188 protein-coding genes and 2 pseudogenes (2 of these 190 only partly in view) are annotated in these 230,686 nt (G+C 65.8%); 110 read left to right on the plus strand and 80 right to left on the minus strand.

Going from position 1 to position 230,686, the window contains the following annotated elements:
* A protein-coding gene (locus CFB39_RS36255; protein WP_089434103.1) for a hypothetical protein crosses the window boundary here: on the minus strand, positions 1-107 show its start. The gene continues 148 nt to the left of window position 1, outside the view; only the first 107 of its 255 coding nucleotides appear in the window; its start codon is at positions 105-107; the stop codon falls past the left edge of the window.
* Between the two features lie 186 nt (positions 108-293).
* Here CFB39_RS36255 and CFB39_RS36260 point away from each other — a divergent pair, with 186 nt between their 5' ends.
* The 13 genes from CFB39_RS36260 to CFB39_RS36320 all read left to right on the plus strand — a co-directional run bounded on the left by CFB39_RS36260 (position 294) and on the right by CFB39_RS36320 (position 10,702).
* Complete coding sequence (locus CFB39_RS36260) at positions 294-599, plus strand: hypothetical protein (RefSeq protein WP_089476632.1); 306 nt, start codon at positions 294-296, stop codon at positions 597-599.
* Between the two features lie 184 nt (positions 600-783).
* Positions 784-1,011 carry a hypothetical protein gene (locus tag CFB39_RS36265; protein ID WP_089476633.1) on the plus strand — a complete coding sequence of 76 codons (228 nt, stop codon included), beginning with the start codon at positions 784-786 and terminating at the stop codon, positions 1,009-1,011.
* Entirely contained in the window at positions 1,008-1,319 is a 312-nt protein-coding gene (locus CFB39_RS36270; protein WP_089476634.1) for a hypothetical protein, read from the plus strand. The genes CFB39_RS36265 and CFB39_RS36270 overlap by 4 nt, the downstream gene beginning before the upstream one ends.
* Positions 1,320-1,344: 25 nt before the next feature.
* Entirely contained in the window at positions 1,345-1,653 is a 309-nt protein-coding gene (locus CFB39_RS36275) for a hypothetical protein (protein ID WP_089476635.1), read from the plus strand.
* A gap of 112 nt (positions 1,654-1,765) precedes the next feature.
* Complete coding sequence (locus tag CFB39_RS36280) at positions 1,766-2,275, plus strand: DUF892 family protein (protein ID WP_089476636.1); 510 nt, start codon at positions 1,766-1,768, stop codon at positions 2,273-2,275.
* Positions 2,276-2,693: 418 nt separating this feature from the next.
* A complete protein-coding gene (locus CFB39_RS36285) occupies positions 2,694-2,882 on the plus strand; it encodes a DUF3008 family protein (protein WP_039371381.1) in 189 nt (62 codons plus the stop codon).
* Positions 2,883-2,928: 46 nt separating this feature from the next.
* Positions 2,929-3,090 (plus strand): DUF1328 family protein, encoded by a 162-nt coding sequence (locus tag CFB39_RS36290; protein ID WP_006767422.1) that lies wholly within the window; start codon positions 2,929-2,931, stop codon positions 3,088-3,090.
* On the plus strand, positions 3,087-3,473 hold the full coding sequence (locus tag CFB39_RS36295) for a DUF3022 domain-containing protein (RefSeq protein WP_089476637.1): 387 nt from the start codon (positions 3,087-3,089) through the stop codon (positions 3,471-3,473). Before CFB39_RS36290 ends, CFB39_RS36295 begins: the two co-directional genes overlap by 4 nt.
* A 127-nt stretch (positions 3,474-3,600) precedes the next feature.
* Positions 3,601-5,706 (plus strand): catalase HPII, encoded by a 2,106-nt coding sequence (katE, locus tag CFB39_RS36300; protein ID WP_089476638.1) that lies wholly within the window; start codon positions 3,601-3,603, stop codon positions 5,704-5,706.
* 12 nt (positions 5,707-5,718) lie between these two features.
* Complete coding sequence (locus CFB39_RS36305; RefSeq protein WP_089443856.1) at positions 5,719-6,222, plus strand: DUF421 domain-containing protein; 504 nt, start codon at positions 5,719-5,721, stop codon at positions 6,220-6,222.
* Between the two features lie 39 nt (positions 6,223-6,261).
* The gene (locus CFB39_RS36310) at positions 6,262-7,269 is read left to right on the plus strand and encodes a Ku protein (protein WP_089476639.1); all 1,008 of its coding nucleotides are present in this window, start codon (positions 6,262-6,264) and stop codon (positions 7,267-7,269) included.
* 24 nt (positions 7,270-7,293) lie between these two features.
* On the plus strand, positions 7,294-10,038 hold the full coding sequence (ligD, locus tag CFB39_RS36315; protein WP_089476640.1) for a DNA ligase D: 2,745 nt from the start codon (positions 7,294-7,296) through the stop codon (positions 10,036-10,038).
* A gap of 115 nt (positions 10,039-10,153) precedes the next feature.
* Entirely contained in the window at positions 10,154-10,702 is a 549-nt protein-coding gene (locus CFB39_RS36320; RefSeq protein ID WP_089476641.1) for a type 1 glutamine amidotransferase domain-containing protein, read from the plus strand.
* 135 nt (positions 10,703-10,837) lie between these two features.
* On the opposite strand, the gene CFB39_RS36325 is transcribed toward CFB39_RS36320, so the two are convergent.
* The gene (locus CFB39_RS36325) at positions 10,838-12,088 is read right to left on the minus strand and encodes a phosphatidylserine decarboxylase family protein (RefSeq protein WP_089476642.1); all 1,251 of its coding nucleotides are present in this window, start codon (positions 12,086-12,088) and stop codon (positions 10,838-10,840) included.
* 377 nt (positions 12,089-12,465) lie between these two features.
* On the opposite strand from CFB39_RS36325, the gene CFB39_RS36330 reads away from it, so the two are divergent.
* On the plus strand, positions 12,466-13,041 hold the full coding sequence (locus CFB39_RS36330) for a YbhB/YbcL family Raf kinase inhibitor-like protein (protein ID WP_089476643.1): 576 nt from the start codon (positions 12,466-12,468) through the stop codon (positions 13,039-13,041).
* A gap of 156 nt (positions 13,042-13,197) precedes the next feature.
* Here CFB39_RS36330 and CFB39_RS36335 read toward each other — a convergent pair whose 3' ends face one another.
* The 4 genes from CFB39_RS36335 to CFB39_RS36350 all read right to left on the minus strand — a co-directional run bounded on the left by CFB39_RS36335 (position 13,198) and on the right by CFB39_RS36350 (position 17,825).
* Positions 13,198-13,854 (minus strand): hypothetical protein, encoded by a 657-nt coding sequence (locus tag CFB39_RS36335; protein ID WP_089476644.1) that lies wholly within the window; start codon positions 13,852-13,854, stop codon positions 13,198-13,200.
* 178 nt (positions 13,855-14,032) lie between these two features.
* Complete coding sequence (locus tag CFB39_RS36340; protein WP_089476645.1) at positions 14,033-14,938, minus strand: lysozyme inhibitor LprI family protein; 906 nt, start codon at positions 14,936-14,938, stop codon at positions 14,033-14,035.
* Between the two features lie 21 nt (positions 14,939-14,959).
* Positions 14,960-16,879, minus strand: coding sequence for a hypothetical protein (locus CFB39_RS36345; RefSeq protein ID WP_179257791.1), 1,920 nt, complete (start codon positions 16,877-16,879; stop codon positions 14,960-14,962).
* A 124-nt stretch (positions 16,880-17,003) separates the two neighbouring features.
* Positions 17,004-17,825, minus strand: coding sequence for a hypothetical protein (locus tag CFB39_RS36350; protein ID WP_144030371.1), 822 nt, complete (start codon positions 17,823-17,825; stop codon positions 17,004-17,006).
* A gap of 214 nt (positions 17,826-18,039) precedes the next feature.
* Between CFB39_RS36350 and CFB39_RS39890 the strand changes: the two genes are divergently transcribed.
* The 3 genes from CFB39_RS39890 to CFB39_RS36360 all read left to right on the plus strand — a co-directional run bounded on the left by CFB39_RS39890 (position 18,040) and on the right by CFB39_RS36360 (position 20,185).
* Positions 18,040-18,303 carry a hypothetical protein gene (locus CFB39_RS39890; protein WP_144030372.1) on the plus strand — a complete coding sequence of 88 codons (264 nt, stop codon included), beginning with the start codon at positions 18,040-18,042 and terminating at the stop codon, positions 18,301-18,303.
* 194 nt (positions 18,304-18,497) lie between these two features.
* Positions 18,498-19,358: a hypothetical protein gene (locus CFB39_RS36355; protein WP_089476819.1), complete on the plus strand. Its 861-nt coding sequence runs from the start codon at positions 18,498-18,500 to the stop codon at positions 19,356-19,358.
* A 224-nt stretch (positions 19,359-19,582) separates the two neighbouring features.
* The gene (locus CFB39_RS36360; protein WP_089476648.1) at positions 19,583-20,185 is read left to right on the plus strand and encodes a TetR/AcrR family transcriptional regulator; all 603 of its coding nucleotides are present in this window, start codon (positions 19,583-19,585) and stop codon (positions 20,183-20,185) included.
* A gap of 140 nt (positions 20,186-20,325) precedes the next feature.
* On the opposite strand, the gene CFB39_RS36365 is transcribed toward CFB39_RS36360, so the two are convergent.
* From CFB39_RS36365 to CFB39_RS36430, 14 genes are all read right to left on the minus strand, one after another.
* Positions 20,326-22,341 (minus strand): glycoside hydrolase family 3 N-terminal domain-containing protein, encoded by a 2,016-nt coding sequence (locus tag CFB39_RS36365; RefSeq protein ID WP_089476649.1) that lies wholly within the window; start codon positions 22,339-22,341, stop codon positions 20,326-20,328.
* A 132-nt stretch (positions 22,342-22,473) separates the two neighbouring features.
* Complete coding sequence (locus CFB39_RS36370) at positions 22,474-23,400, minus strand: LysR substrate-binding domain-containing protein (RefSeq protein WP_089476650.1); 927 nt, start codon at positions 23,398-23,400, stop codon at positions 22,474-22,476.
* Positions 23,401-23,449: 49 nt separating this feature from the next.
* Complete coding sequence (locus tag CFB39_RS36375; RefSeq protein WP_089476651.1) at positions 23,450-24,175, minus strand: amino acid ABC transporter ATP-binding protein; 726 nt, start codon at positions 24,173-24,175, stop codon at positions 23,450-23,452.
* Between the two features lie 40 nt (positions 24,176-24,215).
* Entirely contained in the window at positions 24,216-24,872 is a 657-nt protein-coding gene (locus CFB39_RS36380) for an amino acid ABC transporter permease (RefSeq protein ID WP_089476652.1), read from the minus strand.
* Positions 24,869-25,633, minus strand: coding sequence for an amino acid ABC transporter permease (locus tag CFB39_RS36385; RefSeq protein ID WP_089476653.1), 765 nt, complete (start codon positions 25,631-25,633; stop codon positions 24,869-24,871). Before CFB39_RS36385 ends, CFB39_RS36380 begins: the two co-directional genes overlap by 4 nt.
* A 43-nt stretch (positions 25,634-25,676) precedes the next feature.
* Positions 25,677-26,501 (minus strand): transporter substrate-binding domain-containing protein, encoded by an 825-nt coding sequence (locus tag CFB39_RS36390; protein WP_089476654.1) that lies wholly within the window; start codon positions 26,499-26,501, stop codon positions 25,677-25,679.
* 49 nt (positions 26,502-26,550) lie between these two features.
* Positions 26,551-27,621: an ABC transporter ATP-binding protein gene (locus CFB39_RS36395; RefSeq protein ID WP_089476655.1), complete on the minus strand. Its 1,071-nt coding sequence runs from the start codon at positions 27,619-27,621 to the stop codon at positions 26,551-26,553.
* A gap of 40 nt (positions 27,622-27,661) precedes the next feature.
* Positions 27,662-28,504: an ABC transporter permease gene (locus CFB39_RS36400; RefSeq protein WP_089476656.1), complete on the minus strand. Its 843-nt coding sequence runs from the start codon at positions 28,502-28,504 to the stop codon at positions 27,662-27,664.
* Entirely contained in the window at positions 28,501-29,424 is a 924-nt protein-coding gene (locus tag CFB39_RS36405) for an ABC transporter permease (protein WP_089476657.1), read from the minus strand. The genes CFB39_RS36400 and CFB39_RS36405 overlap by 4 nt, the downstream gene beginning before the upstream one ends.
* A 4-nt stretch (positions 29,425-29,428) precedes the next feature.
* The gene (locus CFB39_RS36410; protein WP_089476658.1) at positions 29,429-30,526 is read right to left on the minus strand and encodes a PotD/PotF family extracellular solute-binding protein; all 1,098 of its coding nucleotides are present in this window, start codon (positions 30,524-30,526) and stop codon (positions 29,429-29,431) included.
* 148 nt (positions 30,527-30,674) lie between these two features.
* Positions 30,675-32,147 carry an aldehyde dehydrogenase family protein gene (locus CFB39_RS36415; protein ID WP_089476659.1) on the minus strand — a complete coding sequence of 491 codons (1,473 nt, stop codon included), beginning with the start codon at positions 32,145-32,147 and terminating at the stop codon, positions 30,675-30,677.
* Positions 32,144-33,838, minus strand: a complete 1,695-nt coding sequence (locus CFB39_RS36420; RefSeq protein WP_089476660.1) for a 5-guanidino-2-oxopentanoate decarboxylase — start codon at positions 33,836-33,838, stop codon at positions 32,144-32,146. Before CFB39_RS36420 ends, CFB39_RS36415 begins: the two co-directional genes overlap by 4 nt.
* A 612-nt stretch (positions 33,839-34,450) precedes the next feature.
* Positions 34,451-35,539 (minus strand): aldose epimerase family protein, encoded by a 1,089-nt coding sequence (locus tag CFB39_RS36425; protein WP_089476661.1) that lies wholly within the window; start codon positions 35,537-35,539, stop codon positions 34,451-34,453.
* Positions 35,540-35,566: 27 nt separating this feature from the next.
* Entirely contained in the window at positions 35,567-36,766 is a 1,200-nt protein-coding gene (locus CFB39_RS36430; RefSeq protein ID WP_089429335.1) for a DNA-binding transcriptional regulator, read from the minus strand.
* Positions 36,767-37,032: 266 nt separating this feature from the next.
* Here CFB39_RS36430 and xylA point away from each other — a divergent pair, with 266 nt between their 5' ends.
* The 12 genes from xylA to CFB39_RS36495 all read left to right on the plus strand — a co-directional run bounded on the left by xylA (position 37,033) and on the right by CFB39_RS36495 (position 51,721).
* On the plus strand, positions 37,033-38,355 hold the full coding sequence (gene xylA, locus CFB39_RS36440; protein WP_089476662.1) for a xylose isomerase: 1,323 nt from the start codon (positions 37,033-37,035) through the stop codon (positions 38,353-38,355).
* Positions 38,356-38,359: 4 nt separating this feature from the next.
* Positions 38,360-39,838, plus strand: a complete 1,479-nt coding sequence (xylB, locus tag CFB39_RS36445; RefSeq protein ID WP_089476663.1) for a xylulokinase — start codon at positions 38,360-38,362, stop codon at positions 39,836-39,838.
* Between the two features lie 123 nt (positions 39,839-39,961).
* Positions 39,962-40,990 (plus strand): D-xylose ABC transporter substrate-binding protein, encoded by a 1,029-nt coding sequence (gene xylF / locus CFB39_RS36450; RefSeq protein ID WP_089476664.1) that lies wholly within the window; start codon positions 39,962-39,964, stop codon positions 40,988-40,990.
* 65 nt (positions 40,991-41,055) lie between these two features.
* Positions 41,056-42,615, plus strand: a complete 1,560-nt coding sequence (gene xylG / locus CFB39_RS36455; RefSeq protein WP_089476665.1) for a D-xylose ABC transporter ATP-binding protein — start codon at positions 41,056-41,058, stop codon at positions 42,613-42,615.
* The gene (locus CFB39_RS36460) at positions 42,612-43,823 is read left to right on the plus strand and encodes a sugar ABC transporter permease (RefSeq protein WP_089476666.1); all 1,212 of its coding nucleotides are present in this window, start codon (positions 42,612-42,614) and stop codon (positions 43,821-43,823) included. The genes xylG and CFB39_RS36460 overlap by 4 nt, the downstream gene beginning before the upstream one ends.
* A 37-nt stretch (positions 43,824-43,860) precedes the next feature.
* Positions 43,861-44,178, plus strand: coding sequence for a hypothetical protein (locus tag CFB39_RS36465; protein WP_089476667.1), 318 nt, complete (start codon positions 43,861-43,863; stop codon positions 44,176-44,178).
* Positions 44,179-44,658: 480 nt separating this feature from the next.
* A complete protein-coding gene (locus tag CFB39_RS36470; protein WP_089476668.1) occupies positions 44,659-46,149 on the plus strand; it encodes a PAS domain-containing sensor histidine kinase in 1,491 nt (496 codons plus the stop codon).
* On the plus strand, positions 46,131-47,507 hold the full coding sequence (locus CFB39_RS36475) for a sigma-54 dependent transcriptional regulator (protein WP_089476669.1): 1,377 nt from the start codon (positions 46,131-46,133) through the stop codon (positions 47,505-47,507). Before CFB39_RS36470 ends, CFB39_RS36475 begins: the two co-directional genes overlap by 19 nt.
* A gap of 435 nt (positions 47,508-47,942) precedes the next feature.
* Positions 47,943-48,515 carry a hypothetical protein gene (locus tag CFB39_RS36480; RefSeq protein ID WP_256991541.1) on the plus strand — a complete coding sequence of 191 codons (573 nt, stop codon included), beginning with the start codon at positions 47,943-47,945 and terminating at the stop codon, positions 48,513-48,515.
* Positions 48,516-48,555: 40 nt separating this feature from the next.
* Positions 48,556-49,104 (plus strand): hypothetical protein, encoded by a 549-nt coding sequence (locus CFB39_RS36485; protein WP_089476671.1) that lies wholly within the window; start codon positions 48,556-48,558, stop codon positions 49,102-49,104.
* Between the two features lie 21 nt (positions 49,105-49,125).
* Positions 49,126-50,430, plus strand: a complete 1,305-nt coding sequence (locus CFB39_RS36490) for an MFS transporter (protein ID WP_089476672.1) — start codon at positions 49,126-49,128, stop codon at positions 50,428-50,430.
* Positions 50,431-50,467: 37 nt separating this feature from the next.
* A complete protein-coding gene (locus CFB39_RS36495) occupies positions 50,468-51,721 on the plus strand; it encodes an arsenic transporter (protein ID WP_089476673.1) in 1,254 nt (417 codons plus the stop codon).
* 35 nt (positions 51,722-51,756) lie between these two features.
* On the opposite strand, the gene CFB39_RS36500 is transcribed toward CFB39_RS36495, so the two are convergent.
* From CFB39_RS36500 to CFB39_RS36520, 5 genes are all read right to left on the minus strand, one after another.
* Positions 51,757-53,862 (minus strand): TonB-dependent siderophore receptor, encoded by a 2,106-nt coding sequence (locus CFB39_RS36500; RefSeq protein ID WP_089476674.1) that lies wholly within the window; start codon positions 53,860-53,862, stop codon positions 51,757-51,759.
* A 251-nt stretch (positions 53,863-54,113) separates the two neighbouring features.
* Positions 54,114-54,386, minus strand: coding sequence for a hypothetical protein (locus CFB39_RS40430; RefSeq protein ID WP_089476675.1), 273 nt, complete (start codon positions 54,384-54,386; stop codon positions 54,114-54,116).
* 25 nt (positions 54,387-54,411) lie between these two features.
* On the minus strand, positions 54,412-56,373 hold the full coding sequence (locus CFB39_RS36510; RefSeq protein ID WP_089476676.1) for a phosphatase PAP2 family protein: 1,962 nt from the start codon (positions 56,371-56,373) through the stop codon (positions 54,412-54,414).
* Positions 56,374-56,558: 185 nt separating this feature from the next.
* The gene (locus CFB39_RS36515; protein ID WP_089476677.1) at positions 56,559-58,145 is read right to left on the minus strand and encodes a methyl-accepting chemotaxis protein; all 1,587 of its coding nucleotides are present in this window, start codon (positions 58,143-58,145) and stop codon (positions 56,559-56,561) included.
* Between the two features lie 139 nt (positions 58,146-58,284).
* Positions 58,285-59,805, minus strand: coding sequence for a diguanylate cyclase (locus CFB39_RS36520; protein WP_089476678.1), 1,521 nt, complete (start codon positions 59,803-59,805; stop codon positions 58,285-58,287).
* A 359-nt stretch (positions 59,806-60,164) separates the two neighbouring features.
* Between CFB39_RS36520 and CFB39_RS36525 the strand changes: the two genes are divergently transcribed.
* On the plus strand, positions 60,165-61,460 hold the full coding sequence (locus CFB39_RS36525; RefSeq protein WP_089476679.1) for an MFS transporter: 1,296 nt from the start codon (positions 60,165-60,167) through the stop codon (positions 61,458-61,460).
* Between the two features lie 61 nt (positions 61,461-61,521).
* Positions 61,522-62,304: a substrate-binding domain-containing protein gene (locus CFB39_RS36530; RefSeq protein WP_089476680.1), complete on the plus strand. Its 783-nt coding sequence runs from the start codon at positions 61,522-61,524 to the stop codon at positions 62,302-62,304.
* 24 nt (positions 62,305-62,328) lie between these two features.
* On the opposite strand, the gene dctA is transcribed toward CFB39_RS36530, so the two are convergent.
* From dctA to CFB39_RS36555, 5 genes are all read right to left on the minus strand, one after another.
* Positions 62,329-63,669: a C4-dicarboxylate transporter DctA gene (dctA, locus tag CFB39_RS36535; protein WP_089476681.1), complete on the minus strand. Its 1,341-nt coding sequence runs from the start codon at positions 63,667-63,669 to the stop codon at positions 62,329-62,331.
* Between the two features lie 34 nt (positions 63,670-63,703).
* Positions 63,704-64,627 (minus strand): LysR family transcriptional regulator, encoded by a 924-nt coding sequence (locus CFB39_RS36540; protein WP_089430088.1) that lies wholly within the window; start codon positions 64,625-64,627, stop codon positions 63,704-63,706.
* A gap of 172 nt (positions 64,628-64,799) precedes the next feature.
* A complete protein-coding gene (locus CFB39_RS36545; RefSeq protein WP_089476682.1) occupies positions 64,800-65,981 on the minus strand; it encodes a fumarylacetoacetate hydrolase family protein in 1,182 nt (393 codons plus the stop codon).
* Between the two features lie 33 nt (positions 65,982-66,014).
* Complete coding sequence (locus tag CFB39_RS36550; RefSeq protein WP_089476683.1) at positions 66,015-67,796, minus strand: IlvD/Edd family dehydratase; 1,782 nt, start codon at positions 67,794-67,796, stop codon at positions 66,015-66,017.
* A gap of 334 nt (positions 67,797-68,130) precedes the next feature.
* Positions 68,131-69,168 (minus strand): LacI family DNA-binding transcriptional regulator, encoded by a 1,038-nt coding sequence (locus CFB39_RS36555; RefSeq protein WP_089476684.1) that lies wholly within the window; start codon positions 69,166-69,168, stop codon positions 68,131-68,133.
* A 296-nt stretch (positions 69,169-69,464) separates the two neighbouring features.
* Here CFB39_RS36555 and CFB39_RS36560 point away from each other — a divergent pair, with 296 nt between their 5' ends.
* Positions 69,465-70,811 carry an MFS transporter gene (locus tag CFB39_RS36560; RefSeq protein ID WP_089476685.1) on the plus strand — a complete coding sequence of 449 codons (1,347 nt, stop codon included), beginning with the start codon at positions 69,465-69,467 and terminating at the stop codon, positions 70,809-70,811.
* Between the two features lie 211 nt (positions 70,812-71,022).
* On the opposite strand, the gene CFB39_RS36565 is transcribed toward CFB39_RS36560, so the two are convergent.
* Positions 71,023-72,189 (minus strand): pyridoxal phosphate-dependent aminotransferase, encoded by a 1,167-nt coding sequence (locus tag CFB39_RS36565; protein ID WP_089476686.1) that lies wholly within the window; start codon positions 72,187-72,189, stop codon positions 71,023-71,025.
* Between the two features lie 53 nt (positions 72,190-72,242).
* On the opposite strand from CFB39_RS36565, the gene CFB39_RS36570 reads away from it, so the two are divergent.
* From CFB39_RS36570 to CFB39_RS36585, 4 genes are all read left to right on the plus strand, one after another.
* Positions 72,243-72,893 carry a GntR family transcriptional regulator gene (locus CFB39_RS36570; protein ID WP_256991542.1) on the plus strand — a complete coding sequence of 217 codons (651 nt, stop codon included), beginning with the start codon at positions 72,243-72,245 and terminating at the stop codon, positions 72,891-72,893.
* 191 nt (positions 72,894-73,084) lie between these two features.
* A complete protein-coding gene (locus CFB39_RS39900; protein ID WP_144030373.1) occupies positions 73,085-73,591 on the plus strand; it encodes a hypothetical protein in 507 nt (168 codons plus the stop codon).
* Between the two features lie 675 nt (positions 73,592-74,266).
* Positions 74,267-75,265, plus strand: a complete 999-nt coding sequence (locus CFB39_RS36580; RefSeq protein ID WP_089476689.1) for a LysR family transcriptional regulator — start codon at positions 74,267-74,269, stop codon at positions 75,263-75,265.
* A complete protein-coding gene (locus tag CFB39_RS36585; RefSeq protein ID WP_256991558.1) occupies positions 75,258-75,464 on the plus strand; it encodes a nucleotidyltransferase family protein in 207 nt (68 codons plus the stop codon). The genes CFB39_RS36580 and CFB39_RS36585 overlap by 8 nt, the downstream gene beginning before the upstream one ends.
* Before the next feature lie 105 nt (positions 75,465-75,569).
* Here CFB39_RS36585 and CFB39_RS36590 read toward each other — a convergent pair whose 3' ends face one another.
* Positions 75,570-76,145 (minus strand): DUF308 domain-containing protein, encoded by a 576-nt coding sequence (locus tag CFB39_RS36590; RefSeq protein ID WP_089476690.1) that lies wholly within the window; start codon positions 76,143-76,145, stop codon positions 75,570-75,572.
* 287 nt (positions 76,146-76,432) lie between these two features.
* Between CFB39_RS36590 and CFB39_RS36595 the strand changes: the two genes are divergently transcribed.
* Positions 76,433-77,908 carry an HD domain-containing phosphohydrolase gene (locus CFB39_RS36595; protein WP_089476820.1) on the plus strand — a complete coding sequence of 492 codons (1,476 nt, stop codon included), beginning with the start codon at positions 76,433-76,435 and terminating at the stop codon, positions 77,906-77,908.
* Between the two features lie 60 nt (positions 77,909-77,968).
* On the opposite strand, the gene CFB39_RS36600 is transcribed toward CFB39_RS36595, so the two are convergent.
* The 5 genes from CFB39_RS36600 to CFB39_RS36620 form a co-directional block, all read right to left on the minus strand.
* Positions 77,969-79,441, minus strand: a complete 1,473-nt coding sequence (locus CFB39_RS36600; protein WP_089476691.1) for an NAD-dependent succinate-semialdehyde dehydrogenase — start codon at positions 79,439-79,441, stop codon at positions 77,969-77,971.
* A 109-nt stretch (positions 79,442-79,550) separates the two neighbouring features.
* Entirely contained in the window at positions 79,551-80,042 is a 492-nt protein-coding gene (locus CFB39_RS36605) for an Lrp/AsnC family transcriptional regulator (protein WP_006749694.1), read from the minus strand.
* 91 nt (positions 80,043-80,133) lie between these two features.
* Positions 80,134-81,534 carry an aspartate aminotransferase family protein gene (locus CFB39_RS36610; RefSeq protein WP_089476692.1) on the minus strand — a complete coding sequence of 467 codons (1,401 nt, stop codon included), beginning with the start codon at positions 81,532-81,534 and terminating at the stop codon, positions 80,134-80,136.
* A 163-nt stretch (positions 81,535-81,697) separates the two neighbouring features.
* Complete coding sequence (locus CFB39_RS36615; RefSeq protein ID WP_089476693.1) at positions 81,698-82,624, minus strand: glyoxylate/hydroxypyruvate reductase A; 927 nt, start codon at positions 82,622-82,624, stop codon at positions 81,698-81,700.
* A gap of 12 nt (positions 82,625-82,636) precedes the next feature.
* A complete protein-coding gene (locus tag CFB39_RS36620) occupies positions 82,637-83,497 on the minus strand; it encodes a GNAT family N-acetyltransferase (RefSeq protein WP_089476694.1) in 861 nt (286 codons plus the stop codon).
* Positions 83,498-83,964: 467 nt separating this feature from the next.
* Here CFB39_RS36620 and CFB39_RS36625 point away from each other — a divergent pair, with 467 nt between their 5' ends.
* From CFB39_RS36625 to CFB39_RS36695, 14 genes are all read left to right on the plus strand, one after another.
* Entirely contained in the window at positions 83,965-84,633 is a 669-nt protein-coding gene (locus CFB39_RS36625; protein WP_089476695.1) for a haloacid dehalogenase type II, read from the plus strand.
* Between the two features lie 263 nt (positions 84,634-84,896).
* Complete coding sequence (locus CFB39_RS36630; protein ID WP_089476696.1) at positions 84,897-86,435, plus strand: methyl-accepting chemotaxis protein; 1,539 nt, start codon at positions 84,897-84,899, stop codon at positions 86,433-86,435.
* Positions 86,436-87,124: 689 nt separating this feature from the next.
* Positions 87,125-88,708, plus strand: coding sequence for an ABC transporter substrate-binding protein (locus tag CFB39_RS36640; protein ID WP_089476698.1), 1,584 nt, complete (start codon positions 87,125-87,127; stop codon positions 88,706-88,708).
* A 79-nt stretch (positions 88,709-88,787) separates the two neighbouring features.
* A complete protein-coding gene (locus tag CFB39_RS36645) occupies positions 88,788-89,741 on the plus strand; it encodes an ABC transporter permease (protein ID WP_069250081.1) in 954 nt (317 codons plus the stop codon).
* Positions 89,742-89,771: 30 nt separating this feature from the next.
* On the plus strand, positions 89,772-90,728 hold the full coding sequence (locus CFB39_RS36650; protein WP_089429374.1) for an ABC transporter permease: 957 nt from the start codon (positions 89,772-89,774) through the stop codon (positions 90,726-90,728).
* Positions 90,728-92,611: an ABC transporter ATP-binding protein gene (locus CFB39_RS36655; RefSeq protein ID WP_089476699.1), complete on the plus strand. Its 1,884-nt coding sequence runs from the start codon at positions 90,728-90,730 to the stop codon at positions 92,609-92,611. Before CFB39_RS36650 ends, CFB39_RS36655 begins: the two co-directional genes overlap by 1 nt.
* A 199-nt stretch (positions 92,612-92,810) precedes the next feature.
* Positions 92,811-94,088 carry an FAD-binding oxidoreductase gene (locus tag CFB39_RS36660; RefSeq protein ID WP_089476700.1) on the plus strand — a complete coding sequence of 426 codons (1,278 nt, stop codon included), beginning with the start codon at positions 92,811-92,813 and terminating at the stop codon, positions 94,086-94,088.
* Between the two features lie 23 nt (positions 94,089-94,111).
* Positions 94,112-94,552 (plus strand): helix-turn-helix domain-containing protein, encoded by a 441-nt coding sequence (locus CFB39_RS36665; RefSeq protein ID WP_089476701.1) that lies wholly within the window; start codon positions 94,112-94,114, stop codon positions 94,550-94,552.
* 120 nt (positions 94,553-94,672) lie between these two features.
* Positions 94,673-95,407: a cupin domain-containing protein gene (locus tag CFB39_RS36670; protein ID WP_089476702.1), complete on the plus strand. Its 735-nt coding sequence runs from the start codon at positions 94,673-94,675 to the stop codon at positions 95,405-95,407.
* Between the two features lie 2 nt (positions 95,408-95,409).
* Positions 95,410-96,735, plus strand: coding sequence for an FAD-binding oxidoreductase (locus tag CFB39_RS36675; RefSeq protein WP_089476703.1), 1,326 nt, complete (start codon positions 95,410-95,412; stop codon positions 96,733-96,735).
* Positions 96,736-96,868: 133 nt separating this feature from the next.
* A complete protein-coding gene (locus CFB39_RS36680) occupies positions 96,869-98,146 on the plus strand; it encodes an FAD-binding oxidoreductase (RefSeq protein ID WP_089476704.1) in 1,278 nt (425 codons plus the stop codon).
* The gene (locus CFB39_RS36685) at positions 98,143-99,600 is read left to right on the plus strand and encodes an aldehyde dehydrogenase family protein (RefSeq protein WP_089476705.1); all 1,458 of its coding nucleotides are present in this window, start codon (positions 98,143-98,145) and stop codon (positions 99,598-99,600) included. The genes CFB39_RS36680 and CFB39_RS36685 overlap by 4 nt, the downstream gene beginning before the upstream one ends.
* A 74-nt stretch (positions 99,601-99,674) precedes the next feature.
* Positions 99,675-100,862 carry a M20 aminoacylase family protein gene (locus CFB39_RS36690; protein WP_089476821.1) on the plus strand — a complete coding sequence of 396 codons (1,188 nt, stop codon included), beginning with the start codon at positions 99,675-99,677 and terminating at the stop codon, positions 100,860-100,862.
* A gap of 81 nt (positions 100,863-100,943) precedes the next feature.
* A complete protein-coding gene (locus tag CFB39_RS36695) occupies positions 100,944-101,828 on the plus strand; it encodes a GNAT family N-acetyltransferase (protein WP_256991543.1) in 885 nt (294 codons plus the stop codon).
* Positions 101,829-101,898: 70 nt separating this feature from the next.
* On the opposite strand, the gene CFB39_RS36700 is transcribed toward CFB39_RS36695, so the two are convergent.
* The 5 genes from CFB39_RS36700 to CFB39_RS36720 form a co-directional block, all read right to left on the minus strand.
* Positions 101,899-102,303, minus strand: a complete 405-nt coding sequence (locus CFB39_RS36700; RefSeq protein ID WP_089429382.1) for a cupin domain-containing protein — start codon at positions 102,301-102,303, stop codon at positions 101,899-101,901.
* Positions 102,304-102,307: 4 nt separating this feature from the next.
* Positions 102,308-102,787, minus strand: coding sequence for a carboxymuconolactone decarboxylase family protein (locus tag CFB39_RS36705; RefSeq protein WP_046546535.1), 480 nt, complete (start codon positions 102,785-102,787; stop codon positions 102,308-102,310).
* Positions 102,788-102,986: 199 nt separating this feature from the next.
* Complete coding sequence (locus CFB39_RS36710) at positions 102,987-103,988, minus strand: bestrophin family protein (protein ID WP_089476707.1); 1,002 nt, start codon at positions 103,986-103,988, stop codon at positions 102,987-102,989.
* A gap of 107 nt (positions 103,989-104,095) precedes the next feature.
* Positions 104,096-104,596, minus strand: a complete 501-nt coding sequence (locus tag CFB39_RS36715; RefSeq protein WP_089476708.1) for an Ohr family peroxiredoxin — start codon at positions 104,594-104,596, stop codon at positions 104,096-104,098.
* A gap of 301 nt (positions 104,597-104,897) precedes the next feature.
* A complete protein-coding gene (locus tag CFB39_RS36720; protein WP_089476709.1) occupies positions 104,898-106,463 on the minus strand; it encodes a PLP-dependent aminotransferase family protein in 1,566 nt (521 codons plus the stop codon).
* A 205-nt stretch (positions 106,464-106,668) separates the two neighbouring features.
* Here CFB39_RS36720 and CFB39_RS36725 point away from each other — a divergent pair, with 205 nt between their 5' ends.
* The 4 genes from CFB39_RS36725 to CFB39_RS36745 all read left to right on the plus strand — a co-directional run bounded on the left by CFB39_RS36725 (position 106,669) and on the right by CFB39_RS36745 (position 111,378).
* Positions 106,669-107,412 carry an SDR family oxidoreductase gene (locus CFB39_RS36725; RefSeq protein ID WP_089476710.1) on the plus strand — a complete coding sequence of 248 codons (744 nt, stop codon included), beginning with the start codon at positions 106,669-106,671 and terminating at the stop codon, positions 107,410-107,412.
* A gap of 80 nt (positions 107,413-107,492) precedes the next feature.
* Positions 107,493-108,530, plus strand: a complete 1,038-nt coding sequence (locus CFB39_RS36730; RefSeq protein WP_089476711.1) for a LysR family transcriptional regulator — start codon at positions 107,493-107,495, stop codon at positions 108,528-108,530.
* Positions 108,531-109,008: 478 nt separating this feature from the next.
* Entirely contained in the window at positions 109,009-109,719 is a 711-nt protein-coding gene (locus CFB39_RS36735) for a lytic polysaccharide monooxygenase (RefSeq protein ID WP_256991544.1), read from the plus strand.
* Between the two features lie 525 nt (positions 109,720-110,244).
* On the plus strand, positions 110,245-111,378 hold the full coding sequence (locus tag CFB39_RS36745) for a chitinase (RefSeq protein WP_256991545.1): 1,134 nt from the start codon (positions 110,245-110,247) through the stop codon (positions 111,376-111,378).
* Between the two features lie 156 nt (positions 111,379-111,534).
* On the opposite strand, the gene CFB39_RS36750 is transcribed toward CFB39_RS36745, so the two are convergent.
* Positions 111,535-112,536, minus strand: coding sequence for a fatty acid desaturase (locus CFB39_RS36750; RefSeq protein ID WP_089476713.1), 1,002 nt, complete (start codon positions 112,534-112,536; stop codon positions 111,535-111,537).
* 56 nt (positions 112,537-112,592) lie between these two features.
* A complete protein-coding gene (locus CFB39_RS36755) occupies positions 112,593-113,396 on the minus strand; it encodes a hypothetical protein (protein WP_256991546.1) in 804 nt (267 codons plus the stop codon).
* A 927-nt stretch (positions 113,397-114,323) separates the two neighbouring features.
* Between CFB39_RS36755 and CFB39_RS36760 the strand changes: the two genes are divergently transcribed.
* Positions 114,324-115,205, plus strand: a complete 882-nt coding sequence (locus tag CFB39_RS36760) for an endo alpha-1,4 polygalactosaminidase (RefSeq protein WP_089476715.1) — start codon at positions 114,324-114,326, stop codon at positions 115,203-115,205.
* Between the two features lie 51 nt (positions 115,206-115,256).
* Here the strand turns inward: CFB39_RS36760 and CFB39_RS39910 are convergent.
* Positions 115,257-115,424, minus strand: a pseudogene (locus CFB39_RS39910) (porin); the annotation flags it as partial.
* A gap of 383 nt (positions 115,425-115,807) precedes the next feature.
* On the opposite strand from CFB39_RS39910, the gene CFB39_RS36765 reads away from it, so the two are divergent.
* The 7 genes from CFB39_RS36765 to hutC all read left to right on the plus strand — a co-directional run bounded on the left by CFB39_RS36765 (position 115,808) and on the right by hutC (position 122,936).
* Positions 115,808-116,944 carry a TIGR03364 family FAD-dependent oxidoreductase gene (locus CFB39_RS36765; RefSeq protein WP_373452769.1) on the plus strand — a complete coding sequence of 379 codons (1,137 nt, stop codon included), beginning with the start codon at positions 115,808-115,810 and terminating at the stop codon, positions 116,942-116,944.
* A 427-nt stretch (positions 116,945-117,371) separates the two neighbouring features.
* Positions 117,372-118,232: a transporter substrate-binding domain-containing protein gene (locus CFB39_RS36770; RefSeq protein ID WP_039353370.1), complete on the plus strand. Its 861-nt coding sequence runs from the start codon at positions 117,372-117,374 to the stop codon at positions 118,230-118,232.
* Between the two features lie 92 nt (positions 118,233-118,324).
* Positions 118,325-119,047, plus strand: a complete 723-nt coding sequence (locus tag CFB39_RS36775; RefSeq protein ID WP_039353368.1) for an ABC transporter permease — start codon at positions 118,325-118,327, stop codon at positions 119,045-119,047.
* 10 nt (positions 119,048-119,057) lie between these two features.
* The gene (locus CFB39_RS36780) at positions 119,058-119,804 is read left to right on the plus strand and encodes an ABC transporter permease (protein ID WP_089476717.1); all 747 of its coding nucleotides are present in this window, start codon (positions 119,058-119,060) and stop codon (positions 119,802-119,804) included.
* 27 nt (positions 119,805-119,831) lie between these two features.
* Positions 119,832-120,623: an ABC transporter ATP-binding protein gene (locus CFB39_RS36785; RefSeq protein ID WP_039353363.1), complete on the plus strand. Its 792-nt coding sequence runs from the start codon at positions 119,832-119,834 to the stop codon at positions 120,621-120,623.
* A 7-nt stretch (positions 120,624-120,630) separates the two neighbouring features.
* Entirely contained in the window at positions 120,631-122,124 is a 1,494-nt protein-coding gene (hutH, locus tag CFB39_RS36790; protein WP_089476718.1) for a histidine ammonia-lyase, read from the plus strand.
* A 56-nt stretch (positions 122,125-122,180) separates the two neighbouring features.
* Positions 122,181-122,936: a histidine utilization repressor gene (gene hutC / locus CFB39_RS36795; protein ID WP_069250104.1), complete on the plus strand. Its 756-nt coding sequence runs from the start codon at positions 122,181-122,183 to the stop codon at positions 122,934-122,936.
* Between the two features lie 326 nt (positions 122,937-123,262).
* Here the strand turns inward: hutC and CFB39_RS36800 are convergent, their stop codons facing one another.
* From CFB39_RS36800 to CFB39_RS41070, 3 genes are read right to left on the minus strand one after another with little or no spacing between them, the layout of a single operon-like run.
* Positions 123,263-124,462: a zinc ribbon domain-containing protein gene (locus CFB39_RS36800; RefSeq protein ID WP_089476719.1), complete on the minus strand. Its 1,200-nt coding sequence runs from the start codon at positions 124,460-124,462 to the stop codon at positions 123,263-123,265.
* A 29-nt stretch (positions 124,463-124,491) separates the two neighbouring features.
* Positions 124,492-125,175 carry a hypothetical protein gene (locus CFB39_RS36805; RefSeq protein WP_256941389.1) on the minus strand — a complete coding sequence of 228 codons (684 nt, stop codon included), beginning with the start codon at positions 125,173-125,175 and terminating at the stop codon, positions 124,492-124,494.
* A 19-nt stretch (positions 125,176-125,194) separates the two neighbouring features.
* Positions 125,195-125,569, minus strand: coding sequence for a hypothetical protein (locus tag CFB39_RS41070; protein ID WP_256991547.1), 375 nt, complete (start codon positions 125,567-125,569; stop codon positions 125,195-125,197).
* A 10-nt stretch (positions 125,570-125,579) separates the two neighbouring features.
* Between CFB39_RS41070 and CFB39_RS41075 the strand changes: the two genes are divergently transcribed.
* On the plus strand, positions 125,580-125,990 hold the full coding sequence (locus CFB39_RS41075; RefSeq protein ID WP_256991548.1) for a hypothetical protein: 411 nt from the start codon (positions 125,580-125,582) through the stop codon (positions 125,988-125,990).
* A 437-nt stretch (positions 125,991-126,427) separates the two neighbouring features.
* On the opposite strand, the pseudogene CFB39_RS41300 reads toward CFB39_RS41075, so the two are convergent.
* A pseudogene (locus CFB39_RS41300) lies at positions 126,428-126,595 on the minus strand (zinc ribbon domain-containing protein); the annotation flags it as partial.
* Between the two features lie 1,124 nt (positions 126,596-127,719).
* Between CFB39_RS41300 and CFB39_RS36815 the strand changes: the two are divergent.
* The 8 genes from CFB39_RS36815 (at position 127,720) to CFB39_RS36850 (ending at position 138,838) form a co-directional block, all read left to right on the plus strand.
* Positions 127,720-129,213 carry an NAD-dependent succinate-semialdehyde dehydrogenase gene (locus CFB39_RS36815; RefSeq protein ID WP_089476824.1) on the plus strand — a complete coding sequence of 498 codons (1,494 nt, stop codon included), beginning with the start codon at positions 127,720-127,722 and terminating at the stop codon, positions 129,211-129,213.
* Positions 129,214-129,242: 29 nt separating this feature from the next.
* Positions 129,243-130,409 (plus strand): iron-containing alcohol dehydrogenase, encoded by a 1,167-nt coding sequence (locus tag CFB39_RS36820; RefSeq protein ID WP_089476721.1) that lies wholly within the window; start codon positions 129,243-129,245, stop codon positions 130,407-130,409.
* A gap of 52 nt (positions 130,410-130,461) precedes the next feature.
* The gene (locus CFB39_RS36825) at positions 130,462-131,925 is read left to right on the plus strand and encodes an NAD(P)/FAD-dependent oxidoreductase (protein ID WP_089476722.1); all 1,464 of its coding nucleotides are present in this window, start codon (positions 130,462-130,464) and stop codon (positions 131,923-131,925) included.
* Positions 131,926-131,937: 12 nt separating this feature from the next.
* Positions 131,938-132,921, plus strand: a complete 984-nt coding sequence (locus CFB39_RS36830; protein ID WP_089476723.1) for an alpha/beta hydrolase — start codon at positions 131,938-131,940, stop codon at positions 132,919-132,921.
* A 339-nt stretch (positions 132,922-133,260) separates the two neighbouring features.
* Positions 133,261-134,751 (plus strand): NAD(P)/FAD-dependent oxidoreductase, encoded by a 1,491-nt coding sequence (locus CFB39_RS36835; RefSeq protein ID WP_089429429.1) that lies wholly within the window; start codon positions 133,261-133,263, stop codon positions 134,749-134,751.
* A 32-nt stretch (positions 134,752-134,783) separates the two neighbouring features.
* Positions 134,784-135,734, plus strand: a complete 951-nt coding sequence (locus CFB39_RS36840) for an alpha/beta hydrolase (protein ID WP_089476724.1) — start codon at positions 134,784-134,786, stop codon at positions 135,732-135,734.
* Between the two features lie 222 nt (positions 135,735-135,956).
* Positions 135,957-137,585 (plus strand): GMC family oxidoreductase, encoded by a 1,629-nt coding sequence (locus CFB39_RS36845; RefSeq protein WP_089476725.1) that lies wholly within the window; start codon positions 135,957-135,959, stop codon positions 137,583-137,585.
* Positions 137,586-138,148: 563 nt separating this feature from the next.
* Positions 138,149-138,838 carry a response regulator transcription factor gene (locus CFB39_RS36850; RefSeq protein ID WP_089476726.1) on the plus strand — a complete coding sequence of 230 codons (690 nt, stop codon included), beginning with the start codon at positions 138,149-138,151 and terminating at the stop codon, positions 138,836-138,838.
* Between the two features lie 195 nt (positions 138,839-139,033).
* Here the strand turns inward: CFB39_RS36850 and CFB39_RS36855 are convergent, their stop codons facing one another.
* The 5 genes from CFB39_RS36855 to CFB39_RS36875 form a co-directional block, all read right to left on the minus strand.
* Positions 139,034-140,008, minus strand: coding sequence for a YCF48-related protein (locus CFB39_RS36855; RefSeq protein ID WP_089476727.1), 975 nt, complete (start codon positions 140,006-140,008; stop codon positions 139,034-139,036).
* 16 nt (positions 140,009-140,024) lie between these two features.
* Entirely contained in the window at positions 140,025-142,424 is a 2,400-nt protein-coding gene (locus tag CFB39_RS36860; RefSeq protein ID WP_373452764.1) for an RND family transporter, read from the minus strand.
* 7 nt (positions 142,425-142,431) lie between these two features.
* Positions 142,432-144,138 carry a DUF1302 domain-containing protein gene (locus CFB39_RS36865; RefSeq protein WP_089476729.1) on the minus strand — a complete coding sequence of 569 codons (1,707 nt, stop codon included), beginning with the start codon at positions 144,136-144,138 and terminating at the stop codon, positions 142,432-142,434.
* Positions 144,139-144,154: 16 nt separating this feature from the next.
* Positions 144,155-145,501: a DUF1329 domain-containing protein gene (locus CFB39_RS36870; RefSeq protein ID WP_256991549.1), complete on the minus strand. Its 1,347-nt coding sequence runs from the start codon at positions 145,499-145,501 to the stop codon at positions 144,155-144,157.
* A gap of 370 nt (positions 145,502-145,871) precedes the next feature.
* Positions 145,872-146,852 (minus strand): aminotransferase class IV, encoded by a 981-nt coding sequence (locus tag CFB39_RS36875; RefSeq protein WP_089429436.1) that lies wholly within the window; start codon positions 146,850-146,852, stop codon positions 145,872-145,874.
* A 567-nt stretch (positions 146,853-147,419) separates the two neighbouring features.
* Between CFB39_RS36875 and CFB39_RS36880 the strand changes: the two genes are divergently transcribed.
* Positions 147,420-148,880, plus strand: coding sequence for an aldehyde dehydrogenase family protein (locus CFB39_RS36880; protein WP_089476730.1), 1,461 nt, complete (start codon positions 147,420-147,422; stop codon positions 148,878-148,880).
* A 142-nt stretch (positions 148,881-149,022) separates the two neighbouring features.
* On the opposite strand, the gene CFB39_RS36885 is transcribed toward CFB39_RS36880, so the two are convergent.
* Together CFB39_RS36885 and CFB39_RS36890 are read right to left on the minus strand one after the other, a co-directional pair.
* The gene (locus tag CFB39_RS36885) at positions 149,023-149,622 is read right to left on the minus strand and encodes a TetR/AcrR family transcriptional regulator (protein WP_089476731.1); all 600 of its coding nucleotides are present in this window, start codon (positions 149,620-149,622) and stop codon (positions 149,023-149,025) included.
* Positions 149,623-150,202: 580 nt separating this feature from the next.
* On the minus strand, positions 150,203-150,832 hold the full coding sequence (locus tag CFB39_RS36890; protein WP_089476732.1) for a TetR/AcrR family transcriptional regulator: 630 nt from the start codon (positions 150,830-150,832) through the stop codon (positions 150,203-150,205).
* 778 nt (positions 150,833-151,610) lie between these two features.
* On the opposite strand from CFB39_RS36890, the gene CFB39_RS36895 reads away from it, so the two are divergent.
* The 5 genes from CFB39_RS36895 (at position 151,611) to CFB39_RS36915 (ending at position 156,003) form a co-directional block, all read left to right on the plus strand.
* Positions 151,611-152,468, plus strand: coding sequence for an NAD(P)-dependent oxidoreductase (locus tag CFB39_RS36895; RefSeq protein ID WP_256991550.1), 858 nt, complete (start codon positions 151,611-151,613; stop codon positions 152,466-152,468).
* Between the two features lie 21 nt (positions 152,469-152,489).
* Positions 152,490-153,368: a phytanoyl-CoA dioxygenase family protein gene (locus CFB39_RS36900; protein ID WP_089429440.1), complete on the plus strand. Its 879-nt coding sequence runs from the start codon at positions 152,490-152,492 to the stop codon at positions 153,366-153,368.
* Positions 153,369-153,612: 244 nt separating this feature from the next.
* Entirely contained in the window at positions 153,613-154,761 is a 1,149-nt protein-coding gene (locus CFB39_RS36905) for an MFS transporter (protein ID WP_256991551.1), read from the plus strand.
* 204 nt (positions 154,762-154,965) lie between these two features.
* The gene (locus tag CFB39_RS36910; protein ID WP_089476735.1) at positions 154,966-155,655 is read left to right on the plus strand and encodes a hypothetical protein; all 690 of its coding nucleotides are present in this window, start codon (positions 154,966-154,968) and stop codon (positions 155,653-155,655) included.
* Positions 155,656-155,706: 51 nt separating this feature from the next.
* The gene (locus tag CFB39_RS36915) at positions 155,707-156,003 is read left to right on the plus strand and encodes an EthD family reductase (protein ID WP_089476736.1); all 297 of its coding nucleotides are present in this window, start codon (positions 155,707-155,709) and stop codon (positions 156,001-156,003) included.
* Between the two features lie 305 nt (positions 156,004-156,308).
* Here CFB39_RS36915 and CFB39_RS36920 read toward each other — a convergent pair whose 3' ends face one another.
* Together CFB39_RS36920 and CFB39_RS36925 are read right to left on the minus strand one after the other, a co-directional pair.
* On the minus strand, positions 156,309-157,577 hold the full coding sequence (locus tag CFB39_RS36920) for an aminotransferase class III-fold pyridoxal phosphate-dependent enzyme (protein ID WP_089476737.1): 1,269 nt from the start codon (positions 157,575-157,577) through the stop codon (positions 156,309-156,311).
* Between the two features lie 899 nt (positions 157,578-158,476).
* Positions 158,477-159,352 (minus strand): phytanoyl-CoA dioxygenase family protein, encoded by an 876-nt coding sequence (locus CFB39_RS36925; RefSeq protein WP_089476738.1) that lies wholly within the window; start codon positions 159,350-159,352, stop codon positions 158,477-158,479.
* A 927-nt stretch (positions 159,353-160,279) separates the two neighbouring features.
* Between CFB39_RS36925 and CFB39_RS36930 the strand changes: the two genes are divergently transcribed.
* Positions 160,280-160,426, plus strand: a complete 147-nt coding sequence (locus tag CFB39_RS36930; protein WP_076841491.1) for a DUF3096 domain-containing protein — start codon at positions 160,280-160,282, stop codon at positions 160,424-160,426.
* Positions 160,427-160,442: 16 nt separating this feature from the next.
* Here CFB39_RS36930 and CFB39_RS36935 read toward each other — a convergent pair whose 3' ends face one another.
* Complete coding sequence (locus CFB39_RS36935) at positions 160,443-162,248, minus strand: alkaline phosphatase (protein ID WP_089476739.1); 1,806 nt, start codon at positions 162,246-162,248, stop codon at positions 160,443-160,445.
* A 255-nt stretch (positions 162,249-162,503) separates the two neighbouring features.
* Between CFB39_RS36935 and CFB39_RS36940 the strand changes: the two genes are divergently transcribed.
* A complete protein-coding gene (locus CFB39_RS36940; protein ID WP_089476740.1) occupies positions 162,504-164,942 on the plus strand; it encodes an AsmA family protein in 2,439 nt (812 codons plus the stop codon).
* 99 nt (positions 164,943-165,041) lie between these two features.
* Here CFB39_RS36940 and CFB39_RS36945 read toward each other — a convergent pair whose 3' ends face one another.
* On the minus strand, positions 165,042-166,442 hold the full coding sequence (locus CFB39_RS36945; protein WP_089476741.1) for a TolC family protein: 1,401 nt from the start codon (positions 166,440-166,442) through the stop codon (positions 165,042-165,044).
* Positions 166,443-166,523: 81 nt separating this feature from the next.
* On the opposite strand from CFB39_RS36945, the gene CFB39_RS36950 reads away from it, so the two are divergent.
* From CFB39_RS36950 to CFB39_RS36970, 5 genes are all read left to right on the plus strand, one after another.
* Positions 166,524-167,111 carry a TetR/AcrR family transcriptional regulator gene (locus CFB39_RS36950; protein ID WP_179257793.1) on the plus strand — a complete coding sequence of 196 codons (588 nt, stop codon included), beginning with the start codon at positions 166,524-166,526 and terminating at the stop codon, positions 167,109-167,111.
* A gap of 29 nt (positions 167,112-167,140) precedes the next feature.
* On the plus strand, positions 167,141-168,259 hold the full coding sequence (locus CFB39_RS36955; RefSeq protein ID WP_089476743.1) for an efflux RND transporter periplasmic adaptor subunit: 1,119 nt from the start codon (positions 167,141-167,143) through the stop codon (positions 168,257-168,259).
* Positions 168,256-171,396 (plus strand): efflux RND transporter permease subunit, encoded by a 3,141-nt coding sequence (locus CFB39_RS36960; RefSeq protein ID WP_089476744.1) that lies wholly within the window; start codon positions 168,256-168,258, stop codon positions 171,394-171,396. The genes CFB39_RS36955 and CFB39_RS36960 overlap by 4 nt, the downstream gene beginning before the upstream one ends.
* Before the next feature lie 240 nt (positions 171,397-171,636).
* On the plus strand, positions 171,637-171,870 hold the full coding sequence (locus CFB39_RS41305; protein WP_089476745.1) for a hypothetical protein: 234 nt from the start codon (positions 171,637-171,639) through the stop codon (positions 171,868-171,870).
* A 286-nt stretch (positions 171,871-172,156) separates the two neighbouring features.
* Positions 172,157-173,779, plus strand: a complete 1,623-nt coding sequence (locus CFB39_RS36970; protein WP_089476746.1) for an AMP-binding protein — start codon at positions 172,157-172,159, stop codon at positions 173,777-173,779.
* A 230-nt stretch (positions 173,780-174,009) separates the two neighbouring features.
* On the opposite strand, the gene CFB39_RS36975 is transcribed toward CFB39_RS36970, so the two are convergent.
* The 3 genes from CFB39_RS36975 to CFB39_RS36985 form a co-directional block, all read right to left on the minus strand.
* Entirely contained in the window at positions 174,010-175,194 is a 1,185-nt protein-coding gene (locus CFB39_RS36975; RefSeq protein ID WP_089476747.1) for an acetyl-CoA C-acyltransferase, read from the minus strand.
* A 54-nt stretch (positions 175,195-175,248) separates the two neighbouring features.
* Positions 175,249-177,072: an acyl-CoA dehydrogenase gene (locus CFB39_RS36980; RefSeq protein ID WP_089476748.1), complete on the minus strand. Its 1,824-nt coding sequence runs from the start codon at positions 177,070-177,072 to the stop codon at positions 175,249-175,251.
* Between the two features lie 542 nt (positions 177,073-177,614).
* A complete protein-coding gene (locus CFB39_RS36985; protein WP_089476749.1) occupies positions 177,615-180,806 on the minus strand; it encodes a cytochrome P450 in 3,192 nt (1,063 codons plus the stop codon).
* 163 nt (positions 180,807-180,969) lie between these two features.
* Here CFB39_RS36985 and CFB39_RS36990 point away from each other — a divergent pair, with 163 nt between their 5' ends.
* On the plus strand, positions 180,970-181,527 hold the full coding sequence (locus CFB39_RS36990) for a TetR/AcrR family transcriptional regulator (protein WP_256991552.1): 558 nt from the start codon (positions 180,970-180,972) through the stop codon (positions 181,525-181,527).
* 226 nt (positions 181,528-181,753) lie between these two features.
* On the opposite strand, the gene CFB39_RS36995 is transcribed toward CFB39_RS36990, so the two are convergent.
* The 7 genes from CFB39_RS36995 to CFB39_RS37025 form a co-directional block, all read right to left on the minus strand.
* A complete protein-coding gene (locus CFB39_RS36995) occupies positions 181,754-182,920 on the minus strand; it encodes a S9 family peptidase (protein ID WP_179257794.1) in 1,167 nt (388 codons plus the stop codon).
* Between the two features lie 323 nt (positions 182,921-183,243).
* On the minus strand, positions 183,244-184,425 hold the full coding sequence (locus tag CFB39_RS37000) for a porin (protein ID WP_089476752.1): 1,182 nt from the start codon (positions 184,423-184,425) through the stop codon (positions 183,244-183,246).
* A gap of 744 nt (positions 184,426-185,169) precedes the next feature.
* Positions 185,170-186,351: a CaiB/BaiF CoA-transferase family protein gene (locus CFB39_RS37005; protein ID WP_089476753.1), complete on the minus strand. Its 1,182-nt coding sequence runs from the start codon at positions 186,349-186,351 to the stop codon at positions 185,170-185,172.
* Between the two features lie 18 nt (positions 186,352-186,369).
* On the minus strand, positions 186,370-188,322 hold the full coding sequence (locus tag CFB39_RS37010) for an AMP-binding protein (RefSeq protein WP_373452765.1): 1,953 nt from the start codon (positions 188,320-188,322) through the stop codon (positions 186,370-186,372).
* Between the two features lie 15 nt (positions 188,323-188,337).
* The gene (locus CFB39_RS37015) at positions 188,338-189,543 is read right to left on the minus strand and encodes an acetyl-CoA C-acetyltransferase (protein ID WP_089476826.1); all 1,206 of its coding nucleotides are present in this window, start codon (positions 189,541-189,543) and stop codon (positions 188,338-188,340) included.
* Between the two features lie 92 nt (positions 189,544-189,635).
* Positions 189,636-190,385, minus strand: a complete 750-nt coding sequence (locus CFB39_RS37020) for an SDR family NAD(P)-dependent oxidoreductase (protein WP_089476755.1) — start codon at positions 190,383-190,385, stop codon at positions 189,636-189,638.
* 24 nt (positions 190,386-190,409) lie between these two features.
* Positions 190,410-191,285 carry a MaoC family dehydratase gene (locus CFB39_RS37025; protein WP_089476756.1) on the minus strand — a complete coding sequence of 292 codons (876 nt, stop codon included), beginning with the start codon at positions 191,283-191,285 and terminating at the stop codon, positions 190,410-190,412.
* Between the two features lie 242 nt (positions 191,286-191,527).
* Here CFB39_RS37025 and CFB39_RS37030 point away from each other — a divergent pair, with 242 nt between their 5' ends.
* The 7 genes from CFB39_RS37030 (at position 191,528) to CFB39_RS37060 (ending at position 200,952) form a co-directional block, all read left to right on the plus strand.
* Entirely contained in the window at positions 191,528-192,679 is a 1,152-nt protein-coding gene (locus CFB39_RS37030; protein ID WP_047853010.1) for an acyl-CoA dehydrogenase family protein, read from the plus strand.
* The gene (locus tag CFB39_RS37035; protein ID WP_089476757.1) at positions 192,676-192,879 is read left to right on the plus strand and encodes a hypothetical protein; all 204 of its coding nucleotides are present in this window, start codon (positions 192,676-192,678) and stop codon (positions 192,877-192,879) included. Before CFB39_RS37030 ends, CFB39_RS37035 begins: the two co-directional genes overlap by 4 nt.
* A 220-nt stretch (positions 192,880-193,099) precedes the next feature.
* Positions 193,100-196,618 carry a pyruvate carboxylase gene (locus CFB39_RS37040; RefSeq protein ID WP_089476758.1) on the plus strand — a complete coding sequence of 1,173 codons (3,519 nt, stop codon included), beginning with the start codon at positions 193,100-193,102 and terminating at the stop codon, positions 196,616-196,618.
* A gap of 91 nt (positions 196,619-196,709) precedes the next feature.
* Positions 196,710-197,642 carry a LysR family transcriptional regulator gene (locus CFB39_RS37045; protein ID WP_039343245.1) on the plus strand — a complete coding sequence of 311 codons (933 nt, stop codon included), beginning with the start codon at positions 196,710-196,712 and terminating at the stop codon, positions 197,640-197,642.
* Between the two features lie 193 nt (positions 197,643-197,835).
* Positions 197,836-198,987: an NADH-dependent flavin oxidoreductase gene (locus tag CFB39_RS37050; protein WP_089476759.1), complete on the plus strand. Its 1,152-nt coding sequence runs from the start codon at positions 197,836-197,838 to the stop codon at positions 198,985-198,987.
* 299 nt (positions 198,988-199,286) lie between these two features.
* On the plus strand, positions 199,287-200,156 hold the full coding sequence (locus CFB39_RS37055) for an IclR family transcriptional regulator (RefSeq protein ID WP_089434236.1): 870 nt from the start codon (positions 199,287-199,289) through the stop codon (positions 200,154-200,156).
* A gap of 7 nt (positions 200,157-200,163) precedes the next feature.
* Positions 200,164-200,952, plus strand: coding sequence for an IclR family transcriptional regulator (locus CFB39_RS37060; RefSeq protein ID WP_089476760.1), 789 nt, complete (start codon positions 200,164-200,166; stop codon positions 200,950-200,952).
* Positions 200,953-201,006: 54 nt separating this feature from the next.
* On the opposite strand, the gene CFB39_RS37065 is transcribed toward CFB39_RS37060, so the two are convergent.
* Together CFB39_RS37065 and CFB39_RS37070 are read right to left on the minus strand one after the other, a co-directional pair.
* Entirely contained in the window at positions 201,007-201,939 is a 933-nt protein-coding gene (locus CFB39_RS37065; protein ID WP_089476761.1) for an electron transfer flavoprotein subunit alpha/FixB family protein, read from the minus strand.
* Between the two features lie 16 nt (positions 201,940-201,955).
* A complete protein-coding gene (locus tag CFB39_RS37070) occupies positions 201,956-202,705 on the minus strand; it encodes an electron transfer flavoprotein subunit beta/FixA family protein (protein ID WP_089476762.1) in 750 nt (249 codons plus the stop codon).
* A 316-nt stretch (positions 202,706-203,021) separates the two neighbouring features.
* On the opposite strand from CFB39_RS37070, the gene CFB39_RS37075 reads away from it, so the two are divergent.
* The 5 genes from CFB39_RS37075 to CFB39_RS37095 all read left to right on the plus strand — a co-directional run bounded on the left by CFB39_RS37075 (position 203,022) and on the right by CFB39_RS37095 (position 208,171).
* Positions 203,022-203,162 (plus strand): SDR family oxidoreductase, encoded by a 141-nt coding sequence (locus CFB39_RS37075; protein ID WP_089476763.1) that lies wholly within the window; start codon positions 203,022-203,024, stop codon positions 203,160-203,162.
* A 12-nt stretch (positions 203,163-203,174) separates the two neighbouring features.
* On the plus strand, positions 203,175-204,020 hold the full coding sequence (locus tag CFB39_RS37080) for an enoyl-CoA hydratase/isomerase family protein (RefSeq protein WP_089476764.1): 846 nt from the start codon (positions 203,175-203,177) through the stop codon (positions 204,018-204,020).
* A 219-nt stretch (positions 204,021-204,239) separates the two neighbouring features.
* Positions 204,240-205,913, plus strand: a complete 1,674-nt coding sequence (locus CFB39_RS37085) for an electron transfer flavoprotein-ubiquinone oxidoreductase (RefSeq protein WP_046546402.1) — start codon at positions 204,240-204,242, stop codon at positions 205,911-205,913.
* Positions 205,914-206,085: 172 nt separating this feature from the next.
* On the plus strand, positions 206,086-207,378 hold the full coding sequence (locus CFB39_RS37090) for an acetyl-CoA hydrolase/transferase family protein (protein ID WP_373452766.1): 1,293 nt from the start codon (positions 206,086-206,088) through the stop codon (positions 207,376-207,378).
* A gap of 79 nt (positions 207,379-207,457) precedes the next feature.
* Entirely contained in the window at positions 207,458-208,171 is a 714-nt protein-coding gene (locus tag CFB39_RS37095; protein WP_256991553.1) for a nitroreductase, read from the plus strand.
* 83 nt (positions 208,172-208,254) lie between these two features.
* Here the strand turns inward: CFB39_RS37095 and CFB39_RS37100 are convergent, their stop codons facing one another.
* The 6 genes from CFB39_RS37100 to CFB39_RS37125 all read right to left on the minus strand — a co-directional run bounded on the left by CFB39_RS37100 (position 208,255) and on the right by CFB39_RS37125 (position 215,135).
* Positions 208,255-209,139 carry an alpha/beta fold hydrolase gene (locus CFB39_RS37100; RefSeq protein ID WP_089476766.1) on the minus strand — a complete coding sequence of 295 codons (885 nt, stop codon included), beginning with the start codon at positions 209,137-209,139 and terminating at the stop codon, positions 208,255-208,257.
* 185 nt (positions 209,140-209,324) lie between these two features.
* Positions 209,325-210,875 carry an MFS transporter gene (locus tag CFB39_RS37105; protein WP_089476767.1) on the minus strand — a complete coding sequence of 517 codons (1,551 nt, stop codon included), beginning with the start codon at positions 210,873-210,875 and terminating at the stop codon, positions 209,325-209,327.
* Positions 210,876-210,877: 2 nt separating this feature from the next.
* Complete coding sequence (locus tag CFB39_RS37110) at positions 210,878-211,387, minus strand: MerR family transcriptional regulator (protein WP_089476768.1); 510 nt, start codon at positions 211,385-211,387, stop codon at positions 210,878-210,880.
* 254 nt (positions 211,388-211,641) lie between these two features.
* Entirely contained in the window at positions 211,642-213,102 is a 1,461-nt protein-coding gene (locus tag CFB39_RS37115; protein WP_089476769.1) for an aldehyde dehydrogenase, read from the minus strand.
* Between the two features lie 65 nt (positions 213,103-213,167).
* Positions 213,168-214,223, minus strand: coding sequence for a zinc-binding dehydrogenase (locus tag CFB39_RS37120; RefSeq protein WP_089434246.1), 1,056 nt, complete (start codon positions 214,221-214,223; stop codon positions 213,168-213,170).
* 111 nt (positions 214,224-214,334) lie between these two features.
* A complete protein-coding gene (locus tag CFB39_RS37125; protein ID WP_179257795.1) occupies positions 214,335-215,135 on the minus strand; it encodes an SDR family NAD(P)-dependent oxidoreductase in 801 nt (266 codons plus the stop codon).
* 538 nt (positions 215,136-215,673) lie between these two features.
* Between CFB39_RS37125 and CFB39_RS37130 the strand changes: the two genes are divergently transcribed.
* The 11 genes from CFB39_RS37130 (at position 215,674) to CFB39_RS37180 (ending at position 228,171) form a co-directional block, all read left to right on the plus strand.
* Positions 215,674-216,834, plus strand: coding sequence for a CaiB/BaiF CoA-transferase family protein (locus tag CFB39_RS37130; protein WP_089476770.1), 1,161 nt, complete (start codon positions 215,674-215,676; stop codon positions 216,832-216,834).
* Positions 216,835-216,840: 6 nt separating this feature from the next.
* On the plus strand, positions 216,841-218,130 hold the full coding sequence (locus CFB39_RS37135) for a CaiB/BaiF CoA-transferase family protein (RefSeq protein ID WP_256991554.1): 1,290 nt from the start codon (positions 216,841-216,843) through the stop codon (positions 218,128-218,130).
* Between the two features lie 225 nt (positions 218,131-218,355).
* Complete coding sequence (locus CFB39_RS37140; RefSeq protein WP_089476772.1) at positions 218,356-219,270, plus strand: LysR family transcriptional regulator; 915 nt, start codon at positions 218,356-218,358, stop codon at positions 219,268-219,270.
* Positions 219,271-219,672: 402 nt separating this feature from the next.
* Positions 219,673-220,986, plus strand: coding sequence for an aromatic acid/H+ symport family MFS transporter (locus CFB39_RS37145; protein ID WP_039341342.1), 1,314 nt, complete (start codon positions 219,673-219,675; stop codon positions 220,984-220,986).
* Between the two features lie 370 nt (positions 220,987-221,356).
* The gene (locus CFB39_RS37150) at positions 221,357-222,499 is read left to right on the plus strand and encodes an acyl-CoA dehydrogenase family protein (protein ID WP_089476773.1); all 1,143 of its coding nucleotides are present in this window, start codon (positions 221,357-221,359) and stop codon (positions 222,497-222,499) included.
* A 78-nt stretch (positions 222,500-222,577) separates the two neighbouring features.
* The gene (locus tag CFB39_RS37155; RefSeq protein WP_039341337.1) at positions 222,578-223,075 is read left to right on the plus strand and encodes a MaoC/PaaZ C-terminal domain-containing protein; all 498 of its coding nucleotides are present in this window, start codon (positions 222,578-222,580) and stop codon (positions 223,073-223,075) included.
* Between the two features lie 11 nt (positions 223,076-223,086).
* Positions 223,087-224,298: a thiolase family protein gene (locus tag CFB39_RS37160; protein WP_039341334.1), complete on the plus strand. Its 1,212-nt coding sequence runs from the start codon at positions 223,087-223,089 to the stop codon at positions 224,296-224,298.
* A 20-nt stretch (positions 224,299-224,318) separates the two neighbouring features.
* On the plus strand, positions 224,319-224,738 hold the full coding sequence (locus tag CFB39_RS37165; RefSeq protein ID WP_089476775.1) for a Zn-ribbon domain-containing OB-fold protein: 420 nt from the start codon (positions 224,319-224,321) through the stop codon (positions 224,736-224,738).
* A gap of 111 nt (positions 224,739-224,849) precedes the next feature.
* Positions 224,850-225,998: a CaiB/BaiF CoA-transferase family protein gene (locus CFB39_RS37170; protein ID WP_039341329.1), complete on the plus strand. Its 1,149-nt coding sequence runs from the start codon at positions 224,850-224,852 to the stop codon at positions 225,996-225,998.
* Positions 225,999-226,289: 291 nt separating this feature from the next.
* A complete protein-coding gene (locus tag CFB39_RS37175; protein ID WP_039341326.1) occupies positions 226,290-227,207 on the plus strand; it encodes a LysR family transcriptional regulator in 918 nt (305 codons plus the stop codon).
* 79 nt (positions 227,208-227,286) lie between these two features.
* Positions 227,287-228,171, plus strand: a complete 885-nt coding sequence (locus tag CFB39_RS37180) for an MBL fold metallo-hydrolase (protein ID WP_089476776.1) — start codon at positions 227,287-227,289, stop codon at positions 228,169-228,171.
* Positions 228,172-228,240: 69 nt separating this feature from the next.
* Here the strand turns inward: CFB39_RS37180 and CFB39_RS37185 are convergent, their stop codons facing one another.
* Together CFB39_RS37185 and CFB39_RS37190 are read right to left on the minus strand one after the other, a co-directional pair.
* On the minus strand, positions 228,241-228,876 hold the full coding sequence (locus tag CFB39_RS37185; protein WP_089476777.1) for an SDR family oxidoreductase: 636 nt from the start codon (positions 228,874-228,876) through the stop codon (positions 228,241-228,243).
* A gap of 190 nt (positions 228,877-229,066) precedes the next feature.
* Positions 229,067-229,987: an alpha/beta hydrolase gene (locus CFB39_RS37190; protein ID WP_089476778.1), complete on the minus strand. Its 921-nt coding sequence runs from the start codon at positions 229,985-229,987 to the stop codon at positions 229,067-229,069.
* Positions 229,988-230,136: 149 nt separating this feature from the next.
* Here CFB39_RS37190 and CFB39_RS37195 point away from each other — a divergent pair, with 149 nt between their 5' ends.
* A protein-coding gene (locus tag CFB39_RS37195) for a LysR family transcriptional regulator (RefSeq protein WP_089434254.1) crosses the window boundary here: on the plus strand, positions 230,137-230,686 show its 5' portion. Its footprint extends 377 nt past the window's final position; the window shows 550 of its 927 coding nt (coding positions 1-550); its start codon is at positions 230,137-230,139; its stop codon lies off the right edge, out of view.

The following is a 230,686-nucleotide window of genomic DNA, read 5'->3' on the forward strand; positions in this document are numbered from 1 at the left end:
TCCGAATGGCGCGTGCGCGCGCGGTCGCGGTGCTTGAGCGGCGGCGACGGATCAGGTTGCCGTTCGTGTGCCGGCGCGTCGTGGCCGGTCCGGGTCGAATCCTTCATCGCAAGCCTCCATGTCGATGCCGATGGCATGTCCCATCCGCAACGGCCATGCCCGGTAGGCGCCGAGATGCGCCGAGATGCACCGGACGCGCGCGGCACGCGACTTGCCGCGATGGCGATGACGATGATGACGCGGGCGCGTGGCGCAACCGGTGCCGGCCGCGCGCATTTCGAGCGGGAGGCACGATGACGATTCCGAAACGACGACCGGGCGTGCGCTACGAGGTCAACGTCTGCGGCGGCGGATTCGATTCGTTGAAGAGCCATTTCAACGAATGGAAGCATGAACCGCTGATCTACCGGCCCGAGCGCCGGATGTTCGAAGGCAAGGCCGACGTGAGGCCGCTCGGCGGCGAGACGTTCGGCTCGACCGAGCCCGCGCGGTTCGCGCTGCAGCGCGCGTGCGAGCCGTCCGATGCGTATGCGCTCGCCGCACAGGTGCGCGATGAAGGCCGCGAGCTGTGGCTCGTGATGGCCGCTTTCGACGCGTAGCCGCGCCGTTGCAAGATTTGCAGCGGACGGTGTAGCGAAGGCACGGCAGGCCGTTCGCGGCACCCGCGTGCGCGTCGCGGCGGACACGCGGGTGACGGGAACGACGGCATGGGGCTTGCGCACCCTGGGCAGGCGAAGGTCGCGCCCGCTGCCGACCCGCCGACCCCGCAATGAAGGAGTGCCGATGACACCTGACCCAGCGCAGTGGTTGCAGCGGCCCGAACCGCCGCTGCCCGACATCGGGCCGGATCCGGAACCGCCCGATCCCGACGACGTGCCCCCCGACATGCCGGAGCCGTACCGGCAACCCGAGGGCGACCCACCGGGGCATGCCCCGCCCGAGCGCGAGCCGCCCATGCATACGCCGCCGATGGGCGCGGTATCGCGAACGCGCCACGAGGCATCGCCATGAGCATCCGCGTGAAACCCGGCGTGTTGCGCGACCTCGCCGAAACGCTCGGCCGCCATTTCGAGGCGCGCGCGATGCCGTTCCATATCGAGGAAAAGCCGCTCGGCGCGCTGCATATCGGCTTTCGCGTCGACGGTCATCCGGCGTCGCTGACCGTGGCGTTCGACGCCGACGCGTTCGCCGCGCTCGAGCAGGCCGGCATCGATTCGCAGCGTCGCGCGCTCACGCGCGTGGCGGTGGAATTCGACGCGATGATGGCGCGTCGCGCCCCGACCGCGTACGCCGGCGATTTCCATTTCAACCGGCTATGAGATGCCGGTCACAGGGAGGATTTCGATGAACCCGATCCAGAAGACGATACGCATGGGCATCCTTGCGTGCGCCGCCGCGTGCGCGCTGGGCGCATGCACGCAATCGGCGAACGGCCCCTACGGCGCCCGCGGGGCGCCACCCGACAGCCGTGGCGCACAGTCGACCACGACGATGCCCGACGCGAATACGCGTGGCGACACGCGCCCGGCGCCGGGCACCCTGATGCCGCAGGGCGCGGCCGGCGGCGAGGCGGCCGACGGGCCGTCGACCGGCGCGAACGGTGCGCAGGGCGACCGGCCGCTGCCGGGCACGCCGCCGCTGATGCAGTACTGACCCGGCGCCCGTATCTCGCCCACGGCATGCGCGCGGGATCGCGTGCGCCGTGCAGCGCGCCGTCCGATGCGGCGCACGGCATGCCGCCCCGCGATGCGGCCGGAGGAAACCGATGGCGAATCCGCGCGAACACCTGGAAGACTGGCTGCGCGATGCGTATGCGATGGAGCGGCAGGCGGAGATGCTGCTCGCCGCGCAACTGAAACGGCTCGATCACTATCCGCAACTGCAGGATCGCTTGCGCCAGCATCTCGACGACACGATCGGCCAGCAGGCGCTCGTCGAAGCGTGCCTGATGCGGCTCGGCACGACGCCATCCGCGATCAAGGACCTGGCCGCGCGCATTGCCGCGTACGGCCGGATCGCGACCGGCATGCTGGCCGTCGACGAAGTGGTGAAGGGAGCGCTGGCCGGGTACGCGTTCGCGCAGGTCGAGATCGCCGCGTATACGGCGCTCGCCGCGGCCGCGCAGGCAGCCGGCGAAGCGGAGATTCGCGCGTGCTGCGAACGGATCCTGCAACAGGAGCGCAGCCTGGCCGCGTGGCTGCTGCGCCACCTGCCGGCACTGACGACCGCCTTTCTCGATCGTTCGGCCGTCGATCGCATCGATGCGAAGCGATGACGGCCGACGATCCGGCAGGCTTCCCGGCATTACGGAATGCGTGTCCAAAACTTGCCGTCGGCTTGTAAATAATCCGCTGCCGCTCGCGGCGACACGCAGCGCGAACCCGCCACGGACGCGCTTCGACGAGCTGGCACGCTCAATGCATGACGCATGCAGACGGTCAGCCGTGAAGCGACTCGCCGGGCGGCTTTCGAGGCGGGCTTCGCCGAGGCCACGCGGCCGAGGCATCGTTCTTGCGCGTGGCACCGTGGCGAAGGATCGCCAGGCGATGACGCTCTTCGCGAGCCGGCCCGCGGTGCGGCGACGCGACGTGACGGCCGGGCGATTCGACCGCACTCGACCACGTTCAACCACGTTCAACCGCGTGCGCGCCACCGCTTGCCGCGATGCGCGCACCCACGAGAGGAGCACGACCATGCCAGCAAAATCGCAGGCCCAGCAACGCGCCGCCGGGGCCGCCCTGTCGGCCAAGCGCGGCGAGACGAAAATGAAGGACCTCAAACCGCCTTCGAAGTCGATGGCCAAATCGATGAGCGAAAAAGAGCTCGAGAAAATGGCTTCCACGCCGGCCCACGGCAAACCGAAACACAAGCACGACGCCTGATCGACGCCGATACGTACCGGTGACCGCTGTCATCCAGGAGGGTTCCATGCTTCGATACGCCATCATCTTCTTCATCATCGCGATCATCGCGGCCGTGTTCGGGTTCGGCGGCATCGCAGCCGGCGCGGCGGAGATCGCGAAGATCCTGTTCTATATCTTCGTGGTGATCTTCCTGGTCACGCTGCTGCTGGGCGTCGTCCGACGATGAGCGTCACGCCTGACCGGTCGCAGCGCATCGCGGAACTCGAGCATGCGCTCGCGAACGGTTTCCCGTCGGAATCGACCGTCGTCGTGCATGCGGACGACGCGTCCGGGCGGCTGACCGTCCAGGTGTCGTGGGTGCGCGTGCCGGCCGACGCAAGCGCGCGCGACTGGCGTTGCGCGGTCGACCTGCGGTTCGATCCGGACGTGATCACCCGCTATGCGTCGCTCGACGCGGCCGAACGGCTGCGCGTGCGCACCCGTCTGTGCGACCACGCGCGGCGCGCGGTGGACGAGCGCAAGCCACGCGTCGACGATGCGGCGATCGAGTGCAACGTGGCGCTCGACGTGACGCGTGCCGAACTCGACGCGGTGTTGCGCGCACCCTGAAACCCCCGCCGGCCGGCGGGGCGGTCGCGCCCGGCCGGCCGGTTTTCCTGCCGTCCGCCCGTGCGCGCCGCAGCCCTGCGGCGCGCGCGCGGCGGATACCCTTCCGAACGCCACGAGGACCCGATCGATGACCCATTCCCCCTCATCCGGCAAGACGCCGCCCGCCCAGCCGCAGGACAGCGCGAAATCGCGCCAGCTCGACGAGCACCGTTCGCGGCCCGACCACGAGGCGCTGCGCACCAACCAGGGCGTGCGGATCGCCGACAACCAGAACACGTTGCGCGGCGGCCCGCGCGGCCCGTCGCTGCTCGAAGACTTCATCATGCGCGAGAAGATCACGCATTTCGATCACGAGCGCATTCCGGAGCGTGTGGTGCATGCGCGCGGCTCGGCCGCGCACGGCGTGTTCCGCGTGTACGAGCCGATGGCCGACTACACGAAGGCCGCGTTCCTGCAGGACCCGGCCGCCGAAACGCCGGTGTACGTGCGTTTCTCGACGGTGCAGGGGCCGCGCGGCTCGGCCGATACCGTGCGCGACGTGCGGGGCTTCGCGGTGAAGTTCTATACCGAAGAGGGCAACTACGACCTCGTCGGCAACAACATGCCGGTGTTCTTCATCCAGGATGCGATCAAGTTTCCCGACTTCGTGCATGCGGTGAAGCCCGAGGCGCCGAACGAGATGCCGACCGGCGCGTCCGCGCACGACACGTTCTGGGATTTCGTGTCGCTGGTGCCGGAAACCACCCACATGGTGCTGTGGCTGATGTCCGACCGCGCGCTGCCCGCGAGCTTTCGCGCGATGGACGGTTTCGGCGTGCACACGTTCCGCTTCGTGAACGCGGCCGGCGCCGAGCGTTTCGTGAAGTTCCACTGGCGGCCCGTGAGCGGCGCGTATTCGCTGCTGTGGGACGAGGCGCAGCGCATTGCCGGCCATGACCCGGACTTCAACCGGCGCGACCTGTGGATGGCGATCGAGCGCGGCGACTATCCGGAATTCGAACTCGGCGTGCAGATGATCGATCCGGCCGATGCCGACAAGTTCGACTTCGACCTGCTCGACCCGACCAAGCTGGTGCCGGAAGAGCGGGTGCCGGTGCGGCCCATCGGCCGCATGACGCTGAACCGCAATCCCGACAACTTCTTCGCGGAGACCGAGCAGGTCGCGTTTCATCCGGGACACGTGGTGCCCGGCATCGACTTCACGAACGATCCGCTGCTGCAGGGGCGCCTGTTCTCGTACACCGATACGCAATTGAGCCGGCTCGGCGGCCCGAACTTTCACGAGATACCGATCAACCGGCCGGTGTGCCCGTTCGCGAACAACCAGCGCGATGCGATGCACCGGCAGACGATCAACGTCGGGCAGGCATCGTACGAACCGAATTCGACGAGCGGCGGCTGGCCGCGCGAGACGCCGCCCGCGCCGGCAGGCGGCGGCTTCGAGACCGTGCACGAGCCGCTCGAAGGCGACAAGGTGCGCGTGCGCAGCGAGACGTTCGCCGATCATTTCTCGCAGCCTGCGCTGTTCTACCAGAGCATGACCGAGATCGAGCAGCGGCATATCCGCGACGCCTATTGCTTCGAACTCGGCAAGGTGACGCAGCCGCACATTCGCGAGCGGGTGGTCAACGACATCATCGCCCGCTTCGACGCGGGGCTGGCCGCGCAGGTGGCCGAACGGCTCGGGCTGCCCGCGCCGCACGGGGGCGCGACGCCGACGGTCGCGCAGCGTTCGCCCGCGCTGAGCCTGATCGGCCGCGCGAAGCCCGGCATCCGGTCGCGCAAGATCGCGCTGATCGCGACCGCCGGCACGAGCGAGGCGCTCGTGCAGCAGGTGCGCGATGCGCTGCAGGCCGCGCATGCGGTGCCGACGATCGTCGCGCCGACGCTGGCGCCGATCGGCAGCATCGTGCCGCAGGCGACGCTGGCCGGCATGCCGTCGGTGATGTTCGACGCGGTGTTCGTGTGCGGCGGCGACGGCGACGGCCGCGACCTCGCGCACAGCGCCGACGCGCGGCATTTCGTGCGCGAAGCGTTCAAGCACCTGAAGCCGATCGCGGCCGTCGGGTCGGGGCGGCAATTGCTGAGCGCCGCCCACCTGCCGGACCCGGCCGAAGGCGTGTGCGTCGGGCAGGCCGTCGATCTCGACGCAGTCCTGAACGACCTGTCCGACCACCTCGGCCGCCATCGCGTGTGGGCACGCGAGCAGCAGGCCGCTGAGTTGCCGGCCTAGCGCCGCGCGATCATGGACGTCGTCGTCGCACTGTTCGGACAGGGCCGGATGCTCGGCCCCGGGCAGATGGTGCTGCGCTCGATCGTCGTGTTCGCGATCGCGCTGGTGCTGATCCGCATCGCCGGGCGGCGCGCGTTCGGCCAGCGTTCGCCGTTCGACTACGTGGTCGGCATCCTGCTCGGTGCGATCCTGAGCCGCGCGGTGGTCGGTGCGTCGCCGTTCGTCGCGACGGTGGCCGCGTCGCTCGCGATCGCGCTGCTGCATCGCGTGATCGGCCTGGCCTGCTTGCGCTCGCGCCGGCTCGAGCGGCTGCTGGTCGGCGCGGAGCGCGAGGTGTATCGCAATGGCCGCTTCGACGACGCGCAGATGCGCGCGGCGCTGATCACGCCGACGGACGTCCATGAGAGCGTGCGTCAGGCGCTCGGCGCGGACGACCTGTCGGACGTCGACGCGGCGATCCTGGAGCGCAACGGCCACGTCAGCATCGTGCGGCGCAGCCGTTCCCGAAAGCCCTGACGGTTGCGTGCGGCGACGGACGCCGCAAGGAGGACATCGATGACACGCATGATCTGGAAAGGCGCGATCAGCTTCGGGCTCGTTCACGTGCCCGTGCAGCTGTTCCCGGCCACGCGCACCGTGAAGCCGTCGTTCCGGCTGCTCGACAAGCGCTCGATGGACCCGGTCGGCTATCGGCAGGTCAACAAGCGCACCGGCAAGGAAGTCACGCGCGAGGACATCGTGCGCGGCTACGAGTACGAGAAGGAGCGCTATGTCGTGCTGACCGACGACGAGATCCGCGCGGCGAACCCCGAGTCGACGCAGACCGTCGACATCGTCACGTTCGTCGATGCGGGCGCCGTGTCGTTCCTGTATCTCGACACGCCGTACTACCTCGTGCCGGACCGCAAGGGCGAGAAGGTCTATGCGCTGCTGCGCGACGCGCTGAAGGACAGCGGCAAGATCGGCATCGCGCACGTCGTGATGCGCGACCGCCAGCATCTCGGCGCGCTGATTCCGGTCGGGCCGCTGCTTGCGCTCGATACGCTGCGCTGGCAGGAGGAACTGCGGCCGCTCGACGAACTGTCGGTGCCGGCCGACGACGCGAAGCGTGCGGGCGTCAGTGCGCGCGAACTCGCGATGGCGAAGAAGCTGATCGACGACATGTCGGGCTCCTGGACGCCCGACGAGTATCACGACACGTTCCGCGACGACATCCTCGAGCTGGTCGAGCGCAAGGTGCGCGCGGGCCGCATCGAGGAAATCGAGGATCGTCCCGCGCAGACGGCGCGCACGGCGAGCAACGTGGTCGATCTCACCGAGCTGCTCAAGCGCAGCCTGAAGGGCGGCGGCGGTGCGCGTGCCGCGCGCGCGGACGACGACGAGGAAGACCGTGCGCCTTCGCCATCGACGGGCGCGCGGCGCAAGCCGGCAGCGAAAACATCCGCGAAGGGCGCGGCGAAGAAGCCGGCGAATGCATCGGCGAAGCGCGCGGCCGCGAAGCACGGCGCGACCAGCACGCACGCGGCGAAGAAGACCGCCGTGCGCCGCAAGCACGCGGCGTGACGATGCGGGAAGGAGGGTGACGCGATGGCCGGCAAGCTCGAACCCTATCGCCGCAAGCGCCGCTTCGACGCGACGCCGGAACCCGAGGGGGCGCACGGGCGACGGCGCGCGGATGCGGATACGGATGCTGACGCGAGCGTGCAGAAGGCGCATAAAGCGCGACCATCGGCACGCATCGCCCGGCCGCTGCGCTTCGTGATCCAGGAGCATCACGCACGGCGGCTGCACTACGATTTCCGTCTCGAACTCGACGGCACGCTGAAGTCATGGGCGGTACCGAAAGGGCCGAGCGTCGACCCGTCGGTGAAACGGCTGGCCGTGCACGTCGAGGATCATCCGCTCGAATATGCGTCGTTCGAAGGCGAGATCCCGGCCGGCCATTACGGCGCGGGCTCGGTCACCGTGTGGGACGAGGGCACGTGGACGCCCGACGGCGGCATCGCCCGGGCACGCGACGGCTACCGCGCGGGCAAGCTGACGTTCCGGCTCGACGGCACGAAGCTGCACGGCGGCTGGGCGCTGGTGCGCAGCGGGCGGCAGCAGGGACGCCAGGAGCAATGGCTGCTGATCAAGGAGCGCGACGACGACGCGCGCGATGCGGCCAGCTTCGATGTCGTCGCGCAGCAGCCGGGCAGCGTGCATGACGGCCGGACACAGGCGGCGCGCAAGGCGCCTGCCGATCCGCCGCATGACGGCGGGGCGCGCGCGACGGCGATCGATCTGTCGCAGGTGGAAGGCGCGGTGCGCGCGGCATTGCCCGAGCGCGTGACGCCGCAACTCGCGACGCTCGTCGATGCCCCGCCCGCGCACGACGACTGGCGCTACGAAGTGAAATTCGACGGCTACCGGATCCTGGCCCGGATCGCGGGCCGCGGTGCGCGTCGGCACGTCACGCTGATGACGCGCGAAGGCCGCGACTGGACCGCGAAGCTGCGCATGCAGCGCGACGCGCTCGCGGCGCTCGAGGTCGACAACGCGTGGCTCGACGGCGAGGCCGTCGTCCTCGGCGAGCACGGACTGCCCGATTTCCAGGCGCTGCAGAACGCGCTCGGCGCGGGCCGTTCGGACGCGGTGACGCTGTTCGTGTTCGACCTGCCCTTCGTCGACGGATACGACCTGCGCGATGCGCCGCTCACCGCGCGGCGCGCGCTGCTCGAACCGTTGCTCGCCGGCAGCGATCCTGCGCGGCTGCGCTACTCGCCCGATCTCGGCGACGACGTCGCGTCGCTGATCGCGAGCGCGTGCGAAACGGGGCTCGAAGGGTTGATCGGCAAGCGCGCGGATTCACGCTATCGCGGCGGTCGCTCGTCCGCGTGGATCAAGCTGAAATGCCGGCGGCGGCAGGAGTTCGTGATCGGCGGCTATACCGAGCCGTCGGGCAGCCGGCATGGCTTCGGCGCGCTGCTGCTCGGCGTGTACGAACCGGCCGCGGGCGGCAAGCAACCACGCGGCAAACCGCCGTTGCGCTATGTCGGCCGGGTCGGCACCGGGTTCGACACACGTCTGCTCGACCGGCTCGCGGCGACGCTGCGCCGGCACGAACGCGGCACGACGCCGTTCGATCCGCCGCCGCGCGAACGGTCCCGCACGCGCGTCCACTGGGTCGAGCCGACGCTCGTCGCCGAATGCGAATTCGCGGAATGGACCAGCGACGGCATCGTGCGGCAGGCGGCGTTCATCGCGCTGCGCGAAGACAAGCCGGCGCGGCAGATCGTCCGCGAAGTGCCGCGGCCAACCGAAACGGAGGCGACGATGAACGAAACCCGCGCGGCGCACGACGCATCCTCGCATGCCCCGCAACCCGATACGGCGCACGGCCAAAAGCACGGCGCGCGCGCGTCCGCGTCTGCCGGCGACACGCAGCGCGCGGCCGCCGCCGATCGTGTCGGCCGCGTGCGCATCACGCATCCCGAGCGGGTGCTCGATCCGCAAAGCGGCACGCGCAAGATCGACCTCGCGCACTACTGGCAATGGGTCGCGCCGTGGCTGCTGCCGGACCTGAAGGGCCGGCCCGTGTCGCTCGTGCGCGCACCGGGTGACATCGCCGGCGAACTGTTCTTCCAGAAGCATGCCGAGCGCCGCGAGATCCCGTTCGTCACGCAGCACGAAGGGCTCGATCCCGGCCACGGGCCGCTGCTGTCGATCGACAGCGTCGATGCGCTGCTCGGCGCCGCGCAGATGGGCACGGTCGAGCTGCACACGTGGAACGCGCACGCGTCGAACATCGAGCGGCCGGACCGCATCGTGTTCGACCTCGATCCCGATCCGGCGCTGCCGTGGCGCGCGATGATCGACGCCGCGCAGCTCGTGCGCGGGCTGCTCGACGAGCTGGGCCTGGCGTCGTTCTGCAAGACGAGCGGCGGCAAGGGGCTGCACGTCGTCGTGCCGCTCACGCGGCATGCGGGCTTGGACGACGTGAAGGATTTCTCGCGCGCGGTGGCGCAGCACGTCGCGGGCGCGCTGCCCGACCGTTTCACCGCGACGATGGGGCCGCGCCACCGGCGCGGCAAGATCTTCGTCGACTACCTGCGCAACGGCCGCGGCGCGAGCACGATCGCCGCGTATTCGGTGCGCGCGCGGCCCGGCATGGGCGTATCGGTGCCGCTCGACTGGGACGAGGTGCCCGACACGACGGGCGGGGCGCAATGGACGATCGACACGTTGCGCGAACGCCTCGATGCGTTGAAACGCGATCCGTGGGAAGGCTATGCGCATGCGCGGCAGCGCATCACCGCGTCGATGCGCGCGCGGCTGGGCGCTGAAACGTGAATGCTTCAACGCCGACGCGGCAGACGGTGGGTGCGTCCCATGGGAGGAAACGGCACGCCGCTTGCTGCGACACTGGCGCGGCACGACGTGTGTCGCGTCACTGAAGGAGGGCTTCATGAGCGGAAGACTGGTTCATTGCAAGGTGGCGATTCTCGCGGTCGACGGCTTCGAGGAAGCCGAACTCGTCGAACCGCAGCGTGCGCTTGCGGCCGAAGGCGCACAGGTCGACGTGATTTCGCAGAAGCCGGGCGAAATCCAGGGCTTCAGTCACGTCGACAAGGGCGCGCGCGTGAAGGTCGACCGCACGTTCGACGACGCGCGCGAGGGCGATTACGACGCGGTCGTGCTCCCCGGCGGCGTGGTGAACGGCGACGCGATCCGGATGGTGCCGGCCGCGCGCGAGTTCGTGACGGCGGCCGTCGGCGCCGGCAAGCCGATCGCGGCGATCTGCCACGGCGGCTGGCTGCTCGTGTCCGCCGGCCTCGTGGAAGGCCGCACGATGACGAGCTGGCCGAGCCTGCAGGACGACATCCGTCATGCGGGCGGCAAGTGGGTCGACCAGGAGGTCGTACGCGACGGCCCGTTCATCACCAGCCGCAAGCCGGACGACCTGCCGGCCTTCAACGGCGCGCTGATTGATTCCCTGGCGCCTCGGGCGGCGTGAACCCGTGGCGGCCGCGCCATGCGTCGTGTCACGCTGACCGACGCACCGGCCACGTTCCGCGGCATTACAAACCGTTGAAAACATTGCACCGCCAGCCGGCGTGCGTCGAGCCTGCGAGCCCGACGCACGTGCGACTCACCGTGCGATCGCGACCGGCGAGTTGACGTTCACGACGGCGGCGCCGTGCTCGAACGGCGGCGCATGCAGGAACCGGTCGATCACACCGGCTTCGAACAGCAGGCAACAGGTCGAGCCGCCGAACTGGAAATAGCCGATCTCGTCGCCCTTGTCGACGCGCTGGCCCGGCACGACGTCGATCACGCAGGACGACACGTCGCCCATGCCGACGAACACGGCGGCCACGGTGCCGATGCCGGGATCGTCGCAGGCAATCGCGACCACGGCGCGCGTCGCGACCGCCGTGATGTACCCCTGGGAGTCGTTCAGCCCGGCCGGGTCGGCGCCTTCCGCCTCGACGATCGAGTAGTAGGTGCCATGGACGCGGTACGCATGCGTGACGACCCCGCGCACCGGCGCGTGCCAGCGATGGTAGTTGTACGCGCTGAGATACGCCTGGTACAGGTCGCCGCCGACGAAGCGCTCGGCGAGCGACAGCCGGGCCGGCGTGAAGATGTCGCGCAGCGAATACGGTTGCGCCTTGATCCAGAACCGGTCGCGCAGCTTCACGTTCGATTCGATGTGGTACGGCGCGGCCTCGCACGCGCTGATGATCACGTGCGGATCGTCGGGCGCCGCGACGGGGCGCGCGCCGTCACGAAAGCGCCGCGTGAAGAAGTCGTTCCACGAAGTGAAGCCGCCGTGCGGCTGGTCGTCGCGATACTGGAACTGCGACAGCCCGATGCGCTTGCTCGCCGCGTCGCAGAACCAGCCGTCGGGCGCCGACGTGTCGAGATGCGCGCGCGAATGCGGGCCGCCCAGGAAGCCGCACCATACGTTCAGCACGTTCTGCAGATGCGCGTTGACGGCGGCGTCGCGAAACAGCGCATGGCCCGACGGCATGCACATCGGCCAGTCGAGAAAGGCGTTGATCGGGCACACGATCAGGCTCGCGTCGCTGAACGGCGGCGTGTAGGTCATCAGGTGATCCAGGACGGTCATCAACCCGTCGATCGACGTATAGCCGAGCCGGCGGCCCGATTCGACCGCCTCCTCGATCGCGCGGACGAGGGTCATGCGTAGCACCGCGTGGTCGTCGAACAGCCGCGCGAGTTCCTGCACGGCCGGCGTGCGCAGCCGGTCGCCGGCATGCGCGCGGGCTTCCGCCGCGACTTTTTCGCGGAACGCGGCCATGTGCGCTTCCTCGCGGGCCATCCATTCGCCGAGACGATGGCGCTGGGGCGGCGGCGGGTTGAGGTCGTTCGGCATCGTTGTCTCCGGGGGGCGATGATCGGGAATCGATGCAAGGAGCAATCTGCCTGCCCGGTCGGGGGATCGATCTTGCGGATCGAGTGCGCGCCCATGGCATGCCGCAAGCGCGACGAGCCGCTCCGGCATACGGTCGCGGATTGTTCTGTTTCACGCAACATGCTGATGTTGTCCGCCGACCTTCTGCCGAATTCACGATGATCCTAGGATGTGTCGCGCAGGCTGTCGCACAAGCACCAGGGTGAGCACGTCATGGTTGCGACTCATGGTTGAAGCGCGAGCCTTGAATCCGCGTCGACGACCGGAGCATGCACGGCATATTGCGTGTCAATCCGGTTGGGCGAAACATCACACCGAACTTCTCTCAGGATCTCGCCATGAGATGGGGTATTTTTCTGCGATCGAGTCTTTTCTCCACGGTACTTTGCGCAGCCGTGCCCGCAGTTGCTTTGGCTGAACCGCTGACTGTCACGGTTGACGATCTCGATCATGACGGTCAGTTCACGAATACTCAGGTGTACAACGGATTTGGATGTCGTGGCGACAACGTCTCGCCTCGCATCTCGTGGGCACACGTTCCGGCTGGTACCAGAAGCATCGTCGTCACAATGTACGATCCCGATGCCCCGACCGGGGGGCTCGGCTGGACGCATTGGGTGGTCGTCGATATCCCGCCTTCGGAAACGTCGATTCGGAAAGGGGCATCAGGCGATGTGCGGCTCATGCCGGTGGGCGCGCTCGAAACGCTGACTGATTTTGGCGAATCCCGGTACGGTGGGCCATGCCCGCCGCAAGGCGAGTCTCATCGCTATATCGTGACGGTATCCGCGTTGTCCATTCCGCGTGTCGACGTGAAACCGACGTCGAGTCCGGCGGTCGTTGCCTATCAGATGCATGGAAACATCCTTGGACAGGCACGATATATCGCGACTTACCACCGAGCATCGAATTGATCGTGAGCGCCGGTTTGCTCGCGGAACGATGTTCCGTTTGAGGGGGCGCAGAGGAAAGCCTGACAGGCATTGGCCGACCGCACCGCCACGATTCCAGGATCAATGAACTGCGATGGTTTCCGGGTGATCCGGCAGGCGCACGGCATGCGGTTTGCCCTATCGCACCAGTACCGCCTTCACGCAGGCCGGGCCCAGCGGCTCGCCGTTGTCGGAGAACGCCCTGACTGGGTAGACCCTGATATCCATGCGTGGCCGCTCGAACGCATCGAAGCTCCGCCGGCCATGTTCGCCGTAATGGGTGCGGCGACTGAACCCCATCGACTCCAGTGCCGCCGTGAATTGAGCGAAGGTGGGTTCACACGTCGTCAGCGGAGAAGCCTGCGTCCCGGGAATCGGATCAAATATCAGATCCACGCGCGGACCGGTATCTCCGACCGTCACGCGCTGGATACTGAACGCCCAGTTGCCCGGCAAGCGTTGACCATAGCCGAACTGACCGTTGCCAATCGCGGTGGTCTGCACGCCGAAGATGCGGTGTACCGTGTCGGGCGTGATGTCGGTAACCTGGCCGCTTGCCTGAATCAGCGCCAGCATGCGTTGCAGCGCTTGCGTCGTGCTCAGGTTGGCTGGCGCCGGGGATTCGATAGGCGATTCGCCCGCGGGGTCCGGCGTGACCGCGTCCGCAGGCTGTCCGTACACGCTGCCAAACGGGAGGCAGACACTCAATGCCGCCACGACGATCCCCCGCGTGACGAACCTGCTGTCGGTGCGCCGGGCTGAACATTCGGGGATACTGCATCGGGTCGGCGTCATGCTGAATCCTTGTGGCGGGTGATGATGGTCGGTAAGGAAAGCGATTCGCACTCCCGATGGATAACGCGAGCGGACTGGTTCGGTTCATGTGCGAGGAGGCTTCGCACCGGCAGAATCGTGCATGTCTTCATGCCTGCGTGGGAATGAACATCGCTGGTGCGCTCGACGCACGCGGTTCTCAGCGTGCCGCGCGAGGGTAGCGGCTGTCGGTCAGGCAGGCGCGTAGCCAGCCGGTGTCTTCCGTGCCCAGTTCGGCTTCGGCATCCAGCTTGGGTAGGGCCGTTGGCGTCAAGGCCGGGCGGCCCGGATGGAGATTCCAGCCGGCGGCCGCCTTGCGCGTCTCATCCGCATCCGGATCCGGACACGGGCTGCCGCCTTCTGAGCCGTCGCCGCACGCCGCAACGGTTTCCAGCCTGCCCTGGACGACGTTGCCGACCAGGCGCGTCTCGTAGTAGCCGCCGCTCGCCCAATCGTCCTGCAGGGTGCAGATCCTGTCGTGGTTCTGATAGCGGCGTTCGCTGAAGCAGCCATAGCTCAGGTGACCGTCGTGAGGCAGGAAGTCGCACCGGGTCTCGAATCCGGCGAACGGGCCACCCGTGAATTGCGTCAGAAAGGTGCGCTGCGCAAGGGCCGTTTCAAGCAGGCGCGGCGCGGCCTTGCCGCGTTCACTCAAGGTCTCGGTGCGCTGGCGGATCGCCTGCAGCAGGCTCGCGCGCAAGGCCTTGGCATTCGGTGCGCCGGGAAAATCGACCGGGTCCGCGAAACGCTTGTCGCGCGCCGCGAGCCAGCGCTTCTGACTGCGGACCAGCATCGCGCGCAATTCGCTATCGTTGCCCGCTTGCTGCATGACGGCCGTATAGGCTTTGCCCATTTCCGCATCGGCGGCCTTGAGTTTTTCATCGGCACAGATCGTGTGCTCGACGCGGTTGCCGGCCTTCTGGCAGTCGATCGCATGTGCGGAAGCCGCGGTGAAGAGCAGGGCGACACAGGCGATGTGCTGGAGGGTGGGTTTCATGCTGTTTTCCGTGCCGATTCGGTTGTTCGAAGCCTGGGTGAGGCCGCGCTTCAGGTTTTTGGCGGACATGGCGATGGTCCGGGCGTGCGCTCACCGCACGCCGAGCGAATAGTCCTGACCGTACACCGAGCGAAGTTCGCCCGGCTTGCCCAGGAGCTTGAGCGGGCGATACCTGGCGTTGGACAGGATGCGCGTGGCGCGCGGGTAGAACCCCGGGTCGGATGCGAGCCCCTGTATGTGCGCCATGTCGGCCGGGATACGCGTGAGGGTATAGCGCGTCAGGTCGCACTGGATCTGGCCGCTGACGATCTCGCAGGCTTGCTTGTCGTAGTCCGCGTTGGGCGGCGTGGGGTACAGCCCGTCGATCACGATGGCTTCGCCCCCCGCGACGCTGAACGAAGCAAATTCGCGCTTGAGCCGGGTCGAGACCGCCAGCCCGTCGACGGACTTCTCCCGGGTGACGGTCTTCCATCCCGCGGGCTCGGTCATCTCCGATACCGTTCTCTTCTCAGTCGCCCAGAATGCGCAGCCGCCGCTCTGGACGAAGACCGACGAGCAGTACGTATCCGTGACCTCACGGTCACGAAACTGCGCGTTGAACCATTCCTGCGACTGGATGAAGTCGGTGTTCTTCTTGGGCAGCAAGGCGATCTGCCCCAGCGGCGAACGCCCCGGCTTCTGCTGGGTGCCGAGCTGCGACATTGCGTTGGCGGTCGTCTCGTAGGTGTTGCCGGCGACCGTGTAGGTACCCGGATTGACGATGTAGACGAAGTACTGCGCGTTGCCCGCCACGAAGGTCGAGACATAGCCGTGCAGCCCCACTTCGTTGAAGGGTTCGTCCGGCCCCACGCGTATCACGTCACGGGCGTTGGCCTTGTTTTGCCAGATGGTGGTGGCGGTCACGTCGGTACGGAACGCCCATTTCTTCTCGTTGACGGCTTCGTCGCCGGTGTATTTTCTGTCGAGATTGATGGCGGGCACGATCACGAGGGACTTGCCGGCCACCACGGCGCGGTTGATCAGCCAGTCGATGCCGGCGTGCCAGCGTTCCAGCTTCCGCTCGCGGGGCAGCGCCGGCGGCTCTTTCGATTCGCCCGGCGGCGCCGCGGTGGCGGCCGAGACGAGCGAGCAGATTTCCTTGCGCAGCGTGTCGTCGTCCATCTCCTGCTTCGGGTTGAGTCGCGCGACCACGGAGATCACGCCCAGCGACTCCTCCAGCATGAAGCGGATCGGGAACGCGCGCTTCTCGCCCTGGTCCGGAAGCGGCTGGACGATCGTGACTTCGGTCAGCGTGCCGTGCCGTTCGTTCGACGTCACGCTCAGGTTTGCCGCGGTGGCCGCTTGTGTCAGCCGGGCGGCCGCGTCCGCCGGGTTCAGCGCCTTGATCGGCAACCAGGTGGTGTAGTGGCGGCCGGTGACGCCATCCAGCGCGGGGCGGAAGTTGTACGTGCAGGTGGTAAAGGCGGGCGCGCCCGGAAAGGCGTCGCCGGACGAGGCGGGCGCCGTGGCGGCCACGCCGGTGCTCGCTGCGCCGCGGCTCATGTCGACGCGGCCGAGCATGCCGCACATGCCGCCCCGGATGGCTTCGGGTGCTGCCTGCATGCCTGGGGGCAATGTCGTCGCCACGGAAAGGGTTTTCGTGTCCTGATTGGCCGTCAGCGTAATGGCGAATCCGCGGGCGCGGTCACTTTGCTGTTGCTGGATCGTCAGCTGGCCGGCCGAACCGGTGTAGTGCTCGTCGCCGATCAGGAAGCCGTCGCCCGCGGCGATCTGCTTGAGTTGCGCGATGGCGTTGCGTGCGTCCAGGCCCGGCACCGTGGCGAACGTCGAGAAGCGTGTGCCGGCGCCGGTGTCGGCTTCACGCTTGAAATTGGCCTCGCAGCCGGCCGCAGTCGCGGCGTGGTGCCAGCCGAGACCCAGCATGAGCCCAAGGAAGGTCAGGCGCAGGCGTGCGGAATTCATGATGGTGCTTCCCCCGTGTGGTGATGGCGTCAAGCCGATGTCTTCCATTCGATCAGCAGTCCGGATGGGCGGCGATGCGCCCGAAACTCGCTGCTTCGGCCGCCTTTGCGGCGGCAAGCAGGCGCCGGCATGCACGGCTCGTGCGAGTGCCCTGACGCCCAAGCGCGCCTGCTCACGCGTCGGCGCCCCTGCACTTCATGCTCGCGATACGTTGGTCCGGCCGGGTGCGGTAGAACACGAAGCTCGTCGCCCCCGGGCCCTGATTGCCGCCCTCTTCATCGACGTAGGTTTCCGCAAACACCGGCACGGCGGCGTTGGCGATGGTGACCCGGAAGAACACGTTGTTTTGTGTGTTGGGCGCGGTGGTGCCGTAGTCGAGCGCGCACCGGCCGGCGATGCGCTTGACCGTGGCGCGGCGGCCGAGCTGGCGCAGCAGGATGTCCTGCGTGTCGTCGCTCGGGTAGAACTTGCGCAGCGCGATCGACAGGACGGTGGTCGCGTTGCCGTTGAGGACGACGCCGACGTGGCCTTCGTTGTCCGTTTTGATGCCGGCGTCCTCGCCGACCTTGCCGTCCGGCACATCCACGTCGCCGAAGCCGGTGAGCAGCGTGCTGCCGCTACGGGTGTGCGCGGCCTCGGGGGAATGGCCGTCCGGATTGCCGAGCGGCTTCGCGTCGCTCCAGTGCACGCCGGGCAGGTTGTCGAACGCCGGCCAGGTTGCCGGCTTCGCCGCGCCGAATACGCCCAGCAGCGTTTGCAGCGGCGATGCAGGGGTCGTTTCCGGCACATGGACGGCCGGCAACGACACCGCGGATGCGGGGTCCGCCGTCGGGTTGGCGGGCGGCATGGCGCGCTTGCACGCGCTCAGGCCGATCAGCAGGACGCCGGCGGATAGCGCACACCACTTCAAGGTACGGCGCACATGTATTTGCCTGTCGCCGGCATGACGGGCGTGTGTCAACCGCCGAATAGCACTTTTATGAAACGTGTTCATTTCCCAACTATTAGGATCGGAAAATATATCGAGAAGTAGAAACACGGCGATCGTTGTGCGTGCGCCGATTGCCTCGGCTTTACTGATCGCAATTCTAGTCAAAGTAGATCGACTAGTATACATTCATCATATCGTTCTTCTAGCGTCGTCGCGGTGTGAACCGGATGCCAAGCGATGCAGGGGCGCCGAGTGTGGCCTGGGCAGGAATTTCACGATGACACGGACAGCCAGTATCGATGAGATCGCCCGTAGCCTGAACGGGTTGGAGCCACCCTGGCTGCCCGCCTATGACATGCGGGCCTATGCAGCAAAGGTGGATTCGGAATGCGGATATAGCTCGGAAATGATGGTCGCCCTCGAGATCAATACGCGAATGTTCGAGGAAGTCGTTGCGTACGTGCATTTGTGCGGCGCGTTCGCACCGCTGCATCCATCCACGGCGCGGCAGTACGAATGCGTGCGCAACGACTCGGCCTAAATCGACGATGTGCTCGCACACCATGCGACCGGCGCATGTCCTACGTACACGGGGTTGCTGGCGTCGTTCGTCGATCGGGGCATCGTCGTGCGACGTGCGCCAGGTTGAGATTCCGCCCCAGTAACGGCTTCATGCCGCTTTCCTTTCGACTGCGACGCATCGCATTCGCAGTCGCGATCAGGACCCAGCTCAAGATGACCACGCCTTCCGGACGCCCTGCCATGCAGACAAGAACCCTCAAGAAAGCCACTGCTTTGTTCGCCCGGGTCAACCGGGCGACCGCCGACCGGTCGCGTCGATGCGCGTCGGCTGTTGGCGCGACGGCCGGGCTATTGCTCGCCGCCAGCATGTTTTCCGGGTGTGCGCCGCTGTCGGCGACCGCGCCGGCGGATCCTCAACAACAGGCTGTCGCAGAACAGCGGAATGCGAATGCGTTGTATAGCCAGAAGGTGTTGGCATACAAGCCGATGTTCGAGAATCCTGGCGGCTATGGTCGAGCGCAGATACTGGATGCGTACGAGGCGGTCCTCCAGCAGTACTCCGCCGCTGCGATCGTGTATGCCCGCATCATCTATCCGGACGCTCGACAGACGCTTCCACCGTCGCTGCAGCCATTGCCGGCGCCGTCGGGGCCGGTCACGCTGGCGGTCGTCAATCGCGACTACGAACATGTGCTCGGCATGAGCGCTGCGTTGTGGGAAATGGATATGGCGGCGAACTTTGGCCGGCCGTCGAAATTGCCGATACCGAAATACAACGGCCCGGTGCTGATCATGCCGCCTTTGCCGCCGTTTCCGCCGCTGCAGGATGTTCGCGATCCGAAGTTCGCGCGGCTCGTGACGATGACGAAGAAAGTGGACGACGCGCAGAAGGCGGATCTGGCACGAGAGCACGCCGCGATCGAGCAACAGTATGCGGAGCAGGCTGCGTGGCGGGCTCGACACCCCATGGGGCAGTATGACCACATCGATCCGAGGACCGGACTGCCGTATGCGCCTCCGCCACAGGAGACGCAGCGCTGGTGCATGATGGGCGGCGGCCGGGTGCCTTGCTGAAACCGCTGCGCGCAACGGTCATTGCGGCATCCGTTTCCGACGTGAGGCCGTCTGCTTCAAAACCCGTACTTGTGTCGGCCTGCGTGACGCTGTTCGCCGGCGGCGTACCGGTCGCGCATCCTGGTCAACCGGTATCCGGCAGCGGGCACACGTGCCCGACAGGCTGAACGGAGCGGTGCGGGCGGCGGTGCTAAGATGCCGCCCTGTAGTCAGGAGATGCATGAATGCGCGCGAGCAAACGCCAGCAGGTGGTCGACAAGGCAGGTGAGCTGTTTTCCCTGCATGGCTTTCATCCGGTCGGCATCGACCGGATCATCGCCGAAGCGGACGTTGCCCGCATGACGCTCTACCATCACTTCGCCGGCAAGGACGATCTGATCAAGGCCGTGCTGGAGCAGCGCTACACCTTCATCATGGAGAGCATCGCCGCGAAGCTCGACCCCATGCCGCACGCCGCTGCGCGCCTGAAGGGGATTTTCGACTGGTACGGCACCTGGTTCAGCAGCCCGGCGTTCGCGGGCTGCCTGTTCGAGCGTGCGCTGGCCGAGTTCGGCGCGACCTGCCCCAAGGTGACCGACGTGGCGGTGCGCTATCGGGACGACTTGCTGGCCCTCATGGAGCAACTGCTCGCGGAGATCGTTCCGCGTCGCCGGGCGCGTCAGCTGGCAGGCGTGTACGTGATGTTACTGAGCGGGGCGACCGCGGATGCGCGTGCGATCGGCGATGCGCAGGCTGCCGCAAGGGCCTGGCAGGCGGCGGAGATGTTGCTGAACGAGTCCAGGGTCGCAGCGGAAAGCACGCGTAAAGCCCGTAGCCGTCGTGCTTGATCGTTGCTGAACCCGGTCTTTCGCCTCGATGCAACGTCGGCCGCCGCGCACGCTCGCGTCGCCGCCAGCGAGCGGCCAAGCGCGAGTTGGCGTCCATAGTCGATGCCGGCCCCGATCAGCAAGCCGGCATCGACGACGCATCAATACGTGAGCCCGAATCCGAACGGATACAACGGATGCGCGGTGTCGTGCGGCACGTCTTCCCGCTGCGCCGCGACTTCCGCCATCGACGACGGCAGCTCGAACGGCAGCTTCCCTTGCGGTTGACCTTTGCCGGTCAGCACGTCGAACAGCGCGGCATCGGTCACGCCGAAATTGGCGAGGATCGCGGTGGCCTTGTCCTGCACGTTGGTCAGGATCGCGGGGCGATCCATGTACACCGAGACGATCGACTTCGGCGCAAGCGCGGCCTGCTTGATGGCTTCGTAGTCCGCACTGCCGTCGACGAACGCGAGGCTGCCTTCATGCTGCATCGAGCCGAACATGTAGTTCGGGTGCAGCGTCTGATAGGGCGTGCTCACGCGGAGAATCGCGACGTCGGCGGCTTGTGGCGTATCGACGACCTGATAACCATATTGCCGTGCGACGGCGGGATCGATGCCGTACAGCCAGACTTTCTTGCCCGACGCCGCCATCGGCAGCAGCTTGCCGTTGTTCTGCAGCAGCACCATCGAGCGGTGCTGCGCATCGAGTGCCTGGGCCTGGAAGTCGGCATTTCCGACGATCTTGCCGGCCGCGTCCGCATCGACATACGGATGGTCGAACAGGCCCTGCTGGAATTTCTGCAGCAGGACGCGATAGGCCGATTCCGACAAGCGTTCTTCCGACAACTGCCCGCGGTTGACGGCGTCGATGAGGTCGCTCGGATCGTCGTCGCCGCCGAACTGGTCGATGCCGGCGTTGACCGCGCGCGTGAAGCGCTGCACGCGGGTCGCGCCCTCCATTCCCCAGGGCATGCCCAGCCCGACGAACGACGGGGCCCCTGACGACACGCCGTTGATGCAGTTCGCGTCGCAGTCGTCGGCGATCAGCCAGTCGGACAGGATCACACCCTTGAAGCCGTATTTCCCGCGCAGCAGATCGGTCAGCAACGCCTTGTCATAAGCGCCGCCGACGGGCTCCAGCGTGATGCCGTCGACCGTCACCGTCATGTCCGGCTCGGAGTAGGTCGGCATGACCGAGCCGACGTTGGCGGCGAACGCGCCTTCGAACGGCTTCAGGTGATAGGCGAAATTGTTGCCCGGATAGGTCGCATAGCGGCCGTAGTAGTTGTGGCTGTCGAAGCCGAGTTTCTGCGCGCCGTATCCGGCCCAGTGCTTGACGACGGCGATGACGCTCTTCGCCTGGATGCCGTCGCTGCCGCCCTGGAAGCCTTCGATATAGGCCTGGACCTGCGCGCGGGCGAGATCGGCGTCCTCGCCGAACGTGCCGTTGATGCGGGCCCAGCGCGGCTCGGTCGCCAAGTCGGCCTGCGGCGAAAGCGCCTCGGTGATGCCGACGGCGCGATACTCCTGGCGCGCGATATCACCGAAGTTTCGCGTGAGTGCCGCGTCGCCGATCGCGGCGAAGCCGAGCGTTTCGGGCCACTGCGAGAAACCGCTGCTGCCTGCGCTTGCGCCGAGCGTGTACTGGAAATGATTGCGCGGGTCGGAGCTGATCGTCACCGGGATGCCGAGCCGGGACTGCTCGGCCAGCGTCTGGATCTGGTTGGCCTGGACGGCCATGGTGTGCGCATCGGCACTCATGCGCGTGATGTAGGTGTTGACGCCCCGCTGATTGATGAGCGTCTTGAGCGCGGCCAGGTCGTACGCGGAGCCGGTGCCCGCACCGGTCGTGTCGTTCAGCACCGGCGCGGTGCCATGCATCATCAGGCCGGCTTTCTCGGCCAGCGTGAGGCGGCCGACCAGGTCGCGTGCCCGCGCTTCTGCGCTCAGCCGCCAGTCTTCATAAGGTTCGAGCTGGCCGCTCTTGTCCATGTCCTTGAACTTGAGGCCGTCCTTGGTGATCAGGTTCAGCGTCGTGTAGCCGAAGTCCTGCTGCGTGACCGGCGGGGAAGAGGAGTCGACGCCGCCGCAGGCGAACAGCCCCAGGGTGAGCGCGGTGCCCGACGCGGCCCATGCCGATCGGTGAATGGCTGATCTCGTGATGCGTTGCATGCTTGTCTCCTGAATCGGATTTTTTTGGCGCGGCCGTGATGCATGACGCATGGCCGCCGGCCACTTTACCGAGCTGTTTCAGGGGACGTTTTGCCGCCGGGTGCAGTTTTTGCCCCGACGGGGCGCGATGTGTCAGGCGGCGGGGGGCATCGCGGTTTCAGGGCGGGCAGGCGCGCCGCCCGACGCGCCCTTGCGTTCGTCCGCGATCCAGCCGCCGAACAGCTGGATCTTCTGCTGCTGTTCGGCACCGTCCGGATACACGAAGTAGTAGCCCATCCCCGTCGGCAACGAGATGTCGAACGGCATCACCAGCCGGTGCGCCGCCACGCTTTCGTCCGCGAGCGTCCGGTCGCCGATCGCGACGCCGTAGCCGTCGATCGCCGCGTGCGTCGCGAGATCCAGCGTTTCGAAGCTCAAGCCGCGCGTCGAGTCGACGTGCGGCGCGCCCGCGTGGTCGAGCCACCGTTTCCAGTCGCGATGATCGCGGGTCGGATGCAGCAACGTGTGACCGGCCAGGTCGTCGAGACTCGCGAGCGGCTGCCGCGCCGACAGGCCCGGGGCGCAGACCGGCGTGAGCCGTTCGTCGAACAGCGGGATCGCATGCATGTCGGGGCCGGCGCCGGCCGCGTAGATCACCGCGGCGTCGAACGGCTCCATGCGGAAGTCGACCTGATGATCCCAGGTGGTGGTGATCTGCACCTGCAGTTCGGGATGCTCGGCCTGGAACCGCATGATGCGCGGCAGCATCCACTGCATCATGCAGGTCGGCACCTTCAGGGCGAGTTCGGTCCGCCTGCGCGACAGGCGCATCGACACCTCCTCGATGCGCGCGAAGCTTTCGCGCACGGTCGGCAGCAGGAGTTCGCCTTCGGCCGTCAGCGTCAGCCCCTTGGGCGTGCGCTTGAACAGCGCGAACTGATAGAAGCTCTCGAGCGCGAGGATCTGCCGGCTCACGGCCCCCTGGGTCAGGCACAGGTGCTCGGCGGCGCGCGTGAAGCTGCCGTGACGGGCAACGATGTCGAAGACCTGCAGCGCGTTGAGGGAGGGAAGTCGTTTCATCGGGAGAGTCGGGGTGGAACGGGCGCGCGGCGGCGCGCCACGGTATCGCTCAGTGCAGGATCTTCGCGAGGAAGTCCTTCGCGCGCTCCGATTTCGGATTCGAGAAGAAATCGTCCTTGCGGTCGTCCTCGACGATCGCGCCCTGGTCCATGAAGATCACGCGGTGCGCGACCTTCTTCGCGAAGCCCATCTCGTGCGTGACGACCATCATCGTCATCCCTTCCTGCGCGAGTTCGACCATCACGTCGAGCACTTCGTTGATCATCTCGGGATCGAGCGCGGACGTCGGCTCGTCGAACAGCATCGCGACCGGGTCCATCGACAGCGCACGCGCGATCGCGACACGCTGCTGCTGGCCGCCCGACAGCTGGCCCGGGAACTTGTGCGCATGCGCCTTCAGGCCGACGCGCTCGAGCAGCTTCAGGCCCTTCTCGTTCGCCTCGTCCTTGCCGCGGCCGAGCACCTTGACCTGCGCGAGCGTCAGGTTCTCGGTGATCGACAGGTGCGGGAACAGCTCGAAATGCTGGAACACCATCCCGACCTTCGAGCGCAGCTTCGACAGGTTCGTCTTCCTGTCGCCAACCGACTGGCCGTTCACGAGGATCCCGCCCTGCTGGAACGGCTCGAGGCCGTTCACGGTCTTGATCAGCGTGGATTTACCCGAGCCCGACGGGCCGCACACGACGACCACTTCGCCTTTCCTGACCTCGGTCGTGCAGTCGGTGAGAACCTGAAACGGGCCGTACCACTTCGAAACGTTGCTGATGGAAATCATGGAAGTTCCTGGATCGTAATGAAGCGCGCGCGGCGCCGGTTCAGCGTGCCTTCGCGACGCGATAGCGACCTTCGAGCACGCGGGCATACCACGTCAGCGGGAAGCACATCGCGAAGTAGAGCAGCGCGACCATCGCGTAGATCGGAAACGGCTTGAATACCGCGTTGGTGATGATGTTGCCCGTCTTGGTCAGTTCGGTCAGCCCGATGATCGACGTCAGCGCGGTGCTCTTGACGGCCTGCACGAGGAAGCCGACGGTCGGCGGCAGCGCGATCTTCCACGCCTGCGGCCACACCACGTAGCGCAGTTGCTGGGTCCACGTCATGCCGAGGCTGGCCGCCGCGTGCCACTGGCCGCGCGGTACCGCGTCGACGCAGCCGCGCCAGATGTCGGTCAGGTACGCGCTGGCGTTCAGCGTCAGCACGAACGACGCGGCCACCCACGGCGTCACGTCGATGCCGACGAGCGGCAGCCCGAAGAAGCCGAGGAACAGCTGCATCAGCAACGGCGTGCCCTGGAACACCTCGACGTACAGGACCACGAAACGACGCAGCGCGGCCGACGCCGAGACGCGCATCGCCAGCAGCGCGAACCCGGCGACGCTGCCGCCGACGAACGTGATCAGCGACAGCAGCAGGGTCCAGCGCGCGGCGAGCAGCAGGTTCCACGCGATGTCCTGGAAGGTGAATTCGATCATCGTGCACGCTCCGTCGACAGGCGGGTTTCAGGGGAACGGGCCCGCCATGCGAGGCGGGCAAAACAGCCGCGCCGGGGCGCGGTCGCCGCGCCGCGCTGCATGCGGCCCGAAAACAGCCGCCGGCCGATCCGATTGAGCAGCATGCGCAGCGCGATCGACAGCAGCAGGTAGATCGCGGTCACGACGATGTAGATCTCGAACGCACGGAAATTGCGCGACTGGATGAAGTTCGCCGCATAGGTCAGGTCGGGCACCGAGATCTGCGACACGACCGCGGAGCCGAGCATCACGATCAGCACCTGCCCGAGCAGCGCGGGGTACACGTTCGCGAGCGCCTGCGGCAGCACGACGTGACCGAACACCTGCCGCCCGTGCAGCCCGAGCGCGCGCGCCGCCTGCACCTGCCCGTGCGGCACCGATTCGATGCCGGCGCGCAGGATCTCGACCGCGTACGCGCCCAGGTTGACCGTCATCGCCAGCACGGCCGCCTGCACTTCGTCGATGTGCACGCCGATCCCGGGCAGCCCGAAGAAGATGAAGAACAGCTGGACCAGGAACGGCGTATTGCGGATCAGCTCGACATAGGCGGCGACGAGCATGCGTGCCCAGCGCGGGCCGGCGAGCGCGACCCACGCGCCGGTGGTGCCGATCAGGCCGCCCAGCACGGTGGCGGCCGCGGTGAGGCCGAGCGTCACGCCGATCCCGCGCGCGAGCATGCCGGCGTAGAGGCCGAAGTCGCTGAAGTCGAACACGTAGGTCATCGCGATGCCTTTCGTCGTGAATGCGGAGCGGGGGCGGCGCGCATCACAGGTCGGCCGGCAGTGCCGCGTGCAGCCACTTCTGCGACAACGCATTCAACGTGCCGCTCTTGCGGGCGCCGGCGATCGCGTCGTTGACCTTCTGCATCAGGCGCGGCTCGTTCTTGTTCAGGCCGACGTGGTCGGGCGAGCTGAACAGCGAGAACTTCTGCTCCGGATCGATCGACGGATGGCGCGCGATGATCGTCGCGCCGACGTCGTTGCCGACCACGAGCAGTTGCGCCTGCCCCGACAGGAACGCCGCGATCGCGCCGTTCGGGTCGTCGAAACGCTTGATCGTCGCGCTCGGCGGCGCGACCTTGCTCACGCTCAGATCCTCGAGCGTGCCGCGCGCGACCGCGACCGATTTGCCGGCGAGATCGGCGTTGCCCTTCACGGCCAGCGATTTCGGGCCGAACACCGCGAGGTAGTACGGTGCATACGCGCTCGAGAAATCGATCACCTTCGCGCGTTCCGGCGTCTGCCCGACCGACAGCAGCATGTCGGTCTTGCGATCGGCGAGATAGGCCATCCGGTTGTCGCCGGTGACCTGCACGAGTTCGACTTTCGCGTTGAGTGCGCGGCCGATCAGGTTCGCCATGCCGATGTCGTAGCCTTGCGGCTTCATGTCCGGGCCGATCGAGCCGAACGGCGGGTAGTCCTCGAACACGCCGATGCGCACGACACCCGATTTCGCGATCGTGTCGAGCGCGTCGGCATGCGCGAGCGGCGCGAACGCGGCAAGGGCTGCGGTGCCGGCGCAGGCGCAGAGGAGGACGGTACGGGCGAGCAGGCGCTGCACGCGGCGGGTGGCTTGGGACGTTGCGTTCATGGTGAGATCCTCGTGGCTGGGCTGGAGTGCGCGGGAGAAACGAAGGGAATCAGGCGCCGCGGGCGGCGATGAGCTTGCAGGCATGGGCGGGCAGTTCCGCGAGCACCGGCATGCCGACGTGGAGGTCGGGCGTCTCGCGCGGCGTCGTCGCGGCCGTCAGCGTGAAGCCGCGGCAGTCGATCGTCGCTTCGATCGACGCGCCGACGTCGCGCACGAACGTGATCGTGCCCGCCAGCGTATTCGGCGCCGACGCCGGCTCGCCGGGGCGCACGCAGACATCCTCGGGACGAATCAGCAGGCGCACCGCGTCGGTCGCGCGCGGCGTGTCCGGTGCGCGCCGGATCGCGAGACGCTGCCCGCCGGGCAGCACGATGGCGTCGTCGCCGTCGCACGCGACCGGCAGGATGTTGCCGAGGCCGATGAAGTCGGCGACGAATTCGTTGACCGGATCGCGATAGATGTCGAGCGGCCGGCCGACCTGCTGGATCCGGCCTTTGTCCATCACGACGATCTCGTCGGCCATCGTCATCGCTTCGCGCTGGTCGTGCGTGACCATGATCGTCGTGATGCCGAGCCGTTGCTGGAGCAGCCGGATCTCGACCTGCATCGCCTCGCGCAGCTTCGCGTCGAGTGCCGACAACGGTTCGTCGAGCAGCAGCAGGCGCGGCGACGATGCGATCGCGCGTGCAATCGCGACGCGCTGGCGCTGCCCGCCCGACAGTTGCGTGACGAGCCGGTCGGCCATGTGCGGCAGCTGGATCAGCTCGAGCAGCTCGGCCACGCGCCGTGCCTGCGCGGCCTTGTCCGTCTTGCGCAGCCGCAGCGGATACGCGATGTTCTGCGCGACCGTCATGTGCGGGAACAGCGCGAGCGACTGGAACACCATGCCGAAGTCGCGCCGGTTGGCGGGTACGTGCGTGAGGTCGCGGCCGGCGAACGTCAGCGTGCCGGCGGTCGGCGTTTCGAGGCCGGCGATGATCCGCATCAGCGTGGTCTTGCCGCAGCCGGACGGGCCGAGAAAGCAGACGAGCTTGCCGTCCGGCACCGACAGGTCGACGTGATCGACCGCATACGCCTGGTGGAAGCGCTTCGTCACGTTCTGGAGGATGAGCTGGGTCATGAGGGTTCCTTGCACGGGCGAGGGCGGGGCGGCGTGTGCGTCAGAGCGCGACACCCTTGTCGCCGACGAGTTTTTCGAGCATCCAGATCAGCGCGAAGTCGATCGCGACGGTGAACACGGCGAAGCAGAACACGGTCGGGTCGAGCGACGAGACGGTGCGGCTGTAGAGCCAGACCGGCAGCGTCATCGTGTCGATGCTGTACAGGAAGAACGTCACCGTGAATTCGTTGAACGACACGATGAAGGCGAACAGCATGCCGGCGAGGATGCCGGGCCGCATCAGCGGCAGCACGACGTCGACGAGCGCGCGGCGCGGGCTCGCGCCCATCAGGCACGCGGCTTCCTCGAAATCGGGGCCGATCGACGCGACCGACGCCGCGCAGTTCTTCACCGTGAACGGCAGCGTCAGGATCACGTGCGCGACGACGAGCCGCACGATGCCGAGTTCGACCGGCAGCGCGTTGAACACGATCAGCAGCGCGAGGCCGAGCATCACGAGCGGATAGACGATCGGCAACGCGACGAGCTGCTCGACGAGCGTCCTGCCGCGAAAGCGGTAGCGCGACAGCGCGTAAGCCGCGGGCACCGACACGGCGGTCGCGATCAGCATCGTCGCGACCGCGACGACGAGGCTCGTCGTCAGCGCGGCGCCCATCGATTGCGCGCTGCCCGCATCGGACGACACGAATGTCTGCCACGCGGCGCGATACCAGTGCAGGCTGAATTCGCGCGGCGGGAATTCGAGCGTGCCCGAGGCGCCGAACGACATCGTGATCATCGTCAGGATCGGCAGCGCCGCGAGCAGCAGCACGAGCGTCGCGAGCGCGCCGGTCACGCGTCCGAGGCGGCCGGGCATGGGCGCGCGCAGGAGCAGGGCATTCATCGGTTCACCTCGTCGGCACGTTGCAGGGTGCGCACGAGGCGCTGCGACACCGCCATCACGACGAGCGTCGCACCCATCAGCACGACGCCGGATGCCGACGCGGCGGGCCAGTTGAGCAGCGGTGCGACCTGGTCGTGCACGAGCACGGCGAGCATCGGCACGCGCCGGCCGCCGAGCAGCAGCGGCACCGCGAACGCGCTGGCGTTGTACGCGAACACGAGCAGCGCGCCGGAGACGAGGCCGGGCATCGCGAGCGGCAAGGTCACGTGCCGCAGCGTCTGCCAGCGGCTCGCGCCGAGCGTCGCGGCGGCTTCGTCGTAGGCGCGGGACACCGCGCGCAGCGCGCTCGACAACGGCAGCACGGCGAGCGGGAACGCGGTCTGGATCAGGCCGAGCAGCACACCGTGCTCGCGGTACAGCAGCTGCAGCGGCCGCCCGATCGCGCCGCCGGCCAGCAGCGCGCGGTTGAGCAACCCGGCCGGGCCGAGCATCACGAGCCAGCCATAGCCTTGCAGCAGCAGGTTCACGAGCAGCGGCAACAGCACGCCCGCGAGCAGCAACCGGCGCGCGAGCCGCGATTCGGTACGCGCCATCGCGAGCGCCACCGGGATCGCCAGCAGCACCGCGCACACCATGCTCTGGAACGCGAGGCGCAGCGTGAGCCACAACGACTTCGTGAAGTACGGGTCCGCGAGGTCGAGGTAGTTCTGCAACGTGAAGGTCCGCCATTCGTCGCCGGACACGCCGACGCTCATGCGCAATACCGTGACCGTCGCGGCGGCGAGCACCGCGAGGAACGCGAGGATCGGCGCGAGCAGCAGCCAGGGCGGCACGCCGGCCGGCGCGGCCGCATCGGCGCCCGCGCCGGCCGTGCCGGCGGCGGCCGGCGCGGCGTCTCGGGAAGAGGACAGGGAGGCCATGTCGTTACGCCGAGAAGAGGCCCGTGTAGCGCTTGATCCACGCCGGCTGCACGGCCGCGAGCGCCTTGTCGTCATGCAGCACGGCTTTCTCCGCGATCTGCTGCGGCGACGGCACGAACGCGCGGCTTGCCGCGGGAATCACGGCCTTGCCGTTCACGGGGCCGTTCAGGACGTCGGCCGCCATCCGGCCCTGCACGCCGGCGTCGAGCGAATGATTGATGAACGCGTGGATCAGGTCGAGGTCGCCCGGGTGCGCCTTCGGGATCACGGTGAACATCAGCTGCGTCGCGAAGCCTTCCTTCATCCCGTACGTCACGCCCATCTTGTAGTCGGGCTTGCGGATCTGGTCCGGGAAGAACGCGGGCGAATAGATGCCGCCGAGGTCGAGCGAGCCCGTGCGGAACAGGTCGGCGACCTGGTTCGGGTTTTCGCCGAGGGTCATCACGCGGTCCTTCAGTTGCGCGAGCTTGCGGAATCCCGGATCGATGTTCTGCTGCGAACCGCCGGCCAGCTTCGCGGCGATGATCGCGAGGTCGACCGCTTCCGCCCACTCGGGCGGCGGCAGGAACAGGCGGCCCGCATATTTCGGATCCCACAGCGCCTCGTAGCTCGACGGTGCGCTCTTCACGGTTGCCGTGTTGTAGATCAACCCGTCCGACCACAGCAGGTAGCCGATGCCGAAGCCGTTCGCGCCGGTGCGGTACTGCGGCGCGACGTCCTTCAGGTTCGGCAGCCGGTTCAGGTCGGGCTTCGCGAGCAGGCCCGCTTCCGCGAGGCCGGCCGCGCCGACGCCGGCCAGTGTGATGACGTCGTAGGTCGGCCGCTCGCCCGCGGCCTTGACCTTCGCGACCATCCCCGACGTGCCGTCCGCGCGATCGGCGATCACGCGTGCGCCGGTCTGCTTGCTGAAGCTTTCCGCGATGTTGCGCAGCGCGGCCGCGCCGGTATCGTCGGACCACGTGAGCAGGCGCAGCGTCTTGCCTGCGAAACGGCTCGTCTGTGCCTTCGCAGTACTGATGAATGGCATCGGAAGGGCGGATGCAGCGAGCGCCGTGCCGAGGGTTTTGATCACCTGCCTTCTGCCCGCCTTGAAGTGTTGCATGGCCGTCTCCTGATGAACGATGCCGGGTGGTTCGATGCCGGGCGCCGACTGCGGCGCGGGGTGTGGAGGAACTGTAGGGAGGTCAAATTTCCGCAACAAACGAAATATCCGCATGCGCGGCATGACATAAACGCATGGCGCGGCGACCTCAGCCGGCCGGCATCATGACCTGCTTGATCTCCTGAAACGCGGCGAGCCCGAACGGGCCGAGTTCGCGTCCGATGCTGCTGCGCTTGTAGCCGCCCCATGAGGTTTGCGGATAGATCAGCTGGGGCGTGTTGATCCACACGACGCCCGCCTCGAGCGCGTCGGCAACCCGCCTGGCGCGTGCCGTGTCACGCGTGACGACGGTGGCGACGAGCCCGTATTCGGTGTCGTTGGCGGCCGCGATCGCCTCGTCCTCGGTGTCGAATGCGCGGACGCACAGCACCGGTCCGAAGATTTCTTCACACCATAGCGAGCTGTCGGCCGGCACGTCGGCGAACAGGGCTGGTCGGATGAAATAGCCGGGGCCGTCGGGCGCGTGGTCGCCCGTCACGAGCCGCGCGCCGTCGGCCCGGCCCTGCGCGATGTGGCGTTTCACGCGCTCGTATTGCGCGCGATTCGTCAGCGGGCCCATCTGCACGCCGGGGGCGAACGGCGGGCCGACGACGGTTGCGTCGAAGCGCCGCGCGAGTCGCGCGATCAGTTCATCGGCGAGCGGCGCGGCGACGAGCACGCGCGAGGTCGCCGAACACATCTGCCCGGCGTTGAACAGGCCGCCGCCCGTGACGAGTTCGACCGCGTGATCGAGATCGGCGTCGTCGAACACGATGATCGACGACTTGCCGCCGAGTTCGAGGCCGACGCCCTTGATCGTGTCGGCGGCCGTCTTCATGACCTGCGCACCGACGGCGGTGCTGCCGGTGAACGACAGCTTCGCGACGCGCGGATGCGCGCACAGTCGGGCGCCGACGGCGTGGCCGGTGCCCGTCACGACGTTCAGCACGCCGGGCGGCAGCCCCGCGTCGGCGGCGATCGCGGCGAGCTCGAGCTCGGGCAGCGGCGTGATCTCGGACGGCTTCAGCACGACGGTGCAGCCGGCCGCGAGCGCGGGCGCGAGCTTCCACGCGGTCGTCACCATCGGGAAATTCCACGGCACGATCAGCGCGGCGACGCCGGCCGGCTCACGCCTGATCCACGCGCGATGCTCGGCATCGGGCAGCGCGATCTCGGTTTCGCCGTCGGTGTCGAGGCGCTCCGCGAGGCTTGCGTAGTAGTCGAAGGTGGCGATCACGTCCGCGACGTCGATCTCGGCTTCGGCGAACGGCTTGCCGTTGTTGAGCGACTGCACGGTGGCGAGCCGCGTGCGGCGTGCGTCGACGCCGCGCGCGATCGCGCGGAGCAGCGCCGCACGCGTGGCGCCCGTCGTGCGTTTCCAGCCGGCAAACGCGCGTGACGCGGCCTGCACGGCGTGCTCGACGTCCGCCTCGCCGCCTGCGCTGACGTCGGCGAGCACGGCTTCCGTCGACGGATCGACGACGGGCAACGTCGCGCCGTCGACGCTCGCTCGCCAGGACCCGTCGATGAAGTGGCGCGTGTGCAGCGGCGGATCGAACGCGAGAGCGGGTGTCGTGCTCATCGTTGCACCTGCGCGAACCAGGTTGCCTCGTCGATTTCGATCACGGTCGGGATCGCGCGCGCCGTGGCATCGCGCAGCGCGGTGGCCAGTGCGCCGGGTGTCGCGGCCGTGTGCGCCGCGCAACCGAAGCCGCGTGCGAGCGCCTGGAAATCGGGCGTATACGGATCGACGCCGACCGGCGTGATGTCGCGCGCCACCATGTATTTGCGGATCTCGCCGTAGCCGCGGTTGTTCCAGACGATCACGATCACCGGCAGCCGTGCCTCGACCGCGCTCGCGAGCTCCGGCAGCGTGAACTGCAGGCCGCCGTCGCCGATCAGGCACACGACCGGGCGCGCGGGCGCGGCGAGCTTGGCGCCGATCGCGGCGGGCAGCCCGTAGCCGAGCGTGCCGTAGCCGGTCGACGAATTGAACCAGCTGCGCGGCGCCGGTGCGTCGTGGGTGAAGTTGCCGACGTAGACGGGGCTCGTCGAATCGCCGGCGATGATCGCGCCGGGCAGCGTGGCGACGATCGTATCGATCAGCCGCGCCTGCGACCGCGCGGCGCCGTCGTGCGTGGACGCGATCGCGGCGCGCACGGCGGCCACGCGCGGCGCGCCCCAGTCGGCGTCGGGTGTCGGGGCCGGCGTTTCGTGCAGGCGGGTCGACAGCGCGCCGAGCGCGAGCTGTGCATCGCCGGCGATGGCGATCTCGGCGCGGGCGTTGCGCATCAGCTGTTGCGCGTCGATGTCGATGCGGATCAGCCGGCCGTCGATCGCGAAGCCGCCGTCGAACGTGACGTCGTAATCGGTTTCGCCCAGCTCGGTGCCGACGGCGAGCACCACGTCGGCATCGCGGATCGCCGCACGGGTGGCCGGCAGCGACTGGGTCGAGCCGATCAGCAGCGGGTGGCCGGCCGGCAGCAGCCCCTTCGCGTTGATCGTCAGCGCGACCGGCGCGTGCAGGCGTTCGGCGAGTTCGCGCAATTCCGCCGCCGCATGGATCGCGCCGCCGCCGGCGAGGATCAGCGGCCGGCGCGCGTGCGCGAGCAGGTCGGCGGCCGCGGCGAGCGCGTTCGCATCCGGCGCGGGCCGCGCCGGCAGCGCGGGCGGGGCGTCGGACAGCGCGGGCGCCGGCATCACGATCACGTCGAGCGGAATCTCGATATGCACGGGCCGCGGCCGCGCGCTGGCGAAGACCGCGAAGGCGCGCGCGAGGACCTGCGGCAGGTCGGCCGCGTCGAGCAGCGTGTGCGAGAACGCGGTGAGTCTCGCGAACACGTCGCGCTGGGACGGCAGCTCGTGCAGGCGGCCGTCGCCGCGGCCGAGTTCGCGTCGCGCGTTGACGCTCGAGATCACCAGCATCGGGATCGAATCCGCATAGGCCTGTGCCATCGCGGTCGCGATATTGGTCATCCCCGGCCCGGTGATGATGAAGCAGACGCCCGGCCGGCCCGTGACGCGTGCATAGCCGTCGGCCATGAAGCCGGCCCCCTGTTCGTGGCGCGGCGTCACGTGGCGGATCGACGACGCGGCGAGGCCGCGATAGAGCTCGACGGTATGCACGCCGGGAATGCCGAACACGCATTCGACGCCGTGGCGTTCGAGGAGGTCGACGAGCGCTTCGCCGCAGGTGCGGGGGCGGGCATGGCAGGGCGCTGGCGTGGCCTTGCGGGCCCCGGCTAGGGAGGAAACGGTGGCGGGATGGTTCATGGATCGTGGTGTGTCGATTGGGAGGGTGAATGGCCCGAACCGCAAACGAAGGGGCATGGTGCGGATTGTCGGCGTCGATCCGGGGTGCCAACAATCGATTAGTTTTCATGCGCGGCATGAGGGCCGTGCATGGCGGCGTCGAATCGCGGTGTGCGTAGGGGGGTGCGGGTTTTCCCGGCAGCGCGGGTTGCAACGCGCGTCGTACGGACATCCCGGCGCTGCATGACGGCGTCGGCTAGTCTTGCGCGAAAGGGGCGCGAAGCGAACCGGTGCCCGCCGCCCGGCGCGGGGTGTCGCCCGCCCGATGCGTCACGAGCGGCTGGCGCGCGGATTGATGCAGGCGGACGAGCGGGCAAATGGCGCGACCCGCGCAACCGGCGTCTTGCGCGGCGATTCTTCCGACGAGGGCGGGCCCGGGCGCGCCGCGCACGCGACGCCGGTCGGCATGCGAATCGTGTAGTCAACCTGAATATCCGCGGGGCGTGGCGCGTAATATTTTGATGTCGCCCCCTGGCTGGAAGCGGGTTTTATGCGCTGCGCCCTATGCGGTTCCGGGAATCCTCACGGTGCGACGTTCTACCGGGAATGCCAGGCCGTGCTGTCCCGCGCCCGCTACGCATGAACGCCCACCCGATACCGCGTGGTCTGCCGATAGACGGCGTCCGGATAAAGGATCACGGCGCCGCTCAGGCCGGCCATGTTGACCTGATCCGGAAAGCCGCCCGCCTCCAGGCACAGCGCCGCGTGTGGCGTGCAACGTGTGCCGCCGCTCACGCGCAGGCCATCGAGATAGTTGCCCGTATAGAGTTGCAGGCCCCGCTGATCGGTCGACACGATCAGTTCGCGGCCGCTTTCCGGATCGTAGACGCGTGCGACGGGACGGGCCTCGCGCGCGCCGTCGCCCAGGACGAAGCAATGATCGAAGCCGCGCGCGCGGGCCAGTTGCGCGTTCGGCCAGTCGAGGCGCGCGCCGATCGGCGCGCTGTGCCGGAAATCGAACGCGGTACCCGTCACGTCGGCCGTACCGGTCGGGATCAGCGCATCGTCCACTTCGAGGAACGCGTCGGCGTCGATCTGCAGCAGATGGCCACGCACATCGCTGCCCGGGCGCCCGTTCAGGTTGAAGTAGCTGTGATTCGTCAGGTTCAACGGTGTCGGTGCATCGGTCCGCCCCGTATAGTCGATCGTCAGCGTGCCGTCGTCGTCGAGCGTGTAGCGAACCTGCACGGTCACGTTGCCCGGAAAGCCCGCGTCGCCTTCCGGCGAATCGAGTCGAAGCGTCAGCCCGCCGCAGTCGTCGATCACGTCCCAGCGCGCGCGATGAAAGCCGTTCGCGCCGCCGTGCAGCAGGTTGCCGTTCTCGTTGCGGTCGAGCGGGTAGCCGATGCCGTCGAGTTCGAAGCGCGCACCGGCGATCCGGTTCGCCCAGCGGCCGATCGTCGCGCCGAGGTAGGCACCCGATTCGAGGTACTCGGCCGGCGTGTCGTGCGCGAGCACGATATCGGCGAAGCGCCCCGTGCGGTCGGGGGCGAGCCACGACACGACGGTCGCGCCGAGGTCGCTGACGACGACGCGCATCCCGTGCGCGTTGCGCAGCGTGTAGCGCCGAACGGGCTCGCCGTCGGGCAGCGTGCCCCACGGCTCGGCATGCACGCGCGCCGCGCCGTGCGTCAGGGAGGAGGAATCGGTATCGATGTGCATGGGAAGAGGTCAGATGGTCGGCGGCCGTCAGCAGGAGGCTGAGGCGGCCGCGCGTTCCTGGTATTCGCGCGGCGTGCAGCCCAGCTCGCGCCTGAACACTGCGTACATGTACTGGAGCGACGTGAACCCGCAGCGGATCGCGACCTCGGCGCTCGACGCCTGCCGGCCGGCGAGCAGCGCCTGCGCGGCTTCGAGCTTGTGGCGCAGGATTTCCTGGTGCACGGTGCGCTGCAATTCGCGCCGGAAGTGCTCCTCGAGCAGCGAACGCGATACGCCGACGTAGTCGGCGACCTGTTCGGTCTTGATCCCCTGGCACGCGTACTGGCGAATGAAATGCCGCGCCCGCATCACGTGCGGGCTCGCCAGCGGCTGATGGCGGGTCGACTCGAGCACGTTGATGCCGACCGGCGGCACGAGAATGCGCTGCCCGGGAAAACGCGCGCCGCGCAGCATCCGGTGCAGCAGGTGCGCGGCGGTACGGCCCATTTCCTCGGTGCCCTGGATCACCGACGACAGCGGAATGCGCGTCAGCGTGCGCGTGAGCGGATCGTTGTCGATGCCGATGATCGCCACCTGTTCCGGCACCGCGATCCCGGCGATCAGGCAGGCCTGCAGCAGGTGCCGCGCACGCGCATCGGTCACGGCGATCACGCCGACGGGTTTCGGCAGCGCATGCAGCCAGCCGATCAGCTGCTCGATCGCGTGATTCCAGCCCGACGCGCTCGTCGACAGCCCGCGGTAGATCGGCGCATCGAGCCCGTCCGCGCGCGCGAGCCGGTCGAACGCGAGCTCGCGCTGCTGCGCCCAGCGGTTCTCCTGCGCGATCGGCAGGCTGTACATCGCGAAATGCGCGAGTCCCGCACCGATCAGGTGCGTGTACGCGAGCGACACGAGCTTCGGGTTGTCCGTCGCGATATAGGGGACATCGTCCGGATACTGGGCCGGATCCTCGTACGACGAGCCGACCGCGACGACCGGCAGCGGCGAGCCGGCGAGCGCGCTGGCGACCGCGGGATCGTCGAAGTCCGCGATGATGCCGTCGCCGTCGAAGCGCTCGATGCCGGTGAGCCGGCAGCGGAAGTCGTCTTCGAGGAACAGGTCCCACACGACGCGCGTCGTGTGCAGGTACTGGCCGATGCCGCTGATGATCTCGCGGTCGTAGACCTTGTTCGCGTTGAACAGCAGCGCGATGCGATGCGGTGTCTGGGCGGAAGGGACGCGTGTCATCTCGCTCTCGGGGCACGTGCGTCGAGGGGCGCGGTGCCGTTGTCTCCGGGGCGCGCCCGGGTCGGCGGCGCGCGGTGTCTGGTGTTTGGCGATTGTAGGGCGGAACGTGTGCCGCGCGCAGCGGCTGGCAAGAAACATTAAGCGTGCTGCGCAATTTCGCAATTGCCGCCCGGCAGGGGCGCGGGCACGATCCAGCCTACCGAATTCGGCCGCGTGCGCCACCCCGACGCACGTTGCGCTGCAACAAGACCCAGCACGGAGACGCCATGTCGTATTTCGAACACATTCCCGCGATTCGCTACGAAGGCCCGCAGTCGGACAATCCGCTCGCGTACCACCATTACGACCCCGAGCGGCGTGTGCTGGGCAAGACGCTCGCCGAGCATCTGCGGATCGCCGTCTGCTACTGGCACACGTTCGTTTGGCCGGGGCACGACATCTTCGGGCAGGCCGCGTTCCAGCGGCCGTGGCAGCAGCCGGGCGACGCGCTCGAACGCGCGCGGATGAAGGCCGATGCGGCATTTGAATTCTTCACCAAGCTCGGCACGCCTTTCTATACGTTCCATGACACCGACGTCGCCCCGGAAGGCGACAGCCTGCGGGAATATGCGGCGAATTTCGCGCGGATGGTCGACTATCTCGGCGAGCGTCAGCAGGCGAGCGGCGTGCGGCTCCTGTGGGGCACCGCGAACCTGTTCTCGCACCCGCGCTTCGCGGCCGGCGCCGCGACGAACCCGAACCCCGACGTATTCGCGTGGGCCGCGACCCAGGTGTGCCATGCGCTCGATGCGACGCACCGGCTCGGCGGCGAGAACTACGTGCTGTGGGGCGGGCGGGAAGGGTACGAGACGCTGCTCAATACGGACCTGAAGCGTGAACGCGACCAGTTTGCCCGCTTCCTGTCGATGGTCGTCGAGCACAAGCACCGGATCGGCTTCAAGGGCGCGCTGCTGATCGAGCCGAAACCGCAGGAGCCGACCAAGCACCAGTACGACTATGACGTCGCGACGGTGCACGGCTTTCTCGTGCAGTACGGATTGCAGAACGAGATCCGCGTGAACATCGAGGCGAACCACGCGACGCTCGCCGGCCACTCGTTCCATCACGAGATCGCGAACGCGTTCGCGCTCGGCGTGTTCGGCAGCGTCGACGCGAACCGCGGCGATCCGCAGAACGGCTGGGACACCGACCAGTTCCCGAACAGCGTCGAGGAGCTGACGCTCGCGTTCTACGAAATCCTGCGCCACGGCGGCTTCACGACCGGCGGGATGAACTTCGACGCGAAGGTGCGCCGCCAGAGCATCGATCCGGAAGATCTGTTCTACGGCCACGTCGGCGCGATCGACGTGCTCGCGCTCGCGCTCGAACGCGCGGCGGTGCTGGTCGAGAACGACCGGCTCGACGCGCTGCGCCGGCAGCGCTACGCGCAGTGGGACGACGCGTTCGGCCGCAAGATCCTGTCGGGCGACTATACGCTGGCGTCGCTCGCGGCCGATGCGCTCGCGCGCGGCGTGAACCCGCAGCACGTGAGCGGTGCGCAGGAGCGCTGCGAGAACATCGTGAACCAGGCGATCTACGGGCTGCGCTGACGCCATGTACATCGGACTCGATCTCGGCACGTCGGGCGTGAAGGCGGTGCTGCTCGACCGCGACGGCGCGGTGCGCGCGAGCGCGAGCCGCCCGCTCGCGGTGAGCCGGCCGCAGCCGCGCTGGTCCGAGCAGGCCCCGCGCGACTGGTGGGATGCCGCCTGCGGCGTGCTGGCCGCACTCGTGTCGGATGCGCGCACGGCCGGTATCGATCCGCGCGACATCGACGCACTCGGACTGACCGGCCAGATGCACGGCGCGACGCTGCTCGATACGCACGGTGAGGTGCTGCGCCCCGCGATCCTGTGGAACGACGGCCGCGCGGATGCGGAGTGCGCGGAACTCGAACGACTCGCGCCCACGCTGCGCGCCGTGGCCGGCAACATCGCGATGCCGGGGTTCACCGCGCCGAAGCTGCTGTGGGTGCGCCGTCACGAACCTGACGTGTTCGCACGCATCGCCCACGTGCTGCTGCCGAAGGACTACCTGCGCTACCGGCTGACCGGCGCATTCGCGACCGATCCGTCGGATGCCGCGGGCACGCTGTGGCTCGACGTCGCGAAGCGCGACTACGACGACACGCTGCTGGCCGCCTGCGGGCTGTCGCGTGCGCAGATGCCGGCCGTGTTCGACGGCAATCGCGTCACCGGCACGCTGCTGCCGGCTGTCGCACGCGCGCTCGGGCTGCGCGAGATCCCGGTGGTGGCCGGCGGCGGCGACAACGCGGCCGGCGCGGTGGGTGTCGGCATCGTGCGGCCCGGCGATGCGCTGCTGTCGCTCGGCACGTCGGGCGTTTATTTCGCGGTGTCGGACGGGTTCCGCGCGAATCCCGAATCGGCCGTGCACAGCTTCTGTCACGCACTGCCGGACACGTGGCACCTGATGTCCGTGATGCTGAACGCGGCCGGCTGTCTCGACGTCACCGCGCAACTGGCCGGTTACGACGGTGTCGCGGCGCTGCTCGACGATGCCGAGACGCATGCACGCACGAGCCGCCCGTGGTTCCTGCCTTACCTGAGCGGCGAGCGTACGCCGCACAACGACGTGAATGCGAAGGGCGTGTTCTACGGGCTCACGCCCGACACGCAGCGTGCGGATCTCGCGAACGCGACGCTCGAAGGCGTCGGCTTCGCGCTGCTCGACGGCATCGACGCGTTGCATGCGGCCGGGCTTGCGCCCGACAGCATCACGGTGATCGGCGGCGGCTCGCGCAGCGCGTACTGGACGCAGATGCTCGCCGATCTGAGCGGCCGTGCGCTGACCTTGCGTGCGGGCGGCGAGGTGGGGCCGGCACTGGGCGCCGCGCGCCTCGCGCATCTCGCGCTCGAACCGGATGCGCCGCTCGACGACGTGTGCCCGCAGCCGCCGATCATCGCGGTGCACGAGCCGGACCTGGCGCGCCACGCGTGGTATCGCGACGCGCGGCGGCCGACTTTTCGCGCGCTTTACCGTGCGCTCGCACCGGTGTTTGCCACGGGCGTTTGACGTGGGGATCGCTGACGCGTTGCGCGTCGCACGATGCCGTGCTTTGCAGTGACTCGATGCGGGCGGCGCATTTCGGCGTTCGCCCGGCGTTCGTGAAGTTGTCCAAAAACAAGGAGTGGAGACATGCAATCCGTGACGCGTCGTACCGTATTGAGTTCGCTTGCCGGCGCCGCTGCGCTGGCGATCCTCGCGCTGGGCGCACCGCTCGCGCACGCGAGCAAGGACAAACCTGAAATCGGCTTCTGCATCGACGACCTGCGCGTCGAGCGCTGGTCGCGCGATCGCGACTATTTCGTCGCGGCCGCGACGAAGCTCGGCGCGAAGGTGTCGGTGCAGTCGGCCGACGCGAGCGAGGCGCGACAGATTTCGCAGATCGAGAACCTGATCTCGCGCGGCGTCGACGTGATCGTGATCGTGCCGTTCAACTCGAAGACGCTCGGCAACGTCGTCGCCGAAGCGAGGAAGGCCGGCATCAAGGTCGTGTCGTACGACCGGCTGATCCTCGACGCGGACGTCGATGCTTACATCTCGTTCGACAACGAGAAGGTCGGCGAGCTGCAGGCGCAGGGCGTCTACGATGCGAAACCGAAGGGCAACTACTTCCTGCTCGGCGGCGCACCGACCGACAACAACGCGAAGATGCTGCGCGAAGGACAACTGAAGGTGCTGAAGCCCGCGATCGATCGTGGCGACATCAAGGTCGTCGGCCAGCAGTGGGTGCCCGAATGGAGCGCGTCGACCGCGCTGCGGATCACCGAGGATGCGCTGACCGCGAACAACAACAAGATCGATGCGATCGTCGCGTCGAACGACGGCACGGCCGGCGGCGCGATCCAGGCGCTCGCCGCGCAGCATCTGGCCGGCAAGGTGCCGGTGTCCGGGCAGGACGCGGATCTCGCGGCGGTCAAGCGCGTGATCGCCGGCACGCAGACGATGACCGTCTACAAGCCGCTCAAGCTGATCGCGAGCGAAGCGGCCAAGCTGGCCGTGGATCTCGCGAAGGGCGCGAAACCCGCGTTCAACGCGCAATACGACAACGGCAGGAAGAAGGTCGACACGGTGCTGCTGCAGCCGACGCTGCTGACCAAGCGCAACGTCGACGTCGTCGTGAAGGACGGCTTCTATACCCAGGCGCAGCTGGCGAGCCAGTAAGCGTACGACGGACGCGATGCGCGGCCGTCGCGACGGCGGCCGCGTTGACTGCGAGGCAAGAACGAATGACGGAACCCTTGCTGACGATGCGCGGCATCGTCAAGACCTTCGACGGCGTGAAAGCGCTCGACGGCATCGACCTCACCGTGCGGCCCGGCGAATGCGTCGGGCTGTGCGGCGAGAACGGCGCGGGCAAGTCGACGCTGATGAAAGTGCTGTCGGGTGTCTATCCGCACGGCACGTGGGATGGCGACATCCGCTGGGAAGGCGCGCCGCTCGCGGCATCCGGCGTGCGCGACACGGAGCGGGCGGGCATCGTGATCATCCACCAGGAGCTGATGCTCGTGCCCGAGCTGTCGGTGGCCGAGAACATCTTCCTCGGCAACGAGATCACGCTGCCGGGCGGGCGCATGCACTTCGCCGCGATGGTCCGGCGCGCCGAGGAACTGCTGCACGAATTGCGGATCGACTCGATCAATGTCGCGCAGCCGGTCATGAACTACGGCGGCGGCCACCAGCAGTTGATCGAGATCGCGAAGGCGTTGAACAAGGACGCGAAGCTGCTGATCCTCGACGAGCCGTCGTCGTCGCTGAGCGCCGCCGAAACGCGCATCCTGCTCGACATCGTGCGCGACCTGAAGCGGCGCGGCGTCGCGTGCGTGTACATCTCGCACAAGCTCGACGAGGTCGCGGCCGTCTGCGATACGGTCACCGTGATCCGCGACGGCCGTCATGTCGCGACCGAGCCGATGCGCGCGCTGACCACCGACCGGATCATCGCGATGATGGTCGGCCGCGAGATTCGCGACCTGTATCCGCGCGAGCCGCACGAGATCGGCGAGGTCGTGCTGGAAGCGCGCAACGTGACCTGTCGCGACGTGACGAACGCACGCCGCAAGCGGGTCGACGACGTGTCGTTCAGCGTGCGGCGCGGCGAGATCCTCGGCGTCGCCGGGCTCGTGGGCGCGGGCCGCACCGAGCTGATGCAGGCGATCTTCGGCGCGTATCCGGGCGCGTGCACGGCGACCGTGCTGATGAACGGCCGGGTGTTGTCGATCCGTTCGCCGGCCGACGCGATCCGCGCCGGGATCGCGATGGTGCCCGAGGACCGCAAGCGCCACGGCATCGTGCCGCAGCTCGGCGTGGGCCACAACATCACGCTGGCGGTGTTGCGGCGCTTCGCGGCGCGCGGGCGGATCGACGCGGCCGCCGAACTCGACGCGATCCGCACCGAGATGCAGCGGCTGTCGGTGCGCGCCGCGCATCCGTTCCTGCCGATCGCGAGCCTGTCCGGCGGCAACCAGCAGAAAGCGGTGCTCGCCAAGATGCTGCTGGCCGAGCCGCAGGTGCTGATCCTCGACGAGCCGACGCGCGGCGTCGACGTGGGCGCGAAGGTGGAGATCTACCGGCTGATCTTCGCGCTGGCGCAGCGCGGCGTCGCGCTGATCGTCGTGTCGTCGGAGCTGCCCGAGGTGCTCGGGCTGGCCGATCGCGTGCTGGTGATCGGCGAAGGCGAGCTGCGCGGCGATTTCGTCAACGACGGCCTCACGCAGGAACAGATACTCGGCGCCGCGCTGAAGCCCGCGCGACTGTCCACCGAACCCACCGCAATGAGCGCGACATGAATTCCGAACTTTCTTCCTCGACCCCGGCGACGCCGGATGCCGACGCGCAGCGTGCCGCCGGCCGCACGGCGCGGCTGCCGCTTCGCCAGATCTTCGCGCGCTACAAGCTGCTCGCGCTGCTGCTGGCGGTCGTCGTGATCTGGACGTTCTTCTCGGTGCTGACGGACGGCGCGTTCGTCACACCGCGCAACGTCTCGAACCTGCTGCGCCAGATGTCGATCACCGGCATGCTCGCGTGCGGGATGGTGTTCGTCATCATCGCGGGCGAGATCGACCTGTCGGTCGGCTCGCTGCTCGGGCTGCTCGGCGGCGTCGCGGCGATCCTCGACGTCAACCGCCACTGGCCGGTCGCGGCGACGATCCCGGCCGTGCTCGCGCTCGGCGTGCTGATCGGGCTCTTCAACGGCTGGTGGTCGACCTATCGGCGCGTGCCGTCGTTCATCGTCGGGCTGGGCGGGATGCTCGCGTTTCGCGGGATCCTGCTCGGCGTGACGGGCGGCTCGACGATCGCGCCGGTGTCGGACGGCTTCGTGTTCATCGGGCAGGGCTATCTGCCGCGCCTCGCGGGGGACGGCCTCGCGATCCTGCTGTTCGCGCTCGTGTTGCTGCTGGTGGTGCGGCAGCGCGCGACGCGGCGGCGCTACCGGCTCGCGGTCGCGCCGCGCTGGCAGGACGTCGCGAAGATCGTCGGTGCCGGCGCGGTGCTGTTCGCGTTCGTCGCGACGCTCGACCGCTACGGCGGCATCCCGGTGCCCGTGCTGCTGCTGCTCGTGCTGCTCGGCGTGTTCTCGTGGATCGCGACGCAGACCGTGTTCGGCCGGCGCATCTACGCCGTCGGTTCCAACCTGGAGGCGACGCGGCTGTCGGGCGTCGATACCGACCGCGTGAAGCTCGCGATCTTCGCGCTGATGGGGCTGATGTGTGCGTTTGCCGGCCTGGTGAACACGGCGCGGCTGGCGGCGGGGTCGCCGTCCGCCGGCACGATGGGCGAACTCGATGCGATCGCCGCGTGCTTCATCGGCGGCACGTCGATGCGCGGCGGGTCGGGCACCGTCTACGGCGCGCTGATCGGCGCGCTCGTGATGGCGAGCCTCGACAACGGCATGTCGATGCTGGACGTCGACGCGTACTGGCAGATGATCGTCAAGGGCGCCGTGCTGGTGCTGGCGGTGTGGATCGACGTGGTGTCGCGGTCGAACCGGCGGTGACGCGCAGGTCGGTCGCGAGTCGGCAACGAGGAAGACCATGGAACGAAACACGATGCGCGTGCCGGATGTTGCCGTGCTGGCGGCTGGGCCGTTCGCGATGCCGGATGACGGTTCCGTGCTGGGCCTGGATGATCCGCGCGACCGGCAGGTGATCGCGGATGCATTGCGCGCGCTGCTGCGCGAGCGTGCCGAAGCGCTCGCGTTCGCGACGCGCATGGCCGACCAGTGCGGCAGGCCGCGGCCCGATGCGGCCGATTTCGCGCTGACCGACATCATTCGGCTCGCTCGTATCGTCGAGCGGATCGAGCGGGACGGTGTGGCGAAGCGCGCTGCCGTGCCCGTGGACGCGCGCTGACAGGAGAGGCGGCCGACGCGGCCAACGCGCCAGCCGAAAACCGGATGCGCCGCGCATGCCGCGCGGTCGACGTTCGACGCGGCGCATCGAATCGCACGCCGGTCGGGGGGCGAGGATTCCGCGAGTCGCGGGCTGACGCGGCCGTTGCCTGATAACGCGTCATTGACCCGCCCGCTCCCGACGCGCACCCTGCGCGGTCGCCGCCGCTTCCCGCCGCTGTCATCGTCTGCGTTCGGGATGGCATGACTTGCGGCGGCCGGAGCGGGTGCAGCAAGGTGCTAACGGAAACGATGCGCATGGGGGTTCGACGGGAAGCGTCGGGCTGGACGCTGGACCAAAGGCCGTCCAGCGCCCGAGGCTTTCCGGGGCGAGCCGGTGCCGCCGGCCCGGCAGGACGCCCGTGCGCTGCATGGCGAGCGTGGCGGCTTCGCATGACAGGCGATACGCTATGCTGTCGTCCTCAGCCGCCAGCCCGATCCGATGAAGCGTCCGTCGTTTTCCACCCAACTCGTCATGCTCTGGGCACTCGTCGCGGCGCTGTGCGCGACGCTGGTCGCGGTCGTCTGGATCACGGCGAGTTCCGCCGAGAGTCAGCAGGTCGCGAGCGCAAAGGCCGCCGGCGCGTCGGCCTGCGAAGCGGTCGCGTCGCGTTACAGCGCGTCTTCCGCGTCGCCGGGCGCCGGGCCCGCCCCGGAGCTGATGCATGCGATCCTCGACATCGTGCTCTCCCGTGCCCCCGACATGGAAGGCGGGTTCTGGATGCCCGGCGCCGCCCCCGCGGCAAGCGGCTTTCTCGCGTATTCCTTTCCCACCTACCAGGGCAGCGGCGTCAAACACGACGTACCGGAAGCGGAAACGCCGCTGATCCTCCGCACGCTGCGCGCCGCGGCCGCGACGCGTGCCGCGACCGCGAACGTCGTCGAAGGCGCGCAGGATGCCGTGATCGCGGCGGCCTGCCCGGTACGCGGCGGATCGGGGCTGTACGTGTGGATGCTGACGCGTGCGCGCCCGCCGCTGGGCCGGCACGGCGAGTTGCTGGCCACGGGCCTCGCGGCCGTCCTCGCCGTGATCCTGGCGATCGCGGCGGCGCTGGCCGTGGCGCTGCGCCGATGGAAGCGCAACCTCGCGCGGATCGAGAGCGGGCTGGGGCCCGACGGTCGCGAGCATCATCTGCCGTACGTCGGCGAGCCCGATCTCGACCGCGTCATCGATGCGTTCAACGAGCGGGCGCGGCGCGCGGATCGGCTGCAGCAGCAGGCCGACGAACTGCGCACGCGCCTCGCGCAGGCCGAACGCTTCGGCATGCTGGGCAAGCTGGCCGCGCAGGTCGCGCACGAGATTCGCAATCCGATGGGCGCGATGCGGCTGAAGGCGGAAAACGCGCTGGCCGGCGATGGCCGGCGGCAGCAGGACGCGCTGCGCGTGATCCTCGCGCAGATCGAGCGCATCGATGCGCAATTGTCGAGCCTGCTCGCGCTGACGCAGCCGGTGCGCCCGCATGCGACACGGGTCGACGTCGACGCTTGGCTCGCGCAGGTCGTCGACGCACACCGCGAGCTGGCGCAGCGGCAAGCGATCGATCTGACGCTGTCGCTCGGCGGGCAGGCCGAACGGCTGGCATGGCCGTCGGATCGTCCTGCTTTCGATCCCGACCAGATGCGGCGGGCGCTCGACAACCTGCTGCTCAACGCGCTGCACCACGCGGGCGACGGCGGTGCGGTCACGCTCGCCGCCGAGCGGCGCACGTTCGCCGGGCGCGACTGGCTGTGCCTCACCGTGTCGGACAGCGGCCCCGGCGTGCCGGCCGCGCAGCGCGAGCGGATTTTCGAGCCGTTCGTGACGGGCCGCGCGGAGGGCACGGGCCTTGGTCTGGCCGTCGTCCGCGAAGTGGCTGCGGCGCACGGCGGGCACGCGCGCCTCGACGGGGGCGCCGCATTCGTGATTGAAATTCCATGGCAAACATCCTCATAGTCGACGACGACGCGGCCTTTCGCGACAGCCTCGCCGAAACGCTCGCCGATCTCGGTCATCGCGCCGTCGAGGCGGCCTCCGGCCGCGCCGCGCTCAGCGCGCTGCGCGACGGCGGGGGCGTCGAATGCATCTTTCTGGACTTCCGCCTGCCGGATCTGGACGGGCTGGCCGTGCTCGCGCGACTGCGCGACGATCCTGCGCTGGCCGCGATTCCGGTCGTCATGCTGACGGCCCATGCGACCAGCGACAACACGATCGAAGCGATGCGGCTCGGCGCGTTCGATCACCTGACGAAGCCGATCGGGCGTCGCGACATCGCGCAACTGCTCGAACGCATCGTGTCGGCGAATCAGCCGCCCGTGCGCGCGCCGGGCGACAGCGATTTCGCGGGCGAACCGTCGGCGGACCGACCGCGGCTGCTGGGCGTGAGCGCCGCGATGCGCGACGTGCAGAAGCAGGTCGGCCGCGCCGCGATGAGCGACGCGACCGTGCTCCTGACCGGCGAGACGGGCACGGGCAAGGAGGTGGCCGCCCGCGTGCTGCATGCGGCGTCGGCCCGGCATGCGGGGCCGTTCGTCGCCGTCAACTGCGCGGCCATCCCGGCCGACCTGCTCGAAAGCGAGTTGTTCGGGCATCGTCGCGGTGCGTTCACGGGCGCGCATGCCGATCGCGCGGGGCGGCTCGTCGAGGCCGACGGCGGCACGCTCTTTCTCGACGAGATCGGCGACATGCCCGCCGCGATGCAGGCGAAGCTGCTGCGCGCGCTGCAGGAGCGCCAGGTGATGCCGCTCGGCGCGGATCGCGCCACGGCGATCGACATTCGCGTCGTGGCCGCGACGCACCGCGACCTTGCCGCGGCCGTCGCGGACGGCACGTTCCGCGAAGACCTCTTCTATCGGCTGAACGTCATTCCTTTGCACCTGCCGCCGCTCGCGGAGCGTGTGGCCGACATCCTTCCGCTCGCCGCGCATTTCCTCGGCAGCGCGGCGGGCACGCGCGCGCTGCATCTGACGAACGACGCGCAGCGCGCGCTGCTCGATCACCGCTGGCCGGGCAACGTGCGGGAACTGCGCAACGTGATGGAGCGGGCGGCCGCGCTCGCCCCCGGGCCGGCCATTGGCGCGGCCGATCTCGGCCTGGCCGCCGTGCCGGCGCGCGAGCCGCACGCCGATGCGGTGCCGGCGCACCTGCTCGACATGCCGCTGCCCGATGCACTGGCGACGGTCGAGCGCGCGGCGATTCTGCGCGCGCTCGAACGCGCGAACGGCAACCGCGCGGAAGCCGCGAGGCTGCTCGGGATCGGCCGCCAGTCGCTCTATGCGCGCATGGCGAATCTCGGGATCGAGCGCGACGACTAGGGCCTGTTCACGCTAATAACGGGCTTGCGAACACGCGTTGCCGGTCGTAGTGCAAGGAGTGAGGCGCGCCGTTTCGACTGTCGGGAATGCCGACATCCGGCGACGCGACGTGTCGGGAAATCCGACAGATTTCGCGCACGTCGTCGTTCGGCGCATGGCCACGCGGGGCGTCGCGGGTTGGCACGGGTATTGCGGATATCGATGCATCGCAACCCGTCGCCGGAGCCCGTCATGAAGTCGTACCTGCCTGTCGTTCGATCGCGGCCGCGGCGCCGTGCCGCCGTGCGCCGCTCGTCTCGCATGCTCTGCGCGGCCGCGCTCGTTGCCGTCGCAACGGTCAGCGTGGCGCAGGTTCCGCCCGCACCGCGCGCGGAAGATCCGGCCGGCGCCGTGCCGCCGCCTGCTCCTCCTCGGCCTCGCGCACTGGTGCCTGCCGTGCCCGGAAACGACACCGCACGGCATGCGCTGGTGTCCGGCACGCTGTCGCGCCTGACGATCAACCCGGAAGGCACCGTCGACGGCTTCGTGTTCTCCGACGGCACGCTCGTCCGCCTGCCGCCTCATCTCGGTTCGCAACTGACTGCGCTCGTGAAGACGGGCGACCGCGTGACGGTCGCCGGCGATCGACGCGTCGACGATGAGATCCGTGCCCGCGTCGTCCGCAACGACGGCACCGGCGCGTCGCTGTCCGATCAGCCGCCCGCGCCCGTCGCGCCGGTGCCGCCCATGCTGCGCGGCGTCAACCTCGCCCGCCTGAGCGTGTCCGGCGTCGTGCGCCGCGTGACACGGGCGCCGCGCGGCGAGCCGGACGGCGTGATGCTCGACAGCGGCGCGATCGTCAAGCTGACCGTTCCGGCCGCGCAGCAATTCGGCGCGCTGCTCGTCCCCGGCGAGCGTGTGGCCGCGGTCGGCTACGGCACGCGCAACGCCTACGGCGAAGCGCTGCAGGCGACGGCGTTCGGCGCGCCGGGCCATGTCGTGAATCTCTATGACGATGTCGCGCGCTGAGCGCGACGCCATTCCGAAACCCATCGAAAGGAGTCCTGCCATGCATTGGATCGATCCCGCCTGCCTGCCCGAAACGCGCGGCCGCGTCACGCAGTTCCTGCTGAATCCGCACGGAGACGTCGACGGCCTGATCCTGAACGGCGACCTGCAGGTTCACGTGCCGCCGCATCTGGGCCGCGAACTGGTGCGTCGTGTCGCGGTCGGCGACCGCATCCGCGTACGGGGCGTCAAGCCGCGTCGCGCCGAGATGATCGCGGCCGTGCAACTGACCGGCCGCGACGGCGTCGACATCGTCGACGACGGGCCCGCGCATGCTGCGCCGGCGAAGCCGACGCACCCCGCTCGACAACCGCTGGAATCGAGCGGCGAAGTCGCGTTTGCGCTGCACGGCCCGAAAGGCGAGTTGAACGGCGCGTTGCTGACGAGCGGCGTCGCGTTGCGGGTGCCGCCGCATGCGGCTGAAGCGCTGCACGAGTATCTGCGTCCCGGTGTCCATGTGCAGGCGTGGGGGCACGGCGTCGTCACGCCGCACGGCACGACGCTCGACGTGAGCGAGATCGCCGAGCTCGTCGATGCGGATGCCGATTGATCGTGCGACGCTGAGACGGCCATGCGAGCGGCGCGCGCGCTCGAAGCGCTCAACTTCTTCCTCGCCGACGTGCAGGCCGGCATCGGCCCGTTCATCGGCGTCATCCTGCTGTCGCGCGGCTGGGGCGCCGATGCGATCGGCTCGGTCATGACGCTGGCCGGGCTCGCCGCGATGGCCGCGACGCCGTTGGCCGGCGCGCTCGTCGACACGGTGCGCGCGAAGCGGGCGCTGATCGTCGTGGCGACCGCGGTGACGGCGCTGGCGTCGCTGGCGATGAGGTTCGTCCACGGCTATCCGGCGGTGGCGGCGTCGCAGGTCGTGGCGGCGGTCAGCGGCGCGGTGCTGGCGCCGGCCGCCGCGGGCGTGACGCTCGGCATCGTGCGTCGGCAAGGTTTCGACCGGCAGTTCGGGCGCAACCAGATGGCGAACCACGCCGGCAACGTCGCCGGTGCGGCGCTCGCCGGGTGGCTCGGCTGGCATGTCGGATTCGACGCGGTGTTCGCGCTGGTCGGCGTGTTCACGGTCCTCGCCATCGTGAGCACGCTGGCGATTCCCGGGCACGCGATCGATCACGCGTCCGCACGGGGTCTCGATCCTGCCGGTGCCGCACCGGGAACGGATGCTGCGCATCCACCACATGCGTCGGATGCGGCATCGGAGTCGGAGTCGGAGTCGGAGTCGGCGTCCGCACCGGCGTCGCGCGTCGGCGGCCTGCGCACGCTCGCCGACAACCGGCCGCTGGTGCTGCTCGGCGCGTCGCTCGCGCTGTTTCATCTCGGCAACGCGGCGATGCTGCCGCTCTACGGGATGGGCGTCGTCGTCACGCATCGCAGCAACGCGAGCGCGTTCACCGCCCAGACGATCGTCATCGCGCAGTGCGTGATGATCGCGGCGGCGTGGCTCGCGCCCCGGCTGATTCGCGCGCACGGTTACTGGCGGGTGCTGCTGTTCTCGTACCTCGTGCTGCCGGTGCGCGGGCTGGTCGCCGCGGCGTGGCTGAGCGAAGCGGGCGTGTGGCCGGTGCAGGTGCTCGACGGCATCGGCGCCGGGCTGCAAAGCGTGGTCGTGCCCGCACTCGTCGTTCACCTGCTGCATGGCTCCGGCCGTGTGAATGCCGGGCAGGGCGCCGTCGCGACCGCGCAGGGCATCGGCGCGGCGCTCAGTCCCGTGCTGGGCGGCGTACTCGCGCAGCACTTCGGCTATCCGGCCGCGTTCGTCGTGCTGGGCGCCGTGTCGACGGGCTCGCTCGCGCTGTGGCTCGGTCATGCGCGCGCGCTGGGCCGCGTGTGCGGCAAGCCCGCCGATCTATCGGCGACATCGTCGTGAAGGCGATGTCGATTTCCATGCCTCCATCCCCTTGCCCATGAATCCTGTTTCGCTTGCCTGGCTGATTTCCGCGCTCGCCACCGCGGGTGTCATCACGCGTCCGTTCGGCTGGCCCGAGGCCACCTGGGCCGTGAGCGGCGCGCTGCTGCTGGTCGTGTTGAACCTGTTACCGGCTGCGCAGGCGCTGGACGCCGTCGCGAAAGGCGGCGACGTGTACCTCTTCCTGACGGGCATGATGCTGCTGTCCGAGGCGGCTCGTCGCGAGGGGCTGTTCGACTGGGTCGCGACGCACGTCGTCAATCTCGCGCAGGGCTCGCCGCGGCGGTTGTTCGCGTTGATCTACGGGGTCGGCGTCGTCACCACGGTGTTCCTGTCGAACGATGCGACCGCCGTCGTGCTGACGCCCGCGGTGCTTGCCGCCGCGCGCCGCGCGAAGGCCGACCCGATGCCGCTGCTGTACAGCTGCGCGCTCGTCGCCAATGCCGCGAGTTTCGTGTTGCCGATTTCGAATCCGGCGAACCTGGTGCTGTACGGCGCGCACATGCCGGCGCTCGGCGTCTGGCTCGCGCACTTCGCGGCGCCGTCCGTCGCGTCGATCGTCTGCACGTTCGTGATGCTGCGGATCGTGCAGCGGCGTGCGCTGTCCGGCCGTTGCGAGTCCGGGCTGCCGGTGCAGCCGCTGACCAGCGGCGGCCGCATCGCGCTGGCGGGCATCGCCGCAACGGCCGTCGCGCTGATGGCGGTGTCGGTCGCCGATCGCCCGCTCGGGTTGCCGACCGCGCTGGCGGGCGTCGTCACGGTCGCGTGCGTGGCGATGCGGGATCGCGCGGCGTGCGTGCCGATCGTGCGCGCGATTTCATGGAGCGTGTTGCCGCTCGTCGCGGGGCTGTTCGTCGTCGTCGAGACGCTCGACCGGACCGGCGCGGTGCACGCGCTGGCGGGGCTGCTGCATCTGCTGATGCAAAGCGGCGAGCACGTCGCCGCGGCCGTGGCCGGCGTCGCGGTCGCGCTGGTGTCGAACGCGGTCAACAACCTGCCCGCCGGGCTGATCGCGAGTTCGACGATCCACGCCGCGCACAGCCCGCAGACGGTGGTCGACGCGATTCTGATCGGCGTGGATCTTGGCCCGAACCTGTCGATCACCGGTTCGCTCGCGACGATTCTGTGGCTGGCGGCGATCCGGCGCGAAGGGCTGCAGGTCGGTTTCCGCGCATTCCTCGCGGTCGGCGCGTGCGTGATGCCGCCTGCGTTGCTGCTCGCACTGGGCGCGCGGTTCGTGGTCGGCGGCTGACGCGCGATGCACGTCGCATCAGCCGCCCGGCCGCGCTAGAACGAGTACGCGAGCGACGCGAACAGGCTGCGCGGCGCGCCCGGCGTGACCCACAGGCTGTTGTACGAGCTGACGTAGGTGGTGCGGTTGAACAGGTTGTTCAGCACGACCGACGCCCGCAGGTGCTTGTTGACCTGCACGTAGCCGTTGAGCTGGACGGTCGCGTAGGCCGGCAGCTCGAAGCCGTCCTGCGTGTTGGCCGTGTTGCCGGCGCGGCGGCCGACATAGATCACGCCGGCGCCGGCGCCGGCCTTGTCCGCGAACGGCAGGGTCGTCTCGTACATCAGCAGCGCGCTGCCGCTCAGCCGCGGTATGTCGACGAGCCGCGCGCCGGGCGTCAGCACCGTGTCGCGCGTGACTTCGGCATCGACGTACGCGAGGTTGACGAGGCCGCGCAGGCCGTGCCCGAGGTCGCCGCTCCATTCGAATTCGACGCCGCGGCTGCGTACTTCGCCGGCCGCGCGCGAGAAGCCGGCATTCGCCGGATCGGCGGTCAGCACGTTGCGCTTGGTCACGTAGAACGCCGAGACGGTCGTGAGCGAGCGCGCGCCCGCCCATTTCGCGCCGGCTTCGTAGCCGTGGCCTTTTTCGGGATCGAACGCGTTGCCGCCGACGTCCGCGCCGTTGTTCGGCCGGAACGAATACGCGGTGTTCGCATAGAACGACCACGCGGGGCTCATTTCATACACGACGCCGAGACGCGGGCTCACCGCGGTCTGCAACTGGCTCGTCGTCACGCCCTTCAGGCGGTTGTCGATCGACTGGTGGAAGCGATCCCAGCGCAGCCCGGCCAGGATCTTCCAGTGCGGCCCGAACGCGAGCGTGTCCTGCGCGTAGACGCCTTGTCCGTCATCGCGTTCGAGCAGGTTGGTCGCGGTACGCAGCGCGGGCGCGGGCTGGCCGTAGACCGGATCGAAGATGTCGATCGCATACGGCGCCGCGGCGCTCGGCGTCGAGCGCGCGACGAACTGGTCATAGTTGAAGCGATACGCGTCGACGCCCATCACGAGCGTGTGGCCGATGCCGCCGGTGCGGAACGTGCCGGTCGTTTCGACGCGGCCTTGCAGGTCGTTCGAGTGAAACGCGACTTGCCGGTAGCGGCGCCACAGCGTGCGGCCGTCCGGCTGCAACGCGAACGCCTCGGACGAGCGCCCCGACAGGTCGGTGTTGCGTTGCGCGACGCCGGCATTGATCGACCAGCTCGAATCGATGCGGTGCTCGAGCGTGAACTGATGGCCCGTGTTGCGCACGTCGTAGTCGCCGTCGCGCGGCTCGCCGAGAAAGCGCGACGCGGGGATCACGCCCAGCTGGCCATTGACCGCCAGCACGCCGCGATCGAGCGGCGCACGCTGGCGCGCGCTCTCGAATTCATAGTGGAGCGTCGTGTCCGCGCCGATGTCCCACGTGAACGACGGCGAGAACAGGTAGCGCTTGCTCGACACAGTGTCGCGAAAGCTGCCGTTGTTCTCGTTCATCGCGACGAAGCGGTACGCGAGCGTTTTCGTGACGGGGCCGGTCGAATCGAGCGTCTGACGCAACGCGCCGTAGCTGCCGGCCGACACGCCGATGGTGTTCGCGCGAGCGAATTGCGGCTGCTTCGTCGTATAGCTGATGATCCCGCCCGGGTCGCCGCGGCCATACAGTGCGGACGCCGGCCCCTTGAGCACTTCCATGCGCTCGAGGCTGACGGTGTCGCGCGGCACGCTCATCCCGCGATTCCACGAAAAGCCGTTGACCAGGTAGTCGGTGCCGGACGTGCCACCGTCGCCGGCGAAGCCGCGCACCGCGTAGTTGTCCCACAGGCCGCCGAAGTTGTTCTGGCGCGAGACGCCCGCGACCCAGTCGTACAGATCGTCGCCGCGCGTGGCGGCCACCGTCTGGATCAGCTTCGTATCGACGCTGCTGACCGCGAACGGAATCTCCATCACGTCCGCCTCGCTGCGTGTCGCGCTCGTCGATTCGCGCGTGCGGAACGGCGCCGTCGCGCGTTGCGCGGACACTTCGATGGCGGGCAGCGCCGTCTCCTGCGCGTCGGCGGCGCCCATGCCGGCCGTGCCGACGACGATGGCCATCGGTGCGGCCGCCCAGTTCCTCCTGCTCATACCCGTCCTTTTTCCTTTTTGTGTCGTTCGCGTTCGGGCACGGCGGGCGGCCTGGCGCCGGCATCTGTGTTCCAAACAGTACATTTGCGCGGCAATTTAATGCAAATGAGAGGCATTTGCAATCGTAATTTTGAGATGGGCCCGACGGCACGGCGCTCGTCCGGTTCGGCGCGGTCGCCATTCGAGATGGCGAGTAGTACGGGCCGACGATCTACGGCTTCGAATGGCGCTCGATGGACGAGCCGCGGCGATCAACTGTCGGAACGGGAGAAGGGCTTGCTCGGCGAGGCGCTGCGCTTGCTCGCCGAGACGCGGGCGCGTGCGCTGGAACTCTGTGCCGAGATGAACCGGCGGCAGGGCGGCGCCACGCCGGATGTCCACGACTTCAACCTGCCGACGATCATCGAGCTGCAGCGACGCCCGCCCGCTTCGCGTGAGCCCAGGCCCAAGCCCAAGCCCAAGCCCAAGCCCAAGCCGAAGCCGAAGCCGAAGCCGAAGCCGAAGCCGCCCTCGAGCGGCCTCACTGCCAGGATCGATGCCCGCTGCCGGCTACGCCGCCGACAGCGTGACCGACACGCCCGTCGCGGTATAAACCGGCGTGGCCTTGAACCCGTCGACCGTCACCGTCGCAAACTTCGCGGCGGCCGCCGCGCCGTCGATCAGCGCGATGGTGTCGCCGGCCTTCGGCGTGTAGCCGTTCACGAACTTCACGCGCAGCGTGCCGCCCGTGACGGTGAGCGGGCCGCCCACGCGCAGGCGGCCGCCGCCGTTGCCGTCGATGTCGAGTTCGAGCGTCGTGTTGTCGAGCTGCGTATAGCGGGTCGCGATCGTCACCGGTGCGTTGGCCGCGATCTTCACGCCGCCGCCCGAGCCGACGTACACGTCGCCCTTGCCGAACGCCGTCGTCGACGCGGCCGCGAGCGTGCCGCCGCTCACCTGCGTGCCGCCCGTGTAGCTGTTGTTGCCCGCCAGCGTCAGCGTGCCGCTGCCTTGCAGCGTCAGCTTGCCGGCGCCCGCGACGTCGTTGCGCCACAGGTCGGCCGCATTGAGCCCGCCCTGCGACGCATCCATCGACACGATCACGTTGCCGTTGAACGCGCCGTAGCCGTCGGCGGCCGCGAACAGGTTCAGGCGCCCCCAGCCTTCCGCATCGTCCATGACCGGATAACCGGACGGCACTTCGGTCGTCTTCAGCACGACGCGCCGCTGGTCGGCGCTCAGGTACGGGAAGCGCGTCTGCAGCAGGATCTCCGCGCCCTTCGGCACGACCGGCGGCGCATCCGTCGATTCGATCGCGGCGAAGCCGAACGTCATGCGGCGCAGGAACGCGGCCTTGTTCGTCGCGTAGTCGGCGAACCGGTCGGTGGCCGTCGTACCGGAGTGTGCGAAGGCGGAGAAGGTCGTGGCGCTCGTCCCCGTCAGTTGCTGCAGCGCCTGGTGGGCTTGCGTATAGGCGGCCTGCGCGTCATTGGCGTACGCGGTCAGGTTCGCCGCGCTGACGGCCAGCGCGAGCATGCGCCCGCCGATCACGTCGAGCGGCGAATGCATGCCGGCGAGGATCCGGTTCTCGCCCAGTTCGAGGCCGCGGCTGACCATTTCCTGGAAGCGTTCCGGCACGAGCCACGCCATCGTCGTCGCATCGCGCACCGCCTCGGCCGTGTGGCCGCTGATGAAGCCGCCGTCGGTCGCGGGCGTCGTGCTTTCCGCCGGCACGAGCGTCGGCGCGACCACCACGCTGGTGCTCCAGCGGTACGGGCGCGCATATTTGAAGAAGCGCTTCGACGGTTCGGTCGACGCGTTGTTGCCCATTTCGTTGAGCAGGTCGACGACCTTCCCGAAGCTGGCGTTGCCGCTGCTGCTGCCGACGCCGACGTTGTTGCCCGAGTCGTTGTACAGCACGGTCGTCGCATCGGCGGGCACGCTGGTGATGCTGGTCGTCTGCTGGGCCGCGGTGCGCCACGCGGCGGTGAGCGGGCCCATGCCGTCGGTCACGCTGTAACCCTTGCCGCGCCGGTCGTCGTAGTACGCGGCATCGGCCTGCTGCGACGTGCGGGCGGTCGTCGCGTTGACCACGTACTGCACGTTGGCCGACAGCACCGCATCGTTCAGGATCGTGCCGCACGACACGCCGCTGTTCGGCAACCCGGAGCAGGTCGACGGCGAGATGGCCGGGAACGCGCCGTTTGCCGGCGCGCTCACGCCCGCGTCGACCAGCATCGTCGCCGGTTGCCAGAGATCGAGGAAGCGGCTCACCACGCGCACCGCGGCGTTGGTCGACAGCGTCGCATAGCGCGCATCGCCGCGCTGGTTGGTCGCGACGTTGTCGACGAACGCGGGCACGCTCGGAAGTGGTGCGCTGTCGACGAAGCCGGGGTCGGCGGGCGGCGCGGGAACGGCCGCCGCCAGGGTGCTGGTCGACGCGACATCATCGCCGCCGCCGCAGGCAGCCAGCACGATCGCACTCGACAAGGCTGCGACGTGCAGCGGGAAACGGCTTCGTGACGCAAACATGCAAGACTCCATCCTGATGGTCGAAGATGGCGAATTGTGGTGATCGATCGTTACGTGGCCGTTACGGATTTGTTTCGTGTCGGATGCAAGGCGCGCGAATTCCCACTATCTGGTTAATTTCGGGTGCTGAGCATGTCGGGCGACGGATTCGATGCGTCGATCGAGGGCACGCGCGCGGAGGGGGGCTATGCGCCAGCCGCCCGCGTGTCGAGCCGGAACAGCGATACCGCCTCGGCAAGCCGGCCGCCCTGTTCCTCGAGCGACTTCGATGCGGCGGCGGCCTGTTCGACGAGCGCCGCGTTCTGCTGGGTGACTTCATCCATTTGCGTAATGGCCAGATTGACCTGCTCGATGCCGCGGCTCTGCTCGTTCGACGCGGCCGCGATCTCGCCCATGATGTCGGTCACGCGCGCGATCGCATGCGTGACCTGGGTCATCGTCTCGCCCGCGTTGTTCGCGATCTGCGAGCCGTCCTGGATTTTCCGGACCGATTCCGAGATCAGCTCGCGAATTTCCTTCGCGGCGCCCGACGAACGCTGCGCGAGACTTCGGACTTCGCTGGCCACCACGGCAAAGCCGCGGCCCTGTTCGCCCGCGCGGGCGGCCTCCACGGCCGCGTTGAGCGCGAGGATGTTGGTCTGGAAGGCGATCCCTTCGATGATCGCGGTGATCTCGGCGATTTTGGTGGAACTGGCGCTGATGTCCGTCATCGTGTCGACCATCAGGCCGACTGCCGTGCTGCCGCGCTGGGCGACTTCCGACGCGTTGTTGGCCAGCCCGCTCGCCTGCTGCGCATTGTCGGCGTTCAGGCGCACGGTGGAGGTCAGCTGCTCCATGCTCGAGGCGGTCTCCTGCAACGAGGCGGCTTGCTGTTCCGTGCGGGAGGAGAGGTCCTGGTTGCCGGACGCGATTTCGCCGGCGCCTGTCGCGACATTGCCGGATGCCGTGCGGACTTCCGCGATCAGGCGGGTCAGGTTCGCCTGCATGTCGCGCATCGAAGCCAGGACGCTGCCGGCCGGCGCGGCACCGGTCGACGATCCGGTACCGAGATCGCCGGCCGCGATACGGCGCGCGATGTCGCTGAGCGCGGCAGGCTCCGTGCCGAGCGCGCGCAGCAGGCCGCGGGTGATGAAGACGCCCAGGATCGCGGCGGCGGCTGCCGCCGCGATACACATGACGATCAGCATCAGCCGTTGTGATGCATAGCGGTCGGCCGATTCCGTCACCAGTTGCGCGCCTTGCGTGCGGGCGAACGTCGCATAGGCGTCGGTGGCGGTGACAAGCCTGGCCAGCAGCGGCCGACACTGTTCGTTGATCATCGTGATGGCCTGGTCGCGCCGGTTGTTCGCCGCCGCGTCGACGATCGCGCGCGCCACGGGGCCGTACTGCGCTTCGACCGCGCCGATTTGCCGGACCAGTTCGCGGGCCTTGTCGGTCGCGCCGCTCCCCTCGCGGACCGCATTCGTCAGTTCGCCGAGCAGCGCGCCGACCTCGCGGTCGGCCTGCAGCGCCGCGTCCTTCTCGATGTCCGCGTCGCGCGGTGCGGTCGCGAGCACCTGGTTGCGGGCGGCGATCGCACGCCGGTCGACCGCGACGCGAACCTTGTCCGCCAGGATTGCACGGGCGTTGGTGCCGTTGACGTAATTTTCGAATGCCGCGTTCGCATTGCCGAGCGATACGATGCCGAGAATGGAGACGAGCAGAACCATGCACGTCAGGAGGCTGAAAGCGAGGGTCAGCTTCGTGCGAACCGTTAATCGTTGATCATTCATGTGAGCAGTCCAGTTTCGTTGAGATCGCATAGTTTTCCTTATTATCGGATGGGTCCATGAACAATTCGGGACCGTTTTCCGAGGCAATCGTTTGCGTATGTGCCGCTGCCGAAAAAATGCAGACGCGATCCGTGGCCGGTCAGGCCACGCGAGCGTGTTGCTCGGTTTCCGCGCAACACACGCGGTTCCGGCCTTCGCGCTTCGCACGATAAAGCGCCATGTCCGCCTGATGCGACAGCGCATGCACGGACGGGGGCCGCGCGCGATGGCCGGTCGCGCAGCCGATGCTGACGGTGAAGGCCGGCACGGTTTCCGCGAACCCGTCGAGCCGGTTGCGTTCGACTTCGCGGCGAATCGCCTCCGCGACCTGCGCGGCACCGCTTTCGTCGGTATCCGGCAGCACCGCGACGAACTCCTCGCCGCCGTAGCGCGCGGCGAGATCGCCGCGCCGCCGCGTGTGGGTGCGGATGCATTCGGCGAGAAAGCGCAGTGCCGTGTCGCCTTCCGCATGCCCGTGCCGGTCGTTGTACTGCTTGAAGTGGTCGGCATCGATGAACAGGATCGACAGGCTGCCGTTGCTGCCGCGCTGCAGCCGTTCCCATTCGTCGGCGAGCGCGATATCGAGCGCGCGGCGGTTGCATAAACCCGTCAGCGGATCGGTCCGCGTGAGATCCGTGAGCAGCGTCTGCTTGCGCAGGTTGTCGCGCAGCGCAAACGCCAGCAGCCAGACCACCACGCAGAAGAATGCGCTGATCACGGTGGCGGACACGCCTACCGTCCACGACAGGCGCGTGATGCTCGCCAGCACGTCGCGCTCGGCCGGCGCGACGACGGCGATCAGCGGCGTGCCCGGCACCCGCTGGTACGTATACAGCCGCATGGTGCCGTCGATGACCGAACGCGCGGGGTAGAAGCCCGATTCGCTGTGCACCATCCGCTCGAACGCTTTCGAGCGACGCAGGTGGTTCATCTGGTTGTCGTTCAACGACGGATTTCTCGCGAGGATCGCACCGTCCGCGCGCAGGATCGCGCTGACCCCGTTCGGCCCGACATCGAGGCCGGACAGGAGCTGCTCGAAATAGGCGATGTCGATGGCGACCACCGCGATGCCGTTGAACGTATGGTCCGGCCGTTCGATGCGCCGTGACAGCGCGATCGATTCCTTGTCGCCGCGCGAGCGCGCGCGATAGGCCTCGGACACGTAGAGGCCGACGTTGTCGGCATCGCGATGGACCTTGAAGTAGTCCCGATCGCTGAAATCCCAACGATGGGTCGTGCCGCAGCAGCCGTCGATCAACTGGCCGTGCCGGTCGGTCACGCCCATGCCGGTCACGTATTGCGCGGCCGTGCGCTCGAACAGCAGGTCATGCCGCAGCCCGGCATCCATGCGCCGCACCGCGGGCTTGCCGAGATCGGACGCGAGCGCGACCAGCGCGTTGTTCGACGTCTCGACGGTGCGCGCGATCTGGCTCACCAGCACGGCGGCGACGTTGCGCGACGTCTCGTGCGCGTGCTCGATCACTTCGCTGCGCCCGATCCACAGTGTCGCCGCGCTGATCCCGAGCGCCGCCAGCGACATCAACGTGCCCAATGCGCCGACGACAAGATGGTTGCGTCCGGCCCAGTCGGCGATTTTCTCGATCGAGGTGGTTGCGGGCATGCTCGTGCTCGTATGGGCAGCCGGTTGCAACGGCTCCGGCGCGGGTCAAATCCGGGTTAACGGCACGGTTAACAGAAAATCGAGGCCGGCAGGGCCTCCCGTGGGCGCGGGCAGTCGCGCACGGGAGCGCAAACGTGTGCGAGCCCGCGTGGCCGGTCATGCAATGCGTTGCATCGGGCGTTCGGCGCGCCCGGAACGATGCGCGGCGGCACGCGCTGCCGGCAGGTCGATTGATAACCCATCGACATCAATCCTTCCAAAAATTGCACTTATCGTTTGACCGGCGACGAGCGAACATGCCGGAAAACGACAATCGATCCACCCCTCCCGCGTATTTCCGGATTTTCAGGAGACACCCGATGCACCCCTCGTCCAGCCTTCCGAACGCACGTTCGAAGGCCGCTGCGGTTTTCCGCGTCACCGCCGGGAATTTTCTCGAGCAGTTCGACTTCTTCCTGTTCGGCTTCTACGCCACGCAGATCGCCAACGTTTTCTTTCCCGCACAAAGCGAGTTCGCGTCGCTGATGATGACCTTCGCCGTGTTCGGCGCCGGCTTCCTGATGCGGCCGCTGGGCGCCATCGTGCTGGGCGCGTACATCGACGACGTCGGCCGCCGCAAGGGCCTGATCGTCACGCTGTCCATCATGGCGAGCGGCACCGTCCTGATCGCGTTCGTGCCGGGCTACGCGACGATCGGCCTGCTGGCGCCCGCGCTCGTGCTGCTCGGGCGGCTGCTGCAGGGCTTCTCCGCCGGCGCGGAACTGGGCGGCGTCTCGGTCTATCTCGCCGAACTGGCGACGCCGGGCCGCAAGGGCTTCTTCACGAGCTGGCAATCCGCCAGCCAGCAGGTCGCGATCGTCGTCGCGGCGGCCCTCGGCTTCGCGCTCAATCAATGGCTGAGCGCGTCGGCCATCGCCGCGTGGGGATGGCGCGCGCCGTTCTTCGTCGGCTGCATGATCGTGCCGTTCATCTTCATGCTGCGCCGTAACCTGGAGGAAACCCAGGAGTTCAAGGCGCGCAAGCATCGCCCGGGCATGAAGGAAGTGTTCGGTACGCTGGTGCAGAACTGGGGCGTCGTGGTGGCCGGCATGATGCTGGTCGCGATGACCACCACGAGCTTCTATCTGATCACGGTCTACGCGCCGACCTTCGGCAAGACGGTGCTGCACCTGAGCACCGCCGACAGCCTGCTCGTGACGCTCTGCGTCGGCGTGTCGAACTTCGTGTGGCTGCCGATCGGCGGTGCGCTGTCCGACCGGATCGGCCGCCGGCCGCTGCTGGTCGGCATGACGGTGCTCACCGTCGTGACCGCCTACCCGGCGCTGTCGTTGCTCGCGCACGCGCCGTCGTTCGTCAACATGCTGCTCGTCCTCCTGTGGCTCTCGTTCATGTACGGGATCTATAACGGGGCGATGGTCGTGGCGCTCACGGAGGTGATGCCGGTGCAGGTGCGCGTCGCAGGCTTCTCGCTCGCGTACAGCCTCGCGACGGCCGTGTTCGGCGGCTTCACGCCGGCCATTTCGACCGCGCTCATTCACGCGACGGGCGACAAGGCCGCACCGGGCTACTGGATGAGCTTCGCCGCGGTGTGCGCGCTGCTGGCGACGTTCGCGCTCTATCGTCGCCGCACGGCGACGCTGACGCCGGCGCATTGATGCCCGGGCCATCCGGAATGCTTGCCAACCCATACGAATCCGCACGACCACGACCACGATCATGAGAAACCTGCTCCCGAAATTTTGCGCGGCCGCGCTCGTCCTGGCCACGGCAGTGGCTGCCAACGTGCAGGCCGCCGAACTGCACGTGATGAGCTCGGGCGGCTTCACCGCCGCCTACAAGCTGCTCGGCCCCCGGTTTGCTGCCACCACGGGCAACACGCTCGATACCGCGCTCGGCCCGTCGATGGGCAAGTCGCCCGAGGCGATTCCGAACCGGCTCGCGCGCGGCGAGCCCGCCGACGCCGTCATCATGGTCGGCTATGCGCTGGACGACCTGATCAAGCAGGGCAAGGTCATCCCCGGATCGCGCGTCGAGCTGGCCGACTCGCGTATCGGCGTGGTCGTGCGCGACGGCTCGGCAAAACCCGACGTCGGTTCCCCCGAGGGTCTCAAGCAGGCGCTGCTGCACGCGAAGTCGATCGCCTACTCGGACAGCGCGAGCGGCGTGTATATCGAACGCGAGCTGTTCAGGAAGCTCGGCATCGAGGACCAGGTGAAGTCGAAGGCGAAGATGATTCCGCGGATTCCGGTGGCATCGGTCGTCGCGAACGGCGACTACGAGATCGGCTTCCAGCAGGTGAGCGAGCTGCTGCCGGTCAAGGGGGCGACCTTCGTCGGCAAGATCCCCGAATCGCTGCAGTCGGTCACGCGCTTCGCGGCCGGCATCCCCGTCGGCGCGCAGCATCCGGCGGAAGCGAAGGCGCTGCTCGACTATCTCGCGTCGCCCGACGTGCAGGCCGACGTGAAATCGACCGGGCTGGATTCCGTCCCCGCTCATTGAGCCTGATCGACGGGAAGGTTGGCGTCAGACCGCCTTCCCGTCACCGTCACCGTTGCCGCCGGCATCCGCGGCGGCACGGTCCGCCTCGACCCCGTTCGGGGACACCGGCCCGCCGGCAGCGAGCCGCTGCGCAAGACGCGCACGATCGCACGCACCTTCCCACATCGACACGAAGATCACCGCGCACGCATTGCTGATCACGCTCGTCAGCGCACGCGCCTCGGACATGAAGCGATCGATGCCGACCAGCAGTGCCACGCCGGCGACGGGCAGGTCGGGCATGACGGCGAGCGTGGCGACCAGCGCGACCAGCCCGCTACCGGAAACACCGGCCGCGCCCTTGGACGTGACCAGCATCACGGCGAGCATCAAGGCGATCTGCGACGCGGAAAGGGGCACGTCGCACGCTTGCGCGATGAACAAGGCCGCGAGCGTCAGATAGATCGCGGTGCCGTCCAGGTTGAACGAATAACCCGCCGGCAGCACGAGCCCCACGACGCCCTTGTCGCACCCGAGCGATTCCAGCTTGACGATCAGGCGCGGCAGCACGGGCTCCGACGACGACGTCGCGAGGACGATGAGCAACTCCTCGCGCAGGTAGCGCAACAGCCGCCACAGCGCGAAGCCGTGCAGCCGCGCGAGCGGCGCGAGCACCAGCGCGACGAACAGCGCGCAGGCCGCATAGAAGGACACCACCAGCTTCGCGAGCGAGCCGACCGAACCGATCCCGAAGCGGCCCACCGTGAAGGCCATCGCGCCGAACGCGCCGAGCGGGGCGAGCCGCATGATCATCGCGAGCACGCGAAAGACCACCTGGGCGACCCCGTCGATCAGCGCAAGAACGGGCTGGCCGGCCCGCCGGTGCGCATTCAGCGAGAAGCCGAACAGCAGCGACAGCAGCAGCACCGGCAACACCTCGCCGTGCTCGAACGCGCCGAGCATCGTATCGGGGATCACGCTCAGCCCGAATGCCACGAGCCCGCGCGGCTGCGCCTCCTTCGCGTACTGCGCGAGGATGCTCGCATCGAGATGATGCACGTCGATGTGCAGGCCGGCGCCGGGGCGCAGCACGAACGCGATGACGAGCCCGATCGCGAGCGCGACGGCGGTCAGCAGATAGAAGAGCGCCAGCGCCCGGACGATCGTGCGGCCGATGGCCTTCCCGTTCGCCAGTGACGTGATGCCCGAGACGATCGTGCAAAAGACGATCGGCGCGATGGTCATCCGCACGAGGCCGACGAATGCGTCGCTGAGGGGCTTGAGCATCGCGCCTGCGGCCGGCCATGCGTGACCGACGGTCACGCCGAGCAGCATCGCGAGCAGGACCTGCACGTAGAGCGATTTGAGCAGCCTGGCCAACCTCACGGGACGGTCTTCCTTCGTGTCTCTTGTGTCGTTGTCACACCGATGCATCGCTGCTTGCGATTCCGTCGCGCTTCGCGTCGACGATCATCCGGTGAAATGCCTCGGCGGCCGGCGTGAGCGGTCGTCCGCGCCGCTTGACGATGCCCACGCGGCGTTTGACGACCGGCTCGACGAGCGGCACGCTCGTGAGAATGGGATGGTCGTGCCCGGGCATCGCCATCGAGGGCACCGCGGCGACGCCGAGCCCCGCCTCGATCAAGCCGAGCAGGGTCGTCACGTGGCGCGCTTCGCACACGCTCGGCCCACGCGGCGCCACGGCGGCGAGCGCCTGGTCGAGCAACAGGCGGTTCCCGGAAGTCTTGTCCACCGACACGTAATCGTGCTCGTACAGTTCGTTCCAGGTGACGCGCTTCTTGCGCGCGAGCGGATGGTCGCGGCGGCAGGCAGCGACGAACCGCTCCTGGAGCAGCATCTTGAACTCGATCTCGGCTTCCTGGCTGCCCATGAAGCTCACGCCGAAATCGGCCTCGCCGCTGATGACGGCGCCGAGCACCTCGTTCGCGCTCGCGTCCAGCAGCTTGACCCGGATGCGCGGAAAGCGCTGATGATAGCGCGCGATGATGGCCGGCAGAAAGTAGTAGGCGACCGACGGCACGCACGCGATGGTCACATGGCCCAGGCGGCTCGACGACACGTCGCGAATGCCGAGCAGGGCCGCGTCGAGATCGTCGAGCAGCTGTTCGGCGCTCTGCGCGAACACGCGGCCGACCGTGGTGAGCGCGACGCGACGCGTGGTGCGCTCGAAGAGGCGCACGCCGAGCGCTTCCTCGAGCTTGTCGATCCGGCGGCTCAACGCGGGCTGGGAAATGCTGACCGATTCCGCGGCCTTTCGGAAGCTGCCCGTTTCCACGACCGCGCGAAACGCCTGCAAGTCGTTCAAGTCGAAGTTGATCCCCACGGGCGCGTCTCCGCATCTCAGATGGGGCGTATTTTGCATGATTTCGCCGGGCGGCCGCACCGGCGCGGCACGCATCCACGCCACCCTTGATCGCAACCGCGTGCGTGAGCGTGCGGCCTGGCCGTCGATCCACCGCGCGTCGATGTCGATGGGGGCGTCGCGGCCCCGGGCGTTACGGTGCAAGCAGGCCGCGTGCGGCCAGATTCGCATACAGCGCGCGCACGCCGAAGGTCCACGGCGCGATCTCGGTGCACAGCCGCACGGTGTTGACGAGTGCGCCGAGTGCGGGCGTGGAGAGGGTGACGCGGTCGCCCAGGTGATGCGTGAATCCGCCGCCGGGCGCGTCGCGGTCCTGGATCGGCGAAAACATCGTGCCGAGGAACAGCATGAAGCCGTCCGGATACTGGTGATGCGCGCCGCAGGTCTGCGCGACGAGGTCGACCGGGTCGCGGCTGATCTCGCGCATGTGGCTGATGCCGTCGAGGACGAAGCCGTCGTCCGCGCCTTCGACGCGCAGCGACACGCTGGCCTCGCGCACGCTGTCCAGCGTGAAGCCGTCGTCGAACAGCCGCACGAACGGGCCGATCGCGCACGAGCCGTTGTTGTCCTTGCATTTGCCGAGCAGCAGCGCCGAGCGGCCTTCGATGTCGCGCAGGTTCACGTCGTTGCCGAGTGTCGCGCCCACCGGCCGGCCGTCGCTGGAAACCGCGAGCACGATCTCCGGTTCGGGGTTGTTCCAGACCGATACCGGCAGCAGCCCCACGTCCGCGCCGAAGCCCACCGCCGACATTGGCTGCGCCTTCGAGAACACCTCGGCATCGGGGCCGATGCCCACTTCCATGTATTGCGACCACGCACCGCGGCGCTCGAGTTCCGCCTTCAGCCGCAGCGCGGCGTCCGAGCCCGGCACGATCTTCGACAGATCGGTGCCGATGGTGGCCGCGATGGTCGCGCGCACGTCCGCTGCTTTCACGGGGTCGCCGCCGGCCTGTTCCTCGATCACGCGTTCGATCAGGCTGACGGCGAAGGTCACGCCGCAGGCCTTGATGGCCTGCACGTCGCACGGCGCGAGCAGGTGGGTCGCGCCGCGCGTGCCGTCGAGCGCCGCCTGCAGCAGCGGCTCGACGCGGCCGAGCGATTCGCCGGGCGCCGTGCGGGCGAGGGCGACGGCGTCGGGGTGGTCGAACAGGTCCGCGGTGGTCGGTACGGTGCGCGTGATGTCGATCACTTCGCCGTCGCGCACGGCAACGACGCTCGGGCCCGAACGGGCCCCATCGTGGCGCCAGACACGGCCGATCAACAGGGCCCGTGCGAGGTCGTGCGGCAGGCAGTCGGAAACGGAAAGGGTACGCATGGTCGGCTCGGCAAGGGTCGTGGGCAGGGAGGGTCAGTGCGAATGGCGCGGGTTGCCGCGTTGTTCGATCACCTTCAGGTACAGCGTGGCGGGCTCGAGGCAGCCGCCGGTGGACAGCTGGCCGACGAACTGGCGATAGAGTGCCTGCCACGGCGTTTGCGCCTGCGGCACCGTGCAGCTCGCCGTCTCGCGGCGGCGCGCGAGTTCATCCTCGTCCACGAGCACGTCGACGCTGCGGCGATTCAGGTCCACGCGAATGCGATCGTTCGTGCGCAGCAGCGCCAGGCCGCCGCCGACCGCCGCCTCGGGCGACACGTTCAGGATCGACGGGCTGGCCGACGTGCCGCTCTGGCGCCCGTCGCCCAGGCAGGGCAGCGAGCTCACGCCGCGCTTCACGAGTTCGGCCGGCGGCGCCATGTTGACGACTTCCGCGCTGCCCGGATAGCCGACCGTGCCGCAGCCGCGAATCACGAGGATGCAGCGCTCGTCGATGTTCAGCGCGGGATCGTTGATGCGCGCGTGGTAGTCCTCGGGGCCTTCGAACACGATCGCGCGGGCCTCGAACGTGTTCTCCGCGCCCGGCTCGGCCAGATAGGTCCGGCGGAAGGCTTCACCGACCACCGACATCTTCATGATCGCGCTGTCGAAGAAGTTGCCCGACAGCACCATGAAGCCCGCGCCATGCTTGAGCGGCGCGTCGGGCGTGCGGATCACGTCGCGGTCGGCGTCGGGCGCGGTGTCGGCGATCTCGCCGATCGCGCGGCCGGACACGGTCACGCAGTCGCGCCGCAGCAGGCCGGCCGTATCGAGCTGGCGCAGTACCGCAGGCACACCGCCGGCGCGGTGGAAGCTCTCGCCGAGGTATTCGCCGGCCGGCATGCAGTTGACCAGCAGCGGCACGGACTCGCCGAGGCGCTGCCAGTCGTCCAGGCTCAGTTCGACGCCCATGTGGCGCGCGATCGCGATCAGGTGCGGCGGGCAGTTGGTCGAGGCGCCGAGCGCGGACGCGACGACGATCGCATTCTCGAACGCCGCGCGCGTCATGATCGCCGACGGGCGCACGTCTTCGCGCACGAGCTCGACCGCGCGCTTGCCGGTGGCGTACGCCATCTGGCCGCGCTCGCGGTACGCGGCGGGGATGCTCGCGCAGCCCGGCAACGACATGCCGAGCGCCTCGGCCAGGCTGTTCATCGACAGCGCGGTGCCCATGGTGTTGCAATGGCCGATCGACGGCGACGAAGCCGTGGTCAGCTGCATGAAGCCTTCGTAGTCGATCTCGCCGGCGGCGAGCAGGTTGCGCGCATGCCAGATCACCGTGCCCGAGCCGACGCGCTTGCCGTCGTGCCAGCCGTCGAGCATCGGCCCGCCCGACAGCACGATCGCCGGCAGGTCGACGGTCGCGGCCGCCATCAGGCAGGCGGGGGTGGTCTTGTCGCAGCCGGTGGTCAGCACCACGCCGTCCAGCGGAAAGCCGTGCAGCACTTCCACCAGCCCGAGGTAGGCCAGGTTGCGGTCGAGCGCGGCGGTCGGCCGGCGGCTTTGCTCGGCCAGCGGATGCACGGGGAATTCCATCGGAATGCCGCCCGCGTCGCGGATGCCCGCCTTCGTGCGCTCGGCCAGTTCGATGTGGTGGCGGTTGCACGGCGCGAGGTCGCTGCCGGTCTGCGCAATGCCGATCACGGGGCGGCCCGACTGCAACTCCTCGCGCGTCAATCCGTAGTTCATGAAGCGCTCGACATAGAGCGCGGTCATGTCGGCATGCGCGGGATCGTCGAACCATTCCTGGCTGCGCAGGCGGCGCGGGGGCTGTGACATGGCGGGCTGTCTCCGAAGGGGCCTCGTTCATTGTTGCGTGCCGGATTGGTACCGGTAACATCGAGCGGATGTTAGCACGGGGTTTTTGCGTGAAGGAAGGGAATTTTTGGGTGCGGGCGGTGCAGGGGAGGGAGCGAGCGCGGCGCGCGATGCACCGGTTTCGATCCAGTCGAACGGCACCGTATCGACGCGCATCGGCCGTCAACCGGGCCTTTCGTTCATGCGATGGCGCGGCGGCGTAAGGGCAGGGGGGCGGTACGCAATCGCGTCGTTCGCGCGCGCCTCGAGCGCACGCCGGTTCTCGCCGGGCGCGACCGGCGCGGTCGCCGGCCCGTCACGCGCTTTCCCGCGCGACGATCGTGTAGTCGATACGGATGCTTTGCGAATCGACCGGCTCGCCGCCGTCGCGCGCCTGCAGTGCCGCCAGCAGCGCCTCGCCCGTGCGCAGGCCGATGCCGTATGCGTCGACCGACACGGTCGTGATGGCAGGGTGGCAGCACGTCGCCACTTCGAAGTTCCCGAAGCCGGCCACCGCGATGTCCTCTGGCACGGACAGGCCACGCCGGTGGCATTCCATGATCGCGCCGAATGCCGACATGTCGCTGACGCACATCACGGCATCGGTGTCCGGCCATTGCGCGAGCAGGGCCGCCATCGCGGGCCCGCCGTGGCTCATGGTGATCGGCGATTCGCCGAGCCGCACGACGCGCGGCTCGCCCAACCGCAGCGCCTTGATTTCCGCCTGGTATCCCTTGAGCCGGTCGAGGCCACGGCGATCCAGTTCGCTGGCGCCGCCGAGAAAGCCGATGCGGCGGTAACCGCGCTCGGCCAGGTGCCGCACCATCGCACGTGCGGCGCGCACGTTCGAGAAGCCGACGGCGGTGTCGATCGGATGCGTGGGCAGGTCCCACATCTCGACCACGGGAATGGCCGAGCGTTCCAGCACCTTGCGGGTCGCATCGGTGTGCTGCGCACCTGTCAGCGCGACGCAGCGCGGCTGGTGACGCAGCATCGAGCGCACGAGCCGTTCCTCGCGTTCCAGGTCGTAATCGGTGTCGCCGAGCAACAGTTGCAGGCCATGCGGTTCGAGCGCATCGGTCAGGCCGCGCACGGTGTCGGAGAAGTTGGAGCTCGACAGCGACGGCACCAGCACCGCGACGAATTCCGATCGCCCCGACGACAACGCACCGGCGGCCGCGTCGGCCACGTAGCCGAGCTGGTCGATGGCCTGGCAGACGCGTGCGCGAGTGTCTGCTGCCACGCTGTGGCCGGCAAGCACGCGCGACACGGTCATCTTCGATACGCCGGCGAGGCGCGCTACGTCGGACATGCGGGGCGGTCCGGCAGGCCGGACGGCGGTGGGGCTGGGCATCGGATCGCGATCGGGAAAACCTGGAAAGGCTACATCATACCGGTGCAGCGTACGGTGCAGGCCGCCCACGGCGCGCACGTCGCAGCGCTGTCCGCACTAGGGAAACCACGCGTTCGGCGACGCTTGAACACGCCTGTCGCGACATGCTACCGTGCTGCTTGTTACCGGTATCAGCATGCCCGTTTCTCCCGTCGCCCCATTGGCGTTTTTTTTTGCCGTGAAATGTTATCGGTAACATCGATGCATCAGAAAACCCGCCGGTACGAAGAAGACCTACACAATCAGGAGACAAACCGATGCCGTCCATCACGCAGACCGCTGCCGCGCCGGCCGCGGCCGACTCATCCGAAGACGCGCTCTATCGCAAGGTCATGCGGCGCATCCTGCCGTTGCTGCTGCTCTGCTACGTCGTGGCCTACCTGGACCGCGTCAACGTCGGCTTCGCGAAGCTGCAGATGCTCGACGAGTTGAGCCTGAGCGACGGCGTCTATGCGCTCGGCGCCAGCATTTTCTTCTGGGGCTATTTCCTGTTCGAGATGCCCAGCAACCTGCTGCTGCATCGTTACGGCGCGCGCTTCTGGATCGCGCGGATCATGATCACGTGGGGCATCGTCTCGTCGTCGATGGCGTTCATCGTGCCGCTCGCGCAGTTCTTCCACGTGCAGACGACCACCATGTTCTACACGCTGCGCTTTCTGCTGGGCCTGTGCGAAGCCGGCTTTTTCCCGGGCGTGATCCTGTACATGAACTACTGGTTTCCGGCGCGCCGCCAGAGTGTGGCCATGTCGGGCTTCCTGGTGGCGATCCCGCTGAGCCTCACGCTCGGCAGCGTGGTGTCCGGCTGGCTGATGGAACAGACGCACGGCCTGTCGGGCATGAGCGGCTGGCAATGGATGCTGCTGCTCGAAGGGCTGCCGTCGATCGTGGTGGCGTTCATCGTGCTGGCCTGCCTGGGCGACGGCCCGAAGTCGGCGAAGTGGCTGTCCGCGGACGAAAAGGCCGTCCTGTCGCGCAATCTCGAATCCGAGGCGACCCACAAGTCGCACAGCATCGGGGCCGCGCTGCGCAGCCCGCGTGTCTGGCTGCTCACCTTCATCCTGCTCACCTTCAATACCGGCTTCTACGGGCTGGCGTTCTGGCTGCCGTCGATCATTCGCGCGTCGGGCGTGCGCAGCCCGCTGCATATCGGTGTCCTGACCGCCATTCCGTACCTGACGGCCATCTTCGCGATGGTGTGGAACGCGTCGCACTCGCGCAAGACCGGCGAGCGCCGCCTGCACGCGGCGATTCCCGCGCTGATCGGCGGGGTCTTCCTGATCCTGAGCGCGGCGTTCGCGCACAACGTGGCGCTGTCGATCGTATTCCTGACCGTCGCTACCTGCGGCATCCTCGCGTTGATGCCGATCTATTGGACCTTTCCGGGGCAGATCCTGTCCGGCACGGCTGCGGCCGCCGGCATTGCGCTGATCAATTCGGTGGGCAACCTGTCCGGCTTCACGGGCTCGATGATCACCGGCATGGCCAAGCAGATGACCGGCAACATCAACAACGGCACCTATGCGCTGGGCGCCTGCCTGCTGGTCAGCTGCGTGTTGATCGCGTTGATTCCGCGCGACGTGCTGCAGCCGCCGGCAGGGCGGTAAGGCGGTAGGGCGTTCGGCCGATGTGACGGTCGGCCGGGCCGGGCATCGCGCTGCCCGGCGTCGGATGTCTCACGTCACGTGAATCGTCGCATGCGGGACTTTCGGCAAAAGCAGGATCTCGTGTGAGCTCGCTTGACCCTCACACGCGGCATGCCGGATACCTCGAGCCACGGACACCTGGCGCACGACCCGGCTGCCTCGTAGGCGGCCGTCATGCGTCCTCCAGTGCGACGCGCACCTTGTTCCCGAGCGTGCGCAACCGTTCGACCGGTTCGTTCGAGAACACGAAACGGACATACTGCTCGCCGTGTGCGACGCCCCATCCGGTCATCGCCGTCGCACATACGCCGCGGCGCAGCAACCGCTCCGACATCTGCGATCCGGTCAGGCCGAAGTCGGAGACACGCAGCAGCATCGACCAGCCGCCCGCCGGCATGCCGAACGGGAGCCCGGACAGTTCGGCGGCGATCGTGTCACGCCGCCTTTCGAGTTCGCTCACGTAGCCGGGCAGATCGGTCGCGGAATGCTCGAGCGCAACCGCCGCAGCCTCCTGGGCAATGCCGACCGGTACCACGACATTGGCGAGCGACACCGCCACCAGATCGGGAATCAGCCATTCCGGCGCGACGATCCAGCCGACCCGCCAGCCAATCATGCGGAGTTCCTTCGACGCCGCGCCGACCGTCACCGTACGCTCGGCCATGCCGGGCAGGCCGGCGGGATGGATGACCGTGCGTCCATCGAACAGCAGCCGCTCCATCGCACTGTCGAGGATCAGCAGCAGATCGTGCTGCACACACAGGCTCGCGATCAGTTGCCAGTCGGACGCGTCGAATACCCCGCCCGAAGGCATCGACGGCGACATCAGCAGCATGGCCCGCGTTTTCGGGCCGATTGCCGCCCGCAGCGCGGCCTGGTCCAGCTTCCATTCGCCGCCCGGCGTGAAGGCGAACGGAACCTGCCGCGGCACGCCGCCCGCCAGGCGGACGCGGTTGAGCAGGCCCGCGTACGTCGGATCGGTGACGATCACTTCGTCGCCGGTCTCGACGGTGGCAAGCAGCGTGTTCAGAATGCCGGAGAGCCCACCCGCCGACACCACCACCTGGTCGGCCGTCAAGCGCTGCCCCGAAAGCGCCGACACGTGGGCCGCAGCGCTTGCGCGCAGCCGATCCTGACCGACGAATGGCAAATAGGAGTTGGCCGAGTCTCGCTCGATGGCCTCCCGGGTGAAGGCGAGCGCCTCTGCGGTGGGCGGGATGTCGGTATCGAGATTTTCGAGCCGCAACAGGTCGACGTCGGCATGATCGGCGATCGAACCCATGCGATCGACCCCGATGCCGGCAATGTGCTGCAGACGCACAGGACGGTGGTGGCGCATCGAGCCTCCGGTTTTGTTACAATTTAATAGATAATATATGCATGGTGGTCGGCATGAACTTTGAAGTCAAGGAAGATCGCTCGCTGGCCGATCGGATCGCTGCCGCCTTGGCGGACCGGATCATCTCGGGCGTCATCGCGCCGGGGGAGTGGCTGCGTCAGGACCACATCGCCGCCGAATTCGGCGCGAGCCATGTGCCGGTACGCGAGGCGTTCAGACGGCTGGAAGCGCAAGGGCTGGCCGTGGTGGAACCGCGAAGGGGCGTGCGGGCGGCGCCGCTCGAGCCGGCGGACGTGCTTGAAATGGCCAAGATGCGCGCTGCTTTCGAGGCGCTGGCGCTGCGCGAGGCGATGCCCGCTCTCGACGCCCGTGCGCTGGAGGAACTCGATGCGATCCTCGATCAGGAGTCGGCGGCGCGCGGTATCGCCGTGCTCGGCACGCTGAACCTCAGGTTTCATCGCGCATTGACCGCGCGGTGCGGGATGCCGCGGCTCATCGACGCAATCGGCGACATGCATCGGGCCAGCTCACGGCATCTGTACGCGACGTGGCAGCAACTCGACTGGCAGGATCGCTCGAACGACGAGCATCGGAACATCGTTCGGGCGATACGCGACGGCGATGCGGACGCAGCGTGTGCGGCGCTGTCCGCGCATATTCTGGCTGCGGGGGATGCGCTGGCTCAGGCGTTGGGTAGTCGGTAGGCGCGGGGAGCAAGCGGGCGTCGTCAAGGGGTCCGAAAGGCTCGATTTGGGAATGGCTGGTGTGTTCTCCGGCGCGGGTGCTGTCGAATGCGTCGGGTGGCATTCGGTCAATTTTAGACGTTAGACGCGACCACTTGATTGGTCGACAATGGGATCTACCTTCTACTTGCGCAACATGCTCGGATACCGACATGAAATCGCTGTCCCCTTTCGATTGTTCGACATGGCTGAAAAACGAAGAATGTATTGAAACGCCGTACGGGAAGGGCGGACTAGGCCACACATCGTATTTGCAATTCGCAGCGCCGAAAAACGATGCGGCAGCTTCCGTGATTGTCGACGGCATTCGCAGCTATCTTGAACCGCCGAGAACCTGTTTGCTCCAGGTCACGGATTGGTCGAGGTATGGGGAGCTTGAGAACTCACTATTGGATGAAATGGAATCGACATGCTCCGGAAAGCTAAACCCGTGCGACGGCTTTGGCCAACTCTTCGAGGCCAGCGAAGCAGATGACGTGCTTGGGTGTTGCGCCACAGTGCTTCGTTGCGGCATGAGCGCATACATCTACATACCGCTAAGAGCCACATTTCTTCTTTGGGAGGGGGATTTTGTCGATGTTTGGGCTAGCGCGTCTGTGGCACGGAATCAGTTTCTGCAGCGCTTAAGAAGCGAAGGGGTACGCATTACAAGCAGCTAAATGGTGAATGTGCAGATGTTTTGAAGCGAATAAACGACGGCTATCGGTCGATACCACTGACCGCAGTGGGTCGATCTGCATCGGTCGCGTGCGCTGGGCGGCGGCCGGCCGCGTTCGGCCTCGACGGTCGTAGGCAATCGCTCTCAAGCAGCCATTCGAACGTCGGCTGTACCCCGCCAGGGGACACACGCGTGCCAAATCGTATCCGTCGCGGCACGCCACGCCCTGTACGCGACGGCGCGAATGTGGGCGCGTCCGATCGTCTTGGAACACGCGCACCGGACACCGATCGATGCCATGGCGCTTGACCCGGAATGCGACTCGGTCGCCGCTCGCCGCTACCGATAAACAGCCCGTGGTTGCACTGACGGGGCGACAACGAAATTGACGCGAGCGGAATCATGCGCCTGGCTTACTGTGCGTCACGCCACGAGCAGACAAACGGCAGCGTGTACCTTAGACTCTTGCCGCAATGACCATTGAGTGGCTGGAGGCTTCGTCAACGAGAGCTCCGGGAGACGCATCCGGTTCAGGGACGACATCGCCTTTGTCCATCTGATCAGCATCCGAGCGAGTCCCGAAAGGTTGGGCAACCGTATGGACGCGTTGCCGCGGCAAAGCCGCTCGGCCGACGCGGTGAAGCCTGTGAACGATAGAAGTATCTAAGGATGCTGTATGGCGACCAAGCTGTCATTTGAAGTTCTCGAAGTTTTGGATGCAATTGACCGGACCGGTACATTCGCCGATGCGGCCGAGTTGTTGCATAGAGTTCCGTCGACGCTCACTTACCTTGTGCAAAAGCTGGAAAGCGACATGGATGTCGAGCTGTTCGATCGCAGCGGCAGACGGGCGAGACTCACGGAAGCGGGCCGTGCTGTTGTGGAAGATGGGCGTCGAATTTTAGACGCGGCTCGACACCTGGAGGTCAAAGCAAAAGGTATTCGAGACAGTTGGGAATCGGAGCTTCGACTATGCGTCGATGCGATCCTGCCGATCCAGTCCTTATGGCCGTATGTCCATGCCTTCTACGACCTGGAGATGAATACCCAGCTAAGTCTCTCCACCGAGGTGCTTGGGGGCGTGTGGGATGCCCTGGTTACGCGGCGTGCCGATCTCGCGATAGGGGCGTTCGGCGAGCCGCCGCATGCCGCCAATATTGCGGCCCGGCCAATCGGAACCCTCCGGCACGTTTTTGTCGTGGCACCGGACCATCCACTCGCCCGCATGCCCGAGCCGTTGGAGAGCGAAACGATCGCAAGATATCGAGGTGTCGTCATCAGTGACACTTCTCGCGAACTGCAACCGCAATCTGTGGCTACCCGTGACGGACAGCCTCTGATCATCGTGCCGACGCTCGCAGCTAAACTGCAAGCACTGTGCGAAGGTATCGCTGTCGGGATGCTGCCCGATCTCGTAGCGAAAGAACCGATACGCGAAGGCAGGCTGGTCGCGCGTCGCATTGTGTGTGTGCGCGAGTTCACGAATGGCTACCTCGCTTGGCGCGAGGACAAGGTGGGGAACGCTTTGAACTGGTGGATTGCGCAACTAGACAGCGCCGATTTGCTTGAACGGCTCCTGACGCCGCGGCAAGAGAGTAAAGGGCAGCCCGGGGCGCCCGCTTGCGCAGTCCGTTACCAAAGCGCGGAGTTACAGCCCATCAGCGCTACTGTCTGAGGACCTTCGCCGGTCGACGGTAGGACTCACTTTGCTGAGTGACGGGACAATTGATGTCTGCGCACCATACGGGCTCGACGACCTTTTTTCCATGGCGGTACGACGCAATCCGGCGCGTGTCAGCATTGATACCTATCTTCTGCGAATCCAGCAGAAAAGATACGAGGACCGCTGGCCCCGTGTGACCGTCGTCGTTTAGAAATGCCGCGGGCAGCCAACGGACGTGTTGCCGCCGGAAGTCGACCATAACCGCAACCACGGCGACGGCGATCCGTGCCGTGACATCGTCATCTCGATCGACGACTCACGACGCGCTGCGTCGCGCCCGCCGCAACTGCAGCCACAGTGCCGATATCAGGAAATAGGCGGCCCCTACCGCCGCATAGCCCGCGATCTTCACGATGGCGGGCGGCATGGACGCATGGCGCTGCGCGATGAAGAGCACGCCCGCGAGCGCGGATTGCGCGCCGCTCAGGATCATCGCCCACTGCGCGCCGACCTGCTTCCAGCGACGCAGCGCCGTGCCGAGCTGCAGCAAGCCGGAAAGAATCGCCCAGATGCCGAACACCGCGAGCACCGCATGCATGCCGGCATTCAACGCCGGAAAAACCGCCAGCGTCGTGGCCGCGCTGATCGCGACGTTGACCGCCTGGGTGCGGTTCGTCGCCGCTCCGCCGCTGCGGGCGAGGTCGACGAAATTGGCGAGTGCATCCCACGCCGGATAAACGATCAGCAGGATCGCTGCGCCGGCCACGCTCTGCCGGCCGACGGAAAATGCCAGCGCGACCCAGAGCAGCGAGAATACCGCCCGGGAAAAGTAGTACCGTTTCAACCATTGTGCTTCGGCGGGGGCACGGAATTCGGGGGAGTGGTCAGCCATTTGCATTCCTTCGTAAATCGAATCGTCGTTCCGGCCGGCGTGCAGCGTGTCCGCCGTGCGGAGGTCGTGCCGACCGGATCACCAGTGCACCGAGTATCGCGATCGTCGCGGTCGCCCGCCATCGGTCGGATGTCCGATGGCGAAGGCGCGCCCGCGCGCGCCCCGGGCAGCGGCCGAGATCGCTTCGGGCCAAGTGCGGCGTGCGGCCGATCTGCACGCGCATGCACGGCGCGACGTCGTCGCGTATGATCGTTTTCCCGTTCCCGTGAATGCCCGCGCCCCATCCGATGCCCGACGCTGAAGCCCGTCACACCCCGTTGCGCATATTCGACGCCGTACGCGCGCTGGCCTTCATCGGCGATCTCAGCATGGGGCAGCCGACCGATCATTCGCTGCGCACCGGCTGGCTGGCGGCACAGCTCGCGCAAGCGGCGGGATTCGACGCGTCGGTGTGCGACACGGCCCGCGAGGTGGCGCTGTTGCGCTGGTCAGGCTGTACCGCGAACGCCGCGGGTTTCGCTCAGGCGTTCGGCGACGATGTCGCGATTCGCGCCGCGATGCTCGAGAACCGGCCCGGCCTCGCCGAAGCGGTCGGCCGCGCCGGCGCCGCGATGATCCCGCTCGCGCAAATTCATTGCGAAGTGTCGGGCGAAGTCGCGCGAATACTCGGCCTCTCCCACGCCACGGAAACCGCGCTGCGGCACATTTTCGAAAGCTGGGACGGCAACGGGCTGCCCGCACGGCTCGCCCGGGAACAGGTGCCGGCCGCCGTGTCGATCGTCACGCTCGCGGGCGATCTCGACGTATTCAGTCGCACGTACGGCATCGAGCAGGCGATCGAATGGATCGGGCAACGCGCGGGCGCACGCTATCCGGGCGTGCTCGTCGAGGCGGCCGCGCACGACGCCGCACGCTGGCTCGCGGCGCTCGATCACCTGTCGCCCGACGGTCTCGACGCCGCATTGGCCACGCCCGATATGCAAGGCGCGACCTCCGCCGAATTGATCGCGGACGTCATCGATCTGAAACTCCCGTGGATGACCGGATTCTCGCGTTCGGTCGCCGTGACGGCGGCCGCGTGTTACGAGCGCCTGTCGCCGGATGCGGCCGCGCGCGAACGCGTCTACCGCGCCGGGCTGATTCATGGCATCGGCAGGGCCGCGGTGCCGAACGACGTGTGGAACCTGCCGACGCGGCTGCCTGCGAGCGCATGGGAAAAAGTGCGGCTCGTGCCGTACTGGACGGAGCGCGCCGGCAGGCAGACCGGCGCGCTCGGTGAAGCCGCGGTGCTTGCGTCGTATGCGTACGAGCGGCAGGACGGTTCGGGTTATTTTCGCGGCGTGCGCGATGCGGCGCTGACGCTGGAAGCGCGCGTACTCGCGGCATCGCTGGCGTGGGTCGCGTTGCGCTCGGCCCGCCCGTGGCGGGCGGCGCTCGACGATGCGGCCGCCGCCGGCCAATTGCAGGAAGAAGCGGCGCGCGGCCGGCTATGCGGCGACGTGGTCGCGGCGCTCGTCACGGGTGGCGCGCCTGCGGCCCGGCGCATGGCCGCTCGCGCGTCGCACGACGGCCCGCGCCTGTCGCCACGGGAAATCGACGTCCTGCGGGCCATCTCCCGAGGGGCGAGCAACAAGCAGGTCGCGCAGGCGCTCTCGATGAGTCCGAGCACGGTGCGCACCCATGTCGAGAAGGCGTTTCGCAAGCTCGAATGCTCGACACGCGCCGCGGCGACGCTCAAGGCATCGGCGATGGGGTTGCTCTGACGCGATCCGCGACGCTGATTCGCTTCCGTCTGCGCGGACGGACGGCTCGCGCCCGCCCAATCAATCCAGCCCGCCCTGGCACAGATACTTGATCGACAGGTAATCGTCGAGGCCGTAGCGTGAACCTTCGCGGCCATAGCCCGATTCCTTCACGCCGCCGAACGGCGCGGCCTCGCTCGCGAGTGCGCCTTCGTTGATCCCGACGATGCCCGTTTCGAGCCTCGCCGACACGCGCGCGATGCGGCGCACGTCCTGCGTGTAGAAATACGCGGCGAGGCCGAACGGCGTGTCGTTCGCGGCGTCGACGGCTTCGTCCTCGGTGTCGAACCGGAACAGCGGCGCCACCGGGCCGAACGTTTCCTCGCACGTGAGCTGCATGTCGGCGCTCGCGTCGGCGAGCACCGTCGGCGCGTAGAAGTTCGGCCCCAGCTCGGTCAGGCGCTTGCCGCCCGTCAGCACGCGCGCGCCGCGTTCAACGGCATCGCCGACGTGCCGCGCGATCTTGTCCACCGCGCGCGCGTTGATCATCGGGCCGATCTGCGCGGCCGGGTCGGTCGCCGGCGCGACCTTCAACGCGGCGACGCGCGCGGCGAGCTTCTGCGCGAACGCATCGTAAACGCCGGCCTGCACGTACACGCGATTCGGCGAGACGCACGTCTGCCCGCCGTTGCGGAACTTCGCCGCCATCAGCCCGTCGACCGCGGCATCGAGCTCGGCGTCGTCGAACACGATGAACGGCGCATTGCCGCCCAACTCGAGCGAAAGCTTCTTCAGCGTCGCGGCCGAATCGCGCGCGAGCAGCTTGCCGACGGCCGTCGAGCCGGTGAACGTGATCTTGCGCACGCGGCTGTCGGCGAGCCAGTCGGCGGCCGCGTCGATGCCGCGCTCGCGCGACGCCGTGATCAGGTTCAGCACGCCCGCCGGCACGCCCGCTTCCTGCGCGAGGAACGCGAGCGCGAGCGCGGTGAGCGGCGTGTCCTCCGCGGGCTTCGCGACGACCGTGCAGCCGGCCGCGAGCGCCGGCGCGATCTTGCGCGCGATCATCGCGAGCGGGAAGTTCCACGGCGTGATCGCCGCGACGACGCCGATCGGCTCCTTCACCGCACTCAGCCGCTTGCCGCGCTGCTGCTGCGGAATGATGTCGCCGTACGTGCGCGTCGCTTCCTCGGCGAACCACAGCACATACGACGCGCCGTACGCGACCTCGCCGCGCGCTTCGGCGAGCGGCTTGCCCTGTTCGCGCGACATCAGCTTCGCGAGATCGTCGGTGTGCGCGACGATCGCCGCATGCCAGGCACGCAGGATCGCGGCGCGGTCGCGCGCGGGCGTCGCACGCCACGCGGGCAGCGCGCGGGCCGCCGCATCGGTTGCCGCGCGTGCGTCGGCGGCGCCGCTGTCGGGTGCGTGGGCAACGGTCTCGAGCGTGGCCGGATCGGTGACGGCGAAGCGGCGGCCGTCGAGCGCATCGCGCCAGGCGCCGTCGATCAGGTTGGCGGTGCGAACGAGTTCGGTTCGGGACAGCGTAAGCGGCATGACAGGTCCTTGAATGAAGCAGTTCGGTGACGACGGCGGCGCGGCAGGCGCGCGACTGCCCCGTACGGACAGCGACGCTGCCGTATTCGCGGGTGCCGCGCGCGGTGCGTCAGTGACGTTCGCCGAACAGCGATTCGAGCGGGTAGTGCCGTTTGACGAACGGCGATTTGATGATCACGTAACTGAAATACTTCTCGATGCCGATGTTCTGCTCGAGCAGCCCTTCGACGATCGTCTGGTAATGGCTCACGCTGCGCGTGATGAACTTCAGCAGATAGTCGTAGCCGCCGCTCGCGAGGTGGCATTCGACGATCTCGTCGACGTTGCGGATCGCCGCGACGAAGCGGTCGAAATCCTCGCGCCGGTGGTCGGCCAGCGTGACTTCGGTGAACACGACCTGCACGTCGCCGAGTTTCTCGAGCTGAATGTGCGCGCCGTAGCCGCCGATGTAGCCGGCCTTCTCGAGCCGCTTCACGCGGATCAGGCAGGGACTGGGCGACAGCCCGACCGCATCGGCCAGCTCGACGTTGGTCATGCGGCCGCGCTTCTGCAACTGGGAGAGGATGCGCAGGTCGATGCGATCCAGCTTGCTGTCCGTCATGTTCACGTGCGTCGGGAGTCGGAAAAATGGAATGTCCGGTTACTTTAGAGTCGAAAGATATCCGCCACAAGCCCGGCTTTCCCTTGGCCCGTCAGGCCGGCTGCGCGTGCGCGGCGTCGAGCGCGCGCTGCACGCCCGAATCGGCCAGCACGTCGTCGAGCGTGTTGCGCACGCGTTCGAACAGCAGGTCGAACTCGCCCGCGGTGAAGCTCAGCGCCGGCGCGAAGCCGAGCACGCCGTCGCCGAACGCGCGGAACACCACGCCGTTCGCGTACGCGGCGGCCGCGATCTTGTCCGGCACGTTCAGCGCCGGGTCGAAGCGCGTCTTGTGCGCCTTGTCGGCCACCAGTTCGAGCGCGCCGAGCAGCCCGACCGAACGCGCGTCGCCGACGAGCGGATGCGCGCGCAGTGAGTCGAGGCCTGCCGCGAAGCGGGGCGCCAGCGCCTGGCCGTTCGCGAGCAGCCCGCCTTCGTGATAGAGCTTCAGCACCTCGAGGCCGATCGCCGCGCTGACCGGATGCGCGGAATACGTATGGCCGTGGCCGACCACCGGCGAATCGGCGCGGTCGCCCGCGATCCCTTCGTAGATTTCGTCGGACATCAGCACCGCGCCCATCGGCGCATAGCCGGCCGTCAGGCCCTTCGCGACCGTCATCAGGTCCGGATCGACCTGTTCGGCCTCGCAGGCGAACAGCGGGCCCGTGCGGCCGAAGCCGGTGATCACCTCGTCGGCGACGAACAGGATGCCGAGGCGCCGGCACGCGTCGCGCATCGCCTTCAGCCAGCCGGCCGGCGGCACGATCACGCCGCCGGAGCCTTGCACCGGCTCGCAGAAGAACGCGGCGACGTTGTCCGCGCCGAGTTCGGCGACCTTCGCTTCGAGCGCGGCGACCGACGCGGCGATCAGCGCCTGCGGATCGTCGCCGAGCGGATGGCGGTACGGGTAGGGCGACGGAATGTGGTGCTGATCGGCCCGCGGCAGGTCGAAATGGCGATGGAACGCCGGCAGCGCGGTGAGCCCGGCGCCGATCGACGACGAGCCGTGATAGCCGCGCTCCAGCGCGATCATGTGCTTTTTCGACGGGCGGCCGGTCGCGTTGAAATAGTGCGTGATGAAACGGATCGCGGAATCGACCGCGTCCGAGCCGCCGAGCGTGAAATACACACGATTCAGCGACGGCGGCGCGAGCGCGGCGAGCCGTTCGGCGAGTTCGATTGCCGGCTGCGAGCCGAAATGGAAATAACCGGTCGCGTAGGGCAGCTTCGCCAGCTGGTCGGCGGCGGCCTTCACGATACTGTCGCGGCCGTAGCCGACGTTCACGCACCACAGGCCCGAGAACGCGTCGAGCAGCGTGTGGCCCGCGGCGTCGCGCAGGAACACGCCGTCCGCGGATTCGAGCACGGTGACGCCGCGCGCCTCGTGCGCACGGTAATTGACGACGGGGTGGATCAGGTGTTGACGATCGGCTTCGATCAGCGCGGCTTGGTTCATGGGAAGGCGGGACTCTCGTCAGGTGTCAGCGGTGAGTTCATGCTAACGGGCGAGAAATCCGGATGCGTCTTCAATTTGCGGCCCGAAACGTATGCGCGCGGCGTTTGTGCGGGGCGCTTCGGCATTTTCTGCTGCGCGCCCGGCGGGCCGGGCGCGCGTCAGGTCAGTAGCCACGCGCGCGATCGACGACGCCGATCATCGGCTGGCCCGCGCGATGGCGCGCGAGGTTCGCGAGCACCGCGTCGACCGCGGTGTCGGGCCGCGTCGCGCTGGCGATGTGGGGCGTGATGCGGATGCGCGGATGGGTCCAGAACGGATGGCCGGCCGGCAGCGGTTCGGGATCCGTCACGTCGAGGATCGCGCTGTCGAGGCGGCCGCTCGCGAGCGCCGCGAGCAGCGCGGCTTCGTCGAGCTGCGGGCCGCGCCCGACCTGCACCAGCGACGCGCCGGCGGGCAGCGCATCGAACACGCGTGGGCCGAGCAGCCCGCGCGTGCTGTCGGTCAGCGGCAGCAGGCAGATCAGGATGTCGGTGCGCGCCAGGAACGCGTCGAGTGCCGCGTCGCCCGCGTAGCAGTCGATGCTGTCGAGCGTGCGCGGCGTGCGGCTCCAGCCGGCGCACGGGAAACCGAAGCGCCGCAGCGTGTCGAGCACGGCCTGGCCGAGCGTGCCGAGCCCGAGCACGCCGATGCGCCGCGATGCGGCCGCGCGCACCGGCTTCTCGTGCCACACCTGCTCGCGCTGCTGCGCCGCATAGTCGAACAGGTCGCGATGGATCGTCAGCACGGCCTGCGTCACGTATTCGACCATCCCTTCGACGATGCCCGGCTCGATCATCCGCACGACCGGAATGTGCGCGGGCACGCGAGACAGGTCGAACTGGTCGATGCCGGCGCCGACCGAGAACACGACTTCGAGATTCGGCAACAGCGCGACCGGATCGTCCGGCGGCTGCCAGGCGGCGAGATAGCGGACGGCTGCGGCGTCGCCGAGGTCCGGCCAGATCCGGAACGGCAGATCGGGCGCCTGTTGCGCGAAGCGTGCCGCCCACTGCGCGCCGCGCACCGGGTCGGCCTTGTAGAGAAAGCTCATCGTGTGTCCCGTTCAGCCGAGCGCCTGGCTCACGATCGCGAACGCGCGCAGCGCCGGGTCGCGCGCGGGCGTCGTGCCGCGCGCCATCGTGACGACGGTATCGACGCGCGGCAGCCCGAGCCCGTCCAGCCAGTCGGACAGCCCGCTGTCGCTCGGCAGGTCGACCCGCACGAACATCCCTTCGTTCAGCGCGAGCCAGTGACTGATCAGCGCCTGCGCGCGCAGCGCATCCGGCGCGATCACCGGGCCGATCACGTGGCCCGGGCCGAAGCGGCGGAACAGCGCGAAGCCGAGCAGTTCGCCGTCGCGATCGAGCGCGATGCCGTTCGCGACGTCGAGCAGCGCGTCGGTGACCGCGCCGCGTTCGTAGCCGGCCGCGCGCGACGCGAGCGCGGCGAGGCGCGGCCCGTCGTTGGTGCCGAGCGGGCGCAGGCGCTCGCCGGGCGGCAGCGAGATCAGCGGCGGCCGGAACGCCGCGCCCTGATGCTGGTTGATCGTATCGATCGGCTCGAAGCCGAACGCCGCGTACAGCGGCTCGCGTCCCGGCATCGCATGCAGAAACACGGTGCGGGTGCCGAAGCCGTCGAGCGCGCGGGCGAGGAGCTCGCGCTCGATGCCGCCGCCCGCGCGCTCGGGCGACACGATCACCATGCCGAGCGCCGCGTGCGATTCGCCGAGGCGCCAGCCCAGCGCGGTTCCCACGACGCCGGTCTCGTCTTCGGCCACGATGCCGCCGCCGAGCTGGAGCACGAAGCGCCAGTCCTCGAGCCGGTGCGGCCACTTGACCGCCTCCGACAGCCGATGGGCGGCGGGCAGGTCGGTGTCGGCGAACGGGCGATAGGTGAGCGTGCGGGAAGGGTTGAGGTCGGACACGCCGGACTCCGGATGGGTGGAAATGACGCATTCACTCTGCCAGCGCGGGTGCGGCGCGGATAGGACGATTCGCCTGTTTTCCGCCGCTGACGGGCGCGCCCGCGAGATCGACGCAAACCCGTTCGATCGGCGCGGACGAACGCGTGGATCGTGCCGGCACGGCCGGTCAATCCCGCCACTCGTGCTGTGGGAACGCCTCTACGATTCATGCACGGCGGCGCTGCCGCCTGCCGGCGGGCCGCGCCGACAGGCGAGCCCGCAGCGGCAGCACGGCGGCCATCGGCCGGCCCTGCCGCGCCGCGCCCGCTCGCACCGCAGATCGTGCTGCATGCGGCGGGCAACTTGCGGCGATTGTGCGTTTTGAGCGGCGCCGAACGATGCGCGCACGACTTTTTGCCCTGATTCAATTTCGTTACACCCAGCCCATCCCCGGCCCTGCCGGGGCTTCACACCGACAGGACCTGACCATGATCCAGTTTGAACCGAAGTACATCACCTTCGACTGCTACGGCACGCTGACCCATTTCCGGATGGCCGAGACGGCGCGCGAAATCTATGCGGATCGGTTGTCGCCGGCCACGATGGAGGCCTTCGTGCGTGCGTTCGCCGCCTATCGGCTCGATGAGGTGCTGGGCGCGTGGAAGCCGTACCGTGACGTCGTCGTCAACTCGGTCCGTCGCACCTGCGCGCGGCTCGGCGTGAAGTTCGACGAAGCCGAGGCCGAGCTGTTCTATCACGCGGTGCCGACCTGGGGCCCGCACCCGGACGTGCCGGCCGGGCTGTCGCGGCTGGCGTCGAAGTACAAGCTGGTGATCCTGTCGAACGCGATGGACGACCAGATCATGAGCAACGTCGACAAGCTCGGCGCGCCGTTCCATGCGGTGTTCACCGCGCAGCAGGCGCAGTCGTACAAGCCGCGGATGCAGGGCTTCGAATACATGTTCGACAAGCTCGGCTGCAAGCCGGAGGACGTGCTGCACGTGTCGTCGAGCCTGCGCTACGACCTGATGACGGCCGAGGATCTCGGGATCAGGCACAAGGCGTTCGTGAACCGCGGCCACGAGCCCGGCACGCCGTTCTACAACTATTACGAAGTGTCGGATATCGGCCAGCTGGCGACGCAGCTTGGCCTGTAAGTCGCCTGCGCCGGCCGATTCATCGATCGGCGCGACGGGATGGGACTTGACCGCGATGCCGCCGGAGCCCGTCGCGTCCCGTCGCGTCCCGTCGCGTCCCGTCGCGTCCCGTCGCGTCCCGTCGCGTCCCGTCGCGTCCCGTCGCGTCCCGTCGCGCGTTCGATCAGCGTACGAAACGAGGGTAATTACCGATATCGAGTCGTTCAAGGCGGGGCCGCCCGGGCCGATATATGTACCGAACGGTTAATATTTCGAGGCCCCGCATGAAGTTGTCCACCAAACTGCTGATGCTCGTCGCCGCGGCGCTGCTCGGCGTCGTCCTGCTCGCCGCGTTGTCGCTGCACACGCTGCGCGACGCGCTGATCGACAGCCGCCGCGAGGAGATCGTCGTGCTGCTGACCAAGGCCGAGCATCTGGTCGATTCGTATCGCGCGATGCAGACCAGCGGCACGCTCACGCAGGAGCAGGCGCAGCAGCAGGCCAAGGCCGCGCTGGCGGCGCTCAACGCGAATTCGAAGAGCTACTTCTGGGTCACGACGTCCGACGGCGTCAACCTCGTCCACCCGAACGCGAAATTCATCGGCACGCGCGCGAAAGGCAACCGCACGACCAGCGGCCTGACCGACAGCGAGGCGTACCGCGCGGGCATGGTGCAATCGCATTTCGCGCTCGTCGACGTGCTGATCAAACGCAGCCCCGACGCGGACCTGGAGCCGAAGCTGCAGGGCGTGGTCGCGATTCCGGACTGGGACTGGTGGATTGGCACCGGATTCTTCTACGACGACATCAACGCGGCGTTTGCCCGGCTCGCGACGGTGCTGGGCGCGATCACGCTCGTCATCGCCGCGGCGCTCGCGGCCATCGCATGGGGCGTGCTGCGTAGTGTCAGGCGTACGCTGGGCGGCGAGCCCGCGCATGCGACGCAGATCGCCGCCCGCATTGCCGCCGGCGAACTGGACGTGCGGTTCGATACGGCGCACGCCGCGCCTGGCAGCCTGCTCGTCGCGCTGGGCGACATGAAGGCGCGGCTGACCGACACCATCGCCGAGATCCAGACCACGACCCACTCGATCGCCACCGGCACCGGCGAGATCGCGCAAGGCAACCTGGATCTGTCGCAGCGCACGGAGCAGCAGGCCGCGTCGCTGCAGGAAACGGCCGCGAGCATGGAGCAGATGACGTCCACGGTCAAACAGAACGCCGACAACGCGCGCCAGGCGAATGCGCTCGTGGGCCAGGCGAAGGAGGCGACCGAACTCGGCGGCGCCGCCGTGCAGGCGGTCGTCGAAACGATGCGGCAGATTTCGGACGGGTCGGTGCGGATCGCCGACATCACCGTCGTCATCGAAAGCATCGCGTTCCAGACCAACATTCTCGCGCTCAACGCCGCGGTGGAAGCCGCGCGGGCCGGCGAGGAGGGGCGCGGGTTCGCCGTCGTCGCGTCGGAAGTCCGCTCGCTCGCGCAACGCAGCGCCGCGGCCGCGAAGGACATCAAGGGATTAATCGACGCGTCGGTCGAGCGGGCCGGCAGCGGCAGCCGGCTCGTCGAGACGGCCGGCGCGCGCATGACGGAGATCGTCCGGTCGATCGACCGGGTGGCCGACATCATGGGCGAGATTTCGGCGGCATCGGCCGAGCAAAGCACCGGCATCGAACAGATCGGGCTGGCGGTCGCGCAAATGGACGAAGTCACCCAGCAGAACGCCGCACTCGTCGAGCAGGCGGCCGCGGCCGCGTCGTCGCTGGACGAGCAGGCGGCGCGCCTGCGGGCCGCCGTGTCGGTATTCCGCCTGGCTGCGTGACGGCTGCGCGTCGTCCGCCCGCGGCCGGCGCATCGTCCTGCCCTGCGGTGCGCCGCGCCGGCACACGCCCTGCGTGCGCGCCGACATGCCGGTGATGGACGCGTCGCCGCCTGGCGGCGCGGTTCCTGACGGCTGCACCGGCCCGGTTTCCGGGCAGTCCCGTCATCCTCCCGTCTTCCCCCAAAGCCGTTCCGATCGGGCGGCATTCTTCTGAACTTTCCTGCGCGACGTGCCGTCGCGATCCCCATCGCCGACGCCCGTGCGTGCGCCGATCTGCCGCGATGCACCGCTCGTTTCAGCCCTCGTGGGCAGGCGCGCACGCATTCGACACAAACGTGCGGTTTGCGTGAGCCAAACGCGCGCCGGATGCCGAACGGGCAATTTTGTCGGCGCAATCTGCGGCGGCGGCGGCCTTACGATTTCCTGCATCGACACGGGTTGGGCCGCCGCCGCGACACGCCGCCGGCACACGGCCACACGTGCGCGCACGCAGCAAATCATGCTGCGCAGGCCACCCAAAACGGTCGATTCGTATCGTGCAGGCCGCCCGAATCGCGACAAACCGCATTTTGGCGATGCTTAAATGAATTGCATGACGACGTCGCGACCGCCACCAGCACGCGGGCGCGGCGGGATTCGAGAACACGCTGGACCCAAGACCCCACTTTCCACAGTCAGGAGCAGTTCGGATGAGCGACGATATCGACAATGGCGGCAAGGGCGGCTTCACGCGCCGCGACATGATGAAGGTCATGGCGGCGAGCGGCATGATGGCCGCCGGCGCCGGCGGACTGCTGATGACCCCCGGCGCCGCGTTCGCCGCGCCCGCGCCGAAGCGCGGCGGCAAGATCCGGGTCGCGAACGAAGCCGGCTCGACGGCCGATACGCTCGATCCGGCCAAGGGCTCGACGGGCGCGGACTATACCCGCTTCTTCATGTTCTACAGCGGCCTCACGCAGCTCGATGCGAGCCTCACGCCGCAGATGAACCTCGCCGAATCGCTGCAGACGACCGATGCGAAGACCTGGATCATCAAGCTGCGCAAGGGCGTCACGTTCCACGACGGCAAGCCGGTGGGCCCGGCCGACGTGGTGTTTTCGCTGATGCGCCACAAGAACCCGGCCACCGCGTCGAAGGTCAAGACGCTTGCCGAACAGTTCACGGATGCGAAGGCGAGCGGCCCCGACGAAGTCACGTTGACGCTCGCCAGCGCGAACGCCGATCTGCCGGTGATCCTCGCGACGCCGCAGCTCGTGATCGTCAAGGACGGCACGACCGACTTCTCGACCGGCATCGGCTGCGGCCCGTACAAGCTGAAGTCGTTCAAGCCGGGCGTGTCGACCGTCGGCGTGCGCAACGACAGCTACTTCAAGCCGGGCAAGCCGTATCTCGACGAGATCGAGCTGATCGGCATCAGCGACAGCGCCGCGCGCCTGAACGCGCTGCTGTCGGGCGACGTGCACCTGATCAACGCGATCGACCCGCGCTCGACGCAGCGGGTCTCGTCGACGCCGGGCTATGCGCTGAAGGAAACCAAGTCGGGCCTCTATACCGACCTGATCATGCGCAGCGACAACCCGATCGTCTCGAGTCCCGATTTCGTCGAAGGGATGAAGTACCTGTTCGATCGCGAGCAGCTCCGCACCGCGGTGTTCCGCGGCTACTCGGTGATCGGCAACGACCAGCCGATTCCGCCGGGGCACCGCTACTTCAACGCGTCGCTGCCGCAGCGGGCGCACGATCCGGACAAGGCGAAATTCCTGCTGCAGAAGGCCGGTGCGCTGGGCGCCACGCTGCCGCCGATCTATGCGACGTCCGACGCGAACGGGTCGATCGAAATGGCCGTGCTGTTGCAGCAGGCGGGCCAGAAGATCGGGCTGAACCTGCAGGTCAACCGCGCGTCGCCCGACGGCTACTGGTCGAACCACTGGATGAAGCACCCGCTCACCTTTGGCAACATCAACCCGCGCTCGAGCGCCGACGTGCTGTTCACGCAGTTCTTCAAGTCGGATGCGCCGTGGAACGAGTCGGGCTGGAAGAACGCGAAGTTCGACCAGCTGCTGCTCGCCGCGCGTTCGGAAACCGACGACGCGAAGCGCAAGCAGATGTACGGCGACATGCAGGTGATCGTGGCGCAGCAGGGGCGGGTCGGCATTCCGGCGTTCATCAGCTTCCTCGACGGCTACGACAAGCGGCTCGCGGGCCTGGGCTCGATCCCCACCGGGCCGATGATGGGCTTCACGTTCGCCGAGAACGTGTGGTGGAACGCATGACGTTGTGGCTGGCCGCCGTCGCGCGGCCGGTGCGGGCCACCGCGCCGGCCACGCGCGGGCTTTTCAGGAGTGCTTCTCCATGAACCGAATTCTCATCGGGCTGATCGGCCGGCGCATCGCGGTTACCGCGCTGACGCTGCTGATCGTGTCCGCGATCATCTTCACGATCACGAACCTGCTGCCGGGCGACGCCGCGCAGGCCGCGCTCGGCCAGTCGGCGACGCCGGAGACGGTCGCCGCGCTGCGCCAGCAGTTCGGTCTCGACATGCCGGCGCACGTGCGTTACGTGCACTGGCTCACCGGCCTGTTGCACGGCGATTTCGGCCGGTCGCTGTCCGGCGACATGCCGGTGTCGGAGTTGATCGGCGGGCGCCTGCCGAAGTCGCTCACGCTGGCGGCGATCACGACCGCCGTGTCGGTGCCGATCGCGCTGCTGCTCGGGATCCTCGCGGCCGTCAAGCGCGAGTCGGTGATCGACCGCGTGATCAGCCTCGGCACGCTGTCGCTCGTCGCGACGCCGGAATTCCTGATCGCGACGGTCGCCGTGCTCGTGTTCGCGGTGAAGCTGCGCTGGCTGTCCGCGCTGTCGTACAGCGGCCCGATCGAAAGCCTGCACGATTTCCTGCGCGCGTATGCGATGCCGGTGCTGACGCTGTGCGCGGTCGTGATCGCGCAGATGGCCCGCATGACGCGCGCCGCGGTGATCGAGCAGCTGAGCGCGTCGTATGTCGAGATGGCCACGTTGAAGGGCGCGAGCCCCGCACGCGTCGTGCTGCGCCATGCGCTGCCGAACGCGATCGGCCCGATCGCCAATGCGATCGCGCTGAGCCTGTCGTATCTGCTCGGCGGCGTGATCGTCGTCGAGACGATCTTCAACTATCCGGGCCTCGCGAGCCTGATGGTCGACGCCGTCAGCAACCGCGATTTCCCGTTGGTCCAGGCGTGCACGCTGATCTTCTGCGTCGCGTACCTGACGCTCGTGCTGTTCGCCGACCTGTGCTCGATCGTGTCGAACCCGCGATTGCGCACCTGAGTGTTTCGTCTTCCTTCCGAGATGCCGCCCATGCAACCGATCGAACCCGTACAACGCAGCAGCGCGCTGCCGCCCTCCGGCGACCCGCCCGTGGGGCGGGGCAGCGTGCCGCCTGCCGCGCCTGCGCCCGACCAGCCGCGCAAGCGCCGCGCCGTGCGCATCGCCTTGACCGCCGGCGGCCGCGTCGGCCTGTCGATGGCCGGCCTGATGCTGTTCGTCGCGGTGTTCGCGCCGCTGATCGCGCCGCATGACGTCGGCACGATCGTCACGCCGGACGTGTTCGCGCCGTTCAGCGCGAAGCTGCCGTTCGGCTCCGACTTCCTCGGCCGCGACATGCTGAGCCGGATCCTGTACGGCACGCGGCTGACCGTGCTGCTCGCGCTCGCCGCGGTGCTGCTCGCCGCGGTGACCGGCACGACGCTCGGGCTGCTCGCGACCGTGTCGGGCCGCGCGGTGGACGAGACGATGAGCCGGCTGCTGGACGCGCTCACGTCGATTCCGTCGAAGATGTTCGCGCTGATGTTCGTCGCCGCGTTCGGCTCGTCGCTGCCGCTGCTGGTGCTCACCGCCGCGGTCAGCTACATGCCGGGCTCGTACCGGATCGCGCGTGCGCTGGCGGTCAACATCAGCACGCTCGAATTCGTGCAGGTGGCGAAGGCGCGCGGGGAAAGCGCGCTGTACATCGCGTGCGTCGAGATGCTGCCGAACATGATCCATCCGATGCTGGCCGACACCGGGCTGCGCTTCACGTTCGTCGTGCTGCTGCTGAGCGGCCTGAGCTTTCTCGGGCTCGGCGTGCAGCCGCCGTATGCGGACCTCGGCTCGCTCGTGCGCGAGAACATCGCGAGCCTCGGCGACGGCTCGGCCGTCGCGATCATGCCCGCGGTCGCGATCGCGATCCTGACGGTGGGCGTCAACCTGTTGATCGACGGTTTGCCGCATCGCGGCCGCCGCAAGGGCGCGGCCGGCGCCGCCGGAGGACACTGATGCGACACGAATCGAACCCGCTCGTCGAGGTGCGCGGGCTGCGCGTGGTCGGCGGCCGGCCGGGCGGCGAGGAAACGACGATCGTCCACGGCGTCGACTTCGAGATCGGGCGCGGCGAGGTGCTCGCACTGATCGGCGAATCGGGCTCCGGCAAGACGACGATCGCGCTGTCGCTGATGGGCCATGCGCGCGCCGGATGCCGGATCGCCGGCGGCTCGGTGAAGCTCGACGGCACCGACGTGTGCACGCTTTCCGCGGAGGCGCTGACCGCGCTGCGCGGCCGCAAGGTCGCGTATATCGCGCAGAGCGCGGCCGCCGCGTTCAACCCGTCGCGCACGATTCTTGACCAGGTGATCGAGAGTGCGCTGATCCACAAGACGCTGACGAAGCGCGACGCGCAGGCGAAGGCGGTCGAGCTGTTTCGCGCGCTCGCGCTGCCGGAGCCGGAGACGATCGGCAAGCGCTATCCGCACCAGGTGTCGGGCGGGCAGTTGCAGCGGCTGATGGCCGCGATGGCGCTGATCACCGATCCCGAGCTGGTGATCCTCGACGAGCCGACCACCGCGCTCGACGTGACCACGCAGATCGACGTGCTGCAGGCGTTCAAGAACGTGATCCGGCGCTACGGAATGAGTGCGGTGTACGTGTCGCACGACCTGGCCGTGGTCGCGCAGATGGCCGACCGGATCGTCGTGCTGAGCGACGGCGTGATCCGCGAGGCGGGCGACACCGAACAGATCCTGCATGCGCCGACGCACCCGTACACGCAGAGCCTGATCGCGGCGGTCACGCCGAACGACGCCGAACGCGACGCGCAGGCACAAGCACAGGAGCCGGCCGCGCCGGCGCCGCTGCTCGAGGTGCGCGGCGCGATCGCGGGCTACGGCGGCCGTACCGCGAAAGGCTGGCCCGCGAAGGTGATCCTGCATGAAGTCGACCTGCGCATCGGGCGCGGGCAGACGGTCGGCGTGATCGGCGAATCGGGTTCCGGCAAGACGACGCTCGCGAAGGTGATCGCGGGCCTCGTGCCGGCGACCGGCGGCGCGATCCTGCTCGACGGCGAGCCGCTCGCGCGCGATATCGTCAAACGGACGAAGGAGCAGCACCGCCGCGTGCAGATCGTGTTCCAGAACGCCGATACCGCGCTCAATCCGGTGCATACCGTCGAGCGCACGCTCGCGAGGCCGCTTGCGTTCTATCACGGGATCAAGGGCGCGCGTGCACGCCAGCGCGTCGCGGAGCTGCTCGAACTCGTGCGGTTGCCGCCGGCGGTCGCCTCGCGGCGTACCGGCGAGCTGTCGGGCGGGCAGAAGCAGCGCGTGAACCTCGCGCGCGCGCTCGCGGCCGAGCCCGACCTGATCCTGTGTGACGAGGTCACGTCGGCGCTCGACACCGTGGTCGGCGCCGCGATCATCGAGCTGCTGCGCGACCTGCAGGCGAAGCTCGGCGTGTCGTACGTGTTCATCACGCACGACATCGCGAAGGTGCGCGCGATCAGCGACGACATCGTCGTGCTGTATGCGGGCCGCCGCGTGGAGACGGGCAGCCGCGACGCGCTGTGCGCGCCGCCTTATCACCCGTATTCGCACCTGCTGGTGTCGTCCGCGCCGGAGCTGCGCGCGGGCTGGCTCGACGATGCGACCGAGCGTTGCCATCGGCCGCTGGTGCCGATCGGCGAGCGCGAGAACGAGGCCGAGCTGTGTCCGTTCCTGTCGCGCTGCGCGATGCGCGTGGACGGCGTGTGCAACCGGACGGCCCCGTCGCTGCGCACGCTCGGCAATGGCGCGCAGGTGCTGTGCCATCGCAGCGAGGAGGATCTCGCGCGCTTCCAGGCGGAGCCGGTGGAGGCCGGCGGAGCGACGGTGCAGCCGGTACGGCTGTGATGCGCGCCGTCGTTCGTGCATCGTGCCTGCCCGCGCCGGCAATCGACGTTGCGCATAGTGTGCTGCGGCAGGCGCGCAAAACGGCAAATGACGCGTGTGGCGCGCGCGAATACGCGGCAACTGCGCTTTTTGATGGTGATTCAATGATTCTCATTGGACGGTCGCCGATCGTCGTCGCCGGAATGCTCGAGATAATTCGATGAAACTGGAATCGTACTGGCTGGATACCCGTCCCGCGTTTCGCGCCGGCAGCGAAGGGCCGGTCGAAGGGCGCGCGGAGGTGGTCGTGATCGGCGGCGGTTTCACCGGCTTGTCGGCGGCGCTCGCGCTCGCGCAGCGCGGCGTGTCGGTGGTCGTGCTCGAAGCCGCGCAGGTCGCCGGCGAAGCATCGGGCCGCAACGGCGGCCAGTGCAATACCGGTGTCGCGCAGGACTATGCGTCGCTGGCCGCGCGCATCGGCGTCGAGCAGGCGAAAGCGTTCTATCGTGCTTACGCAAGCGCGGTGAAGAGCGTCGAGACGATCGTCACCGAACAGGCGATCGACTGCGATTTCCGGCGCGCGGGCAAGCTCAAGCTCGCCGCGAAGCCGCAGCATTTCGCGGGACTCGAAAAGACCTTCAACGCGTTGCGGCGCGACGTCGATCCGGACATCGAACTGATCGAGCCGTCACGCATCCGCGACGAAATCTGCTCCGACGGTTTTCACGGCGGCCTCCTGCAGCGCAACGGCGCGCAGATGCACATGGGCAAGTTCGGCGTCGGCCTCGCGCAAGCGGCCGTGCGTGCCGGCGCACGCGTGTACGAGCAAGCGGCCGTTACACAGCTCGACAGGCTGGACGGCGAGCGCCACCGGATCACCAGCGCCCGCGGCACGATCGTCGCCGATCGCGTGCTGGTCGCGACCGGCGCATCGCAGCACGGGCCGTTCGCGTGGTTCCGGCGACGCATCGCGCCGGTCGGCAGCTTCATCGTCGTGACCGAGCCGCTGCCCGACGCGCAGTTGAACCGGCTGTTTCCGCATCGACGCGCCTACGTGACGTCGCGCCAGATCGGCAACTACTTCCGCGTGACGCCCGACAACCGACTGCTGTTCGGCGGCCGTGCGCGCTTCGCGATGTCGAGCCCGCGCTCCGACGCGAAGAGCGGCGACGTCCTGCGTGCGGGCATGGCCGGCTATTTCCCGGAACTGGCGAACGTGCGGCTCGACTACTGCTGGGGCGGCCTCGTCGACATCACCGCCGACCGGCTGCCGCGCGCGGGCCAGCACGACGGCCTCTATTACTCGATGGGCTACAGCGGCCACGGCGTGCAGATGTCGGTGCACATGGGCCGCGTGATGGCCGACGTGCTGTATGGCGCGGCCGCGTCGAACCCGTGGCGCGAGCTCGAATGGCCGGCGATACCGGGCCATTTCGGGCACGCGTGGTTCTTGCCGCTCGTCGGCGCGTATTACCGGATGCAGGATTTCCTGCATTGAAGCGAGCGCCGGGAGAATTCGATATGACAGTGCAATTCATTGGCTCGGTTGGCTCGCCGCGTGGCGCGCAGCCCGTGTCGCCCGCGATCGGCGACGTGCTGCGCACGATCGATGCATCGTTCGCGCAGCCGCTGAACCTCGATACGCTCGCGGCGGTGGCCGGGCTGAGCGTGTCGCGTTTCACCGCGCGTTTTCGCAGCGAAACCGGGCTGTCGCCGCACCGGTATCTGTGTCTGGTGCGGATACGGCGGGCGCAGGACCTGTTGCGCGCCGGTCTCGCGCCGTCGGTCGTCGCGACCGATGTCGGCTTCTTCGATCAGAGCCATCTGTGCCGGCATTTCCGGCGCGTGCTCGGGATCACGCCGCGCGATTACGTGGTCGCGCGAACGGGCGGCGCGCCGGTGCGACCGCCATCGACGCGCCTGCGCGCCGAACGCCGCGAAGCGTCGTGTCACGCGGCGTAAGCGCACGCATGGACGACATGCCCCGCTGAGGATGTCCGGCACAAGCGCCGGCGAACGACGATTTCCGATATCGCGTGACCGCTTTCGAGCGAATCCGTCACGCACTGCACAGGAGCAGAAATGACCGCAGTTTTCGTGTTGCACCGGGCCGACGGCACACCGTCTTCCACCGCATTCCGCAAGCAGGCGTTCGGCGCGAGCGATCCGTTCGCGTCGCATCGCGAGATGGCGTGGGAAGGCCCCGACGCGATGGCCGCGGGGCGGATCGTTTTCGTCGGCGAACTGGACGTGGCGAGCTTTCCGCACATCGAAACCCTGGCCGTCATCCAGGGCGAGCTGACGCTCGAAGCGGCCGGGGCCGCGCCGCTGGTGGTCGGCCCGGGGCAAGGCGCCGTCATCGGCGCCGGCACCGCACTGCGCATCGTCGCGCAATCGCCGGTGCTGCTGACGTTCTGCGCGGCAGCGTGCGCGCAACCGACGAAACGCGGTGTCTTCGAGCTGCGCGCCGACGCCGACTTCAAGCCGTCCGCCACGCTGCCGGCCGAGGCGCTGCTCGGCCCCGCGCCGCAATGCCGCAGCGACAACGTGTTCACCGACGACGGCGCCGGGTACTGCGCGGGCACATGGGATTCGACGCCGTATCACCGGATCGTCCGGCCGCATCGCGCGAACGAGTTCATGTTCCTGCTGGACGGCGGCGTCCGGTTCGCGGCGCCCGACGGCAGCGTGCAGTCGCTCGGTGCCGGCGACGCGCTGTTCGTGCCGCGCGGCGCGTCGATCGGGTGGGAAAGCAGCGAACGCGTGGCGAAGTTCTACGTGATGCAGAACGTCAAACCTTCCACCGAACGAGACTGAGCATGTCCCCTCCGCTGCGCCATATCGAAACCTTGTCCACACCGCCGGCCGCGGCCGACGTCGTCGTGATCGGCGGCGGCATCATCGGCGTCTTCACCGCCTACTATCTGGCCCGCCGCGGCATATCGGTCGCGCTCGTCGAGAAGGGGCGCATCGGCGCCGAACAGTCGAGCCGCAACTGGGGCTGGTGCCGCCAGCAGAACCGCGATGCGCGCGAGTTGCCGATGGCGAGCAAGAGCATCGACCTGTGGGAACGCTTCGCGGCCGAATCCGGCGAAGATACCGGCTTTCATCGCTGCGGGCTGCTGTATCTCAGCAATGACGAGGCCGAGCTGTCCCGCTGGGCGAGCTGGGGCGAATTCGCGAAGACGGCAGGCGTGACCACCTACATGCTCGACAGCAAGCAGGCCGCCGAGCGCGGACGGGCAACCGGGCGGCAGTGGAAGGGCGGCGTGTTCTCGCCGACCGACGGCACGGCCGATCCGGGCAAGGCCGCGCCGGCCGTGGCCGCCGCGCTGATGAAGCTGGGCGGCAGCGTCCATCAGCACTGCGCGGCGCGCGGCATCGAACTCGAGGGCGGCCGGGTTGCCGGTGTCGTCACGGAGGCCGGCGTCATCAAGACGCGCACGGTCGTGATGGCCGGCGGCGCCTGGGCGTCGTCATTCTGCCGCCAGCTCGGCATCCGGTTTCCGCAGGCGTCGATCCGTCAGTCGATCCTGAGCGTGTCGCCCGTCGACACGCCGCTGCCCGATGCGATGTACACGTCCGGCGTGTCCATCACGCGCCGCAGCGATGGACGCTACGCATTGGCGATCAGCGGCCGCGCGCGGGTGGACCTGACACCGCAGTTCCTGCGCTTCGCGCCGCAATTCGTGCCGATGTTCGCGAAGCGCTGGCGCAACCTGCTTCCGGGCGGTCTCGAAGGTGTGCGCGGCGGCCATGAAACGCTGAAGCACTGGCGCCTCGACGCGCCGACGCCGATGGAGGCCGTGCGCATTCTGGATCCGAAGCCCGACATGCCGACCGTCACTGAAACGTACCGCCGCGCGGCCGAACTGTTGCCCGAGCTGCGCGAAGCGAAGATCACGCACGCGTGGGCCGGGTTCGTCGACAGCACGCCTGACGGCGTGCCGGGCATCGGCGAAGTGCCGGGCGTGCCGGGGCTGATCCTCGCGGCGGGTTTTTCGGGGCACGGCTTCGGGATCGGGCCGGGCGCCGGGCACCTGATCGCCGATCTGGCGTCCGGTGCGCAACCGTTCGTGGACCCGGCGCCCTACCGGCCCGGCCGGTTCAGCGAGTCCGCGTGGGGCAAGGTCGCGGATTTCTGATGCAACGCCGTCACGTGGATGAGAGGCCGCCTGTATCCGACGCCCATCGAGCCGGACCGCCCGCGAGCGACCGGAGCGGTGCGGTGAGCGTTCGCCGGCCCGGCAGTGCGATGCGACAGCTTGGGAGTGCCTGATGCGTTTCAGTTCGTACTGGCTCGATACGTCGGAGCCATTCGTGAGCCACTCGCCCGAGTTTCCCGACGGCGGTTGCGACGTCGTGGTGGTCGGCGGCGGGATCACGGGATCGGCCGCCGCGCTGGCGCTAGCCAGGAAGGGCGCGCGCGTGATCGTCTGCGAGGCGGGCACCGTCGGTCAGGCGGCATCGGGACGCAACGGCGGCATGTGCAACAACGGCTTCGCGCAGGATTACGCGTCGTTGTCGCAGCGCATCGGCACGGAACTGGCGAACCGGCTCTATCTCGCGTTCGACGCGGGCGTCGACACGGTTGAGCGGCTCGTCAAGGAAGAGTCGATCGATTGCAATTTCGCCCGCACCGGCAAGCTGAAGCTCGCGGCGAAGCCCGAGCATTACGACAAGCTCGCGCGCAGCCACGCATTGCTCGCGGCGAGCGTGGACCCCGACACGCGCCTCGTGACGAAGGCCGAACTGCGCGACGAGATCGGCTCGGATCGTTATCACGGCGGGCTGCTGTTCGGCAAGAGTGCGGGGATGCATGTCGGCCGTTATGTGCGCGGCCTGGCGCGCGCCGCCCAGGCGCGCGGCGCGCACATCGTCGAGCAGGCGCCGGTGCTCGGTCTTAAGCGGCAAGCGGGCGGCGCGTACGCGGTGCAAACACCGCTCGGCGAGATCCGTGCGCGTCAGGTGCTGCTCGCAAGCGGCATTTCGCACGTCGGGCCGTTCGGCTGGATTCGCCGCAGGGTCGTGCCGGTGGGCGCCTTCATCATCGTCACCGAGCCGTTGCCGCGCGAGCTGCTCGATCGCTTGCTGCCGACGCGCCGGATGGCCACCGACACGAAGAACTTCGTCAACTTCTTCCGTACGACGCCCGACGGCCGTCTGCTGTTCGGCGGGCGCGCGCGGTTCGCCACGTCGAACCCGCGCTCGGACGAAAAGAGCGGGGCGATCCTGCGGGATCAACTGGCCGCCGTGTTTCCCGAGCTGGCCCGCGTGCGCATCGACTATTGCTGGGGCGGGATGGTCGACATGACGGCCAACCGGCTGCCGCGCGCGGGCGAGCGCGACGGCGTTTACTACTCGATGGGCTATAGCGGCCACGGCACGCACATGGCCACGCTGATGGGCACGTTGATGGCGGAAATCATGGACGGACGCGCCGACCTCAATCCGTGGCAAGGCTTCGACTGGCCGGCCATTCCCGGGCACTTCGGCAAACCGTGGTTCCTGCCGTTCGTCGGCGCCTGGTATCGACTCAAGGACACGTTGCAATGAATTCACCAGTTGTTCACCTGATGCAAGCCGGCAGGCTCGATCGTTTCTTCATCGACGGCGACTGGGTGTTGCCCGACGGCAGTGACCGGTTCGCGGTCGTCAGCCCGTCCACCGAAGACACGCTGGGCGAGATCCCGCTCGGCAGCGCACGCGACGCCGACCGCGCGGTGCAGGCCGCGCGCCGCGCGTTCGAGCGCTGGTCCGCGACTTCACCGCGGGAACGCGCCGCGTTGCTCGACCGTGTGCATGCGCTGATGCTGGAGCGTGCCGAACTGTTCGCCACGGCGCTCGCGCTGGAAATGGGCGCGCCGATCGGCTATGCCCGCGGCGCGCACGTCCCGCTCGCGGCCGAACATATCCGCGTCGCACGCGACAACCTGGCGAACTACGCGTTCGTCAGGCAACGCGGCACGACCGCGGTCGTGCGCGAGCCGATCGGCGTATGCGCGCTGATCACGCCGTGGAACTGGCCGATCTACCAGATCACCGCGAAGGTCGGGCCGGCGCTCGCGGCCGGCTGTACGGTGGTGCTGAAGCCGAGCGAGCTGTCGCCGCTCAGCGCGCTGCTGTTCGCGGAAGTGATCGCCGATGCGGGCGTGCCTGCCGGCGTATTCAATCTCGTGAGCGGCAGCGGCGACACGGTGGGCGCCGCGCTGTCGTCGCACCCGGACGTCGACATGGTGTCGATCACCGGATCGACGCGTGCCGGCGTGCTGGTCGCGCAGGCGGCGGCGCCGACCGTCAAGCGGGTCGCGCAGGAGCTGGGCGGCAAATCGCCGAACGTCGTGTTGCCGGATGCGGACCTGTCGCGCGCGATCGCGCCGGGCGTGGCCGCCGCGTTCCGCAACATGGGGCAGTCGTGCAGCGCGCCGACCCGCATGATCGTGCCGCGCGCCGTGCTCGGCGCGGTCGAGGAGCTGGCTGCGGCAGCAGCGCGCACGCTGGTCGTCGGTGATCCGTTCGCCGAGGCCACGACGCATGGGCCGCTTGCCAACCGCGCGCAGTTCGGGCGGGTCGCGCAGATGATCGACGCGGGCATCGACGAACGCGCGAAGCTGATCGCCGGCGGCCCCGGCCGGCCCACGGGGCTCGAGCGCGGCTTTTACGCGCGGCCGACGATTTTCTCCGACGTGCGCACCGACATGACGATCGCGCAGCAGGAGATCTTCGGCCCGGTGCTCGCGATCCTGCCTTACGACACCGTGGAAGAAGCGATCGCGATCGCGAACGACACGGTCTACGGGCTCGGCGCGCACGTGCAGGGCACCGACAAGGCGCAGGTCCGCGCGGTGGCTGCCCGCATCCGGGCGGGGCAAGTGCATCTGAACTACCCGGCATGGGACCCTCAGGCGCCGTTCGGCGGATACAAGCAGTCGGGCAACGGCCGCGAGTACGGGATCGAAGGGATGGAGGAGTATATGGAGATCAAGTCGATCGTCGGCTTTTACGACTGACCCGGCCGCCGCGCGCGATCGCGCCGGCAGTACAGTTGGAAGCCCGCTACTTTCCGAAGGTGCCGAAATTGGAATTGAATAACCCCGTCATTCCCGACCCGTTGCTGCAAGCGCATCACGCGCACTGGGCGAAGCTGCGCCGCGACCTGCATGCGCATCCCGAGTTGCGATTCGAGGAACACCGGACGGCCGATGTCGTCGCGAGCGAGCTCGAAGCGCTCGGCTATGCGGTATCGCGCGGGCTGGGCGGCACGGGCGTCGTCGCGAGCCTGCCCGGCGCGGATCCGCGCCGCGGCATCGTGCTGCGCGCCGATCTGGACGCGTTGCCGATCCACGAAGCCAACGACTTCGCGCATGCGTCGTGCACGCACGGGATCATGCACGCGTGCGGCCATGACGGCCACACGGTGATGCTGCTCGGCGCCGCACGCGTGCTGAAGGAACTGCCGCAGTTGCCCGGCAGCGTCCATTTCGTGTTTCAGCCGGGCGAAGAGGGCGGCGCGGGCGCGCGCAGGATGATCGACGACGGGCTGTTCGACCAGTTCCCGACGGAGGCGGTATTCGGCATGCACAACTGGCCCGGGCTGCCGGCCGGCCATTTTGGGTTGCGCACCGGGCCGATCATGGCGGCCGGCTCGCGCTTCAGGATCACGGTGACGGGCAAGGGCGCGCACGCGGCGCAGCCGCACCTGGGCATCGATCCGGTGCCGCTAGCATGCTCGATGGTGCTGCAATGTCAGACCATCGCCGCGCGGCACAAGGATCCGGTGGATCCTGCAGTCATCTCCGTCTGCATGTTCCATGCGGGCACCACGGACAACGTGATTCCGGACACCGCCGAGCTGCGCGGCACGATCCGCACGCTGTCGTCGGCGTTGCAGCAGAAGCTGCAGCGCGACGTGCGGCTCGCGTGCGAGGCGCTGGCGAGTGCCTATGGCGCGCAGGTCGACGTGGAGTTTTTCCAGTATTACCCGGCGACGGTCAACACGCCGGCCGAGACGGCGCTGTGCGAAGCGGTGATTCGCGACACGTTCGGCGACGCGCGCGTCGACCGCGACGTGCCGCCGAACATGACGTCCGAGGACTTCGGCTTCATGCTGGAGGAGCGGCCGGGCGCTTACGTGCTGATCGGCAACGCGCAGGACGGCGCGAGCGCACCGGCGCTGCACCACCCGAAATACGACTTCAACGACGAGATCATTCCGGCTGGCGTCCGCTATTGGGTCGCGTTGGCGCAGCATTACTTCACGCGATCTCGATGATGCGCGAAGCCGGCATTGAAGTCGGGCCGTGGCGCGCGACGACACTTTTATAAGAATGGCTTGATGAAACAGGAAAACGATATGAAGGATTCCGACACGATGCCGGCGCTTCGCTACCGGCGCTTCACTGCCGCGGACGTCCCCGCGGCCCATGCGCTTACCGTCGCGCTTCGCTGGCCGTTCAGGGCGGAAGACTGGCAGTTTTCCGCGGACACGTCGACCGCTTTCGCGGCCGAGGAAAACGGCGTGGTGATCGGCACGGCGATGTGCTGGAAGTACGGTGCCGATCGCGGCGCAATCGGGCATGTGATCGTGTCCGACGCGCATCAGGGGCGAGGCATCGGCCGCAAGCTGATGGAGCGGCTCATCGACGAGCTGGGGCCGCGCGTCACGTTCCTGCATGCGACGCCGGCCGGTCGGCCGCTGTACGAGAAGCTCGGCTTCAACGTGTGCGGCTCGCTGGGCCAGTATCAGGGGAACGTGGTGCGGCCGGCCGACGTGGTCCTGCCCGAAGGCGTGCAGCTGCGCGCCGGAACGCCGGCCGACTGGCCGCGCCTCGTCGAGCTGGACGCGCGCGCGTCCGGCCTCCAGCGCGATGAGTTGATGTCGGCGCTGTTCCAGCGCGGTGAAAGCGTCGTGCTCGAACGCGATGGCGAGGTGGTCGGATTCTCGGTGCTGCGGCGCTTCGGGCGCGGCGACGTGATCGGCCCGGTGGCCGCGCCGCGCGCAAGCGACGACGCGTATGCGAAGGCGCTCGTCAGTCATTGGCTGACGCAACGGGAAGGCGAATTCGTCCGCATCGACGTGCCGGACGGGACCCGTCTGCCGGACTGGCTGGCCGAACAGGGTTTGGCGCGGGTCGATACGTGTTCGAAGATGGTGCGCAACGCGCCCGCCGCGGCGCACGAAGGGCCGGCCGACCCGGCCTGCGGACAGTACGCGCTCGTCAGCCAGGCGATGTTGTAGCCCGCGGCGACGCCCGCGGGATTGCCTCGCGCGCCCGGCCCGGCGTTGCCGGGACCAGGCGGCGATCGTTTTACTTCACCGGGGTGAGAACCGGCGCGCCCTTGTTCTTGAGCAGCATCACGACGAATTTCGCCGGCTTCGTGCTGCTGGCGTTTCGTCCGACCGTGTGCACGTCGTCCGGTCCTTCGTGGTACGTGTCGCCGGCATGGAGCGTGACCGTTTTCCCGCCGTTCAGGCCCATCACGATGCTGCCGTCGAGCACGTAGACGAAGGCGTGAGCATCGTGGCGATGCACGGGATCGACGGCGCCGGGCGGATAGTCCACGACGATCATTTCCACTTCCTTGCCCGGATACTCGGGCAACGGCTCCGTGGTCAGTTGCGTCACCGTGGCGTGCGGGGCGGCGGCGGCCGGCTGAACGGGGGCCAGGAGCGACAGCGCGAGCGGTGCAAGCGCGAGCATGAGGCGTTTCATGTCGTTACTCCAGGTTGGCCTTGTCGAGCCCGAACATCTTGTCGAACGAGCCGGGCACGACGCGGAAGGCGACGTTCAGCCGGTTCCAGCAGTTGATGGCGCCCACGAGGAAGGTGAGATCCGACAGTTCCTTCTCGGAATAGTGGCCCCGCACGCGTTCGTAGAGCTCGTCGGGCACGCCGTGCGACGGGATCTGCGTCAGCGCTTCGGTCCAGGCGAGCGCGGCGCGCTCGCGCGGCGAGAACAGCGTCGACTCGCGCCAGATCGCGACGTGATGCAGGCGCAGTTCGCGCTCGCCGTGGATCTTTGCCATCTTGGTGTGCATGTCGACGCAGAACGCGCAGCCGTTGAGCTGCGACGCGCGAATCTCGACGAGCTCGCGGATCGGCGTCTCGATCGTCGTCTTCTGAAACAGCCCGTCGAGTTCGACGAGCTTCTTGGTCAGCTCCGGCGATTGCTGGAAGTAGTTGATACGTTGCGTCATGATCGGTTCTCCTGAAATGTGGAATCGCGACTGCCGGCCCTGCATGTGGCGCCCCACGCACGGCCTGCCTGACAGCATCGTAATCGCGGGCCTCGCGGGCCAGTAGTGCCCGGCAGGTGCGCATTCTGTTGCCGCTTCGGCACCAATCCATGTCAGGGGCGCGGTCGATCTCAACCGCGGCGGGAACGCGCACGGTTCGCTACAGCGCGATGATCGTGTCGCCGCACGGCGCGCCCGCGTGTTCCCCGAGCATCGCCCTGAGATCGCGTTCGATCGTGCCGCACAGCGTCGAAATGGGCACGTCGTTCGCGCCGCCCTCGAACGGGTTCTCGGTGCTCTCGCCGACCTGGTCGAGCGAGGTGTACATCCACGACACCGCGACACTGCACGGCACCACCAGCCAGACCATGTAGCCGTGCATGAAACCGCTCACGCCGTCGTTCAGCCGGTTGAACTCGTTCAGCAGACCGAACGGCAACGACAGGCAGAAGAATCGGACGAACAGCGAGCTGACGGTCGCGTACTGGCGCGGATACGGGAAATTCTTGAAACGCTCCGCGCGCGACTGGAGGTCGGTGAAATCCCCGATCGTCTTGTGCAGGTCCATGTAGAAGCTCGTATCGAGGCGGCCGGCCGTGTGCAGCATCGCGAGCGTGCGGCGTTGCAGGCTCAGCACGAACGTCGCGATGGAGGCGGACGCGCACGCCTGTGCCGCTTCGGACGGCGACAGGTACGCCGGGAGCAGTTCCCGGATGTCCTGTTCCCACTCCGGCACGTGATAGAACCGGCGGTACTCCGCGTTGTAGCGCTTGTTCGTGCTTTCCCAGACGCGCGGGCGGCGCAAGTCGTAGCGCAGCGCGGTGAGCCACGCAAGGTGGCGATGGACGAGGGTTCGCGCGATCTCTTCGTCGCCGACGAAGTCCTGCACGACCTGCCCCCAGCGACGGCTTTTGCTCAGGATGCCGATCCAGATGTCCAGCGCGTCCGCGGCGCGGTTGTACGTCTGGACATTCTTGAAGCCGACGATGAACGACGTCGCGGTGCCGAGCAGTGCCACGATCGTCAGCGGGATCGACAGCCATCTGACCGAAAAGAACGTGTACAGGACGACCGGGACGGTCCCGAAAGCGAGGAGCTCGTAAACTTTCCAGCGCGTCCAGATCAGGAATTCCGCCAGCTTGTAGGATTTTCCGAGATGCATGTCTTTGGCCTCATCGAGGACTCGGCGTGTCGCGAAACGCGCAGCGGGGCGGCCACGCACGAGGCGACGGCGGCGAAGGTCGCCGCCGCCGCACGACGCACGTCAGGTCAGTCGACGACGGTCACGAGATTGACGGCGCCTTGCCTGGCCATCTTGGCGTACGGGCACAGGCGCTCCGCGGCGCGCACCCGCTCTTCGGCGATGCTGCGCTCGACGCCGGGCATCCGGACGCGAACCTCGAAGATCAACGCATGACCGCCGTCCATCGGATCACGGCCGAACGCAACCCGCACCTCCACGACGGTCTCGACCGGCGCCGTGCCGGCGCGTTGTTCGAGCAGGTTCAGCGCGCCGTGAAAGCACGCGGCGTAGCCGGCGGCGAGCAGCTGTTCGGGATTGGTGCCGCCGCCCGGGCCGCCGAGTTCGGCGGGCAGGCGCAGCTCGAGGGCAAGGCTGCCGTCGTCGGAGCGGACGACGCCCGACGCGCGGCCGTGTCCCGTCTCGCCGCCGGTCACGGTGACGCTCGTCGTATAGAGCGGCTGAAACGCGTGGCCCCGATACCGGTCGAGGAGGGAAAGCGGGGGGGCCTGGAGCTTCTTGTCGTCCATGATGCGTGCTCGAGTTCAGCGCCGCTTCGATTCCCGGTCAGTCGTGTGTCGAAGCGTGGGGCGAACGGGGCGGCGCGGCCCCGGGCAGATAGCGTCGCCAGGCACGCGTGGCGCGAACGATCGCACGAGCGTTGCGGCGATCTTCCGGTGCGGCGCGATCCCTGGCGGGTCTCCGGGAAAAGACGCCTCCATGCTAGAGGAGCACGATCGGCGGCGGTATGGCCGTCCCGGGCGATTCAATGTTTCCCTTCGGGCACCAATCGGGATCGTGACGCGACGCCCGGCCGTTGCGCGCCGCGCGTCAGCGGTCCAGGCAAGCGCGCAGCGTTCGCGCGTGACGTTGCGCTTCGTCCGCGTCGACGATGTTCGCGAACCCGATGACGAGGCCGCGCGGCGTTTGCCGCGTGTGGCTGTTCGTATACCAGATCGACAGCGGCAGGACCGCCAGGCCGGCGACGCGCGCGCGGGCAGCGACGGCGACGTCGTCGACCGGTCCGTCGGGCCCGTCGGTGAACTGCACCGCGAACTGGATGCCGCCCGCCGGCAATTCGACGATCAGCCGCTCGCCGAACGCCTGCCGCAGCGCGTGCACGATCAGCATGCGGCGTTCGCCGTACAGCGCGCGCATCCGCTTCAGGTGCCGCGCGAAGTGCCCCTGCTCGATGAAGTCGGCGAGGGCCGCCTGCAGGAGGGGCGGCGATCCGGCATTCATGCTGCATGCGACGCGCTCGACGCGCTCCACCGCGCGCTCGGGCACGACCGCGTAGGCGAGCCGCAAGCCGGGATACATCGCCTTGCTGAAGGTGCTGCAATAGATCACGTGATCGCGTCGGTCAAGGCTCTTCAGCGCCGGCAGCGGACGGCCGAGATAACGAAACTCGCTGTCGTAGTCGTCCTCGACGATCCACCCCGACGTCCTGGCGGCCCAGTCCAGCAGCGCGATGCGGCGGGACAGCGACAGCGTATGCCCGAGCGGGCTCTGATGCGACGGCGTCACCAGCGCGAAGCGGGCTTGCGGGTCCAGTTGCATGCCGCGCGCGACGTCGATCCCTTCGTCGTCCACCGGCACGGGGACGAGCTGCACGCCGGTCTCGGACAGGAAGCCGCGGGCGAGCAGATAGCCGGGATCCTCGAACCACACGCGGTCGTTCGCCCGTGCGAGGCTGCGCAGCATGAGTTCCAGCGTGGCGCGGTAGCCACCGGTGACGAAGACCTGGTCCGGCACGCAGGTCACGCCGCGCGACAGCGTCAGATAGGTGGCGATGTGTTCGCGCAGCGGCCGGTAGCCGGCCGGATTCGGATAGCCGAGCAGCGCGCGTTCGCCGCTGCGCGCGCGCAGCGACACGAGCCGGTGCCAGACCTTGCGCGGAAACGCATCGAGCGCCGGGAGCCCGGGTTGCAGCGGGCTCGGCTCGCCGCTCAGCGCGACGGCGATCGGCTGCGGGCGCCGCGGCGGCTGGAGGTCGGCGGGCGGGATCGACGGGGCTGACTGGGCCAAAGGGGTCGAAGGGGCCGGCGTCGACGCCCGCGGCGGGGCCGCCGGTTCGCCGGGCCGGTTCGGCGGGGTACCGGTGCGCGGCGGCGACGCCCGGGTCAGCGAGATCGGCAAGGACGGCGAGACGAACGTGCCTGCCGCACCGCGCATCTGCAGATAGCCCTCGTCGACCAGGATCGTGTAGGCCTGTTCGACGGTGCCGCGCGCCGTGTTCAGTTGCGTCGCCAGGCCGCGCAGCGCGGGTACGCGGTCGCCGGGGCGCAGGTGGCCGGCGGCGATCGCGGCCCGGAACCGCTCGCAAATCTGCAGATAGAGCGGCAACTGGTGCTGCCGGTCGATTTCGATGGTCAACGCAAGGGTGGGCTCAGACATCACGGCCTCTCGGGTAACGCACGCAGGGACAGGATCGGATCCAGCTTGGACTAGTCCGATCGCCGATTCTTGGCACTGATGGATAGGACATGATTCTTCCACAATTGCGTCACGCGTTGCGACGGACATGGCCGTCTTCTCCGGCTCCGGCACCCGTCATGCCCGGTCGCATTCCCGTCAAATCCAATCGTCAGGAGATTGTGCGATGAAAATCGTTGTCATCGGTGGTTCGGGCCTGATCGGCTCACGTGTCGTCACGCTGCTCGCCGAAGCGGGTCATCAGGCGCTGGCCGCCTCGCCGAGCACCGGCGTCAATACCGTCACGGGAGAGGGCCTGGCCGAAGCATTGACGGACGCGGATGTCGTGGTGGACGTGGCGAATGCGCCGTCGTGGGAGCCGCAGGCGGTACTGGACTTCTTCCGCACGGCGGCACGCAATCTCGGCAAGGCCGAAGTGGCCGCGGGCGTGCGCCATCACGTCGCGCTGTCGATCGTCGGCTGCGACCGGATGCCGGAGAACGGCTATTTCCTGGCCAAGGTCGCGCAGGAGCAGGCGATCGAAGCGGCGGGCGTGCCGTACACGATCGTGCGCGCGACGCAATTCATGGAATTCATCGGCGGCATCGCGGACTTCAGCACGCAGGACGGCACGGTCCGCATCGGCGACGGCCTGTTCCAGCCGATCGCCGCGGAAGACGTGTCGGCGCTCGTCGCGCAGATCGCGCTCGCCGGGCCGCAGAACGGCACGGTCGAGATCGCGGGCCCGGATCGCGCGCCGTTCGCGGAGATCGTCGCGCGCTACCTGAAATCGGTCGGCGATCCGCGCGCGGTGGTGACCGACCGCGAAGCCCGCTACTACGGCGGCCGCGTCGAGGAAACCTCGCTGGTGCCGCTCGGGAATGCGCGACTCGGCCGCATCGGCCTCGACGCGTGGCTGGCGCGAGGCTGATTCGCGTTCGCACATGTGACGGTTCGCAGGCGCCCGCGGATCGCGGGCAATCGGGATGATTGGCATGGGGGCAGCGGAAAATGAATCATTCGGAACCATCGGAGTACGGCGTGCGGCGCGACCTGGCCGGTCGCGCCAATGCCCTGTCGGCGAGCTTTGGCGCGAGCTATGCGGGCATCCTGGCATTCGTTGCCGTGGCGAGCGAGGGCAGCTTCACCAAGGCCGCCGAACGGCTCGGCGTCGGGCGGCCGGCCGTGAGCCGGAACGTCCAGAAGCTCGAGGCGCAACTGAGCACGCGGTTGTTCCAGCGAACCACGCGCACGACCGAACTGACGTGCGAGGGCCGGCGCTTCTACGAGAACTGCCATCAGGGCGTCGCGCAGATCGTGGAAGCCATGAACGACATGCTCGAGTTGCGGCAGGGGCCGCCGCGCGGCCTCATTCGCATCAGCTCGGCCGTGGGCTTCGGCAGGAAGATCGTGGCGCCGCTGCTGGCCAAATTCACGGACGCGTACCCGGACATCGACATCGACCTGCTGCTCGACGATCGGCCGATCGACCTGGTGTCCGAGCGGATCGACGTGTCGTTCCGCAACGGGCGCATCGAGGATTCCAGCATCATCGCGCGCCAATTGATTCCGATGCAGATGGCGCTCTGCGCGGCGCCGTCGTACGTGGCGACGCACGGGCTTCCGCAGAGCTTGGAAGATCTCGACCGGCACGCGTGCATCAATTTCAGGTTCGCGAGCGGACGCCTGTTCGAATGGGAGTTCAATGTCGACGGCCGCCCGCGGAAGTACCTGCCGACCTCGCGCCTCACGTTCAACGACGCGGACCTGGTATTGCGCGCGGTGCTGAACGGAGCGGGCATTGCACAGTTGGCGGGCTACCAGATCCGCGACCATCTCGCATCGAAGGCGCTCGTCGTCGCGCTGGCGAAGCATGTGCCGGAAGATCGCGGCCACTACATCTGCTATCTGAGCCGGCAACACCTGCCGACGCGCATCCGGATCTTCGTCGATTTCATGACCGAGCAGATTCGTGCGCTCGACCTGAACTGCATGACGCAGTTCAACCGGGATCTCACGGTTGCTTCGTCGACGGGATTGGCTGCTTGAAGAATACGGGGCTTGGGGGAAGCGGGCGGTCCGCCGGCTTCCATGGAACTCTTCCACTGGCCACGACTTTTTCATCGGTCGAAGCAACGACGAGCCACGCAGGGCAAGTCGAGTGCGTAAAGCCGCCTGCCGAATGATCGATAACAGTGTTTTAATGAATTGGCGGTTTATTCAATATCGCGCAATTAAAGACGAGAAAAAACTGGCTTAAATTAAAAAAGAATCAGGCGTTTGATTAAAATTAAAAAAAGATCAATGCGGAACGTTTATTTTTCAGGTTTTTGCGGATAAGGTTCGGTTCGGTGAAAGTGATTTGTCAGAAAACGCGGCGATTCATCATCGCGTGCCGCGGTTTCATCGGGTTGCCGCTTTTGCCGATCAGTGTGCGCGACGCCGTGTCGAAAGGAACCCCTGCCGGGGATCCTGCGGCAGGCCCGACATGCGCATATCCGTTCCGACATCGACGTCATGAGGGCTCATGAACAAGATCATCCGCAGATACGTTGCTTCCGTGGTGCCATGCGCGTTGACCGGCGTGGCACTGCTGGTCGCGGCGGCCGGCGTTCAGGCGCACGGCCGTTTGACCGAACCGCCTTCGCGTATCGTGCTGTGCACGCAGGGGCAGAATCCGAACTGTCACGTCGACGCGTGGCATGCGAACGCGATGGAGAACGGCAAGTTCTTCCCCGCGACGCAAAGCGGCCTGTCCGATCCGTTCGCGCCGGCCGACGCGAAGAATGCCGCACCGCCGCCGGACGGCGAAATCGCCGGCGCCAGCACCAATGGCCCGCTGCCCGTGCTGAACGAGCAGTCGCCGAGCCGCTGGCAGAAGATCCCGCTGCGGCCGGGCGCGTTGCAGAATTTCAAATGGGAATTCAGCGCCGTGCACAAGACGCGTCGCTGGAACTACTTCATTACACGCGCCGACTGGAACCCGTCGGAAAAGCTGACGCGCGCGCAGTTCGAGCCCACGCCGTTCTGCACGATCCAGAATCCCGGCCAGCCTTACTGGGATCCGAACGCGAACCTGGTGCCGCAGCAGCCGACCATTCACCAATGCCGGTTGCCGGTGCGTAGCGGTTACCACGTCATCCTGGCGGTCTGGGAAGTCGCGGATACGGCGATGGCGTTCTATCAGGTCGTCGATGCGACATTCACCAATGGCGATACGACCCGCAGCCCGTTCTGATACGGCTGCGACATGGCGCGCCCGGCGATGGCCGGGGCGTCATGAATGGAAGAGCGCCGCTCAGGAGCGCCGATGCGCTCGCCCGCTGACCGGGCAGTCTCCAGCCCGGCTTGCCGAAGCAGCCCCATCATTGCCTCTCCGCCCACCCGCGCGACGCCGTCTTACGGCCGGATCGCATCGCCTGAATTTCGTCGATTTGAACAATCAGTCGGATGGCTGCGAGCTATCCGTTTGAATTATCGAATCGCGACAATTGCAATATGGCGATGCGATCACGTGAATATTTCGGGTTTCGATATTGATGGAAATAATCGATTCCAGGGTTGATGCCTGATGATTATGTAGTATAACAAATCGAAGTGCCGGCGCTGGATTGAAGGATCACTACATCGGCCGTCGAATTGTTTTCCGTCGTTGAGATAAAGACGGAATCAATATCGGAATTTGTCTTCAAGTGGCAATTTGTAAGGTTGATTTCTTTTGAATTCGACCTGGGCGGAGCTTTGTCAATCGAAAGGGGAAATCATGAGCCAGACCGGAATCGAGGGCATGAAAATGAAGCGCAACCAGCAAACCGGAATCGTGCGGCGATCGACCTTGAGGGGCGCGCTGGTGCTTCTGCTGGCAGGGTCGTTTTTCGGCGCCGGCGCTGCCGCGGCGGGTGCCTTGGGTACATCGGGTACCGGCACGGCACCGGCATTCGTCTATAGCCCGTACAAGGACGCGACGATTTCGATGAACTGGAACACGAACGTCATCTCGACGAACGTCACGGGTCAGCTGATCCCGGTGCTGTCGGTGCTGCCAACCGGTGTCCGCACGCTGACGCTCGCGTTCGCGACCGGTGAATGCGGCAGCGAGAACTGGGCGGGCGTCGACGGCGGCGCGATGGCGGCTGCCAATGTGCCGCTCTTCACCGCGGCCAACGTGAATTACGTGATTTCCACCGGCGGCGCGGCCGGCATGTTCACGTGCGGGACGGATGCGGGCATGGCGGCCTTCATCGATCGTTATGCATCGAGCAACCTGATCGGCATCGATTTCGATATCGAGGGCGGGCAGACGCAACAGGTGATCAACGATCTCGTCCAGCGCGTGGCCGTCGCCCAGCGGAAATATCCCGGCCTGCGCTTCAGCTTTACGCTCGCGACGCTGGCGCCTTCCCAGCAGGGCGCGAGCACGGCAAGCTCGTGGGGCGCCAGCGCCCCCGACAGCTTCAACATATACGGCGACTGGGTCATGCAGGCGATTCAGGCGGCCGGCCTGAAGAACTACACCATCGACCTGATGACGATGGACTACGGGTCGGCTAGCGCGGGGAACTGCGTGGTCGCGAACGGCACCTGCCAGATGGGGCAGTCGGCGATCCAGGCCGCGATGAACCTGCACGATCACTGGGGCGTACCGTACAGCCAGATCGAGCTGACGCCGATGATCGGCGGCAACGATGTGGTCGGCGAAACCTTTACGCCGGCGGACGCGGACACCGTGGCGCAGTTCGTGAAACAGAATGGTCTCGCGGGTGTCCACTTCTGGTCGTTCGACCGTGACGTCGATTGTCCGCCCGGTGCCGCATCGTCGACGTGCAATTCGATCGGCGGTGTCGGTACGCTCGGTTATACGAACCGGTTTGCCAACCGCCTGGCGCCCGGTAAATGAACGAAGCCGGGCAAGGAGGAGACCGTGCGGGTCGCCCGTATGATTGCGACGACGTTTCGCATGGTCTCCGATTTGCGCGACCGGGAGCCGGAGGCATCGCCGTTGTCGAGGGCCGTGCCGGCGGCACTCGATGGATGCGCTCGCCAGGGCGCAGCGTCAGCGTCCGCCCTGGGACGACGCGCCACGCTTGTCGAAGAAGTGCCCCATCAGTTCGAGCAGCGGCCGGCGTCGCTTGGTCACGGCGAATGCCCACTCGTGGGTCTGGCGCGGCGCCTCGGCCGTCGAGACGGCATCGAGCAGCCGTTGTGCGCGAGGCAGGTCGTACCACGGCAACCACGGGTACGCATGATGGGCGACGTGAAGGTTGAAATTCAGGATCACCCAGCGTGACCAGAGGGGAACGTTGGCGCAGCTGTGCGACACCACGTCCTGCTCCCAGAGCGGCGGGCGTGCCGCGTCGTCGGCCAGCAGCGGGATCTCGGCGTGATGCGGAAGGTTGAGCAGTTCGACGGCCATCAGCAACACGATCCACAGGATCGTCGAGAACGCGATGAGGCTGCCGAGCACGCCCGCACGATACGCCAGCGCGCCGACCGCCGCATAACCGGCCAGGTAGAGCGCGCTGAATGCGATCTCGGTATTCGATTTCGCGCGATGCGCAGGCGTATCGCGGTGCAGGAACGGTGCGATCCAGTGGCTGAGGAAATGATTGAACGCCATCATCGGGATCCAGTGCCGCCAGATGAATTCGAGCGTACGCGCGCCGCGTTCCGTCATCACGGAAAACTTCTGGATCATCTTGCGATTCTCCGGATCCCGTGTCGGGTGCGCGGTCCACGCGTGATGGCCCAGATGCGATCTGCGCCGCGGCAGGTACGGCAACCCGATGATCCATCCGCATAGATGGCCGATGGCCTCGTTGCACGCGCGCGAACGCGATGCGGCGCCGTGCAGTGCCTCGTGCAAGATCAGGTAGAGGTGAATCAGCGCGAGCGTGGCGAGGACGAGCGCGGCGATGCGTGCGGGCCCGCCGGCGAGCCAGAGCACCCACGCAGCGGCAAGCAATGCGACATCGGCGAGCCAGAGCGCGAGCGTCAGGTGTCCGGTGGGTCCGTTCGGCAATGTCGCCTTGACCGAGCGCCATTCGTCTTGGGTCATGTGCTACCTCGAATGAGTGGATTGATGGGGGGCGCGGCGCGTGGCCGGCGCGGATCTCAGGTGGACAGGATGCGTTGGCCGATCTCGCGGTAGGCTGCATCGAGCACGTCGATGTGTGCATCGAGTCCGTTCTTGCTCGCGAAGCCGTTGTCCCGCCGGGCGAGCAGCAGGCAGTCGTAGCGCGCGCCGCGGCTCCAGTGCCACGCCGGCAAATAGGCCGTGATCCGGAAGCCGGCGTCGAGCATCGCCTTGACCAGCGTCAGCTTGTCGGCGAGCACGATCGCGCCGACATAGGCCGCCGTGCCGCGCCGTTTCAGGAAACGCAGCAGGTCGGCCGTGACGTCGCGCTCGGTCATGAACGGGCCGCCTGCATGCCGGCAGAGATAGATCGCATCGGCCCGCTCGTCGACCCGAAACGTGAAGGCGTCCGAGCACTCGTGCCCATGCCCCCAGAAACAGGTATCGGGATACGGTGCCGGCGTACCGGCGACACCGAGCGGCTCGAAGATCGCGCCGCGCAGAACGTCGGATTCACGGAAGATCGGGGAAAGCGGCAGGCAATGCGTGAAGCTTGGCGAGCGGAATTTCTCGAGCGCGATGACGTGATGTTCACGCACGCCATGCGCGCTGTCGGGTGACCCGTCGTGTCCGACCACGACGCCATCGAGATGACGCAGCAACGCACGCAGCGCGATATCGGTGCGGGCAATCGCGAAGGCCAGGTCGTGATCCGCGGCCGGCAGCGTGTCGATCGCGGATTGCATCAGCGCCGACAGGACACCCAGATGACGATGGTGCCGGGAAATCATCGCGCGGCCGTATTCCCACGAGCGATTCTGCGCGTTGTAGCTGACGCTCATGCAACCGATCGTGGCTTGCGTCTCCTCTTCGGCGACAAACCACAGCTCCGATTTGTTCGAGACGGCGCGCCTTACATAGCCCGCATCGAGACAGGGGTGCGACGAGTCGCCGTATTCCCGTTCGAACAGCGCGCAGATTCCCGATGTGTCCGACACCGTTCCGCGGCGTATCCGGAGTGGCCGGTGGCGGGCGCCGTTGGGCTCGACGCTGTTTCCGCCCGCGGTGCTGCCATAAATTGAATTCATCGCCTTGCTTGCCCTGGTGATGTTGGGGGATTGCGCGAATCGAGAGGCGACCCGCGCATCGTCGGCGACGACTTTAATTATCCTTACGTTTGATTGTCAAACAAATTCAATCGATTTATTCATTGTTGATTTCATTTGAATGATGAGGTTGATGGTTGTCGAAAACGAGCGCGATGTCATGAAATGAATGGCTGATATCGGCTTGTGTGGCGGGTCTCGGGGAGGAGGATCGTGTCGCCTTAAAATGGATTGAAGAGAGGAAGGTGGCACTCAAGAATTGCTTTCATGAATTGAATAATTCATTGGAGTGGTTGAAGTGCTGTCAATAAAAATATCGTGACATCGGTTCCATTTCTGGTTCTGGAAATCAAAGTCGTTTTATTTTTGCTTTTGATGCGTTAGCGGTGTTCAATGTAAAAACGCCGATTTTTCCGGCTGCGGTCGCCGCGCGTCGGCGGTTCACGACCATCACGAGGTTGACGGCTTGCCGGCGCCCACCATGCCCACAAAAATCGACAAATCGGAACAGATGGGCGCAGTGTTCCCGCCTACCATCCGCACGTACCTCGCGCATTCGCGCGCCACCGCAGTATCGGCAGCTGCATCGCCCGCATTCCGCTGCACGTGTCTCCCTCGCACCCTCGCATCCTGACAAGCCGCCCAACAGGCAAAGGATTCGCCATGTCCGCAAGATCGTTCGCTTCATTCGTGTTGATGCTGCTGCTCGCGGCGTGCGGAGGCGACTCCGATTCGTCCGCTCCCGGCAGCGCATTCGCGGCCACCTCCGTGCGCGCCTCGCAGGCCGCCGCGTGGAAACCGCTCGTGCCCGGCACGAGCTGGCAATGGCAGATCGACGGCAACCGGATCAACGAGACGGTGCTGGACGGCGTGAACAACCCGCGCAAGATGTTCGACGTCGACATGGAGCTGACCGATGCCGGCACGATCCAGCGCCTGAAGGCGAAGGGCATCTATGTCGTCTGCTACATGGAGGTGGGCGGGCGCGAGGACACGCGTGGCGACGCCGGCAAGTTTCCGGACAGCGTGCTCGGCAATCCCGTCGAAGGATACGAAGATCACGAACGCTGGCTGGACATTCGCCAGACCACGATCCTGATGCCGCTGATGCTGGCGCGCCTCGACCAGGCGAAGAAAAAGGGCTGCGACGGCATCGAGCCGGATCTCGACGACAGCTATCGCCAGGAGACGGGCTTTCCGCTGACGCGTGACGATCAGCTGCGGTACAACACGGCGCTGATCGCCGCCGCGCACGATCGCGGGATGTCGATGGGCCTCAAGAACGGCTCGGGAATCGCTGCCGCCATGGCGAAAGTGGCCGACTGGGCGCTCAACGAGCAGTGCAACAGGTTCCACGAGTGCGGCGACTACGCGAGCTTCGTCGCGCTGAACAAGGCCGTGTTCAATGTCGAGTACACGCGCCCGGACGGCATGACGCTCGCGGCGTTCTGCCCGGCGGACAACCAGGCCAATTTCGACGGCATTCTGAAACTGTCGAGCGACACGCTGGCGGCGCTGCCGCGTGCGGCCTGCCGGTTCGAGTGAGCGGCGCGACGACGACGGGGCGCACGATCGTCTCCGTCCGGCATCGTCAAGCGCCCGTGCATCCTGCGTGACCAACTGCCCGCTTGCGTTCACGACCTGCTGCTGGCCGCTCGCATGCTGGTACGCGCCGATCAGATGGAGATCGGTGCGCTTCGACAGCGCATAGTCGGCGCCCAGCGACACCTGGTGGTACTTCGCGTCGACGGTGCCGCTTGCCTTCTGCACGCATGGCCGATGCCGGGTAGGTGGCGAACGCGCGGCAATTCCGTCAGGGATTGGCAGCATGCCATCCGTATTCCCACAGCAGATTCACTCGACGTGACGACAGCGCATATCCAGGCGGCGAGCCGACGGGCCGACGCGAACTTCCGTCGCGTCGTTAAGTGGCAAAATTGGCCAATTAATGCTGTTTTGTGGTTTTTCATTCGGATGTCATCTCGCGTCGCGATAGTGCGGGATCGCGCGCCAGCCCCGGGAACGAACGAAGCGAGCTTGCCGGTTCGCGTCGCACGCGGGAATACGTCCATGGGATGCGGCCAGCAGCAACCGATACGCGCGCCCCGAACAGGCAGCGCGTGTTACCTCGACAGAAGGAACGTGCAATCGTGAACGCCATCGCAGCGGCAGACTCATATGACGTGGTCATCGTCGGGGCCGGCATCGTCGGCCTCGCCCATGCTTATACGGCGGCACGCAAGGGGCTGCGCGTCTGCGTGATCGAACGTGATGCCGCATGCGTGGGTGCGTCGATCCGCAATTTCGGCTTCGTCACCGTCACCGGGCAGCACGCCGAACACAGCTGGCGGCGTGCGCGGGCGAGCCGCGAGGTCTGGGCGGACGTCGCGCCGCAAGCCGGCATCGACGTGCTTCACCATGGCCTCCACCTGATCGCGCGTCGCCCCGAGGCGATGCACCTGATCGACGCGTTCATGCAGACCGGCATGGCGGACGGCTGCCGGGTCATGATGCCCGGCGAGGCAAAGGCCGTCGCGCCGGAACTGCGGCTGGACGGTGCGCAAGGCGTGCTGCACAGCCCGCATGAACTGCGCATCGAGCCGCGTACCGCGATCGCGTTGCTGGCGTCCTGGCTGGCGGAACGCTTCGACGTGCGGTTTCGTTACGACGAGATGGTGCACGAGGTGCGCACGCCGGCCGTGCGTACGTCGCGCGGCGTGCTGCACGCGGAGCGCGTGATCGTCTGCGGCAATGCGGACAGCCGTCACTTGGTCGGCGGCTGGTTCGCGCGGCACGCGGTGCGGCTGTGCCAGTTGCAGATGCTGCGCGTGCGGCCGCGCCGCCCGCTGGCGCTGCGCGCCGCGGTGATGAGCGACCTGAGCCTGCTGCGTTACGCGGGTTTCGCGGCGCTACCCGCCGCCGACGCATTGCGCACGCGCCTCAAGGCGGAGGAACCCGAATGCCTCGGTTACGGCATCCACCTGATCGCGGTGCAGAGCGCGGACGGCAGCCTCGTGGTGGGCGATTCGCACGAATACGGCGCCGCACCGCTGCCGTTCGCGACGCAGGAAATCGATGCGCAGATCCTGCGCCTGCTGCACGAGACACTCGATGCGCCGGAACTGGACATCGTCGAACGCTGGACCGGCAGCTATCCGTCGGCGGCTGATGCCGATTGCGTGATCGAGGCGCCGGACGACGGCACGCGCGTCGTCGTCGTGACGAGCGGCGCCGGGATGAGCACGGGCTTCGGGATCGCGCAGGACGTGTTTGCCGCGTGGTGAGGGCGAGGGCCTGCGCGTTGCGCCGTCGCCGGCTTGACCGGGACGCTCGCAAGCGGCGCTGACCGGCGGCGCACGCTGCTGCCGCGAATGCCCGAATGAATCCGAGATGCTCGTGCGAGCGATACGCCTGCCGGCATGACTGCAGGATTCGATCGGCGATTTTAGTGTGTTTAGCGAAACAGGCGAATCATGAATTTGTCTAGTCATCCTGATCTAAAGATCGGATGAAATGCACCATGTCCGTGCCGCGAATCCCCACCACGAGGCACGTCGGAGCCCCGGAATTAGGGGATTTCCCGCGTTTTCCCGGTTTTTTTTGATCAACGCTTGTCGCTCCATTTTTCTTCTTGCATGCTTGTATAGACAAATTCCTGAGGCCGCTTGCATGACCGAAGGGATGACGATCTTCAACACAAGGAGAAATCTCGTGAACGGCAAGCGCATCAAGTGGGCAGTCAGGACGATCGGCATCATCGCAGCGGCAGCGGCCACGCTTTCCGCGCCGGTGCAGGCGAAGGAATGGAAGACGGTGACGGTGGCGCTCGAAGGCGGCTACGCGCCGTGGAACCTCACGCTGCCGGGCGGCAAGCTCGGCGGCTTCGAGCCCGAACTGCTCGCCAACGTGTGCGAGCGGATCAAGGTGCAGTGCAACATGGTCGCGCAGGACTGGGACGGGATGATCCCGGGGCTGCAGGCCGGCAAGTTCGATGTCCTGATGGATGCGATCTCGATCACGCCGGAGCGCGAGAAGATCCTGCTGTTCTCGCGTCCTTATGCCGCGACGCCCGCGACGTTCGCCGTCACCGATACGAAGATCCTGCCGAAGGCGGCGCCGGGCGCGCCGATCGTCAAGCTGTCGGGCGACGCGAATGCCGACAAATCGACCGTCGACGCGCTGCGCAAGCAGCTGAAGGGCAAGACCATCGGTATCCAGTCGGGCACCGTCTACACGAAGTTCATCAACGACAGCTTCAAGGACATCGCGTCGATCCGCGTGTACAAGACCTCGCCCGAGCGCGATCTCGACCTCGTCGCCGGCCGTATCGACGCGTCGTTCGACGACGTCACGTACTACGCGGCGAACAACACGAAGAAGGACACCGCATCGATCGTGCTCGCGGGCCCGAAGCTCGGCGGCCCGATCTGGGGGCCGGGCGAAGGGCTCGCGTTCCGCAAGCAGGATGCCGACCTGAAGACGAAGTTCGATACGGCGATCGGCGCCGCGCTCGCGGACGGCACCGTGAAGAAGCTCGCCGACAAGTGGTTCAAGACCGACGTCACCCCGTAAGCGCACGTCCGGCCGCCGCCGCGCAAGCGGCATGAGCTGAGCGCGGCGGCGCGCATCCTGCCGTTCCTATCAACGCTTGCCGGGAGGCACGCATGGCGATCCTTGAAATGCTGGGCTTCGGAACCGAAGGCTGGGGCGGCGTGCTGCTGCTCGCCGCGCTGATGACGGTCGCGCTGACGCTTGCCGCGCTCGCGGTCGGCGCCGTGATCGGCGCGGGCATCGCGGCCGCGAAGCTGTCGCGCTATCGCAGCGCCCGCCTGCTCGGCGACCTGTACACGACGGTGTTTCGCGGCGTGCCCGAACTGCTCGTCATCTACCTGTTCTACTTCGGCGGCTCGACGCTCGTCACGGCCGTGGGCCAGTGGTTCGGTGCGGAAGGCTTCATCGGCGTGCCGCCGTTCGTGATCGGCGCGCTCGCGGTGGGGATGATTTCCGGTGCGTACCAGGCCGAGGTGTATCGCGCGGCCGTGCTCGCGGTGTCGAAGGGCGAGCTCGAAGCGGCGCGCTCGATCGGCATGCCGCGCAGCATGGTGCTGCGGCGCATCCTGATTCCGCAGGTCCTGCGCTTCGCGTTGCCCGGCATCGGCAACGTGTGGCAGCTGAGCCTGAAGGATTCGGCGCTGATCTCGGTCACCGGGCTCGCCGAGCTGCTGCGCACGAGCCAGATCGCGGCGAATTCGACCCATCAGTATTTCGTGTTCTTCGTCGCGGGCGGCGCGCTCTACCTGGTCATGACGGGGCTGTCGAATCGCGTGTTCAACCGGGCGGAAGCGATCGTCGGCCGGTCGTTCCGCCGCAACTTCGCACGCAACTGACGGAGCGCCCATGTCACTCGATTTCGACTTCCTGTTCGACACGCTGCGCCAGCTGCTCGCGGCGGTACCGACCACGCTCGGCCTGTTCTTCGCGTCGCTCGTGCTCGGCGGCCTGCTGTCGCTCGTGATCGTCACGATGCGCGTGTCGCCGCGCTGGCTGGCGAACCGCTTCGCGCGTGCCTACATCCTGGTGTTTCGCGGCTCGCCGCTGCTGATCCAGATGTTTCTCGTGTACTACGGGCTCGGCCAGTTCGGCGTGATCCGCGAGAGCTTCATGTGGCCGCTGCTGCGCGAGCCGTACGTGTGCGCGGTGCTGTCGCTCGCGCTGTGTACGGCCGGCTACACGGCCGAGATCCTGCGCGGCGGGCTGATGGCCGTGCCGGTCGGGCAGATCGAGGCCGGCTATTCGATCGGCCTGTCGGGCTTCGCGCTGCTGCGCCGCGTGATCGGCCCGATCGCGCTGCGCCAGTGCCTGCCCGCGTATTCGACCGAAGCCGTGCTGCTGGTCAAGTCGACCGCGCTCGCCAGCCTCGTGACCGTGTGGGAGGTGACGGGCGTCGCGCAGCAGATCATCCAGCAAACCTACCGGACGACCGAGGTGTTCGTGTGTGCGGCCCTCATCTACCTGGGCCTGAACTTCATCATCGTCCGCCTGCTCGGCGCGCTCGAATGGCGGTTGTCGGGCCACCTGCGCGCGCCGAAGCCGTCCGGCGCACCCGCGGCCGACGCACGCAATGCGCGACGTGTCGCATCCTGACCGCGTCCTTCCTTCCAGGAGAAATCGATGAATACCGCTGCTCCCGTCGCCCTGTCGGTCAGGAACATCCACAAGTCGTTCGGCGATCACCACGTGCTGAAGGGCATTTCGCTCGACGCGCACGAAGGCGACGTCATCTCGATCCTCGGTGCGAGCGGTTCGGGAAAGAGCACCTTCCTGCGCTGCCTGAACCTGCTCGAAACGCCCGACGACGGCTCGGTCGCGCTCGCCGGCGAGGAACTGAAGATGAAGCGTGCGCGCGACGGCAAGCTGCATCCGGGTGACCGGCGCCAGGTCGACCGCATCCGCTCGCAGCTCGGGATGGTGTTCCAGAACTTCAACCTGTGGTCGCACATGACCGTGCTCGACAATCTCGTCGAAGGGCCGCTGCGCGTGCAGAAGCGCAGTCGCGCGGAAGCGGTCGAGGAAGCCGAGGCGCTGCTCGCGCGCGTCGGCCTCGCGGACAAGCGCGGCTACTATCCGGCCCATCTGTCGGGCGGCCAGCAGCAGCGGGTCGCGATCGCGCGGGCGCTCGCGATGCATCCGAAGGTGATGCTGTTCGACGAACCGACTTCCGCGCTCGATCCGGAGCTGGTCGGCGAGGTGCTGCGCGTGATGCGCTCGCTCGCGGAGGAAGGGCGCACGATGCTGGTCGTCACGCACGAAATGGGCTTCGCGCGGCATGTGTCGAATCGCGTGATGTTCCTGCATCAGGGCGAGGTCGATGCGGACGGCACGCCTGGCGAACTGTTCGGCGGCCAGTGCTCCGAACGCTTCCGCCAGTTCGTGTCGAGCCATCATGACCGTGCCGCGAACTGAGGCCGCCATGACCGTATTCCGTTCGGCCCGGCCGCTCGACTGGCGGCAGATCGCGGCGGTGGCGGCCGGCGCGCCGCTCGCGTTGACTGATGAGGCGCGCGAGCGTGTCGTCGCGGCGCGCGAACTCGTCGACGCAATCGTCGCGCGCGGCATTCGCGCGTATGGTGTCAACACGGGCGTCGGTGCGCTGTGCGACGTGATCGTGTCGCCCGCGCAGCAGGGTACGCTGTCGCGCAACATCCTGATGAGCCACGCGGTCGGCGTCGGCGCGCCGCTCGGGGCGGCGGAAACGCGCGCGATCATCGCGGCCGCGATCAACAACTACGCGCACGGGCATTCCGGCGTGCGGGCCGACATCGTCGACCAGCTGGTCGCGCTGCTCGAGCACGATTGCCTGCCGGAAGTGCCGGCGCATGGTTCGGTCGGCTACCTGACCCACATGGCGCACGTCGCGCTCGTCTGTATCGGGCACGGCCACGCGCGTCATCGCGGCGAACGCGTACGTGGTGACGAAGCGTTGCGCCGCATCGGCCGCGAGCCGCTGGCGCTCGGCGCGAAGGAGGGGCTGAGCCTGGTCAACGGCACGCCGTGCGTGACGGGGCTCGCCGCGCTCGCGCTCGCGCGCGCGGAGCGGCTGCTCGACTGGGCCGACTGGATCGCGGCGACGAGCTTCGAGAATCTCGGCGGCCAGCTCGCCGCGTTCGATCCGGCCTCGCTGGCGCTGCGCATTTCGCCCGGCATCGGGCACGTCGGCGCGCGTTTGCGCGCGATGCTTGCCGACAGCGCGATGCTCGCCGCGGCGAACGGGCGACATACGCAGGACCCGCTCAGCCTGCGCACGATTCCGCACGTGCACGGCGCGGCGCGCGACGTGCTGGCGGTCACGGCGGAAGTCGTCGACCGCGAGCTTGCGTCCGTGACCGACAATCCGATCGTCGCGGGCACGCGCGACGCGCCGGCCGTTCATTCGCAGGCGCATGCGGTCGGCGCGGGCATCGCGCTCGCGATGGACAGCCTTGCGGCCGCGATGGCGCAGGTCGCGGCGATTGCCGAGCGGCGGCTCGACCGGCTCGTCAATCCGCTCGTGAGCGGGCTGCCGGCATTTCTCGCGGCGCCGGGCGGCACGTGTTCCGGGTTCATGATCGCGCAGTACACCGCGGTCGCGCTGGTGGCGCAGAACCAGCGGCTCGCCGCGCCCGCGAGCCTCGACGGCGGCATCACGTCGGGCCTGCAGGAAGACCACCTGTGCCATGCGACACCGGCCGCGCTGAAGGCGCTCGACATCATCGAGAACACCACGCGCGTGCTCGCGATCGAGTTGCTGGCCGCCGCGCAGGCGTACGATTTGCAGGAGAACGAAGCGTCGCGGGCGGCGCCGACCGACGCGCTGTGGCGTTACGTGCGCGACCGCGTGCCGGCATATCAAGACGACCGGCCGCTCGCGGACGACATCGCGAGCGCGGCCGCCATCGTCGCGGGCGTACCGCCGTCGCTGGCGTGACGCAGCGGCGGGGCGACGGTCGGCAGGTCATCCCATCTTCATTCGATCGAGGGCGCATGAACGAAGCGGAACGATACACGGCGGCCCGGCCGGGGGCCGTACCGGGCGACGACGTGCCGGCACGCGCGCTGCCGGCCTACCAGCAGATCAAGCGCTACGTGGTCGAGCGGATCGCGAACGGGGACTGGAAGCCCGGCGGCGCGATTCCGACCGAAGCCGAACTGGTCAAGGAGTTCGGCGTGGCGCGGATGACGGTGTCGCGAGCGCTGCGCGAGCTGACCGCCGAGCGTGTGCTGACCCGCATCCAGGGGGCGGGCACCTTCGTCGAGCGCCGTCATTACGAATCGACGGTGCTCGAGATCCGCAACATCGCGGACGAGATCGCCGAGCGCGGCCATCGGCACAGTGCACGCGTGCTGATGATCGAAAGCAGCGACGATCCCGAAGCGATCGAAGCGCTCGGGCTGCGCACGGGGCCGGTGTTTCATTCGCGCATCGTGCATTGCGAGGAGGGCGAGCCGATCCAGTTCGAGGATCGCTACGTCAATCCGGCGCTGTTTCCCGCCTATCTCGAGCAGGATTTCACGGTCGAGACCCCGAACCATTACATGGTGCGGCTCGCGCCGATCCAGCGTGCGGAATTCCGCATCTACGCGCAGAAGCCCGATGCGCAGGTGCGCCGGCACCTCGTGATGGAAATCGGCGAACCGTGTCTGCTGCTGCGGCGGCGCACGTGGGTCGGCGGGCAGGTCGCGACGTCGGTGCAGCTGTGGCATCCGGCGTCACGGTTTCATCTGGCGGGGCGGGTGTAGGCAGGGTCGTGCGCTGCGGCGATCGCTGTCGCTGTCACTGTCGCGAAGGCGAGCGTCGGGTCAGGCTGCCGGCTTGCCGTTGCGCAAGCCACGTGCGGCGGGCGCTCAGGCCGCTTGCGCGGGCCGGTTGACCGGGTACGCGAGCGCGGGATGTTCGCGCAGCGTCGCGCTTTCGCCATCGCGCCGGTAGACGCGACGTGTTGCGCGAACCGATCAACCGCGTTCAGGAAACCGGCCGCCGATACGTGCCGGTTGTTTGCCCGAAACCCGCGACCCGCGGCGATACCTGGCCGCGGGCCGCGCTTTGATGCGCGGTCATGCTGCCGTCAAGCGTGACGGCGCGCACCGCATTCGCCGCAGAACAGGTCGTCGGCGGCCATCGGCTTGTGGCACTGCGCACAGGCCGTGGTCTCGTCCGCGGCGGGCGAGGCCGCACCTGATGCCGGCAGCGAAGCCGTCCCCGCTGCGCTCGCCGTGCTGGCGGCATGCGAGTCGCGTGCTTTCGCAAGGTGATCGGCGGCGCGTTCGCGTGCCTGTTCGGCGTGGCGTTTCGCGTCCGCGACGTGCTGGCTCAGCTTCTCTTCCGTTGCGGAGAAATCGACGCCGCTGACCGTCTGCAGATAGATGAGGCACGTGCCGTTGACGAATGTCAGGAACGGAATCACGAGACCGATCGCGAACAGCAGGCCGTTGCCGAAGCCGTATGCGCCCAGGTAGGCCATGCTGCGGTAGTCGAATCCGCCTCCCGCCGCATCCGCGCCAAGGCCGTAGGCGCTGGCGTGCCGGCCGAGGCCGCCCAGGCCGCCGAGCGTGCCCATCAGGCCACCCAGCGGGCTGGTGCCGGTTGCCGCCGAGATCGACGATGCGATCGCGGCGCCGGTGCCGAGAATGCCGAACACGATGGCGGACAGCACGCCGACGAGCAGCAGCAGCCCGAACATCCGGACGATCACGCCGAGCAGCTGGCGGCGGCCGATCTGCAGCAGGCGCGCGGCGGTCTGCAGCGTCGTGTTGCCTTGCCAGATGGCGGGCGCGGCGAGCGGATAGCCGACGTAGCCCATGCCGGCGAAGATCGCGCCCGCGGCGATCGCCGCGACCGGATACGCGATCGCGTACAGCAGCGGGCCGACGCCCGGGAGCTTGCAGACCAGGAACACGATCAGCAACGCGAGCAGCAGCAGGATCCAGCCGACCACGAGCAGCACGCCGATGCCGACGAGGCGGTGGACGCTGAACGTCGCCTGCAGCAGCGCGTCGACGAATCCGACCGATTCACCCTGTGCATCGCGCATCAGCACGATGCCGACCGCGGAATAGCCGATCAGCGAGATCGCGAGCGTCGCGATGACGAACAGCAGGCCGAGCACGGGGCTGTGACCGAGTACCTGGATCGTGAGCATGGCCATCAGCATGCTGGCGACGAGCGCGAACGCGCACATCGCGAGTGCGCGCCAGTTCGTGACGGCCTCGGCGGCGCGCAGCAGGCCGAACTTTCCCGACACCGGGGCTTGATCGAGCGTTGACATCGTTGAATCTCCTTGCAGGTGCGGGCCGGTCAGTGTGCGGCGGGGGCGTCGAGCAGCGCGACGACGGTGACGCCGTCGACCTGCGCGAGCTGGATGCTGGATTGCCGGGTCGAGCCCGGCTTGCCGTTCAGGTAGACCTGGCTTTTCAGCGTGTACGTGCCTTGCGGCGCACCCGACGGCAGTTTCAGCGTGAAGCTGTTGTCGAATTCGCCGCTGCCCGGCGTCGCGTTGACGATCTTCTCGCCGCGCTTGAACTGCTCGCCCGACGGCGCGTAGACGGTCACGACTTCCTTGACTTCCTGGACGGGCTCGTTCGTGCCGGATACCGCGCGAATCTGCGAGGCCAGCTTGATCGGCTCGCCGGCCTTGACCGCCGAGCGCGGCGTGACAACCGTGGTGTAGGCGTCGATCTTCGCGTACGGCGGCAGGTTGTTGCGGTTGTTCGCGCGGTAATCGCGATCGACTTCGGCCGCCGTCTTCGTCTGCCGCGTCGCCACTTCGATCACGGCGCACGCGGCGAGCCCGGCCACCGCGCCGCCGATCGCGCCCTTGGTGCCGCCGATCAGCGCACCGACCAGCGCGCCGCCGGCGCCGAGCGCGGTGCAGCGCAGCACCGATTCGGACGAGATCCCGCCGGTGCCGTTCTGGGTGGCGCAGCCGCTGGCGAGCAAGGTGACCGCGCAGGCCGCGGCGAGGGTTTTCTGGATTGTCATGTCGGTTTTCTCCGGCGCTTCATTCAAGTGTGCTGTTGTTGCGCAGTGCATCCATCTGCCGCGCCTTTGCCTTGGCGATCAACGTCTTCGCCGGACGGTTGCCCGGCTCGATCGCCAGGACGCTTTCCGCTGTCGCGATCGCCTTGTCGTACTGGCCGCGCGACAGGTCGCCCTGCGCGCGTTTCAGCAGGCCGTCGACGGCGGGCGCGGCAGGGTTGGCCGCCGTGGACGGGCGGCCCGGCGGTGTCGGGTGCGGCTTGTTGCGCGGTGCCTCTGCAACGGTGGCGGGGGCGGTTGGGGTGGGCGTGTCGTCCTGCAGTTTCGCGAAGGGCGACGGCGGCTGCGCGTTCGCGGCTGCGGGCGGCGCGTTCGACGCCGGCGGCGTCGCGGGCACCGGAGCCGTCGTGACATTCGTGACGACGGCCGGGCCCGACGCGGGCGCGGTCATCGCTGCGGCGGCCGTATCGGTCGGCGCGGACGCCGGTGCGTCGGGCGGTGTCGTCACAACCGCCGCGCCGGTGGTGGCGGAACCGGGTCCCGCGATGTCCGATGCGGCGTTGGCCGTGAACGCAGGAACCGTGGATGCGGCGACCGGCTCGGGCGTTGCAGGTGCGCTCGCCTGGCGGCCGTGCCACCAGAACGCGCCACCCGCGCAGGCGATCGCGACCGCGACGCCGGCTGCGACGATCTTGAGTCTTGCGGGCGTAGCGTCGTTCGTCGTCGAGGGCTGCGGTATCGGCGGGGGCACGACACCGGATGCCGGGCGCATGGGTTCGGCCGACGCCGACGTTACATCGTCATCCGGTACGTCGTGAGGCTTGGCAGCCGCATCGACCCCGTCTGTTTCGCCGTCGGCGAGTGCCGCTGCGGAATTCGCCGATACGCTTGCAAGCGCGGATTGCGCATCCGTGACGACAGGCGAGGCTTGCGACGCAGCAACTGCATCGCCCCGATGATCTGCCGCTGCGATGTGCGTGGCCGTTGCCGCGGCGTCGTGCGATTGCAGCGGTGCGTTCGCACGACCCGATACCGGATCGGCGTTGTTCGCGACGTGCGAGAGGTCGTTCCCCGCGGTGTTCGCCGCCATCGATTCGCCGCTGATGTCCGCTTGCGTATCTTGTGCGTCGACGGTGCCGGATGCAGATTCGTGAGCGGATTCCGCGGCCACGTGTGCGGGTTGCAGTGCGGGCTCGGCCGGCGACGCGGGCACCTCCGCCTCGATCGCAGCGGCGTCATTGACCGATGCGACGGGTGTCCCGCACTTGTTGCAGAAACGCTGGTTCGGCGTCAGCGCGGCGTGGCAGTTCCGGCACGGTGCGCTGGCCGCTTCGGTCCGGATGGCCGCAACCGGGGTTCCGCATTGCTTGCAGAACTTGAGACCGCCGGGCAGATCGGTTCCGCAGTGGGTACACGCAGTCATAATTCAGTAATCCTCTTCTTTTGATCGTTCGACGTGACGGCGCCGCGCGGGCATGCGCACGTGTGTCCGAATCACGGGATGGCGGCGTACCGGCCGCGTGCTACGAAGGCGAGCGACGCGGCGCGGGCCGTTCAGCGCGGGATATCAGTCGGAATGGGGTCGGCCGCGCGGGAAGTGCCGGCGTAGAGAAGAAGAGATCCGGCCGACGTGAACTGGCACGGACGGCCCAACGGATCCGGATGCACCGGTATTGAATGGCGAGTTCAAGCTTTCCCCGTATCAGTCGCCGGATTGAATCCGGCTGACTGTTTTCATTATTTCGATTGATAATACAAATGGTCTTCTGCAGCGGATATTACACTGAAATTACGAGGTTTTGCCATCCGGAAGGCGCGTGACGGAGTGCGTTTTCACGTGCGAACCTGAGCGGACGCACCGTGCGCGCCATCACCGGCACTGTGTGTATTTATCACCGTGCCGCTGCTTGCCTTGGCACACATCGGTCTCACCAGCCCACCCTGTCACCCGATCGCGGCAGACGCCATGCCACACGCCGCCATTTCTTGAACCACCGTTTCGGCGCTTGCACGGCAACTGCGGCGTTCCCTTCCATGAACTGACTCACCGGTCCGTCGAACTGCTGCCCGGGCCGGGTAAATGCCCGCCTGCCTTTCAACTTTCATAGCAGGCGGCATCGCCTTCGCGCAGAACGTCGCCGAGCGCATCCGCCGGGTTCGCCTCGGCGCCACAGGTCCCGGGCGATCCGCTTGTCCGGCTGTCACAACCTTGTGTGGCCGTCTTCCGACGAACCACCGACAGCCCGTGGAACTACTGAGTTGCCGCCGAAAATGCTTTATGGTCAAATGACCATGTCAATTGATCTACATGCCTGTTTCATCCCCAATTGGAAGTCACCGCTCGATCGTGGACTTCCTCGGCGTGGGCAACATTTTGCGAAGACTTCCGTGTGGCGGAGCCATTGGCCCCCCAATACCGGAAGTCAGGCGAAATCCCGGGTGATGGAGCAGGCGTTCGCGCACGGATGCCTGAGCATTTTTGCGTGTCGGCGCGAAAGCGCCCGGATGGAAAAACAAGAATTTCTGGAGACGGTGCTCGTGAATGAAATGCACAGCAGGACGAACCAAGCGATCGATCCCTCGGCGCTACGCGCCCACCTGCGAGACGGCGCGCTGCTGGAGACGCGCGCATGGCTTGCGTCGGGATGGGCGGAGGGCGCGGACGGCCGTTCGTTTCCCGTCACGAATCCGGCGACGGGCGACATCCTGGCCCGCGTGGCCAGCCTCGGCGCCGCGGAGGTCGAGCAAGCCATTGCCGCGTCGGCGCTTGCCCAACAAGCCTGGCAGAAGCGGACCAGCCACGAGCGCGCGAAGCTCCTGCGCGCCTGGTACGACCTGATCGTGGCGAATGCCGACGATCTCGCACTGATCATGACGTCGGAGCAGGGCAAGCCGCTGGCGGAGGCCCGCGGCGAAATCATGTATGCGGCTTCCTTCGTGGAATGGTTCGCCGAAGAAGCGAAGCGAGTCTACGGCGACGTCATTCCGCACCCGCAAGGCGACAAGCGCATCGTCGTCATTCGTCAGCCGATCGGCGTGTGTGCCGCGATCACGCCGTGGAATTTTCCTGCCGCGATGATCACGCGCAAGGTCGCGCCGGCACTGGCCGCAGGCTGCTCCATCATCGTGCGCCCCGCGGACCTGACGCCGCTCACGGCGCTTGGGCTTGCCGTCCTGGCCGAGCGCGCGGGCATTCCGGCCGGTGTCCTTCAAGTGGTGTGCGGCCCGTCGCGCGAGATCGGCGCGGTGCTCACGGCCAGCCCGGTCGTGCGCAAGCTTTCGTTCACCGGCTCGACCGAAGTTGGCCGCGTGCTCATGAGCCAGTCGTCCGCGACGATCAAGCGACTCTCTCTCGAACTCGGCGGCAACGCACCTTTCATCGTGTTCGACGACGCGGATCTCGACGCCGCGGTTGAAGGTGCGATGGCGTCGAAGTACCGGAATAGCGGCCAGACCTGTGTATGCGCCAATCGCTTTCTCGTCCAGGCCGGCATTCATGACCGCTTCGTCGACGCGCTCACCCGGCGAGTCCAGGCGCTCAAGGTAGGAAACGGCGTCGAACCGGGGGTGCAGCAGGGGCCGCTGATCCAGCAGTCCGCCTGCGACCACCTGAATCAGCTGATCGACGATGCCGTGAGCAAGGGCGCACGAATCGTCACGGGCGGGAAAGGCCATCCGCTTGGGGGCACGTTTTTCGAGCCGACCGTCATTGCCTATGCGACGCCGGCCATGCGCGTCGCGCGCGAGGAGCTCTTCGGGCCCGTCGGCCCGGTGTTCCGCTTCGAGGATGAAGCGGAAGCGATCGCGATGGCCAACGACACCGAGTACGGCCTCGCCGCCTATCTCTATACACGCGACCACGGCCGCATCTGGCGTGTGGGCGAGGCACTCGAGTACGGCATGGTCGGCCTGAATACCGGCGTGATTTCCAACGAGGTCGCGCCGTTCGGCGGGGTCAAGCAATCGGGCCTGGGCCGTGAGGGTTCCCGTTACGGCATCGAGGAATACCTGGAAATCAAGTACCTGTGCACCCAGGTCTGACGGCCAACGTCCGCATCAAGGAAACGTCAATGGAAATGCTCCCGCAGTCGATGCTCTTCGAAACTGTTCCGTCCATTCTCCAGGAATGGGGTTGTGCGCGCCGCCTGGGTCAGGTGATGGCGGCATGGACGGAGCGCCGCCATGTCCTGATCGTGACCGATGCAGGGCTGCACAAGGCCGGTGTGCTGGAACCGGCGAAAGCGTCGCTGGCGGCCGAGGGATTCCGCGTGGCGGTGTTTGACGAGGTCGTGGCCGACCCGCCGGAGAACGTGGTGTTGCGCTGCGTCGAGTTCGCGCGCCGTGCCGAGGCGGACGTCGTGATTGGCTTGGGCGGCGGCTCGTCGATGGACATCGCAAAACTGGCCGCCGTGCTCACCGTGTCGCGGCAATCCATCGCGGAAATGTACGGAATCGGCAATGTTCAGGGCGCGCGCCTGCCGTTGGTGCAGATCCCGACGACGGCGGGTACCGGGTCGGAAGTCACCAACATCTCCATCGTTTCGGTTAACGAAACAACCAAGATGGGCATCGTTGCACGTCAGCTGTATGCCGACAAGGTGATCCTGGACGCCGAATTGACGGTCGGCCTGCCACGCAGCCATACCGCTGCGACAGGCATCGACGCGATGGTCCACGCCATCGAGGCCTATACCAGCAAGCACAAGAAGAATGCCCTCTCCGACGCGCTCGCGCGTGAGGCGCTGCGATTGCTGGTGAGCAGCCTGATCCCGGCTTGCGAAAACGGCGCGGACCGGCGCGCCCGCGAGGCCATGCTGCTGGGCGCCACGCTGGCGGGGCAAGCCTTCGCCAATGCCCCGGTGGCTGCGGTCCATGCACTGGCGTATCCGCTGGGGGGCCATTTCCATATCCCGCACGGCCTGTCCAACGCGTTGATGCTGGCACCCGTGCTGCGTTTCAACGCCGACGCGGCGGCTTCGCACTATGCGGAACTGGCGGACGTCGTCGGCGCGGGTGGAACGGGCGACGCCACGGCGCGCACGGCGGCGTTCATCGCGTTCCTGGAAGACCTGATGGACCGCTCCGGCGCGCCGCGACGACTGCGCGACGTGGGGGTCACGCAAGCGAGCCTGCCGACCCTCGCGGCCGATGCGATGAAGCAGCAGCGCTTGCTGTTGAACAATCCGGTCGTCGTCACGGAGTCGGACGCATTGCGCCTGTACGAACAGGCCTACTGAACCGACGCCGGCCAATCCGCAGTCGCCGTAACGTAAATAGAGAGAATGCACCGTGAACAATGTAGAAAGGATTGAGCACCACGAGATCGTTATCCTGGGTGCAGGCTTCGGAGGCCTCGGCATGGCCGCTCGCATGAAAATCGCGGGCATCGACGACTTCGTCGTGCTGGAGAAGCGTCCCGACCTCGGTGGTGTGTGGCTGGACAATTCGTATCCCGGCGCGGCATGCGATACCGAATCGCACCTGTACTGCTACAGCTTCCATCCGCATTTGCGCGTGAGCGCGATGTATGCCGGCCGCAACGAGCTGCTGCACTATCTGAAATCGCTTGCCACGCGGTTCGACCTCGCGGAACACCTGCGATTCAACCTCGAGATTCGCAGTGCAGAATGGGATGCAGAGGCAAGCCTCTGGCGGTTCGCACTGAGTGACGGCTCCCGGATGACCGCACGATTCTTCGTGCCGGCATGGGGGCAACTGAACCGGCCGATGATCCCCGCGGTTCGCGGCCTGGCGGATTTCAACGGCGAGTATTTCCACTCCGCCGAGTGGCGGCACGACGTGGACCTGAGCGGCAAGCGGGTGGCAAGCATCGGCAACGCGGCCAGCGCCGTGCAGTATGTGCCGCTCATCGCGCCGAAGGTCGATCACCTGACGGTATTCCAGCGAAGCGCGAACTGGATCATGCCGCGCAACCAGATCGTCTTCTCGGCGGAGCAGCTCGATGCCTACGAGCGCGAGCCCCATCTGTTCGAAGAAAGCCGGAAATCGCTGCACGCTTTCCGCGAGTCCGGGTTCGAGCGTACGCGGATCGGGTCCAACGCGCAGCAGGAAGGCAAGAGTCTCGCGTTGGCGCACCTTCATCGCCAGGTGCCCGACCCGGTACTGCGCGAGAAGCTGACGCCGGACTATGAATACGCGTGCAAACGGATTCTGCGATCGGACGACTACTACCCGGCGCTCATGCGCGACAACGTCGCGCTGGAGACGGCGGGGGTGGAATCGTTCGTCGACGAGGGCATCGTGACGCGGGACGGCCGCCTGCTTCCGTTCGACGTGGTCGTGTTCGGAACCGGATTCGAGAGTCAGGCTTTCCAGGGCAGCCTGCAGGTGCGCGGCACGGACCGCACGTTGGCCCAGGCGTGGGAAGGCGGCCCGGAAGCGTATCTCGGCATGACCGTGCCGGGCTTTCCGAACATGTTCATGTTGTATGGGCCGAATACGAACCTGAACCACAACTCCATCGTGTCGATGCTCGAGATCCAGCAGAACTACATCATCGACGCGATCGGCGGCATGGCTTCGGCCGGCGTGAAGGCCGTCGACGTCGATCGGGCCGTGTTCGACGAATACAACGACAAGCTGCAAGCGGCGATGGCCGGCTCGGCGTTTTCGGCGGGCTGCTCGAGCTGGTACAAGAACGCGCAAGGCAAGGTGATCAACAACTGGCCGGGCACGGTGGACGAATACCGCGCCGTGACGCAATGGGATCAAAGCGTGTTCGCGGCGATCTGAGCGGGGATGCCCATGACATCGGTGCACTGGTTGCCGCTGACCGAGGTGGCTGACGATGCGCGGGACGCCGTTCGGGCGTTCCGCGAACTGGGCGGGCGACACTACGGCAGCTTTTCCGTCGACCAGTCGCGCGTGAACTTCGTGCGGGCCTGCGAATTGAACGGCCTCGCCGCCGACGAAGCGGTCGCCCACGACGATATCGATGTTCCCGTCGCGGACGGCAGCATTCGGGTGCGGCTCTATCGTCCGCCCGGCGGGGAGCGCGTCGAGGATAAACCGCTGGTCGTCTTCATTCACGGCGGCGGGTGGGTGATCGGCAGCGTGGACACGCATGACGGCATCTGCCGTCATCTCGCGCGACATGGCGGGTGTGCCGTCGCGTCGGTGGAGTACCGGCTGGCGCCGGAGCACCGATGGCCGGTTCCGCTCGACGATTGCGAGCGGGCATTGGACTACCTCGCGGCCAACGCTTCCGCGCTCGCCATCGATGCGTCCCGGATGATCCTGGCGGGCGACAGCGCCGGCGGCAATATGGCGACCCTCATCGCCAATGCGGCATCGGCGGCGGGACCCGCCATCATCGGGCAGGTCCTGTTCTATCCCGTGACGGACCTGACGGCGTCGCTGCCGTCCTACCAGCGCATTCAAGGCGGATTTCCGCTGGTCGCCGAGTCGATGCGCTGGTTCCGGGAACACTACGTGCCGGCCGGCACGCCATTCGATCTTCCACGCCTGTCCCCGCTGCTGCATGCGGAAGGCCGGCGGCAGCCGCCGATGTTCATTGCCACGGTGGGGCTGGATCCGCTGTGTGACGAAGGCATTGCCTACGCGTCATGCGCGGCTCGCGCGGGGAGCACGGTCGAGCATCTCCATCTACCCGGGCATCATCACGGCATCATCACCGCGGCCCGCACGATCCCGGCAGCGAGATACCTGCTGGATCGCGCTGCATCCTTTGTCGGGCGGCTTGCCGAAACCGACGGCTTCGAGGTTTGACGCGTCGATCGCCGCGCGGGCCGGCGCATTCCACCGTCGCGACCGATCGGGTAATGGAAACTCCTGATTCAAATTGTCCCTCGACTGCATAGACTGGGAACCGTGGAACTTGGTCAATTGATCATGTTCAGGGTGACCGGTCAAACCGGGAGGCACACCTCGATGACCCGCGTGTATGTCCGGCCGGGTGCAGGGCGGGTTGTCGCGTGCGGGTTTGAAGCGTTGTCGCCGGTATGCGCGTGCGAGCGTCTTTTTTCTTCGTAGTCACATGACCAAGTCGATTGATCTAGTCGTGCGGCGTTACGGATATTTTCAATAACGGGTCATCGGAGGGATCTCATGACTAAGAATCAAGCAGATTCGGGTTTGCCTGAGCACGTAGAGGTACTAATCATCGGGGCGGGGATCTCGGGGCTCGATGCCGCTTGTCATCTTCGCATGAACTTGCCGGACCGCTCGTTCGCGATCCTGGAAGCCATGGATGGATTCGGCGGGACGTGGTGGACCCATCGCTACCCCGGCGCGCGTTCCGACAGCGACCTGTACACGTACGCATTCGGATTCCGCCCGTGGCAGGGCCGCTCGATCGCCACGGCGGAGGAGATCCACAGCTATCTGGGCGATGTCATCAAGGAATACGACCTCGGCTCGAAGATCCACTACGGGCATCGTGTTCAAACGGTGAGCTGGTCGAGCGAGCAGAAGCGCTGGACGGTCGAGGTGTCGCGCAAGGATACCGGCGAACACTTCTCGATCACCACCGACTTCCTGTGGCTGGGGGCGGGGTACTACGACCATCGCAAGGGCTTTACGCCGAAGTGGAACGGGTTCGACCGCTACAAGGGAACGGTCGTGCATCCGCAGCACTGGCCGGAAGACCTCGACTATGCCGGCAAGCGGGTGGTCGTGATCGGCTCGGGCGCGACCGCCGCGACGCTGATTCCGGCGATGGCCGGCACCGCGGCGCATGTGACGATGCTGCAACGGTCGCCGACGTTCTTCACGGCGGTTCCCTGGACCCACCAGCTGGACGCGACGCTTCGCGAACTGAGCCTGCCCGAGGAGTGGCGCTCCGAGATTCTGCGGCGTGCGCACCTGAAGCAGACGTTCGACCTGATCAACCTGTCCGCGGCGAACCCGGACGCCGTTCGCGACTGGCTGATCAACGAGACCCGGCAACAGCTGCCGGAAGGGTTCGACGTCGACAAGCACTTCAATCCCAGCTATCGCCCGTGGCAGCAGCGCGTGGCGGCGGTGCCCGAGGGCGACCTCTTCACGGCCATCCGGGACGGCAAGGCGTCCGTCGTGACGGACACCATCGAGTCGTTCGACGAAAGCGGCATCGTGCTGGCGTCGGGCGAGCACCTGCAGGCGGACATCGTCGTGACGGCGACGGGCTTCGACATGAGCGCTTTCGGCCAGATTGCGTTCCACCTCGACGGAGAGCCGGTCGACATGACCAAGCGGGTCTCGTATCGGGGAATGATGATCGAGGGTATCCCGAACATGGCGTTCATCTATGGCTACTACCGGTCGAGCTGGACGTTGCGCGCCGATCTCGTGTGCGAATTCACCTGCCGCGTCCTCGCGCATATGGAGAAGGTGGGCGCGAAGACGGTGGAGCCGTGCCTGCGCGCCGAAGACGCCGACATGCAGCGGCTGCCGTGGACCGACCCGAACAACTTCAATGCCGGGTACGTGATGCGCTCGCAACACCAGATGCACTTGCGTGGCGATCGCATGCCGTGGCAGCACCACTTCGAGTACGAGGAGGAGCGCCAGACCATTCCGGAATTGAGCCCGGATGCCGAAGTCCTCGTGTATCGCTGATCTCCGCGCAACGTTCGAATAAAGGTGATGTTATGGCACTCGATTTGCACCTCGCTGGTTTTCTCGAATCCTTAGCCGGGTCCGGCGCGAAACCGCTGCCGCAGTCGACCCCGGAAGAGGCGCGCGGATTGATGCAGCATCTGGCTCGCGCCGTTCGCGCACCGGAGGCCGTGGTCGACGTTCACGGCGTGGAAGACCTGACCGTTCCCGGCGCGACCGGATCGCTGCGGGCGCGGCTGTATCGTCCGACGCAGGAGCGCAATCTGCCGACGGTCGTCTATCTCCATGGCGGCGGGTTCGTGATTGGCGATCTGGATACGCACGACAACATTTGCCGCGAGCTGGCGCGCGGCGCGAACGCGGTCGTCGTCTCGGTGGATTACCGGCTGGCGCCCGAGCATCCGTATCCGGCCGCGGCGGACGACGCGATTGCCGCGACCCAATGGGTGATCGCGAACGCGGGTGAGCTGGGTGGCAGCGACGTCGTGGCGGTGGCCGGAGATAGCGCCGGCGGCAATCTGGCCGCGGTCGTGACGCAGCAACTGCACGCCGACGGCATTGCGCTGTCCGCCCAGTTCCTGATCTACCCCGCGGTCGCGCAGGATCGCGCCGGCTTTCCTTCCTTCAAGGAAAACGGCGAAGGCTACTTTCTCGACCTCGAGACGATCGCCTGGTTCGAGCGACATTACGTGCCCGACGGTACCGACAGGGAGGATCCGCGACTGGCGCCGATCCGTGCGAAGGACCTTGCCGGGTTGCCGCCTGCCGTCATCCTGACCGCCGAATTCGATCCGCTGCGCGACGAGGGCGAGGCCTACGGTCGCTTGCTCCACGCGAGCGGCGTCAAGGTCGACACGATCCGGTGTGACGGCATGATTCACGGGTTCTTCGACATGGGGGCGATTTCCCCGGGCGCCCAGACGTGGATCGAGAAGGGCATCGCGAGCTTTCGAACGTTACTCGGCGCCGCGCGGCACCATTGATACGTCGGCGGAAGCGACCTGATTTCGCTTTTCGCCGTTTCGTGGCCGCACGCGGTTCGATGGATGACCTCCAACGTTGCCGATGCGGCCGCGCAGTGCTGATGCATGACGGCATGAAGCCGATTGCGCGACGGCTCGCTGAGGCCGCGACGTGAGTGGCGGAATCGATGCATCAGGTAGTTGCTTGTGAAGCGTGCAGGCATCTATCGAGGACACAGACCCGTGAAGAACTCATTCGATTATCTTGTTGTAGGCGGCGGCTCGGCAGGCAGCGTGCTGGCTTCGCGTTTGACCGAAGATCCCGATGTGACGCTGTGCCTCTTCGAAGCCGGCGGCACGGGCGATGGCTGGCCCGTCACCGTGCCGGCCGCGCTGGTGCTGATGATCCCGTCCAAGCTGAACAACTGGGCGTTCGAGACGGTGCCGCAGAAGGGGCTGCAGGGGCGACGCGGCTACCAGCCGCGTGGCAAGGCGCTGGGCGGATCGTCCGCGATCAATGCGATGGTGTACACGCGCGGCCATCATGCCGACTACGACGACTGGGCCGCGCTCGGCAACGAAGGCTGGGGCTGGAACGACGTCTTCCCGTATTTCAAGCGAAGCGAGCACAACGAGCGGCTCGGCAATGAATGGCACGCGCGCGGCGGCCCGCTGTGGGTCAGCGACCTGCGGACGGACAATCCGTTCCAGGCGCGTTGGCTGGACGCCGCACGAGAGTGCGGCCTGCCCGTCACGGACGATTTCAACGGTGCTGAGCAGGAAGGCGTCGGCATTTACCAGGTGACCCAGAAGAATGGCGAGCGCTGGAGTGCGGCACGTGCCTATCTTTTTCCGCACATGAAGACGCGCGGCAACCTGACGGTGGAGACGGGCGCGCAGGTCAGGCGCATCGTGTTCGACGGCAAGCGGGCCGTTGGCGTCGAGGTCACGCGTGGCGGGAATGTCGAGACGGTCTGGGCGAAGAAGGAGGTGATCCTGTCCGCGGGCGCGCTTCAATCGCCGCAGTTGCTGATGTTGTCCGGCGTCGGGCCGAAGGACGAACTCGAGCGGCACGGGATCCAGGTCGTCGCCGATCTCCCGGGCGTGGGTGAGAACCTGCAGGATCATCCGGACTTCGTCGTCAGCTACAAGACGAACAGCCTCGATGCGCTCGGCGTATCGGTACGCGGCGCGATCAAGACGCTGGGCGACATCCGGCAATACCGGAACTCGCGAACCGGCACCCTGACCACCAACTTCGCCGAGGGCGGCGCGTTCCTGAAGACGCGTCCCGATCTGGATCGACCGGACGTTCAGATGCACTTCGTCGTCGGTCCCGTCAGCGATCACGGCAGGAAGGTGCGGCTCGGACATGGTCTTTCCTGTCACGTGTGCCTGCTGAGGCCGAAAAGCCGTGGGTCGGTCAAGCTGCGAAGCGCCGATCCGCTGGACGCGCCGTTGATCGACCCGGCATTCCTCGAGCACGACGATGATCTCGAGGTCCTGGTCGATGGATACAAGCTGACCCGCCGGTTGATGGCGGCGCCGTCCATGGCCCGGTTCGTGACGGAGGACCCGTTCGCGTCCCGGTCGCGATCGGACGACGACATTCGTGCGTTGCTGCGCGAGCGGACCGACACCGTGTACCACCCGGTCGGAACGTGTCGGATGGGGAACGACGCGCTCGCCGTCGTCGATTCCCAGTTGCGCGTACGGGGAATAGAAGGCTTGCGCGTGGTGGATGCATCGATCATGCCGACGCTGGTGGGCGCGAACACGAACGCGCCGACGATCATGATCGGTGAGAAAGCCTCGGACCTGATCCGGAAGATCTCCCGATTCCCGTCCGCGATACCGGAAAACGCGGTGTGAGTGGCCTTCTCTCGTGCCGACGCTCGTCGGCACGAAGGCCTCAACCGCACGTGGACGTCGCGAGCATGATGTGTGCGGCGACGTCTACCACCCGAAGGCAAGGGCTCGCCGGCCGGTTGCGGCAAGACTGGACGTTGCCGGGGGCATCGCGCGCTCGAGTGGTGAGGTCTGCTGACGCAGCCAGCCGCCGATCATGAACGCATCCTTGCGCTTTGAAGGGCAACGCGAGCACGAGGAAAGAGAGGTCGCCCCTCGACGCGCCGATGCCGGGTGGCGACCTGTGTGCGTCAGCAACCGGAGAAAGACCGAAGCCTGCTTCGCGGCGACGAGCCGCAGCAACCAGCGAACCCGTCGGCCGATCGACCTTGCGCGGCGTCCGGCCCGGTCCGGGTGCGGGAAATGTTCTTCACCGGCCTCCATCCCGATGGCTTCGGCGTGTGTCATGCCGAACGCCGTCTTCAATTCGACGAGCGATGCCCGTGAACGGGGACCCCTTTGCTGCGCCTGAGCGCTGTCCGGAAGGTGGCCGCGTGCACGAAAGGCAACGACCCGGATATTCAAACATGCACTCGCTCATACTCATCGCGGATGACGCACCGGAAATGTCGTCGACGCTCGATACCTGCCTGACGCGCAACGGCTTCCGAACATTCCAGACCCACCCCTCCCAGACCGTGCTGGCCACGCAACTGAACCTGAAGCCGGATCTGGTCATTCTCGACGTCCGTGAACTGCGTGCGGACACGCTGGACATGCTCGCCAGGCTTCGACGGCAAAGCGGTGCCCCCATCGTCGTCATGTCGGCGTGTGACCGGGACGGGGAGCAACTGCGCGCACTGCACGCCGGCGCTGACGACTACATCGTCAGGCCGTTCAACCCCGACGTGGTCGTCGCGCGATTGCTCGCGATTCTTCGCCGCTCCGGTGCGCTCGCGCCCGAACGTCGCCTCCGGGTGGGTGCGCTCGAAGTCGATACGGAAAGCTACATGGCGTGCGTGAGAACGTCCTCCGGTGAAGCGCCGGTTTCCGTGACACTCGTCGAATTCCGCCTGCTGGCTCACATGGCCAGGCTGCCGAATCGCGCATTTACGCGTGTCGAATTGCTCGATGCGTGCATGGCGGACGTCAGCGCATCCACGCGCACCGTCGACAGCCACATGAGCCGGCTACGGAGAAAGCTGGCGGCCGCCGGCGCGTCGGGCATCGTGGAAAGCGTGCACGGCGTCGGCTATCGACTGCGAAAATCCGGCTGACGGGGGAGGGTGTCGCGCGTGGCGTGACACGGCGGCTCGTCCGTGAGCCGCTTCCTCTTCGGGTGATCCGTGCCACCAGGGCGGGAGAACTTGCTCGCCGTTTGGCCCCGCCTTCCATCCGCGGTCAGGCAGGCTTCGACACCGCGAGCCGCGATTCACGATCGCGGCCCGCTGCGCGCATCAGACATCCGACCGTTACTGCGCGATGACCCCGTCGCGAGAAAAGATCAGCCACTTGTCGCCAGTCGAAGGAAGCGCCGCGGTGTACGTCGTCCCGGTCTGGGTACGCAGGCGCTGGAACGTCTTGCCGTCATCGGTACTTTGAGCCTGCAGCCCGTCGACCCCGACCGCCAGTACCGTGGCGCCTCGGGACGCAAGCGCGGTAATGGAGTTCCGGGTGTCGAGCGTCGCGCGTGACCAGGTATGGCCGTTGTCCTCGCTTCGCATCAGCGTGCCGCGCAGCCCGCCGACCAGCAGCACCCCGTTGGGCAGCGCCACGCCGCACCAGAACGACCCCTTGTAACCGGTCTCCACGCTTTCCCACGTGTTGCCCTTGTCCCGGGAAACCAGGAGTTGCCCCTTCTCGGCCGTGGCAAAGATCTCGCCATTGCCGTTCGAAAAAAGGCCGAACAGATTCAGGTCCGACTTCTTGCCGTTCGGGAGCACGGCTTCTCTTTTGGTCCAGGTCTTGCCGCCGTCGTCGGTGACGAGGATGAGCGACCAGAGTCCGACGGCCACGCCGTGGTTGGCATCGATGAAGTGCACGCCGAACAGCGGGCGATCCTCGCTCGTCGCGAGACGTTGAATCTCCCACGTCTCGCCGCCGTCGGTCGTCTTCAGGATCGCGCCCCAGTGGCCGACCGCCCATCCTGTCCGGGCGTCGATGAAACTGACGGACGTCAGCGTCGAGCTCACGGGCACGGACCTGGCCTGACGGTACGTCGCACCGCGGTTGTCGGACAGCAGGATGATGCCGTTCGCGCCGACACTCACGACCCGTTGGCCGGCCCAGGTGGCATCCAGCACGGCGGACTGGGTCGCGATGCTGGACTGGACGGCCGGAACGGGCCGCAGTTCCGATGCGGATGCCGCGCCTGGCATGCTGCCCAGCAGCGCGCCGCAGACGACGGCACCGGCCGACAGGGAGAGAACCTTGCGATTCAGGGTCATGGAATCCTCTTTTTCTTCAATGGGCGAGCAGGCCGGGGGCACGGGCGGGCTTGCGCCGCGGGAAGATGCGCTCGAGCCAGACGGCGAAGGCGGGCAGAACCGTCATGGCCATGACCATGTTGACGATGAACATGAACGCCAGGAGCTTGCCCATGTCCGCCTGGAACTTGAGCTCGGAGAACGACCAGGTGGCGACGCCGATCGCGAGCGTGATCGCCGTGAAGATGGTGGCCGTCCCGATCTCGAGGATCGATTGTTCGAGCGCCTTGACGATGCCGACACCGTTGGCCAGATGCAGCTGCAGCCGGTTGTAGATATAGAACGCATAGTCGACGCCGATGCCCACCGCCAGCACCATCACGGGCAACGTGGCGACGGTCAGCCCGATCTGCAGCTCCTTCATGAACCAATACCCGATGAACGTGCCGATCGTCAGGGGCAGGCAGCAGGCGAGGACCGCGCGCAGGTCGCGGTACGTGACGAGGACGAGCAGGACGATGGTCGTATACACGTAAAGCATCATCGGCAATTCGCTGCGCTCGATTTCGTCGTTGACCGCGGCCAGCACGCCGGCGTTGCCGGACGCGAGCCGGATCTTCACGCCCGGCAGCTTGTTCGTGTCGCGGAAATGCTTCGCGGCGTTGATCACCTGGGTGATCGTGGTCGCCTTGTGGTCGGCCAGATAGATGTTCACCGCGGTCATGCTGCAGTCCTTGCGCATGACGCCGGGCGTACGGGCCACCTCGCCGGCCAGCGATGAATAGTTGTCCGGATCGATGGGGATCGCGGACATCTTCGGATTGCCTTCGTTGTATCCCTCGCTGTATTGCCGCAGCAACGACGAGAACGAAACGACCGACAATACGCCGGGGACGGCACGCATCGACCAGACGAAGCGATCCTGGTACGCGCCGACTTCCACGTTGTTGCACGACTGGGGCGGCGCTTCGAAGACGATCGAAATCCAGTCGAGGCCGACGTCGTAGCTCGATGCAATCGAAACCGAATCCTGGTTGAACCGGGCGTCGGCACGCAGCTCGGGCGCGCCGGCCTGCAGCGTGCCGACCACGCGGTCCCGGCTTTCCCAGGCCGCCACGGCGAACACCACGACGGCGGCCAGCAGGACGATCGCCGCATTGCGCGGAATGGCGACTTTGGCGAGCACGCGGAGCACGCGGCCACGACGAACGGCATGCAGCTCCGCATTCTTTGCATAATTGCCGTCGACCTTGAGCAACGACGCCGCCAGCGGCAGCATCACCAGGTTCGTGACGATCTTGTACGCCACGCCGAGCGAAGCGGTGATCGCGAGCTCGCGCACCATCGGGATCGGAATCAGGATCAGCGTGACGAAGGAAACGAACGCGGTCACCAGCGCGAGCGTGCCGGGAATCAGCAGCCCGCTGAAGCTGGACCGGGCGGCTTGCTCCACCGACTTCCCGTGCGAGATCTCGCGCACGATGAAATTGATCTGCTGGACGCCGTGTGAAACGCCGATCGCGAACACCAGGAACGGAACCAGCACGCCCAACGGGTCGAGCCCGTAGCCGAGCAGATGCAGCGTGCCGAACTGCCAGACGAGCGAGACGAGCGAGCAGGTCAGCGGCAGGATCGTCAGGCGAACGGAGCGGCAGTACCAGTAGACGGCCAACGCGGTCAGGAGCAGGGCGATCGCGCAGAACTTCAGGACGGACGACGCGCCGTTTGCAATGTCACCGATCTGCTTCGCGAAACCGATGATCTGGATTTCATAGTTCGCATCCTCGAACTTGGCGCGCAATTGCGATTCGAGCGCCTTGTCGAATGCCACGTAGTCGACCCGCTCGCCTTTGGCATCCAGCTCGTTGAGATCGGCGGTGACCATGGCGCTGCTCTGGTCGCGCGACACGAGGCTGCCGACGAATCCGCCCTGGGCGGTCGAGCGCGAAATGGCGCCGACCGTGTTGCCGTCGAGCTGATCGGGCGTCACGGTGCCGGGAATGAGCGGGTCCGCGCGGAATCCGTCCTCGGTGATCTCGTTGACGAATGAATTCGGTGTCCAGAGCGACTGGACGCTGCTGCGAGACACGTTCGGCAGGAAGGTGACCGCCTGGGTGACTTCATACAGGCGCTTCAACGCCGCCGGCGTCCAGATGCTGCCCTTGCGGGCCTTGACGACGACGATCAAGCGGTTGGCGCCGAGCAGGTCACCGCGATACTCGTTGAACGTCTGCGTGTATTCGTGGCCCAGCGGCAGCTGCTTCTCGAACCCGGCATCCATGCGCAGCTTGACGGCGAAGCAGGCCATGACGACCGTGAACAGCACCAGGAGCCCCAGCACGAGACGCCTGTGACCGAACAGCGTATTTTCCAGCGAATGAAGCATTCTTGGCAGCTTGCCGGGTCGGGCTGCGTCGGAAACAGGCGGTTGATTCATATTGACCTCAGAAATTGCGAGATGCGACGATTGCCACGAAGTCCCTGTCACGTAGCGGGTTGGCCAGCGGGTTGGTCGGGCCCATGAAACGGGTGTAGTTCAATCCGACCTGCCAGTTCGCCGGGTTCTGTATGAAGTTCACATACAGGTTCATGGCCGTCACGCCGCGCATGAACTGGGCATTCACGTTCGGCGTATTGCCGAAGAGGCCGTACCGGACGAATATCCCCGGATTGACCTGCCACCCGGGAATGACGGTGCCGTCGTAAACCCAGTTGAAATCGACGTCGATCCCGCCGGAGTATTTCGTTCCCTGGGCACTACCCGGCGTGTTGAGTGCGCCGGTCGCGAACAAGTCGTTGAATTCGTTCCCCCACAGAAGCGCGCCCGGTGAAATCGGCGATCCGCCGTAGCTCTTGTGAAGCCCCGGATAAGCGATGATCACCGTCTCGGTCGTCAGCGTGGCGGTCTGGGCGCCGAGCAGCTTCAGGAACGCCGCGGAATTGCCGGGCTGGAGCGAGTAGAGGGTCGTCAGGTGCCACTGGAAGCGCTTCTCGTCGACCCAGCAGTTCCCCCCTTGCGCGACGCATCCACTGGCCGGATTCAGTGGAACGGCGTCTCGCGGCCGGTACGAGAGTTCGGTGCCGATCGCCCAGTCGCCCACCGGGAAGTTGGCGCTGACGCCGATCATGTGGCGGTCTTCCGGAAACCGGAACACCGTCCCGCCCGTCGAACTCAGCGAGACTTGCGGGAACTTGTCGTGGTACGCGATCGTGTAGAAGCCGAGATTCAGGTCCGTTCCCGCCGGCTGGTAGCGAATGGAAAACCCATACTGCCCGCCGTTCTTCGGATGGATGGTCGAGACGCCGTACGCGTTGTTGCCGGGACCGACGATCTGGTTCGACCAATAGCTGCCCACCGGCGGCAGGTAATTCTGGTTCCAGTTGCTCTGGTAGTACCCTTCGACGTTCACGCCGTGCCCGACGCCGGACGCGACACTCACGATCGGCGCGGGCAGGATGATCTCCTTGACCTGCGCGCCGGGCTGGGACGCGCGATTCACGTCGATCGCGTTCGTCGCATTGACCCCGCCGACTTCCCAGATGCTTTCGCCCCAGCTGACCACCTGATTACCCACGCGGACGCGGGCAATCTGGTCGCCGACGTTGAACTGCTTGCTGACCCACAGGTCGAGCAGGCGCGGCTTGAAGCGGATGTTCTTCTCGGCATCGGACGGGAGCCCGCCGCTCAGGTTGGGCGACGGGTTGTAGAACAGGTCCTGTCCGCTGGTTGCGCCTGTCGTGCGGGTGCCGGAGTAGTCGTACTGCCAGGTGCCCCGCGCCATGAACGTGAGCCCCTGCGACGGCATCTTCAGGACCAGCTCGTGGTTGCCCTTGAGATAGCTCGTGAACGGATCGCCCTTGCCGTAGTTGATGTCGCCCTGATCGGAGAGGCCGCTCAACTGACCGAGCCGGCCGCCACCCGTCTGCGCACCGGTGGCCACGTTGTAGGTCGGCGACACGAGATTGCTGCTCGGCGACGCGGTGCGAATGCCGACGCCCGCCGATATCGTCGAATCGAAACTGCCTTCGACGTTGCCGATCGTGAACGTGAAGGCGTGCGCGCTGCCGCACCCGACGGCGACAAGCGCCGCGATCGCCGCGCGCACGAGCACCACGCTGGAGCGGGGCTGTAAGGAGGAGGTGCTAGCCATTTTGTCTCGGTCCCTGTCAACGCTCGCTCAACGCACGGAGATTATCGGCGTTGTAGAAGCTCGGCTTGTAGTGTTGGTCCGCCGACGAGTCGACCGACCACTTCGCGTCCCGTCCGGCCGCGAGCATCGAACCGTCCACGAGATACCGGCCGTCGACGAGGTTGTATTGCGCGAATGCGAGCGTGTCGCAGCTGCCCGTTTCGTACACCGGAATGATGTAGCCCTCGCGGACCTTCGAGATGTTGCCCTGCGCGTCGTAGTCCACCGCGCCGAGGTAGCTCCAGCTGTCTTCGTCGACGTAGAAGAGTCGCTTGGGCGCGGTATGGCGCATCCCCTGCTTGACCGTGGCTTCCACGACCCACACGCGATGGAGTTCGTAGCGACGCTTCGACGGGTTCACGAAGTCGGGGCCGTACGCATCTTCAAATTTTTCCGAGAAGTCGTACATGCCCAGGTCGTTATAGGTAACGATCATTTCCTTCTTGCCGAGCAACTTCCACGAGAATCGGTCCGTCTGTCCGGAGAAGACCAGCGCTTCGTCCATGTTGTACTGGTTGTCGAAGCCGATCTGCGGCGCATCGTACGCATACGACGGCATGCGACGGGTGCGGCGCTGCCCCGGGAAGTAGTAGAAGACTTCGGTCGGCTTGCCGGCATAGGTCGTGAAGATCGCGGCCTGGCCGGCAATCGCCGCCGGGGACTTGTACGCGTAGTAGGCGTTGCCTTCGACCTGGTTGACCTTTGCGAACGTCGTGCCGGCCTTGTCACCCCACGGCTGGTAGATCCACGCGTCGGACACGTTCTTGATCCAGTCGGACGCGCCCTTGCGCGGCGACACGACGGTGATGATGTCGCGCATCTCGACGCCGGCGCCGCGGTAGTGCAGCTTCGCGTTCCACATCACTTCCGCGCCGGTCTTGGGCGCAGGGAACGGGTAGCCGGGCAGGTGGGCATCGGTGAGTTCCGATCCGTCGGCCGACATCTTGGCGAAGCCCGCGTTGTTCTTCGTGTTCTCCGCGACGAAATCGGGGACGCCGCACGTGCGCCGGGACGGATAGACCGGCATCGTGAAGCCCTTCAGGTTCTTCAGCAGCGCAATCTGGCCCGGGTTGAGCTTGTCCGCGTACTTGTCGACGTTGCCGGCGTCGATCGTATACAGCGGCTTGTCGGACTTGTATTTGAAGAAATCCGCGCGGCGCTTGCCATAGCTCCAGCCCGCCCCGACGTTGCCCACGGGGGTCCAGGCGGGAATGCCGCTCGCGGTGCCGGCGATTTCGGCGCCCGACGGCGTATGTGAGGCATCCGTCCCTTCCGCAAGCGCACCGGTCGAGGACATCGCGACGGCGGTAGCGATGACGGACAATTTCGCTGCCGATCGGATGAGCGAAGCGGATTTCTTGAAAGAATGAGTCTTGACCACGGCTATCTCCTTGACCTTGACCAGCTGACGTGCGCCCGCCAAAGGGTTGTGCATGGGTGAAAACGGATGAAGGGTCCGATAGTCCTGTCCGTTTATTAGCTATGCGAAATGAATTGGGGTGTGTTCGTGCTTGGTTTTACTGAATCACCGAACTCCAGGTCATCGCTATAACGTCGAAGTTCGGATCGACCGGCGCCTGGGTGGGGCGCCGGACGGTTCGTCAATGCATGCTATTGGGCGCCCACCAGGGCCGGATGCGGCTTGTTAGACCGGGCCGGCTCCGTACGCGCGCCGCTTTTGAGTGACTTCCGGCTTAGGCCGGGACCGACGAGAAGTATTCAGCCGGCTGAGCGTGCCATCCTGCCCAGCGCTTTTCCCAGTAGAGGTTGTGAATCTTCTCGGAGATCGGGCCGGGGCCGTTGTGTTTGCCAAGCGGTTGGTCGTCCACTGCGCTGACGGGCATGATCCCGCCCGCCGACGACGACGTGAATGCTTCGTCAGCCTCGCGCAACTGGGTCGCGGTGTACGTGCCGATGTTCACCTTGATGCCGAGCTCGGCGGCGATATCGAAGACGCTCTGGCGCGTGATGCCCAGCAGGCAGCCTTCAGCGGGGGTGTAGAGCTCCCCGTTCTTGACGAAGAAGACGTTCGCACCGGCTGCTTCGGTGAGGTTGTCGTGTTCGTCGACGAGCACCGCCCAGTCCTTCTCCTGCGTCATGGCTTCGAACAGCGCGAGCTTCATGTCCATCCAGTGGAAGTTCTTGGCCGTGGGATCGACCGCCTTCGCGGAAATGCGGTTGTACCGCTTGCTGATCAGCAGGTTCGAGCCGCGCGTGCGGACCTCGTCGTCGGCCTGGAAGAAGAACGGCACGGCGAAGGCGAACATCGCGTTCTTCATTGCGCTGCGGTCGCGGCGGTCGACGCTCAGCGGGCCGCGGGTGACGCACCACCAGACGTACGCGTCCTTCAGGCCGGCATTGCGCACGAGCGTGTGGAGAATTTCCCGGACCTGGTCACGATTGAACGGATTCTCGAGGAAGAACTTCGCCGACGATTCTTCCATGCGCGCGAGGTGATCGTCGAGCCGGAAGAAGTTGCCTCGCGAGACGGTGACGACATCGTAAGCCGCGTCGGCGTGCAGGAACCCTGCGTCGACGAGCGGGACGGTCGCTTCGGTGATGGGAACGTACTTGCCGTCACAGAAGGCGCTGCCATCTTCATAGCGGGGTTCATGCGGAGCGCGAGCATGCAGCGGATTCTCGTGCATGATCTGCTGGACTTGAATGATTGCCATGGTAATTACCCTTCGCTCCCGAGGGAGAGTTGTCGTTCGATGTTGACGTCAAAAGCGACCGGATCGCGGTGCGCTTCCTTGCGGATTGCTTGCTTCCTGGCTATCCGCCGTGAAGTCTGCCATATGACTTGATCAAGTGACCGTGTAGTGGAAAGTATTGCTCGAAAAATTCCTTGTCGATGAAGGTTAACCCTCTGTGAGGCCTGCCTCGATACGCGAGCGGCGAGCAGACTCGTGCTTGCCGGCCGGTGATCGTCGAACGTCGATTCCGGCAGACCACACCGATCCGCCTGAGTCACGAGGCTTCGGTGTGTTGCGAGCGTCGCGTAAAGCCGCCTCGTGATTTCGTCTCCCTCATCATCCGGTCACCCGCGCTGCAAATCTTTCGCAGCAGCATGACGGTTCGTTTCGTGAAGCGTCTTACTTTGGCTTGCCGGTGGCAATACTGATTATTACCGAGTCATATGACTTGGCCAAATGATCAAAAAAGACGTTAGTATGGATCTTCCCGGGCGATCCAGAAGGCTGAAGACTCGCCCTCGATACCAAATGACATGGAGCGAGCAGATGCCGATTTTCGAAGCAGACCATCTCCGCAAGGCGTTCATCGGCGGCCGTTGGGTGGAGCCGGTGAACGGTGGCATGGAGCACGACATCATCAATCCGGCGACGGGCGAAGTCTCCGGCGTGTTGCTGTTCTCTGACGAAGCCGATGTGAACCTGGCCGCGCAGGCGGCGCGCGACGCGTTCGCGGCGTTCTCGAACACACCGCTCGTCGAGCGGCTCGCGATGCTCGAGCGCGTGATCGGTGCCTACACCGAGCGGCTGCAGGACATGGCGGACGCCATCACGCTCGAGATGGGCGCGCCGATGGACGCCATTTCTCGCCCGCTTCAGGCGGCACTGGGGCTCTGGCACCTTCATACGACGCTGGAAGTGGCGAAGCAGTATCCGTTCGAACGCACCCAGGGCACGTCGCGGATCGTGAAGGAGCCGGTGGGGGTGTGCGGGTTGATCACGCCATGGAACTGGCCGATGAACCAGGTCATGTGCAAGGTCGCGCCGGCGCTGGTGGCGGGTTGCACGATCGTGTTGAAGCCCAGTCAGAATGCGCCGTATTCGGCCATCGTGCTCGCCGAGATCATCGAGAAGGCCGGCGTCCCTCCCGGCGTATTCAATCTCGTGCAGGGCTCCGGGCAACGCCTGGGCAGGGCCATCGCGTCCAGCCCGCTCTTTGACATGGTGTCGTTGACGGGTTCGACGAGCGCCGGCGTGGAAGTCGCTCAGGCCGCTGCGACGACGATCAAGCGGGTGACGCTGGAGCTGGGTGGAAAGTCGGCGAACATCATTCTGGACAGCGAAAACTTTCAGCAGGGCGTCACGCATGGGGTGCTCCAGATGATGGCCAACTCCGGCCAGACGTGCACCGCGCCTTCGCGGATGCTGGTGCCGGCGCATCGGCTCGAGGAGGCAGAGCAGATCGCAGTCGCGGCGTGCGCGCAGGTCGTCGTCGGAGATCCGCGCAATCCGGGTACGACCATGGGGCCGATGGCGAACCAGCGCCAGCATCGCAAGGTGCAGGAGATGATCCAGACGGGCATCGACGAGGGCGCGGTGCTGCTGTCGGGCGGGCTCGGCAATCCCTCCGGGCTTGAACGAGGCTACTACGTCAAGCCGACGGTCTTCAGCCGCGTGAACAATCGCATGAAGATTGCAACCGAGGAGATTTTCGGCCCCGTCCTGGTGGTCATCCCGTATCAGGACGAATCGGACGCGGTCGCCATTGCCAACGACTCGCCGTACGGATTGTCCGGCTATGTCTATGGCGACTCGATCGAACAGGCGGAGCGCGTCGCCAGACAGTTGCGGACCGGGATGGTGCATTTGAACGGCGCGCCCGTCGACATCGCGGCGCCGTTCGGTGGGTACAAGCAGTCCGGTAACGGACGAGAGTGGGGCTACGCCGGCATCGAGGAGTTCCTGGAGACGAAATCGATGTTCGGCGCGACGCCGGGCGCCGTCAGCTAGCGGGAATCGACGACGGGCGTCCGGCGGTATGCGGACGTCCGTCTACGGAAAGGCGGCAACATCGAAGCCAGCCATGAGGCGTCGCGCTGACGGGCTCTGTCCGGTTGCCGGCGATGGGCACAATGGCACGCCGCGTCGACGCTCAAGCCTGTACCGTCGAGCTCGAGAGGGAGGTGGCAAACGCCTCCAACGCTGAACTTACACTATCCAGGTTCGCCCTGAGCTCGCGGATATTCGTGTCGCCTTGCCAACTGTTCAGCAATCCATCGATCAGGATGATGCTCATTCTGGCGACGGATTCAATCGCGTCAGGGTTGACTTGTGGCGCGCACTTGCCGAGGTAAGCGATCGTTCGCTCGATGGTCTGGACATAGGTCTTCAACGCGAACTCGGGGCGATGGCGCTCTGCCCACTGGATCAGTTCAGACTGGGCTCGGGCGTACGACGGATGCTGCACGAGCCATTCGACATTCTTGCGCAGCTGCCATCCGGCGAGTTCGCCGAAAGAATGAAATTCCCTGTCAGCGAGGGCATTCGCCGCGAGCAGGTCGAACAGGGATTCGTAAACCGCGTCGAACAGATCGTCCTTGGTATGGAATACATAATGCAGCGAGGCCAGTGGGCAGCATGCGGCTTCGGCGATTCGCCGCGTGGTGGCTCCAGCGACGCCGTGCGCGGCGATGACTTCAACGGCAGCGTCAACAAAATCCTGTCGCCGCAACGCAGCGCGAACTCTTGTCATTGGTAAACTCCGGTACCCGAAAATCCACTTCCGTTCACGTCGTACACAGGTGTAGTGTTTATCCGTGATACATGGTCAAGTGACCATAACGATCGTGAATTATGTCGGCTTCTTGAAAGTTTGTCCATGAATGGGGCGGGCCGCGGGTGCCCTGAATGTTCAGTTCGCTTGCTTCAGCTGATTCTGGAAAATCCGATCTATTGACTTGATCATTTGATCGGTCAACGTTAAGCAGACAAGGATGCGCTGTCGATGGAGGTAAACCCGTGAGCGCGAGCACTGCAACGCAAGACCGAGGGCGGCCTGCCGGGAGCGTCAGGTTTTCAGGCGAATGGAAGCAGGGTGCTTGGCCGCGGCCGATGTGGATGCTCGGCGGCGCCGGTGACTTCACGCCGCACGTGTCGCGGTCGGACGCGAGCAACGGTTGCTGAAAGCACCTTCAGGCAGAGCGTGCGCGCAGGGCGGCGCATGGGCGAAATTGCAAACGTCATGCGCCGCGAGCCGAGCGGTCAATTGAAGCGGCGACGCTACCGCTTTGTGGGCACCGGGGGAGCCAGTGCACCGGGCAGGTGGCAGCGGCTTAGTGCTTCCGTACCGACTTGCGAGGGGTCTTGGCGGCAGGGCGGGCGTCCGACAGTGTCGTTGCGTAGGCGGCCAGCATCTTGCAGGCGTGGTCGACATCGGTTGCCAGGCGCTTCGAATCTTCCTGGGCAAACCACGAGAAGAGCAAACCGTCGATCAGGACGATGGTCAGCCGCGCGATGGCGTCCAGCACCTTGGCATCTGCACGCGGCTCGGCGGTCGCCAGATTGGCGCGGGCACCTTCTTGGGAGATGCGAAGCGCGCCAGTGGCCATGTCGGGCTGGTGTCTGAGCGCCCACGTATACAACTCCGACTGGGTCTTCGCGTATGTCGGGTTGGCTTCGAACCAGGTCATGACGGAGCGCAGGTTGAACTCCGCCAGGTCCGACAGGGTGCCGTGCTCCGGAGGCTCGGGGCTATCCGAGCGGATCAAGTCGATCAGGGACTCGTAGACGGCGAACAGCAGCTCGTCCTTTGAGTGAAACACGTAGTGCAGGGACGCCAGTGGGCATCCTGCAGCCTCGGCGATGCGACGGGTCGTGGCACCCTTCACACCGTGCTCTGCAATCACCGCGACAGTCGCCGCGACGAGGTCCTGGCGGCGGACTTCAGCCCGTACTCGCTGCATAGGCCAGCGCTCCGTTTTATGTCTTCGTCCAAAGGCGCTACCCGCGCAGGGTAGTCGAATCCTCGGATATTAGCATGACGATGGGCGGCATTTCGCAAGCAACACAAGGCATTGTCCCGCACGGATATTGCGCCGCCATGGCGTCGTGAGACGTGCCGTTCGCAGGTATGTGCCGGGCATGGTGACGGCGTCGATGCGCCGCGGCGCCGGACGAACCTCGCGGCAGCGATGCGACTCGGCGGCAGGCTCGCTGAACCAGAAGACGGACTCGCACATCGTGGATCGGCCCGGGCATCAAGCGGTGCTCCGCTCGTCGAGCGGCGCTCGCGTTCCTGCTTCGATGAGGCCGTTGCAGAGAGGCGCAGGGACGGTGACCGTCGCACGTGCACGATAAGGCAGCCATGCGTGTCGTGGAAGGGATGCCACTGCGTTGGCGCGTACGGTGCCTTCATGACGAGGCTAATGGAAACTCCGTATTCCCAATGTCCTGTCGAAGCATAAGACTCGTGCCTGTAGATTCGTGGTCATTTGATCAAGTCAACTTGTCTGCACCGCTATCGTGACGCCGAGCATCACTTGGTGCGGCGAATTCCCCGCGCCGGGGCATGCGCATCACGACCGCGCGCGTCAGCCGCCCTTCACGAAGGGCGAACACCCGGATCAGATTGGCATACGGCTTGCTTGATAGTCGTATGACCAAGTCGAATGACTCGTATGGTTGACTTGAACGAAGGATATTTCTCGGTAGTGTGGTCAACGACAACGATAGGGAATACGAATGAGCAATGTGATTGCTGTCCTGGGCCTGGGCGTGATGGGGTCCGCCATTGCTGCCACCCTGATTGACGACGGTGCGGAAGTCGTCGTCTGGAACAGGAAGGCTGAAAAAGCGCAGCGTCTGCGCGAACTGGGCGCCCGGGTTGTCGAGCGTGCCACCTCCGCCCTTGATGAGGCGGACGTCATCGTCGTCGTGACGGCAACGCCGGTTGACCTCGCGGCGGACTTCGAGGCGCTGGGCGAGCGCCTGAAAGGGAAAACGGTGGTCAATCTGGCCACGGGGCGCCCGTCCGAGGTCCAGAAGCTGGATCAAATCGTGCGTGGCGCCGGCGCAAAATTCATCAGCGGAACGATCCAGTGCTTCCCGCCGGATATCGGCCGCGAGAACGCCGTCATCCTGTTTGGCGGCGACGAGAAGATCTGGAGCGAAGTGGAGCCGCTGCTCCGGAAGATTGCTCCGCAATCCACCTACGTCAGTGCACGATCTGACGTACCGAACGTGCTCGATGCCGGGTTGACGGGCACGTTCGTTTTTGGGGCGGGCGCGGCCTTCCTGGAAGGTCTCAGATTCGTGGTGAACTCGGGCATTTCGATCGACGAGATTCGCGACCTGATTCCAACCTATCTCGCCGGTCAGACTCACTTCATCGAAGGTCTGTTCGAATCCGTGGCGGCGTCCGACTATCAACCGCGCGGAGCGGACCTCGACATCTACGCACGAGCAACCGAACTGTTTCAGCAGGCGCAGGAAGATATCGGGCAGCCGCCGCGAATCCTGAAGGCGCTACGCGAGCGAATCCTGTCATCCATTGCAGAAGGCAGTGGTGACCGAGGGTACGCCGCACTCTTCAATCATTGACAATTTGTTGGAGGAATCATCATGTCGTTGCAGCGCCTTTCAAGTGGTAGCACTCCTGAAGATCTTGCCAATGCGGTCAGGCAGGATGGTGGAGCGATCGTCAAGAACTTTCTCGATTCCGATTTGCTCGCGCGAATCCAGCGTACGCTCTTCGACACGCTCGAGTCGGCTCCGAACGGAGTAGACGATTACTTCGCCGGGACACAGACGCGTCGCGTCTCGCGCCTCTTCGCGCGTACCGACTGGATGGCCGAGGTTGCGTTGCACCCGCTCTATCTGGGCGCGGCGCGCAGCATCCTGCAGACGCCGATCAAGATCTGGAGCGGCGAAAACCAGGTCGATGTCGCGCCCGATATTCAGGTGGGGGTGACGCAAGCGATCCAGATCCTGCCGGGTCAGGGCCTTCAGCCGTTGCATCGTGACGATTCCGTATGGCTCTGGCGGCACCCGAACTATGGGCGCGAGGCCCGGTTCCAGGTGATGGTGGCCGTATCGGACTTCACGGCGGAAAACGGCGCCACGCTCGTCATCCCGGGTAGCCACAAGTGGGACGACGAGCGCATGCCGACGCAGGAGGAAGCCATTCCCGCGACCATGTCGGCCGGCGATGCGCTGTTCTTCATCGGCTCCACCTATCACGGCGGCGGCAAGAACACCAGCGATGCCCCGCGCACCGGCCTGACGATGTCGTATGACCTGGCGATCCTCCGGCAGGAAGAAAACCAGTACCTCACGCTGCCGATTGAACGCGTGAAGCGCTATCCGGAAGAGCTGCAGCGCCTGCTCGGCTGGACGTACGGCACGACCTTTGCCGGCTTCGTCGAGCGCAACGGTCAAATGTCGGATCCGAACGACCTGTTGAAGATGAAGGATTTCCTCGAGGTCGGGCATTTCGATTAACGGACGGGATGGGTGATGGAATCCTGGCCCGGTTTTCACGTGGAAATCGGGCGATTCCATCATCTGGAGGCATCGCGGTCGCTCGACGGGATGCCTGGATCGGTGCACAGCGAGCCGTTCCGATAGCGCGATTTTTCGGTTGGATGCAGCAGTCTTCGAAACAGTGCCGGTATGAATGCGAGCAAGAGGGCGATTCGATGCCACGCCGCGATCTCGCATTCGTGCAAACGACAAGGAGTCGATCGTGAGTGTCGAAATCAAGGGAATCCGAAAAATCGCGCTGCTTTATACAGGAGCCGTGGTCTGGACGCCCACCTACCTGCTCCCATTCAGCATCGAGGAATCGATGGCCCGGTTCGGGCTGTCCGAAAGCACCGCGGGTTGGCTCGCGTCCGCGGTGCTGCTCTGTCTTTCGCTTTCCATCATCGTTTTCGGTCGTCACACGGCGACGTTGAACAAGCGGACGGGCGCGCTCGCTGCGGCAGCGCTTGCCGTCCTGTCGACGTGTGCGATGTTTTCACATAATTTTTATGTATTCGTCGCCGCGAAGCTGGTTCTCGGCGCCGCGTTGGGCGTCAGCTGCGTGTGCGCGTATGGGGTGATTGCACACGTCAAGCACCCGGAGAAGGTCGCGGCGCAAGTCGCCGTTGCGATGGCCATCATATTTTCCTGTGCGATGTACGTCGTACCGATCCTGAATGTAAAGATGGGTCATATCGGGGTGGATGCCGTCCAGCTCGCCGTGGTCGTGGCGGCGCTGTTTTTCGGCGCGTTCATGCATCCCGCCGTCAACGCAAGCGAGGAAGCGGTCGCGAAGGACGCCATCAAATCCAGTGACGTCCGAGGGATGCTGATCAGCGCATTCTTCATCTACGTGTCGCAGACGGCCCTCATGGGATTTGCCGCCGAGGTTGCTGCGACCCGGGGCGTCGAAGCGGAGCAACTCGGCATGCTCTTCATGCTCAATGCGGCCCTCCAGTTGCCGGTGGGGGTGGCGGTCAACTGGCTGGGCGATCGCTTGGGTCTGTTCAAGCCGATCGCCCTTGGACTCGCGCTATTGATCGCATGCAGCCTGGGCATGTATTGCGTGGGCGGCAAGTGGGCGTTTCTCGTGTCGACGGCGCTCGTCAGTGCCGGAGCCACGCTGGTGGCTCCTTATATGGTGGCGGCACTTTCACAAATGGATGCCAGCGGAAGAAGCACCGCGACCTGTGCGTCGGCAATCAATCTTGGCCTGGCAGTGGGCCCCGCGATTGCCGGCACGGTGTTCAGCGTGGCCGGTTTGCGCGCGGTCGGCTGGCTCTCCGTCGGGTTGCTGGTGGTGCCGATGTTTCTGGCCAGCGTGGCGATCCGGCAGTTCAAGGCAAAACATGCCGAAGCCGCGGTCGCCTGACGTGCGCGGCGAAGCGATCAACCGAGCGTGGCCGCACTGACCGCACCGGTACCTGGGCGGCGCCAGCATGCCTGACATGCCAGTGCGGAGCAGACATCTCCCGGAAGCGTCCTCTCGCGTCGACAGGCAGCGCAAAAAACTGCCGTGAACGTGGATGACGAACATGGCGGCAGACAAATATCTCGACGATCACGGAGTTTTTTCATGGAACTCAAATTCTATCTTTATTGCCTGGCTGATCTCGCGTTGATCGTGACTTCGTTCATTTGTGGCGTGAAGTATTTCGGGAAGCGCAACGGCCTTCTCGGATTCGAGTCGCTGGTCGTGACGTTCTCGGCAACGAATTTGATGATCAATGCCTTGACCGGCAAGGCGATCTTTTTCAGTATCTCGCTTTTCTGCGACGCCTTTTCAAGAGGCTTCGGCGTGCCGATCATCATCGTTGCGGGCATGATGTCGGTTACGCATCGATATAAACCATCGATGGTCGGCGACGTGTTGTATGCGGTGGGGGCGCTGGTGGGGACGGTTATTTTGTGGACCGCGGATTTCATGGTTGGACCCAAGCCGTATTTCTATCTGGTGATGTGGTCGTTGTTCTCGCTTTACCTCATTTACGTTGTCAAGAAACTGGCGAATGCCGGAGAGTATCGTAATGCTGCGGGTGTGATCCTGACACTCGTATCCACGCAGATTATTGCGAGCGTCTACGACTTTTACCCTATCCCTGGCGACGGCGACCATATGATTTTCTATATATTTGCATTGCTTTCTTGGTCTTATATGTCAGTCTCGTTGTATTACGCTTATTGTGCGCTGGAACGGGTGCAGGAAAAGGAAGGGAATCTGATCCGAGGTTATACCCTTGGTCCCCTGGAGCGAAAGCCGCAGTAATTGTCGCGTTCCTGCGGGAATGTATTTGATTCTTCATGCGAGAGATCGGATATGGCTACCTTGATCGTGAGTTATCCCGCTGTAGCGGGTATGGAATTTGACCGCGAGTACTATCTCGCCACCCACGCGTCGCTCATACGGGCGGCGTGGGGCGAATGTGGGCTGCAGTCGGTGGAGGTGCTGTTTCCGGCGCCGGGTCCGCAGCCTTTTGCCTGCGTCACGCTATTGCGTTTCAGCGATCAGGCTGGAATCGACGCCGCGCTGGCTTCGGCCAGAACAGCCGAGGTGGTCGGCGATGTGCGGAACTTCACCAACGTCCAACCGGCGATTTTCCGCGCCGGCGACTGACCGAGTCGTCGACGACCGAACCCGGTCTACGAGGGCAAGAAGGTCTGAGACAAAGTGTCCGCGTGGACCGATGCACTCGGGCCTTGACGACGAAGCAACAAGACCTTAGAAGCAGAATGCCGGCCGGCCACGGACGGGATGACCGACTGGAACTTGACGAAGACGCGGTTCGGGAGTGGATCGAGCCTGGCCTGAGGCCGGGCGTATCGATTGCCCGCGCGGTCGCTCAGGGTTTTGACGCCGGGCGAACGCGCTCGGCAATACAGCCTTCGGCCGCAGGCCGAAGGCTCATCCAGCATCCGGCATCAACGCTGCACGGTGTCCAGGATATCCAGGCGGCTCACTGCCACCGCCTTCTGCTTGATCGCGCCAAACGCCGTTTCCGTTGCCTCGAGCGTACGCGCGATGTCTTCGTCGGTGTGGCTCGCCGTGAAGAACATGTTGTGCCACGGGTGAAGATAGGCGCCGTTCTTGATGACTTCCGACGTCCACGCCCGGCCGCGCGACACGAGCTCGTCGTCACCCGCGAACAGCATCTGGGGCATGACGCTCGGCCCGGTCTGCTTGAGTTCGAAGCCATGCCGCTCGGCTTGCTCGGCGAGGCCCGCGCGCAGCGTGTCCGCCAACCGCCTGGTGTGTTCGAGGTAGTCGGTTTCACGTACCAGGCGCAGCGTTTCGATGGCCGCGGCCATCGGCACGGCCGAGAGCCAGTAGGAGCCCGTGACGAAAATGTTCGTCGCGGCCTCTCGTGCCTTGTCCGAACCGAGCACCGCCGCGATCGCATAGCCGCCGCCGATGGCCTTGCCCCAGCAGCTGAGGTCCGGGTGCACGCCCCAGTCCGACCACGAGCAATCACGCGACAGGCGCAACCCCGTGCGGACCTCGTCGACGACCAGAAGCGCTTCCTGCTCGTCCGCGAGGCGACGGCATTCCTTCGCGTATTCGATCGACGGGAAAAACTGATCGTAGAGCACTTCGTGCCGGAACGGCGTCGCGTAGATGGCCGCTACGTCACCGTCGACGCTCTTGACGGCGACATTGAGGCTCTCGAGATCGTTGTACTCGAAGTAGACGACGTGAGCGCGGTCTTCCTTGGTAATCCCCGTCGTATAGGGCACGTTCCACGGCGACGCACCATGGTACGTGCCGCGCGCCACGAGAATCTTCCGTTTCTCGCGATAGGCGCGCGAGATCACCATGGCCATCGAGGTAGCGTCCGAGCCGTTCTTGCAGAACATTGCCCAGTCGGCGTGGCTGACCTGTTGAGTGAGCGCCTCGGCAAGCTGAACCATCACCTCGCTGGGGCCCGTCGCCGTGTCGATCTTCTGCAACTGGAGGGCCGCGGCTTGCTCGATCCGCTCGTTGCCGTAGCCGAACAGGTTCGTGCCGTAGCCACATACGTAGTCGATGTACTGGTTGCCGTCGACGTCCCAGAGATGGGACCCTTTCGCTTTCGCGAAGTACAGCGGGAAATCTTCCGTCAAATACTTGACGCTCTGGTGACCGTACATCCCGCCCGGGATGACCTTTTCGGCTCTTGCGAACCACTCGTTCTTCCTTGCCAGCCTGTCCATGCTCGACTCCTTGTGAAAAATTCGTTCCCGGAACGTCAGACCCGGTATCAAGTCTTTTGACTGAGTCAGGTGACATAGTATTTGAACCCCTGGAATGTTGGGGAATGCCGCATTCGAAATCTCGCGTCTCGTTGTTGGATCGACGCGCCGACCAACCTCGCTCCGCGAATGCAGCCACGCTGCGTTACGCGCCTGGGTGCCTGTCGTCGCTTCATGAGACTTGGTCATTTGACCGAGTCTAGTGTCCATAAATGTCGTCCGGACTGAAATTGGCGTTTTCCACTAGTGCTTCGCGGCAGTGGATCAACGTCATGCCGGGCATGCCACGGCGATGGGGGAGGAGGCGAGGCGGCGGCGGCGGTGGACTTCCGCGAGAAGATTTCGCCGCGGGAGACAGCGGTGTATACAGGCGTGTCCAGGCGCACGGTGCGCGCATGGCAGGGGCAGACGGGTCCATGCAGTCGGAGCATCCGAAGCGCGAGTAGTGCGCTACGCGGATCGCGTTCGACACGATCCGCGCGCGAGGCTACGCCCGCATGTTCGATCTTTCCGGATGGCGCCTATTGGCTCGAGTCGTAGTGCTCGATATGGTAGAGAACCATGAATCCCGGGCTGAGTACGAGAAGTAACCCGGCAACGAGGGAGATTGCGACAAATAAACGCTTCACCATGATCACGCTCCTGAGTTGGATGAGGTGCAATAGAAAGTCGATTCTTGAGGGCCATCCCCGGAAAGGCGCGCAATCCCCGCATTGTTCTCAAGATCGCAACGCGATTCGTCAGGTCGATCTTCATGGGGTGTTTCGCCGGCGATGATGCTGTCGTGGCCCGCGCATGCGCATCACGGAATCCGTGAGGGGGATCCCCCTTCCGGACGGATGCAGGCGTCTGTTCTTGGCTCAGAGGCCGAGATGCGTCGCGATATCGTCGTAGTCGACTTGCCACAGGCCCGGCGTGCCGGCCGGATATTGCGAGCGGAAGCCGATGATCCGCTGAACGCGTTTCGACAGGCGTCGTACGGTGTCCATCTCGACGATGAAGGGATACGCTTCCTCCGGCGTCAGGTAGGACGGTTGCATCGGAAGCGTGAGCCCACGCCGGCGCTCGTTCTTCGTCACGTTCGCGCCGCCACCGTGGATCACCTTGCCGCTGAACAGCAATGCGTCGCCGGCATCCATCTCGGCGGCAATGGTCATGTCGGGCGTGCCCTTGCTGTTGAAGTAATCCTCGTCCCAGTTCTGGCTTCCCGGAATGATTCGGGTGGCGCCGTTTTCCTCGGTGAAGCGCGTCAGCGCAATCATGAGGTTGGTGAATACCGTAGGCCCGTTGACGCCGAGCGCGCACAGGGGCGGAAAATTGCCGACATCGCGATGCAGCATCTGTGCCGTGTTGCCCGGGCCGATGTCGATGACCTGTGCGGTCGAAAGCCACCAGTCGCCGGACTCTTCACGGTAGAGCACCTCGCCGAGTTCATGAAATAGTTCGTCATCCAGAACATCCCCGAACGTCTTGCTGTGCGTGACCATGTTCGTCAGGCGCTTCGTATAGGTGCCGTGGAATTCCTTGATCAGTTCGTTGTCGTGCGACGACCCTTCGCGAAGCCGCTCGAGCGGCGCATCGACCTCGCGATTGATGTTCGCGACCTGCTCCTGGGTCAGATAATTCTTGATCCGGACTCCACCATATTGATTCATGAGCGACACGATCTCTTGCGCGCTGGTCTGTTTGGGGACGGTGGGGAGCGCGTCCTGAATGGTCTGAATATTTGCGTTCATGTTTGCCTCAAAGTTGCGTGGACGGGTAAATCAGACGCGGCGTCACGTTCTGATTCGGGTGGTGATCCAGACCTCAAGTCGAATTTTTGACTGAGTCATTTGACTGCGTATGCCTTCGCTTTCTGCCATACGTTCCTGCCACGCCCGTTGACGGAGCACGCACGGTGTTCCCGACGTCGTCGCGACCTCCGGGTGGTCCAGTACGTGTTCCCGGAAGCGACAGACATGGACGCATTCGCCGGGTTTTCCGGTGAGCCGGAGTATTCGCGATGAATCAGGTCAATTGACCAAGTCGTATGATCGAGGAAGTTAACATGGCGTTTTTCGACGGTCGATCATGGTTAACCCGTCGCGTTTGAATGGTGTAGCGGATGAAAGGAGCGCGGTCGTTCCGGCGTGCATGCGAAAGTTGTGATCACGCCTGACGCGGTGTGGCGAGACGTGATTCGGAATCGAATGGCCACGCCTGCGACGACGTTCCTCGACACGTTCAGTCTTACGCTCGGGCTCGCGCATACGGGCCCGGTGTGGCCCGAACCAGGCGATCGGGCACGCAAGCTGCTTGCGCGTCATCAGCGCCCGCGTACGGAGTCGCTTCCCATGCCGTTGCGTGCGCCACGATCGGCATCCTTCCCCGGCGCGGCTGCGCGGCGACCGACGCGCGATCCGCGGACGATTTTTCAAGCCCTTGTCAATTCTGTCCCGGCATCGCGACGCGTGACGGCTTCAGCACGACGAAGCGCCGTGAGAGATGCGCGAGCGCCATGGCTCGAACGCACGCCGGTATTTTCACAGGAGCTCGCGCGCTGAGCCAGGCACGGAAATCGCTCCGGCCCGCAATGAAACGCTGCACGACACATGCCCGTCGTGTTTCGGCGAGGCGCTTCACCCAGCGATTTCGCGATCTATTGTCATGAGGGCAACGCCATGCACACATTCACGAACTGGAGCCCATTGGTCTCGCTGATCGCCGGGATCCTCATCCTGGTGGTACCGCGCCTGCTGAACTACATCGTCGCAATCTACCTGATCGTCATCGGGCTGCTTGGGCTTTTCGGCGGACATTTCCACTGACGCGCCGCGTCGGCGTCTACACAGGTTCGACGCGTACCTCGACTGAATCCCTGGGCACCGTCAATCGCGTGCGGCCAAGCAGTGCCTCCGCGGGCGCGGTGCCGTCCGGGTTCAACGGCTTCACCTTGTTGAACGTGACGGAAAAGGATTCCGGTGTGACGGTGGCCGATGCATAACCCTGCGCGTCGTGGTCGGCGTGGCACAGATCGGGGTTGTTCGCCATCAGGAAGCGGTCGAGTCGGGCCGGGGTCGCCACGATCGACGCGAGCGGTGTCCCGTTCCACGCGGCTTTCAGGTACGTATAGAAGGACATGCTGCTGATGCCGGCGCAGACGAAATCGACGATGACCGGCACCCCCGTCGCGGGATCGGGATCGTCGCGCACGACGCCGCCCTGAAAGGCATGCAGGTCTCCGGTGATCGCCACGACGTTACGGATCCCGTGCTCCCGCAAGTAAGCGAGCAGTTCGTGCTTGTGCGCGGGATAGCCGTCCCATGCGTCGCAATCCACCACGAGGCGGGCCGCCGGCGTCCCGGGTGCGCCCGGCATCACGAACCACAGACGATTCAACATCACTTCGTTGCCCCATACCTTCCAGGTGGCCGGCGAGTCCTTCATCAAGGTTTTCCACCATCGTGTCTGTTCCGGACCGAGCATCGACGGCGGGCGGCCGAGCTGCCGGGTGTCGCGCGCCTCGTCGCGTTGCAGCACGTCCTGCTTGACGAAGTAGCGCGAGCCGGCTGCGTCGTCCCCATGCACCGGGTCGTGCCCGTGCGCTCGTGCGACAGCGGCTTCGCTCACGACGTGGTCGTCGCGATACAGCCGCTCGTCCGTCATCACCAGATGCATCAGCATGCCGAAACGAAAATCGCGGTAGATGCGAATATTCGTGTACGACGGATTGTCCGGCTCGAAGCGCACATCGTCCCAATCCACCGGCATGTATTCCGCCCACGCGCGACTGGCGCTGCGGCGCCGCCCGGTTTCCTGCCGCTCCTCGTTGGTGTAGACCTGATGGTCCTGCCAGCAGTCGTCGGAAAATTCGTGGTCGTCCCAGATCGCGATCATCGGCAGGCGCTGGTGCAGCGTCTGCAGGCGCGGATCGGTTCGATAGGTGCGATAGAGCGTCCGGTAGTCTTCGATCGTCTCGGCATACGCGCGGCCGTCCGCGAGCAGCTTGCCGCCGCTCAGGTGCAGCGGAGGATGCGCCGGCTCGGCGCGGCCGGGAGGAGCGGTCCCGACCGTTTCGTAGATGTAGTCGCCCACGTGCACGACGAAATCGAGGTCGCGCTCGTCGGCCAGCAGCGTCATCGCTTGCCAGTGGTTGACGCTCCAGTCCTGGCAGGTGAGCCACGCGAAGCGAACCCGTTCGTTGGCCTCGTTTGCCGCCGGCGCGGTGCGCGCGACACCCGTCATGCTGACGTCGTCGCCGGCGACGAACCTGTAGTGGTAGGTGGTCTTCGGCATGAAGGCCGTCACCTTCGCGCGCACGGTGAAGTCGTGGATGGCCAGCGCCCGCAACGGGACGCTGGCGACGAGCGTCGAGAAGTCCGCCAGCGTCGACACTTCGAGTCGTAGCGGGACCGCGCGCGTGGCGCCTTTTGCGTCGTGCTGCACGCCGCTGGATACCGGAACGCATCGCGTCCAGAACACGATGGAGTGATCGCGCGGATCACCGCTTGCGACACCTTGCGGGAATCGATGGAGGTTCTTGCGCGCAGGGCTGCCCGGCAGGGCCGCCGGTGAAACGTCGTGCGTGACGGCGGCGGCGGCCGCAATGGTAAAAAAAGCCGACGACTTGAGGAAATGGCGACGATCCATTGATCCTCCCGATCGACATCCCGTGGATGCGGGAAGCGCTGCGGCAGGCGCACGCTTCTCGCGCCGGACAAGCTTGCCACTGCCCCCGCAGCGCGCGGCAGCGGAGCAGTCGATCCGGAACATTACTGCGAAGAGCGACGACTGAAAAGTCGTGCGAACCCCATTTTCGAATTCCCGCACGCCATCCGGCGGAAGGCTCGTGCATTCAGGAACGCGCCTTGCTGGATACCGGGCAGCAAACTGGGGGAGTGAGCAATGCACATCGGCCACAGCGTCGGCAAGGCGGCCGCGTGGCTTGCCGTGAGCGTCACCCTGGCGCTTGCCGCGCTGGTGATCGTCATCGTGACGTTCGACTGGAATCGAGCCCGGCCCTGGATCGATGACAAGGTGTCGGACGCGATCGGACGGCAGTTCGCCATCAATGGCGACCTGCAGGTCGGGTGGCGTCGGCCCGCGAGCGAGCACGGCTGGCGCGCCTGGGTGCCGTGGCCGCGATTCATCGCGCACAATGTCACGATCGCCAACCCCGACTGGGCGCGCACGAAGTATTTCGTCACGCTGGATGCGATCAGTTTCGAGGTCGAGGCGCTGCCGCTGATGGCGCGCCGCATCGTGATTCCGGCAATCGATCTGGTCAATCCGTCCGTCGACCTCGAACGCCTGAAGGACGGGCGAGCCAACTGGACGTTCAAGTTCAAGCAGTCCGCCCAACCGGGCCGATGGGCGCTCGACCTGCATGAGATCGCGTTTGCCCAAGGCAATCTCGGCTACTACGACCAGCAGAAGCAGTTCGACCTGAGCGCGGTGATCGACACGCTTGGCCAGCCGATCCCGTTCGGCGCGGTGATGAAACAGCAGGAGGCGTTGGCGCACCACGAATCGGCACGGGCCGTCGGCCCGGCAGGGCAAAAGAAGCTCGCGGCCCAGGCGCACGCCGGCGCGGCGCAACCGGTGGTTCCGGCATCGGGTGCCGAAGCGGCGTCACGCGCATCGGCAGCGGCTTCGCAAGCCGTGGCCGCTGCTTCGCATGCTGCGGCGACGACTTCCGGCACCGCGATCGCCCCGGCTGCGTCAGGCCCGGCGGCGGTATCGAACGCCCCCGCGACTGCCGCACCGGGGGCGACGGCCTCGGCGGCCTCGGCGGCCTCGGCGCCCGCGGCCTCCACCGGCGTCGGCACTTACACGATTGGCTGGTCCGTCAAGGGAACCTACAAGAAGGGCAAGGTCGCCGGCACGGGCAAGATCGGCAATTTGCTGGACGTGCGGGGCGCGCAACGTCCGTTTCCGGTTCAGGCCGATTTGCGCTTCGGCGATACGCACCTGGCGCTGGTCGGCACGCTGACGGACCCGTCTCACCTGGCCGCGGTCGATCTCCGGCTGTGGCTTGCGGGCACCAGCATGGCCAAGCTGTATGACGTCACGGGCATCACGCTGCCCGAAACCTCGCCCTATGCGACCGACGGCCGGCTGGTCGGCCAGTTCCGGGCGTCCGGCAACGTCTTCAAGTACGAGAACTTCACGGGACGCGTCGGCGGCAGCGATCTCGGCGGCACGCTGGTGTACGTGTCGCGCGAACCGAGGCCGTTGTTGTCCGGGACGCTGGAGTCGAGGCTGCTGCAGTTCTCCGACCTCGCGCCGCTCATCGGCGCCGACACGAATGCCAGCAAGGCGCGGCGGGGCGCCGCGGTCGCACAGCCCGCGAACAAGGCGTTGCCGGTCGAGACATTTCGCACGGACCGCTGGAAGAAGATCGACGCCGACGTTCGATTCGCCGGTCGGCGCATCGTCAAGACCGCGAGCCTGCCGATCACCGACCTGTCGACCCATCTCGTGATGCATGACGGCGTGCTGACGCTCAACCCGCTGAACTTCGGTGTCGCGGGCGGGACGCTGGCGTCGAACATTCACCTGGACGGCAGTGGCGTACCGCTCAAAGGGCGGTTCTCGCTGCAGGCGCGGCATCTGAAACTCAAGCAGCTGTTCCCGACCTTCCCGGTGATGCAAACGGCGCTCGGCGAGGTCAACGGCGATGCCGCGTTATCGGCCACCGGCAATTCGCCGGCGGCGCTCGCCGCGACTGCCAACGGCGAGGTGAAGACCTTGGTGACCGACGGCACGGTGAGCCTCTTGCTGATGGAAGCCGCGGGGCTGAACGTCGCCAACGTGGTGTACGAGAAACTGTTCGGCACACGCGACGTCAAGATCAACTGCGGCGTGGCCGACTTCGTGGCCACCAACGGCGTGCTCGACTCGCGCGTGTTCGCGCTCGACACCGAGGATGCGGTGATCGGAATGGACGGCAACGTGAACCTGCGGGACGAGACCATGAACCTGACGATCCATCCGCATACCAAGGGATTCCGGGTGATTTCGCTTCGCTCGCCGCTGTACGTCACCGGATCCTTCAAGCAACCGCACGTCGGGGTGAAGGCGGGCGCACTGATCGCGCGTGGCGGTGCCGCGGTCGGGCTGGGCTTGCTGAACCCGCTCGCCAGTCTGCTCGCGCTGCTGCAGCCGGGCCGCAGCCGCCCGTTGCCGTGCGGGCAGATGCTGGCCGACATGGAGCGGCGCCCGGTCGCGCCGCCGCCGGGTGTCCGGCAGAAGATGAAGGCGGCGCCGGCGTACATGAATGCGCCGGCGGGGGCTTCCTCGGCTTCCGCGCCGGTGGGTGGCGAACTTCGGCATGGGAAGTGAGTGAGGCGTGCGGTAGCAACGCGGACGCTTCGCGCCGACGCGGGTGCCCCACCACGCGTCGCCGGTACGCAAGCGTCGCGGCCGCGTCGACCGGGCCGCCTAGACGGCCCCGGCAAAGGTGCGGCGCAGGCCGACCGCGGCTTCCCATTGCGCGCCGATTGCCGTTTCCAGCGCGTCGCGGGACCGCAGGTGCGCGTGGCGCGCGGCGAGCACATCGCTCATATCGGCCTGGCCTGCGTCATACAGTCTGGCCGCATTGCGTGCGGCGACCTTTCCGGCCGCCTCGGCGCGTTGCCACTCCTGCATCGAGCGATCCGATGCGGACCACCGGGCCAGGCTCGTCTCGACGTCGACGAGCGCCGCCAGCATGGCCTTTTCGTATTCGGCCATCGCTTCCTGCGCGCGCGCATCGTGCACCGCGACGTTGGCGCGAATCCGGCCACCGTCGAGGATGGGCAGCGTCACCGACACGCCATAGCCGACGGCCACGCGAGGCGCGGCGCCATCGCCGACCGCGGCCAGCCTTTCCTTCGTCCCCGCCCACTCGATCTGAAGGCGCGGATAGACCTCTTTCCGGGCGGCGCCGGCACGGGCGAGCGCGGCGTCGAGTGCGCGCGCCTGACGCTGCACGTCGGGCCTGCGCTCGAGCAGCGTGGCGGGCAACACCGTCGCGGGCGGCGCGGGCAGTGCGGCCGGCACGGCTTGCGCGCCGAGCTCGGGCGCCTGGGGGCTGCCGACGAGCAGCGCGAGCTGATGCAAGCGCACCCGGTGTTCGCCGTCGAGCTGGGCAAGCGACGCCTGTTCCTGCGCCAGTTCGGCACGCCAGCGTTCGACATCCAGCGCCGTCACCTGGCCCGCGGCGAATTTGCGCTCCGCCACGACCGCCTGCCTTTGCGCAACCTCGAGCGCCTCGCGCTTGAGCGCTGAGCGCCGCTCCAGCGTGCGCAATTCGAAGTAGGCGTTACTGACGTCCGCGGCCAGCGCAATGCGGGTCGCACGGAGCGCCTCGCGAGCGACGGCGCTGTCGGACCGTGCGGCGTCCACCAGCAACGCACCGCGCCCGAACAGATCGACTTCCCACGCGGCACGCAAGCCGACGCCGCTGCGCTCCGCACGCGGATCGACGCTGTTTTCGCGCCCGCGCTCGCCGCGCGCCATCGCATCCAGCCGCGGGCGGCGCTCCGCCTCGGCGCTGTCGCCGAGCGCGCGCGCCTGCGCGAGGCGCGCCGCGGCGATCTTCAGGTCGCGATTGGCATCGAGCGCGCTGTCCACCAGTCGATCGAGCACCGGATCGCCGAAATCCCGCCACCACATGTCGCCGACGGTGCCCTGCTTCCCGGGCGATGTCTCGACCCATTGCGAGGGCGCCGCAACGGCGGGCGCCGTGGCGACGTGGCTGGGCGGGGCGATCGCACAGCCGCCGAGGGCGAGTGTCGCGGCAAGAGCAAGACAGGTCAGCGCTCGGTGCGCGGAAACAGGGCGGGAAACAACGGTCGTCATGGATTTACCTTGAGTCTTGACATGGAGTTCGTGAAACTATACTGTACGTATAGTTTAGTTTCAATCCCAAGGAGATGCACCATGTCGACTTCCGAGCGACGAGCCGGCCGCAGCAGTTCGCGCGACCGTCTTCTCGATGCCGCGGCCGAGCTCGTGGCCAGCCAGGGTATCCAGAACCTGACCATTGAAGCCGTGGCCGCTGCCGCGAAGGTCACGAAAGCAGGCCTTGTCTACCATTTCAAAACGCGCGACGACTTGCTGGCTGCGCTGATCGAGCGGGTGGTCGGCGAACTGGACATGCTGGACCTGCGGGCGCAGGAGGCACGTGACACGCGTGAGGCGGACGATGCCGCGAAGCCGTTGAAGTCGTCGCTGGCCGAACTGTCGAAGCTGACCTTCGACATGCCGGAAGACCGCCGCCTGCTGCTGGCCAACCTGCTGGCCGCCACGTCGTTGTATCCGCATCTGGCCGGTCCCGTGCGGGATTTCTACTCGCGCAGCTATGCACGGGTCGCGCAAAGCGGCCCCGATGCGGGGCAGGTGCTCGCGCTGGTCGTCGCCCTCGACGGCATCGCCCTGCTCGAAGTGTTCAACCTGCACCGGTTTACGCCGGAGCAGCGCCAAGTGTTGCGCGACACGCTGGAAAGCGCGATTCGCAAGCTTCCCTGAGCTCCCTCATTCATTTCGAAGGTTTTACGATGCATTCCCGTTCCATGCCTCAAGCGGGCAGGCTGGTACTCTGCGCGCTCGTCTCGGCAACGCTGCTGTCGGCATGTCAGCCATCCGCCGCGCCGGTTGCCGACGTACCGCGGCCCGTCAAGGTCGAAGTGGCCGGCGGTGCCGGCCAGGCGCACGCCGACACCTTCGTCGCGACGCTGCGCGCGCGCCAGCGCACCGACCTCGGCTTCGAGTCGTCGGGCCGCGTCGTCGCGATGCTGGTCGACGTGGGCGATCGCGTCCGGGCCGGGCAGGTGCTCGCACGCCTGGACGAGTCGCCGGCACGCTGGCGGCTCGACAGGGCGACGGCCGATCGTGCGGCCGCCGCCGCGACCCTGGCCGAGCGTCGTACCCACCTGCGTCAGCAGGAGGAACTCGCCCGCGACGGAATCATTTCCGCGCCCGCGTTGCAGGCCGCACAGGCATCGCATCAGCAGGCCGCGAGCCAGCTGGGTGTCGCGGAGGCCGCGGTGGCGAGCGCCCGGCGCGACCTCGCGTTCACGCGCATCACGGCCCCGTTCGACGGCGAAATCGTGGCGCGTCAGGTCCAGCCGTTCGTGGATGTCGCCGCAGGCCAGAGCGTGCTGCAGATGGAGGCCGGCCGCGCGCTGGAAGCCGTCGTGATGCTGCCGGACACGATCGCCGCGACGCTGTCGCCCGGCGCCGAAGCCCACGCGGTCAGCGGCACGGATCGCGTGACGCTGACCATGGAACGGCTGTCCGGCCGGAGCGACAACGGCTCGCTGGTGCAAGCCATCTTCCGGGTCCAGGGTGCCCCTTCCGGGCTGCGCAGTGGCGGCGTGCTGTCCGTGGCGCTGCCGCGCGGTGAAGCGCATGACATCACGCTGCCGGCGACGGCCGTCATGGCCGGCACGGAAGCCGGCCGAGGCAGCGTCTTCGTCATCGACGGCGCCAGCCAGACGCTGAAGCGCCGCGCGATTCGCACGGGCGGGCAACTGCTGCCGGATGGGCGGGTCGCCGTGACGCAAGGCCTGCGCGCCGGCGAGCAGGTCGTGGTCGCGGGGACCGCCGTCCTGAACGAGGGCCAGTCCGTCGTCACGTATCGGGCGCAGACCCTTCTGCAGGGAGCGCGCTCGTGAAGCTGACCCAGGCCGCACTCAATTCCAGCCGGCTCACTTTCTTTGTCGCGCTGCTGATTCTCGTGACCGGCGCGTTCACCTTCCTCACGTTCCCGTCCCAGGAAGAGCCTTCCACGACCGTTCGCGATGCGCTGGTGTTCGTCGCGAACCCCGGCATGCCGGCCGAGCGGATGGAGCAGCTCGTCGCCCGGCCGGTGGAGGAGCGCCTGCGCCAATTGAACGAACTGAAGCACGTCACGAGCACCGTGCGTGACGGCAGCGTGATCCTCCAGGTTTCGTTCCGTGAAGACGTGCATGCACTGATGCCGGTGTTGCAGCGCATGCGCGCCAAGGTCGACGAAGCGGTGCCGCTGTTCCCGGCCGGCACGCTGCCTCCGCAGATCGACGACGACTTCGGTCGCGTGGCGATCGCGTCCATCGCGGTGACCGCGCCGGGGTTTTCGATGAGCGAGATGCGCGAACCGCTGAAGCTGCTGCGCGAAGGGCTGTACCGCGTGCCCGGCGTGCAGGGCGTCAGCTTTCATGGCCTGCAGGAGGAGCGCGTCTATATCGAATTCGACCGCGCCAGAATGGCGGGGCTGCATTTGTCCGCCGCGTCGGTCATGCAACAGCTGCAGAAGCAGAACGTCGTGCAGTCCGGCGGCCGGCTCGTGCTGTCGGGCCTGAACAGCGCGGTCGTCAGCTCCGGCGAAATCCGCTCGCTGCAGGCGCTGCAGGATTTCACGCTCACCGTGCCGCCGGCCGGCGCGCGCGCGGAAGCCGCGCAGGGCACCGTGCGTCTGGGCGACATCGCCCAGGTGCAGGTTCGGCCCGTCGATCCGCCCGAGTCTGCGGCGATCTTCCGCGGCGAAGACGCGGTCGTCCTCGGCATCTCGATGCGCAAAGGCCAGAACGTGAAGGCGGTCGGCCAGGCGCTGCGCGCGCGTCTGGACGAATTGAAGCAGCAGTTGCCCGCCGGTTTTTCGCTCGACTACGTGACCTTCCAGGCGGACGTGGTCGAGCGGGAAATGGGCCGCATGAACCAGGTGATGATCGAGACGATCGTGATCGTGATGATCGTCGTCGTGCTGTTCCTCGGCTGGCGCGCCGGCGTCGTGGTGGGCGGCATCGTGCCCCTGACCATCCTGGCCACGCTGCTCGTGATGCGCTCGCTGGGCATCGAGCTGCACATCGTGTCGATGGCCGCGATCATCATCGCGCTGGGCTTGCTGGTCGACAACGGCATCGTGATCGCGGAGGACGTCGAACGCCGCCTCGCCGCGGGCGAGGAGCGCCGTCACGCGTGCATCGAAGCAGGCCGTACGCTGGCGATCCCGCTGCTGACGTCATCGCTGGTCATCATCTTCGCGTTCTCGCCGTTCTTCTTCGGCGACACCGCCACCAACGAATACCTGCGCCCGCTCGTGGTCGTGCTCACGCTGTCGCTGCTCGGGTCGTGGCTGCTCTGTCTGACGGTGACGCCGCTGCTTTGCTATTTCTTCCTGAAATCCGGCCATCACGGCGAAGGCCATGCGCACGAGCACGATGCCGACGCGACGGTCAAGCAAAGCCGCTTCTACGGTGCCTATGCCCGCCTGATTCGCCGCGTGCTCGACCACAAGGGGCGGTTCCTGGTCGTGATGACTGCCTTGCTGGTCGGCGCGCTCGCGATCCTGGCCACGCGTCCGGCCGGGTTCCTGCCCGCTTCCGACCGGCCGCAGTTCCAGGTCGAACTCGAGCTGCAGCCGGGGAGCGATGCGCGGCTCACGCGCGACGTGGTTCGCGACCTGAGCCGTTGGCTCGACGATCGCAAGCGCAATCCCGAGGTGACGACCAGCATCGGCTATGTCGCCGACGGCGGCCCGCGTGTCGTCCTGGTGCTCAATCCGCCGCTGCCTGCGTCGCATATCGGCTACGTCACGGTCAGCGTCGCGAAGCCGCAGGATCTCGACGCCGTGATCGCACGAACCCAGGCGTGGATGACGCAACACCATCCCGAAGTGCGAACCGATGCGAAACGCTTCTCGCGCAGCGCCCACGACGCCGGCACGGTGGCGTATCGCGTGTCCGGTCCCGACGAAGCCGTGCTGCGCGAGATCGGCCGCAAGATCCAGGCAGCGTTGCATACCCAGCCGGGCATCGTGCAGATTCACGACGACTGGGGGCCGCGCGTGCCGCGTGTCGACGTCGAGATCGACCAGAACAAGGCACGGCGCCTGGGCGTCAGCAGCGAGGACATCTCGACGGCGCTGGCCACGCGGTATACCGGCGTCAACGTGTCGGTGTTGCGAGACGGCGATACGCTGGTGCCGTTGGTCGTGCGCGGCGCGCAAGCCGAGCGCGCGCGGCCGGAAGATCTCGCCAATACGCTGATCCATCCGGCTGCGGGCGGCGCGCCGGTTCCGCTGTCCGCGGTTGCGACGGTCACGTTGAATACCGAGCCGTCGACGATTCGACGCCGCGACCTGATGCGCACGCTCACCGTGAAGGGCCGCAATACCCACGGCACCGCGCAGCAGGCGGTCGATCAGCTCGCGCCGGCCGTCGGCCGGATCGCGTTGCCGCCGGGGTACCGGATCGAGCTGGGCGCCGAAATCGAGGAGTCCGCCGAGGCCAACGTGGCGCTCGGCGAGTATCTGCCGCACGCGGTGGTTGCGATGCTGGTGCTGTTCATCTGGCAGTTCGGCTCGTTCCGCAAGCTGCTGCTGATCGTCGGGATCATTCCGTTCGCGATGATCGGCGTCGGGCCCGCACTGATCATCGCCCGCGAACCGTTGGGCTTCATGGCGAACTTCGGCCTGCTGTCGCTGGCCGGGATCATCGTCAACAACGCGGTGCTGCTGCTGGAGCGTATCGAGGTCGAGCTGGCGGCCGGCAAGTCGCGCCGCGAAGCGGTCGTCGCGGCGGCCGTGGCGCGCCTGCGGCCGATCGTGATGACCAAGCTGACCTGCATCGCCGGCCTGGTTCCGCTGCTGCTGTTCGCCGGCACGCTGTGGACCGGCATGGCCGTCACCATCATGGGCGGGCTGCTGCTCGGGACGTTGATTACGCTCGGCATGGTGCCGGTGCTGTATGAACTGCTGTTCAGCGACAGGCTGTCCGGCTGGAGCCGGAAGCTCTTCGGTTCCGGAGCCGTCGATGCGCCCGGGAAATGTTGAAACGGGTCGCCCAGCCGTTTAGCGCCCGTCAATGCGGGCGCATTGGAAACCCGGGTGTGACCAACAGGACAAGGTCCTCCCGGTGTTTGCCGGCTGTTGATGAACGAGGTCGCGAGACCTGCCTCATTTTTTTGAATGGAGCGTCACGAATGAACAAGACGCTGCGGCCCGCAATTCGGTGGCACGTACTCGCTCTCGAATAGTACGAACCTTGCGAATAACCGCGCATACAGTGCCGGCGTGACGTATCAGTTTGAAGGCCTGAAGCGGGGTGCTGCCTGCTCGCAAGCGAACAACGCCGGTCTGTTCGCGGCGGGCGCAGGGAACCCGTCGGTCGATTCGATCAATGGCACTGCATACGGAATCCAGGGCCGCAGCCGCACGCATGGCATCGACAAATCCCGCGTCGCAGCCTCGTGCAACTACCAAGTTGCCGCAAGTTTCCCTGTATGGTCAAATGACCATATCAATTGACCAGTTTGAGTGTAGCCCCCTGACTCGGAAGTCGCGTTTCGGGGGGCAAGAATTTGCCTGCCAAGCAGGGGGCGATGGCGGTGAAACAAACAGGATGGTGGCCGTCGCCCGTCAACTGTCTGCCGACAACGTGATCCACGGCGTCGCTGACTGGCGGTCGACCACGCAGCCCTATCGTTGCGACGAGGGACGAGTCTCGCGTGTTCGAGGCGGCCCGGCATATCCACGCGCGTGATGAGGGGATGGGCGTCGCGCACTTATTCAAATGGGACAGAGGAGATTGGGTATGGAAAAGATCTGGCTTGATGCCTATCCGCCGGGGGTTCCGGCAGAGCTTGATTCCAGCGCGTATCGAAACATCAGTGCATTGATCGAACAAAGCTTCAGCCGGTTTCACGCGAATCCGGCGTTTGCGTGCGATGGAAAGCAGATCACCTATGGTGAGCTCGACGTGATGTCCCGAGCACTGGCCGCGTGGCTGCAGTCACGCGGCCTCGAGCGGGGTGCGCGGGTCGCCATCATGATGCCGAACGTGTTGCAGTACCCGATCTCGATTTGTGCGGTGTTGCGCGCCGGCTACGTTGTCGTCAACGTCAACCCGCTCTATACGCCTCGCGAGCTGCAACACCAGCTGAATGACAGCGGCGCGGAGGCGATCGTCATTCTCGACGGCTGCACGGCAACGCTGGATGCAATCCTTGCGCACACGCAGGTGAAGCATGTTCTGGTAGCCGCGCAGGGCAACGCGTCCGGCGCGGAACGGAAGCCGAGCCCGTATGCGGCATTTGACGACGCGATCGATGAGGGACGTCGGGGCACATTCGTACCGGCTTCCCAGTCGCCGGACGATGTCGCTTTTCTCCAATATACGGGCGGGACAACCGGGGTGTCGAAAGGCGCGACGCTGTTGCATCGGAACATCGTCGCGAATGTCTTGCAGTCGGACGTCTGGTTCAACCCGGCGCGCGATTTGCGCCCTGACGTGACGCAGTTCATCACGGTGGCGGCACTTCCGCTCTATCACATCTTTGCACTCAATGTTTGCTGCCTGTTGACGATTCACATGGGTGCGCTTTCCGTACTGGTGCCGAATCCGCGGGACATCGGCGGGATGATCGAGTCGCTCGCCGGATACAAGGTCACGAATTTTCCGGGCGTCAACACGCTCTTCAACGCGATGCTCCATCATCCCGGCTTCTCGCGCCTCGATTTCTCCAATCTGCTGCTGGCCAGCGGTGGCGGGATGGCCACGCAGGAAGCCGTCGCCAGGCGCTGGAAGGAGATGACCGGCGCGCCGATCATCGACGGATACGGGCTGTCCGAGACATCACCTTGCGTCGCGGTCAATCCCGTGACCGGGAGTGAGTTCAACGGCACCATCGGCCTGCCGTTGCCCTCCACGGAAGTGTCGATCCGGGACGACGACGGCAACGAATTGCCGCCCGGCGCAGCCGGAGAGCTGTGCATTCGTGGTCCGCAGGTGATGGCGGGTTACTGGCAGCGGCCGGACGAGACCGCGAAGGTGATGACCGAGGACGGCTTCTTCAGGTCGGGTGACATTGCGTCGATCTCCGAGGCGGGCTTCGTGCGAATCGTCGACCGCAAGAAGGACATGATTCTCGTGTCCGGTTTCAACGTCTACCCGAACGAGATCGAAGACGTCGTCGCCAACCATCCCGGTGTATTCGAGGTCGCGGCGATCGGCGTACCCGACGAGCATTCCGGAGAGGCCGTCAAGCTGTTCGTGGTCAGGAAGGATCCGGCGCTGACGTTCGAAGACCTGATGGCGTTCTGTAAAGGCCAGCTGACCGGTTACAAGCGTCCGAAAAGCATCGAGTTTCGCGACAGCCTGCCAAAGAGCAACGTCGGGAAGATCCTCCGGCGCGAGTTGCGGGTGTCGAACCCTTGACGTGATCGACCGAGGTGATGCCGGCAGATTGAGCGGTCGGCATCACCCGTCTCTTAACCGGCACGCGAATGGCATTTCAGAAAAAGTCCGGCGCGCGTCGGCGCCTGGTGCGATGGCGCATCAGGCGCGCTTGCGACACAAGGTCCGCTCACGCATCCCCGGATAGGTCTGCAAGGCCCGCAAGAGCGGGGCTGCCGCCCCATTCGGTCTGCGGGTAAAGGCGCGCTCCGTCAGACGACTTCGAACAAGCCGGCCGCACCCATGCCGCCCCCCACGCACATCGCCACGACGACGTAGCGCGCGCCGCGTCGTTTGCCTTCGATCAGTGCGTGTCCGACCAGGCGGGCGCCCGTCATCCCGTACGGATGGCCGATCGAAATGCTGCCGCCGTTGACGTTGTATCGGGCCGGATCGATTCCCAGCTTGTCGCGACAGTACAGCACCTGGCAGGCAAATGCCTCGTTGAGCTCCCACAGTCCGATGTCGTCGACCGTCAGGCCATGAAGCTTCAGGAGCTTGGGGATCGCGTAGATGGGGCCGATGCCCATTTCCTCGGGCGCATTGCCGACGACGGTCATGCCGCGATAGATGCCGAGGGGCGTCGCGCCGATCTGTTCGGCGGTCTTGCCGTTCATCAGCACGCAGGCGCTTGCACCGTCCGACAGCTGGCTTGCATTCCCGGCGGTCACCACGCCACCGTCAACCACCGGTGCGAGCGCGGCAAGCGATTCGAGCGTCGTGCCGGGACGATTCCCCTCATCCTGCGTGAGCGTGACCTCCCTCCGCCACGTTTCGCCGGTCGCTTTGTCGACGACCAGCATCTGTGTCGTGATCGGGACGATTTCGTCCGAGAAGCGGCCTTCCTTTTGTGCGGCGGCAGTGCGCAGCTGGGAATCGAGCGCGTACTGATCCTGCACGTCCCGCGCGATCCCGTATTTGCGGGAAACGAACTCGGCGGTCTCGAGCATCGGCATGTAGGCGGCGGGCTGCACGGCCAGCACGTTGGGATCCTGGTCGGCGCGCGTCCACTCGAAGTAGCGCGTCTGTACCGCCGAGATGTTTTCCTGGCCGCCGGCGACCACCACCTGCATCCCGTCGCACATGATCTGTTTGGCGGCCGTGGCGATCGCCATCAGGCCCGATGCGCATTGGCGGTCAAGCGTTTGCGCGGCGACCGAAGCAGGCAGCCCGGCCGCCAGCACACCTTGTCGGGCGACATTGTTGCCGGCGGTTCCCGCGTTGAGCACCGAACCGATGACGGCGTCCTCGATGCGATCCGGTTCGATCCCGGCGCGCAGCACGGCATGCCGGATGGCGTGACCGAGCAGGGTGGGCGAGTGCGTGAGGTTGAATGCGCCGCGATAGGCCTTGCCGATCGGCGTGCGCGCGGTGGAAACGATGACGGCATCAATCATATGACATCCTCATGAATTAAACGGAAGCAACGAAATGGAGGCTGCGCGCACGGGTCAGAACCAGTGCTCCGGCATCGTCAGGGGCGTGGTTTCCACGGGATTGAGCACCGCCAGCCACGCGGCCACTTTGGGCATTTCCCACCCGAAGAAGTAGTCGCACGCGGCGAGCTTGCCGCGATGGAAGTCGCTCCCGGTGGGGCCGCTCTCGAGCGTGTTGGCCACGAGCGCCTGATCGAGCCAGAGCCAGCCGACGACGACATGGCCAAATGCTTCGAGGTAGGCCGCCGCATTCGCCAGCTGGAGTTCCGGGTCGTCGAGCCGGTGCAGCGCGTGGGTGACGAGTCGGATGCGCTCCCACGCGCACTCGAGCGTGTCGGCATGGTCATGGAGCGGACGGATCGACCGGGCCTTGAACACCGTCGCGGCGATTTTCCGGTCGAGCGTATTCATCGCGGCACCGCCGTTTGCACGCGTCTTTCGACCCAGCAGGTCGAGCGCCTGGATACCGAATGTGCCTTCGTGTATCGGGTTGAGCCGATTGTCGCGATAGAACTGCTCGACGTTGTATTCGCGCGTGTAGCCGTAGCCGCCATGAACCTGGATGGCGAGATCGTTGGCGACGAGACCCCATTGGGACGACCAGCTCTTGACGACGGGGGTGAGCAGGTCGAGCAGGCCATGCGCGTCTTCGCGGGCGCCGGCGTCTTCCTGCGAATGGATATCGTCGCTCAGTCGAGCCGCATACAGGCACAACGCGAGTGCACCCGACACGTAGGCCTTTTGCGCGAGCAGCATGCGCCGGACGTCGGCATGACGGATGATGGGGGCCTGTCCCGAGGCGGGCGATCGGTCACCGCGTGTCCGGCCCTGCAGGCGTGTCTTCGCATAATCCAGCGAGTGAAGGTAGCCGGTATAGCCGATCGCGGCGGCGCCGAGGCCGACCGAGATACGCGCCTCGTTCATCATGTGGAACATGTAGGCCAGGCCTTTGCCGGGCTCGCCGACGATCTCCCCGATGGCGCCCGCTTCGCCTTCCGGGCGGTAGCGACCCTCACCAAAGTTCAGCAGACAGTTGACCGTGCCGCGGTACCCCATCTTGTGATTGATGCCGGCGAGGACGACATCGTTTCGCTCGCCCGGCAGCCCGTCGGCATTGATCAACTTGCGCGGGACGGTGAAGAGCGATATCCCTTGAACGCCCGGAGGAAGCTGGCCGTTTTCATCGGGAATCTTGGCCAATACCAGGTGGACGATGTTCTCGGCAATCTCGTGATCGCCACCGGAGATCCACATCTTGTTGCCGAACAGGCGGTAGCGGCCGTCCCGGCCGGGAACCGCGCGCGTGCGGATATCGGCAAGACTCGACCCGGCTTGCGGCTCCGACAGGCACATCGTGCCAAAACATCGCCCTTCCGCCATGGCCTTGACGTAGTGCTCGACCCGGTCGCGCTCGCCGTGGGCCATCAGCAAATTGGCGTTGGCGATCGTGAGAAACGCGTAGCCCGCGGTTCCCGGATTGGCTGCCAGCAAATACGCCATGCCGGCCCGTTCCACGGTGCTGGGCAGGCTCATGCCGTTCCACTCGTTGGGGAACGACGCGCTGATCAGGCCGGCGGCCGCAAATGCACGCAATGCGACACCCACTTCCGGGTTGATGGTGACGCGTTCTCCGTCGAATGCGGGTTCGTTGCTGTCGTTCTTCTTGTTATGCGGTTTGAAGAGATCCGTGGCAAGCGATTCGTACACATCCAGCACGGACGTGTAGTCGAAGCGGTCCTGCCCGGAAAATCGTTGCCGACCGGTAAGCGATTCGACCTGCAGCCAGTCGAAAAGAATGAACTCCACGTCGCGACGGGAGAGGGTGAGTTCGCTAGTCATGGAATCGAATGAGTGAGTGTCGGGTGTCTTGGCGCGATTTCGACTATCTTCAATAAATTCTGGAATGCGAAATTACGGGTTTGAAGCGATCGCGCTCGGAAACACTGAAGGACATCATGGGGTGATCGGCGTCGTCCACTCCGCCACGACATCGGGGGGATCGGTCATGCATATCCGGAGGCGGTATGCATGGAGCGATTCGCGTGGTTTACAGTGGGACGGCATGTCCATTTCAATGTTGATCAAATGACCAAGTCATGTGGACGATGAAATTAGCATGGTGTTCATCGACGGTCGATCGTGGTTAACCCGTCGCTTTCCGAACCGTGCCGTCATTAAAAGACGTGGGGCGATTCGAAGCGGTTGAGCGGCGTGTGATCAACCCCTGGTTCCGCTCGGAACTCGACCGGAACCAGGGTGAAGGACGCAAGGAAAACAGGGCACAGGCCGGGATCGAAGCACGTGTCGCATCCGTTCCTGAAAGCGGCGGCGGGGCAGGTCAGCTGTCTGCTGCAACTGGACGCGACAGGATCCCGTCACCGTCATGCAAACACGTCGGCAACATATCTGCCATGCTCCCGCTCCATCGTGTCGATCCACGCGCTGGCGCTTTCGTCGTTCGCTCCCGTCGCCTCCTGATAAATGCGGGCAAGCGTGGCGCGTACGGCAGGCGCCATGTTCTTTCCATCCCCGCAGACGAAGACGGTGGCGCCTTGCGCAAACAGGGCGGCGATCTTCTCGCGCTCCAGCCAGACTTTGTCCTGAACGAACCGGGCACCTTCCTCCGGGCGGTTCGAGTAAGCCGGCATCACTTCGACCACACCGCATCGTGCCCATTCGTCGAGTTCGTCGCGATAGAGAAAGTCGACGTCGGGGTCATCGATGCCGAAGAAGAGCAACGACTTGCCGATGTTTTCCCCCTGCTGCTTCTGCAGTGCGCGCTCTTGCAGAAAGCCGCGGAAGGGGGCGATACCGGAACCGGCACAGATCAGGATCATCGGAAGGCCGGTCTCGGCGGGTGGCCGAAAGTGTGCATTCGATGGCCTGACTGCGACGGACAGGTTGTCCCCGGTGTTGAGCCGCGCGAGATACGACGACGCCACCCCTTCATGGCGACCATTGCCGGAGAGCGCCGGTGCATCGACCACGGCTACCGTCAGCGTGACATGGTCTGCTTTCCAAAGCGGGGAAGACGAGATCGAATACTGGCGTGCTTTCAGCGCGGGCAGCATATCGAGGAATTTTTCGAGCGACAGGTCGACGGATCCGAAGCGTTCGAGCAGATCCATGACGGTGGTCCGTTTTCCGAGGATCTCGCCTTCGAAATCGTCGGCGCTCAGGCGCTCGAGCTCGACCTTCTCGGGAGGGCAACGCGTGGCGGCGGCCAGGGTCGATACTTGTGATCGGGTGGCAGGAACGGCGAGTTCGACATAGCTCGAGAACAGGTCACCACAACTGATGGGCTGGCCAAGCGGAAGGCGCGGATTACTTGACGTGCCTTCAATCACCACCGGCGTGTCCCAGCTCACGCGAAACCGGCGCAAGACGCGATCGACGTTGTTTTTCGAGTTGCGCGGCAGAACGGCCAGGTAATCTCCCGATTGATACGTCATCGCTTCCGGCAGTTTCAGTTCGATATGCTTTTTGGAGCGGCTGCCGGCCACGCTGATATCGACCAGTTCCCTATTGTCGACGATGGACGCATGCGCCATGTCGCCGAAGTTCAGCAATTTTTCACGGGTATTCTCGGCGAAACTGACCTTCAGCGCGGTATCGCCCTGTTGCACGGTCGAGACTTCCTTCCCGGCGCTGATCGCAAATCGGTCCCACATTTCGGTGTACCAATTGTCAAATTCACCGAAGAAGTCGCCACCGGAATCGAGTTCGCCCCTGACGTGCACTCTCGTGGCACCGGCCTTCTCGAGCGCTTCGTCGACTCGCTTGGGAATCGCCTGGTAGGTCCGGGCCCATTGCTTGTTGCCGCACCCGAGCACCGAAAAATGAACACCGTCCAGCGCGCCTTCGCCGAGTGCTTCGACATACGGGACGAATGATCGGGCGTTGTCCGGCGGCTGTCCTTCGTAGGAAGCGGTGACGATCACGATGGCCGGATATCCGTCGAGTTTTCCCGCGAAATCGTCGAGGGGCGCGCACGTCGCGTGAAATCCGTGACGACTCGCGTCCCCTGCAATGCGTCTTGCAAAGGATTCGGCGGAGCCCGTGTTTCCCCCGAAGAGCACGAGCATGGTCGACACCTCTTCGCTGGAAGGGGCCGACTGAACCGGGGCGACGCTCGGGCCTTGCGCGCTCGGGCGGGCGCGAACGGCCGTATCGGGCGCTTTGAGCGCGCCTCGGGCCCGCGGTTTCACGTTGATCCGTAAACCGGTCGGCTTCAGCGTAAGCGTTTCGGCGACCTCCAGCTCGTAGTCCGGATCGGCGAAAGAGAAATCGAATCGCTGAAGCAGCATGATCAGGACGAGATGCGCTTCCTGCATCGCAAACGGGCGGCCGATACAGGCACGTGCGCCATTGCCGAAGGGCTTCCATGCATTGGGCGGGAGTTGCTCCGCATTCTCCGGGGCAAATCGCTCCGGACGGAATGCCTCGACGTCCTCGCCCCAGACGCTCACATCCCGATGCAACATGGGCGTCAGGATCATGATGATGTCGTCGGGAGAAACGGCATATTTCCCGCCGAACGTGGTGTCGGCGAGCGGCGACACGGCGAATGCCGGCGCGGTCGGCCAGATTCTCAACGTCTCCATGAGGATGTGTTCGATGTAACGCAGTCGTGCGAGATGTTCGATCCGCGGGGTCTCGCTGCCCACCACCTCGTCGACCATGTCCCGTGCTTTTTGCAGGATGTCCGGGTTCTTGAGGAGGAAATAGGTGGCAAAGGACAGGAGCCCGCTGGTCGTTTCATGTCCGGCGATGAGAAAGGTAATCATCTGGAAGACGATGTTCTCGTCATCGAGTTTTTCTCCCGTCACCGGATCGACGCCGTTCAGCATGCGGTCGAGCAGGTCCATCGACTCTTCGTTGACGTGTGGGTGCTTGCGCCGGTCCTCGATCATTTTGGTCGCAAGCGATCGCATGACTGCGATGTCCGCGTCGAACTTTCGACTGCGATTGACCATCAGCTTCGACACAAGCTTTGGCCGCAGCTCGCGCTTGCCGGCCTCGCTGAGGGTGTTGACCATGGCATCGACAAACGGATGCTGATCTTCACGGTAGAAGCTGTTGAAACGACAATCAAACGCACACAGGGCAATCGTATCGAGCGTCAGTCGCGTCATGTGATCGGATACATCGACCGGCGTCTCCGGGCCGAACCGCTCCCAATGGAGAAACATCTGGTCGGCGATGTCGACCATCTTGTCGAACATCGACCAGATACTGAGCGGGCCGAACGCCTGCATCAGCACACGATGCGCCTTGGCCCAGTTCGGTTCGTCACCGAATGCCGTAAATAACCCGTCGCCGATCGCGGGCCTCAGTTCGAGCAGCGACTGGTGCACACACTTCTGAAATCGGCTTTCATCGCACACCTCATTCACCAGTGTTTGCCCGCTGACAACGTAGTAACCTTGCCCGAACACCTCGAACCAGTAGACCGGCCCGTAAGTGCGCGCGAGATCCATCATCTTGGCAAGGGGCGACGGCCCGAGGACCTCCATCAGATGACCGATGACGGGTTTCAGGGGCGGCTGGGGGACGAGGGATGAGGACTTCATTTCAATAGCCTTTCAGAGGTGTGTTGGCACATCGCATCTCGATCTATTGAACAAATGTAAAATAGACAAAACCACGTGTCCAGAGCTTTTTATGCCACCTGATGTAAGCCCTAATACCGCCGATCCTCGCTTTCAACGGAGTTACGACGCGCTCGTTCGCGCCATGACCGAACTGCTCGACGACGCGCCGCTGAACACGCTCAGCATTGCTCAGTTGGTGCAACGCGCGGGCGTCGCGCGTCCCACGTTCTATCAGCACTTTCCCGACCTTCAGTCGGCCGCCCAGCGAGCAGCGCTGGTGAGGCTCGACGACGCTTTTGCGTTCGTCGAGGAGCAAGGCAAACGGCTGAACCCGCCGAGCGCCACTTTCTTCAGGTCAATGGAGGTGGAAACCGCGCTGATTCTCGAGCATCTGCATGCGCATCAGCCTTTCTATCTGACCGTGTTCAACGATGCGGCGACATCGGCGTTTTTCGATGAACTGGTGACCTTCGTTTCCGGCCGTCTCCTTCCGCCTTATGAAGGCGTCCGTACGGAAGCCGAGCAGGATTGCCTGACGGTGCTCGGCGGGGGATTGGTCTGGACGGCGGTGCACTGGCTTCGCCAGGGCGCCATGCGCGAGACGCCGGAGGCCATGGCGAAGCGCATGGCCCGCACCGCAGCGACGATCCTCGATGCGTTCGGGTTGACGCTCGGGTTCGCGCAGGCGGATTCGGAGTAGCGAGAGGGGAAGCGTGGGAAGCGGGCAGGTTGATCGACATGCGCCGCCTGTGTGCCCAATCGACTCGCACCGAACGCGCTGCAGGAATGGCATCTTCGGTCGCATCACGAACCGACAGGTATTGACCGACGCGGGTGATCGCGAGGCTCGGTCGGTGCGTGCGGCTTTTGGGTGACTCGCATATCTACGCGTCAATCATCAACGCGGCGCCGCATGCGTGCGTCCATTACTGGAATCGACTGGACAGAAACGCGATAACGTCGGGAGCCGCAACGGTCATGACCGTGCCGTGGTCCTTGCCCGGGTAGGTCTTGTACACCAGCGACGGAGGAGGTGTCGTTGCTTGCAGCCGTGAGACGAGTTCGCTCGTAAGCGTCGGTTGTACGAACACGTCTGCCGTCCCCTGAAGGATCAGCGTGGGCGCCGTCAACCGGAAGTTGGGCGCAACCGCCGGATCATTCGCGGCAAGATAGGCTTGCATTTCCGGCACGCTACTCCACTGCGGATTGAAGCCGGCGTATCCGGCCGATGTCTTCGTCGAGATCAACTGACCGATCTGACCGGAGGCCGCGAACACGCACTTTGTCTTCAGGTCCGTCAACTGGGACGCCAGATCGACGCCCATCAGCTTCGAAACGTCCACATTGGGCGACTCGACTTGCACCGCGACAGTCAACATGCCGACGAACAAATTCTGGATCGCGGTATAGAGAGCGGCATTCGCGGGATCGCCCGCGGCCATCTCGCTGAGTCCGTTGATTGATGCGGCGACAGACGTGAAGGGCGCGATCGCGACGGTGCCGCGAAAATCGAGGCTGGAGGCTTCACCGACAAAACGCTGGAGTTCGAGGACACCGCGCCCACCTTCCGAATGTCCGACGGCCGCCCAACGGGTGGAAAGCGGCATGTCGCTCTCACGCGCCGCGACTACCGCCGCAATGATCGATCGCGCCTCGCTTGCTGAACTGTAGTATCGGTACGGGGTATTTTCGGCCGGTCCCAGGCCTTCGAAATCGGGAGCGACCACCGCATAACCTGCATGGACCAGCGATTCGATGAAGTCGCTGTAATGGCTCGGGAAACCTTGCGCGGTCAGTCCTCCGTCGAGCGTGTCCAGCGTCAGGCTCGGTGCGCATGTGGCTTGCCCCGCGGTCGTGGTACCGTGCGCCCACGCGACGATCGGCCATCCGCCCGCAGGTGCATTGCGCTTCGGAACAAACAACAGCGAAGTCGCGGGCGTAGTGCCGCCCGCCGTTGCCGGCATCGTATAGGTGAGAAGCGTTGCGTGCGCGTCCGGTACCGACGTGACGGCCTGAGGTACTGCAGACATCAGTCTGGCATACCCGGAGTTGACGTCGTCGCCCCCACCGCAGGCTCCGAGCGTCAATGTCATCGCCATCATCCATGCAGCAAGCGCTCTCCGCCCTCGTGATTCGCATGAACGTCGCGCAACGGATGCTGTCTTGGGATGCTTTCCACGAACGTTGATCGAGCGAGATGAACTTGCTCGCTTTACCTCCGTCGACGAGGTCCGACAGGTTTCCTTGTGTTCATTCATGATGTGCGTGGCCGGTCAACCGTTGAAGGGAAGGATGGCGATCCCGGTGGAAGCATGCCGAAAACCATTTGCGCCGCGCGCCCGCCGCGAACCCGATACTCCAACGGGATCGTTTCAGCGCGGCGCGTCGATACATGAGTCGACGGGATCGCCGCGGATCAGAACCGATGTCGAATGGCGACGCGAATCGCGGTTTGGTGATTTGAGGTCGACGGCGTCAACTGATTGATGGACGCGACGGCGACTCGACCGGTCGAGTCGGTCCCGCTGGCACGCTGATAGGTGCCGACGAGGTAGACGTCGGTGCGCTTCGAGAGGAAGTAATCGGCTCCGACGGAAGCCTGATTGTAATGAGCTCCACCTTTGGAATCGGCGCCACTATTCCGCGTGTAGACATACGCGGCACCGATGAGGACTGACGGCGTGAACTGGTATTTCACGCTCGCTTCGACGTTGTCGAACTTTGCGGTTCCTGCGATGCCGCCAGCGGGCACCGGCCCGCTCGATGTGTCGCCAAGGTGACGGAACTGCGTATTGGAGTAGGTCGTTCCCAACGTCAGCGCGCCGATCGTATACGCGGCGCCGGCGCCGATAACTTGCAGCGAATGCGCCGACGCATAGCCCGAGATCACCGGTGATGCGCCGAAGTTCGAGCCCGGCACTTCGTTGACGGTGGCCGCGACGGTTCCGCCGGAGCCGTAGAACGACGTGTTCGGGTTTCGGACGTTGAGATAGCCGGCGCCCAAAGAAAGGGGACCATTCGCGTAACTGACACCGGCCGACCAGATCTGATTGCGGCCCGTATGTCCCGCGACACCGCCGAGCGAGTAGAGCGCGGTTGCCGTCACGCCATGAAAGACCGGGCTGGTGTACTTGATCGCGTTGTTGACGCGGTTCGTATTGTTGAAGTTGTCATTGTCGGACGGGTGAGCGGCCATGGAGCCGCCCCATTGATCACCCACCTCGAACAGGCCGAGCGTATCGACGACGGAATCGTATTGTCGGCCGAGCGTTACCGTGCCATACGGGCTGGACAGGCCAACGTACGCCTGCCGACCGAATCCGAGACCGCCTTGGCCGAGCTTGCCGGTATTGACGTCAAACCCGTTCTCCATCACGGCGATCACACCATAGCCACTGCCGAGATCCTCCCGTACACGCAGCCCCCAGCGGCTGCCATTCAGGACGCCGCTCGAGAGATTGTAAAGGTGATGGCCAGCCGCATTGCTGACGTAGTTGGCACCTTCATCCAGAATCCCGTAGAGCAGTACAGTGCTTTGCGCACTTGCCGTACCGCTGACGAAGCCTGCCGCTGCGCAAAGCGCAATTGCCTTTCTCATTGAACGTCTCCAAAGTCTCTTCTGAATTTATTCGCCGTGACGTGGTGATTCATGGATCAAAAGTTGATTCGGAAACCTTAATAAATTGAACCGATGAGCTTCCTTGGGAAGAGACTTCAGATCGGTACAACAGAATCTACTTGGTCCAGATATCGCTACGTTCGATGATTAGATTCGCCACCACCACCATCGTCAATCGGTTGGCCCGTCTGATTCCGTGCATTGGAATGCGCATGATCCGAGGCCGTGCGGATGGGGTAGAGACCCTTACGGGTAAACCGCGTCAAGTTGGAAAGAACGAAGCGAGGCAAGAGTCCTGTGTTGATTCGTCCTGCCAGAGACAATGTGAAGCGCGCTCAGATCGTCACGAGTGACGGAGATCCTTTCGGGTTGATTGCCTCATTGTTCTATCCGCACAGTCCGAAGCGGGTTTTCGTCGCAGAGCAGGGGGGCTTGCGAATGAGAGGCCGGGTTCTGTGACTCATGGATGAGGAGGAGGCTCGGGAGCGTTCAGGCAGGTGATCGCGGTTCGTCGCGAGCATCGCGAAGCACCAGCTCGAGATCACGCGCGGCCCGGTTAAGTGCCGGCACGACGTGTTATCCGAGCGCGCCGGCATTCGGCCGATGTGATTGAATCCAGTGCGGCATATGTCTCGGCACGTTCCTTGTCGTACGTTGTTTGATTTGGAACGGTCATGCACCGGCCGTCGAATCGATGGCCGGTGCGCGATTTGGCAGGGTAGATCAGACGATCTTGCGTGATCGCAAATCGGCAACCTCGCGTTCATCCAGTCCGATGCCGGCGAGAATTTCATCGGTATGCTCGCCGGTCAGCGGTGGTCGCGTATGGATCTCCGGCGGCGTACGCGACAACGACACCGGCGTGGCGAAGATGGGCACCTTTTTCGGCGCACCGGGATAGTCCATCCAGCGGATAACGTCGGCCGCCTTGATGGTTTCGTCTTCGAGTGCCTGACGTGGCGAATTGACAGGGCTGGCCGGGATGCGCGCCTGCTCCAGTTCGGCCAGCGCATCGGCGAGCGTCTTGTCTGCGCACCATGCGCTCATCAGTTCGCTCAGGAACGCACCGTTCTCGCCGCGCAGCCTGTCGTCGGCAAAGCGCGGATCGTCGAGCAGTTCAGGTCGGCCCACGAGTTGCGTCCACCGCTTGAACATCGGACGGCCGATGACCTGGGTGATGAACCAGCCGTCCGTCGCCTTGAAGATGTCGGACGGCGCATAGCCGGACGCACGGTTCAGCGTGGCCTGGCGATCCAGACCGAGCAACGCTTCCTCGATCAGCGCGCCGCTGGCCATGTTCAGGCCGGTGCACAGCAGCGACGCGCTGACTTCTTGTCCCATGCCGCTGCGCTGGCGTTCGTAGAGCGCCAGCATGACGCCGAGCGCACACGAGAACGCCGTGGCGAAGTCCACTACCGGAACCATGGCCTTTTGCGGCCGATCGGGCGTACCTGCGATGTACACCGCGCCGCTCAGTGCCTGGCCGACGCCATCGAAGCCCACACGGTCGCGCACGGCTTCGCTGTTGCCGAATGCATTGGACGCAACGAGGATGATGTCGGGCTTGATCGCGCACAGGCTGTCGTAGTCGAGCCCGAGGCTCTTGAGCGTGCGGGGCGGCATGTTCGCGATCACCACGTCGGCATCGACAACCAGCTTGCGCACGATATCGCGCCCCTCGGGGCTGTCCAGATCGAGCGTCATCGAGCGCTTGTTGCGGTTGACTTGCAGGAACAGCGCGCCTTCGCCGTGCTCGGTCACGGGTACGATAAATCGATCCTCGCCGCCGCCGACGCGATCGATGCGGATGACGTCCGCACCATAGTCGGCCAGCAGTGCCGAGCAGAACGGCCCGGCGATGAAGCGTCCGAAATCGAGGACCTTGATGCCTTCGAGTACTTTCATGTTTCGTTTGCAGTTGAGTCAGGCGGAGGTCGCGGCAGCGCGCACTTCGTCGAGCGCGCCGGGGTTGTCGAGTGACGACAGGTCGCCCGGGGGCTGCCCGCAGTACACGCTACGGATCACGCGCCGCATGATCTTGGAGCTGCGCGTCTTCGGCAGTTGCGCGACCACATGTACTCGGCCCGGCCGGAACGGGCGACCGAGACGCTTGTCGACGTGGCCGGACACGATGGCCTCCAGATCCGCACCCGTGCCACCGGCGTCGGGCTTGGGCACGACGAACACGACGAGTTTCTGCCCCTTGTCCGCATCGGCGACGCCGATCGCGGCCGCCTCGGCCACGTCCGGCAGTTCCAGCACGACTTCCTCGACCTCGGCCGGCCCCAGGCGCTTGCCCGCGACTTTGAGCGTGTCGTCGGAGCGGCCCATCATGAAGTAGTTACCTGTGGACGTGCGCAGCGCCAGGTCGCCGTGGACCCAGATGCCAGGAATGGTCTGCCAGTAGGTTTCCAGGTAGCGTTCGTCGTCGTGCCAGAACGACTGCGTCATGCCGACGAACGGAGCGCGGATCGCCAGTTCGCCGACTTCGCCGGTCACGCTCTGGCCGTCGGCATTCACCACGTCGGCGGCCACGCCAGGCGAGACGGTGTTGAAGCCACTCGGCGGAATCGGCCGGATCGGCACGCTGGCGAGCAGCGCGCCCGATGCCTCGGTGCCGCCCGTGTAGTTGATGACGGGCGCCGTGCCGTCGCCGAAGCGCTGCAGGAACCAGTTGAAATGCTCGGGTGCGATGCCTTCGCCTGCCGTGATCAGCAACCGGACGGTGGAGCGATCGCCTGCGAGCGCGAGCGCCTCGTGGCTGGCCATCCCGCGGATCAGCGTGGGCGCCGACCCAAAGTGCGTGACGCGGTGACGTTCCACCACGCGCGACATGCGCGACCAGTCGGGGTAGTCGGGCGCACCGTCGTAGCACACCAGCGTCGCGCCCCGCAGCAGCGCGCAGCCGAGCACCAGCGTGCCTGCGATCCAGCCCATGTCGGCGGGCCAGCAGTAGACGTCGCCGGGATGCACGTCGAAGTGAACCAGCGAATCGTGCGCGATCTTGATCGGGAAGCTCCCATGCGTATGCACCACGCCTTTCGGCTTGCCCGTGGTGCCCGACGTATAGATCACCATGAACGGCGTATCGGGCGTGACGGACACCGGCGGGACGCCCTGGCCCTGTCCGGCGCTTGCCGTTTCCTGCCAGTCGAGGTCGCGTGTATCTTGCGCGGTGTCGCCTTCGCCGCGCTTCCAGATCACGTGTTCGAGCAACGGCAGCTGGCGCCATGCGTCGCGCAGCGCGCCCTGTACATCCACCCGCTTGGTTCGGCGCGAGAAGCCGGTGGATGCGATCACGATGCGTGCCTCGGCAGCCGACAGGCGAGCCACGATCGCATCGACCCCGAAGCCGCTGAACAACGGCACGACCAGCGCGCCGAGATGCACGATGGCCAGCAGCGAGACGGTCGCCTCGACGCCGTTTTCCATCAGCAGGCCGACGCGGTCGCCCTGTCTGACACCGTGCCGTACGAGTCCTGCGGCAAAATCGCTGACGCGCTGCTCCAGCTCCGCATAGGTCAGCTCGCTGACGCTGCCGTCTTCCCGCTCGGCGACCACGGCCTTCTGCTGCGCAGTGGCGGGGTTGCGCGCCCAGCCATAGATGGTGTTGACCCAGTTGAGTTCGCCGCCGGGGAACCAGCTCGGAAACTGCGGGCCGCGCGACAGGTCAGCGTAGCCTGTCGGCGGTGCGTCCCACGCGATTGCGCATTCGTCCATCACCGTCGTCCAGTAGCGCTCCGGCTCAGCGATCGACACACGCATCAGTTCTTCATACGACGGCACGCCCAATGCGCGCATCAGTTTCACGATGCCGGCGTGCTGCAGCTCGCGCTGGCCGGGTTGCCACACCTGGCCGGATTCATGGTTGCTCATGATCGGTCTCCTGCCTTATGCGCGCTCGACAATCATCGCGATGCCCTGACCGCCGCCGATGCACATCGTTTCGAGGCCGTAACGGACCTTGCGGCGCTGCATCTCATGCAGCAGTGTGCTCATGATGCGGACACCGGTCGCGCCCACGGGGTGGCCCAGCGAGATGCCCGAGCCGTTCACGTTGAGCCGGTCGTCCAGTGCGTCCATGGAGCTGCCCCAGCCCTTCACGCAGGCCAGCGCCTGGCACGCGAACGCTTCGTTCAGCTCGATCAGGTCCATCTGGTCGAACGTCAGGCCGGTGCGTGCCAGCACCTTCTGCACGGCAGGCACCGGGCCGATGCCCATGCGGGCCGGATCGCAGCCGGCGGCGGCCCAGCCGACCAGCCAGCCGATCGGCGTTAGTCCGAGCTCGTCGAGCTTGTCCTCGGCCACGATCAGGCAGGCGGCGGCCGCGTCGTTCTGCTGGCACGCATTGCCGGCCGTGACGACGCCGTCCTTCATGATCGTACGCAGCTTCGCGAGGCTTTCGATAGACGTTTCGCCGCGTACACCCTCGTCCTGAGAGACGATCAACGCGTCGCCCTTGCGCTGAGGCACCGATACAGGAACGATCTCGGTATTGAAATATCCGGCCTGCTGCGCGGCGGCAGCGCGCTGGTGGCTTCGCGCGGCGAAGCGGTCGGACGCGTCGCGCGTGATGTCGTATTCGCGCGCCAGCGTCTCGGCGGTTTCGATCATGCCGCTGATACGGCCGAAGCGGCTTTCCGGTTGCGAGCGTTCACGGCCACGGTCGAGCCGGTCGTGCATCGTGACCGAGCCCGCGCGCTTGCCCCAGCGCATGTCGGTGGTATAGAACTCGACGTTGCTCATGCTTTCGACGCCGCCTGCCATCACCACATCGGCCGCGCCGGTCTGCACCATCATGGCCGCCGTGGCGAGCGCCTGGACGCCGCCGCCACAACGCCGGTCCAGCTGCATGCCGGCCACTTCGATCGGAAAACCCGCCTGCAGTGCGACCCAGCGCCCGGTGCACGGCGTTTCGCCGCTCGCATAGCTTTGCGCGAACACGACGTCGTCGATGCGTGCGGGATCGAGCCCGGTACGCTCAACGACGGCGCGCGCGACGGTCGCGCCGAGTTCCTCCACGGGAACGCCTTTCAACGCTCCGCCAAACGCGCCCACGGGGGTGCGAAGCGGGGAGACGATGGCTGCTCGTTTCATTTCGAATGCCTCTTGAATGTCATCAATATTCAGCCACCCGTGCTTGCGTGTCACGCGCCGGCAGCCATGTTCGTTGCAATGCCGTTGCCGGATCAGCCGTAGCGTCCGCCCGTGACGTGCAGCACTTCGCCGCTGATGAAACCGGCGCGCTCACTGGCGAGGAAAGCCACCGCGTCGGCGATGTCGTCCGGACGCCCGACGCGCTTGATCGGCTGCGCGGCCACGGCGCGTTCCTTGATCGTTTCGTAGGTCGGCAGCGCTTGCACCATTTCCGTTTCCATGAAGCCCGGCGCGACGCAGTTTGCCGTGATCCCGTAGCGGCCTTCTTCCATCGACAGCGCCTTGGCCATGCCGATCAGGCCGGCCTTCGCAGCCGAGTAGTTGGCCTGCGTGGGATTGCCCAGATAGGCGCGCGAGCTGATGTTGATCAGCCGGCCCCAGCCCTGCTCGATGAAATGCGGCATCACGGCCCGCGCGGCCAGGAAGGCGCCCTTGAGCATGACATTCATGACGAAATCCCAGTCGTCTTCGCTCATCTTGACCAGGTACTTGTCGCGCGGCGCACCGGCGTTGTTCACCAGGACGTGCACGCCGCCGAAATGCTCGACCGTCTGGTCGACGAGGCGCTGGACGTCTGCTTCCCGCGTGATGTCGCCTACGATGCAGTGTGCGGCCAGACCGTCGGCCTGCAGCGCCTTGGCCGTGGCTTGTGCCAGTTCGGCGTTGATGTCGGTGATGACGACGCTCGCCCCTTCCTGCGCGAGCCGGCGCGCGGTGGCGGCGCCCAGGCCGCGTGCCGAGCCGGTGACGATGGCGACTTTGCCGGTCAAACCCAGATCCATGTGTGTCTCCTGAAGAATTGCGTTTCAGCGCAGATCGACCCGCGCGTTGGTCAAAACCACCACGTTGCGCTCCACGGCCGTGACGCGCAGTGAAACCGTGTTGCCGCGTATCCACATCTCGGTGCGCAGCGTATCGCCGGGCCACGCCGGCGCGGTGAAGCGCACGCGCATGCCGGCAAAGCGTGTGTCGTCGTAGGCCAGCACCGTACGCAGCACCGCATGCGCTGCGACGCCCATCAAGGCCATGCCGTGCAAAATGGGGCGGGGAAACCCTGCCGCAGAGGCCACGGCCGGATCGGCGTGCAACGGATTCAGGTCGCCGCTCAATCGATAGATCAGTGCCAGTTGCGCCGGGGTGGTCAACTCGCACACACAGTCCGGGGCGCCGTCAGGCATCGCGTGCGGTGTCGGCAGGGCGTCGGTGCTACCGCCTTCGCCGAACCCGCCATCGCCGCGCAACAGACTCAGCTGGACGACGGTGGCGAGCAGGTTTCCCGTCTCGGCATCCGCGATGTCGCGCGTCTGCTGGAGAAACGCACCTTTGTTTTCCCCTTTGTCCCACACGCCGGTGATGCGCGTCGTGCCCGTGACTCGACCGCTGGCCGGCAGGGGCGCGTGAATCCTGATTTCCTGCTCCGCGTGCAGGATCTTTTGCCAGGTGATACCCGTGTCCGGTTCGCGTGCCCAGAAGCCCGGGTACGCGAGCACGTTCGCCATGGTCGGCAACGCACGGAGCGACGCGCCGTCCTTGCCTTCGTAGACGTAACGCAATTGCCCGGCGTCGAGCGGGTCGGCGCCAAGGCCCACGCCGAGCGCGTAGAGCTGGGTGTCGCGCAGCGAGTACGCATGCTCGATGGATGGGAACGGGCGGGACAGCAAGTGATTCGGCTGGAGCGGCATGGTGGACGTAACGGCAGTTGACTCGAGCTCCTACGATGGAACCGGCTCGAACAGCGGTCAACGGATCGCCGGACGTTGTTCCGTACCTTGGCAGGAGCTGCCATCCCTGTCGTGGCCGATCGCCAATGCCAGCCTCGTCGTGGCACTTTCATTCTGCGGAACGTTTTCGGCGGATCGGTTGTATCGCGTTGGCGGCCGGCGCAGCATCGGAGCATGTTCATCCCTTCATTTGGCGTACCGACATGATTCGCGATCAAGAAACGCTCAACGGCCTGCTCGAATCCATCGCCCGCTTCGTCCGCGAGCGGCTCATGCCCAATGAGGAACTCGTTGCCGAAACCGACGAGATTCCCGACGACATCGTCGCCGACATGAAGGCGATGGGCCTGTTCGGCCTCACCATTCCGGAACGCTTCGGCGGCCTGGAGCTGACCATGGAAGAGGAGGTGCTGGCGGTGTTCGAACTGTGCCGCGCGTCACCGGTATTTCGATCGTTGCTGGGCACCACCGTGGGCATCGGCTCGCAGGGCATCCTGTTCGACGGCACGCCCGAGCAGCAGGAGAAGTATCTGCCGCGCCTCGCGACTGGCGAGCTGATCGCGTCGTTCGCACTGACCGAACCGGAAGCGGGCTCCGACGCGGCATCGCTTCGCACCACGGCGATCCGGGATGGAGACGACTACGTGGTCAACGGCACCAAGCGCTTCATCACGAACGCGCCTCATGCGGGCATCTTCACGCTGATGGCCCGCACCAATCCGGACGACAAAGGCTCGGGCGGCATTTCGGCGTTCATCGTCGATGCGAAAACGCCCGGCATCAGCTTCGGCAAGCGCGACAAGAAAATGGGGCAGAAAGGTGCCCATACGTGCGACGTGATCTTCGACGGCGTGCGCGTGCCGGCGGCGAACCTGATCGGCGGGAAGGAAGGGCAGGGTTTCAAGACGGCGATGAAGGTGCTGGACAAGGGCCGGATCCACATCGCCGCGGTATGCGTGGCCGTGGCCGAGCGAATGCTGTCGATGGCGTTGTCCTATGCGATGGAGCGCAAGCAGTTCGGCAAGCCGATCGCCGATTTCCAGCTCGTGCAAGCGATGCTGGCCGACAGCAAGGCCGAGATCTATGCGGCTCGCTGCATGGTGGTGGATGCCGCGCGCCGGCGCGACGACAAGCTGCCGGTCAGCACCGAGGCCTCGTGCGCGAAGCTGTTCGCCTCCGAGATGTGCGGCCGCGTGGCCGATCGCGCCGTGCAGATTTTTGGCGGCGCCGGCTACATGGCCGAATACGCGATCGAGCGCTTCTATCGCGATGTGCGCCTGTTCCGCATTTATGAGGGCACGACCCAGATCCAGCAGGTGGTGATCGCCCGCAACATGGTCCGTGACGCTCAATGAAGCGCGACGCGAAGGGTGCAATGACGGCTGTCGACGAGCATGCCGAAGCACGGCGCGACAGGGCGACGGAGGCCGAACGATCGTTCGTACGCCTGAGCCCGGACGGGGCGCGGCGCGATGCCGCGAACTGGGCGTGGGTGGGCGGCAGCGCTCACTATGACTGGATGGACCACACATCGTTGTTCATGCACCACGACTAACGCTGGTTGCGGGCTTCTGCATGCCGCACCGATGCCGCCAGCAGGTCGGCTGAGTGCTGTTCGTCGTCGCGATGCCGATAGCGACCCCCGGCAGAACTCGTGAGAATGCAGATGCCCGGAATGCATCGCGAACGACGCCGCGGATCCCTCGCATCGCCGGGAAATCGGTCCGCCGGCGGATGGATCGCGTCGACAGGATCTCTTTAACCCTTAACGATTCATGGCTGCTGTGACTTCTACCCCCATCCAGTCCATCCTGATCGCGAACCGCTCGGAAATATCGATCCGCGTGATGCGTGCCGCCGCTGAGCTGAACATTCGCACGGTGGCGGTCTATTCGAAGGAAGACCGGCTCGCGCTGCATCGCTTCAAGGCGGACGAGAGCTACTTGATCGGCGAAGGCAAGAAGCCGCTCGCCGCGTATCTGGACATCGACGATATCCTGCGCGTCGCGCGGCTGGCGAAGGTCGACGCGATCCATCCCGGCTACGGCTTCCTGTCCGAGAACCCGGATTTCGCGCAGGCCGTGATCGATGCAGGCATCCGCTGGATTGGCCCGTCGCCGGACGTGATGCGTACCCTCGGCAACAAGGTGGCCGCGCGCAACGCGGCGATCGCCGCAGGCGTGCCGGTGATGCCCGCGACCGCGCCGTTGCCGGACGATCTCGATGCGTGCAAGGCACTGGCCGCGGAAGTTGGCTATCCGCTGATGCTGAAGGCGAGCTGGGGCGGCGGCGGGCGCGGGATGCGCGTGCTCGAGAACGAACGCGACCTCGAGACGCTGCTGCCCGTCGCGCGCCGCGAGGCGCTGGCCGCGTTCGGCAACGACGAGGTGTACGTCGAGAAACTCGTGCGCAATGCGCGGCACGTCGAGGTGCAGGTGCTCGGCGACCTGCACGGCACGGTCGTGCATCTGTACGAGCGCGACTGCACGGTGCAGCGACGCAACCAGAAGGTCGTCGAACGCGCGCCGGCGCCGTATCTCGATCACGACGGCCGGCAAGCACTGTGCGAATCGGCGCTGCGCCTGATGCGTGCCGTGGGCTACACGCACGCGGGCACCGTCGAATTCCTGATGGACGCCGACACCGGCCAGTTCTACTTCATCGAGGTGAACCCGCGCATCCAGGTCGAGCACACGGTGACCGAGATGATCACCGGGATCGACATCGTGAAGGCACAGATCCGCATCACGGAAGGTGGGCAGATCGGGCTGACGGAGGATGCGACGGACGGCGACGGCTCGCTCATCGCGCGCGCGGCCGGCGTGCCGGAGCAGCACGCGATCCCGCTGAACGGCAACGCGCTGCAATGCCGGATCACGACCGAGGATCCGGAGAACGATTTCCTGCCCGACTACGGGCGGCTCACGGCCTATCGCAGCGCGGCGGGCTTCGGCGTGCGGCTCGATGCCGGCACCGCCTATGGCGGCGCGGTGATCACGCCGTACTACGACTCACTGCTCGTGAAGGTGACGACCTGGGCGCCGACGGCGGCCGAATCGATTCACCGGATGGATCGCGCGCTGCGCGAGTTCCGGATTCGTGGCGTCACGTCGAACCTGCAGTTCCTCGAGAACGTGATCAACCATCCGGCCTTCATCGCGGGTGACGTGACGACGCGCTTCATCGACAAGACGCCGGAACTGCTCGAATTCGCGAAACGCGGCGACCGCGCGACGAAGCTGCTGCGCTATCTAGGCGAGCTGAACGTCAACGGCAACGCCGAGATGAACGGCCGCACGCTGCCGGCGCTGCCGCTGCAGAAACCGCTGCTGCCGAAGATCGATACGGCCGTGGCGATCCCGGCCGGCACGCGCGATCGCTTGCGTGAGCTTGGCCCCGAGAAGTTCGCGCGCTGGATGCTCGACCAGAAACAGGTGCTGCTGACCGACACGACGATGCGCGACGCGCACCAGTCGCTGTTCGCGACGCGCATGCGTACGGCCGACATGCTGCCGATCGCGCCGTTCTACGCGCGCGAGCTGTCGCAGCTGTTCTCGCTCGAATGCTGGGGCGGCGCGACCTTCGACGTTGCGTTGCGCTTCTTGAAGGAAGACCCGTGGGAGCGGCTCGCGCTGCTGCGCGAACGTGTGCCGAACATCCTGTTCCAGATGCTGCTGCGCGGCTCGAACGCGGTCGGCTATACGAACTACGCGGACAACGTCGTGCGCTTCTTCGTGCAGCAGGCCGCGAGCGCGGGAGTCGACGTGTTCCGCGTATTCGACTCGCTGAACTGGGTGCGCAACATGCGCGTGGCGATCGACGCGGTGGCCGAGAGCGGGATGCTCTGCGAAGGCGCGATCTGCTACACCGGCGACCTGTTCGACACGTCGCGTTCGAAATACGACCTCAAGTATTACGTCGGCATCGCGCGCGAGCTCCAGCAGGCCGGCGTGCACGTGCTCGGCATCAAGGACATGGCCGGCATCTGCCGTCCGCAAGCGGTCGCGACGCTCGTGAAGGCGCTCAAGGAGGAAACCGGGCTGCCCGTGCATTTCCACACGCACGACACGAGCGGCATCGCTGCGGCGTCGGTGCTCGCGGCGATCGGTGCGGGCTGCGACGCGGTGGACGGCGCGCTCGATGCAATGAGCGGGCTCACGTCCCAACCGAACCTGTCGAGCATCGCGGCTGCGCTGGCCGGCAGCGAGCGTGATCCGGGGCTTGACCAGGATCGCCTGCACGAAGCATCGATGTACTGGGAAGGCGTGCGCCGTTATTACGCGCCGTTCGAATCGGAGATCCGCGCGGGCACGGCCGACGTGTACCGTCACGAGATGCCGGGCGGCCAGTACACGAACCTGCGCGAGCAGGCGCGCTCGCTCGGCATCGATCATCGCTGGACCGAGGTGTCGTGCGCGTATGCGGACGTGAACCGTCTGTTCGGCGACATCGTGAAGGTCACGCCGACGTCGAAGGTGGTCGGCGACATGGCGCTGATGATGGTCGCGAACGACCTGAGCGTGGACGACGTGCGCAGCCCGGACAAGGACATCGCGTTCCCCGAGTCGGTCGTGTCGCTGTTCAAGGGCGAGCTGGGCTTCCCGCCCGACGGCTTCCCGGCCGAGCTGTCGCGCAAGGTGCTCAAGAGCGAGCCGCCGGCGCCGTATCGCCCGGGCGACCAGATTCCGCCGGTCGATCTCGACGCCGCACGCAAGCAGGCCGAGGCCGCGTGCGAGCAGCCGCTCGACGATCGGCAACTGGCGTCGTACCTGATGTATCCGAAGCAGACGGTCGACTACTACGCGCACGTTCGCGCGTACAGCGACACGTCGGTCGTGCCGACGTCGGCGTTCCTGTACGGCCTGCAGCCGCAGGAGGAGGTGGCGATCGACATCGAGCCGGGCAAGACGCTGCTCGTGTCGCTGCAGGGCCAGCACGCCGATGCGCAGGACGGCATCGTGAAGGTGCTGTTCGAGCTGAACGGCCAGTCGCGCTCCGCGTTGGTCGAGCAGAAGACGGTCGTGCACGCGGGCAAGGAGCGCCATGGGTTGCAGCGCGCCGATCCGGGCAATCCGCTGCACATCGCCGCGCCGATGCCGGGCTCGGTGGTGACGGTCGCCGTGCAGCCGGGGCAGCGCGTGACGGCCGGTACGACGCTGATCGCGCTCGAGGCGATGAAGATGGAAACGCACATCGCCGCGGAGCGCGACTGCGAGATCGCGGCCGTGCACGTGAAGCCGGGCGAACGGGTCGCGGCGAAGGATCTGCTGATTGAGTTGAAGGGGGGCGTGTAATGCCGGCTCGTTTGTCGGACCACGATTTCAGATTCGCGTTGCCGTCTGTCCCATCCCTTTGATTGGATCGATTTGATTAGGAAGTGATCGGTTGGACAAGCTTCAAGCAATGAAATTCTTCGTGCGCGTTGCCGAAGAGGGCAGCTTTACCGGCGCGGCAGAGCGTATGGACGTTACAACCGCGCTCGTGTCGCGTGCGGTTGGTGCGCTCGAGACGCATCTGAGGACGCGGTTGATCAACCGAACGACGCGGCGGATCGCACTGACGGAAGCGGGTGAACGCTATCTCGGTCGGTGCGAGCAGATTCTCGCCGGCATCGACCTGGCCGAGGCGGAGGCGGCCGACGCGCATGCGAGGCCGGCGGGTCGCCTGCGCGTACACGCGACACCGGGTTTCGGCCAGAGCTATGTATTGCCGGCCGTGTTGGCATATCGGCAATCCTATCCGAACGTGTTGGTCGAACTGACGCTGTCTCAGCATGTGCCGGACTTGATCGATGACGGCTATGACGTCTCGCTGCAGCTGAGTGCGGCTGACCTGCCGGATTCGGGGCTCGTGTCGAAGCGTCTCGGTAGGCTCAGCAGTGTGCTGTGTGCATCACAGGCCTATCTCGACACGCATGGCGTACCGCTCGATACGCAAATGCTTGCCGAACACGCTTGCCTGCAAATCGTCTCGTCCGTGTTCCCGAACAACCACTGGCAGTTGACCGGGCCGCATGGTGCCGAGCGGTTCGAACTGCCGCCGGCCCAGCTCCGGGTCAATACGGCAGAGGCGCTGGCCGTGGCCTTGCGCGCTGGCGCCGGAATCGGCGCATTGCCCATGTCGACGGCAGTGCCGACCCTGCGAGGGGGCGGATTGGTACGGGTGCTGCCCGATTACACGCTGCAGTCGCTGACGGCTTACGCACTCTATCCATCACGCCAGTATCTCGATGCGAAGATCCGGACCTTCGTCGAGTCGCTGCAAGCATCGATTCCGACGGCCCTCGAAGCGGATATGGCCGCGCTCAACGTGACCTGACATTTCGAGCGTGCTCGGGAAATCGCTCGATCGCCGGCAATTCGTCGAAATGACTCGGTCTCGGCGGCCCTCGTTGTCAATCTCGAATTAACACTGATGTCGTCTCGTGTGTCTTGATGGCGATGCATCCCGCCCGCATCATCGTTGCTCCTGTATTCACGGGCTGCGCGACGAGCGATGGCCTCGCATTCAAATGACGAATGAGCATGCTTCCCTTTTCCGATCTCTTGTTTTTCGTAATGGCCTGACACTGCGCAATCGCGTGGTGATGGCGCCGATGACCACCTGGTCCGCCGACCCCGATGGCGCCATTTCAGACGCCGAACTCGACTACTACCGGCGCCGTGTTCAGGGCGTTGGCATGGTCGTGACCGGTTGTACGCACGTGACGGAGAACGGCATCGGCTTTACCGACGAGTTCGCCGCTTACGACGACCGTTTCATTCCCAGCCTGAGAAGACTGGCCGAAGCGGCCAAGAGCGGTGGCGCGCTTGCCGTCCTGCAAATTTTCCATGCTGGCAACAAAGCCGTTGTCGAGGCCGTCCCGAATGGCGAACTCGTGAGCGCATCCGCCGTCGCCGCGCTGGCGGGACCGTTCAACCGCGGTGACGTAACGCCGCGACCGCTGGCGTCCAACGAGATCGAAGACATGGTGCGGGCTTTTGGCGACACCGTTCGCCGGGCGATCGAAGCGGGATTCGATGGCGTGGAACTGCACGGCGCGCATGGCTTCCTGCTGCAAAATTTCTTTTCTCCGCGCTACAACCGGCGCTGTGACGAATGGGGTGGGTCGCTGGAGAACCGCATGCGCTTTCCGCTGGCGGTCGTCAGCGAGGCGCGACGTGTGATTGCCGCGTACGCGAAGCGCCCGTTCCTGTTGGGATATCGGATATCTCCGGAGGAGCGCGAGGAGGGCGGATATCGTGTGCAGGATGTCTGCGCGCTGGTAGACAAGCTCATCGAGGGCGGGGTCGACTACGTGCACGCGTCGCTCAATGACGTTCGAGGTGCACGGCCGTTGGGCGTGGATACCGGCCTCACGGTGAAATCGATCGTCGACCATGTCGGCGGCCGCGTGCCGGTGATGTCTGCCGGGATGCTTCGCACCCCGCGCGAAGCCGCGGACGCCCTCGATCTCGGGCTGTCGCTGGTAGCGGTTGGAAAAGGGCTCGTGATGAATCCGGATTGGGTGGCGATCGCCGAAACAGGTTGCGACGCACAAATTCGCCACGCAATCGATATGGGCGAGCAGTCGCAATTGTCGATTCCGGAGGGCTTGTGGGCGGCGATTGAAATGGCGCCTGGCTGGATTCCCGTGCATCGGCCAGAGGCGGTTGTCGACTGATCCGGGGCGATTGCGGATTTGTTCCGTACTATGATTGGTGGTACAGCAGGTGTTCCGATGCCTCAGTTGCGAAAAGCCGTCGATTCTCCGCCTCCGGGTGATGTGTTCGTTCTGTTTCGTCTTTCAAAGTACGGAATGAGTCGGCGATCCAATTGACTTGACGCTTCCCGGGTCCTGTAATGAATGCCATCGGATGCAGTCACGTTGCGCGCGCCGTTGATGCCGCGCGCGGTCCGTGGTTGCAGAACAGATAGTTCATGGCCGTTTTCAGAGCCAGATCGAGACAAACGGAGCAATCGATGTCGCCTCACGCACGCCAGGCAGAGACACTCGTGTCCGGACAGGAGAAGGCAACCTGGGGCGATCCATCGCTCGACGACGGCCGGAATCTGGACAGCGGATCCGCATCCCAAGCGATGGTCGTTCCATTGGCACGGAGTCTCGCGATACTGGCTGCGTTTTCCCCGCACGAGCCGTGGCTCGGCAACCAGGAACTCGTGGCCGAGACGGGTATTCCTGCACCGACGGTTTCACGGATGGCGCGTTCCCTGGTCGCGCTCGGTTACCTTCACTATTCGCCGCAGCGTCGAAAATACCGGCTTGCCGCGCCCGTGTTGTCGCTCGGCTATGCGGCAATCGCTCATTCCAACGTTCAACTGCTCGCGCGACTTGAAATGCAGGCATTCGCGAATGCGAGCGAAACCTATGTGGTACTCGGCACACGGGATCGTCTCGATGTGATCGTGCTGGAAACGTGCGCGAGCAAGCCGGCGTCAGTCGATCTGAAGCTCTATGCGGGTACTCGCCTACGTATCGCATCATCGCCGATGGGCTGGGCCATGCTCGCGGCACTGCCGGAACTCGAACGCTTTTACTTGCTGGGCAACATCGAACGCAAGACAGGGCGTGATTGGCCCAACCTGCGTCGCCGTATCAGCGAGGGCATTTCACAGGTGCACAACGTCGGCTATTGCGTGTCGCTGGGCGAGTGGGAGCCGGATCTCACGATTCTCGCGGTGCCACTGGTGGTCCAGGACCATACCCCGCTCGTGCTCGCCTGCATTGGCCGCAGCGCCCGGCTGGGACGTGCGCGGGTCGAGCGTGAACTCGGGCCGCGTCTCGTTGCAGCAGCCCGGCATTTGCAGGAGCAGGCGATCGTCGCCGGCTGATACGAATATGGAAAAGACCGACAGCCAAACAGGTGTGACGTTGACCGTCGAGCGAGGGCTCGAGGTGCTGCATGCGTTTCGGGCGGTACGTGCGCCCTTGTCGAATGCGGAGCTGGTACGGCGTACCGGTCTCCCGAAGGCGACGGTGTCCCGCCTGACGTCGACGCTGATTTCGACGGGTTATCTGCGCCGCGTGGGCGGCGGGCGGCAGTTCGAACTCAGTGCCGGCGCATTGAGCATCGGCCACGCGTACCTGGAGGCAAATCCGGTCACGCGTCTGGTTACGCCCGTGATGCAGAAACTTGCCGACAAGCTGGATCTGTCGGTAGCGCTTGCGGTCCCGCATCGGCTCGACATGGTGTATATCGCGTGGCGAGCAAGCCCGAAGATCGCGACCTTGCGGCTTGGCGTCGGCTCCTTGCTGCCGATGGAGTCGACTGCTGTCGGCCGTGCTTACCTCTACGGACTGCCTGAGGATGCGCGCGATGCATTGATCGCGGAGTTGCTCGAAGCGGCAGGAGACGACGCGGATGTCGTCCAAAAGAACCTTGATGCGGCGTTTGCCGACCTGGAGCAGTCGGGCGTGTGCATGTCGGTTGGCGAATATCAGCGGAATGCATACGGCATAGCAGTGCCTATTGTGGTCGGTCGTACCCACACGCTGATGGCGCTGAACTGCGGGGCGGTCGAGCTGGAGCCGGATAGGACTGCAATCCGTCGGCGCGTAGTGTCCGAATTGAAGGCCGCGGCGGAAACGCTGTCGTTTATTTTGAGTGATGTCGACTGCGAGCCCTGACGTCCGGCAGTTCCATGATCCGACGGACGTCAGGGCATCGCGGAGGCGATGGTTTTACAGTTCGCTCACGAGCTCCGGCACGAGCGAGAACAGATCGCCGACGAGGCCATAGTCGGCCACGCTGAAGATCGGCGCTTCCGGATCCTTGTTGATCGCGACGATCACCTTCGAATCCTTCATGCCGGCCAGATGCTGGATCGCACCCGAGATGCCGACCGCGATGTACAGCTGCGGTGCGACGATCTTGCCGGTCTGGCCGACCTGATAGTCGTTCGGCACGTAGCCTGCGTCGACTGCCGCGCGCGAAGCGCCGAGTGCTGCTGACAGCTTGTCCGCCAACGGCTCCAGCACCTTCGTGTAATTCTCGCCGCTGCCCAGACCGCGGCCGCCCGACACGATGATCGTCGCGCTCGTCAGTTCCGGACGGTCCAGCTTCGTCACTTCACGGCTCACGAACTGCGACTTGCCTACGTCGGCCGCCGCCTCGATCTTCTCGACTGCTGCGCTGCCACCTTCGGCTGCTACTGGATCGAAACCCGTCGCACGCACCGTGATGACCTTGATCGGGTCGCTCGACTGCACCGTCGCGATCGCATTACCCGCGTAGATCGGGCGCTCGAACGTGTCCGCGCTGTCAACTGCCGTGATGTCCGAGATCTGCGCGACGTCCAGCTTCGCGGCGATACGCGGGGCGATGTTCTTGCCGTAGGCCGTCGCCGGCGCGAGGATGTGCGAGTAGTCCTTCGCGATGTTCAGCGCGGTCGCCTCGACGTTTTCCGCCAGACCCGCTTCGAGTTGCGGCGCGTCGGCCAGGAAGACCTTCGACACACCTGCGATCTTCGCTGCTGCGTCCGCAGCCGCTTGCGCGTTGTGGCCCGCGACCAGCACGTGAATGTCGCCGCCGATCTTCGCCGCCGCTGCCACCGTGTTCAGCGTCGCGGCCTTGATCGACGCGTTGTCGTGTTCTGCAATCACCAGAATCGTCATTTCTTTCCGCTCCCTCTTACAGCACCTTGGCTTCGGTCTTCAGCTTCTCGACCAGCGTCTTCACGTCCGGCACCTTCACGCCGGCTGCGCGCTTCGGCGGCTCGACCACCTTCAGCGTCTTCAGACGCGGCGTAACGTCGACGCCCAGGTCTTCCGGCTTCACGGTTTCGAGCGGCTTCTTCTTCGCCTTCATGATGTTCGGCAGCGTCACGTAGCGCGGCTCGTTCAGGCGCAGATCCGTGGTGATGACGGCGGGCAGTTGAAGCGACAGCGTTTCAGCGCCGCCGTCGACTTCGCGTGCAACGGTGGCACGGCCGTCGGCGATCGTCACCTTCGATGCGAACGTCGCTTGCGGCAGGCCTGCCAGCGCCGCCAGCATTTGGCCGGTCTGGTTCGAATCATTGTCGATCGCCTGCTTGCCGAGGATTACCAACTGCGGCTGCTCCTTGTCGACCAGCGCCTTCAGGATCTTCGCGACGCCCAGCGGCTCGACGCTGTCGTTCGACTCGACGAGGATCGCGCGATCCGCGCCGATCGCCAGCGCCGTACGCAGCGTTTCCTGCGCTTGCGCGACGCCTACCGACACCGCGATCACTTCGGTCGCCACGCCCGCTTCCTTCAGGCGCACGGCTTCTTCAACCGCGATTTCGTCGAACGGGTTCATCGACATCTTCACGTTCCCAATGTCGACGCCCGATTGGTCGGATTTCACGCCGACCTTCACGTTCGCGTCGACGACGCGCTTGACCGGGACCAATACCTTCACTTTGCGTCTCCTTTTCCAATCAACAATCCAGCACCCACTGCACGGAATAATCTGCCGCACTGGCGTAGCGTCAACAGTGTCGGTTCTGCCATGGTCAGGTCAACACCGGCGGTTCAATGATTCCGTACTTCGGAAACCGCGAGGAGCGCGTGGAATTGACAATACGTGCCGGATGGTGCGGCACAGACGAAAAGCTGCGTTGTGGTTATTCCGACGTACGGAACAACACCTGGTCGTGCGTTGACGCTTCCAGACGCCGCGCACACGATTGGGATCAAAGCCCAGCGCATGCGGAAACCGCGTCGGCTTCGTTCGGATGGGTGGTCGCGCTGGGACTGTCGACGAGATCGCGGAGCTGTTCGTATTTCTTGCATCCGACAAGTCCGGCTATACGTCCGGAACGACTGTCACGGTGGACTGCGGGATCACGTCGCGCGGCTCGGTCAGTCAAACATAGAAAGGAAGAATCATGTCAGAGAGCGATCAGGAGACATCCGTATACGCGTCGTATTCGAGTCTTGCGTTCGATCGACCCGCGAAGGGGGTCTTACGCATTACGCTCAACCGTCCTGAGCGGCTCAACGCGCTCGACGCGCGCGGTCACGATGAATTGGCGCGAGTGTGGAGAGACGTCGACGAGGATCCGAGTGTCGCCGCCGTGATTCTGTGCGGTGCAGGCAAGGCATTCTCGGCAGGTGGCGACTTCGACATGGTCGAGGAAATGATCGATTCGTTCGACGCGCGGGTGCGCGTTTGGCGCGAATCCAAGGATCTCGTCTACAACATCATCAACTGTTCGAAGCCGATCGTCTCCGCGATCCATGGCTCGGCGGTAGGCGCGGGGCTCGTGGCGGCGCTGCTCGCGGATATTTCGGTGGCCGGCCGATCGGCACGCCTGGTGGACGGTCATACGCGGCTCGGCGTCGCAGCCGGCGATCACGCAGCGATCATCTGGCCGCTGCTTTGCGGCATGGCCAAGGCCAAATATCACCTGATGCTGTGCGAACCCGTGAATGGCGAGAAGGCCGAGCAAATCGGGCTGGTATCCGTCGCGGTAGACGATGCCGACGTTCAGGAGACGGCATTGTCGATCGCAGTGCGGCTCGTGAACGGTGCGCCGTCGGCGACACGCTGGACCAAATATGCGCTCAACAACTGGCTGCGCCAGGCTGGGCCGACTTTCGACGCGTCGCTGGCACTGGAGATGTTTGGGTTCGGCGGGGCCGAAGTACGCGAAGGCGTGAAGTCGTTCCGCGACAAGCGCGCGCCGGAATTCCCCCTCGAAACGCCGGTGTCTCCGACGCGGAGCGTATAAGCCGGAAGATCGGTGAAAGAAATGGGACCCGGCGTGCGCAGCATGTGCTCGCGTTTGCCGCTGTGACACATCCGCGATCACCGACTCCGCTTACCGATCGACCGGGGTAGGCGCGCGGTCGCACAGTGAGCGATTGAAAAAGGTCGGCTGGTCGTGACGACGAAGCCGAGTTCAACCCGCGATGGGAACCCGTCGCTTCTACCTGATTTGAATCAGCACATGTCCCAAACCAGTCTCATCGAGCAATACGGCCCGCGCGAATCGATGGAATACGACGTCGTGATCGTCGGCGGCGGCCCCGCCGGGCTGTCGGCGGCGATCCGGCTCAAGCAGCTGGCCGCCGAGAAAGGCACCGAGATCGGCGTGTGCGTGCTCGAGAAGGGTTCCGAGATCGGCGCGCACATCCTGTCGGGCGCGGTGATGGACCCGCGCGCGATCAACGAACTGTTCCCCGACTGGAAGGAACGCGGTGCACCGCTCGACGTCGAGGTGACGGAAGACCGCTTCCTGTTCCTGTCCGAGAAGAGCGCGGTCACCACGCCGAACTGGGCGCTGCCCGCCAACTTCCAGAACCACGGCAACTACGTGATTTCGCTGGGCAACGTCACGCGCTGGCTGGGGGCACAGGCCGAAGCGCTGGGCGTCGAGATCTTCCCGGGCTTTCCCGCTGCGGAGATTCTCTATAACGACGACGGCTCGGTCAAAGGCGTCGCGACCGGCAACATGGGCGTGGGCAAGGACGGCGAGCCGACCGAGAACTTCCAGCTCGGCATGGAGCTGCACGCGAAATACACGCTGTTCGCCGAAGGCTGCCGCGGCCACCTCGGCCGCCAGCTGATCTCGAAGTTCAAGCTCGACGCGAACGCGGATCCGCAGGCCTACGGGATCGGCATCAAGGAACTGTGGGAGATCGACCCGGCCAAGCACAAGCCGGGCCTCGTGATCCACACGGCCGGCTGGCCGCTGAAGTCGGACACCTACGGCGGCTCGTTCCTGTATCACATGGACAACAACCAGGTCGTGGTCGGCTTCGTGGTGGGCCTCGGCTACACGAACCCGTACCTGTCGCCGTTCGAGGAATTCCAGCGCTACAAGACGCACCCGTCGATCCGCGCGTTCCTGGAAGGCGGCAAGCGCGTGTCGTACGGCGCACGCGCGATCACGGCCGGCGGGCTGCTGTCGCTGCCGAAGACGGTGTTCCCGGGCGGCGCGCTGATCGGCGACGACGCAGGCTTCCTGAACGCGTCGCGGATCAAGGGCAGCCACGCGGCGATCAAGACCGGCATGCTGGCGGCCGACGCCGCATTCGACGCGGTGCAGGCCGGCCGCCAGAGCGACGAGCTCAACGCGTACCCGGACGCCTTCAAGCAGTCGTGGCTGTACACGGAGCTGTACCGCGCGCGCAACTTCAAGCAGTGGATGGCCAAGGGGCTGTACCTCGGCACGCTGATGGTCGGGCTGGAGCAGAAGGTGATGGGCGGCAACGTGCCGTGGACGCTGCACCACAAGCATGCGGATCACGAGATGCTGAAGCCGGCGTCGCAATGCCAGCCGATCGAGTATCCGAAGCCGGACGGCAAGCTGACGTTCGACCGGCTCTCGTCGGTGTTCATCTCGAACACGAACCACGAGGAGAACCAGCCGGCGCACCTGACGCTGAAGGATGCGAGCGTGCCGGTGAACGTGAACCTGCGCACGTACGCGGGGCCGGAGGGGCGCTTCTGCCCGGCGGCCGTGTACGAATTCGTGAAGAACGACGACGGCAGCGATCGCCTGGTGATCAACGCGCAGAACTGCGTGCACTGCAAGACCTGCGACATCAAGGACCCGACGCAGAACATCGTGTGGGTCACGCCGGAAGGCGGCGGCGGCCCGAATTACCCGAACATGTAAACCAAAGTACGGAACGCGGGCCGGGACCGCGTTGACCCCCACCCGTGGCGGTGCTGGAATCAAAACAGAGTGCCTCCACCGCTGCCCTGATCATCCCATTCCACATGGACCGTTCCGAACGCGGTGAGCAGCGTCGGAGTCGCGTCTCCGTGACTTTCGAGTTCGTCGACTCATGAACCATGCTGAACCCTTGACTCCGGGGCCTTTGAACGAAGCCGCCATGGTTGACTGCTGCGAGGCGCTCCCCACCATCGTTCGCCCCGGCGACACCGTGATGTGGGGCCAGTCACACGCCGAGCCGGTCACGCTGATGCGCGCGCTCGTTGCCCAGCGCGAGCAGCTGAAGCGGATCCGTATCTTCCTCGGTATCGGCCTCTCCGACGTACTTGCTCCCGAGCATGCCGACGCGTTCGACTTTCTCGCCTACTGCGGGAGCGGATCGAACCGAAAGCTGGCCCGCGCAGGCGTGCTCGACATTCTTCCTGTCCATTACTCGCAGCTGCCCGGGTTGATCCGTTCGGGCGGGTTGCGGATAGATGTCGTGATGCTCCAGGTCTCGCCACCGGACGACCAGGGACGCTACAGCCTCGGACTTGCGCGCGAGTATCTGGTCGAGGCGGTGAAGCACGCGCGCGCGATCGTCGCCGAGGTGCATCCGGACGTTCCGTGGACTCATGGTGGACCGTATCTTCGGGCTGACGATATCGATTTGTTGGTGGCATCCGACGCGGTGTTCCCCGAGGCGCCCGTCACGGAACCCGGACAGGTCGAGCGGGCAATCGGTCGGCATGTCGCATCGCTCGTCGAGGACGGCGCGACGATGCAGACAGGTATCGGCTCGATTCCCGATGCAGTGATGGCGGAACTGCGGGGCAAGCGCGACCTCGGCGTGCATTCGGGAAGTATCGGCGATGGTGTTGCAATGCTCTGCGAGGCCGGTGTCGTCACGAACGCGAAGAAGTCGATCGACACGGGGGTCACGATCGGTGGGGTCATCATCGGTTCCGCGCGGGTACGTCGCTTCGCGCATCGGAATCCCGCGCTCGAGTTGCGCGGTACCGAATACACGCATAACCCGGAGGTGCTCCGTGGGATCGACCGATTCGTCGCGATCAATTCGGCAGTGGAGGTGGACCTGACCGGACAGATCAACGCCGAGATGGTTGGTGACACGTACGTCGGCGCAGTCGGCGGTGTTGGCGACTTCCTACGCGCGGCACAGCTCAGCCATGGAGGCGTTCCTATCGTCGCGCTGCCGTCAACCGCCGGGCGGCATAGCCGGATCGTGACGCGATTGTCGGGGCCGGTCACGATACCGAGAAGCGACGGATGCGTGATCGTGACCGAATACGGGATTGCCGACCTGCGTGGCCTGTCTCTCGCCCAGCGCATTCCGAAGATGATTGCAGTCGCACACCCCGATCATCGCGAACGTCTCGCACGCGAAGCCCATCCGGGCAGTTGAATGACGCGACCACGGGCGACGTGCCGGATCGAGTCGAGGCGCGCCGCCGATAGCGGAGCAATGGAAGGAGAAACACACCATGCAGAAGCGCGCCAATCGCTCGCAGTTGAATGAACGGACCATGGCAGACGTGGAAACGATCCATCGTTTGTCATCGTCACGATTTACTTGTCGCGCCTATTTGCCGGACCCCGTTCTGGCGAGTGTGATCGGCAGCATCGTCGACATCGCTAAACGTTCTGCGTCGTGGTGCAATGTGCAGCCATGGCACGTGGTGGTGACATCCCGCGAGACGACTGATCGGTTCCGTGCTGCACTGGTCGACCATGCCGCGCGGCATACCGAGATGGATTCCGATATACCGTTTCCGGCCGAGTACCCCGGTGTCTATGGCGAACGTCGGCGCGAAATCGGATATGCCCTTTACGAGGCGCTCGGCATCGACCGCGAAGACCGCGTCGCTCGTGCCAGGCAGGCTGCGGAGAACTTCAGGCTGTTTGGTGCGCCGCACGTGGCGATCCTGACGATGCCCGCCGAACTCGGACAGTACGCAGCCGTCGACAGCGGGGCATTCGTCGCGTCGTTCCTGCTGGCGGCTCGCGCCTATGACGTTGCCACGACGCCCCAGGCGGCGCTCGCAAACCATGCCGGCTTCATTCGAAAATATTTCGGGATCGGAGACGAGCGGAAGTTCGTTTGCGGGATCGGATTCGGTTACGCCGATCTGGCGCATCCCGCCAACGGATTTCGCTCCACCCGGGCAGCGACGAAGGACGTGATGCGGATGGTCTGAGCAGTGATGCGGTCGCCTGCCTCGATTTTGGCCGCATGTGACGGCTCGACCTGCTGAGCCGATTCGATGACAACCGGGCCGCGCTAGACGGGGTGGATGTGGCGACCGAGGAACTGCGCTGCGACCTCTCCGAAGACGTCGTTGCGATCGCCAGCCACCATGTGCCCGGCGGCAGCAACGTTGACGTACTCGGCATGGGGGCACAGTTTGAGGAATTCGTGCACGCCCGCTTCGCTGACGATGTCGGAATTGCCGCCGCGCACCAGCAACGTCGGCAGCTTGAGCCTTCGCGCACACGCGGAATAGCGTGCGTGGCGTCGATCCAGGTCGCGGGGCCACGCGAGAAAATGCGGATCCCAGTTCCAGCGATATCTTCCGTCTCCGTCGTGACGCAGGCTGCGGCTCAGGTTGCTTGAAACGAACCCATTTTTTGGATTCCGGCGATATCGCCTGATCGCGTCGACGGCTTCGTCGGGAGATTCGAACCCGTCCGGCCGACGCATCAGCGACTGCAGACGGACGACACCGTGCGGCTCGACACACGGCGCAATGTTGACGAGCACCAGTGCAGCTGCATCAAGAAAGCCTTCCCCGACTGCGAGCAAGCTCGTGCCACCTCCCAGGCCGGCGCCGACGAGCATCGGTCGTCGGCCGTCGAAGAGCGTCGCGACGCGTTCGAGATCGCGGACCATCGCGATCTGACTGTAGTTGCCGGTCGGCGACCAATCCGATTCACCATGGCCTCTTGCGTCGAAGGCAACGGCATGAAAGCCGGCCGCGCCGAGCGCGTGGCCGATTCCGCTCCACGCATGACGCGTTTGCCCGCTGCTGTGCAGCAGGATGACAGGTGCGCCGAGCGGGTCGCCCCACGATTCGCCGGCGAGCCTCAGGCCGTCGGCACTTGTCCAGGTGTGAGTCCTGCCCTTCGAGCACGAAGGGCCGGTTTCCTCTTTCATCGAAATCGTCATGATTGCACCGCTTCAGCATTACGTAACCATTCGCCACCGATCAGGCATCGTGAGCCATCGAGGCCCGGAATCCGGATCGACTGCTATTGCCCATCGTGATCGCCGAGCACTCTGTAAGTTTGACGCCGTGGAAAGTTGCGTCAATCTCGGCGCGCGGAACGTTCCGTACTGCGGTCACGCCTGCGTCACTTTATCTGACGCTGAACGAGTGCAATGACGGCGCCGGCCAGGGAAATGATTGCAATCACGTATAAGCAGTCCAGTACGCTCATGAAGCTCGCCTGATGCGCTGCCATGCGCGCGAATTCTCCGAGGGCCGCACCTTCGGCCTGCGCGGTATTCATGCCGCGCTCGGCGAACGCATGAGCCATCGACTGCAGCGCGTTCTCGAAGACCGGGTTGTAAGGGGTTGCAAACTCCGCCAGGCGGGTTTGATGGAGCGCGAGGCGGTGCTGATCCAGGATGATGATGGACGCGGTCGATAGCGAGTATGCAAGCTGCTTGACGATATTCTTCAGTCGGTAGCCGTGCGTAAATTCGTGATCCGGGAAAATCTGGAACGCGACGTTTCCGTTCGGCAGAGCGATGAACATCAACAGGAAGCCGCGCACGATCAGCGGTGCCAGGAGCCACGACACACTCACATCGGGCGGGAGGTGGATAAACCACACGGCGATGAACGTAGCCATCAGGAATCCCGGAACGATCAACAGCTTCTTGCGCGTCACGAATTTCGCGTATCGGAAATACAAGAACGCCACGACGATCGACGACAGCGACGTGAATCCGACGATTCGGCCCGCATTCTCCACCGGGTAGCCGAGGCCACCTTCGAGCAGTCTCGATATCAGATAGCCGATTGCATTCGTGATGTAGTAGTAGAACGCATAGAGCACGATGGCGACTCTGAAGGGTCCTTCTCGCAATGCGCTCAACCGAATGAGCGGTTTGGGGTGGTTCCATTGCTGCCAGGCCACCCAACCGAGCGCGAGCAGGCCCGCTGCGGTAAGGAGCAACAGTATCGGCGACGTGCTGAACAGCTCGAAGCGGACCTGCTGAGCGACGATCTGCAGCGCACCGAGCGCGAGCGCGAAAATCAGGTAGGGCCAGAGATGCGTGTCGCTGCGCAGTGCCGGTTGGCGCTTGCCGATATGTGGGACGACCAGGAACGCAAATACGGACAGTGCGAGTCCGGCGACCGTCGTGCAGACAAAGAGCGCATGCCAGCCAAAGTTCGCAATGAGCACGCCACCGACTAGCGGCGCGAGGGCGCTCGCCAACAGGATGATCATCAGGAACAGGCGGGTCGCCGGCGGGCGATTCTTCGGCGAGAAGCCGGTCTGCAAGAGAATCCGGCATGTACCCAGCATCGGCCCGATGAAGTAGGCCTGAAAGCCTCGTGCCATCGCCAGTTGAAATGAAGTCACGCTGAGCGATGCCGCCAGTGAGCCGATCGCGAACATCAACAGGCAGCCGCTGAGATATCGGCGGAACCCGATTCGCTCGATCAACCATTGCTGTTGAAGAATGCCCAGTACCGATGCGACAGCATACGCAGACGACGACCACACCAGTTCGTCCGGCGGTACGTTGATCCCGCCGGCCACGTAGCTGCTGAAGAACGAGAAGGCGGTATTGTCGAAGTAGTCGAGTCCGACCGACAACGCAATGGCCCAGGGAAAAAGGTCATGACGAAGATGACGGTACGTCAGCGACCGTGCGCGGGAGAACGCCATGATCACGATTCTCCGTTGCCAGACCCGGACGCGGCGGAACGACGCTCGCGAGCGGCGAGACGTTCGCCTTCGAGCACTTCCGCAGGGGTACCGGCGAGTCGTCGCCGCAAGTACTGGAGGTCATCGTTCAGCTCGTTGCGCAGTGTCTCCGCGTCTTTCAATTCACGTCGGACCTGCACGATCCGGGCGTTCAGGCGGGCGATCTGCTCAGCAAGACCTGACGAGATCTCGTGCAACGACTCGGCGGAATACTGCCTGCGGCCGTCGGCCTCGATCGCCAGTGGCTGCTTGAGCATTTCGGTGATGCCGTGCAGCGAGAACCCGAGCGAGCGCAGTCGCAGGATCCGTCCGAGCTTGTCGAGATCGGCAGCGCTGTAGAGCCGGTACCTTCCGTTGCTCCTGGCTGGAATCACAAGGCCGAGCTCCTCGTAATACTTCAGGGTGCGGGGCGTCACGGCCAGTTGCCGGGCGGCCTCGCGAATCGCGACGAGTGGTGAATTCCTGGCTTGCATCGAATGAAAGAGGGGGAGGGCAGTTGCCCGAGCATGCGGATTCACGCGGCGCGCGTGGGCGCTGCATGGAACGTCAACGTATGCGTACAGGTTGGGCGAAAATGAAGCGCCGACATTCCGTCGGCGCTTCGCTGAGTCGAACTGGCGTGTCGAGAGGAGCGCGGTCGATCCGCCACGCGGAATCCGGGAGCCGCGCTACCAATCGAATCTGTTACCCGTGTCGATGTGCGATCCGAGCGGGAACAGCCGGTCCGTCAAGCCATGACGATGGTCTTCGATTCCATGAACGCGGTCAGCCCTTCGACGCCGCCTTCACGTCCGATGCCGGACTGCTTGAATCCGCCGAAGCCGATCGAAAAATCGGTGCGCGGGCCATTGTGGCCGACCGTCCCCGAGCGGATCTGGCGTGCCACGTGCAGCGCACGGGCGCTATCGTTCGTGAACACCGCGGCATTCAGGCCAAACGGGGTGTCGTTCGCCATCCGGATCGCGCTGGCTTCGTCGTCGGCGGGAATGACGCTCAATACCGGGCCGAAGATCTCGTCCTGAGCGATCGTCGAACGGTTGTCCACGTTGCCGAATACCGTCGGCTCGAAGAAGAACCCGCGCTGCAAGCCGGCCGGACGTTTGCCGCCGGCTGCCAACGTTGCACCGTCTGCGATACCCTTTGCAACGAATCGCTCGACGGTTTCGCGTTGTCGTGCGCTCGCAAGCGGGCCGGAGGTCGTCTCCGGCGCAAAAGGATCGCCGACGACGATCTGTTTGGCGATGTTCGACAATGCCTCGACCATCGCATCGTGCTTCGCACGAGGCACGATCACTCGCGTCAGGCTGTGGCAGATCTGCCCGGTGTTGTAGCCAAAATAGGACGGCCCGAGGATGTTTGCCGCAGCTTCGACATCGAAATCATCGAGGATGACGGCGGGCGATTTGCCGCCGAGTTCGAGCGTGACGCGCGCCACGCGATCGCCGGCAATGGAAGCGATCCGGCGGCCGGCGCCTGTCGATCCCGTGAACGTGATCTTGTCGACGCCGGGATGGCGAACCAGCTCCTCGGATACGTCCCGATCTGCCGTCACGACATTGATCACGCCGGGCGGCAAACCGATTTCTTCGCAGATCTCGGCGAACAGGTAGGCCGAGCAGGGCGCTTCGGGCGACGACTTGATCACCAGTGTGCAACCTGCGAGTAGCGCCGGCGCAGTCTTGTACGCCATCAACCCGGCAGGACCGTTCCACGGAATGATTTCCCCGACGACGCCGACCGGCTCGTAGACGCGATAGCCGAGATTGCCGGTAACCGACCGATGCTCCTCGACGAACGGGAAGGTCGACGCCATTGCCGCGTACTGGCGAAATGCGCCGCTGATGAACAGCCCGATACGCGGCTGGGCGATCTTGTACACGATCCCGGTCTCGATCGACCAGATGCGCGCGAAATCGTCGTTCAGCGCTTCCAGCCGTTCCGCGAACTTCTCGAGATAGACCGCGCGTTCCTGCGGCGTCATGCGGGGCCACGGGCCGTTGTCGAATGCGTCACGCGCCGCGGTGATTGCACGCTGCATGTCGGCCGACGCGGCTTTTGCCACGGTCGCCACGACTTCTTCCGTCGCGCAGTCGAGCACATCGAACGTTTCGGCGGTGGACGGTGCCACCCATTGCCCGCCGATGTAGAACGCTCGGGGATGCTTGAGGTCGATCGTTCTCTTGGTCATCTAATTCTCCATGGCCGTCTTCGACGGCGCTTTCCAAATTCCGGACGGCACGGGTGTGCGTGCCGTCAAAATACGATGACGCCCTTGCCACTCGTTTGTTGGTTGAAGTGTGCGTAGGCTTCACCGGCTTGCTCGAGACGCCACTCTTCGGTAAAGAGCTTGTCTACCTCGACACCGTGATCGGCGATGAAGTGGGCACAGTCCTTCATGCCGACTTCGGAGAAGGTGAAGGAGCCGATCAGCGTTCTTTGCTTGCCGATCAGGTCTTTCATTGCATCGATGGTCAGGTTCCCGCCGACCGCGACGAGAACGACACGCCCCCATACTTTCGTGCTGCGAATCGCCTGCGCGCGCGGCAGTTCACCACCGGCACATTCGACTGCACAGGACACGCCTTTTCCGCCCGTCAGCTTGTGGATCTCCTCGACCGGGTCGACCTTGCTGGCGTCGATGCCATGTGTGACGCCGAACGCTTTCGAGCGCTCGACGCGATTCGGGTTGATATCGATGCCGATCACCTCGATACCCATCGCTGCGGCGAGTTGAGCGGTGGAGAGGCCGACAGGGCCGAGGCCATAGACGGCAAGCGTGTCACGCGCGCTGATATCCAGACGCAGCAGCGCGCCGTATGCCGTGCCGGTGCCGCACGAGATGGCCGCACCGCCCTTGAACGACACTTCCTGCGGCAGATGGACCAGGGACGATACCGGTACCTTCATGTAGTTCGCATGCCCGCCGTGACTCAGCACGCCGTAGATGCGCGCGCCGCGATCGCACAGTTGGGTCCAGCCTGTCCGGCAGTGGTCGCAGCAGCTGCAACCCGCGTAATGAAAGACCATGACCCGGTCGCCGACCCGGAACGTTGCGGGATCGACGCCCGGGCCGACCGCGGCCACGACGCCGCACGGTTCATGACCGCCGATGACCTGGTCGGATTCCATCCGGTCGCGCATGCCTAGCATGCTCAACGATTCCGCCATCCCGTGGCGGTAATAGTGAAGGTCGGTCCCGCACATGCCGGACGCCTTCATTTCGATGACTGCTTCGCCGTATCCCGGAACGGGATCGTCGAAGTTGAGGACGTCGACCTTGCAATTTCCCTGAAAGACCATGCCGCGCATGATAGTTCTCCAAATCTGGTGCGTAGGCTCGGTGCGGGCGCTGCAGCGCTTGCGCGAGGCGTCAATGTTCCGATGCCGGCGCGGTAAGTTCACGCACGACCCGTGGCGCGATCAATGAATGGTCAGTCCGCCCGTCGGGCTCAGCGTTGCGCCTGTCAGGTAGGCCGATTCGTCCGATGCCAGGAACGCGACGACTTGGCCGATATCCGTGGGCGCCGCTACGCCGAGCGGGCAGCCGGCGACGACCTTTTCGTATTGTTTGCGGTGTTGTTCCGATACCTTGCTGTCGGCACCGAACACGGCGTCCCACGACGGGCTGTCGCGCACAACCGTCACGCAAACGCAGTTGACCCGGATCTTGTCGCGCGCCAGTTCCTTGGCGATGACTTTGCTGGCGCGAATCAGGCCGCCGGCAAATGTCGAAACGGCCGTTTGGCCCGGGGTGGGGACCCGGCCGCCTTCCGAGGTCACGAAGATCACGCTGCCGCCGCCACGAGGGCGCATGTACGGCAACGCAGCCTGCACCGGAAAGAGCTTGGCGGCCGTATTCTCGGCAACCAGCGCCGCAACGCGTGCGAGGTCGATATTGGCGAATGCGCCCCGAACCTGGGGAGACCGCGCCTCGTCGTCATTGCCGCCGGCATTGGCGACGACAATGTCGATGCCGCCATGGCGACGGGCGGTCTCCGCGGCTAACGCGTCCATATCGTCTTTCGATCGCACGTCTCCCGACAGGAAATCCGCAACGCCGCCAGCCTGTCGGAGCTCGGCGAGGACCGACTCTGCCTTCGCTGCATTTCGCCCACTGATCACGACTGTTGCGCCGCGCGCTGCGAGCTGCAACGCGATGCCTTTGCCGATCCCACCGGTGCCGCCGGTGACGATGGCTACTTTCCCTTCAAGGCTGCTCATCGAAATTGCCTTCAAATCATGGAGAAGTTCGTTCGAGCTCGCCTGTCGGTCGGATATGCACGACATTGCGATTCGTGCGAATCCGGCTGGCGGATCGAGAGGCCTGGCGGCGAGAGGTAAATGACCTCTGCGGCGCGCCGTATATCTGCCTGGGCAATAGTAGGTACGGAGCGGCGGTAATTCGAGTGACGTTTTTCGAATGAGGAGTTGCTCATTTTCGAATCCGACCTTCGTCGAGCCCTGGCATGGCAGACGAATGGCTGTCTGACCCATCGATCGATGTGTGAGGCATCGAGATGCTCGCAACTGGCAGTGCGGCACCGCGTTCGCGAAACCGCAACGCCGCTTTCGCGAATCTGCATTTGTACGAGGCGGTGGGCGCCCCTAGGATTGACCGAGCTGGCCGACTCCGTTCGTCAACGAGCAGGCCCGGCAAGTTGCCGACGCGCATGGCGCGTCGCTTTCCGAGGCAGGCAGTGGCTCGGATACAAGAGGCGGGGTAGCGATACTCGATCCCGCAAAAAAATCGGAGACAAATTTGCAACGCTGCAAAGGCCAGGGCCCGTTGGCGGGTCTCAGGGTGGTCGAGGTCGGCGGCATCGGGCCGCTGCCGTTCTGCGCCATGCTGCTAGCCGATCTCGGCGCCGACGTATTGCGAATCGACCGTATCGTGCCGTCGGACAGCGGTGTTTCGCTGGAAAGCCGGTTCGACCTGTTGCGTCGTAGCCGCCGCTCGATCGCGATTGATCTGAAGAATGGCGCGGCAGTCGAAGTGATCCTGCGCCTGGTCGAAAACGCAGACGCCGTCATCGAAGGTTTTCGTCCCGGAGTGGCCGAGCGGCTTGGTATTGGCCCTGACGACTGTCTAGCGGTCAATCCGAGGGTCGTCTACGGCCGCATGACGGGATGGGGGCAGGACGGCCCGCTCGCAGACGCGCCCGGCCACGATCTCAACTACATCGGGTTGACCGGTGCGCTCCATTCCATCGGCTCCGAAAACGGCCCGCCGGTGCCCCCGCTCAATCTCGTCGGAGATTTTGGCGGCGGGTCGCTTTATCTTGCGCTGGGCGTCGTCAGTGCGATGCTCGAGGCCCGGAGCTCCGGACAGGGGCAGGTGGTCGACGCGGCCATGGTGGACGGCTCCGCGTCGCTGATGACATTGATATACGGCATGCATGCCGGCAACGCATGGATCGACCGGCGGGGCTCGAATCGGCTGGATTCAGGTGCGCCCTGGTATCAGGTCTATGAAACGAGCGATGGCCGTTACATATCACTCGCATCCAACGAGCCGCGCTTCTATCGCGAGACGCTGACCCTGCTCGGCGTGGCCGACGAACCGCTTCCGAAGCAGCACGACACGGACGGATGGCCGCTGCTGCGCGCACGCTTTGCCGAGATATTCAGGCAGAAGACCCGGGACGAGTGGTGCAACCTCGCAGCCGGAACCAACGTGTGCATTGCGCCGGTGCTCTCATTGACGGAAGCACCGAAGCATCCGCACAACGTCGCACGAGCAACGTTTCAGGAAGTGGCCGGCGTGGTACAGCCTGGCCCGGCACCGCGCTTCAGCCGCACGCCAGGTGCGATCCAGAGGCCCCCCGCCCGGATCGGCGAGCATACGGACGAAGCGTTGCTCGACTGGGGGTTTGCTCAACATGAGATTGATGCGCTGCGCAATCGAGAGGCGATTCGGTGAGCGCGCGTGGACGATTCCAAAGATGAACGAAAAGGAGATGTGATGGAGGAGACAATTCATGATTCGCGTGTCGGAACGAAGATAGGTGGCGATCGGCCGTTGGCCGGCATTCGGGTACTCACCGTCGAAAACTTCATCGCGGCGCCGTTTGCTTCGATGTGGTTGGCGGATGCCGGCGCGGAAGTCGTCAAGATCGAGACGCGCGAGGGCGGCGATTTTTCCCGTAGCACGAATCCTGTCAAAAAGGACGCGGACGGCAAGCCGAGCGGCCTCGCCTTTTTACGGGCGAATCGAAACAAGAAGAGTGTCACGCTCGATCTCAAGCACCCGGAAGGCCGGCGCATCTTCACCGAACTCGCCGCGCAAGCCGATGTCGTGATCGAGAATCTGCGGCCGAACGTGATGGACCGGATGGGGCTCGGTTATTCGGACCTGAGCAAGATCAATCCACGCTTGATCTACGGCGCCATTTCCGGGTTCGGACACGACGACATACTGCCCAGTCCGTACGGTGACTTCCCGGCGTTCGATATCGTGGGACAGGCGATGAGCGGGCTGATGTATCGTCCCGAGCGGAGCGACGACCGACCGACCTATCTGGGCTTCTCGCTCGCCGATATCGAGTGCGGGATCCTGGCGCTCTATGGCGTCGTGCTCGCGCTTCTGCATCGGCATACGACAGGCAAGGGCAAAAAAATCGACATCTCGATGGTCGATGCGTCGTTGATCCTGAACGAAATCTCCGTCGCGATGTATTCGGCAACGAAGCGGACGTCGCCCCCCGGGGTACACGCAGTCACCGCGCCGTTCGGAACCTATCGTGCGAAGGACGGGTACATCGTCATTGCGGTACTGGGCGAACACATATGGAAGCGCTTCGCGGAAGTCATCGGCCGCCCGAATCTGCCGGATGATCCGAGATTTGCCGACGGCATGTTGCGCAAGCAGCATCTGGACGACCTGAATGTCGAGATCGACGCATGGCTCGCGGATCGATCACGCGAAACGGCACTGGCCGAGCTGCGCGCGGGCGGCGTGCCTTGCGCCAACGTGAACGACGTGCCGGACCTGTTCGAATGTCCGCACGTTGCTGCACGGAAGATGCTCATGACGCTCGACGACCCGGTATGGGGCCCCATTCAGGTGGCCGGCAACCCGGTCAAGATGTCGGATGTTCCGGAACCGGAAGCCAAGACGCCGCCGCGTCTGGGCGAGCACAACGCGAACGTCCTGCACGAGTGGTTGGGTATGGACGACGGTGAAATCGGAAAATTGCGGGAAATGAACGTGATCTGAATCCGGTAAACCGATGGCGCGTGCCCGCTTCGCACCGATCGTCTCATGCGCCGCACAACGTCGGGGCGACCTCGGCTTCTCGACTCCCCTGGGGATATGACCGATATCGCCGAGGCTGTCCCGGTCGCCTCTTCTTCGACTCCCAATTGACGCCCGATCACCCCCGGCTTAGTCTCTATGGCTCAATTCAGCAATCCAGCCGAGCGAGAAGACCAAGGAGAGGACATGGCCGGGCTCAGTCTCCACAATCTGACGAGACGCGTCGACCTTTTCACGTTGCGGTTGTTTCTCACCGTCGTGGAGGAGCAGCAGATGCGACGCGCGGCGGTGAGGGAGAACATCACGCCGTCAGCTGCGACGAGGCGGATCCAGGATCTCGAAGAGATTGCGGGCATCGACCTGTTCGAGCGATTGCCGACCGGCATGGTCCCGAGCGCTGCCGGCGAGGTGCTGGCCCGTCACGTGCGTTTGCTGTTCGAGAATCTCGACGTGATGCGGCGCGAGGTGGCCGAGTTCACCGAAGGCGTACGCGGTCATATCCGCATCGGCTCCACCAGCACGATCATCGTCCAGTTTCTGGCGCGCGAGATCGCCGAGTTCACGCGGGACTTTCCCTTCGTCGACATCGAGTTGCAAGAGGACGCAAATACCAACGTGGTGGGTGCCGTCGTGGCCGGCAAGGCCGACGTGGCGATGTTCTATGCCACCGACGACATCGACCGGAATGCGCTGGAGATCATCGAGTATCGTACCGATCGTCTCGTTGCCGTCGTGCCGAAAGGGCATAGCCTCGGGGAGCGCGCCAGCGTCACGACGAAGGATCTCATCGAGCAGAACGTGATCGGCATCTCGGCGACCACTTCGATGATGACCCAGCTGCGAAATGCAGCCGCCGCGCTGGGACGCGAACTGGATGTAAAGTATCGGGTCAGCACGATCGAGGCGGCTCGCAGCCTGGTCAAGGCAGGGCTGGGCGTGATGATCCAGCCCGAGAGCATGCTGCCGGTCGAGGACCTCAACAAGGTGACGCTCGTGGCGCTGGACGAACCATGGGCATTGCGCCGGCTCTGCATCGGGACGAGGCGTGGCGATTCACTGACGGCAGCAACGAGGGCGTTCGTTGCCCGGTTCACTGACTGATAGCGGCGGTTCCAATGACACGCAGCACCGACACTCGCGCGGTGCGGCGTGCTGTGCCGTTCGTGCGATGTCCCCTCACGATTTGCCCGGCAATATCTCCCACACCGCTGAATAAAGCATTTCCTTCAATAGGCCGTGTCGTCGAGACGGTATCGTCGCGACCGTCGACAAGACTAGTCGTGCTGCTTCCAATCGATGAATTCGTCCATCGGCACGTTGCCATATACCTGCCGTGCCTCGCGCGCACGGCGCTTTTTTTTATCACACGAAAGTTGATTCGAATCCGCCGAATCGCCGCTTCGAAATCCGTCACTTGGTCGATAAATTTCGCATCCCTATAGTGGGCGAGAAGATAAAAAAACCCGGTCGTGAACGGGAATTCGTGAGTAAAAAGGAGACAACGTGAACGCATCATCCATTCGGACTCGCAGCAGCCTGTTCGTAGTCGTCTTGTGCTTTCTAACGATCGCCGTCGACGGTTACGATCTCATCGTCTACGGCGCAACGGTGTCGTCCCTGTTCGCGGAGCCCGGATGGGGGTTGAGCGCATCCGGTGCGGGAATGATCGGGAGCTGGACACTGGCCGGGCTGATGCTGGGCCTGTTCGGCGCCGGCTCCCTGTCCGATCGCATCGGCCGCCGGAAACTGATCATGGCCGGCGTGCTCTGGTTTTCCATCGGTTCGCTGCTATGCGCAGTGGCTCATTCCCCGACGCAACTGGGTTTTGCCCGTTTCCTCACGGGCATCGGGTTGGGGAGTGTGGTGCCTTCGTCGGTGGCACTGAGTATCGAGTACGCGCCTCGCAATCGCCGCCAGCTGTATAGCGCACTCGCGCTGACGGGCTATGCGATCGGCGGCGTCGTGTGTGCGCTGCTGGCGATGTCGTTGCTGCAGAGTCACGGCTGGCGGGTGCTCTATGCCGCCGGCGCGGTGTACGTCGTCATCCTGCCGGTCATGTATTTTTTCCTGCCGGAGTCGGTCAATTTTCTGGTCGACAGCAATCGAATGGACGAAGCGCGAGAACTGGCGACCCGCTATTCGATCGATTTCGAGCGTGTCCTGGCTGACAGCGCCAGCCAGCGTCAGCTTCAATCCGCATCCAGCGAACTGCGCGGCTTCAAGCTCGCGATGTCGTCGGACTGGCGGTCCGCGGTGCTGCTGTTCGCGGTCGTGTGTTTCTGCGGCCAGATCGTCGTCTATGGAATGAATGTCTGGCTTCCGACGCTGATGCGCAAGGCCGGGTATCCGCTCGGATCATCGCTGCAGTTTCTTCTGGTGATGCAATTCGGCGCCGCCGTGGGCAATCTGTGTGGCGCGTGGCTGGCCGATCGTTTCGGATCCCGCAAGATACTGATTTCCCTCTTTGCCATTTGCGCAATTTCGTTGCTGGTCATGAGCCAGAAGCCGGATTACATCTGGTTGATGCTCGCCGTGTTCGGTTCAGGTCTGGGTTCGATCGGATCGACAACGCTCGGCTACGGCTACATTGCCGCGTACTTCCCCGCATCCTGCCGCGGCTCGGCCATCGGCACAGCCCAAGGTCTGGGGCGGATCGGCTCGGTGCTGGGGCCGATGATCGGTGGGTGGGTCGTCGGGTCGACCCTGGGACATCAGTGGAATTTCTACGTGTTCGCGATTCCGTCCGTGATTGCCGCCATCATGGTGACCCAAATACCGAAAAAGACGCGTGTAGACGTGTCGTTGGCGAAGGCCTGATCCGACGTTGCCGTCTCGACGCGCGGCCGCGCACGGCGGCGTATGCACGCCCCGTCGACTGCAGGCTCGGCGACAGGTGCATGCTCGGTAGCGTACCGCCGCCGGAATGATCGCGAACGTGCCCGACGATTCCAAAACAGGAACGTCGGGCACGTTTCATTTGGAGCGCGCGGCGGCCTCACGCGATCGAACATGACCGTCCCTCGAAGCAGATCGCCCGACGCGAAGGTGTCGCTTACCGTCTTCGCCATTTTCGAATTGCCGCTTCGAAAATGACCAGTTGGATCGCTTCCGACGTGGCCCTAACCTGAAGGTCATGACGAACAAGGCCGATGCGCGAGCAGACGCCACACAACTGGAGCGAAGACAAATGGCAAACTTTCTCGACGAATCGCAAACGATGTGGCTCGACACCGTGAACAAGTTCATGGACAACGAGATCACCGTCGAATACGTGCGCAAGTGCGACATGAATCGCGACTACCCGTACGAGGCGTACGAAAAGATCGCGAAGCAAGGGTGGCTTGGCATCCTGATTCCGGAAGCCGAGGGCGGCTCGGGCGGCGACATTTTCGACTACTCGCTGATGGCCGAAGGCCTCGGCAAGTTCGGCTTCGACTTCGCGTGCTCGGTGCTCGTGCCGACGTTCACCGCGATGAACATCATCAAGTTCGGCACGCCCGAACAGAAGAAAAAATACGTGCAGCCGTTCATCGACGGCAAGATCCGCTTCTCCGTGTCGATTTCCGAGCCCGATGCCGGTTCCGATGCGGCGAACACGAAGACGCGCGCCCGCCGCGACACCAACGGCGACTGGATCGTCAGCGGCCAGAAGCTGTGGTGCAGCGGCGCGGCGGCGAAGGACACCGTGATCGCGATGCTGGTGCGCACGAGTACCGAAGACAAGCACAAAGGCCTGTCGGTGCTGCTGATCCCGAACAACACGCCGGGGATGGTGATCAACAAGCTGCCGACGCTCTCGCGTCACGCGACCGGTACGACCGAGATATTCCTCGACGAGGTGCGTGTTCCGGGCGACGCGCTGCTGGGCGAGGAAGGGCAGGGCTGGAAGATCATCACCGAACACCTCGAGCTCGAGCGCTGCGCAGTGGCCGCCGCTTATACGGGTAACGCCCAGCAGGCCGTGACGACGGCGACGCGCTACGCGCACGACCGTATCCAGTTCGACCATCAACTGTACGACTTCCAGGTGATTCGCCACCTGCTCGCCGACTGCCAGACGAAGGTCGACGCGGCGCGCCTGCTCTGCTATCGCGCGGCGCGGATGGCGGCGGACCATGTGCCGTGCAGCCGCGAGGTGTCGATGGCGAAGCTGTATGGGTCCGAGACGCTGAAGGAGTGCGCGCTCGCCGGCATGCAGATCCTGGGTGGCTACGCCAACCTGCCGGAAGCCGACATGGAGCGCTACCTGCGCGAAAGCATTCAATCGACGATCGGCGGTGGCACGTCGCAGATCCAGCGCACGATCATCGCGAAATCGATGCGCCAGTAACGTCGTATCGCTTCATCCGAACGGAGCGCGCGGGCAGGACCGCGCGCCGTTACCCCGAATTCAACAGGAGACACCGTAATGAGCGTTATCAACAACAGCATCAACATTCCGCTCGACGAGCTGGAGGTGGGCACCAAGTTTCGTTCGCCTGGCCGTACCGTGACCGAGAGCGATGTCGTGATGTTCTGCATGTTCACGGGCAACTGGATCGAGATCCACTCGAACAAGGAATACGCGGAGAGAACGCGCTGGGGCGAGCGCATCGTGCAGGGCATGCTGACGTTCTCGCTGATCTCCGGCCTGCTGCAGTTCGGCCCGGCGATCCAGGCGAACTACGGCGTCGACAAGATGCGCTTCCTGAATCCGGTGAAGATCGGCGATACGGTCTACGCGAGCGCCGAAGTCATCGCCAAGAAGGAGAAGGACGACAAGTTCGGCGTCGGCACGATGCTGATCCAGGCATACAACCAGCGCGGCGAAGTCGTGCAGCGCAGCGAATGGAGCCTGCTGATGCTGCGCAAGCGCGCGGATCTCGAGGCGCTGATCGCTGAAGCGCAGCCCGAGTTCAAGGTCTGAGGAGCGCGGTCATGACTCCTCGTCCGGTTGCGGCGATCGTCGGCATGGGTGACGCCTATGCGTCACGTGCGAATCGCAAGGACCCGCTGCAGTTGGCCGCCGAGGCAACGCTCAATGCGCTTGCCGACGCGGGCATCCGCAAGGACCAGGTCGATGCGGTATTCACGGGACGCTCGCCGTGGGCCGACAAGCGTTCGCAGTGGAGCAACATCTTCATCTCGCACATGCAGATGCCGGTGACGCTCACGAGCGAGCTGACGATGCATGGCGCCGGCCTCACGTCGACACTCGCGATCGCGTCGCAGATGATCGCGGCCGGCCGCGCGGAATACGTGCTGTGCCTGCAAAGCGATGCGACCGAGCTGTTCGTCGACGCGGTCGCGATGGGCGCGGAAGCCGACGCGGACCCGCAGTTCGAAATCCCGTACGGCCCGACGATTCCGGCGTTGTATGCGCAGGCGGCGCAGCGCTACTTTCACGAGTTCGGCATCACCGAGGACGATCTCGCCGATGTCGCGATCGCGAATCAGCGCTGGGGGCGCCATCATCCGCACGCCGCGAAGGCGAAGTTCGGCGAGATCGATCGCGCGGCCGTGCTGTCGTCGCCGTATGTGGCGACACCGCTGCGCCGCTGGATGTGTTCGACGTGGGGCGGCGGCACGGGTGGCGCGCTGGTCGTGACCTCGCCGGAAAACGCGCGCAATGCACGTGATCCGGTGTACCTGCTCGGTTACGGATCGGCCACGACGCACGAATACCTGACCGACCGCATGAACATGCGTCGATGCAGGTTCGACAGTCTCGGCGCATTTCCGAACCTGACGACCACGGCAACGGCCGAGGCGGCGCGACAAGCGTATGCGATGTCGGGGCTGACGCCTGCCGACATCGACATGGCGCAGATCTCGGTGAACTTCGCGCACATGGGGCCGATCGTGATGGAGGATCTCGGTTTCGCGAAGAAGGGACACGGCATCGACCTCTATCGAGAAGGTCGTACGAGCGTCGACGGCGATCTGCCGACCGATACGAACGGCGGCTGGCTGTCGTTTGGTCAGCCCGGCATTTCTTGCAACATGGACAGCATCGTCGAGGCCGTTCGCCAGTTGCGCGGTGAGCCGCTTGGACTGGCGCCAACGCGCCGGCCGAAGACCGCGCTCGTGCAGGGCGCCGGAGGGATGCTCGCCGCGGGTGCGGTTCTGCTCCTGTCGTCCGAGACCTGATACCCGATCGAGAGGATCCCATGACGGAAACCCATTTGCCGAACAGCTGGCCGCAACCGTACCGGTTGCTCGATGCGCAGCCTTACTGGGACGCGCTGGCCGACGAAAAACTGACGTTCCAGCGCTGTACCGCATGCCGCGAATCGGTATGGCCGGCGCACTCTTTCTGCACGCACTGCGGTGCGAAGTCGCTGGACTGGACGCAGTCGTCCGGCCGCGGCGAGATCTATTCATTCAGCACGATCACGCGCGGGCCGACGCCGGTCTGGGCCGGCATCGTTCCGTACACCGTCGGCTTCATTCGCATGGACGAGGGCTATTTCCTGTTCTCGCAGATCGACGAAGCACCGGAGGCGATACGGATCGGTCAGCGTGTCGAAGTCCGGTTCGTGCAGCGTGGCGAACAGAAGTTGCCGGTTTTCGTGTTGTCGAAACAATAACGCTGACTGCGTGATCAGGCATCGCGCGTCGGCACGTGGCCGAGTCCGTATCGATGCAGCTCCGGCCGATGCCGCGACGACCTGATCGAGACATTGAAGTGGAGGAGCGACATGTTACGAGATCTACCGCTTTCGAACGTGGTGGTGGTTGAATTGAGCGACAGCGCGTCCGCGCCGTTCAGCGGGAAAATACTCGCGTCGCTCGGAGCAGAAGTATGGAAGGTCGAACGGGCGACGGGTGATTCCGCGCGCGGGTGGGGGCCAAGCATGTGGAAGGGCAGCGGCGCGGCCTATCATGCATTGAATCGCGGCAAGCGCAATATCTGCATCGACATCAAGGACAAGGAGCAGCTGGCGACCTTGCATCGGCTGATCGCCGAGCGTGCCGACGTATTCATTCACAACCTGCGGCCGGGGGCGGCCGCGGATTATGGGCTCGACGCAAACAGCCTGCGAATTACGAAGCCGGAGTTGATCTGCTGCGAGATCGGTGCATTCGGCCATGTCGGACCGATGAATACGCTTCCCGGTTACGACCCGCTGATGCAGGCGTTTTCCGGGATCATGAGCATCACGGGCGAAGAAGGTCAGGCACCGGTGCGAGCAGGGGTGTCGATCGTCGATTTCGGCGCGGGCATGTGGGCTGCCATGGGCATTCTGGCAGCGCTGTACCGGCGCCAGATGAAGCATTGCGGGGCGACCGTCAATGCCTCCCTGCTGGAGACTGCACTGGCGTGGATGTCAGTCGGCATCGCGAACTACAACGCCGACGGCGAACCGGGTGGCCGGCATGGGTCGGGCGTCGCGTTTATCGTGCCGCACCGTGCGTTCGCGACCGCGGATGGCTTCCTCATCGTGAGTTGCGCGAACGATCCGCTCTTCGCGCGGTTGTGTGCCGCGCTCGACCATCCGGAATGGGCGACGGACGAGCGGTTCGCGACGAACGCGGGGCGCCTGAAGAACCGCGCCGAGATCGACCGCCTGATCGGCGACCGGTTGTCGACGGGAACGCGGGAGTTCTGGACGGAACGGTTGCAGGCCGCCGGAATTCCGGTTGCGCCGATTCAGACGACCGCGGAAGTGCTGGCGCACGAGCAGACGCAGGCGCTCGGCATCATCGAGAAGCCGTCGGACGACGAGATCGGTATCGTCGGCCTGCCGCTTTCGTTCGACGGCAAGCGCTCCCCGCCGCTGCATCTGGCGAAGGATACCGGTGCCGACAATTCGCTGCTCGACAGTCTGCTGAAGGTCAGTCATTAGCCGCCTTTCCCGAGGCAGAAAACGATGCGGCATGGCGGATACGGTGCCGTTCGAGTCGTCTGTCGACGCTTGATTCGCCCGCCAGCCATGCGATTTGCGTCGGGTTGGCGGGAGCATTTATTGACGTACCGGACAGATGACGTTGGTGTACGATCAGGGGCAACGTCAGTCGACGAGGAAGCACATTTCGCTGCCATCGATGCGTTATCGTGGTGAGGCGTTCGAGAGTGGAAGTGCACGCCGTGTGACATGACGCCTGACAACGTCATGAAGACGTGCACGTGAGGAGACATGAGTACATTCAACCGATTGCACCTGATTCGTCAGGTGGATTTGTTTACGCTGAAGCTGTTCGTGTCGGCGGTTGAGGAGCAGCAGATCGGCCTGGCCGCGATCCGGGAGAACATCGCCGCATCCACTGCAACCAAGCGTATTCAGGATCTCGAAGATATTGCCGGCGTAAAACTTCTCGAACGAGGCCCGAAAGGCGTCTCGCCCAGCCCGGCCGGTGCAGTACTCCTGCGCTATATCCGCAAGATTTTCGACGATCTGGACGATATGCGATCCGAGATCGCGTCCTTTACAGACGGCATGCAGGGCGAGCTGACGATCGCATCCGCACGGTCGATCATCGTTCCGTTTCTTTCGCGCGAAGTCGGCGAGTTCAGTCGGGAATACCCGCTCGTCGAACTCGTGATGCAGGAGCTCGAGAATGCCGAAATCGTGCAGGCCGTTGTTCGGGGCGAAGCCGATGTCGGGGTGTTCGCCGCGACACACGAGCTGGACCTCGGCGGCGTCGATGTCACGCCGTACCGGGAAGACCGGCTGATTGCCGTCGTCCCGAAGGGGCATCGCCTGAGCGAGCAGGCCAGCGTGACCTTCAAGGATCTCCTGCCCGAGAATGTCATCGCCGTCACGGCGATGCTTGGGGCGGTACGTGCGGCCACGCGGCGGCTGGGCGAAGAGTACAAGCCGCGCTACAGCGTCCGGAGCGCCGGTGTTGCAGTGAGTCTGGTGCAGGCCGGGTTGGGCGTCACGATTCAACCGGAATGCCTCGTCAGTCATGAACTGTTCAGCCGGGTTGCCGTGCTGGAATTGGCCGAACCATGGGCGTTGCGACGCATTCATATCGCCACGGCGCGCGGCCGAGACCAGAATCCGATCGTTCGCGCGCTGATCAAGCAACTGCTGGACCGGCCCCGCGACTGAGTGGCCGCGTCGGTGCTGGATGGCCACGTTCTCGCACTTTCGACCCGGAAATCACCACGACAGACAAGGAGACGCTACGATGCAGCCCATTGTGCTTGGCAGGTTGGAGATTCAGAAGGTTGTCGAGATGGAAACGAGCCTTCCGATCGAAGTGCTGTTTCCGGGCGTCACTGCAGGCGACCTTTCGCGGCTGAAGGGCTGGTACTGGGACGATGTGCTTTCGCTCGATCCGGCTCAAGCGGGGTGCGGCCTGAGCATGCACAGTTACCTCGTACGTTTCGGCGGAAAGACGATCCTGATCGACAGTTGCAACGGGAACGACAAGGATCGTTCGACCGAAGCCTTTCATCGGCTGAATACGCCATGGCTCGACCGGCTGCGGAAACTCGGCATTGCTCCGGAAGATGTCGACATGGTCATGTGCACGCACCTGCACGTGGATCATGTCGGCTGGAACACGCGTCTCGACAACGGGCGCTGGGTACCGACGTTTCCCAATGCGCGCTATGTCATGAATAGGCGCGATGTCGACCATATCAGTTCGCCGAGCACCGATGCGATGATTCGCGAGCCGTGGCTCGATTCCGTCTCGCCGGTGATCGATGCCGGGCAGGCCGATCTCGTCGACGGAGACGAGGTCATTCTCGGGAAGGTCGGTGACGGCATGTGGCTGCGGCCGGCGTATGGCCACTCGCCCGGCAGCTGCATGATCCAGGCTTGCTGCGGCGGTTCGCCGGCGGTGTTCTCCGGCGACGTGGTGCATCATCCGGTTCAACTGATCCGTCCGGATCTTCATTTCGCGTATGACTGGAACGGCGATCTGGCGGAACAGGTGCGCATCGCGCTGCTCGAGGAAATCGCGGGAACCGATACGATGCTTTTCCCGGCCCATTTCAGGTATGGATCGGGCGGGCACGTCGAGCGGGATGGCGACAAGTATCGCTTCCGCTTCACCCAGGTCTGATGAGTCGGTCCCGTACGCCGGTTCATCGAGTGGTACCGATGCCCACTTGATTCGTATCGGCGTACGGCGTCAGACGAAGGCGGGTTTGACGCCGTCGGTTCCCGGTTTGTTGACGCCCACGTTGCCGCGCATCAGCTTGTCGGGATGTTCGACGAGCTCGGTAACCAACGCAGCGACGCTTTTGCGCGAAACCTCGGTTCCCTTGAACGGTTCGTTCCGTGCCGTGACCTCATAGGCCACTTCATCGTTGTCCTGAAGCCAGGCCGCGCGGAGGATCGTGTATTCCGAGTCGGAGGCTTCGATCAGATCGGCAGACCTGCGATAGGGTGGCAGATACTGCCCGATCTCCCGACGGTTCCACTCGCCGAATTCGCCCGGTACTTCATCGTAAATGCCGAGCGAGTTGATGAAGATCAGCCGTTTGACGTTCTTGGCTTTCATGGCAGCCAGGATATGTTCGGTCTGGGTATCCACGTCACCGGCCAGGTTGGCATAGACGATGTCTTGTCCTTCCATGATCCGCGGCAGGAGTTTCTTGTCCAGTACGTCGCCGATTACGACGCTCGCGTTGGCCGGCTCGTTGCCGGCCAGTTTCTTGGGGTCGCGGATGAGGAGGGTCTGTTTGACGTCCTTTTTCTCGCCCAGCATCTGTACGACCCAGCGCGCGATCTGTCCGCTGGCGCCGAGGATCAATACCTTGGTCATGGTGTTTATTCCGGATTGGGAAAGTAGGCTTCGCGCGAGAATGCAGGAGCATGGTCGACGAGCGTGACGAAACCTGCGCACGAGCGGCCGAGAGGCCGCGGGCGCCTCCACGCGTGAAACGTGGGGCAACGACGCCAGGGAGACGCGTGTCGGCTCCCAGGCGCGAGACGTGGCAATCGCGGCGACGGGATTACAGGTTTTCCTTGTAGAACGGGACCAGCTTGGCCAATGCCTTGCCGACCGGCTCGGGCTTGTCGTACAGGTCGTAGTGCGACCAGCCTTCGACCACCACGAGCTCCTTCTTTTTCGACGCCGCGCGACCGATGATTTCGCAGCCGTCGCGGTATGCGCCGAAGGCACCGACCTTGTCGCCTACCACGACCATCAGCGGCTGGGTGAGCAGGGTTTCACACAGATGGAACGCGTCCCAGCCCACGGCGACCGCCTGGTGGGAAAACAGCGAGCGGTTGACGCCGTTCGGCGCGCGGCCGCGGTCCGAACGGTAGTATTCGGTCGCACCATACAGGTCGACTTCCGTGAGACCGGCTTCCTTGGCAGCTTCGGGCGACGGCGGCAACAGGTCGTCCACCCGCAGGGCTGCACCGCGCGCTTCAGCCGTACGTTGCTTGGCCATTGCCTCGAGTGCGGCAATGGGGTTGTAGTTGCTGAAACCTTCACGCATCAGGCGACCATAGTTGGCGCCGGTGACCGTGCCGACCGCCTTGATGCGGCGCTCGGTCATCGCTGCATTGATCGAGTAGCCGCCGCCACCGCAGATGCCCAGCACGCCGATACGCTCTTCGTCGACGTACGGAAGCGTCACGAGATAGTCGCAGACCACGCGGAAATCCTCGACGCGCAGCGTCGGATCTTCGATGTAGCGGGGTTCGCCGCCGCTGTCGCCCTGGAAGCTGGCGTCGAAGGCGATGACGACGAAACCTTCCTTGGCCAGCGCCTCGCCATACACGTTCCCCGATGTTTGCTCCTTGCAGCTGCCGATCGGATGCGCGCTGATGATGGCGGGATATTTCTTGCCTTCGTCGAAGTTCGGCGGGAAGTGGATGTCGGCTGCGATATCCCAATACACATTCTTGATCTTGACGCTTTTCATGACAGCTCCGTTCAGGGAAGGGGGTAAGTTCGCCAGGCCGAATCGTGGGTAGCCAAGCGGCAACGACTCGAATATAGAGAGCCGATTGGAATTCCGTAAGATCGCAATCTGGACTACAGTGGTATCTTCAAATTGACAATGGCACCTGCATGGATCCCTCACTGCTTCCGTCTCTCGCGTGGTTCGCCCATGTCGCACATCATCGTAGCTTCACGAAAGCGGCTGCGGAAATGGGGGTTTCTCGAGCGAACCTGTCGCAGAACGTGAAGGCGCTCGAACGCCGGCTGAACGTCAAGCTGCTGTATCGAACGACGCGCGACATGTCGCTGACCGAAGAGGGGCAGCGGCTCTACGAGGTGTGGTATCCCGCGCTGGTCGCGGTCGAGCGGACAGTCGACGCGTTACATGAGGCGCGCGACGAGCCGTCGGGGTTGATTCGTATGAATACTTCGCGTGTCGCGGCGAAGACATTGATCGAGCCACACTTCGAGGAGTTCAGCACCCGCTTTCCGAGACTGGGTCTCGAGTTGGTGATGGATGACGGTCTTGCCAACATCGTCGCCGACGGGTGTGACGTTGGTATCCGGATCGGTGAGAGCCTCGCTCAACACATGGTTGCCGTGCCGATAACGCCGAATCTGGAGATGGCGGTGGTCGGCACGCCGGCCTACTTCAAGCGCTACGGCAAGCCGGTGACGC

The sequence above is a fragment of the Burkholderia sp. AU6039 genome, assembly GCF_002223365.1.
GTDB lineage: Bacteria > Pseudomonadota > Gammaproteobacteria > Burkholderiales > Burkholderiaceae > Burkholderia.

What these genes read in the sequence shown, in the direction of transcription:
- CFB39_RS36930 (WP_076841491.1), top strand. Translation starts at nt 160,280, where the DNA reads ATGCACACATTCACGAACTGGAGCCCATTGGTCTCGCTGATCGCCGGG.
- CFB39_RS36920 (WP_089476737.1), bottom strand. Translation starts at nt 157,577, where the DNA reads ATGGACAGGCTGGCAAGGAAGAACGAGTGGTTCGCAAGAGCCGAAAAG.
- CFB39_RS37160 (WP_039341334.1), top strand. Translation starts at nt 223,087, where the DNA reads ATGACTCCTCGTCCGGTTGCGGCGATCGTCGGCATGGGTGACGCCTAT.
- CFB39_RS36625 (WP_089476695.1), top strand. Translation starts at nt 83,965, where the DNA reads ATGATCCAGTTTGAACCGAAGTACATCACCTTCGACTGCTACGGCACG.
- CFB39_RS36510 (WP_089476676.1), bottom strand. Translation starts at nt 56,373, where the DNA reads ATGTTTGCGTCACGAAGCCGTTTCCCGCTGCACGTCGCAGCCTTGTCG.
- CFB39_RS36600 (WP_089476691.1), bottom strand. Translation starts at nt 79,441, where the DNA reads ATGCCGCTTACGCTGTCCCGAACCGAACTCGTTCGCACCGCCAACCTG.
- CFB39_RS36330 (WP_089476643.1), top strand. Translation starts at nt 12,466, where the DNA reads ATGAGATGGGGTATTTTTCTGCGATCGAGTCTTTTCTCCACGGTACTT.
- CFB39_RS36305 (WP_089443856.1), top strand. Translation starts at nt 5,719, where the DNA reads ATGGACGTCGTCGTCGCACTGTTCGGACAGGGCCGGATGCTCGGCCCC.
- CFB39_RS36630 (WP_089476696.1), top strand. Translation starts at nt 84,897, where the DNA reads ATGAAGTTGTCCACCAAACTGCTGATGCTCGTCGCCGCGGCGCTGCTC.
- CFB39_RS36400 (WP_089476656.1), bottom strand. Translation starts at nt 28,504, where the DNA reads ATGAATGCCCTGCTCCTGCGCGCGCCCATGCCCGGCCGCCTCGGACGC.
- CFB39_RS36425 (WP_089476661.1), bottom strand. Translation starts at nt 35,539, where the DNA reads ATGCACATCGATACCGATTCCTCCTCCCTGACGCACGGCGCGGCGCGC.
- CFB39_RS36380 (WP_089476652.1), bottom strand. Translation starts at nt 24,872, where the DNA reads ATGATCGAATTCACCTTCCAGGACATCGCGTGGAACCTGCTGCTCGCC.
- CFB39_RS36975 (WP_089476747.1), bottom strand. Translation starts at nt 175,194, where the DNA reads ATGATTGATGCCGTCATCGTTTCCACCGCGCGCACGCCGATCGGCAAG.
- CFB39_RS36420 (WP_089476660.1), bottom strand. Translation starts at nt 33,838, where the DNA reads ATGAACCATCCCGCCACCGTTTCCTCCCTAGCCGGGGCCCGCAAGGCC.
- CFB39_RS36855 (WP_089476727.1), bottom strand. Translation starts at nt 140,008, where the DNA reads ATGACCCTGAATCGCAAGGTTCTCTCCCTGTCGGCCGGTGCCGTCGTC.
- CFB39_RS37050 (WP_089476759.1), top strand. Translation starts at nt 197,836, where the DNA reads ATGACGAATGAGCATGCTTCCCTTTTCCGATCTCTTGTTTTTCGTAAT.
- CFB39_RS36595 (WP_089476820.1), top strand. Translation starts at nt 76,433, where the DNA reads ATGCCCGACGCTGAAGCCCGTCACACCCCGTTGCGCATATTCGACGCC.
- CFB39_RS36660 (WP_089476700.1), top strand. Translation starts at nt 92,811, where the DNA reads ATGAAACTGGAATCGTACTGGCTGGATACCCGTCCCGCGTTTCGCGCC.
- CFB39_RS37015 (WP_089476826.1), bottom strand. Translation starts at nt 189,543, where the DNA reads ATGAAACGAGCAGCCATCGTCTCCCCGCTTCGCACCCCCGTGGGCGCG.
- CFB39_RS37065 (WP_089476761.1), bottom strand. Translation starts at nt 201,939, where the DNA reads ATGACGATTCTGGTGATTGCAGAACACGACAACGCGTCGATCAAGGCC.
- CFB39_RS36410 (WP_089476658.1), bottom strand. Translation starts at nt 30,526, where the DNA reads ATGCAACACTTCAAGGCGGGCAGAAGGCAGGTGATCAAAACCCTCGGC.
- CFB39_RS36280 (WP_089476636.1), top strand. Translation starts at nt 1,766, where the DNA reads ATGGCGAATCCGCGCGAACACCTGGAAGACTGGCTGCGCGATGCGTAT.
- CFB39_RS36295 (WP_089476637.1), top strand. Translation starts at nt 3,087, where the DNA reads ATGAGCGTCACGCCTGACCGGTCGCAGCGCATCGCGGAACTCGAGCAT.
- CFB39_RS36780 (WP_089476717.1), top strand. Translation starts at nt 119,058, where the DNA reads ATGTCACTCGATTTCGACTTCCTGTTCGACACGCTGCGCCAGCTGCTC.
- CFB39_RS36900 (WP_089429440.1), top strand. Translation starts at nt 152,490, where the DNA reads ATGTCGTTGCAGCGCCTTTCAAGTGGTAGCACTCCTGAAGATCTTGCC.
- CFB39_RS36915 (WP_089476736.1), top strand. Translation starts at nt 155,707, where the DNA reads ATGGCTACCTTGATCGTGAGTTATCCCGCTGTAGCGGGTATGGAATTT.
- CFB39_RS36490 (WP_089476672.1), top strand. Translation starts at nt 49,126, where the DNA reads ATGCGAGCGGCGCGCGCGCTCGAAGCGCTCAACTTCTTCCTCGCCGAC.
- CFB39_RS36760 (WP_089476715.1), top strand. Translation starts at nt 114,324, where the DNA reads ATGTCCGCAAGATCGTTCGCTTCATTCGTGTTGATGCTGCTGCTCGCG.
- CFB39_RS37005 (WP_089476753.1), bottom strand. Translation starts at nt 186,351, where the DNA reads ATGAAAGTACTCGAAGGCATCAAGGTCCTCGATTTCGGACGCTTCATC.
- CFB39_RS36285 (WP_039371381.1), top strand. Translation starts at nt 2,694, where the DNA reads ATGCCAGCAAAATCGCAGGCCCAGCAACGCGCCGCCGGGGCCGCCCTG.
- CFB39_RS36700 (WP_089429382.1), bottom strand. Translation starts at nt 102,303, where the DNA reads ATGAAACGCCTCATGCTCGCGCTTGCACCGCTCGCGCTGTCGCTCCTG.
- xylA (WP_089476662.1), top strand. Translation starts at nt 37,033, where the DNA reads ATGTCGTATTTCGAACACATTCCCGCGATTCGCTACGAAGGCCCGCAG.
- CFB39_RS37110 (WP_089476768.1), bottom strand. Translation starts at nt 211,387, where the DNA reads ATGCAAGCCAGGAATTCACCACTCGTCGCGATTCGCGAGGCCGCCCGG.
- CFB39_RS37150 (WP_089476773.1), top strand. Translation starts at nt 221,357, where the DNA reads ATGGCAAACTTTCTCGACGAATCGCAAACGATGTGGCTCGACACCGTG.
- CFB39_RS36850 (WP_089476726.1), top strand. Translation starts at nt 138,149, where the DNA reads ATGCACTCGCTCATACTCATCGCGGATGACGCACCGGAAATGTCGTCG.
- CFB39_RS37060 (WP_089476760.1), top strand. Translation starts at nt 200,164, where the DNA reads ATGGAAAAGACCGACAGCCAAACAGGTGTGACGTTGACCGTCGAGCGA.
- CFB39_RS37155 (WP_039341337.1), top strand. Translation starts at nt 222,578, where the DNA reads ATGAGCGTTATCAACAACAGCATCAACATTCCGCTCGACGAGCTGGAG.
- CFB39_RS37040 (WP_089476758.1), top strand. Translation starts at nt 193,100, where the DNA reads ATGGCTGCTGTGACTTCTACCCCCATCCAGTCCATCCTGATCGCGAAC.
- CFB39_RS36715 (WP_089476708.1), bottom strand. Translation starts at nt 104,596, where the DNA reads ATGGACGACAAGAAGCTCCAGGCCCCCCCGCTTTCCCTCCTCGACCGG.
- CFB39_RS36350 (WP_144030371.1), bottom strand. Translation starts at nt 17,825, where the DNA reads ATGAACACGTTTCATAAAAGTGCTATTCGGCGGTTGACACACGCCCGT.
- CFB39_RS36325 (WP_089476642.1), bottom strand. Translation starts at nt 12,088, where the DNA reads ATGCCGAACGACCTCAACCCGCCGCCGCCCCAGCGCCATCGTCTCGGC.
- CFB39_RS37120 (WP_089434246.1), bottom strand. Translation starts at nt 214,223, where the DNA reads ATGCGCGGCATGGTCTTTCAGGGAAATTGCAAGGTCGACGTCCTCAAC.
- CFB39_RS36260 (WP_089476632.1), top strand. Translation starts at nt 294, where the DNA reads ATGACGATTCCGAAACGACGACCGGGCGTGCGCTACGAGGTCAACGTC.
- CFB39_RS37020 (WP_089476755.1), bottom strand. Translation starts at nt 190,385, where the DNA reads ATGGATCTGGGTTTGACCGGCAAAGTCGCCATCGTCACCGGCTCGGCA.
- CFB39_RS37010 (WP_373452765.1), bottom strand. Translation starts at nt 188,322, where the DNA reads ATGAGCAACCATGAATCCGGCCAGGTGTGGCAACCCGGCCAGCGCGAG.
- CFB39_RS36865 (WP_089476729.1), bottom strand. Translation starts at nt 144,138, where the DNA reads ATGGCTAGCACCTCCTCCTTACAGCCCCGCTCCAGCGTGGTGCTCGTG.
- CFB39_RS37030 (WP_047853010.1), top strand. Translation starts at nt 191,528, where the DNA reads ATGATTCGCGATCAAGAAACGCTCAACGGCCTGCTCGAATCCATCGCC.
- CFB39_RS36570 (WP_256991542.1), top strand. Translation starts at nt 72,243, where the DNA reads ATGAACTTTGAAGTCAAGGAAGATCGCTCGCTGGCCGATCGGATCGCT.
- CFB39_RS36545 (WP_089476682.1), bottom strand. Translation starts at nt 65,981, where the DNA reads ATGCGTACCCTTTCCGTTTCCGACTGCCTGCCGCACGACCTCGCACGG.
- CFB39_RS36365 (WP_089476649.1), bottom strand. Translation starts at nt 22,341, where the DNA reads ATGCAACGCATCACGAGATCAGCCATTCACCGATCGGCATGGGCCGCG.
- CFB39_RS36685 (WP_089476705.1), top strand. Translation starts at nt 98,143, where the DNA reads ATGAATTCACCAGTTGTTCACCTGATGCAAGCCGGCAGGCTCGATCGT.
- CFB39_RS36565 (WP_089476686.1), bottom strand. Translation starts at nt 72,189, where the DNA reads ATGCGCCACCACCGTCCTGTGCGTCTGCAGCACATTGCCGGCATCGGG.
- CFB39_RS36430 (WP_089429335.1), bottom strand. Translation starts at nt 36,766, where the DNA reads ATGACACGCGTCCCTTCCGCCCAGACACCGCATCGCATCGCGCTGCTG.
- hutH (WP_089476718.1), top strand. Translation starts at nt 120,631, where the DNA reads ATGACCGTATTCCGTTCGGCCCGGCCGCTCGACTGGCGGCAGATCGCG.
- CFB39_RS37175 (WP_039341326.1), top strand. Translation starts at nt 226,290, where the DNA reads ATGAGTACATTCAACCGATTGCACCTGATTCGTCAGGTGGATTTGTTT.
- CFB39_RS36860 (WP_373452764.1), bottom strand. Translation starts at nt 142,424, where the DNA reads ATGAATCAACCGCCTGTTTCCGACGCAGCCCGACCCGGCAAGCTGCCA.
- CFB39_RS36555 (WP_089476684.1), bottom strand. Translation starts at nt 69,168, where the DNA reads ATGCCCAGCCCCACCGCCGTCCGGCCTGCCGGACCGCCCCGCATGTCC.
- CFB39_RS37140 (WP_089476772.1), top strand. Translation starts at nt 218,356, where the DNA reads ATGGCCGGGCTCAGTCTCCACAATCTGACGAGACGCGTCGACCTTTTC.
- CFB39_RS36520 (WP_089476678.1), bottom strand. Translation starts at nt 59,805, where the DNA reads ATGCCCGCAACCACCTCGATCGAGAAAATCGCCGACTGGGCCGGACGC.
- CFB39_RS36830 (WP_089476723.1), top strand. Translation starts at nt 131,938, where the DNA reads ATGACATCGGTGCACTGGTTGCCGCTGACCGAGGTGGCTGACGATGCG.
- CFB39_RS36665 (WP_089476701.1), top strand. Translation starts at nt 94,112, where the DNA reads ATGACAGTGCAATTCATTGGCTCGGTTGGCTCGCCGCGTGGCGCGCAG.
- CFB39_RS36475 (WP_089476669.1), top strand. Translation starts at nt 46,131, where the DNA reads ATGGCAAACATCCTCATAGTCGACGACGACGCGGCCTTTCGCGACAGC.
- CFB39_RS36730 (WP_089476711.1), top strand. Translation starts at nt 107,493, where the DNA reads ATGAATCATTCGGAACCATCGGAGTACGGCGTGCGGCGCGACCTGGCC.
- CFB39_RS36815 (WP_089476824.1), top strand. Translation starts at nt 127,720, where the DNA reads ATGCACAGCAGGACGAACCAAGCGATCGATCCCTCGGCGCTACGCGCC.
- CFB39_RS36895 (WP_256991550.1), top strand. Translation starts at nt 151,611, where the DNA reads ATGAGCAATGTGATTGCTGTCCTGGGCCTGGGCGTGATGGGGTCCGCC.
- CFB39_RS36370 (WP_089476650.1), bottom strand. Translation starts at nt 23,400, where the DNA reads ATGAAACGACTTCCCTCCCTCAACGCGCTGCAGGTCTTCGACATCGTT.
- CFB39_RS37080 (WP_089476764.1), top strand. Translation starts at nt 203,175, where the DNA reads ATGTCAGAGAGCGATCAGGAGACATCCGTATACGCGTCGTATTCGAGT.
- CFB39_RS36390 (WP_089476654.1), bottom strand. Translation starts at nt 26,501, where the DNA reads ATGAACGCAACGTCCCAAGCCACCCGCCGCGTGCAGCGCCTGCTCGCC.
- ligD (WP_089476640.1), top strand. Translation starts at nt 7,294, where the DNA reads ATGGCCGGCAAGCTCGAACCCTATCGCCGCAAGCGCCGCTTCGACGCG.
- CFB39_RS37125 (WP_179257795.1), bottom strand. Translation starts at nt 215,135, where the DNA reads ATGAGCAGCCTTGAAGGGAAAGTAGCCATCGTCACCGGCGGCACCGGT.
- CFB39_RS36785 (WP_039353363.1), top strand. Translation starts at nt 119,832, where the DNA reads ATGAATACCGCTGCTCCCGTCGCCCTGTCGGTCAGGAACATCCACAAG.
- CFB39_RS37095 (WP_256991553.1), top strand. Translation starts at nt 207,458, where the DNA reads ATGCAGAAGCGCGCCAATCGCTCGCAGTTGAATGAACGGACCATGGCA.
- CFB39_RS36990 (WP_256991552.1), top strand. Translation starts at nt 180,970, where the DNA reads ATGACCGAACTGCTCGACGACGCGCCGCTGAACACGCTCAGCATTGCT.
- CFB39_RS37035 (WP_089476757.1), top strand. Translation starts at nt 192,676, where the DNA reads ATGAAGCGCGACGCGAAGGGTGCAATGACGGCTGTCGACGAGCATGCC.
- CFB39_RS36880 (WP_089476730.1), top strand. Translation starts at nt 147,420, where the DNA reads ATGCCGATTTTCGAAGCAGACCATCTCCGCAAGGCGTTCATCGGCGGC.
- CFB39_RS36515 (WP_089476677.1), bottom strand. Translation starts at nt 58,145, where the DNA reads ATGAATGATCAACGATTAACGGTTCGCACGAAGCTGACCCTCGCTTTC.
- CFB39_RS36945 (WP_089476741.1), bottom strand. Translation starts at nt 166,442, where the DNA reads ATGACGACCGTTGTTTCCCGCCCTGTTTCCGCGCACCGAGCGCTGACC.
- CFB39_RS36705 (WP_046546535.1), bottom strand. Translation starts at nt 102,787, where the DNA reads ATGACGCAACGTATCAACTACTTCCAGCAATCGCCGGAGCTGACCAAG.
- CFB39_RS39900 (WP_144030373.1), top strand. Translation starts at nt 73,085, where the DNA reads ATGAAATCGCTGTCCCCTTTCGATTGTTCGACATGGCTGAAAAACGAA.
- katE (WP_089476638.1), top strand. Translation starts at nt 3,601, where the DNA reads ATGACCCATTCCCCCTCATCCGGCAAGACGCCGCCCGCCCAGCCGCAG.
- CFB39_RS36355 (WP_089476819.1), top strand. Translation starts at nt 18,498, where the DNA reads ATGACCACGCCTTCCGGACGCCCTGCCATGCAGACAAGAACCCTCAAG.
- CFB39_RS37105 (WP_089476767.1), bottom strand. Translation starts at nt 210,875, where the DNA reads ATGGCGTTCTCCCGCGCACGGTCGCTGACGTACCGTCATCTTCGTCAT.
- CFB39_RS36395 (WP_089476655.1), bottom strand. Translation starts at nt 27,621, where the DNA reads ATGACCCAGCTCATCCTCCAGAACGTGACGAAGCGCTTCCACCAGGCG.
- CFB39_RS36605 (WP_006749694.1), bottom strand. Translation starts at nt 80,042, where the DNA reads ATGACGGACAGCAAGCTGGATCGCATCGACCTGCGCATCCTCTCCCAG.
- CFB39_RS36775 (WP_039353368.1), top strand. Translation starts at nt 118,325, where the DNA reads ATGGCGATCCTTGAAATGCTGGGCTTCGGAACCGAAGGCTGGGGCGGC.
- CFB39_RS37090 (WP_373452766.1), top strand. Translation starts at nt 206,086, where the DNA reads ATGAACCATGCTGAACCCTTGACTCCGGGGCCTTTGAACGAAGCCGCC.
- xylB (WP_089476663.1), top strand. Translation starts at nt 38,360, where the DNA reads ATGTACATCGGACTCGATCTCGGCACGTCGGGCGTGAAGGCGGTGCTG.
- CFB39_RS36485 (WP_089476671.1), top strand. Translation starts at nt 48,556, where the DNA reads ATGCATTGGATCGATCCCGCCTGCCTGCCCGAAACGCGCGGCCGCGTC.
- CFB39_RS36500 (WP_089476674.1), bottom strand. Translation starts at nt 53,862, where the DNA reads ATGAGCAGGAGGAACTGGGCGGCCGCACCGATGGCCATCGTCGTCGGC.
- CFB39_RS37075 (WP_089476763.1), top strand. Translation starts at nt 203,022, where the DNA reads ATGGGTGGTCGCGCTGGGACTGTCGACGAGATCGCGGAGCTGTTCGTA.
- CFB39_RS36550 (WP_089476683.1), bottom strand. Translation starts at nt 67,796, where the DNA reads ATGTCACAGCCCCCGCGCCGCCTGCGCAGCCAGGAATGGTTCGACGAT.
- CFB39_RS36335 (WP_089476644.1), bottom strand. Translation starts at nt 13,854, where the DNA reads ATGACGCCGACCCGATGCAGTATCCCCGAATGTTCAGCCCGGCGCACC.
- CFB39_RS37025 (WP_089476756.1), bottom strand. Translation starts at nt 191,285, where the DNA reads ATGCCGCTCCAGCCGAATCACTTGCTGTCCCGCCCGTTCCCATCCATC.
- CFB39_RS36265 (WP_089476633.1), top strand. Translation starts at nt 784, where the DNA reads ATGACACCTGACCCAGCGCAGTGGTTGCAGCGGCCCGAACCGCCGCTG.
- CFB39_RS36275 (WP_089476635.1), top strand. Translation starts at nt 1,345, where the DNA reads ATGAACCCGATCCAGAAGACGATACGCATGGGCATCCTTGCGTGCGCC.
- CFB39_RS36980 (WP_089476748.1), bottom strand. Translation starts at nt 177,072, where the DNA reads ATGACTAGCGAACTCACCCTCTCCCGTCGCGACGTGGAGTTCATTCTT.
- CFB39_RS36885 (WP_089476731.1), bottom strand. Translation starts at nt 149,622, where the DNA reads ATGACAAGAGTTCGCGCTGCGTTGCGGCGACAGGATTTTGTTGACGCT.
- CFB39_RS36725 (WP_089476710.1), top strand. Translation starts at nt 106,669, where the DNA reads ATGAAAATCGTTGTCATCGGTGGTTCGGGCCTGATCGGCTCACGTGTC.
- CFB39_RS36360 (WP_089476648.1), top strand. Translation starts at nt 19,583, where the DNA reads ATGCGCGCGAGCAAACGCCAGCAGGTGGTCGACAAGGCAGGTGAGCTG.
- CFB39_RS36415 (WP_089476659.1), bottom strand. Translation starts at nt 32,147, where the DNA reads ATGAGCACGACACCCGCTCTCGCGTTCGATCCGCCGCTGCACACGCGC.
- CFB39_RS37180 (WP_089476776.1), top strand. Translation starts at nt 227,287, where the DNA reads ATGCAGCCCATTGTGCTTGGCAGGTTGGAGATTCAGAAGGTTGTCGAG.
- CFB39_RS36680 (WP_089476704.1), top strand. Translation starts at nt 96,869, where the DNA reads ATGCGTTTCAGTTCGTACTGGCTCGATACGTCGGAGCCATTCGTGAGC.
- CFB39_RS36610 (WP_089476692.1), bottom strand. Translation starts at nt 81,534, where the DNA reads ATGAACCAAGCCGCGCTGATCGAAGCCGATCGTCAACACCTGATCCAC.
- CFB39_RS36580 (WP_089476689.1), top strand. Translation starts at nt 74,267, where the DNA reads ATGGCGACCAAGCTGTCATTTGAAGTTCTCGAAGTTTTGGATGCAATT.
- CFB39_RS36375 (WP_089476651.1), bottom strand. Translation starts at nt 24,175, where the DNA reads ATGATTTCCATCAGCAACGTTTCGAAGTGGTACGGCCCGTTTCAGGTT.
- CFB39_RS36495 (WP_089476673.1), top strand. Translation starts at nt 50,468, where the DNA reads ATGAATCCTGTTTCGCTTGCCTGGCTGATTTCCGCGCTCGCCACCGCG.
- CFB39_RS36270 (WP_089476634.1), top strand. Translation starts at nt 1,008, where the DNA reads ATGAGCATCCGCGTGAAACCCGGCGTGTTGCGCGACCTCGCCGAAACG.
- CFB39_RS36560 (WP_089476685.1), top strand. Translation starts at nt 69,465, where the DNA reads ATGCCGTCCATCACGCAGACCGCTGCCGCGCCGGCCGCGGCCGACTCA.
- CFB39_RS36820 (WP_089476721.1), top strand. Translation starts at nt 129,243, where the DNA reads ATGGAAATGCTCCCGCAGTCGATGCTCTTCGAAACTGTTCCGTCCATT.
- CFB39_RS36340 (WP_089476645.1), bottom strand. Translation starts at nt 14,938, where the DNA reads ATGTCCGCCAAAAACCTGAAGCGCGGCCTCACCCAGGCTTCGAACAAC.
- CFB39_RS36525 (WP_089476679.1), top strand. Translation starts at nt 60,165, where the DNA reads ATGCACCCCTCGTCCAGCCTTCCGAACGCACGTTCGAAGGCCGCTGCG.
- CFB39_RS36800 (WP_089476719.1), bottom strand. Translation starts at nt 124,462, where the DNA reads ATGTCAACGCTCGATCAAGCCCCGGTGTCGGGAAAGTTCGGCCTGCTG.
- CFB39_RS36675 (WP_089476703.1), top strand. Translation starts at nt 95,410, where the DNA reads ATGTCCCCTCCGCTGCGCCATATCGAAACCTTGTCCACACCGCCGGCC.
- CFB39_RS36995 (WP_179257794.1), bottom strand. Translation starts at nt 182,920, where the DNA reads ATGACATTGACGCTCGGAGCCTGCGGTGGGGGCGACGACGTCAACTCC.
- CFB39_RS37185 (WP_089476777.1), bottom strand. Translation starts at nt 228,876, where the DNA reads ATGACCAAGGTATTGATCCTCGGCGCCAGCGGACAGATCGCGCGCTGG.
- CFB39_RS36935 (WP_089476739.1), bottom strand. Translation starts at nt 162,248, where the DNA reads ATGGATCGTCGCCATTTCCTCAAGTCGTCGGCTTTTTTTACCATTGCG.
- CFB39_RS36955 (WP_089476743.1), top strand. Translation starts at nt 167,141, where the DNA reads ATGCATTCCCGTTCCATGCCTCAAGCGGGCAGGCTGGTACTCTGCGCG.
- CFB39_RS37055 (WP_089434236.1), top strand. Translation starts at nt 199,287, where the DNA reads ATGTCGCCTCACGCACGCCAGGCAGAGACACTCGTGTCCGGACAGGAG.
- CFB39_RS36805 (WP_256941389.1), bottom strand. Translation starts at nt 125,175, where the DNA reads ATGACAATCCAGAAAACCCTCGCCGCGGCCTGCGCGGTCACCTTGCTC.
- CFB39_RS36465 (WP_089476667.1), top strand. Translation starts at nt 43,861, where the DNA reads ATGGAACGAAACACGATGCGCGTGCCGGATGTTGCCGTGCTGGCGGCT.
- CFB39_RS36750 (WP_089476713.1), bottom strand. Translation starts at nt 112,536, where the DNA reads ATGACCCAAGACGAATGGCGCTCGGTCAAGGCGACATTGCCGAACGGA.
- CFB39_RS36670 (WP_089476702.1), top strand. Translation starts at nt 94,673, where the DNA reads ATGACCGCAGTTTTCGTGTTGCACCGGGCCGACGGCACACCGTCTTCC.
- CFB39_RS36985 (WP_089476749.1), bottom strand. Translation starts at nt 180,806, where the DNA reads ATGAAGTCCTCATCCCTCGTCCCCCAGCCGCCCCTGAAACCCGTCATC.
- CFB39_RS36835 (WP_089429429.1), top strand. Translation starts at nt 133,261, where the DNA reads ATGACTAAGAATCAAGCAGATTCGGGTTTGCCTGAGCACGTAGAGGTA.
- CFB39_RS36755 (WP_256991546.1), bottom strand. Translation starts at nt 113,396, where the DNA reads ATGAGCGTCAGCTACAACGCGCAGAATCGCTCGTGGGAATACGGCCGC.
- CFB39_RS36875 (WP_089429436.1), bottom strand. Translation starts at nt 146,852, where the DNA reads ATGGCAATCATTCAAGTCCAGCAGATCATGCACGAGAATCCGCTGCAT.
- CFB39_RS36950 (WP_179257793.1), top strand. Translation starts at nt 166,524, where the DNA reads ATGTCGACTTCCGAGCGACGAGCCGGCCGCAGCAGTTCGCGCGACCGT.
- CFB39_RS36745 (WP_256991545.1), top strand. Translation starts at nt 110,245, where the DNA reads ATGAGCCAGACCGGAATCGAGGGCATGAAAATGAAGCGCAACCAGCAA.
- CFB39_RS37115 (WP_089476769.1), bottom strand. Translation starts at nt 213,102, where the DNA reads ATGACCAAGAGAACGATCGACCTCAAGCATCCCCGAGCGTTCTACATC.
- CFB39_RS36290 (WP_006767422.1), top strand. Translation starts at nt 2,929, where the DNA reads ATGCTTCGATACGCCATCATCTTCTTCATCATCGCGATCATCGCGGCC.
- CFB39_RS36940 (WP_089476740.1), top strand. Translation starts at nt 162,504, where the DNA reads ATGCACATCGGCCACAGCGTCGGCAAGGCGGCCGCGTGGCTTGCCGTG.
- CFB39_RS36470 (WP_089476668.1), top strand. Translation starts at nt 44,659, where the DNA reads ATGAAGCGTCCGTCGTTTTCCACCCAACTCGTCATGCTCTGGGCACTC.
- xylF (WP_089476664.1), top strand. Translation starts at nt 39,962, where the DNA reads ATGCAATCCGTGACGCGTCGTACCGTATTGAGTTCGCTTGCCGGCGCC.
- CFB39_RS36530 (WP_089476680.1), top strand. Translation starts at nt 61,522, where the DNA reads ATGAGAAACCTGCTCCCGAAATTTTGCGCGGCCGCGCTCGTCCTGGCC.
- CFB39_RS36640 (WP_089476698.1), top strand. Translation starts at nt 87,125, where the DNA reads ATGAGCGACGATATCGACAATGGCGGCAAGGGCGGCTTCACGCGCCGC.
- CFB39_RS37000 (WP_089476752.1), bottom strand. Translation starts at nt 184,425, where the DNA reads ATGAGAAAGGCAATTGCGCTTTGCGCAGCGGCAGGCTTCGTCAGCGGT.
- CFB39_RS37100 (WP_089476766.1), bottom strand. Translation starts at nt 209,139, where the DNA reads ATGACGATTTCGATGAAAGAGGAAACCGGCCCTTCGTGCTCGAAGGGC.
- CFB39_RS37165 (WP_089476775.1), top strand. Translation starts at nt 224,319, where the DNA reads ATGACGGAAACCCATTTGCCGAACAGCTGGCCGCAACCGTACCGGTTG.
- CFB39_RS36650 (WP_089429374.1), top strand. Translation starts at nt 89,772, where the DNA reads ATGCAACCGATCGAACCCGTACAACGCAGCAGCGCGCTGCCGCCCTCC.
- CFB39_RS36310 (WP_089476639.1), top strand. Translation starts at nt 6,262, where the DNA reads ATGACACGCATGATCTGGAAAGGCGCGATCAGCTTCGGGCTCGTTCAC.
- CFB39_RS37170 (WP_039341329.1), top strand. Translation starts at nt 224,850, where the DNA reads ATGTTACGAGATCTACCGCTTTCGAACGTGGTGGTGGTTGAATTGAGC.
- CFB39_RS36925 (WP_089476738.1), bottom strand. Translation starts at nt 159,352, where the DNA reads ATGAACGCAAATATTCAGACCATTCAGGACGCGCTCCCCACCGTCCCC.
- CFB39_RS36735 (WP_256991544.1), top strand. Translation starts at nt 109,009, where the DNA reads ATGAACAAGATCATCCGCAGATACGTTGCTTCCGTGGTGCCATGCGCG.
- CFB39_RS36345 (WP_179257791.1), bottom strand. Translation starts at nt 16,879, where the DNA reads ATGGAAGACATCGGCTTGACGCCATCACCACACGGGGGAAGCACCATC.
- CFB39_RS36615 (WP_089476693.1), bottom strand. Translation starts at nt 82,624, where the DNA reads ATGAGCTTTCTCTACAAGGCCGACCCGGTGCGCGGCGCGCAGTGGGCG.
- CFB39_RS37190 (WP_089476778.1), bottom strand. Translation starts at nt 229,987, where the DNA reads ATGAAAAGCGTCAAGATCAAGAATGTGTATTGGGATATCGCAGCCGAC.
- CFB39_RS36720 (WP_089476709.1), bottom strand. Translation starts at nt 106,463, where the DNA reads ATGTCTGAGCCCACCCTTGCGTTGACCATCGAAATCGACCGGCAGCAC.
- hutC (WP_069250104.1), top strand. Translation starts at nt 122,181, where the DNA reads ATGAACGAAGCGGAACGATACACGGCGGCCCGGCCGGGGGCCGTACCG.
- CFB39_RS36910 (WP_089476735.1), top strand. Translation starts at nt 154,966, where the DNA reads ATGGAACTCAAATTCTATCTTTATTGCCTGGCTGATCTCGCGTTGATC.
- xylG (WP_089476665.1), top strand. Translation starts at nt 41,056, where the DNA reads ATGACGGAACCCTTGCTGACGATGCGCGGCATCGTCAAGACCTTCGAC.
- CFB39_RS37085 (WP_046546402.1), top strand. Translation starts at nt 204,240, where the DNA reads ATGTCCCAAACCAGTCTCATCGAGCAATACGGCCCGCGCGAATCGATG.
- CFB39_RS36405 (WP_089476657.1), bottom strand. Translation starts at nt 29,424, where the DNA reads ATGGCCTCCCTGTCCTCTTCCCGAGACGCCGCGCCGGCCGCCGCCGGC.
- CFB39_RS36655 (WP_089476699.1), top strand. Translation starts at nt 90,728, where the DNA reads ATGCGACACGAATCGAACCCGCTCGTCGAGGTGCGCGGGCTGCGCGTG.
- CFB39_RS36710 (WP_089476707.1), bottom strand. Translation starts at nt 103,988, where the DNA reads ATGCATCTCGGAAAATCCTACAAGCTGGCGGAATTCCTGATCTGGACG.
- CFB39_RS36320 (WP_089476641.1), top strand. Translation starts at nt 10,154, where the DNA reads ATGAGCGGAAGACTGGTTCATTGCAAGGTGGCGATTCTCGCGGTCGAC.
- CFB39_RS36460 (WP_089476666.1), top strand. Translation starts at nt 42,612, where the DNA reads ATGAATTCCGAACTTTCTTCCTCGACCCCGGCGACGCCGGATGCCGAC.
- CFB39_RS36890 (WP_089476732.1), bottom strand. Translation starts at nt 150,832, where the DNA reads ATGCAGCGAGTACGGGCTGAAGTCCGCCGCCAGGACCTCGTCGCGGCG.
- CFB39_RS36970 (WP_089476746.1), top strand. Translation starts at nt 172,157, where the DNA reads ATGGAAAAGATCTGGCTTGATGCCTATCCGCCGGGGGTTCCGGCAGAG.
- CFB39_RS36840 (WP_089476724.1), top strand. Translation starts at nt 134,784, where the DNA reads ATGGCACTCGATTTGCACCTCGCTGGTTTTCTCGAATCCTTAGCCGGG.
- CFB39_RS36645 (WP_069250081.1), top strand. Translation starts at nt 88,788, where the DNA reads ATGAACCGAATTCTCATCGGGCTGATCGGCCGGCGCATCGCGGTTACC.
- CFB39_RS36590 (WP_089476690.1), bottom strand. Translation starts at nt 76,145, where the DNA reads ATGGCTGACCACTCCCCCGAATTCCGTGCCCCCGCCGAAGCACAATGG.
- CFB39_RS36695 (WP_256991543.1), top strand. Translation starts at nt 100,944, where the DNA reads ATGAAGGATTCCGACACGATGCCGGCGCTTCGCTACCGGCGCTTCACT.
- CFB39_RS36385 (WP_089476653.1), bottom strand. Translation starts at nt 25,633, where the DNA reads ATGACCTACGTGTTCGACTTCAGCGACTTCGGCCTCTACGCCGGCATG.
- CFB39_RS39890 (WP_144030372.1), top strand. Translation starts at nt 18,040, where the DNA reads ATGACACGGACAGCCAGTATCGATGAGATCGCCCGTAGCCTGAACGGG.